Consider the following 230686-nt stretch of genomic DNA (forward strand, 5'->3'; position numbering starts at 1 on the left):
TACTCAGGAAGTGCTCCAAGATGGCAAAATAGGATATATTGTCGAAACTTTCCAAGTCAAAAAAGTCGATGGTGCCGTTGTCGATAAAACGAGAATCTCCCGCGACACGTACCGCCCACAGAACCGACTCATCGCAGTTCATCCTGAACCTAACAATAATGGGGCTACTCCATCGCCTCCATTAGAATCCATTGTCGAAGATGGCATCAGCACCCCTTAGAATGAAAAATGCGACACTCCATCATGATTACCGTCCTGAAAGGACTACGGATGTCTGTCGTTTAGATTAATAGTAACCAAGAGTTTAGACTCATCAACGGTTTCCAGCTGAAATCAAACAGCGCGCGTCGATGAAGTATCGACACGCGCTGTTTGATTAACTTTTTTCTAACTCTGTGGTGGAATCCACTTCTTAATTTTATACAGTCGCCATTTACCATCAAAGTCATGATAGAGCGTAGCCCAATCATTCCCCTGCTCGAACATGTCAGGGTACAGTGTATTAATTGCACTCTTTGGTATGCCGGGCAGTGGCTTCGGAATTAGAATGTAATCAATATCCTTACCCGGAGGATCATTCAGTGCCGTTTCAAATATATAATCACTAGTAATCACATACCTTTTCAAATTCTGACTACTCACCAGAAGGTTATAAGCCGAATAAGAGTCTGTCAGAATATTCGTATTATCGTCTAAATGGTTATCGATCCAAGCTCCCACTGATCTATCCAGTGCCTGCTCCTCGAAATGTTCATTCTCCGCCATATTAATAAAGTTGTTCTCGTCTGGCGCTATATTCGGATCTGTCATAGCATACGACAACAGTCCTGCTGTAATGAGCATACTCAATACGACTACAGCAAATGCCAGTTTCCTTCCCCGATCACGCACAAGGCTTAACTCGTACGGTAGCCATGCAACCGTAATGGGGAACACATACATGAAGTATCGGAACCATCCGAAAGATGACTCTCTCATCAATAGTAGAAATTGTAGTCCCGGTACTGAAATGAATATAAGCAGGAGTATGAGCGTACCTCCCTGAAATAATCGCTTAGTGAACAGACGGATGAGCAATACGGCAAACAATGGCGCTGAGTACCATAGTGTCTTACCTGCAATAAATTTCAGAGCAAGCCATGGACTATTGAACAACTCGACAAAGCTCTGATCACTTTGCAATTGACCTGATTGAGCCACATTAGAATACTCTGAGTTCAGAAAGTAGAACGGGTTATCCATAATAATATAATTAAAGAAGATCCATAGAAGGCCTGAGAATACGGCAGGTATTAGCAATAATATCCAAGTGGCTTCTACCTTATACGCTTTTTCCCTAAGTGTAGGACCCGGTGAATGATAATTCCGATGCATCCAGAACACAGCTATAACAACGCCTACCGCCAAAGCCACACCCAGTGGAACAGCTTCATAACGAGTCCAGAAGGCCATAGCGAGGGCAAACGCTGAAAAGATCAGATTGCCCGTGCTCCGTGATTTCAGCCAGAAGCAAAATTCAATGATCGTGTACATCACGAAATAAATATAAGGCGCATCACTAAGTCCGTTAGCTCCAAACAAGAACACAAACGGATTCAAGCTATACAATAAAGCAATCGTCAGGCTCATACCCGCGCCAAGCCCCAACTTCCTACCCGAGCTATACAATAACACTGAAGTCAATGCAGCGAAGATGCTGCTCATGAGAACTGCCGCTAATCCATAAGTAGCTAGCGCAGGCATAATCGGATAAAATACCAGCAAGCCTAGCTCCATCAAACTGGGCAATGGATTCCATACGAAACCGATGGCTCCCAAGTGTGGATCACGACTGTACAATACATAGAACGCGTTAGCCACACGGCTGATTGCGTCCGAGTGCATATATCCAATGACATAACTGATATAGAATCCTAAAGCAAATTCCGCCCCAAATATCAGAATGAAAAGGAGTATCTTCCATTTTCGTTTCATCAAATTACAATTTCTCCTCCCCGCTTCTAGTCCTCATAGAAGTAGTCTCTGGCGTAAATGTCCAGCGTCGATTCCATATATAATTGTGAATAGGAACCACTACGGTAGAAATTAACTGTCCAACGATGTACGAAATGGAAAGCCACTCTACCGTCACATACATTATCAGTGTGTTAATGAACATCCCCGCACAAGATACGATTACATACTTCATAAATTGTTTTGCATACCCACTCTGCTGATTCTCGAAGGTCCAAATCCTGTTCAAAAAATAAGAAATAATAAGTACCACGATAAAGCCAATAATGGAAGAAACAACGGGATTCATGTTCCAGAGCTCTACTAACATAATCAGAACTGCGAAATGGATACCCGTTCCTAATCCACCTACAATGGCATATTTAATGAGTGGAAGCCGAAGTAACGAACGAATGGTCATGCTTCAACTCCCTATCTACCTCAATCAGGTCGGGATGAAATTTCTTGTCCGCAATCAAGTAACGAGGTCTAGCCTTTACCTCATGATAAATAGCTGCGATATATTCGCCCACAATGCCAATAGATATCATCAGAATACTTCCGATAATGAGCAAGAGCAGAATAACCGTCGTGAACCCTGTAACAGCAGTTCCTTGAAACTTATGTACCAAGGTGTTAATCCCAAGCACGAATGACACGATTAAGAATCCAAAACCAATCAGACTAACCATCCGTAGTGGAATGGTGGAGAAGGAAATGATGGCTTCCGCGCCAAGCCGCATGAGACCAAATACGCCCCAGCGACTCACTCCAGCTTCACGATCAGCCACACGGAAAGGAAGCTCTATTTTACGGAAACCAAGCCAAGCGGTCATACCTCGAAAAAATGGAATCCGTTCAGGCATATTCATCCATGCCTCTAGCACCTTTTTGTCCAATAGCTTAAAATCTGATGCACCCTTCAGATCATACCCTGTCAACTTATCGAGCGTGGAGTAAAAAACAGAAGCTCCTATTTTTTTGCCCAGTGGCTCTTTGCCACGATTCTCCTTCACACATTCAACGATGTCGTATCCTTCTTCTTGCCACAATCGAATCATTTCGGGAATGAGCGCTGGAGGGTGCTGCAAGTCACCATCCATGACAATGACAGCATCTCCAGAGGCATTCTCAAGTCCAGCGCATACTGCAAGCTCTTTACCGAAATTACGGCTTAGACGTAAAGCAATGACCCCTGGGATCTCTGAGGCTGCTCTCTCTAACTGTTGCCAGGTATCATCCTTTGATCCGTCATCAACACCAATAAGCTCGTAATAGGGTGTTATGCTGGATAGAGTCTCTACAATCACACGTAGTGATTTCACAAGATGAGAACCTTCGTTATACATCGGAACTATAACAGAGAGAAGGGGCTTCTTAATGTCCATCATCATTCTCCTTTTATTTTCTTACGAACAGCAAGCTACCAGCCTACCTACTCTGAGCTTAAACGTAATTACAATTTCTCTCGCAGTTCTGGTTCTTCATGCATATCAGCAAGACCATGAACTGTTTTCTCCCAATAAAAAGGTTTCGTAACCAGTTGCCAAGCTGCTTTTATAGCTGCAATGCTCATGAGTACCCAATAAAGTGGCGTAGATAAGCCGTATTTGACCAAGGAGAACGAGAATCGCTTCTCCCCTTTCTCTTCCAAATCATTGATGACCCAGTATACGCCGGCTACGTTGCTGAATATAAACAGGAAGTTTGCAATATAGAATTCCGCACCAGCTAGGTAATATAGAAATCCTGGGAATAACTTCGGTATAAATTCAGCTTGCCAACCGAACCACAGCACAATCATTAACCAGAAGAGCGGATTGAGTAGGGGAAGTAACGGTGTCGCGAGAATCATTACTTGAAATCCAAAGAATCCCTTCCATCCAATTTCCTTAATAAGCTTGAAGGGATTGCGCATATGGACAAGCCATGTCTGCATATACCCTTTGATCCAGCGGGAGCGCTGGCGAATCCAGTTACCGACTTGGCTATTTGCCTCTTCCCACGTCCGTGAATCAATAATCGCAGTTTTATAACCTGATTTGTATAACCGAATGCCCAAGTCGGCATCCTCTGTAACGTTGTAAGGGTCCCATGCATTGATATCTTTCAGTACAGATACTTTAAAATGGTTAGACGTTCCACCAAGCGGAACGGGCATATCGAGCTTCATAATCCCTGGTAGCAGCAACTCGAACCACATGCTATATTCCTGTGTGAACCAACGCGTCAACAAATTTTGCGAACTGTTGAAGTAATTCAATTTGGCTTGAATACACACATATTCTTCCGGAAGGGAATTGAATGCCGCCATTACTTTTTTCAACTGATCTGCATCGGGTTGATCCTCTGCGTCATAAATGACCGCATATTCTCCCCTAGCACGAATAAGACCATAATTACATGCTTTAGGTTTCGTCTTTGGCAGACTGTCAGGAACAACTAACGTTGTGTAATAAGCCGGAAGATTCATTGAACTTAGCAGTTCTTTTGTCTCCATATCATCCTCTTCGATCAACAATCTTACATCTAACTTCGATTTAGGATAATCAAGTTGCTCTAGATTCCGAATCAAATGAGGAACAACGCCTGCCTCTTTATACATGGGAACTAATATCGTATAGATTGGAAGGCTCTTCTCATCCAAGGCTGTAATTTCTTCTGGCGTGAACCGAATTTGTGAATCCGTACGTGAACCCAAATAAATAATCCAGAACTTAAATACCGTCATAATGAAATAAAATAATTGCACCAATAAATTAACGACCAGTATCGTATTCCATACATTCCAGATTAAGCCGACTATAATAGATAGACCCATAATTGCAAACATCATAATCTGAGCGAATGTAAACGTAGTACTAGCCGAGTTCTGCGGCTGTTGTTCCTTCAGCTTGGAGGTACTATGCTTCAGCATCTCATCTCCATAAATACTAGAGAATAATTGCTCCAGCTCTTCTTTAGTAGCCAAGACTTGTTCAAAAGGCATGCCCAGCAATGCCTCAAGTTCGGCGTAACGACTCTCGGGAAGCGGATCTTCTACGGCCACAAGATAGCGATTAAGATATTGGTGAACTACAATCACACCATTATCTTGTGCCCACTGCTCTGGTAATTTAAATGGAACATTAAGATCAATCTCTTCACCGATCCGCCCAATCTGATTCTGAGTTGCAATAGCACGGTATAATTCCTCAGGCTCAAGCATTTGTAATGACAAAAGAATATCGCCTAACATCCCACCACTTTTCGCTTGGAAAGAAAGTGCGCGGTCTAGTTGCTCCTGTGTAATATACTCGGAGCGGACGAGCATCTCGCCAAGTCTTTCCTTTGGACGAGCCTCTGCCGTCTCTCGATCCATTTGCTCAGCAGTTACAAATCCCATGTCTACCAAAATATCACCGAGACGGCCGCCATACTGCTTCTGACTTAAGATGACATGCTCAAGTTGCGCAGCCGTGATGATTCCCCGGCTAACGAGCATTTCCCCCATCCTGCCTTTACCACTAGTAGGTGCGGTTTTCTTTAATTCATCATCCTTCTGAATTTGGTCAATACGGACAGTGGTTTCTTGAAGACGGCGATTCAAGCCTGCGATTTCGAAATCTAACTTATGAATCCCTGATGCCTGCTCCTGCCGCTGTTCATCCAGCTTCTGCTGAAGTTGCTCAAGTTCCATACGTTCTTTAAGGATCAACTTCTTGGTTTGACCGAAGGCTAATCCACGTACTTGCCATCGAAATCTATCCTTCATTGAGGAGTCACCCCTTCAATTATGCTTCTTTCCTCAGCCCGTGCCTTGTCTAGCAGGGAACGTAGCTCCTCAATTTCTTGTATTTTACTTGTAGACTCCGTGAGATAAGCCTCCCTCTCTTCGATTAGAAGCTTCTCCACTTCCTGTCGTGCCTCTGTAAGTGATTGGATCATTCCTTCTACATCATCAGCGTTATAACCTAACAAGGTCGTTCCCTTGCCTATCATTCCTCTTGTTCTCATAAGGACTCCTTATCTCAATCAATTCACCGTTGTCTAACGTAGCTATTTCAATGAGTACACATTCAGCCGATGCAGTGAATCGACCCGCTCCATCCAATACAAATGATTGTCCCTCATCACATTGAAGTTCATCATGTCTCAGATCTGTAGGGACGAAGTTTCCTGAGCCCATCAATAACGTCCATACCGTCTTCATTGCCTTCGAATGTGTAGTCAATTGCCCTGTAGAAGGGATATGAATGCGACTCGTCTCTATCGTTATTCCATGATCCACTATTGCCTGCCTATCCAGTAAAGAACACCTTCCTCCCGTACGCACTTCAACCGGAGGTGATATCTCAGACAGCTGATAGAGAACTTGCTTAATATCCGAAGAACTCCCCTTACTACTGATCAAAATGCCTTCCTGTCCTGCAATAATGAACGCATTAGGTATATCAGAGACAACCATAGGAATAGATAATTCATTAATGACATGCGTACCGTTACAATCTCCATTTAACAAACCATAACCATACAAAGGCTCTTTCATACTTGTAAATACGCCATCCCATGTCCCCATATCCGTCCAGTGGCCCTCATAGGGGAGACATACCCCAGAACCTTCACGTTCTGATACTTCATAATCAAAACTTCTTGCTGGTAATTCATCATACATTTCATTCAGACTTGCATAATCTTGTGGATAACCACGAGCCTGCAACAGATCAAGCAAATACCCAACGGTAAATGCAAATACACCACAGTTCCATAATGCCCCTTGTTCAATGAGATCTTGCGCCGTTTGTTCATCTGGCTTTTCTTGAAATTTATGAATGGGTAACAGCTTGTCTACTTCAAAAGCAGCTTCTGGAACGATATATCCATATTTAACCGAGGCTGATAGTGGCTTAACACCAATCAATCCCAGCTTAGCCTCATTCGAGTCAGATACGCCTTGAGCAAGTATCGGAAGAAGACGATAGAATGTGCTATCCGCATGACCATCCACGGGCATCACGACAATGACCTCTTCTCTTGCAGCTCCAAGCTCATCATGGAGATAAGTAGCTGCAAGGGCTACCGCAGGAAACGTATCTCGTTGCCGAGGCTCCACTAGACTCTGTACGCCATCACCTAGATGCTCATGAACCTGCTGGATATGCTTGTCCGAAGCTACAATCAATGTACGATCACTAAAGCCTATGGCCTCTAGCTCATCCATCGTATTCTGAATCATGGATAACTTACGCCCTGTTTGATCATGCATCACCCGAAGGAATGGCTTAGATCTCCCCTCATTTGATAAAGGCCATAGTCTCTTGCCGGCACCTCCAGATAATAGGACTATTCTCATATCACACCTCCGAGTAGTAGAAGAACGAACCCTCAACTTCTTAATTTTCTCTAGAATCTATAGAACTGGAGTGGGAGTAAACTTTAGTTCATTTTATCTAGATGTAGTTAATAAATTCGTATAATAACGAACATACGCATTAAATATTCTAAATATGGTGCTATATTACCACATAAACAATTGTATTAATATGGTATTGTAAGAATTTTTATTGCTTTTATCATAACTTTAGAACTATATTCTAGATATTTCTACTATATAGTATAGGTATTCATTACTACAACAAATTAAATTCCATAACAAAAAAGCGATCACTTTACATCAGTGATCGCTTTGTTATCATACTTTTAATTGGATATGTCGATTAACTCTATTTGCTGTGTTCATTCACCCATTGCTCAGTAACCTGCAACGTTTCCTCACTCCGTGAGATCGCTGCAGCAACTTGCCCAGTAGCAGTTCCTCCATATACATTACGTGCATTAACGACCGTCTCTGGCTGAAGAACACCATAGATGCTATCGTCAAATAGCGGTGAGAATTGCATGAATTCATCCAAGCTTAAGTCTAGTAAATATTTATTGTTCTGAATACAATATAGAACGGTTTTACCAATAACCTCATGTGCTTGACGGAAAGGAAGACCTTTACCTACAAGGAAATCTGCAATATCGGTTGCATTAGAGAAGTCCTTGTTCACAGCTTCACGCATGCGTCCTTTGTTAACCTTCATTGTAGCAATCATAGGAGCAAATAATTGAAGTGCTCCTTCAAGTGTAGCTACTGTATCGAACATACCTTCCTTATCTTCCTGCATATCCTTATTGTAAGCTAGTGGCAAAGATTTCAGTACCGTTAATAACCCCATCAAGTTGCCATATACCCGACCTGTCTTACCCCGGACAAGCTCTGGTACGTCTGGGTTTTTCTTCTGTGGCATAATGCTACTGCCTGTGCAGAAAGCATCATCAAGTTCAATGAAATTGAACTCTGTACTACTCCATAATACTAATTCTTCAGAGAGACGAGACAAGTGCATCATGATAATAGAAGCATCCGCTAGAAATTCCAGAATGAAATCACGGTCGCTGACTGCATCCAGACTATTCTCGTACACCTTATCGAACTGAAGCTGCTCTGCCACGAAATGGCGATCTATCGGAAATGTTGTCCCAGCTAGAGCACCTGCGCCTAATGGAAGTACATTAATACGCTTGTAACTGTCCATGACCCGTTCCGCATCCCGTTGGAACATGGATACATAGGCCATGAGGTGATGAGCGAATAGAATCGGCTGTGCACGCTGAAGATGCGTATAACCTGGAATCATCGTATCCAAGTTATCTTTTGCCTGTCCGATTAGAGCCGTCTGTAAGCTATGTAGCATGCTCACCAACTCCACTACCCGCTTGCGGAGGTAAAGATGCATATCTGTAGCCACTTGGTCATTCCGACTACGACCTGTATGCAATTTGCCCCCTACGGGTCCAATCTCATCAATAAGATTCTTCTCGATATTCATGTGGATGTCTTCATCAGAAACGGAGAATTCAATCTCACCTTGATTAATTTTGTTTAGCACCTTTTCAAGACCTGCTTTAATCGTAGCGACATCCTCCTGAGGAAGAATACCGCATTTGCCCAACATTGTAACGTGCGCCAAGCTCCCTTGAATATCTTCCTCTGCAAGTGCCTGATCGAAGCCGATAGATGCTGTATATTCCTCTACTAGATGGTTGGTCTGCTTCGTAAAGCGCCCTCCCCAAAGTTTACTCATTGTGGTCTCTCCCTTCTTGTGACAGCGTAAAACCGTTCCTTCTCTGAATGGACAAGGAACGGCCCTCTGCTTGCCCTTTAGCTCCGTTATGATTTGTTTTGTTGTTGTACTCCAGCTGCTACTTTAAGGCGCAAAGCATTCAGATGAATGAACCCCGTTGCATCCCCTTGATCGTAAGCCTGTGTTGGATCAGCTTCCATCGTCGCGATTTCTGGATTATATAAGCTAACTGGACTCTTCACGCCAGCAGCAATAATGTTTCCTTTGTACAGTTTAACACGTACTGTTCCTGTCACGTTACTCTGACTCTCTTTTACAAGTGCCTGAAGTGTAAGACGTTCTGGTGCGAACCAGAAGCCATTGTACACGAGTGTACTATAGCGAGTAATCAAGCTATCACGCAGATTCATAACCTCACGATCCATCGTGATGGACTCCATCTTGCGATGAGCTGTGAACAGAATCGTTCCACCTGGTGTCTCATAGATACCGCGGCTCTTCATGCCTACGAAACGGTTCTCCACCATATCCACACGACCAATACCATGCTTACCACCTAGCTCATTTAATTTCTCCATGACTTGAAGTGGTGTTAGTTCCTCACCGTTCAGAGCTACACAATCACCCTTTGCAAATTCAAGCTCTAAATATTCTGCCTCATCGGGTGCATCCTCAGGGGATACACTCAGTAGGAACATCTCTTTATTCTCAGGTGTACTAGCATCAAACCAAGGATCCTCAAGCACGCCACTCTCGTAGCTAATATGAAGCAAATTGCGATCCATTGAATATGATTTCGCCGCAGAAGCTGTTACAGGAATATCATGTTTCTCTGCAAAAGCAATCATCTCTGCCCGTCCTGGAAAATCATTACGGAATTCTTCCAGACGCCAAGGAGCAATGACCTTAATATCAGGGGCAAGTGCAGCCACACCAAGCTCGAAGCGAACTTGGTCATTCCCTTTACCTGTAGCTCCGTGAGCGATCATGGTTGCCCCTTCGGCACGTGCTATATCCACCATACGCTTCGCGATCAGCGGACGTGCAATACTCGTACCTAGTAGGTATTGGCCTTCATACAAAGCACCAGATTGGAACATTGGATAAATGAAATCATTAGCGAATTCATCGCGCAGATCATCAATGTACACTTTAGAAGCACCGGTAGCGAGGGCTTTCTCCTCCAAACCATCTAATTCTTCCTTTTGACCTACATCTGCTGTAAAAGCAATAATTTCCGCGTCGTATGTTTCTTTAAGCCATTTCAGAATGATGGATGTATCCAATCCCCCAGAGTATGCCAGTACAATCTTTTCCTTTGCCATGCTATAACTTCCCTTCAATGTGTTGATATAAGACCGCTACGCGGACGGATTGTCCTTCCGATCGCTGTTGCCATCCGATTTCCTCATTGTTTACCGCTTATAGCGGTAGAAATCCGATAGCAAAGCATATGCTTTCGAAGTAGCTTTCTTACAGAAAGCTTGTAGGCGAACGCTTCGCTTCTCCAGGACAATTCCGTCCTCTCCGCTACGGTCTGCGTATACGTCTATTTTCAGCAAACACCAATTATAGAATTAAAGCCCTAACTTCTATTCTCAACTTTAATTAGACCTATGAATATCCTCATACTATGGACCTGGACCTCTTATCCCATTAAAGCAGCCATCAATGCCTTCTGAGCATGCAGCCGGTTCTCGGCTTGATCAAATATAACCGAGTGATCTCCGTCAATAACACCCTCACTTACTTCTTCACCGCGGTGCGCAGGTAGACAATGCAAGAAGAGATAATCACTCTTAGCACCCTGTACCAGTTGCTCGTTCACTTGATAATTAGCAAAAACAGCTTCACGAACCTTCTGCTCTTCTTCAAATCCCATGCTCGCCCATACGTCTGTATAGATCACATCCGCATCTTTCACTGCTTCCTCAGCACTTTGCGTAACTACTATCTTCGCACCCGTCTGAGCAGCAATTTCTAGACATTCCTTCACAACCGTAGGATCAGGCTCATAACCTTCTGGAGTAGCCACGTATACATCGACACCCAGCTTAACTCCACCAATCATCAGTGAATGGGCCATATTGTTACCATCGCCGATATAAGCCAGCTTCAGCCCCTTAAGCTTACCCTTGTGCTCATATACCGTCTGATAATCCGCAAGAACTTGACATGGATGTGCCAAATCGCTCAACCCGTTAATGACAGGTACTGTCGCATAGCGAGCTAAGTCGATCACATTCTCATGACCAAACGTACGAATCATAATTCCATCAAGATAGCGTGACAATACCTGCGCTGTATCGCTAATAATTTCTCCACGACCCAGTTGAATATCATTTTTACTTAAGAAGAGTGCATGAGCCCCTAGTTGAAACGCTCCAACTTCAAAAGATACCCTTGTGCGTGTCGAAGATTTCTCAAAAATAAGTCCAATTGTCTTGCCCAAAAGAGGTTGGTATACCTCACCGTTCTTCTGCTTGCGCTTAATTTCAATTGCTAAATCGATCAAATATTGAATTTCCTCGGGTGTGAAATCATCCAATTCGATGAAATCACGGCCCTTGAGATTGATTGTTGTCTCCAATGTTTCATTCTTACTCATGAGTTAATTGTCCTCCTTTGTTGCTAAAAGCCAAAATCAATACTTGAACAACAGTAATAGTGACGATAGATGGCCGCTACGCGGACGGATTGTTCTTCCGATCGCTGTTGCCATCAGATTTCTTGATTATATACCGCTATATAGCGGTAGAAATCCGATGGCAAAGCCTATGCTTTCGAAGTAGCTTTCCAAAGGAAAGCTTGTAGGCGAACGCTTCGCTTCTCTAGGACAATTCCGTCCTCTCCGCTACGATCTGCATATACGTTTATTTTCAGCAAGCATTGATTGCAGTTTAGATCCCTTACTTCCTATTAAATTCCAATTATTAGCCTTTAAACAGGATCAATTGAAATCTAAGCTTTCTTAACTGATGTATGATCGTGAATAAGATCTACTAAAATTTCAAGCGCTTGGTCAATCTCTTCCTCGGTTACGTATAGATTCGGCAACAGACGAATCACGTTCGGTCCTGCTGTTACGAATAATAGTCCCCGCTTCTGACCTTCTAACACGATTTCATTGACTGGCTCTTTGCATTCAATCCCTACTATCAGTCCTAGTCCGCGCACTCCATTTACAAAAGGTATACCAGCTAATTTCTCATTCAGCTGATTCATCAAATATTGACTGATCTTCGCAGCACGTTCAGGAATGCGATCTTCGAGCATTGTCTCAATAGTAGCAATAATGGCAGCTGTTGCAATCGGTGTTCCACCAAAGGTCGACGCATGACTCCCCGGAGTGAATGCTTCGCGTAAATACTCCTTGCCAAGCATAGCCCCCGCTGGGAATCCGCTAGCAATCCCTTTTGCAACGGTGAAGATGTCGGGTTCAATACCATAGTGCTCGTGGGCAAACCATTTACCCGTACGTCCCATCCCTGTCTGAACTTCATCTACGATAAGTAGTATTCCTTGTTGTTTACATAGTTCAGCTACGGCCTTCACGAACTCAGGTTGGACAGGATGTACACCACCTTCAGCAAGAACCATTTCGATCATGATAGCTGCTGTATGATCACCAATCGCTGCCTTCAAAGCTTCCAAATCATGTAACGGTACTGTCTTAAAGCCGGCTGGAAGAGGTAAGAATCCATCCTTCACCTTATCCTGACCTGTCGCCGTTAATGTAGCTAGTGTACGTCCATGGAAAGATTGCTCGAATGTAATGACTTCATAACGATCTGTCCCTTTTACCTTCTGATGATAACGACGAGAAAGTTTAATAGCCGCTTCGTTCGCCTCGGCACCACTATTACAGAAGAATACTGCATCAGCGCAGGAGTTAGCTGTCAGTAAGCTAGCTGCCTTCTCTTGATTCGGAATTTGAAAAAGGTTAGATACATGCCATAATTCATCAAGCTGCTGTTTCAATTTCTCCTTCACCTTCTCAGGTGCATGACCGAGATTCGTTACCGCAAGCCCACACATGAAATCTAAATACTTATTCCCTTGATCATCCCATAACCAGCTTCCTTGACCTTTGACCAAACTAATTGGATATCTAGCATACGTTGGAAACAAGGAACTTTGCACTTCATTACCCATTCTTATCACTCCAGTCTATGAACAAACTCGGCCGTCGTAATCCCCGACCTGAGATCGTATGTTATGGTCTTACATCTCTTGAACAATCCGAGTTCCTAGTGTATCTCCTTGCATAACGCGACTAAGGACTTGCGGTACGCTTCCGTCAACAATGACCACTTCTTGTACATTCCCATGGATACAGCTCATAGCTGCACGTACTTTCGGGATCATTCCGCCGTAGATTTCACCTGTAGCAATCATTTCTTCAATCTCCTGTACGGTGATCGACTCAAGCACAACCTTCTCGTCATTGACAGTCTTCATAATGCCAGGCACATCCGTTACGACGATCATCCGATTCACACCCAAGTAAGAAGCTACAGCGCCAGCAGCTGTATCTGCATTAATGTTGTATCGTTGTCCTGAATCATCAATACCAATCGGTGCAATCACAGGTATATAGCCCATGTTCAGTACACCTTCAATGATACTAGACTCTACATACGTGACATCGCCAACAAAGCCAACTTCTACACTATTCACTACTGGCTTCGCCTGTATTAGTGAACCATCCACTCCCGAAAGCCCGATTGCACGACCGCCTACATTCTGAATTCGTCGTACAATCTGTTTGTTGATGCTACCCGCTAGGACCATTTCCACGACATCGAGTACATCCTCCGTCGTCTTACGTAGTCCATTAACGAACTCGCTCTCAATTCCGAGCTTAGATAGATTGTCAGAGATCGCAGGGCCTCCACCATGAACGATGACAGGTTGCAACCCAGTCTGCTGCAAGTGTCTTAAATCATCAAAGAAAGAATCAGGCAGAGCGGCAAGTGTACTTCCGCCACACTTCATCACAAAGTTCCCATGGCTTACAACCTCATGATGGTTCTTCTTTTGTTGATTCTCTATTTCCGTTCCCATAGCAAGATCCCCCTTCATTGCAGTGTTGTCACTTTACGTCCGGTATGCGGCATTAATCCGTACATAGTCATATGTTAAATCACAACCCCATGCAGTCGCTTGACCTTCTCCGTTATGAAGGTCTACGAATATTCGTACTGTATCACCTTTCAAATATATCAAAGCCTCATTCTCGTCAAAAGCAATCGGACGTGATTCTTTCAGCATCGTTATATCACCTAATCGGATATCTACATGGTCTGGATTAACCGGTTCTCCAGCACGCCCTACAGCGGCAATAATTCGCCCCCAGTTCGCATCTGCTCCGAATACGGCAGATTTCACTAGACTTGAACCTACAACCGTCTTAGCTATAGCACGTGCGGAAGCTTCACTAACCGCTCCTGTCACGAGTACCTCAACTAACTTCGTAGCTCCTTCGCCATCCCGGGCAATCGCTTTAGCTAGACTCTGACATACATAAGTAAAAGCCTTGGCAAAAGCTTCCCAATCCGCATGATCAGCATGCAGCGTCTCATTACCCGCTAGACCACTCGCCATCGTAAGTAGCATGTCATTCGTGCTCGTATCCCCATCTACTGTAATCATATTGAAGGTCAAGTCTGTCGCTTGGCGCATTAATTGTTGTAATGAAACCTGATCGATCTTAGCATCCGTCGTCATGAAGGCAAGCATGGTAGCCATATTCGGATGGATCATCCCTGACCCCTTTGCCGCTCCGGAAATCGTAATTGGTTTACCATCAACTACTACAGATACACAAGCTTCCTTCTTCACTAAATCCGTAGTCAGAATGGATTGAGAGAAATCATCCGCACCGCTTTCTGTTGCACTAAGTCTTGGTGGCATTGCCTCGATCCCTGCATTTATGCAGTCCATCTTGAGCAACTCGCCGATCACGCCTGTAGACGCAACAGCCACATCTTGCTCCGCCAATCCAAGGGAGTGAGCTGCTGCCGCTCGCATAGCATAGGCATCAGCTTCACCTTGCTGCCCTGTACAGGCGTTAGCGTTACCACTATTCACGACAATAGCTCGCAGCTTGCCGTCTACCAGACTCTCACGTGTCACCTTCAAAGGTGCCGCTTGAAATGCACTTGTCGTATATACGGCAGCAGCTGTTGCTTCTACCTCACACACAATCACACCGAGATCATGGCGCTCTGTTTTTTTCAATCCACAGTGCACTCCACCTGAGCGGAAACCTAGCGGTGTTATAATAGATCCACCTTCAATGATGGTAAAATTTTTCTTGTCCATGATATTATATTTCCCCGCTCTTATGGGTACACTGGTGTGTAACTCAAGCCGAGATTCTCCTCCCATTCCATCATAAGATTCAAATTCTGTATCGCTTGGCCAGCAGCACCCTTGACTACATTATCAATAACAGAGACGATGGTAACTCTTCCTGTCCTTGCATCTGTTGCGAATCCGATATCACAATAGTTAGAGCCAGACACTTCTTTCGTTGCTGGATAAATCCCCTGATCCCGTACACGTACGAAAGAACGTCCCTCATAATACTGGCGATACAAAGCAATGAAATCATCCTCTGTATGATCGCCCACTATGTTGGCGTACATCGTACTCATAATTCCTCGCGTCATAGGTGTCAAATGTGTTGAGAAGGTTACTGTGATCTTCTCCCCTGCCACTTGGCTCAATACCTGTTCAATTTCAGGAATATGCTGATGTTTATTTAATTTATATGCTTTGAGATTTTCATTAATCTCTGCATAATGGACCATCAGACTCGTACCTCGGCCTGCTCCTGACACACCTGATTTAGCATCTATAATAATACTGGAAGGATCAATCCACCCAGCTGATATTGCTGGAATAAGTCCGAGCAAAGTTGCCGTTGGATAACAACCCGGATTCGAAATTAGATCTTCACCTACGACTTGTTCTCCATACACTTCACTTAAACCATATACAGCCTTCTGGAGCAACTCTGCATCTGCTGCAGGTCGGTTATACCATTCTTCGTACGTAGCCCCATCCTTCAATCTGAAATCACCAGATAGATCAATCACCTTTAGCCCTGCCTCAAGTAATTGCGGAACTAATGCTGTGCTCACCCCTGCAGGTGTGGCCATAAACACTACGTCAGCTTTAAGGGCCATATTCTGTACATCTACACCGTCCAAATTCTGTACAATAATACCCGTGAGATGAGGGAACCCATCCGATGCGGGTGCCCCTGCGTGAGAAGACGAAATAACAGAGGTAATAACCACATTAGGATGACCCTGAAGCAAACGAATTAACTCGACGCCTCCATATCCTGTAGAACCTACGATTGCCACCCGTACCTTTGAATCTACTGCCATCTCCCGTGATCCCCTCTCTAATCCAGATCAATCCAACCCCTCTAATAATTATGTATTATTATACATCCCTATTCATATAAATACAACACCTTTAGGAGCCCATTTACCACTTTGCGTTATTTACGCCTGTCGGGTAAACCCTTCACCAAGTACCTCATGTGCATTGCTAATAATGACAAAAGCCCCCGGGTCCACAGATTGAACCAGCGTCTTCAATCTCGTGACCTCATTCTGTCCAACAACGACCATCAGAACTGTGCGGTCATCACCCGTGTAACCTCCCTGTGCATTAAGCTTCGTAAGTCCTCTATCTAAATCTTTTAGAATAGTCTGACTAATGGGCTCTATATGATCTGAGATGATGTAAGCGACCTTCGTATAATTGAATCCAAGTTCCACCGTTTCAATCACTTTCCCTGTCACATATAGACCTACCAGAGCGTACAAAGCCTGCTCCATCGACATTACTAATGCAGCCATAGCTATAACGGATCCATCTAGAATAACGACACATAGTGAGAAACTCAGACCCGTAATTTTCTGAATGATTTGTGCCAGAATAATTAGTCCACCTGTAGAACCCCTGCCACGGTACACAAGTCCGATTCCAAGCCCTATAGCAATTCCACCATAAATAGAAGCAAGTAAGGGATTAGCCGTAGGAATCGGCCAGTCCTTCGTCAGCAGGACAAATAACGGTAGAATAATGCTTCCTAGCAAGGAACGAATACCGTAATTTTTGCCAAGCATTAGAAATCCCATAATAACTAGAGGAATATTAAAACTCCATTGTATGTAGGCTGGTTCCAATCCAGGCCATACTTCTTTAAATAATGCTTCAATGAGAATAGAAAGTCCTGATATTCCTCCTGAAGCTATACCATTAGGTAGAAAGAACAAATTGAACCCCACGGCTATAATAAATGAACCGATGATAATACACAGGGTATCCCATACGTGCCTTGCAGGTCCCTTTAAAGGTAAAACTGTTTTTGACCTCCGATTACGTGCTGTTTGTGCTGCCATTACTATGATGCTCCCCTTTCAATTCTCAACTATCATTTTTCCTGAAAATTTGCCTAATACTAAGGCTAGTGTTTGAAAAACAAACAGGCGTGTAGCATGACCGCTACAACCTGCTTTATCCATTGTTTTCTGCAACTGATATTGGCTTCGACCCCTATATCATAACAAAAAATTCCTACACGTATAGCGTGTAGGAATTTCTCCAATATTATTCACTTTCCACTTTAAGCTGGCTACGCAAATACCCATCGATAAAAGCATTCAAGTCCCCGTCCATCACTGCTCCAATATTACCTGTTTCCACTGATGTACGGTGATCCTTTACCATACTATAGGGATGGAACACATAAGAACGAATCTGGCTACCCCATGCAATGTCAGATTGTTCACCACGAATTTCTGCTAACTCTTTGGCTTGCTCTTCTAACTTACGCTCTACAAGCTTAGAACGAAGAGCTGTCATCGCCCAGTTTCTATTCTTAATCTGAGAACGTTCAGCCTGACTTGTCACGACAACTCCTGATGGAATATGTGTGATCCGTACCGCTGAATCCGTTGTATTGATATGCTGTCCCCCAGCTCCTGTTGCACGGTAAGTATCAATCTTCAAGTCCTCTGTACGAATATCTACCTCAGCGTCTTCCGTAATCTCTGGTACCACATCGCAGGAGACAAATGAGGTATGACGTCGCCCTGATGAATCAAACGGGGAGATCCGTACTAAACGATGCACACCCTTCTCTGCCTTGAGGTAGCCGTAAGCGTTAAACCCCTTGATCAGTAAGGTTACACTCTTAATTCCAGCCTCATCACCTGCAAGATAATCCATCGTCTCCACCTTGAAGCCATTCTTCTCTGCCCAACGTGTATACATTCTGAGTAGCATTTCTCCCCAATCCTGGGACTCCGTACCCCCAGCCCCCGGATGAAGTTCGAGAATCGCATTAGACTTATCATAAGGACCACTTAACAATAACCCAAGTTCGAAATCATTGAGCCTCTTCATAATCAACTTAACGGTCTGAACAATCTCATCGACGAGTGACTCATCTTCCTCTTCGTCAGCCAATTCAACCATCATCGCTACATCGTCATATTCCAGTTGCAGCTTCTCATACTCATCGATGGAAGATTTGACAGCGTTCAGTTCTGCAATAAGACTTTGTGCCTTCTCCGTATTATCCCAGAAATCAGGCGCTCCCATTTTCTCTTCAAAGTTCAAGATCATTTCCTGCTTCAGATCTAAGTCAAAGAGACCCCCTAAGGTTGGTTAATTTACTACTAATCTCACGTAGGTCATGCTTTATACTTGCATCGATCATAATAATCATTCACCTCGTTATCAAATATATACGTTGAACCCAGCTTATGCTTCCGACGTGGCTTTCTTGCAGAAAGCCTTTACTTATATCTCGACATAAACTCCCTTAAACTTGAAGGGAATGAGGACCCATCCATTCTCTATTTAAGAATGTGTGGGATCTCTCTCACCTCCTCAGATCAAGGGAGTTCATTTACCGTATGCTTAGATAGTAATCATTATACAAGAAGAATTAGGAATTATTCACCATGACATTGTTTGAACTTCTTACCGCTACCACAAGGACACGGATCATTACGTCCAATCTGTTGCCCAACGTGAACTGGATTCTTCTCAGCAGGTTCACCATTCGTAGATATTTTGTTCTCCTCAATGACAGGTTGGCGCTCCTGATTGCCTTCAATCTGTGCCTTCATTACATAAGTTGACACTTCCTCTTGAATGTTAGCCGTCATCTCGTTAAACATTTCGAAACCTTCAAATTGATATTCACGTAACGGATCTGTACCACCATATGCACGTAAGTGGATACCTTGACGAAGCTGATCCATCGCATCAATATGATCCATCCATTTACTATCAACAGAACGAAGCACGATAACTTTCTCGAACTCACGTACAAGTTCAGAACCTATGCGCTCTTCACGCTCATTATATTTCGTTACAACACGGTCAAAGATATACTCCACAATCTCGTCCGGTTCCTTGCCCCATAGATTATCACGCGTCACAGCATCTTCATCAAGCAGCTTACTATTCACATAATCAGCTACTTCTTGAAGCTCCCAATTCTCTGGAATATCATCGACGCAATGCGCGGCTACGACACGATCAATAACAGGCTTGATCATTTCCATGACGATATCCTTGATATCCTCAGATTCCATAATCTCACGACGTTGCTTATAAATAATTTCACGCTGTTGGTTCATCACGTCATCATACTGTAGAACATTCTTACGTACATCGAAGTTGTTACCTTCTACACGTTTTTGAGCTGATTCTACAGCACGCGAAATCATCTTGCTCTCAATAGGTTGATCTTCTTCGAACCCAAGACGATCCATCATAGCCAGTACATTATCTGCACCGAAACGCTTCATCAATTCATCACCAAGAGACAGATAGAATTGCGTAGAGCCTGGGTCACCTTGACGACCTGCACGTCCACGAAGCTGGTTATCGATACGCCGCGATTCATGACGTTCTGTCCCCATGATATGAAGACCTCCTACTTCAAGGACTCCCTCACCAAGTAGAATATCCGTACCACGTCCAGCCATATTCGTAGCGATGGTCACTGCACCTGGCTGACCTGCACCCGAGATAATCTCAGCTTCTTCAGCATGATACTTCGCATTAAGCACCTGATGCTTCACGCCTTTGCGTTTCAACATTTCAGATACTAGCTCAGAGTTCTCAATCGATATCGTACCGACCAATACCGGTTGATTCTTCTTGTGGCGTACAACGATTTCTTCAACAACAGCCGTGAACTTGCCCTTCTCACTCTTGTAGACCACATCAGGCATATCATTACGTTGGTTCACTTTATTCGTAGGAACTTGAAGAACTTCCAAGCCATAAATTTTCTTGAACTCTTCTTCCTCTGTCTTCGCTGTCCCTGTCATCCCTGCCAGCTTCCGATACATACGGAAATAGTTCTGGAAAGTAATCGTCGCGAGCGTCATACTCTCATTCTGAACTTCAATGCCTTCCTTCGCCTCAATCGCTTGGTGTAGACCATCACTATAACGACGGCCTGCCATCAGTCGACCTGTGAATTCATCTACGATCATGACTTCTTCTTCCGCTACCACGTAATCTACATCAAGACGCATAATAACATTTGCCTTCAGCGCTTGTACGATATGATGGTTAAGCGTCACATTCTCATGATCATATAAGTTCTCAATACCAAAAGCACGTTCTGCTTTCGTTACACCCTTCTCCGTGAGAGCAACCGATTTAACTTTAATATCTACATTGTAATCTTCTTCTGCTTCTAGACGCTTCACGAAGCGATCTGCGGCATAATACAACTCAGTAGACTTCTGAGCCTGCCCAGAGATAATAAGCGGCGTACGCGCTTCATCAACTAGAATAGAATCCACTTCATCTATAATGCAGAAATAAAGAGGGCGCTGTACCATTTGTTCTTTATAAAGGACCATATTATCTCGCAAATAGTCAAAGCCGAATTCATTGTTCGTACCATAAGTAATATCGCAGGCATATGCCGTTTGTTTATCCGCATGATCCATACCGTTCAGGTTAACCCCAACGCTTAGACCTAAGTATTCGTATATTGTTCCCATTAACTCGCTATCACGTTGTGCTAGATAGTCGTTGACTGTCACGACATGCACACCTTGTCCTAGAAGTGCGTTCAGATATACAGGTAGCGTACCTACAAGGGTCTTACCTTCACCTGTCTTCATCTCAGCAATTCTGCCTTCATGAAGTGCTATCCCTCCAACTAATTGAACATTAAAATGACGCATACCCAATGTACGTTTGGACGCCTCACGTACCGTAGCAAACGCTTCAGGTAAAATATCCTCGGCTGTCTCACCCTTCTCCAGCCGACCACGGAATTCATCCGTCTTCGCTTTCAATTGCTCATCCGAGAGTTTCACAAACTCCGGTTCCATTTGGTTAATGACATCAACCGTCTTCATTAGACGTTTGACATCACGTTCATTAACATCTCCGAATATCTTCTTTACAAGTCCTAACATAATTAACCCCTTTCGCGCAAAACAGATGGTAGAACCAACCTCATAACTCCAAGGGTTAATGATGAAATTGATTCAATGATTATGGTTTTGCATAAATTGTAACAGTTTGCAGGAGATGCCGCAACACAGGTTACACACATCTCTAACATATTCGCAACACAAGTCATACTATATATACGCGCAAAGAGCCCTATCCGTTGCACGGATAGAGGCTCATAAACATTAATATTTACAAAAATATGAACTTCTACATTTAAATTTACCTTTAACACGCAACTTAATCTTGTTCAATTAGGCCATATTTACCATCATCACGTTTATAGACTACATTTACTTCTTTACTATCAATATTAGAAAATACGAAGAAACTATGACCAATCATATTCATTTGTAGAATGGCTTCTTCCACATCCATCGGCTTCAAGAAGAAACGCTTCGTACGTACTACTTCTAATTCAAGATCTTCTTCATACTCACCCGTTGCTACTCCACCATTACTAGCTGAACCTTCAACAAACAAAGTCTTCAAGCTACCTTCTTGGCGAAACTTACGGTTAAGTTTTGTCTTATGCTTACGAATTTGGCGCTCCAACTTGTCCACCACAGCATCAATAGATGCATACATATCTTCACTGCGGTCTTCTGCACGAAGCATCACGCCTGGCAATGGAATTGTTACCTCCACCGTGTGCAAACCTCGAATTGTACCTAACGTTACTAATCCTTCTGAGGTAAGGGGTGAATCGAAATACCTTTCAAGTCGACTGAGTTTCTTATCCGCGTATTCCCTCAAAGCTTCTGTCACATCAATCTGTTGACCTCGAATATTAAAATTCATAGGGCACTCCTCCTTTGCTACTCCATTATATCACAATTGTTATCGCTAAGTAAAAAGGCAATTTTGTAGACAATATAACAATGAAAGCTTTTACATTCCGCCTTAATTTCGACTACATTCTGCTTAATTTATGATGTTTATAAGGGTATTCAGATTATTAACCGATAATGAGTCCGAAGAAACATCAGGCACAAAAAAAGGCCCTGAAATAATTCAGGAACCTTGTGTATTAAATCTTCAGTTGTTACCATCTAACCATTATATGGGTCGGCATGATGCCAGGATGGATTATAATTTCACAACGTTAGCTGCTTGCGGTCCACGAGCGCCATCAACGACGTCAAACTCAACGGCTTGACCTTCATCTAAGCTCTTGAAACCATCTGTTTGAATTGCGGAGAAGTGTACGAACACATCGCCTCCATCTTCCGTTTCGAGGAAGCCATAACCCTTTTCAGCGTTGAACCATTTCACTTTACCTTGCATTCACAAACATTCCCTTCGTTTTCAAATAGAAGTGAGCCTTACTCACTTTTTTGAATATAACACCGGAAGGAAGCGCTGTCAAATGGGTTCTTATCATCTTAACTGCAAAGAGCCTCTTCAATATTGGACTCTCCATCGCCTACTGCGCACGTTCAATATCCCAAAAAAACCCTCTAAATCCACTCAAGAATGCACAAGTAGATAGAAGACTCATTTTTTAAATATGATTTACTTCACAATAGCTTGGATTGCCCCTTAAGTTTGAATACACGCTCTCATAATCCTACCCTATCTTAGTTTCTTAGAATTTATAATCGAACGCTTTAATGGGAATTGGTTCAATCAAATTTTGCTTGTAGAAATCATAAGGTGCTATGTCTTGAATGCTCGAATGGATTCTGCGTTCATTGTAAAACTGAATGAACTCAACCACTACTTCTTAAGGTCCGGGTCCGATAATGGTTCACAGTTTGTACGGCATGCCGTTTAAGATGCTTACAAAATATATCACGTCGAGCATGAACGAATTCCAGTAAGAACGCCAAACATGAACGCTCACATTGAATCGTTTCACCCTATTCTCTCTAGCTATGATTTTAATTCCTATCATGAAAAGCGCAGAAAAGACCCTGAAATGATTCAGGATCCCTGTGGAATATGTTCATTCTCTAAGTAATTATTCCTTATTCCATTCGTAGAACTCTGAAGCCTTCACTACATAGACCAAATAATCAATATCGGTTCTATCAATCTATAAATTAATCTATAAAAAATGGATAAAGCCTCTATCTAATGACAGAGGCTTTATGAGATATCAACTAAATTTTTACTATAGATTCTATTTACGGCGATCCATAAGGATACTATCAGGTGAATAGGCGGTCTCATATCCATTACGTTGAGCTTTAGATTGACTACGTTGTAATAGCCAATCTTGAGCTTCGTTTTTCAGTACTAGCATTCTAGCCATAATTAATTCATTACTTTTCAATATTTGTTGTATTTTAACCCTTTGGGCATTCGTCAGTACATGATCTGCTTTTAGATTGTTTAATCTATCCACCAACTTTTGACGCACATCTACAAAAAGCTCCATTTCCTCATAAGAACACTCATCTACTGTATTTATCATTTCATTAGTTAAGTTATTTAGCTCCTCTATTGTCTCATCCATGAGAAGTAGTTTCGCCTAACTTTGGGGTTCCCATTTTTATTGCCTCAAGCCAAGTATCCTTCAATTCCTGTATATAGCCCAAAGCCTCTTCAGCTAAAGCCTTTTCTTTTTTTATGTTAGATTGAATTAACAGGTGATAAATATATTCATATAAAGAATATAGATTCTTGGAGATATCATAAGTATAGTCAAGTGTAGACATCAGTTCGCTGATGATAGTTTGAGCTTTACTCACATTTAAATTAGTGATTTCATAGTTTCTCTTATCCATTCCGTCAACGGCTATTCGAATGAAACGTATGGCCCCATCATATAACATGATGACCAGTTGTTCTGGAGTTGATGTTTGAACTGAAGACTGACGATACTTGTCATAAGGAGATTTCATCATTGTTTTCACCCTTACCCTAATAAGCTTGTTAAGCTAGATGATTGAGAGTTGTACTTACCCATAGATTTTTCCATAGCAGTAAATTGCTTGTAGTATCTAGTTTCCATATCCGCCAACCGAGTCGCCAGAGCTGAAATTCGTTTATTGTAACCTTTCAATTGCCTTCCCATAACACTTTCTTCTTTAAAGATACTATTAGCATCATTGCTATATTTAGAAGTACCCGCACTTTTCACCAAATTATCAAGTGCCTTATTCATAACATTATCTAGCTTGTTGTATATACCTGTATTTACACTATCTCCAGTAATACCTTTAAATATATTCATGATTTTCTCTGGGTCACTTTCCAAAGATGCTGTTAATTTTTTTTCATCAATATATATTTTACCATTTTCAAAATACTGTCCCGTAGTTATGCCAACCGAACTTAAATTGCTAAGCTGCCCCGAGATAATAGAGCGCATATCACTTATAGCAGTATTTAGTATTCCATCATTTTTTAGAAGCCCACTTTTTGCCTTGGCTTCCCATGCTGTAATCTCACTTTCTTTCATATCTGCTTTCTGCTTGTCTGAAAGAGGTACAAATGTCCGATATTTCTCTTCACTAGTTTTCTTGTTAAATGTACTAATTAAGTCATTATAATTTTCAACAAATGCTTTAATTGTCTCCAGCGCTTTGGTTGGATCGGCGCGGGTAGTAATTGAGCTTGGACCATCAGTCCCAGTAACGTCCAGAATGGTAAGCTGGACACCATTTACAATTAATGAATTGTTATCTGGATAGAATACTTTCGATGTACCGTCTTTTGTATTTGTAACCGTAACCTCAGCAATCTTTGCTGGCTCTGCTATCACATCTGTTGGGAATCCCAATAGTGTTAACAAGGAGCTTGCCTTAGCGGTACCATCAGTATCAGTAAGCTGAATATTACTGATAGTCCCGTAATCTTTAGCTGTTATTGAAAACTTACCACTCAATTCATCAAATGATGCATTGACTTTACTACCAGAAGAAGAACTAATTTTACTAATGACACTTGAAACTGTATCCGTCGCTTTAAACGTCAATTTTGTCTTATTGATATACAAATCATAAGTATCATCTGCTGAGCCTGCTCCAATGTCCATCAAAGTCGTTTTTAATGTAACATCGGATGTTACACTCCCTGGTGTCTTCAATCCACTTGCAGATTGAAGGTATGCTTTTTCTGCTATTTTTGTAACTTCGACAGACATGGGTGTGCCGTTAGCATTTCCTGTGACTTCGGCCTTAACGGCTGTCGTATTACCAGTTACTGTTACTTGTTGTGTATTCATCGCTCCTGAATGCTTATATGCAGTAAGCTTACTCTTAAAATCAACCATTTTACTATTCATTTCACGATAACTATCTCGAGTCCATTCTAAACGGGTTTTTTGTTGATTCAATTTATCAAGTGGCGCCCGTTTCGCTGTCATAAGTGATGTTACCATGCTGTCAATATCCATACCTGAGAATCCGTTAATACGCATTTATATGCCTCCTTTATACCTTCTCGTCAATAAGAATGCCCGCAATTTCCATCATTTTAGCAACCAAGTCTAGAGTCTTCTCAGGAGGAACTTCACGAATCAGCTCCCCACTTTCCTTGTTCAGCACCTTTACCATGATGGCGTGTGTCTTCTCATGTACACTAATTTCAAGGGTTGTCATAGGTCCCTCTAACGCCTTAACAGCTCGATCTATGTTCCGTATAAGCTGTTCTTGCCCAATAGGAATCTGAACCCCTTGTTTCTCCAACTTAGCTAATTCAGTTCCACTCTTCACTGCTCTGATTAGATTCGTAGCTTGATTAGAAGAAGTATTTTCATTCATCTGTCGTGGCTCAGCAGTAGTGTTTGTATAGCTATTGGTAGATAAAGAGAATTGCAAATTCATTAGACACCCTCCGGTTATTCGTTTATCTTATTTATCGGTTATTATGGTTGACTAATGAAGAGGAACTGCAAAGTCTTGTTACAAACAATAGTCTATCCTATCAACAAAAATGTAAGTAGAATATATCGAAACTTAGCATCACACTTGCATGCAGTTTTTACTAGAAATGACTATAAGATACAAAGCATCCACAACCAAGGTATTTCATTCGGTTCAATAACCCCAATTGCGCTATCCCTCGTAGAGTTTTATTGAGCCCTCGAATTGAAAATCATGATTATATATTATTTGGAATCCCGAAAATACAACTATTGCAAGGTACTAATATTAGAACTCAATTCATTAAATAATACTTCCGTGTTAACCAGACTATTCTGTGCCCTTTGAATTTCTACTAATCCATTTTTAATTTTTATAAGATCTTCTTTTTGTATTCCATAATTACTGAATAACAAAGAGACCTCTAACTTATTAAATAACAAGATCAGTCTATTTTCATTAAGCGGTCCTAAGATTTCTGTTAATGCACGATCTAAATTTTTTTCTTGTCCGTAAATTGATTTTATTATTGAAGGTAGAGTTATACTGCAAGCAATTCCATGAGGTATCTCTTTCCTTAATGTTAATTCATAGGAAATTGCATGCGCAATAGCTGTCTGCGTATTTGAAAATGCTAATCCAGCCTTTAGAGAGGCATACATCAACCTCTCTCTTAATGCTATGTTTGACAAATCATTTATAAGTTTCGGTAATACCTCTATAATCTCTTTGGCTGCTTGTATAGCATGATCTCTGGATAAATAATTAGCATTCTTATTCCATAAAGATTCGAAACTATGTGATAATGCATCTAGACCTGTTTGAATTGTAAGTTCTTTAGAAAGTGATAACGTTAAAAGAGGATCATAGATCGCTAATTCACACCATAGATCTTTTAATTGTAGAGAGTATTTTTTTTTGTTAACGTTATCCCACACAGTAGCCCAAGGCGTAATTTCACTACTAGTTCCAGAAGTTGTAGGAATAGCAATTATAGGACGTAGTTTATACTCGAACTCTGTTCCTTCTTTTATCAACCTTTTTAATGGTTCAAAACTAGACTGAGATTCTTGATAAACAGAGAGAACTTTAGCAGTATCGATTACACTACCACCACCAAGAGCAACAATAACATCAAAATGTTGATGTATAATTTTTTCATAATAAAATGACAACTCATCAATAGTTGGATTAGGTGCGATACTATCTATAATAATAATATCGCTATTTATTTGTTGCTTTAACTGTTCTACTGTTCCTCTTTTAGTAAATCCCTTGGAAGTTAGCAAGAGGACCTTTCTATCACCTACAACCTCATTCAGTTGAGTAAAGCTGCCTTGTCCAAAAGTGACTTGGACAGGATTATAATAATTAAATTTATTCATCCTCAAACATCTTCTTTGCAAGTTTATAATCTTCTAAAAAATCAATTTCAATCCATGGGAGATTCTCTGTTGAAGAACAGTATATTGTACCACCTGCTTCTACCATTCTAGTAAATGCATACGTATCATATTCATTTAAACTTTCATTGAACAATATATGTTCAATTTGCTCAAATAAAGCCTTTGAATTATTTACATAGGCTATCCCGGTCCACTCACCATCAGATTCGCTACTAGAAATACCTTTATGGGATTTAATCAAATACTTTTCATGATCAATCATTACTTTCATTGCTTCTTCATCTGTAGGACCATAGTCAGTTACTAATTCAATATCATAATTACCTATAAATCTTTTATTTAATGTAGACTTTAAAAGGTCTTCATCGAAAACTACATCACCATGTAGGTATACAAAAGGATCATTATTAACAAATTCCTTAGCGAACCATAAAGACCCCATATTATTACAATGTTTATAAAAGGGATTTGCTATATAGGTAACTCCTTCGCCAACTTTCTTTTTGATTAGACTTTCTTTATAACCGACTACAATACTAACTTGGTCTATACCATTCTTTTTAAGGATATCAATAGATCGGTTAAGTATTTGTTGATTATTTATTTCTAATAGACCCTTGGGACTTTCTAGGGTAAGAGGATACAGTCTACTTGATAGACCTGCCGCAACTATCACAGCCTTTTTAATCATTTACTTCACCCCTTAAAAAGTTCATTAACCTTTCCTTTACTTCATATGGTTTTAGCTTCGGTCTTCCTAAGTTTTCCTTTACTCCATTAGAAGTCTTTAAATATGCAAAGGTAAGTCCCTTTTTCTCCTTCCACTTCATTAATTCTATCTCCAACTCATCAATACTGTGAAGGTAAATTGAATTTTCATAACCGACATTAGCAGCTAGACTTACAAAGTCAACATTATTTGAAACAGTTCGCTGTCCTCCAGTTGACTCATGACTACCATTATCGAGCAATAAATGGAAAAGGTTTTTCGGATAATAACAAGCATTTGTAGCTATTGAACCCATTCTCATCAAAAAGGCCCCATCTCCATCAATTGCAATTATATTTTTTTGTTCTAAAGTCATTGCTAATCCCAAAGCTAGAGAACTAACACACCCCATTGAACCAACCATATAAAGATTATTTGGTAAATCTTCAATTTCATATAGTTCTCGACCTGTTAATCCGGTAGTAGCAATATTAATCATATTAGAATCAGTCAATTTACTTATTTTCTCTAAAACTTCCATTCTTTTAGGTAGAGAATCTTCAGCTTTCTTTAACAACTCTCTTTCACAGCCAACTTTTTTCAACTTTTGCTCATCTAATTTTTCTTTTACAAATATATTTTTCCTAACTATAAAGAAAAATGACTTCTTTTGCTCTATTTTTATATTTGCACGCTTCAATTGTTCAAATGCTTCTTCTTGATTATTAGAAAGGTACTCCCAATCAATTTTCATAATATCCAACATTTCTGATGTAATCTGTCCCATAAGTTCATGTTGGGGTTCATCATCTAACCCCTCTTCTCCTCTCAGACTAACAAAACCCAAAACTGGAATTCTAAAAGTATAATTTAAAGAAGTAAGAGGCGAAGTCGCATTGGTTAAACCTGAGTTTTGGCATAGAAATACAGATTTCCTGCCTCCAATATGTGCTCCAGCACATATCGCGACAGCATCTCCTTCATTAGCAGCCATAACATAATCACAATTATTTATAGCATAGTTAATCAGGTCTTTTAAAAATGAACAAGGAACTCCACTATAGAAATCAAATCCTAACTTTTTAAGTTCGTTTCCAAATTGCCTAGTATTTATCTGCATATAAATCCCCAGCTTTCTGCAAATCTAAGATATCATCAACATCCAACCATGAGCCCTTTATATATTTAACAGCAACCTTATGATTCCGAGAAATGATTTCATTAAATAAGTCATTCATTCTTAATTTTTTGAAATCTTCCCTTTTCGCTAATATCTCCAATGTGTCTTTTACTATTTGTGCCCCCAATTTACTAACCTTCCATAACCCAATAAACTCTCCATTAATTTCTGGTAAAGATAACGATGAAGACATACTTTCTAGACTAACAGATTCTAAAAAAAGCATCTTAGTGTATGGCTTATTTGTTTTTACATGATCTCTATAATCAACTGTTAATTCAGTATCTGCATCTGCAATAATAGTGATATCATTTGGATCATTTAATAGTTCATTCAAAATATATCCCTTATATAGAATATCTCCATAGCTAATAACCTTATCTTCCTTTAATTCGTCTTTTGCTAAATAAAGCGAGTATAGTTCAGAAGTAGATTCATAAAAATCGTTATCTACTGTTTTTATATTACTAGCGAAGATCTTTTCCTTAGCAAATCCCCTTACTACACTAATATCCTTGATACCTATTTGATTTAACGTCTCCACCTGCAAAGACAATAATGCCTTTCCATTAATCTTAAGCAACGCTTTTGGAATATCCCTAGTCAGTTCCCCCAAGGCTTTACCCTGTGATGCTGCAAGTATAATTGCACTTATCTTTTTATCAGTAGTTGGAAGATATTTTTTTTCAGCAAGCTTTAACTCGTCTGCACCTTGTAATCTGAAAATATCAGATACAGAAGCAACTTTACCCTCAATACTAATTAAACTTTGCTCATGAAATATTTGTTTAGATGTTTTTTCCATAGCTGTAACAGCAGCTCTTATATTATGATTAGCCCATATAACCATATCCACACCCATCTCTCTAAAATAGTCAGTGGGTGTTGAATAATATTTAGTTGGTACAATAACAACTGGATGTCTGTTATCCCATTCCTTCATAAATGCTTCAATATCTGATGGATTTGATTTTTTACTGTGTATTAACACAGCATCTGCTCCAGCGAGTCTATAAGCATCTGCACGACGCAGCGCCTCAGCTAAATCCCAACCTGCTATAAAGGCCTCCACCCTAGCAACCACAACAAAATCATCATCTGCTTGAGCATCTTTCGCAGCCTTTATCTTTCCGCAAAACTCATCTACATCTGCAAGGGGTTGAGTCTCTCCACTTATAAACGAATTTGTTTTTGGAAATAATTTATCTTCAATACATACTCCTGCCACACTTCTTTGCTCTAGCTTATGAACCAATCTCCTCATATTATTGAAATTTCCATATCCTGTATCACCATCAAGTAAAATTGGAATTTTCGTTGCATCGCTCATAAACTCTAAAACTTCCATAATTTGAGTCCAGGATGCTTCATTATTATCACGTACCCCTAGAGAAGCTGAAATTGATAACCCACTTCCCCATATTCCTTTGAACCCCGTCTCTTCGACTATTTTAGCGGATAAACCATTATGAGCCTCCATTATAAACTCTAGACTTTTTGAATTAATCATATTTTTAAGTTGTGTTGTTTTCTTCATTAGTTTAATCCCTCAAATTCATTATTTTTTTTACTGATAGCATTATCGATCACTTTCCATGTACGATTTACAGAATTAGCATCACTTGATTCAAAAAATACAGGTAACAGTCTCTCTCGTTCTTCTCTATAATAATCTACATTTACACAGCACTTAATTAGCTCATCCTGAAGATCCTTTTGTAACTGTACCTTTGGTCCTGCCATCCAAAAGTCATACGGTTCTAATATTAACCCTCGTTCTTTACGATATTCCTCAATATCCGTATTCACAAAAATAGTAGGTTTGTTCATAAAAAGAAAATCATTATATATCGTAGAATAATCGGTAATTAATATATCCCCTGCACCTAGAATCTCATATAAATCCAAATCATTTTTTTCCAAATTATCATTATTAATGAAGAATAAATTATTATATAATCTCTTCTCATTTTTGTGAGATATAGAGGTCTCTTCCCCATGATGTGGCTTTGAAATACAAATCATATTATTGTCTTCTAAAAATGCATCAAACTGTTCATAGTTAAAGTCTAGAATTTTAAAGTTATCATTTAATTTGTGAGAGCCCTCAACTCTATTAATCTCATCAAAAACATGAAATGTAGGCATATTGAAAATGATCTTTTTGTCGGATATATCTACACCTAGTAACGCAGTTAAATTCTCCCTACTTTTAGATAATGTAAGCATATCATTCCTTGGTAGCCCTGTTATTTCATACTTATTTTCTGGGATAGCATAAAATGAACTGAATACAACATTATGCATATGAGATGCAGTACATACTATATCGACATTTTCAAAAACTTGTTGATCTCCACCCGATCTTTTATCTTTTTTGTCCATAATTCCACAAGCTTTTATAGATATTCCAGCATGCCCAACGTCTATATTATATGTGAACTTAGGATTATATAGAAAAGTAGCAAAGCCCGATACAGTATAAGAAGATATCAGCGGTATTCTTACAGTTTGTTCTAAACTCCACACATCCCTACCATATATTATATTTATTTTATATTTATCTTTATATTCATTGGGCATATATTTTAATAACGCACCAATATTTGAATCAGCAGCATTAAATTTATTAAAGGAAATTGTTGTTAGATATTCTTTTTTCATAATTTTACTCATTAATTCCTTATCGATATAAACCAGTTCCATATTTGAATTAATATCAACTAAAACATTACACTCAGTTATTCCACTTCTAGCAAGTTCCCTCACTTGTTTAACATATTCATTATTGAAAGGAACGATTATCTTTATCATTTCATTCGAATTTTTAAGTTCAATCAAATCACGGAGTGATATAACCTCTAGTCCTTCTTTAATTATCTTGTGGTGAGTACAGTAGCCGTTTACATTAAGATTACTAGAAGAAATTAATTGTAAGTATTCATCAGATAGATCATTATCAAGATCTACGATATAAGTTAATTTTTCCGCCTTTTTCAGAAAGAGATATATCGGCGATTTTTGATCTACTTCATTTGAAATATCATAAAAGTCGCGCCCCCTAATAACCTTTTCATCATAAATAAACTCTGCATATAGCTGATATAATACTCTGACACTCTTGTCATATAAACGCGGTATTGCTTTGACATATGAGTCCACATCATTAAAACATAGATACGCAAGTGGAGATATATAATCCAACTGTTTATCTTGGTTACGATAATTTAGTTCTTGTTTTATTTCTTCTGCTACAAAGATTGATTCCGAAATGACTTGATTAAAAACCTCAAAGTTGCCGTTAAATATTAAGACTCTAAGATATTGTCTTTCTATATACTTAATTTGTTGTCTTTCATATGCTTGTTTTGCTATCAATTCAAATTGCTTAGTGTCCTGGATATTCAAATAGACACCATACATTATATCGAAAATGGGGGAATCATAGTTCAAAGAAATTCTATGGAGTTGTTCTCCAACTGCACAAAATTCTATTTCCATTTCTCGCTCGCTGATAATCCCTTCAGACAGGTTATAAAGCAATGCAGCCCTGGCGTTCCAAGAATTCTCTGCTATAAAGTTATTAATAACATCACGATCAACCTTTATCTCAAGGGCATTATTTATAGCAGTTGTAAATTGATCTGCTTTATTAGCTAAAAATACGTATGGTTTCCCAATAGCAGAATCAGGCATAAATGTTGTAACCACTGGCAGATTACAAGCAATGTATTCATATTGCTTAATAGAATCACAATTAATAACGATATCACTGTAGTCTTTGAATGGTACAACACCAACTTGCATATGAACTAAATATTCTTTTAGCTCTCCATGTCCTTTTGCCCCTAAAAAGTATAGGTTAGGTAATGATTCAGCTAATAATTCGGTACTACCAAATCCAATTACGACAAATGACTTATCAGGATTATTCTTGACCACACTATAAAAAAGTTCTGTATCAAATCTTTCATATAGCGCTCCAACATACACTATTCTTGGTTCCGGTATATCTTTAATATCATTAGGCATTTCATTATTTTTTAGAACAAAGTCTATTTCATTCACTGCATTTCTAGATAAAAACACATTATTTCTTTTTTCATTTGCTGAACGCTGCAGATATAAAGATAGTGATGTAGTTGTTATTACATCAGCAGTTTCCATTAATTCTTGTTCCCATAGAACATCCTTTTTATGCCCCCAAAATGCATACTCAAGATCCGTATGATCATCTACACAATCATATATATGAAAAAAGTTACCTTGTACGGATTTTATAACATTAACTTGATAGGGAAGATACGTAATAATCACTGTTTCTTTATCAAGGGAATTTACGTCCAACACATTTTGAACAAGATTGTTATAGTTAATAATTACACTATTATCCTTTTTATTAACTATTAAAGGCTGAAGTATGTTGACTCCGTCTACCACCCTCAAATTATCCCATGAGTATTTAGTTAACTCTGAAATATTCAGACGTTCTTCTCCTTCTATTATATTAGCCATTACACCTGGCTCAATATAAATAACCTCATGACCATATTTGACCAGCGAGCGTGAAATATGATGCATTCTTTGATAGATGTCTCCCCAACCACAGGATGACAAAATTACAAATGTCTTCTGTTTACTATTAGCAGCCACATCAAAAATATTTTTCAATTCTTTATTATGGGTACAAAGATTAATTAGTTCTTCTTTCAACTTCAAATTATCCACATAGCGATATGCAAGACCATAATATAAAGCAGCATCGCTAATACATCCTATATGTTCAAGTGCATAAGCATAATTATATAATACATCCCCATTCAATCGATCAATATCAAGAGCCTTTTCGAAACAGGTAGTGGCAGTATTATATTCCTCTAATTTCAAGCATAGTATTCCTTTAAGATTCCAATATTCAGAATTATTAGAATAATCACTTTCATTATCAATGATTAAGGTATATGCATTTTGAATATCATTGTTTTTTATATACTCACCGATACTATTAAGAATATTCATTTCCATACCTCCTCATGTATAATTCTTCATTATTTAATACTCTTATTATCAGCCTTTTACCCACATGGAAAGCTGAAATTTATCTTTGATTCTCTCAATAATAATATTCCCACCATCATTATCTTCCAATTTTTCATATAATTCATAACATCTTTCATAAGAACTATACTCGGGACATATTTGAAGTAACTTAGTATAAAAGAGTTGAGCATCCTGTAGATAATTACAATTCATACAAGTATCTCCCAACAATCTTATTATTTTCACATTATTAGGATGCTTCTCATATAGTTTAACCAACAAATCTATAGCTATTTCATTAAATCCGTAGGATATCAGATTACAAGAGACATTATACTTAGTCTCCAATGACCCTAACCATACATAGTCTAGTATACGTTGAAAAACTTCATATTCTTGTAACACAAGTAAGTGCACGGACATTTCTACCAGCATATTTTCTAGATAAGGAGTAAGTTTTGTTGCCTTAATATCCACATTACAAATTATTTTTTGCAGTACTTTACATTCCTTCTCACTAACATTCAGTAAGGGTTTGGATAATTGGAGCAGTTGATCATCTTGTAACAGCAAGGATAGTAAGAGAATATCCTTCCCATTTTCACTTTCGATTTCATCTGCATGTAACCACGTTGATTTGGCTTCCATATACTGCTTGTCATACTGCTGCGCCGATGCGATTACATTTGCCTGAACATTTACTTTATACATAGTAAGATACTTATTTAATAAAGGGTGCCTTAATGCATATAGTACTTCAAGCAAGAGCTCAAGGTCATCAACGCTGGAGACATTATATAATTGTTCTATATTTTCATATACATCTTCAAGTGGTATATTGGCCTTGGTTACGATTTCAAAGTATTTTTTCAATCCTGGAGCGAAACTTTTTTTGTCTTGAAGAGCCTTTACAATCTGCTCGTAACTCTTTAATATACGATTTTGACTCTCATATAATTCGGCCAGCCTAAAACGAGCCGTGTAGCTTCCGTTCCCTTCGGTAACTGTAATTCCTTGGTCCCCAAGCTTTAAGCATTCTTCTAATGCCACAACTGCATCTTTCGTGTAGCCAGACTCTATAAAAAGTATTCCTTGCATGTGACGTAAATCAGTTTCATTAGGATATATATTTACAGCATCATTAATAACCTGTAATGCATCTTCATACCTATTTAATTCGCCTAAGCAATAACATAATGTAGTTAATAACTCTGGTATTATGATCAAATTAGTACTTAATGGGTAAGCTCTTTGAAAGTAAGATATTGCTTTCTCATGTTCACCCGTCCACATATAGGTTCTACCCATATTAAATAGATTATAGGCATTAGGATTCTCATTCACCTCTTTCAACATCAGCGGTAAGTTTCTTTTCTCTTTTTGCCTATCTTTCATCATTTGATCCGTATACCCGGTATGATAAATTAGCAATTCTCCAAACGTACCTTTATAACCTGCATTCTCATCCATTGTATTCAAATGCTCATGTAGACGATTACGATAGATTAAACCTTTATGATTAGCAAAAAGTCGTATAGAAATATGATTAATTGCTCTACCCTGAGAAAGAAGATTATGTATCTTCACAAAGTAATAATCAGAACTTGAACTAATCTCCTTCTGTAAATCTCCACTTGCAATTAAATATTCATCCGCATCTAATACAAGAATATAATCTGATGTAGCGTGCTTAATGGATTCATTTCTAGCAGCTGCAAAATCATCAATCCAAGTGAAATGAAATATATTCTTTGTATACTCCGCAGCAATATCTAATGTTGCATCTATTGAGCCCGTATCCACTATAACAATTTGGTCTACCTTATCTTTCACACTATCCAGACATCTTCTTAGATATTTCTCTTCATTTTTCACAATCATACATAGGCAAATTGTCTTATTCATTGTATTATCCTTTCATTACACATATAAAAAATCCTATTATTATATATATCGGTCATATTCTACTTATCAATTAGTTAAGAAATATAACAAAAAAAGGAACCTCTAGGGTTCCTTTTTTTGTTATATTTCTTAACGAAGCAATTGTAATACAGCTTGCGGTTGTTGGTTAGCTTGAGCCAACATTGCTTGAGCTGCTTGAGCAAGAATGTTATTCTTCGTTTGGTTCATCATTTCTTTCGCCATGTCTACATCACGAACACGGGATTCAGCTGCTGACAAGTTCTCAGAAGTCGTTCCCAAGTTATTGATTGTATGCTCCAAACGATTTTGGTTTGCACCCAATTTAGAGCGTTCTGCTGAAACCTTTGTAAGAGCAGCATCAAGTGTTTTTATCGCAGCATTAGCAGCTGTTTGAGATCCAATAGCCACTGAAGAGATTCCTAGTGATACAGCACCCATATTTTCAATAGTCAATTTAATATTTTGATTCGTGTTGGCACCAATATGGAATACTGAACTTTTCACTCCAGCACCGTCTAACAATTTCTTAGTGTTAAACTCAGTATCTGTGGAGATACGAGTAATTTCAGCTGTCAATTCAGTTACTTCTTTTTGAAGTTCCTTACGATCATCATCTGTGTTTGTATCATTTGAAGATTGTACAGACAATTCACGAATACGTTGCAAGATACTATGTGTTTCGTTCAAAGCACCTTCAGCTGTTTGGATCAAAGAGATACCATCTTGTGCATTCTTAGTAGCCATATCCAAACCACGGATTTGACCGCGCATTTTTTCGGAAATTGCCAAACCTGCAGCGTCATCACCCGCACGGTTGATGCGAAGACCTGAAGATAGTTTTTCGATAGCTTTGTTTGTGTTGGTAGTGTTAGTACCCAATTGACGGTGAGTGTTCATTGCAGCAATATTGTGATTGATAATCATTTAATATTTCCTCCTTGAAATTAAGTTTATCCACATCCATGTGGTAACGCTGCCTCGTTAAGGTCGGCCGCCCTACTGAAGCAACGTCTAAATAATATATCGTCGAAACAGCGCCAACTATTTATAGCAAATCGTAATATTTATAAATTTATTTTTTATTAGGATTATTTAGCCGCTTCATTAGTGCCTCGATATCCGATATGGAAGGTGCTACAGAGTCACGATTAGACTCCTGAATTGATGCGTATACTTCTTTGCGAAAGATATCAACATGCTTGGGCGCAGATATTCCAATCCTTACTGTATCTCCCTCTACTCCTAGTATAGTCACTTCAATCTGATCTTGTATGACGATTGATTCACCCTTCTTACGTGAGAGCACCAGCATATCAGTTACCACCTTCCATAGATTTCGGTTCCGACCGCATCCCATTCAAAATTAGATACCTAGTCGTATACACAGATTCGTGCAATATAACCTGCTTGGCAGTTTGAGTAACAGGATTAAAGATTAAAGGTGCCAATAAATTAATAGTAGATTGTTCAACCTGATGATGTATAGTAACCATATTATAGACTATAACTTCTTCATCGATACCTAATTCTTCACGGTCAGCATCTGATAGTACAAATTCATATTCTGGGCAGAACGTAAATGGACTAACTAACATAAACGATAGCGTGGGTTCCTTCGTGGATTGCAAATAACAGAAAGGTCCATTCTCTTGATGAATCAAAGCAAGTTCTATTTCCTCATCAAATCCAGGTATACCTTTGGAAAACTTGTAGATTTGATCGTCATTGATTTCTATTTCGCCCCAAGTAGCGGTACTAATGTTCATGAATTTCAACTCCCCTTATTAAATACTTTACACAAAAAAGACTATAGACGTCCATATAGCGACTCTCTATAGCCCTTGATTTACTACATCGTAACATCAATCTCTGGCGGTATGAATTGGATTGATGCATATTGTTGCATATAAATATCCAGCTTCCCCCGTGTATATTCTATTTCCGGGCGATTAACAACGACATTCAATTGCGATTCTGCTGAGCGAAAAGAAATATCTGGTGCCCTCGTCTCAATGTGTATATCTACATTATCCATAGATGCCGGTCCTCTAAATTCCGGAAATGGATCGGATTTCCAATCCGAACCCCAAATCTCCGCTATCGTATGACCTGGTTTATGGATCTCCGCCATCTGATTACCCATTTCAACTCTACTTGCAATGGCTTGTAGAAACAACTGTTGTATTCCCGAATAGATTTTTTTATTAATTTCTAAGAAATTGCCACCGTTATATGCTTCAAATGCTCGACTCTGATCTATCGTTAATTCAGGAGTATACTGACGAATCGTCAGCTCAGATGGCTGTGTATTCATCTGAAGTTCGGCTTTAGGTTGACGAATAGAATACTGACCTAAATCAGCATCTATTCCTAAGATTGCTGGTGTCTGTCTGATCTGTAGAATCTGAAGTGAACTCACCTTCATCACCCCCTATTTATCTTAGAAAATCGACTAAAGAGGGAGAAATAACCTTGGCACCAGCCGATAATGATGCATTGTAGATATTTTCCTGAATTTTAGACTGTATAGACAATTCAGAGTAACTAGCATCCTCCACTTTTGCCTGCAAGTCCGTTAGATTCACTTCTAAATCACTCAATCGACCCTGCATTAACTCTACACGATTCGCCTTAGCTCCAAATTCCGCACGTGTAGACAATATTTTATCCATTCGACTATCGATATTATCTAGTTCTGCTCCGATACCATTAAAATCACCTGATTGCAGCGCAGCTGAAATATTATTAATAATGACAAACAGATTATCTGACTCTGTATCTGTGCCGAACACTTCATTACCATTCACATTAATAGGAAGCTGGACTGATTCCCCAACAATAAAGTTAATTGAACCTGTATCCGTTATAACTCCCGCCGCTGCGGTCGTGTTTGAAGATCCATCCGTATTCTTAGGGAAATCATACGGCTTCTCATCATACTTCTGACCGTTAAAGATATACTTCCCATTTAGTTTACTGTTAGAAATATCTACTATTTGTTCTTTCAATTGTTGAATTTCTTGGTTAATACTATCCAAAGCTGCTTGAGGATTGGTTTCTGTAGAAGCTTGTACCGTTAAGTCTCTTAACCGCTGAACAACTTCACCAACTTGATTAAGCGCTGTGTCATTAAATTCAAGCCAAGAAACAGCACTATCCACATTCTTCTGATATTGATCATTAGAGGATAGCTCTGCACGGTAACGTAAGGAGTAAGTAATACCAACAGGATCATCCGACGGTCTATTTATCTTTCTTCCCGTTGACATTTGAAGCTGTGTCTCACTCATCTTTTGAGCATTACGATTCAAGTTCAGCATGAGCTGAGAACTAAGCATATTATTGGTAACTCTCATAATTTGATTACCTCACATTCTGTTATCTACCAACCATACCTGTATTATTAATTAGTTTATTTAGTAACTCATCGAATGTTGTCATGAAGCGTGCTGCAGCGCTATAAGCATGTTGGAATTTGATCATATTGGACATTTCTTCATCCAAGGATACGCCACTGACGGATTGACGTCGAGTCTCCACTTGATCCGTAAGAACTGTAGCATTCTGAGTCTGACGTGTCGCTTCTTGCGCCTGAACCCCAAGCTGCCCCACCATAGAGTTGAAAAACGCGCCTCCCGTTGCTGAACGTGTACCGTCATCCATTGATGTCATGGCGGTTTCTTTTACGTTAGCAAATAATAATGCCAAGTTGTTATTCCCTTTAATTACTGTCTCGTTCGGTGTTGTTCCTTCTGTCCGAAGGGAAGTTGCAATCAGATTAGGGTTATCACTAATTGCGGAATTAAGAGTAATATTCCCCGCAGTTATAGTCCCTCCTACATTAGTACCCGCAGTAAAGAAAGGAAGCCCTGAATTAATCGTTCCATCCATCGTATAACCCAACTGATGAAGTCCGTTCATCCCTTTTACAATAATAGGTAAATCATCTGTAAGTGTCTTAGATCCGGCATACGTCGTGCCATCCTGATTAGTAATGACTACACCATTAGGAATAACTGAACCTTTTGGCAGTGTAATTTTCATCTCACCATTAACTAGAGTATTCGCTATATTATCTAGTTGCTTCGTATAATCAGACAGAAACTTCTCCCGAAATACGATCATTCCATGTACTTCTCCACCCTGTAAATCTCCTGAAGCATAAGCTGTGTTCAGAAATTCACTGTTAACAGTTGCTACAATAGCACCCTCTTGAATCAATTGCTGGGCTCCTAACGAAACATTGTATCCTTGCTCCGTTTCATTCACATTAATATTAATAATCTTCGATAACTTATCTGTCATCAAATCACGCTGATCTCGTAAATCGTTAGCGTTATCTCCCAGACCTTCAATTCTTGTAATCGCGCTATTAAGATTGACGATTGAATTTAGGTATGTTTGGATCTCCGAACCCTTCACTTCAACGTTGGTTCCTAAATCATTATTCAAGTTCTGTAATTGACGACTCATTTGGTTCATTGCATCTGTTAAAGCGACCGTCGTTTCTTTCACAATCTTACGGGCAGTGACATCTTCGGGACTTTTACTAAGATCTGACCAAGACTTATAGAAATTATCCATCACCGTGCGTAAACCCGTCTCAGATGGTTCATTAACAATTGCTTCTAACTTACTTAATGTATCGGATTGGATAGTCCAGCTACCAAATGCAGAATTCTCACTACGGAACTGTGTATCAAGAAACGACTCCCGAATACGTTCAATAGAATTGAATTCAACACCTGTACCTAGTTGACCAGGCGCTGTGGAACGTAGAAAAGCATAAGGGTCTATTGGAGTAGAAGCAGTCATCCTAACCACTTGGCGGGAAAAGCCCTCCGTATTCGCATTCGCAATGTTATGACCTGTTGTATTTAATGCTGCTGTCTGTGTAAACAAACTCCGCTTAGCGGTTTCAAGTGAATGAAATGTTGATACCACGGTTATTCCTCCTCATGTATTATGCACGCGTATCGAACAATCCAGGCCAGCCTTGACCGTTATGTTTATCCGATGGATGCTGATAGGTTGCTTCTTGTGTGGGTCTATCGATCAAGACATCCAACGAGTAGTCGATGAATGCTAAAGATTGCTCAATCAGCTTCTGGTTTAATTGATTGATTTCTTGTACTTGCGCTAGGGTGTGTGATAGGCGCGATTGGACATCTAGAAGCTTTCTTTTATCTTCAGGATCGAACACCAGCCGCACTAACTCCGTTACGGTTAGATTCAAGAGGGATTTAATCCCCTTCTCCTGCAAAAGTTCATAAGAGGCACTCACACGAGTTTGTTCCAATTGCTCAATCTGTTTCATTACCTTAGATTCTTGATTGAGAATCGTAATAAGACGTTCTACATCGTTGTTCATGATCGTGACTCTCTTAGATTCAGCAATCTCCAGCATGTGATGGTGAGCCGTGTCTAACTGTTCCATCGCTTGGATAAGTTTATTCAGTGCCATCTATTCACCTAGTTCTCGGGAAACCGTTTGAAATACGGCATCAGTTTCTCGGCAATTTTACCGCTATCGATGTTGTATGTGCCTGTTGATACTTGCTGCTTCAAATCTTGTATCTTCTGAACACGCTCACTATTCACAGTACGATCACTCGCCTGCAGCATTTCCATCGCCTCCGTGGAGATGGATACTTCATCCTTACGACGGCTCTTCTTATCTTCATTCTGTCTGCCTGATTCTATATTGCGCTGATAAGAGTTAATGGCTCCGATTCGTCCGGTCTCGTTAATTTTCATAACATCCACCTATCTTTCTTTACTTAATATATAAATAACCGATAATCTGTACTAAGAATATCGGTCAAGGTCGAAATAAAATAACCGACAATCATTACTACATTTATCGGTTAGCACTGAAACATTATGAATAGTTTTAATCATATTTAAGTCTATGGTCCACTATTTATTGTATTTATCTAGGACTCCATATGCTCCTTGACCTTGCGATTTGCTCCTGTAATCCTTATTACGATCGTCATCCCCAGCCTCACTGAATTCTTTAGTCAGACGAGTCCGACAAGAATCACACATATGTCCTTCACGAATAGAAGCACCACAAACTTCGCAAGGAACAGCTAAATTAGGCGCATCTATGATAGAAATGCGGCCATCACGAATAAATTTAGTTATTCTACTAATCGAAACCTCTGTTGCCTCGGATACTTCATGAATCGTCGCCCCTCTGTTCTTGCGAAGAAACTCTGTACATAATAGACATTCACTCTCAATTTCTTTGAAACAGTTCGTACACATATCTCTTATATTGGTGGCATACAATTTACCACAACGCGGACAATTTCCCAGATTCATCTTCAACGTCCCCCCGGCTCATGGTTATTCTACGATTTAATTTATAGCATTAGATTACCTTATTCCCTCTATTGAAGTCCACCTTTTCTTGGCGAGAATATACAGATATTGTTATACACGCGTCCTTACGATCGAGCCCAGGTTAAACTATAGATTTCTACAGAAACACCAAGTTGCAGAAAAGAGTTCCTAAGTACCGTAGCACAAGCATTGATCGTACTCCCCGTTGTATAAATATCATCTACTATTAATATACGCATCACTACATTCATTCTTCTATCTAAACCACGTTGCTGACCGCGTAACCATCGTGTTGTTAGATCCTCTATGACAGAAGTATTCGTAATAAATGCTTCTTGCATGGAAAGAATTCGCTGCTGCCTTGTTTTAAAGCTTTGTTTCTCCGTATGTTCTCTTCGTTCCAGAAGTGGCATAAGGGAGATTCGATGTTGGGATGCTAATCCAGCGGCAAGCTGCTCCGCTTGATTGAATCCACGTTCCGCAAGTCGTACGGAACTCACGGGGACATAGGTCACACCATCAAATGACCCTCGCTCCGTTACTGTAACCTTAGAAAGGGCTATTTCCTGCAACAGAAGTCTATAAGCATAACTAAGCATGGATACGAGTAATGCACCATACTTTTCATTTCCTCTATATTTATACTGAGCGAGCCATCCCCTCATCGACTCATTATACATAACTGCGCTCCGATTACACACGAAGGAACGTTCTATCTCTCCCTCTCTAATACAATCAGGACAGCCAAAAGCCCTGCCACAATGGCGGCATCTTGGATTCGTAATCCACGGGATGCCAGCTGCACACGAGGTACATATACCAAAGTATTCTTTCGATATCTTTGTCCTTCTTCCACAAGCTATACAAAGTTCACCCGGTGGAGCTAACAATCCATGCAGACCATCGATAAGTCGGTGAATAACGTTCACTATGTCCCCACTCCCTACTTCATGATCTGTGCTTATGTAAATATCCCTTCTTCCTTGCTATGCGGTTCATGGTCTTGATCTGACTGATTGCTTTTCGCTGTGAACGCGTCCATTCCGATGAAGCAAAGACGACAGCGCCTGCAGGGTCACTAGAAGAACGCCCAGCCCGTCCGGCCATCTGTACAAGAGAGGCTTCATCGAATAAGTCACTATCTGCATCAACCACATATACATCACTCTTGGGAACGGTCACACCTCTCTCCAATATCGTTGTAGTCACGAGTAATCGGATTGTTGTCTGCCGAAAGGCCATCACTTTCTCTCCACGTAGTGGATCTACTGATGAGGTTCCTTCGACCTCAATCGAATTAAATTCTTTCCTCAGTTTCTCTACTAGAGGCTGAATATGACGAATACGGGATACGAATACAAATACCTGCGCACCTCGATTGAGGGAGTGCTTCAGTTCTTTGAAGAGCGGCCTCAGTAATATGGGCTTGCAAAGACATTGTGCTAATAACTTCAGCGAGACTCGCTTCGGCACAGGAAGTGGGTGACCATGGAATCGTACAGGTACCCTTGCATGTCCTACTGTCCCTCTAGCTACTTCTCTCTGAAGTACTTGGGGTGGCGTCGCTGATAGATACACAAATTTACCAGCAGGTTTACAAGCATGATAGGCGGCAAAAGCCAGCATTGGATCATTATGATAAGGGAAGGCATCCAGCTCATCAATAACAACGAGATCAAACGCTTGATAGAAACGCATTAATTGATGCGTAGTGGCTAGAGTTAATAAACCTGGTCTCCATCGCTCGGTACTCCCTCCATAAAGAGTAACTACAGATTCATCTGGAAAAGCCTTAGCAAGTCGTGGCGCCAATTCCAGGACGACATCCCTACGCGGAGTGGCTACAAGTACACGCCCTCCCACCTGAAGGATGGAATCCAGCAGTGGGAATATCATTTCCGTCTTCCCCGCCCCCGTGACCGCCCAGAGGAGGAAGCGGGCGGGACCCTTGGCTGTGCCCTGCGCTGCGTTCAGCCCCCACCGGCCCTTGGCCTCGGTGGGGCCAACCCCATTCGCGCCGCGCATGGGCGGCTGCGCCAAGAACCTTAGCGCGGCGCTGGCTGCGTTCGCCTGCGCTGCGCTAAGCCCCCACCGGCCCATGGCCTCGGTGGGGTAACCCCCGGCCGCGCCACGCACGGCCGGACTCGCTGCTGTGCGAAGCAGCAGCGTACAAGCGCGGCTACGCCCGAGCGCGAGGCAGGCCTCGCAGTAGGCGCAAGCCGCGCTGCCGCACGAGGCGCATGCCGTGCGGCCAAGGGCTTCGCTGCCGCAGCGCCGGCAGCGGGGGGCTTCGCGCCGCCGCCAAGGTGCGCCGCGGGATGGCGCTGCGGCAGGAGCAACGCCTGCGCTAAGGACAAGCTGGCCCTGAAGATAGGCCAGCTGTGCAGCCGTGAACCAAGCAGAGACCATAACTGGCGAGGTCTCCTCCATTAATGCATTCACTTCCGCCGCTAATAATGAGCGGCCACGCAATGCGGCCACTAGCACATCTGCTTCTCTAGCTATCTCTTGCATAACTAACAAGCTACCTATATCTCCAGCTTGTCGCCCACTTCCCAATGCCTTTCCTAATGCATCCCATAGAATCTTTATCTTCGACATGTTGCTTATACCCTCATTCTCTCTAGTACATCCCTCTACATAGTTCGCATTCCTTCCTTCCCATGGCATGTCTGCCCCCTTGTGAGATTCCCACATCCACATGTCACGCTCACTGAATAAGCTGTTATGAGAATAATGGAAAGCTTCTCCCTCAAGTTCCTGCTGCAACACACGTTTCATATATTGTTTCCACTGAGGCAACCCCCAGTGATTCATCTCTTCACTTTGTCTATCACTTAACACACTCTTCATTCTAAGCGCCCAGCTAAGTGGCAACCCGCTAGACAACAGTACCATCTTATACGACTCTGAAGACTCTATATGTCCCCACCATAATAGATCTACCCTGACATCTAGCGAGAGATTTATACGCCACTTCCCACCATAACGAATCGCATACACTACAACTTTCATACCTTCAATTCCTCCCTTCTCCTTCATATCAACATCACGGTATCCAACGCAAAAAGCACACTCTCTTCGGGAATACCGAACTTGAGAGTGTGCTTCACACCTTATCAAATATGCAATTGTTAGCCAACAGACAACCATATTTATCCCTGAACATAGGGGATGCGATCAACCTCCTGAGGAATTCTGAGATCAATCACGGTGATCTCTCCATCATTTCTCATAGATAAGTAATGACTTATCTCATCACCGCGATCAAGTGAACCAGAGACGTTGGATACATAAATATCCGAGAGTCCCTTAAGCCTCTGAATGATTCTTACCGTGTCATCACTAGACGCATCATCGACTACAGTAATATATATTGGAATGCCACGTAAATATCCGTACAGTTGCAGCGCCCGTATATACCATTCAACCTGCCGTTCATGATTAGAAGTTATAAGTATATAGTGGATACAACGTTCCTGCGCTACATTCCCCTTCATCTTACGTATCGCGTAGAGTCCATGGACGATAGCCACAGCTATCCCATAGATGGCAACAATCCACACTAGTTGGATAACCATCGAAACTCACCTCCTTCTTTACCGACAATATATGCCGGCAGAAGAAGCTCGGTGACACGGTTAATGTATCTTGCCCACACGTAGAGAAAAAGGAACATGGCTCAATATATAATATTGAACCTACAAGGTTACCCACCCATATTTAATTGCATTAATAACAGCTTGTGTCCGATCATCCACGTCCATCTTACTAAGAATGCTACTAACATGATTCTTAACTGTCTTCTCACTGATGAAGAGGAACTCACCAATCATCTTGTTACTCTTTCCTTCAGCCATAAGACGAAGTACTTCAGATTCCCGGCGCGTCAGCGGATTATTCTCCCCACCAACAAACTTAACACCAGCTTCTTTAATCGTACTTTCACTCATAGCACCAGCCTCGTTCACATACGTCATGCGGCGCAGTTGCTGAATCAATTTACCCGTCACTTTAGGGTGAATGAATGCATAACCTTCATGAACAGAACGAATAGCATTTATAAGAGACTCAGCCTCCATATCTTTCAATAGGTAACCATTCGCACCTTTGCGTAACGTCTCAAATACATAACTCTCATCATCATGAATAGATAGTATGATAACTCTTATATCAGGGAATAATCCCCGAAGCTTCTCCGTTGCCTCCACACCATTCTTTAGAGGCATATTTATATCCATAAGGACAATATCAGGTTTCTCGTCATTACAGAATTCTAGCACCTGAATGCCATCGCCACATTCCCCGATAACCTCCATGTCCTCTTCCATATTCAGAATTCGCTTAAGACCTTCGCGAAACAACTGATGATCATCAGCCAAAAGGACTTTTATATTACTCTTCCCAGAATCAATGCTCACCATGTGTTACTCCTTTCGTTTTATCGACATTTGTCGGGATATGTATTACGATTTTGGTACCTTGACCGAGCTCCGATAAGATTTCCATCCTACCCTCTAATAGCTCCACGCGTTCACGCATACCCATTAATCCGAAATGTTCATTTCTCTTCTGTTCGATCAGACTGATTTTGAACCCACAACCATTATCTTGTATAACGATCTTGACCATTTGTGCTTGAAATGTCATTTCTACCACTACATGCGTAGGGTTCGCATGTTTGAAAGCGTTTGTGATTGCTTCCTGAACAAGACGATAAATAGCTGCTTCCATAGCAGAAGAAAACCGTTGTTCCATTCCCCTTGTCTCGAACGATGAACGAATTCTTGTCTTTTCCTCAAAATCATGAACATATTTACGTAACGTAGGTATAAGTCCTAAATCATCCAATGCCATCGGACGGAGGTTAAATATAACCTTCCTCATCTCCTCAAGACTGGCACGGACTTGACCCTTCAAATCTACTATTTCGGCTTGGACCATATTAAAATCCTGCTTTGCTATCATTCTTTCAACAATTTCCGTCCTAAGAACTAGATTTGCAAGCAATTGTGCAGGGCCATCATGTATTTCACGCGCAATTCGTTTGCGTTCCTCTTCCTGAGCCAGTATGATCTTCAATCCAATAAGTTGCCGATTCTTGGCTGTCTTAATGATCTTATTCACTTGACCAATCTCACCGGTTAGATACTCCATAACCACACCCATCTGTGATCCGACACTCTCGGCGCGCGCTACAGAATTCTCTACACTACGAGACCGCTTCTGTAATTCATCTCGTCTTGCCTTAAGATACATCTCTTTCTCACGATAAATCATCAGATCAAGCTGTAACTGGGTAGCCTTCTCGTAGGCCTGTTTAATGTCCTCTTCTTTATACCTCACAAAATCCCGGCTGACTTCTGTCAGCCGGATTCTTGATCGGCGATAGTTTATTTCAAGTTGATCAACTCGATCGAGAGTAACCGTAGTTTCCTGTATCACAAATTGAAGCTCTTGATTAAGAGTAGCTAATTCATCCCTAGCACTCTCTAAGATCTCATACATTTGATATTTACTACTCTCCACCACTTCAATAGCGTTCTTGATTACTTTATCTATTGCTTCAGCTTGAAAATCCACTTAAGTTCTACTCCATTTCTAACTTATGCCATATTGACAATAATTCTTATCATAACATATCATGATTCGATTGTGACGGTCTTCGTACTTTGTTCCCATTTCACATTCAGACCTAGTTGCTCCGACACTAAGCGTAGCGGAATTAAAGTCCTGCCTTCTTTAACAAAAGGTGCTACTTGAGAACTAATCATCTTCCCATTAAGGATAAACTCTTTCTTGCCCACGGTCAGATCGATCATCTTGCTTCCACGAAGAACCGTTATCCTCTGGTTAGCGGCATCCCAACTCGCAGTCCCACCAAAAGCGTCCAGAACAAAGCGTACAGGAACATAAGTCGTATTATTGGCCATAAGCGGAGCGACATCTATCGCTTTCTTCTGACCATTGACAGTCATGGACTTGAGACCTATATTCATCGTCGCTTTTGCTTGAGGTAGATTAGCATCACTAGACAGCGAAGGCATCGTAAACTTAATGTTATCAAAAGAAACTTTACCCGTTAATGCTCGCTCATCTTGTCCTTCTTCGACATTGACCACATATAATCTTTTCAACTGAGCTGGGAATTTAATATTACTTCCACTTAAATCTACATTAATCGTCTTCCAACCGCTCCAGTCAATCGTTTTGGCAAGATCGATATATACCGTCTTTCCATCATGATCTATCAGTTCTGCACGAAGCCAGTTCAGACTCTTATCTCCCTCTACATCTAAGGACATCGATGTCGCGGTGGCTGGTATAGCTTTACCTGTTGTACCATTCAATTCACCATAAGCGTACATCTTGCCACTGCCTTTGGTCATATCATACTGAAGCTGCATTACCTTCGAATTCGCATGATCGCCACTACCTTGGGTAATCGTTGCTGATCCCGTTACTTGTGCCGAATTACTTGTGAATTTAATCGGATAGCTCACATTCTCGAAATTCTCCCATATACTTTCTGTTGCAGATCCAGAGAGAACTACGACCGTACTAAATCCGTCATAACGTCCAATAGCATAACCTACTTTAGCATTAGCATCCACGGAAGAGACTGTTAGCTGGTCATCTTGTACCTTTCCTTTAAATCCTATAAACTCCCATTTCAGAGCACTCGCCGAAATTTTCTTACTCTGTCCATCTTTCGTTGTAGCTGTGACAGGAATAGACACCTTCGTTCCTGCCTTCAGTAACGCACTTGAGTTCGCTATGCTTAGACTTGAAATCTCACTTGCACCTAGCACTTTCACTTCCATACTCGTCTTGGCTTGACCACTTTTGGCAGTAATAGTAGTTGTACCTGGTTTAACGCCAACGATCTTCTGTCCACTAACTTTTACATTACTATTACTAGCGGTCCAACTTAGATTACTTTGAGTCACATCTATCGGATTATAATACGTATCATATCCCTTAAGTGAATAGGCTACTTCCTGTCCTATTAGTAATGAAGTGCCTCCACTGATCTTGAACCCTTTCAACTCTCCCTGTTTCGCTGTACTAAATACACCCATTGCATTCACGACACTTCGTTGAGTTGTGCCGTACTCCGTATCAAAGGTTAACACGGTGTTCGATTCAGCTAAGGGACGATTCATCATGGTTGTAGAGCCACCACCATCTAGATTCATGCCCTTCCATACCCCGATATTCACCATGAACGTCTGAAGCTCAGCTAAGGACATCCCAGAGCTATTCCCGTTCTTCTCCGCTGCTACGATATAGGCATATCGCCCATCCTTCGAGTAACCTAGCGCCGTCCGTGAGCGGACACCAGCAATCGTACTGATCTCACGTGTAAAGGCTGATGCTTGACCATTATTAACCAGAAGCGTATGTCCACCAATCATCGTCTGAATTGAGCTAGGATCAAGTTGTTGTCCTGTAGTCTCCGAGCGAAGCATCGATTTAACGTCCAATGTCTGCCCCACAGTGAAATGTTCATTCGCAAAATTAGCCGCTGTTCCATGCGTCCGCAGAATGTACCCGTCTTCCGGCACGGATATAGATAATCCGCCTTTATTGGATATTTGAGTAATAACACCATTCTGTACCAGTATTTCTGTAGGTGTAGATAGGCTGTCTTTAGGACGGTCTGTCGACGCCCATGCGCTAGTATACATATACATAGCGTTAACATGACTATAGGTAGATCCTGTACCTTCAGGATAATATATTGTTTTATTAATACCGGACAAAGGGAATTCCGCACCATCTTGCGCTGTTACCGATCCTTCAAAAGCGAATTCGTCAATTAGCGGTTTCCCATCTGTCGTAACTGCAAAGGAATACATCCCTTTCAAATCGGCAGGTGTCGACATCAGAACGCCATCCGTAATTTGTCCACCAAGAGGCGCTCCTTGAGCTCCTTCTCCACTTGTGATGAAATAATCACCATTTACAGCAGCCACAGCTCCATTCTCCTTAGCCATGCCTCCTGTACTTTGTTTGGTAGTGAACTTACCATCCTTACCGTTCATTACATCAAGTTTCACATTAGGATTGTTAAGATCCACTCTGATCACATCAGCCAGCGCCTTAGCAGTCGATCCAGAACGCGTCGTCGTGAACTCATATTTCATAAGTATAGCTCCAGAGGTAATAATCTCCTCTCCCAGTTTCTTAACCGTCGCGGAGGCTGCGCTAACTTCGGAACTTGAATAAAGACCGTTCAGCGGTATACCGCTACCTAGTACTGGACTGATCCATAATAAGCCTGCCATCGTAATGACAAGCCACTTTTTACCTGTCGATCTAACCACTCTACTCTGATTGTCTTCTATGTTACTTTTCATGAAATGTAACTCTCCCATCTTAATTAGCGAAGTTATATAAACTACACAAAACTATTGTCTATGAATAAGGACTACATCTAATAGACTGTTTTTAAGAGAAAAAGTTACGAAAATGATAGATTTAGTTCGAAAAAATATGAATATACCAAAAAAGCGTAAAGGAATATTCCTTTACGCTAAGAGTAATACTCTATGAAATAACTAAGAGACCCTAGTTCCTCATCATTAAGGAAATAGGGTCTTGAGGTCTTTAAATATTAATCGAATGCAATTGTACGTTTCTAAGTCTTATAGATAACCTACCGTAACAAGTAATCTCTTCAACATCACAGCCGCTTGAGCCCGTGTGGCGTTTCCTTTAGGTTGGAATGAAGTCGGTGTCATCCCTTGTAATATACCTTCTTGAACGACCTTAGCAACCGACTCTGGCGATTGAATCTTGGCACGGTCCTTAAATGCCTTTAGAGTCTGCGAAGGCGTCAGAGATAACGTACTCTTATATCCTGTGTAATTCATTGCACGAACTACCATAATCGCCATTTGCTCTCTTGTAATGAAGCTACTTGCTTTAAATGATCCATCCGGAAAACCGCTAATAATTCCAGCCTTAGTAGCTGCACCAATATAGGCACCTTCCACCGATGTTGTTGTAACATCTCTGAAGCGCGCAGCTGCCTGTGCGTCACCGTTAAGACCTAAAGCCTTAGCAATAAAGACTGCGAATTCGCCACGCGTTATGTTCTTGTTCGGTGCAAATATAGCAGAATTTCTTCCACTAATAACATACTTTGATACTAATTCATCAATGACATCTTTGGCCCAATGATTATTTAGATCGCCAAAGAACTTCATAGATGTTATGCCTGTAACCATATAATTTCCTTTGACGCTGGCTGTTAGAACCGAATTTCCATTCCAACTTGTGATCTTTGTAGGTATGAATGATATTTGATATACCGATGGATCATAATATACCAGTGTCGAAGTTGCCACTGGTGCTGCGCTAGCTGTACGCAGAATATACTCATTCTGTGAATCTAACGGCACGGACTGCTTAGATAGAGTATTCACTGCCGTTGCATAGAAATCTGTTGTCTCTACAATGACACTGGATCCACCTTGTCCCAACTGACTTAGAGTCGCTGTAGCTGAATGACTAGGGACCTTCTCCATTTGAATGGTAATGGCAATATTTGAAGGTACTGTGCTTAAACTTTGCGTGATTTTGGCTATATTAATGTTTCGAAGCGGTATGCTGTATATGCTATTCTCCAATTTAACAGCAATTTGAGAACCCTGATCCCTTGTATAGATCTCTTGTAGCGTGGTCAAAGGGATACTTACATGCGCTGCCTTCTCCGTTGCTGGCACTTCAAATACGACAGTGCGGTTATTCGTATTCGCTATCCGCACATAATCATAAGCCGCTTTCAATTTACTATCATCCAGCGTGTAGCTCAAGATAGATTGATTGAAACGAGATAATCCATTCGTCGTAGTTGCAGCATTGGAACTTAATGTGAACATGGCTCTACCAAATTCATTTGCGTTTAGTAAGCCCAGACCATTAGGCATTGTAGTACTCGTAGTATTATTCTGTGTCTGCTTATTCTCAACTTCAAGCTTATAGAATGAGGGAATGCTATTACCTGAACTACTTGTTATTGCGCTCGCACTTCCATTGAAGCTAACATGAACCTTATTCCCAACATTCACCCCTGAAGATAGTTGAAGCGTCACCGTATCTCCATTCAGACTGATCGATTGATTGGCACGACTCACATCATCTACACTCACCGCGAATAACCTACTCAACGCGTCATTACTTAAAGAAGTAGTCACATTTGTGGTGAATTGGAGCTTCAGCGTATTCCCCGTGATCGAAGCTGACTTGACCGAAGGTACCGTTGTACTTGCAGATACCGTTACAGGCTCTAAATTAATATACCCTGCAGGATTACCATTAAGATCTGTAATACTAGAAGTACTATAACCTGGTACATAGGAGAGGGTTATCTTCTGATCCTTGGTGAACGAGGATGCTAAAGTCAGAACCACCCGATCCTCTATAACCTCAATCCCCGTCACGTAAATAGGTATATTGTTAGCCAGTACAGACCATTGATTCTTGGCTGGTAAATTGCTACTCTTGAGCGCTTCGTTATATTTAATCGTAATCTTGTTGCCAGAGCCTTCCGCTCCTGTAAAGACTGGAGCCTTGTTATCATAGGGATTTCGGATATAGAAGTCCTTGAATTCAGCAATATTCAGCCCACGATAGTCTTGAATTGGGTATGAACCAGATCTATAGGATAGCTTAACCACATCCCCATCGCGAACAGAACTGTTTAGGGTGAGATATAACATAGATCCACTTTGAGAGATGCTCCGAATCCCCATAGAGCTGCCGTCAGCGGTCACGGTAAACTGCTCATAAGCATTACTCGAAGGTGACTTCAGACTCTCATTAAATGTCAGAGACAAACTATTCCCATATATCGTTCCTTCTCTTGGCTTAGGCAAAGCCGTGTCCATCCCATTCGATACTTCCTTCAAAGAGAACGTAGCCGCCTTATTCAGAGAAGAGTCTTGAATTGGATTACCTAGATTTCCATTGTAAGAGATGAAGATCTTCTGCCCAACAGCAACACCAACCTCAAGTATAACGTAGACACTCTCACCACTAGTATAAGCGTTGCTTACACGGCGACTCTCATTATTGACGGTGACGGTGAAATTCGATCCATTTAAATAACCTGTACCATTCAGTACCTCATTGTATACAAGGCGAATCGTTGTATTGTTTTGCATTGAGACACTCTGTAAGACAGGAGGTATCTTATCTACAGATACAGTCCTGAAATTCCATTGCGAACTTCCTGTGATGCCCCCGAAAGTCTTATTAGGGTTGCTATAATCTACTAATGTATCTGACCCAATCTCCACATAATAGTTAGAATCGGATTCTAATGCCGTCATCGGCGTGAATCGAACTTGAGAACCATTAATCGTAGGTCTACTGATCGCAATGGAGGCTCCGTTGGCTTTCTTCAACGTAATCCTATTGTTGTAAGTGCCGTTCTTAAACGCAACGTTATTACTAAAAGAAACGACCAACTCAGGAGTTACGCTAACATATGTACTCCCATTCGATGGGGACATACTATAGATACTTACTGCCCCCGGAGAGACAGGAGCAGCGACGGTTGTAAAGGACCAATCACTTCCACCTACTGCTGGTGAAGGATTAAAATAAATGTCCTTGTACGCGCCTGCTGGAACCGTTACGTTGTAGGTTGTTCCATATAATAGCATTTGACTGGATAACGGAACTGTAACAACACTTACTCCAGCTACGGTATTGATACTTGTTGAGCTCACAGGAATCCTAATAGCTCTAGAATCCGTCGTTACTCCAGGGGAAACTATAATGTCTCCACCGCCACTTACTGTCACGATACGGTCAAATGTCAATTGCATAGTAGGATTAATAGGTACTGCCGTTGTCCCTTTTATAGGTAAAAGAGATTTAATGCCGACAGCTGGACTTTTGGTAGAGAATGACCACAACTGGCTACCTACTAATTTAGCATTAGATGATTCTATAAAAGCTCCATTATCTATCAATAGTTCATACGAAGTACCCGCCTCTAGCTTCATATCATCGATGTTATCAATCTTAATGGTAGCTTCTGTATTATTTGCATTAAATTGAACTGCTTGGCTAAGTTCCTTCCTCACAACATTACCGGGCTTCTTGATAAGCTTAATCTTACCCGTTCCTTTCACCACTGGAGCGCTGAAATTCACCTTGAAGTCAAGTGAGGTCTTTCCAGCTAGATCAACCGTCTGTCCATCAAGAGAGAAGGTAGCTGTTACGCTACTATCCTGAGTCGCCGTCGTAAATGACCACTTAATGGCTTCAGAGGTGTCATTATTACTTGGATCAATAAAATATCCTGCCGGAATATTAACCTCATATTTCGTATTATAGGCAATCTGTGTGTTCACAGGTAATATAATATCGACAGCAGTATTTGTAGGGATAGTCGGAGTTGAAGATACAACGTTCCCTATCATGGTAGTTACCGCGGAATTAACAAGAGCAGTACCATTAATCACTATGGGTTCAATGGGCGTAGAAGCTGAATTATTCTTCTCTACCTTCCCTTCGAGCTCTAAATGAAGGTTCACAGTCATAGGATCTACATTAACTGAAGAATCTATAGGTGATGTATTCGCAGTTATGACTTTAGGCACTGCTGCATATGCTGTATTATTTCCTATTCCAATTCCCGATCCCGCACCCAATACAATTTCTACCGCTAATACTGCGGCCATTAAGAATGATAACTTCTTCTTCATATAAATATAAATCTCCCCTCAATCTACTGATCATATTCTTCTACTTCATGACATAAACTCTTATTAAATCAATCAACGCTATGTATTCAAACAACCATTGTCGCCAAAAGATAGTCCTATTCCTTATTTCGGCTAAAACACCCTCATAGTTTAGTAGAAAATACGTTAAATCACTTCATTCCTATCATACTATTAACTACAAAAAGGACACGTGCCATTACGCACGTGCCCGGATCAAGCATTGAATTCTACTTAACTATAGACCAGCCTGTTCTCTCAATACACTTGCCTTATCTACTTGCTCCCAAGGTACATCGAGATCAGTACGACCGAAATGTCCATAAGCAGCAGTCTGTTTGTAGATAGGACGACGTAAATCAAGCATACGGATAATGCCAGCAGGACGAAGGTCGAAATTATTCTGAACCAATTCCACTAGCTTCTCTTCACTTACTTTACCCGTTCCATAAGTATCTACATTAATCGATACAGGTGTAGCCACTCCGATAGCATAAGCTAGTTGGATTTCTACTTTATCAGCAAGACCCGCAGCCACTAGATTCTTAGCTACATAACGAGCTGCATAAGCTGCAGAACGGTCTACTTTAGTTGGATCTTTACCAGAGAATGCTCCTCCACCATGACGTGCATAACCACCGTATGTATCCACGATGATCTTACGTCCTGTAAGTCCTGCATCTCCTTGAGGTCCACCGATAACAAAACGTCCTGTAGGATTAATGAAATATTTCGTCTCAGCATCGAGCAATTCCGCAGGAACAACGGGCAAGATAACATGTTCTTTAATGTCAGCTTGAATCTGCTCAAGTGATGTATGTTCAGCATGTTGAGTAGAAACAACAACTGTATCTACACGTACAGGCTTATCATCTAAATATTCAATTGTAACTTGTGTCTTACCATCTGGACGTAAGTATTCAAGTGTACCGTTCTTACGAACTTCCGCTAGACGACGTGCAATACGGTGGGACAATGCGATAGGAAGTGGCATTAATTCAGGAGTTTCGTTAGTCGCGAAACCAAACATCAAGCCTTGGTCTCCTGCACCAATACTTTCTGTTTCCTTATCCATTTGATTAACGTCACGATTCTCAATGGCAGCATTAACACCTTGTGCAATATCAGCCGATTGCTCATTCAAAGAAGTCAGAACCGCACATGTATTATAGTCAAAACCATATTTGGCACGGGTGTAACCAATTTCCTTAATTGTATTTCTAACAATAGCCGGAATATCAACATATTCGGAATGAGTGCTAATTTCTCCAATAACAAGTACAAGACCAGTAGCTACAGCTACTTCACACGCAACACGTGCATTGGGGTCATTCGCTAAGAATGCATCCAACACCGCATCAGAGATCTGATCGCAAATTTTATCTGGGTGCCCTTCGGTAACGGACTCAGATGTAAATAAATGACGTCCTTTGACAGACATAATGTTAATACCTCCTTAAACTTTCTTATATAAGGACACTATACATTTCTCTGAGTATTAAGCAAAAAAATGAACCTTCTCCGAATGGAGAAGGTTGCTTGTACAATCCTCAATGGTCATATTAACGTAATTGTCTATCTGTGTCAATCATCACATCCATATTCCGTGAATAAAGTAAATAAATTCAATTGTATATTTTCCTATATTAAAGTCTGCTCCGCTTGTTGGATTAGGCGCTTTGTTATCTCGCCACCAACGGACCCATTTTCCCTTGAAGTTAGATGACCTCCATTATAGCGACCACTATTGGACATTCCACCTGTCTGTCCCAGGTCAGAACCAAATTCAGTATCCAACCCACCAAGTACACCATATCCACCAACATTTAATCCAAATTCAGCAGCAATCTCATACTTCATCTGATTGATCATATGACGACTTTCCGGTACGATTGTCCGATTATTTCTAGCCATTATATATACACCTCCTGCATGATGTTCTTGCAAGAGTATTATTTGCAGTATTGTTGTAATTAGACGTATAAAACATTGTTACTATTGGGAATAATAAGGATAGAGGTTAATTAATCTGATTTCCATAACGAATAAATATTACTCTTGTTAATCTTACTATTATCCATCGGTAAAGACTCTCACTTACTCTTATCAATTTGTCTCGAATTGAGGAAAAGGATTAATAAATACATTTCCCTAAGTAAATACGCTAACTATATGTGATTAATCAAAAAAAAAATGTCCCAAAGCGAATTAACGCTTTGAGACATTCTTTAAAAATTAATTAGTAATAGCTTTTGAAAGTGATACATTGCGATCGTCATTACCTACTACATTAGCAACAGTTAAAGTTTTTCCTACAACATTTGAAGAAACTTTAATTGTTAGTTTGTTTGCAACAAAAGTGACATCAGCACCAGGAATAACGGCGCCATCGATTTTCACTTCACCGTGACTCTTAATTCCAGCTCCAGTAAACGCTACTGTTACAGTAGAATCACCAGCTGGAGCTCCACCCTTAAGAGTAACTGTTCCAGGAGTTACTGCACCACCAGCTGTTTGTTCTGCTTTAACAACAGAAGTAGCGGTAGTATTAACTTTATCCGCGATATCGTATGCAGTTGCCTTAAGACCATAAGTAATGACAACTTTATCCGTTACGTTTTCAACAACAACTTCAGCATCATCATCAGTTCCAGCAACCAACTCAACAGAAATTGCATTGCCTACTGTTCCTTCTGTTTTAGCAGTAAACTTAAGATTTCCTTGTGTTTCATTAGCATGAGTACCCGGAGTTGATGCTACATAAGTAGGAGTACCAGCTTCAACCACAGAAGGAGCCACATAGTTAGCTGCTGTGTAGTAAACATCTGATTCTAGAGCCTTTTTACCATTAGTAGCTTGAAGGTAAGTAGCATCCTTTTTCACCTTAATGGAATAACCATACTGATAAGATTTATCTTTGAAAGTAATAACTAAATTGTTACCATCAACTGTAGTAAAGTAATCAGTAAGAGCCTCTGCATCCTTAAGCTTAGAACCATCACCAGCTAAAATTTTAACATCTAGATCGATAGCGTAACGTTCGTAGAACTTATCTCCAACAGTTTTCTCTTTAAGAAGTTCTTTATTAAATGGCAATTTCACAATACCATCTGTTTGAGACAGTAAATTATCTTTAGAAGCTGAAACTTTCGGTGCAATGCTGTCAGTTGTATTTACACTACTGAATTCAGCAACTCTGTTGCCCGCTAGAGTTCTCAAACTGTTACCTGCTCTAAGGGATACAGTAGTACCAGATGCAGGAAGATCTCTGCTAGTTGTAATTGTAACTTTAGTTCCGTCAATAGAAACGTTCGAAACATCTCCATTAAGAACAGTGAAATCAGAAGCATTTGCTTGTGCAATCACTTGGTTGAAGATAAGTTCAATTTTTCTGTAACCGTCTTGTTTTACATAGTCAGCCTTGGTTGTATCAAGACTTGCTACCTTTTGAGAAATTTTTCTTGTAGAAGCAAAATCAGTAAGGACATTACCAGTTGCAGTTTTAACACCTACTGCAGAAACACCACGAACCGTTCCACTACCAGATCCACCATCAACAGGGAACGTTACACTAGTACCATCAATATTTTCTGGAAGCACAATTATTACCGACTTACCATCTTGAGCTGCACGAACTCTTGCTTCAGAAGGCAATGATTTAACTACAGTACTATTTTCATTACCAGATTTAGAGAAAGTCAGGTAGTAGTTAGATGGATTTTCGATGGATGCTAGATCCATTTTTCTGTCAAATGTGATTGCAATTGTACGATTATCGTTGTTAGCATCAACTGGAATATTGACAGATGCATACGCAGAATCAGATACAACAAATGTAGTGCTGTAATCTTCAACAACATTAGCTAATACAGTTTTATCTTTAACGCCAGATACTTTAAGAGTATAAGTTCCTTCTTTAAGATCTGAGTAGAATGAAAGTTCAAACACTTTATTATCTGTAGAACCTGCAGCACGCTCAACAGATTTCACTGAAATAACATCACCATCGCTGTTTTTCACAGTGTAGTGTTCACGTTTACCAACAGTATCTACCGCTTTATCAAATCTAATTTCTACCTTTTTATCTGCGTACTTCACATCAGCTACTTTAGGACGAACAAGATCAACAGTAGCTACAACCTTGTGTTCTTTAACAACGATTTCGTTACCGGAATAGTCTTTCACACCACTAACATACAAAGTTGTTTCGTACCCTGGTAGACGATTTTCTGTGAAGTCTACTTCATATACGTTTCCAGAAATTTGCTTGATAATACCTTTTTTGTTATTATCACCAGACTTCCAGTAGAAGCTGTCATTCGATACTGTGCTAGCGTCAACATCTTCGCTGAAAGTAACCGTTACTTTTTCCAAAGTTGCAGTAATTTCAGTTACAGTAGGAGCTACTTTATCTTCAGCTACAGTGAAATCAGTAGTAGCAGATAAGGACTTCAATCCTGCATAATCTTCAACCAATGCAGTTGTCAGTTTATGTTCTCCAAGTGTAAAGTTACCAGCATATTCTTTCAAGATAACTTCTCTTTCATTAACACCCTTAGTAACGGAACCAACGAACGTTTTGTCATCAAGTCTGAAGTTACTGGAGCTTACATCTTTCACTGGCTCAGAGAATGTTACTTTAACTGCTTTGTGACCCAAAGCTTTCACTTCAGTAACTGTTGGCAAAGTGTTATCAGAAGATGAGAACTTCACTTCTGATGAGCTCAATGCTACACCAGCGGATTTTACATTTTTAACTACAATTTTATAATCTTGTGCTTGAACAAATTTATGTCCATCAGCAAGCAACAAGCGTACAGTTTTGCCATCTTCCAGCAAAGTAGCGGATGAAACTTTCTTACCACCTTGATCGACGGAGTAGTTATCTTTGTCAGTAGCAGTTACTTTGTCTACTTTACCGTCAAAGTTAACTTCTACTTCTTTCAAGTTAGTGGAAGTTACTGATTGCACTTTAGTAGCATCAGTTACAACATAAGTAACTTTAGTAGTGATTTCTTTACCAGCAGCATCTTTGAAAGTTACTTCAGTTTCTTTGTTAGCTTCAAGAGCTTTTTCCAAAGTTACTTTAACAACTTCTTTGTTGGAAAGAGTAAATTCTACTACTTTACCACCTTCAGATACTACATAAGAAGCTACAGTAGGAACGCTCTTAATTTGGTCAACAGCGTAAGCTGCTTCTACTAGCAATGAACGAGTTGCATTCGATTGGAATTTAGCATCTTTAGAAACTAATCCAGCTTCGATTGCCGCTTGAACATAACCTTTAGCCCAAGTGGAAGCACTGTTGTCTACAGTTGTTGGAACTTCAAGTTCCAAAGCGCGTGTTAGAACAGTTGCCATTTCTTCAACAGTTACTTTACCGTTGTAATCAAAGATTTTCTTAGTTACGTTCTTACCTTCCATGATACCTGCAGCAGATACTGCTTCGATATAAGGAACAGCCCAGTTCTTAGCAGTGTAACCTTTGTCGTTATAAGAAAGAACGCCAGTTACTTCTTTCAATCCAAGAACCTTAGTGATAACTTTCGCGAACTCAGCGCGAGTCATTTCTTTTTCAAGACCAGCTGTACCATCTGGGTAACCACTGAAAATACCTTTTGCTTTCAATGCATCAAACTTGTCTTGTGGTGTTACCGCAGTATCACCGAACGCTACAGAAGCAAACATTGAGAATGCCATTGCTGTAGATAAAGCTACGGATAAAATTTTCTTCATAACCTTTTTTTCTCCTCCTTGGGGAAACATAACATTATTATTTTTATTTTTATTTTCATTGAATGGGCTCGTATTACTCATTTGTCGTTGCACCCCCTTTCTAGAGTTGAGCATGTAAATATAAATGATGTCTGTGATGATGTCACAGAAACTGGTAAACGGAATCATACAAAAATAGAGTAGCATCCTATCCTACCTAGAGTATTATACAATGGGTCCAAGTTCCCGTAAAGATAAATTTTCTAATTTATAGATAACTTTCTTTATAAGGACAATCTTGGATTGGCTCCATCATTAAATGACTCTAATACTTAGACGCATGGGTTTCTAAAAAGTTGCACCTTTTCTAAAAAATAATTTCATTTTTGTCACCAAATTTAAGAAAACCCTTGAAAACAGTGATTAAATTCAATACACCTCAGATATTTATAACCTATAATATCCCAGCCAAAACATACATGAATAATAAAAAAGACGCCTCACGGCGTCTCCTTACTTATTACATTTAGCGAATCTTCATAGCCAACTGAATAATTTGTGCCCGCATTTCCGGACTCCCATTCAGATTCTCATACATATCTTCAATAGGATGTTTGTTCTCGCGGTATGTCTTCTCATGCTTAATTGTCGAGTGTGACCATTCAATTAGTGCATTCTCAGCCAATACCATGTCATTGTACGCATCATGAAAACCTGTTTCTAGGACTAACCCTTCCATAACCTGTTGAGTGATCTCTGTTGTCTTACGTGTAGACTCAATCTTCTTCTCCATGACACTTGCTCTATTCTCAAATACGGTTTTTGCTTTCATATAATCCATCTGAGCTTTAGAATATATCGATTTCATAAGATAGCCTTCACCCTTCAAAAAAAATTATGTTCTATCATTATTGTATATTAAACTCGTTCAAATTACAAAAAGATGTAATTGGAAATAGCGAGGCCCTTATACAAAGAGTCTGCATAAGAGCCTCAAAAGCCTTTAATTGAAGTTTTTAGGGAATATATCCGTAGACTTCTTAAGCAATTCAACAGCAATCTTGCCAGCCTCAGCGCGAGTCAGATTACTTGTCGGATTGAAATTATAAGAAGGCTTCTTCGCTCCTGCCACCGTAATAGCATCCCCTGACATAATCTTTGCACCGCTAACAGCCTGAACTGCAGGTCTAGCATAATATTCGATCTTTCCACTGTCCAAGAAGGACTTGGATAGGGTTGCCTGCAATTTACTATCATTTGCTGGTAGCTTTAATTTCAAAGCTCTCGATATCATAACTGCGGCTTCTTGACGAGTAATCGGCATGTTAGGCGAGAAGAAACCTTCTGTTCTTCCTGTAATGATCCCCGCTCTTGCTGCCGTTTCAATGTGATCGAAATCCCATGTTGCGGTTTGCGAAGCATAAGGAACATCAAAGAACGTCTGTTGTTGCTCATCTGCCGTAATTGGTAAGCTTAATCCTTTGACTAACAGCGTAGCAAATTCGCCGCGCGTAGTCTGATCATCTGCACCAAATGTATCTACTCTCAAGTTTTCCATAATCCCTTTTGAATACAAAGCATTCAAAATGTTCCGAGCCCATGGATGATTCGTAATATCACTAAATCCTTTGTTCATCTTCATGATTGTATAATAACCAAACTCATCAAAAGGAACAGTCACTGTACGCTTCTTGGTATCTACCGTACCTGGAATCCGTTCCCACTTACCATATCCCCCTACATCTGTATAACGGAATACGGTGATCAATGATCCCGCCTCATCTACTAGATTGGAATCATAACTTAATTTCAATGTCCCACGCTTTGAAGGAACGAGCTTACGGACTTTATCAACATTGGTGAAGAAGCTTTCTGCACCCAAATAGGAATACGGTGTAATCCCATTACTAGCTGCTAGGTATGGCTTGCTCGTGTTGCCCTTATCCCCTAGCTCACCTAAACCAGCGCTAATCCAGTAAATATCAGATACTCTTGTGAAATTATACGTACTCTCCGTAGAATTAAATCTCATCAAGTAGCTATCAGGAATTGTAATTGTGTTATATTCGCCAGCTCTGTTAATAATCCCACCATAATCGTTACGTCTCTCAACGATACCACCGATAGGATCGGCAACTGCAAATAACAGCTTCGTATCAGGATAGAATTTAGTGATTCGGTTGTCATTCATCACTGCTGACTGCATGACCGTCCCCTTAGGAAAATTCAATTCCAGTTGCTTATTAAATATACTGTACTTATTAGTGACCTTTGGAGCCATATACTGTGAATCAATAGTCACTGTTCCCGTATAAAACACATCAATGGAGTCATTGATAGTAGAACCCGGTCTGACAATTTGTATCTTGACCTTGTTAGACTTGTCTGGCTTCAGGCCTACATAATCATAGATAAAGCGATCTTCTTCTCCCTTAACTGTGCTTCTTGTAGCTTCCGCTTTGTCAATAATGACTTTGGTTGCTCCCTCTGCTTCAATATCAAAATGAAGGAAGTTTTTATTCACTACATATTTCCCGTCAACAGTCGGTTGTGGTGCAATGATGCGATAAGGTGCCAATTGTCTAGTAATCTCTAGACGCTGGGTTGTACGAGCTCCTGTATCGTTAATTAATTCCAATGTATATATATGTGTCCCTGGTAATTCAAATTTCAAATTCATAATTCGTAATATAAAATCATTCTCATTCCCAATAACTTCATACAGCTTGCCAGGTTCGTTCGAGACAGTTCCACTCAATGAACTGTCGATCTCCGTTGTAGCTGTAAAGGTTTTGGTATATATTTTCTCAGATCCAAACAGTACATTAACCGTTCTTACACCACTACCTCTGACTAGCAAATCATATTGTTGCTCGCTGGTAGTATACTTGTCGCTCTCATAGGTAAACTCAGTAGGCAATGTGAAGATGCTTGCAATTGCTTTATCCTTCGCATCCGTTACTGGGGAGTCAAACTCCGTTGTTGTAGGGAATTTAGCACGAGTTTGTTGCTCATCAGGTACTTTACCTGGTGCAAATTTCTGAATCGAAGATACATTTTCATCATTAATATAAATTCTCAATGTTTTGGTAACTACACGCTTGTTCCCTGCATTATCCATAGACGTGCCCGTAAATACAATGGTATTCTCACCAAATACGAGCGGTCCAAGCTTACCGTCTATTTGTAGGGTTTCATTAAACTTATTAGCGTTTAATGTAAGATTATTTTTGGTACCATTTACGAAATACTCCGCATTGGAGATATTCTCAAATCCAATATATTCACCCGTAATGATGAATTTAGCTCGATCTGGAGATGTTTTAGAATTAAATGTATACGTTTGTCCGTCATACCAGTTGTCTACACTGATGAAGTTTTTGGATACATACGTAATTTTCGCTATATATGGGGAAGATGCTGCATTCGGTGCAGAAGCATCTTCAAAGTTAAATCGCACCTCTTGCTCCCCGTTTGAGAAGCCCGTGATCTTGTATACATTGCTATCCGAGGTAGTTTCTATTTTCAATCGCTTTGTGCCAATTGGCAAGTACTCGGCTATCAGAGCGCCAGAAGGAACCCCATCACTCTTCACTAAAATATAAAATTCGCTTGAGCTTACTGTTGCACCGTTTAAGGGCAGTTGCGTTTGATTTGTTAAATCGGTGTTGGAGGTACTATACTCAGGTAAATATTTCATGTCAGTAATAACCGTCTTACCTGCCAAATAGTTAAATTTAGCATCGTAATTGGCTGTAAACTTCCATACCCCACTATCTTTACCATACTTAATCGTAACTTGGGGTGACTGCTTCGTATTTACATTTCCGGTTAGTGGATCTGTCGCAAACTGAAATGGTGTTGTTTCAAATGTAACCAGCCGATATGCTGGTAATCCATTTGATCCTGGAATCTCAACTTCCGAACCCGCTGTAGGAATGAATACTTGTTTGTCATCCTTCAGATTCGAATTTAACATTCTGGAGATCGTTACGGTCTGACCATTAATTGTTATTTCTGAATCCGTCTCAAATGGCGTTGCATAATAAGGAAGAATCGCCTGAATAATCAATGGCGCTGATGTCATGCCTAATTGTGTTAACGTAGGATTATTATTAATTAGATTATGTTCTTTCGCGCTTTCCATAACATACATATCCGTAAACGGTTGAGCTTGACTGAAATAGTATATGTCACGATTAATTGTTAATGAATCTGATGAATTCTTGAACACGATTTGTAATTTATTCAGCCCTGGTGACAGAACCAGTGGCGGTGTCGCTAACTGATTGTTGTAGATATCGGTGGAAAGAGGCGTCCCCCCGTTGACTGATACCGTTGCCTTAGTTGTATTGTACACTTCTCCGATTAATGAAATTCTTGCTCCTTCCACTACAACTCTTGTGCCTTCATTCAAGTTGATAGCGTTAAGCAAGCCTCCACCTGATACAGATAATTTAGAAACATACGGAACTTTGTCATATAGTACATAGAAAGACTCTGATCCCTCTTGATTCCCTAACTTACCTGTGAATGTAATTCTATTCAGACCAGGATACAAAGTAAGATTTGCAGCTGTAAATCGGCTTTCAGGAGCTGAAGTATCTTTCTGTACTGTACCTGGAACGGAATGGACCTTGTCAGGAACCCATTGCTTCACAGTCGTATTCCAGTTTAACAGGTCAATTTGAGCTTTCAGTCCATCGCCTGATACCTTAGAATAACTACCATTAATAGAGATTGTAGGACTACTGGTAATAAATACATCCTCTCGAAGATTTTCTTTATCAAGAAGACCACCGACTTTTATTGTATTACCAACACTCCGGTCATCAGGACTAAAATAAGTTGTTGTAGTGTAATCACCAGGGGCTGCACTCACTTTCTGTACAAGACCCGCTGGGAACCACGATACGATAAGGGTCAGTAAAACAAGCCAAACTAACGGCTTTTTCATTCGTTGCATGTATAAATCTCTCCTTTTCCATGTTCATTTTATTGATGCTCCTGCAACAATGTTGTCAGGAACCGCCCAAAAGCGCACTTACTTTAGTTATCGGTGATAAAGCCACAAATTTGTAGGGAAATGATGAAAAAGATTCCTATTTAAATTGAAATGATGAAATGAACGAGAGAAAATCACCCTACTCCTAATAAACAAAGCGCCGCCTCCCCTCTATACTACTAATGAGGGAAGACGGCGCTTTTGGCACATCTACTTAATTCAAGCTATTGAATTTGTCCGCTATTTCGAGCTGCGTTCCGTATGAGCCTTCATACGCAATCTCGAGAGTAGACTTAGAAGTGGCTTCGTGGTCAAGCCAATCAGGCCTATAACTTCAGCTCCGATCTGCATGAAGAACATCATAATACAGATGACTACAAAGGTAACCCAGTTCGCATCATAGAATGCAGCGGATGATTGAATGACCGCTAGAATTCCAAAGAAAGCAGCAATGCTGTAAATAATCAGTACAGATTGACGATGACTGAATCCGAGTTGCCGTAAGCAGTGATGAAGGTGACCTTTATCTGGTGCAAATATGGGCTTCTTCTGAACCCAACGACGAATGATTGCAAAGAAAGTATCTGATAACGGTACGCCGATAATAATTAATGGCGTCATGAAGGATACGATTGCTACTTGCTTGAATCCAAGCAACGATAACATAGCTAGACAGAAACCTAAGAACAATGATCCAGAGTCACCCATGAAGATCTTAGCCGGATGGAAGTTAAAGAATAGAAATCCAATAATTGCACCTAACAAAATCATACACAAGAGCGCTATCATCATATTCCCCATAAGCAGGGACATGACCAGAATCGTTCCAATGGCAATTCCCGATACACCTGCCGCAAGTCCATCTAGACCATCAATTAGATTAATGGCATTCGTTACACCCACGATCCAGAATATAGTGAGCGGGATAGAAATCCAACTCTCTAGATATTTGAAGTTATCTTGAAAGGGAATGTTTACAAAATCAACCGATATATCAAAACCGAAAACAACCACACATGCGGCTATAATCTGTCCCAGAAGCTTTACTTTAGCTGATAGCTCAAACCGATCATCCAATGCACCAATCAATACAATCATGGATCCACCAACCACGAAGGCTTTGATGAAGTTAGCATCACGAAGCGATAAATCAGCAGCTACAAAAGGTAATACTAGAAAAAGTGCCAGTATGAATGCTAAATAAATTCCTAATCCGCCAAGACGGGGCATAACTCTTGTGTGCACTTTACGTGCATTGGGAACATCTATGGCGCCAACTTTGAATGCAAACTTCTTCACTTGTGGCGTTAACAAGAGCGCAAGTCCCAAGGACAGGATCAAGCCGATGATAGACATCATTAACATTTAATCAATCAACCTCCATTTTTCTCTAACGGAGTAAATTATACTCCGTTAGAAAAATAAACACCAATCGTCTATTTCAGCAATTTACTAAGGAAATCGCCCAGATTCGTTCATTTCACGTAAGTTTTGTTACATTATCTTTGTCCCGAAGTACTTTAACTACGAATTGCGGCAACGCAAGCATTCTCCGATATCTTGTTGGCTCTCGTAACAAGCGATATAGCCATTCCGCACGAAGCTTTTGGAATACCTTAGGTGCTCGCTTACTCTTACCTGATATCACATCGAAGCTACCTCCAACGCCCATCATTAATGGGACTGCTAGCTCATCCTTATGACGAGCAATCCAAGGTTCTTGTGTATCCGATGCTCTAGCCACGAAGAGGATGTCTGGCGACAATGCCCGAATGTTCTGAATAATCGTATCATCTTCATCAGGGCCGAAAAATCCATCATGATATCCAACGATCTTGATCATCGGATATTGAATTTGTAATCTGCTCGCTGTTTCTTGAATCACTTCTGGTGTTGATCCGAGCAGATACACCTTCCATTGATAGTTTTCTCCAACTCGTAACATTTCATGTAGCAGATCAAACCCAGCTACTCGTTCCTGTACAGGTTGTCCCACCTTAGCGGCTGCCCATACAACGCCCGTGCCATCAGGAACGACTAATTCAGCATTCCTCATAATCGACATATAAGACGGATCTTCAAGTGCAGTCATTACCATAATAGGGTTAGCTGTAATTACTTGATGAGGAACATGAGAGTTGATCGCATCCGTTAAGTACTGTACCGTATCACTCATTCCCCATCTGCATACAGATATTCCATAGATAGAAACGGTTGATATTTTCTTTAATTGATTCTTATTCATAACTGATCACCTTCTGGAAGACATGTATTCAATAATAACCTTCGCTGGTGCCTGTGCTTCTTGCTTCAACTGAGCAATCTGCGGTGCATGCGTCTGGCGCCAGGCTTCTTCATGGAACAATAATTGCTCAATGGCCGTAGATACCTCTTCAGCTACCAAAGTTGAAGTTGACCCCGCAGGATCCATATCCAACCGCTTGAGAAAATGGTTAATCTTCGGATCATATGAGATACCAACCATCGGCACTTGAGCATTCGCCGCATAGATCAAGCAATGAAGTCGCATACCCAGTACCAACTGACAACGGCTAACCTCTAGCAACATGTCCTGTGGGTGAATAGCCTCTTCACATATACTCATAGAACTCCCATTCGATGTTAACGCACCCAGACGGTACATAATAAACTTAGAAGCCTCTACATCGGAAGGATGATGAAAGGGTAAGAAACGTAAGTGAACAGGTTGTTTGTTCATAACCAACTGTAGCCCGTCTGCTATAGATATAAGCTCCTTGCGATCTTTCTCCCAATAACGAACGGATACACCAATGATAGGTAATCCTTCTTCATTATAACGTTCTACTTGATCCAACGCGAGTTGGCCCTTCACTTCCTGTAATCCCATCACGGGATCAGGTACTACTTGGATCGCCTTCCCTTGTAATCCCATCGTTTGCAGTAGCTCTGCTGATTGCGTATCACGTACAGATACGTATTCACATTTGTTAAATACAGATTTAATCATCGGATGAAACAAACCACGGCTTACAGGTCCTACACCTTGTGAATAAATAAATGTAGGCTTCTTCATCCACTGAGCTAATTTGATGACACCCAAATAGTAAGGAATTGTCTTAGAACTGGTAGCATCCTGTAGAAGGCTTCCGCCTCCACTGATTAGCCCAGAGCTGTTCTTAAGAGCTTGTCTTACTTCACCTAGCTTCATACGGTGTACAGCTTGGACACCATATGCCTTGCTTGTCCATTCTGGATCTATAGAGAGCACAACAGGCTGAATGTTAACGCCCATTTCTTCGCCCTGAACCTTCAATGCTGTTAGGATCGATTGAAGCACGGCTTCATCTCCGCTATTCTTGAAGCCATAATATCCTGATATGACTATCGTCTGAGGAGTGGCGACCATCGTTTCCAACACCCTTCTGCAATTTGCCATGCCGCAACTGCGACAAGTCCAATAACGAGTCCAAGTCCTAAACCTAGTAAGCCACGAACTAACGACAACATCATAGGCGTGTGAATATGTGCGAATGTATCTACGATGGATAATTGTCCAATAGAAGCAATAATCATAACGAAGATAGCATTTCGATATTTAAATGCCATGAAGGCGCCCAATATAAATAGTGGATGTGCCATCAGGAATTCCTTGTTACGTGGACGAACACCGAATGTATCTTCCATAATAGAGCGGAAGGACATTTCAAGCGGAGTTACACTACCAGCATTACCTGTACGGCTTAAATAGTACATACCGATCACACCAATGATTCCGGCTACAACAACACCAAGAACTGTAATACGAACATGTAACAATTTACGCATGTCGTTCACAATCTGTCCTCCACGATAGAGAAGAACATATATACCTGTCAGGATAATAGGAGCAAAGTGTAACAAGCTAACCCCACGGAATTGCTCTAACACCAATTGATACGTAACATTATTCAGTAGAGCAATCACAAAGGGAACCGCACAGAGTGAAAGAATAGACGTCTTAATATATAGAACAAGTGTATGCGTTAATCGACGACTATTCTTCATATCTAACGTAGACTTGTTCACTTCATTAATCTTGCGTATAGCCAATATCATCGCAATAGTCGGAGCACTAATGGCTACAAGTAAAGCCAATGCCTGTTCGAATAATGTAGGTCTCAGAACATATAATCCCGCACTTCCAATCAATCCAAGTACAAACGCCGGAATGGTCAGAATCGGTAGGAAACAGGACACCATAAGCGCGATAAAAGCCAGTCCACCCAATACAACGATCAACTTCAAATAATGCTGAAGTGTGGAATCATAGACGGTAAAAGCTGTAGCCTGTCCCATCGTAAAACCATTACTCTCCATCTTACTAATAGCATGGCCCGGCTCTTGCAAGCTATCAATCAGATTATCTAGTGGGTCTGTTATCGAAGCTTTGAGCGTGTTACGCGTTGGAGCTGCGTTAAGATAGAACATACGAATGTTACGATCTTTACTTGCAAGCGCCAAGCGATCCGCAATAACATCCACACTTAGATTGGCGTCCGCTTCACTTAATGAATACAAACGTACGACATCATAATCTATAATATACGCCAACTTGTTAAATCCAAGCTGCGGCTTCTTTAAGTTCTCAATAGCTGAAATTCCAATGCCATGTTCTTTAAGCAACCTTCCAAAGGAATCTAGGCTCTTCATCTCCTCTTGGTCGTTGAATCCCTTAACGGATACACCTTCAAACAGAATACGCTTAACGCCTAATGATTCGTAATAAGAAAGTAATCTCTCCATAGATGCTTCGTCATAAGGCATGCTATCACCCATACGAGGCACAATAGTGAATCCTTTGTTATGCAATGTCTCTATAGTGATCGGATCAGACTGCATTGATTTAAGTACGGCATTCTCCACTGGCGTATCAATGATAAGCGCACGTCTACCTTGGAACGTCCAAGATGTGACATCAATTCCTAATCCGCTGAATGTTCCATCAATAATCGGAGATAACTTATCTGCGGTTTCTTCATTCGAGAACACAACATAGGTTAGATTATCATTAGCTGGTGGTACCTCTTTATTCAATTTAGCCATTTCATTGCTGTTATATAGCGTGAGTCGTCTAGTCTGTTGAAATTCATTCAACGTACTCTCAAACATTGCCATACTGCCAATACCAGCAGCTTGCAATCGATCTAGCTGTTGATTAATATAATCCTGCGGATGAGCCTGATAGGCTGCCACGTCCACTAAGTCGCGATAATCAAATACTAATTCCACTTGATTAGAAGATGTCTCCGTCTTCCAGCGATCATACGCCACAGGTAGTGCCGCCACGATCCCTATAACGACAAGAATCCATAACCATTTACGTGATGTAATGCTCCAACGCTGCCATTTACGATGCACTTTACAAGTACCTCCTCATTCTTGCTCTAATACTCCTTATGTACAAACTACGTACACAAGGAGTCCTCAGAGCTGTTTACGCGTCTACGCGTGCCATAACTTCACGAGCTAATGATGTAATACGTTGTTGTGCATCCATTATAGATTCACCCCGAACTGCAAAATACACTTTGATCTTCGGTTCCGTACCCGAAGGTCTTAGACAGAACCATGAACCATCTTCGAGCATAAATTTCAACACATTTTCTTTAAGCAGACCCTCTAGCCCTAAAGAATAATCAAGGACCTGCTGCATACGCACCCCAACAATTTCTTGCGGTGGGTTACTGCGCCAATCTGTCATTTTAGCCTGGATTTGGGCTACACCATCTTTACCCATGAGTGTTCGGGATTCTAAGCTTTCTTGGAAATAACCAAATTGCTCATACAATTCCTGTAGTACATCATATAACGTTTTACCCTGAGCTTTGTAGTAAGCTCCTGCTTCTGCAATCAGTAATGAAGCAAGTACGGCATCCTTGTCTCTAGCATAGTTACCTGCTAAATACCCGTAGCTTTCCTCATATCCGAATAAATACGTATACTCACCGGATTGTTCATATTGCGTCATTTTCTCACCGATATATTTAAAGCCTGTCAGCGTATTGATCACTTCTGCACCATAATACTTGGCGATGGTTGCACCCATCTCACTCGTTACAATAGTTTTAATTACCAGTCCATTGTCAGGTAGCTGTCCCGCTTCCTTCAATTGACTCAGTAGATAGTGAATCATGATCGCACCCGACTGATTTCCTGAGAGTACTTCGTACTCTCCTAACTTATTCTTAACGACAGCTCCCATCCGATCACAATCGGGATCTGTTCCGATTAGAATATCTGCGTCTATTCTCTGTCCTAGTTCTATTGCCAGTGTAAAGGCTTCACGTTCTTCTGGGTTCGGTGATTTAACTGTCGAGAATTCGGCATCAGGCTGTTCTTGTTCAGGCACTACATGTACATTTGTAAATCCAACAGACTCTAGAACACGGCGAACCGGAAGATTACCTGTACCGTGTAGTGGAGTATACACAATGGTGAAGTCTTGGCCTAACGTGGAACGAATAAGCTCAGCATTCACACTGGTCTGTGCAACGGTGTGAACGAATGCTTCGTCATCTGCCTCTCCAAGCCATACTAGTAGTCCTTCTGCTTCCGCAGTAGCTTGATCCAAACGCTTCACAGCGGCAAAAGCTTCAACCTCTTGTATGTATTTAATAACTTGTTCCGCTTCGTGCGGAATAAGCTGTCCACCTTGATCGTTATACACTTTGTAGCCATTATATTCGGGTGGATTGTGACTTGCTGTCACTACGATCCCACCTGTTGCCCCTAAGTGACGCACACTGAACGATAATTGTGGTGTTGTACGCAAAGAAGGAAAGAGCTTCGCAACGATGCCATTACCTGCCAATACAAGCGCAGCTTCCAAAGCAAATTCAGGCGAATAATGTCTGGAGTCATGCGCAATAACAACAGAGGGTTTACCTTCAGACTCTCCATGCTTCGCCAGAATATACTGTGCGAAACCTTGTGTAGCTTTACCAACGGTATAACGATTAATACGGTTGCTACCTGCACCAATAATACCGCGAAGTCCCCCTGTACCGAACTCCAAATCTTTATAAAAGCGATCTTCTAATTCATTTGGCTCATTCTCAAGATCTCGAAGTTCCTGCTTAGTAGCCTCATCAATATGTTTGTCTTGAAGCCACTCCTGAATTTGATCCTTGGATTGCTGACTTAACACTGTCATAAAAGCTTCCGCCTTTCCTTCTCTAGATTAAATGTAATAGAAGTTATGATTGAACTGGATCTGGATCTGATAAAGCAAACATAATCTCGCCTTCAGCAACGACCTTACCTTCAACACTAGCTACTGCTTTCCCTTTACCAAAGCTACCCTTCAAACGAACGATCTCGACTTCTAATCTCAGCGTGTCTCCGGGAACAACTTGCCCACGAAAGCGGAAGTTATCTAGACTTGCCAGAAATCCGATCTTTCCTTTATTGCTCTCTACATTCAAAATAGCGACAGCCCCTACTTGAGCCAACGCTTCTGTAATGAGAACTCCCGGCATCACAGGATATCCAGGGAAATGCCCTATGAAAAATGGTTCATTGATCGTTACATTCTTGATCCCTACAGCACGTTTACCATTCTCTAATTCTAAAATTCTGTCCACCAGTAAAAATGGCGGCCTGTGTGGAATAATTTCTTGAATTTGCTGGATATTTAACAATGTCATGTACTCCTCTCGAATAACCATAAGATTATGGGGTTATACTATTATTATCCTTCATCTACTGCAGAGAGTGGAGGTTCAGATAAGGGACCTTCTCGGTCAGGCATCTAATGCCTGATGGAGAAGGTTCTTTTGTTCAAATATAAGAAAATATAAGTGTGAACCTATGCTTTGTTATATTTCAACGAGAAACAATGACCGCCCCTTCAAGGACGGCGAAGCCGTTTCTTCTTGCTAGTCCCCCATCATTATACAGTTATCATACACAAAAAGAAAACTCCCAAAAGAAAGGAGTTTTCTTAAACTAGTGCCTATGTCAGACCCGTTATGGTGCAAATATTAGATCAATAACGTGTTGCCAAGTCTCAAGTTGAAACACTTCAGACATCTCTTCCTTACCAAGTACAACGTAACCTACCGTCATACCCCCAATTAAAGACAAGAGCAGAAAGAGTGGAATCATCCAAAGAATTACAATTTTCCACTTGGCTTTCTTTCTCTTTGGTGGTTTGTCCTTTTTACTCATGAATAACTCCTTATCCCCGCATATTGTTAGCAAGGTTCATCAAGGTGTCACTGGAGCTCAGTGTACGGGCTACCATTTGGTAAGCTCGTTGTACCTGAACCATATCCGCCATCTCTGTCGTTAAGTCCACATTGGACTTCTCCAAGAATCCAGAACGAATCGCAACTTGTGGATTATCTCCACGTGTAGGAGAAGGAGAACCTGCTCCGAACACTTCATCTGTCGTAAGTCCAGCCGCCAAGGTGAATAGATTATCAGATAGTTGAACCAGACCTTCTGGTTTCTGTGGCTCAACTATTCTTAAGCTGTTCGTAATTCTTGCTGTCGTAGAACCATGTAGTGTAGTCCATACGTTACCTGTGGAGTCAATGGCTACCTTGCTGTTGGCAAGCACTCTAACGGGTACTGATGGATCATCATTATTCAGTACTCGATCCCCCTGATTATTTACTAATAGCATGTAATCGCCATCTGCAGGGTCGGGAACGAAATGAAATGCTCCTTCACGAGTATAAGCGGTATTGCCATTACTTTCTACTGCAAATAACGCATTCCCTTCAATTGCCAAATCTGTGGGGATACCTGTTTCTTGTAGAGCACCCTGCTCCATATTCATAGTAACCGAAGCGAGACGGACACCAAAACCGAGATTATAACCTAAAGGTGTAACCCGACCTGGTTGTTTGAAATCTTTGCCCTGATTCTGCACACGTGTCAAGGTATCTTCAAAAGAACTCTCTTTACGCTTATATCCATTATTATCCAAATTGGCAATGTTATCAGCAATAACATCGAGCCTATTCTGCATACTTGTTAAGGAAACCATCGCGCTGATCGCGGAGTTGTTCATCGTCTAACCTCCTGTTATACTCTACCCACTTCATTCACGGCCTTCTCCAAACTTCGATCATAGAATTGAATCACTTTCTGGTTCGCTTCGTATGCACGCACAGCAAGGTTCATATCTACCATGGATTGTGTAGAATTCACATTGGATCTCTCCAAGTACCCCTGTCTAACTTCCATATTATCGTCAGCAGCACTCACACGTACACCTGCCGCATCAGGATCAGCTATACGGAACACGCCGTGGCCATCCCGTACCATTTCATTGGCATTATCCACGATACTTATCCCAATATTAACTCCAGTGGGCTGCCCTGTTGCCGGATCTAATATACGACCTTGTCCATCCACTCTAAGATCTTCAACAGAACCTGTCAGCATAATCGGTTGATTATTCACATCCATCACTTGGTAGCCTGCAGAGGTTAATAACTGCCCTGTTCCGCTAACACGGAAACTTCCGTCCCGCGTATAACGAACTTGCCCTGCATCATCCTGCACTGTAAAAAAAGCTTGAGGACGAAATAAGGTGTTCCCATCGTCATCTACATATTGGCCTCCAGCATCAAAGACAATAGGTTGCCCTGAAGTTGGATCGTTACGCCCCAATTCAGATACAAGCGCAAAGTCCGTTGGCTTGTTGCTCTCCGTTACGTCTCCCTGCAAGAACATCGAGATGCTTTCTTCCAGAAACACACCCGTATTCAGCTTCCCTAACTTGCGTTCGGAATTATTCGGATCTCCACCTACAACGGAAATCAATACTTCGGGAAAGGAGCGAGCTACACTATCAACCTGCTTGTACCCTGTGGTATTGACATTAGCAATATTTTGCGTGATCGTATCGTGACGTCGCTGTTCAGTCATCATCCCCGCAGCAGCCGTATATAGTCCTCTTAACATGCAGATAACGCCTCCTTCTTCATTTCATCAGTCCATCTATCGTTAAGCAAATCTCCAACGTTCTGAAAAATTGCATATGCTCAAGCTAATATGTAGTACCTTACTTTTATATCGGCAGTTTAGTATCTTTTCTTAACCACTTTATCTAAATGATCTAGCATAATTCCCGTACCCTTCACAACACAATGCATCGGGTCTTCTGCTACCAATACCGGAACACGAAGTTCATCAGATAGTAGCTCGTCCAGTCCATTCAGTAAAGCTCCACCACCTGTCAGAATAACCCCGCGGTCAATAATATCTGCCGATAGCTCTGGTGGCGTACGTTCCAATACTGCTTTAGCTCCTAGAACGATAGTGGATACCGCGTCCCACAGTGCCTCCTGAACTTCCCCCGAAGAAATCGTTATGGTTAATGGAAGGCCGGATACCATATCTCGTCCACGGATATCCATTTCTGCTTGACGACCACTAGGGCGTACCGTTCCGATTCCTATCTTGATATCTTCGGCCGTGCGTTCGCCGATAAACAATTTATATTTAGCCTTAATGTATCTCGTAATGGCATCGTCAAACTGGTCCCCTGCTACTTTAATAGAAGAGGCGGTAACGACGTCGCCCATAGAAAGCACAGCCACATCTGTCGTTCCGCCGCCGATATCGATAACCATGTTACCACTCGGCTCATATATATTCATACCCGCACCAATCGCTGCTGCTTTAGGTTCTTCTTCTAGGAATACTTCTTTGGCACCACTGTGTTCTGCAGTTTCCCGAATTGACTTCTGTTCTACAGATGTGATATTCGTTGGTGCACAGATCAAGATACGTGGGCGGCTATACCAGCTACGTACGCCCACGCGGTCGATAAAATGTTTAAGCATCGTTTCTGCAATTTCAAAATCAGCAATAACGCCATCACGTAAAGGACGAATAGCTACAATGTTGCCTGGCGTACGTCCGATCATTCGACGTGCATCTTCCCCTACAGCAAGAACTTTTTTGGTGTCTCTTTCAATGGCCACAACAGAAGGTTCGTTTAACACCACTCCCTTCCCCTTGACGTAAATGAGCACATTAGCCGTGCCGAGATCAATTCCAATATCCTTGCTAAGCATCATGAAAAGAGCCCCCAAATGTTATTTTATATGGTTCAGAATGTCTTTAAGTGTTTCTCGACTATATTCGACAACAAGCTACACAATCAATTTAATTTCGAATAATCCAGTTACACAAATCGACCTCATACCATCTTTTAACATATCATATTTAGGGGGTTGATTCAACTTGGTTTCTATGGTGCAGTCCCAAAAATTAAGCTTTGACCACACCAACCGCCTCTCTTTTTTTGTTGTTCGTTTTTTTATACTTAATTTTGGTGGCTTCGCCTCCCCTGAGATGACGAATCGATTTGTGGTATTCGAGAATGTTCTTCACTTGATCAGCCAAGTCAGGATTAATTTCTGGCAGACGCTCGGTCAAATCTTTATGCACTGTGCTCTTCGAAACGCCAAATTCTTTGGCTATGGTCCGGACCGTGTGCCTTGTCTCCACGATACAACGTCCAATTTTAATGGTCCGTTCTTTGATGTAATCGTGCACGCTCCCGCCTCCCTACTGTGGATAGTTTGGTACATTATATGAGGAGCGTGCTTATATATTCGCGGTTTCACAGTGTGACAAGCTTAGTTAGGACCATTTATTTTGTGGACATGTTACCTTTGAGGGATGTTATCCTGTTAAAAATAGGTCTGAAAATCACAAAAAAGACAGGGAAATCCCTGTCTTTCTCCATTTTGTCAACCAGGCTTATTAGCCTGCTACTTATGATATTTATTTACTCGGGAAAATTTCTGCCGGATTTACCAAGTTACCATTGTCATACACTTCAAAGTGTAAGTGGTTTCCAAGATCCTTCTCAATCTCACTCCGACCTGCCATAGCTAAGGTGTCCCCTTGCTTGACTTCATCACCCAACTTAACTTTGGCATCCGTTAAGCTTTGGTACACTGTTCTCATGTTGTTAGGATGTGTCAATTCTACGACTGTACCTAAAATGGTAGGTGCTTCAACACGGGTAACTTTACCGCTGAGTGCGGCTTTGACTTCAAATGTCTTGTTATCACCACGGGCTAGATCTACACCAATATTCGGTTCGAAGGTTTCGTTGTACTGAACCATCGCTTCTTGATGATTCTCTGCTGTTCCTTTTGGATCATAGTAAGGCTTCACAATGTCCACTTCTGTAGCTACCGCTACAGGCCAACCTATACTCTCTGACTTGGCGATAACTTCAACAGCTTCTTGATCGACAGCGTCTACACCCGACTTAGTCGTCAGGCCAGCGTTTTCCGACACTTTAGTGGGGTCTGGGATAAGTGCTTTCTGGCTGGTATCCTGATAGACCCACACTAAGGTTAGTATGATTGCTGCTGCGGCCATGTAGACTGCCGGGTATACCCACCGTTTGGACAACAGACTTTTCCATGAAGAAGGCTTAGATGCCGTTCCTCCTTGATATTTAGGAGTATCTCCTTGGGGTTGATTCTTGTTTTTTTCATTCATATGTGTATCACCTCAGTAACCATTGTTTACCAAGATAGATTTGTTTATACGTATCTTTCAACTTATTTTTTGGACAATAGATTACTAACTTGTTGGAACTGAATGCTTGTATAGTAGTGTTTGAGAATTTGAGTTGCCGTATGCCCCTCTTGGGCCATCCCGTTAGCCCCCCACTGACTCATGCCTACACCATGCCCGTACCCGTAAGTCGTGATCATAATGTCCTCACCTGATAGAGTCCAAGTGAATTGACTAGAACGCAACCCCAGCTTCTCTCGTACCTCTCGTCCACTAAAAGAAACACCGTTAATATTCAGCTCCTTGACCCGGTGCCCTGTTGTAGTTGAAATGACATGAATAAGAGAATCCTTGGAAGTCTTAGTGCTTCCCGTTGCTGATGCAGGTATGGCTCTATTGGATAACCCTAGTTTATTTAAAAATTCCTTCTGGCTTAGTGTAATAGTATCTTTATAGTGTGGCGCAATCTTGCTATCCCACGGGCTCGATACACTCCTTAAATAAGGGATGGCTTCCGTCCAATACTCTTCTGAATTCTCTGTATATCCATTACTTGTTGAGAAGAATGAAGCGGTGATCGGCTTACCTTGATATGTCATAACCATATTTCTACTAGTCTGCGTAGCGCGTATTAACTTCTCTAATTGCGCTTCTTTCCCCTTCTGCTTCCATTCTTTCTCCAAGGTATCTTTAGAAATATAGGCTTGATGGTTCACGGTATCCGTAACCAATGCACCTGTGCCTTCTACAGGTACTCCACTCTTGTCATCTGCCATTAACCGACGAACAATAAAGGTTCTAGCTGCAATGGCTTGGGCTTTGAGCGCCTCGAATTCGAAATCTGCTGGCATCTCTGCCGCGATGACACCCGTCACATACTCTTCAAGCGGCAACGTCTCTATCTGTCCCTTCTTCGTTAAATAGACGGATACCTGCGGTTCTTCCGCTTCCGCAGGTGCGGAAGGTTGCTCGACTACCGGCGCCGCAATATCAGGTGTCGGTGGGGTTGGCTGGTGGCGAGTCATCACCACCAGCACGGGCAGTAGCAGCGCTAGCGCTAGCAAAGCCCCCGCCGCAACTACGGCGGGGTGCAAGCGCCACTTACCGCTGCTGCGGGGGCGCCACCAGCGCTTAGTTGCGCCCCATCGCCGAAGGCGGAAGCGGGCCGCTTGACGGCTCGCAGGCACCGGAGCGCTGTAGCCTAGCTGCGGCAGCTCGGCAGCATCAGAGAAAAGTGGAGTTGTTATCATAGCCGTGCGCAAATGTGGTACAAGCTTAAGGTGCCGCTCTACTGAAGCCTGAGGCTGACCTTCACGCGAAGTAAGAGATTCCGCAAATGTACCGACAGGTTCAATAACCACTTTGATCTGTCTATATGGATCTTTCATTTCTCAATAAACCCCCATCTTCTTAGTCTCTTCTATCTACTATGATTTCTGCGCTTCCTACTCTTATAAATATATGAGTTTGAAAGAGCTGATAGAACCTTTTTGAGAGAGAAGAAAATTCACTGAAACGCAGAATTCAGAAGTGGATGCTAGAAGATCCATATTTTCAGACATACACAACAAAGATAAACCAATATCGTCCTTTGAAGGACGACATTGGTTTATCGATAAAATATAGATGAGTTTATACTTTCTCATATTATAAAAAAAGACCAAGTCCCATGGACCTGATCTTCATAATGGAGCAATATTAAATATTATTTACGACACTCATTACCCCCAAGTTGGCTGCACTGAGAAACGCTTAACATCTTCTTTCACTGTCTCTTTAATTGAAGGCTGTTCGACAGAAACTTTGTCCTTAACGGAAATTCGCCAAATATCTGCACCAAGTGCAGACAACTTCTCAGCCAAATGAACATATCCGCGATCAATATGATGCACACCCTCAACCTCAGTTGTTCCATTAGCAACAAGTCCCAACAAGATTAACGCTGCACCTGCTCGTAAATCTGTTGCACATACTTTAGCACCGTTTAATGTTGCACCGCCCGTGATAATAGCTGTCCGACCTTCGACTTTAATCTCTGCATTCATGTGTTGAAACTCATCCACATGCATGAAGCGATTCTCGAATACCGTCTCAGTAACAACGCTCGTACCTTGAGATACAAGTAGAAGAGACATCATTTGAGATTGCATATCTGTCGGGAATCCCGGATATGGCAATGTCTTAATATCTACTGAACGAAGTGGTTGCTTCGCAATCACACGCACACCGTTCTCATCTGGCTCTATCGTTACACCCATCTCTTGCATCTTCGAAATAACGGGGCCCAAATGATCAGCAATCGCACCCTCTACATACACGTCACCGCCTGTAATGGCGGCTGCAACCATATATGTACCTGCTTCAACTCGGTCAGGAATAACGGTATGACTCACCCCATGCAGTTGGTCGACGCCTTCGATTCGAATAATACCCGTCCCAGCACCGCGAACTTTGGCACCCATTCCATTCAAATAGTTAGCTAAATCGACAATTTCCGGCTCTTTTGCCGCATTCTCAATTATCGTAACACCTTCGGCTAAAGTAGCAGCCATCATAATATTCTCAGTAGCTCCTACGCTTGCAACGTCCAAATAAATCTTGGCACCACGTAGTCTGCCATTACTTCTCGCTTCAATGTATCCTTGTCCTAGGCTGATCTCAGCTCCTAGTGCTTCAAATCCCTTAAGATGTTGATCAATTGGTCGTGTACCAATTGCACATCCACCTGGCAATGAAATTCGGGTATAACCCATACGTGTCAGTAACGGACCCATTACGAGAAAGGATGCGCGCATTTTGCGGATCAATTCATAAGGAGCCTCACAAGTTGTTATTGACTCTGCATTCACATGCATCACTTCGTTGTCGTAAGTAACACTTACGCCGAATGATTCCAGCACCTTACTAATCGTCATTACATCGTCAAGAGGAGGAGCGTCATAAATAACGCTTTGCCCAACTTCCCCCAGTAAAGAGGCAGCGATGATCGGAAGAACTGAATTTTTTGCTCCGCTGACTTTGACACTTCCGGTCAATCTATTGCCACCGCGGACGATAAATTTGCTCATCAATGATTCCCTCCGCGTCCTAATTTTTCTATTTGAGTTATCTAATAAAGATCACTGTTAATTCCCAAATGCCATCATAACACTGTTCATTTCAAGTGTACAAGCGTTTTTTAGAGTTACAGATTATAATTGATAATCACTAATATCATCATTTAATGGATTTATCTAGGCTATTGAATATTACTTATTCCACATTGTTGACATAATGAATTGTTATTATTCGATAAGTCTATGAAAGATATAACCCAACACGGATCCTTAAAACATATATCTGATCATTTGACTCCATGTCATGTAATCCAGTATAAAGCCCGACACAAAGTGACCTAGAACTACGGCTATTAATAACTGAAGCAGCCTACCCTGTGCACTTTTCGGGTGACGAATGAATAAATCAAGCTTCAAATTTTGTAAAGCCCACCATGCCAGCGCAATACATATGAGTGACACCACGATCGAGACCAGACCGCTAACGCCAACAACTCCTGATACGTTATTTGCTCCGCTTAGGTCCATATTTCTGTTCTCATTTCCTTTCTATGTTTTCGTTATCATGCAGTTCGACTCTTATATCATACTTGTCAAAGGCTAAAGAATCCAGTTAAGGATTATTTTTTGCGGAATAACGGATTACTAATCATATGAATTTTTATGAAGCATTAACAATACATTATGCGCCTATCTTAAGTTAAGTGCTTTCACATACAAAAAGAACAGTCCGCTGGAAACCCAGCGTGACTGTTCTTTGGATACTATATTTATTTATCGGACTGGCCCGATACATCGATCCGGTTCATCGCTCTCTTCAGAGCAAGCTCTGCACGTTGGAAATCAATATGATCCTGAGTACTGCGAGCAGCCAAACGACGTTCGGCACGTTCTTGAGCAGCACGGGCACGTTCCACATCAATTTCCTCTGAAAGCTCAGCACTCTCAGCCAATATAACCACTTTGTCCTTCCGAACTTCCACGAAGCCACCGCTTATTGCAATTGAGAGCTGTTCTTTACCCAATTGAACAATGATGGGCGCTACTTGTAATGGAGTTACAAAGGGAATATGGCCGGGTAAAATACCAAGTGCACCTTCAACACCACGAACGATCAGCCCTTCAACCTGTCCAGTATAGGCTGTATGATCAGGCGTCACAATTTCAAGTAAAATGGTACTCATGTCTTCCCCTCCTAAAAGCTATTCGAAGAATAGCTTTCTTCGTAAGCATTAGCTCAGCTATTCGAAGAATAGCTTACATCGTAAGCATTAGCCTAGCTATTCGAAGAATAGCTCACTTCGTAAGCATTAGCTAACTCAGACTCATTACATTGTCTTCGCTTTTTCAACTGCTTCTTCAATCGTTCCTACAAAGAGGAAAGCTGCTTCAGGAAGATTATCGTGTTTACCTTCAAGGATTTCCTTGAAACTACGCACAGTGTCTTTGACAGCTACATATTTACCTGGGAATCCATTAAATTGCTCAGCAACGTGGAATGGTTGTGACAAGAAACGTTGGATTCTACGCGCACGACCAACTGTCAATTTATCATCTTCACTAATCTCGTCCATACCGAGGATAGCAATAATATCTTGTAGTTCGTTATAACGAGCCAAGATTTGTTTTACCCCTTGAGCTACGTTGTAATGTTCTTCACCAACAACTTCCGGTGTAAGAATACGGGAACTTGATGCCAGTGGATCTACGGCAGGGTAAATACCCATCTCAGAAATTTTACGTTCCAAGTTTGTCGTTGCATCCAAGTGAGCAAATGTTGTTGCTGGTGCTGGATCCGTATAGTCATCCGCAGGAACATAAATAGCTTGAATAGACGTTACAGAACCTTTTTTGGTAGAAGTGATACGCTCTTGCAATTGACCCATTTCTGTTGCCAGTGTTGGTTGGTAACCTACAGCTGACGGCATACGGCCGAGCAATGCGGATACTTCTGAACCGGCTTGTGTAAACCGGAAAATATTGTCAATAAAGAGAAGAACGTCTTTTCCTTCTTGATCGCGGAAATATTCTGCCATTGTTAAGCCTGTCAAGGCAACACGTAGACGTGCACCTGGTGGTTCATTCATTTGACCGAATACCATAGCCGTCTTCTTGATAACGCCAGAGTCTGTCATTTCATGATACAAGTCATTACCTTCACGTGTACGTTCACCAACACCCGCAAACACGGAAATACCACCATGTTCCTGCGCGATATTGTTGATCAATTCTTGAATGGCAACCGTTTTACCAACACCTGCACCACCGAAAAGGCCGATTTTACCACCTTTTTGATACGGAGCCAGAAGGTCGATAACCTTGATACCTGTTTCAAGCATTTCAGCTTGAGTTGACAGTTCATCATATTTAGGAGCTTGACGGTGAATCGGGTTCTTAACCTCAGATACGACTTCACCAGCTTGGTCAATTGGCTCTCCTAGTACGTTAAATACCCGTCCCAATGTATTAGGACCTACAGGTACTGAGATTGGGGAACCTAGATCAACAGCATCCATACCACGAATCAAACCATCTGTACTTGACATAGCAATACAACGTACTCTATTATCACCCAAGTGATTTGAAGCTTCTAACGTCAGATTGATCTGTCTACCATTAGGTAGGACAGTTTCAATTTTAATCGCATTGAAGATCTCCGGAAGTTGACCTCGTTCAAATTCGATGTCGACAACCGCACCCATAATGCTGACAACGCGTCCTTTGTTCATCTTTTGTTTCCCTCCTACAAATCTGCTATAGCGTGGATCTTAAGATTGAGCATTTGCTCCTGCCACAATCTCGGATATTTCTTGAGTAATCGCTGCTTGGCGAGCACGGTTATAAGTAAGCTGTAATTCACCGATCATTTTTGTCGCGTTCTTGGTAGCACTACCCATCGCCGTCATTCTCGAACCAAGTTCACTAGCTTTACCGTCCAATAGGGCGCCAAAAATGAGTGTCTCAGCATATTTCGGAAGAAGCACTTCAAGAACACCTGCCGCAGACGGCTCATATTCATAATTAGCTTCGATCTTGTCTGATTCTAAAGTCTTCATTGGCAACAATTGTTCCGCTTCAGGAACTTGTGTCAATGCATTCACGAAACGATTGTAACAGATGAACAACTCATCGATCTGACCTTCTTCGAATTGACGCACCGCTGCATAAGCAATCGATTTAATGTCAGCAAATGAAGGTGTATCCGACAAATCTGTGAGCTCTCCTACGATAGGCATCTCTCTACGTCGGAAGTAATCTCTTCCTTTACGTCCAATGACAAACAATACGTATTCATCTTTGGATTGATGACGTTCAGCAATAATCCCCATCACTTTTTTCAAAATGTTAGCATTATAGCCACCAGCAAGACCGCGATCCGAAGTTATGACCAGATACCCTGTTTTTTTAACAGGACGTTGTTCAAACATTGGATGCGAGTTTCCATCGGATGCCGCAGCAATACTGTTCACTACTTCTTTAAGCTTGTCAGAGTATGGGCGAGCTGATTGGGCCTTCTCCTGAGCTCTTCTAAGCTTCGAAGCCGCTACCATTTCCATCGCCTTGGTGATTTGTTTCGTACTCTGCACACTCTTAATTTGGCGTTTAATATCACGTAATCCTCTTGCCATGTTTTCACCACCTCAAAGTTTTGACGAATGTCAAAACTAGCATCGAAAGCATTAACTTCGTTTTGACTAATGTCAAAACTAGCATCATAAGCGTCAACATAGTTTTGACGAGGTCAAAACTAGCATGTAAGCATTCTTTCCAAAAGAATGATACCGAGCCCTAAGGCTCGGTCTATAGTTATGACTTAAACCGAAACAGCAAAGCCTTTTATAAATTTCGCAATAGCATCTTTCAGCGCAGTCTCGTTGTCTGCTGTCAAATCTTTCGTATCACGAATGGATTGAAGAATTTCAGGATGATTGCTCTCAACGAATGTTAAATATTCTTTCTCAAAACGACGGATTTCGGATACTGGAATATCATCCAAATGACCCTTAACCGCTGCATACAAGCTGATGACTTGATATTCAACTTGAAGCGGTTGGTTTACGCCTTGTTTCAGAATTTCCATTAATCTTGCACCACGATTCAAACGTGCCAATGTCGATTTATCTAGATCAGAACCAAATTGGGAGAACGCTTGAAGCTCACGGTATTGCGCAAGATCGAGCTTCAGACCGCCTGCAACTTTCTTCATTGCCTTAATTTGTGCCGAACCCCCTACGCGGGATACGGATACACCGACGTTAATCGCTGGGCGTTGACCTGAATAGAACAATTCAGATTCCAAGAAGATTTGTCCATCAGTAATGGAGATAACGTTCGTTGGAATGTAGGCTGCAACATCCGATGCTTGTGTTTCAATGAACGGTAGTGCGGTTAATGAACCTCCACCCATTGCATCACTAAGCTTCGCTGCACGCTCTAATAGACGGGAATGCAGATAGAATACATCCCCTGGATATGCTTCCCGACCTGGTGGACGACGAAGTAGCAAGGAAAGTTCACGATAAGCAGATGCTTGTTTAGTCAAGTCATCATAAATAATAAGGGCATGTTCGCCTTTGTACATGAAATATTCACCCATAGCGCAACCTGCATACGGTGCAATATAGAGTAGTGGAGATGGATCTGATGCAGATGCTGTAACAACAATCGTGTACTCTAGTGCGCCATGACGACGAAGGGTCTCAACGACTTGTGCAACAGTTGATTGTTTTTGACCGATTGCAACATAGATACACTTAACGCCATTACCCTTTTGGTTAATGATGGTGTCGATTGCAATTGCTGTTTTACCTGTTTGACGGTCACCAATGATAAGCTCGCGTTGGCCGCGACCAATGGGTACCATGGCATCAATAGCTTTAATTCCCGTTTGCATCGGTTCATGAACCGATTTGCGATCGATAACGCCTGGCGCACTGCTCTCTACCGGGCGGAACTCCGTTGCAGCAATTGGTCCTTTACCATCGATTGGCTCACCTAGGCCATTAACTACTCGTCCAAGTAGAGCTTCACCTACAGGTACTTGCATAATTTGACCCGTACGTTTCACTTGGTCGCCTTCTTTAATGTCAGTGTAAGGTCCAAGAATAACAACACCCACATTACTTTCTTCCAAGTTGAGCACCAATCCGACTACACCATTGGAAAATTCCAATAGCTCCCCGGACATTGCGTTCTCAAGCCCGTATACACGAGCGATACCATCACTAACTTGAATGACAGTTCCGACTTCTGCCACTTCAATGTCAGATTTATATTGTTCAATTTGACTTTTAATCAGCGTACTAATTTCTTCAGGTCTGATACTCAATATTTTCACCCCTATCTACTATGCTTGTCTCGCAAAAGATTGCTCCAGACGCGCAAGCTTGCCTGACAAGCTTCCATCGTACAAAGTATCGCCAATGACAACTTTCAATCCTCCGAGCAGACTTTTATCGATAATATTGGTCACGCGAATATTTTTGTGCACAATTTGACCAAACTCAGCTGCCACGGTTTCTTTCTCCCGTTCATCAAGTTGATAAGTGGAATATACGACGGCATCCGCCCGTCCTAGGCTTTCACCTTCGAATTTGACGTAGCTCTCTAAAAGATCGGGGAATATATTCGTTCTCCGCCGTTTCACAAGTAATTCCACGGTATTGATCACAGTCTGAGATAGCTTACCTTGAAGAGCTCTACTGAGCGCATTCAATTTATCGGCTTCGGAAATGTTTGGTGTAGACAGGAACGCTTCAATATCTGGATTCGATTGGATAGCTTCCACGATACTTTTCAAATCCTGTTCCACTTCAACGGTTCTTTGCTCCTGTGATGCCACATCAAACAGTGCCTTAGCATACCGTTTGGCGACTACCGTATCTCGACTCATGATCTGCCCCCTACCTCTTTGAGGTATTGATCCACAAGATGCTCTTGCGTGTTGTCCATTTTGACTTCTTTATCAAGCAGCTTGGACGCAATTTTCACTGAAACAGTACCAAGTTCACTTCTCAATGCTTCAACAGCCTTGTTCTTCTCACTTTCAATGTCGCGAACAGCCTCAGATTTAAGGCGTACCACAGCATTGCTAGCTTCCTCAAGAATCTGTTCAGCTTGTTTACTGCTTGTCTGTTTAGAACGTTCAACGATATCGTATGCTTCTTTACGAGCTTCTTCCAACGCAACCTTTTGATCTTCAACATATTGCGTTGCTTGTTCCCGTGTTTGTTTAGCATCTTCTAATTGGTTAAGAACGAGTTCGCGGCGTTGCTCCATAATGCTAAATAATTTGCTAAAAGCGAATTTATTAAGCGCCCAATATAGAATGATAAACGAAGCTATAGATATAACGATATTCTCCCAAATAATTTCCACTGAAGTCACTCCTTCCCGTTAGAACATACGAATGAAATCTATTTACTGATAACTTGAATAAAACGAAGGCGCGGATGGCATCGGCCCTCCCCGCCAACCGAAATTATGAAGAGAACATGATCAAGAAGGCGATAACTGTAGCTGCCAACGGAATAACTTCGACGATACCAACACCGATAAACATCGTTGTTTGTAGTGCGTTACGTGCTTCTGGTTGACGAGCAATAGATTCAACTGTTTTACTTACGATCATACCGTTACCTAGACCTGCACCAAGTGCCCCTAAACCAACTGCGATTGCTGCTGCTAAAAATTCCATAATTAAATATCCTCCTTAAAATCTTCTTATTATTTGTGTAATATAATATCTTCTGCGTTAAGAATTCAATAGATTCTGAATCTGTTCGCTGAAGTTAATTAATGGTCTTCATGAATCGTTGTTTGAGCGATGTACACCATACTCAGAATCGTAAATATGAAGGCTTGTAAAGCGCCTATAAATATACTAAATCCTTGCCAAACCGCGAGAAACGGAATCCCTATGAAACTAAGCTTCAGGATAACAGTAATCAGGACTTCCCCAGCGAATATATTAGCGAATAACCGAATTGCAAGCGCAACTGGCTTAGATAAATTCTCAATAATATTCAATGGAAGGAAAATCGGAAACGGTTCAATATAATGTCTCAAATAATGTTTACGGTTCAGCTTGAGTCCAAGATAATTCATTAAAATAAAGATAACGATAGCAAGACCCGCAGTTATGTTAATGTCTGCCGTTGGTGACTTCCACCAAAGAATCTCAGCATGTTCGCCATTCCCTAAATTTTTTGTGGCTTCAATAACGTGTCCAAATATTTCTTGAGGACCATGTGCTTCGGTAATGATAGAAAACGGTAGTCCCAACAAGTTGGATACAAAGATGAACAGGATCAGTGTAAGCCCTAAAGATATATAAGGTTTCCCTTTCTTCAAGTCCATTGCGCTTCCAATGAGACCCTGAACAAATTCCACAACCCATTCCATGAAATTCTGAAGCTTGGAAGGATTCTCTACCGATAAATTACGAACACAGAGCCTAACGAACACGAATACGACGATCATACTCACCAGCAACATAAAAATAGCTGATAGATCGAGATTCAGTCCCCCCACATGGATAATCGGTTGTTCATGCATTGAAATGTATTCCCTCCTTTCGCTTAATATATTAAATCATCTTTTTCACACTCAAATATATACCTACAGGAATGGTCAAAAGCTGCGGTAAGAAGAGTCCAGCAATGGTTAGTTCAAGTGAAAAATGTTCGATCTTCACGGAGAACATCACAGCCAGAAGGGCGAAACTAATTCGGGTTATGAAGCCTAGGCTAAATGCCCTCGTTTGTTGGGTTGCTACGGCGTGTGCAACTTTCCGGACTTTCGCTGAGAGATAGCGAGTATTTACCAAACCTGCTACCATTCCCAGGGCCATACCCAGAGAATAAATTCTGGATTCCGGATGAAGGGCCCACCCCATTAATAACCCTGCCAAGATAATCAATGACAGTCTGGTGACACCCTTCACAATGGAAGCTATATCATCCATCTTGTTCCCCCAAAAATTTTTTGATCAATACGAAAACATGAATAGCCCCTAGAACTAGCCCTGAAATGGTTCCAATCGCCAGCCAATAACTAGGTCCATTATACAGACCCCTAAGCCATCTCCCTCCGAAAAATCCGATGAGAATATAGGTTGATAGCAGACCTCCAGCTGTACCAAGATGCAACGCTGTTTGCCAAATATTGTTATTATTGTTCGGTTCATTCATGTGCATACAATCCCAACTAATTTTACTGAATATAGTAAGAGTTTGTCAATCAAGTGAACTTCAAGATTTCGAGACAACAATAGTAGAATTAAACACAAATAAAACCATATAAACCGTACAGTTCTACTGTACACTATCAGCTTTAACAAGCTATTTCGGTCTATTCTTCGTCTTGTGATTTTGTGACCATTCTGTGAAATTCTTCAGGACGTTCCTCGTTAATCCCGAAATGGTGAAGAATCGCATTGACAATTCTTTCTGATGCACGTCCATCACCGTAAGGGTTGGCGGCCCTGCTCATGATGTCATAGGCTTCTTGGTTAATTAAAAGATTCTTGGTCCGTTCATACACCTTCTCTTCATCTGTACCTACTAATTCAAGTGTTGCCGCTTCGATTCCCTCAGGACGTTCCGTCGTGTCTCGAAGTACAAGCACCGGAACACCGAAGGATGGCGCCTCTTCTTGCAAGCCTCCAGAGTCCGTTAGAATTAGATGAGTATGGGGATAAAAGTTATGCAGATCAACGACATCCAAAGGTTCGATCAGCTTAATCCGAGGGTGATTCCCTAGTATTTCATACGCAGGTTCCTTCACAGCGGGACTTGGATGAACAGGGTATACAATCGCTACATCCTCAAATTCGTCGGCAATCCGTTTAATAGCACGGAAAATATGACGGTGCGGTTCGCCTTGAGACTCCCTGCGATGCGCCGTCATAAGAATAAGTTTTTTGCCTGATGCCCAATCCAACACAGGATGACGGTAACCTTGCTGTACGGTATATTGAAACACATCTGTCACTGTATTGCCTGTGATATATATACTTGACTCTGATTTGTTCTCCTTCTTCAAATTACCTGCAGACCAATCTGTAGGAGCAAAATGAAGATCAGCAAGAATACCCGTCAATTGACGGTTCATTTCTTCTGGAAATGGTGATAGTTTATTCCATGTTCGAAGTCCAGCTTCGACATGACCCACTTTAATTTGCTGCATTAATGAAGCATAACTCGCCAAAAATGTCGTCAGTGTATCGCCATGTACTAGCACAATATCAGGCTTAGCCTCACGAAGGACAGGTTCCAAACCTTCTAATACACGAATAGATATTTCATTTAAAGACTGACGATCCTTCATTACATCCAAGTCATAATCCGGATGGATTCCAAATACATCAAGTACTTGGTCGAGCAGTTCACGGTGCTGCGCTGTAACGCAGACAACCGATTCAATATGCTCAGGATGTTTTTGCAATTCCAAAATAAGTGGTGCCATCTTGATCGCTTCCGGGCGAACCCCGAAGATTGTCATTACTTTAATCTTTGACATGCCCATTACCTCACTTTACTTGGTTCCGTATAAACGGTCTCCTGCATCACCTAGTCCAGGAATAATATATCCATGTTCGTCTAATCTTTCGTCAAGTGCAGCAACATAAATATCAACGTCTGGATGCGCATCCTGTACCGCTTTGACTCCTTCTGGAGCTGCGATTAGATTCATCATCTTGATCTGAGTGCATCCACGTTTCTTCAGAACATCAATTGCTGCAATAGCTGATCCTCCTGTTGCCAACATAGGATCAATAACGATCAGTTGACGCTCAGTAACGTCTGTTGGAAGCTTGGTATAATATTCCACGGGCTGCAACGTCTCTGGATCACGGAACAATCCTACGTGTCCAACCTTCGCAGCAGGAATAAGCTTCAACATCCCATCCAGCATGCCGAGTCCAGCGCGTAGAATTGGAATCAACCCAAGCATACGACCTGAAATAACATGACCCTCTGTCTCTGCGACAGGAGTCTGAACTGTAACGGACTCCAATTGAATCTCTCTTGTAATCTCATATGCCATCAATGTCGCAACTTCATCAACAAGTTCCCGAAAATCTTTCGTGTTCGTACGCACATCTCGTATAAAAGTTAACTTGTGTTGAATTAAAGGATGATCACATATCACCAATTTTCCCATAGTAGCCCCTCCGTAGTTCGTATGTCTCTATGAACATACAATTCTTATGCCTTAGTTGTAGTATCTGCAAACCTCGTCTATTATATCATTCCCAGAAAAGAATTTGCACCTACGTAGGACATGTTTATTTCAAGACTGTGAACAAAGGACAAGGATCAATACGATAGAGGGCATTGGGCAGGATCATTTCATCCGCAATGTTTGTGACAAGCATAAAAAAAAGAACCTCTCGCAACAGTATGGAGCGCCAAAAATTTCAGCTGGTCTCTTAATCACTGCTACCGAGAGGTCTTTGCAAGCGAAAGATCGACCTCGACCCTTCGCCGCACATCATGTGAATTCTAATATTTCAAATCTGTATATAATGGATATTGGTCTGTTAGCTCAGCCACTCTTGCTGCTGCTTGCGCAAGTACAGCTTGGTCTTCCGTGTTCTTCAGCGTTAGAGCAATAATCTCACCTATAGCAACCATCGCCTTCTCATCCATACCCCGTGACGTTGCTGCCGGTGTACCAATGCGGATACCACTTGTAACAAATGGACTTGTTGGATCAAAAGGAATTGCGTTCTTGTTCACTGTAATTCCGATAGAATCAAGTACTTTCTCTGCAACTTTACCCGTAATATTTAAACCACGTGTATCAATTAGCATAAGGTGGTTATCTGTACCCCCAGAAACGATGTTCAAACCTTCGCTAATCAATGTTTCAGCTAGAACCTGTGCATTCTTAACTACATTCTCCGCATATACCTTAAATGAAGGATCTAACGCTTCCTTCAAGGCTACTGCTTTGGAGGCAATAACATGCATCAAAGGTCCACCCTGCATGCCTGGGAATACCGCTTTATCGATTGCTTGTGCCCATGGTTGTTTACAAATAATCATACCTCCACGTGGGCCACGAAGCGTTTTGTGTGTAGTGGTTGTTACAAAGTGTGCATGAGGTACAGGACTAGGGTGAATTCCAGCAGCCACGAGTCCAGCAATATGAGCCATATCTACCATGAACAGCGCGCCCACGTCATTAGCGATAGAAGCGAGTGCTTCAAAGTCAATGGTACGAGGATAAGCACTGGCACCCGCCACGAGTAACTTCGGACGATGTTTGAACGCTAGCTTGCGCACTTCATCATAATCAATTAGGAAGGAATCTTCTTGAACACCGTAAGCTACAAAGTTATATAGAAGACCTGAAGCGTTAGCTGGACTACCGTGAGTTAAGTGTCCGCCATGTGCCAAGTTCATTCCTAGAACGGTATCTCCAGGTTTAAGCGCTGCTAGATAAACAGCCATATTCGCTTGTGCACCAGAGTGCGGCTGTACGTTAACATGCTCTGCTCCAAACAATTCTTTAGCACGATCACGAGCAATATCCTCAACGATATCTACGTGTTCACAACCACCATAATATCTTTTGCCAGGATATCCTTCAGCATATTTATTGGTCAGTACAGAACCCATAGCTTCCATTACCGCTTCACTTACAATGTTCTCCGAAGCTATAAGCTCGATGTTACTACGTTGACGTGCTAACTCTAATCCCATAGCCTCCAGTACAGCTGGGTCACTCTTACGCAATTGGTCCATAATTCATAGTCCTCCTAAGTTTTATTATGAGAATATCAAGTTAATCGCAAAGATGAGATTCATTCTCCTCTTGAATCGAACGTTCAAGAACATATTGGGCTCGTTCTCCACCAATCATCTTCGGTCTTGTATAGGCTGTATTGACTCGTGCTTCTCCTATATAACGAATGCTTGGTCTAAGGGGAACTGCAACAGGACGTAGATGCATTCCGATCATCGTCTCACCAATATCGATTCCAGCATGAGCTTCTACGGTTTCTGCAAGACAAGGGTCATCCATGGAGCGGTATGCCGCGGAAGCCATCGAACCTCCTGCTTTAGGATAAGGCACTGCGGCAACCTCTGTCAGACGCAGTTCATCCAATAGCGTTCGCTCCATGACTAATGCGCGATTTAAATGCTCACAACACTGATACGTGACAAGAAATCCAAATTCATTACGAACTTCCTCAATTCCAGCAAGTAGTTCATTCGCGACTTCCAAAGCTCCAGATGTTCCAATTCGTTCGCCTACCACTTCACTCGTACTCGTACCGACTACGAGCAGCTTACCGGGACCAAGCTTGGCAACCTCCACTAATTCACGAAGTACAAGCCCCACCTGCTCCCTTAGAGAGATCACCTGATTGTTCTTCATAAGGGCCTCCTTAGACTTGCCGATACTTGTCTTCAATAGCCATGACCTTGTTCACACGATTCACGTGGCGTTCTCCCCCACTAAACGCTGTACTCAGCCATTCCTTGACGATTTCCTCAGCAAGCCCCGGTCCGATGACACGCTCTCCCATAGCCAGCACATTCGTATCATTATGCTCTCTCGTAGCCTTAGCAGAGAATACATCATGGACCAGAGCGCAACGAATGCCAGGCACCTTATTGGCTGCGATACTCATCCCAATACCCGTACCACAGATCAATATACCTCGATCTGCTGTACCTGCAACAACCTGTTCACATACAGGCAGAGCATAATCTGGATAGTCAACGGAATCAGAGCAATTACACCCCACGTCCACAACCTCATGTCCGAGCTTCTGAATAACAGCAATAACGTCTTTTTTCAAGCCAATACCTGCATGATCAGTTCCTAGAGCAATCTTCATCTTGTGAAAAACCTCCTCAAATTCGCTTCTTAAGTATCTTGTACCATTATACCTTATTAATATGGTTAGAAGACGAAAAAAGAGCAGTCTACGAGTGTCTCGTAGAATTGCTCTTTTGCCCAGGCGACCGGCCGTATATTCCGATGCTCCATCGTGGTTTCATCCACATAGTCGCCAGTTACATCGGAACCGATTGTTTTTCATTTAATCTCATAATAAATCAATCTCGACTGAAAAGCAACGTACAATCAAGAATGAATTCGGTCACGAAGAAACGGCTTCGCCGTCCTTTAAGAGACCGTAACCGTTTCTCGTAGAAATATATTCAAAGTATAGTGAAAACTTAACCTTTCTTATATTTCAAAGTTACGAACTCTGCTCATGTTGCAGCTTGTCCAGCATACGATCTATAGCCGTCCGAATCTCTGCTGCCGTCACTTCATAATCTTCTCGTGACCCACCAAAAGGATCAGAGATATCGAAGCTCGGAACACGTTGCTGTAACTCAATCAACCGTTCGCGATCTTGGTGATCTAACTCTTGACCCAATGCCTTATTCATGGCCCAAGTAGCATATAAACTATCTAGCTCTTGTAATTCTCTCAACACCACTTCATCATCTTCGGCATATTCCTTCAGTGTATAGACCTTACCCATCGCCTGAGGAAAATTGCGAATAACATGCTGTTTATGGCTCTGAGTTAACGTAAGAATAAGATCCGTCGATGTTACGTTATCATGCCTTAAAGGGAGAGAGGTGATATGATCGTTAATATCATGATCTCGTAGCACCGCCTCCGCGTGACGGGATATAGGTACCCCTTCAGCCGCAGACACTCCAGCAGATTCAACCTCTAGTTCAATGCCCCGTTCCTCAGCTAATTTGCGAAGAATTCCTTCGGCCATCGGACTACGACATGTATTGCCTGTACACACGAACAAAATACGTAACATGCCCTGTCAACCTCCCAAGAATCAATTCCTTCAATACGATGGCTTTGTAACTTATTATTCATTCTATTGTATCAAAAGATAAACACTAGTCCAAATGCAAGAAGTATAGCACCCCCGAGAGCTTCTCCATACTCTCCTAGATTGTGACCCACTTTCCGTCCTAGTAGAAGGCCCAATACCGACATTAATGCACCACAGAATCCGAACGCCAAGACCGTGATCAATACATTGCTATTAAACATCCCTAAAGAAACCCCGACCGAGAATGAGTCAATACTAACACTCACTGAAAAAATGCCCATACCGATCCAAGAGCGATAATCTACGATCTTCGTCATTCCACCATAAAAAGCATTCACAACCATATGGCCCCCAAGTAGAATCAATAATCCACCGGCGACATAACCTGTGATCGTTCCCAATAGCATGCCGACATATTGCCCTGTAACAATACCTAGCAAGGGCATGATAATGTGAAAAACCCCTACCCACAAACTGATTTTAAGGATATGAAGCAACCCAATCCCCTTCATACCAATTCCCACACTGAGTGAAAATGCATCAAGCCCTAAAGCCAGTGCCATAATTAAAATCGTAATTAGCTGCCCCAAACTGGCAGAAGTCTCCCACATGAATATTCCTCCAAGTCCGTTAGCTTCTTGTACAAATTTATGCGGACAAGGCGTGATTCATGACAGGAACCCTCGATGGGGAACAACCCATTACCTATACAGAGATTACTCTACCTCCAGCTGCCTTCAGCAGACGATTCATGACCGCTGTGCCAAGCCCTTCTTCCGGGCAAGCTTCTGCCAGAATAAAGGTAACGCCTGCTTCATCGAACTGACGCAACCCTGCATACAAGAAGCGAGCTACGGTGTCTAGCGATGACAAGGGCCCCATGGTAACGATGTGAAGATCCGGACGATCATGATACATGCCTTTGTGTTCATCGAAGATCATGAGTCCTATCGTCTCTCCGTGCTCCACGGCATCATCTAGCCGAGTTGCGATCCAATCTGCGACAGTCTGTGGTGAAGATCCTCTCACAATACTAAGTGCACCCCGCGGTGCATAGTGCGTATACTTCATACCCGGTGATCTGGGAACTAAAGAGAAGGCATGATCTGTATCAGACATTCCAATCTCAGATGATGGTGCTATATTCTGTTCAGACGCTGATTCCGTATCGGATAAGTCAGAATGGATAACTACACCCTCTATGCGAGACAATTGTTCCGTTGTAATACCACCGGGTCTTAACACGACTACTGCACCATCTGCTTGCACCTGTACAACCGTAGACTCTAGCCCAACACCTGTAGGACCTCCATCCAAAATCCCATCAATTCGACCCTCTAAATCCTCCATCACATGATCAGCTAGCGTAGGACTCGGTCGCCCAGATCGATTAGCACTTGGTGCCGCAACGGGACAACCCGCCTTGGCAATGAGCTCGAGTGCAACAGGGTGATCTGGCATACGTACACCAACTGTATCTAATCCTGCCGTCACCCGTGAGGACAACACTCCTTCCCGCAGAGGCAGCACCAGTGTCAGTGGACCTGGCCAGAATGCTTCCATCAATGCAGCAGCTATAGGATGCACCTCTGTTACGAGTTCTGCTAGTTGAATACGTTCCGCTATATGTACAATAAGTGGATTATCAGCCGGTCTTCCCTTGGCTGTAAATACAGCCTCCACTGCGGATGTACTCCGTGCATCTGCGCCAAGTCCATACACCGTTTCCGTTGGGAAAGCTATAATCCCTCCACTTGCTAATAACTTAGCAGCTTCCTGAATATCTCCTGCTTCACGTGATAATTCTTGCTTAAGCTGTCTCTTCTGATCAATCATTCCCCTGACATTCCAGTACGTTGTATGAAGATCGCTCGCTGTCTTCTTTTCATATTTATCATCATTCATGTTCGATTCCATCACTTATCACATGCTTTCTAAAAATCATATTATGCCTTCCGCCTCACGAGCCGCTTGTAAACGAAAAAAGTGCCCCCATCTGCGAAAGAACAATGAACGAAGTCATCGGACCATGGGCAGAGAATAAGCACCTTCACTTAAGATACAAGAATTTTACCATGAACCTGTATAAAAACAAAGTGGAGAAGTTAGACAAACAATCCCTTAATCCACTCTATTAACCCTAGAATCATATCCCATAAGAAAAAGCGTACTTCAGGTGCATCAGAGGTTTCTTCTACATCTCCACCCTCACCCTTAGCCTCTACTGTAGACGCAGTTGCCGCAGCTACAGCATCTCCGGTTCCAGCATCAATGAAACATAACGGCGGGAATAACACACACCACCAATTCTGTCCTTTTCCTTCACCTAATGTAATTCTTAATGCCTCATACTCTCCGGCTGGATATACAGTGCCACCATATAATTTAGTAGGAAAAGCAACCATTCCAAGTTCAACCTGATAATTATAGTGTATTCCCCGATCCGCCAGCTCTTTCCCTACCAAGTTATTCAGCTCTGGGAGGTGCTGTTTAATGACTGCACGTGCTTGTTCTAAGCTTTGTGGATCTTCCAACTTCTGAACCCATCCGTTCATTTGCTCCACAATAACATCACGGATCTCTTTCTTGACAATCTGATCTCCGGTTCTATCTGAATTTGCTAGAATACGCAATCGAATCGACTCCTGAGGTATAAGCCCCTCCACCACAGATGCGTCTGTACGTTGCGCTTCCCAAGACATAACTAGCAAAAATAATATACTAAATATAATAACTGTATTCTTTACTAAGACACGCCGCGTATCAGATCCTATGACACTGTTTCTCATTCTAAATCCGCTCCCCTCTATCACTTCATATGGGCTAGTATGTCCATTTCAAGAGAGGATAAACTATCAATCTATTAAAAAATAAATATACCGGTAGATACGGCGCTTCAGGATGACCGCTACGCGGACGGATTATTCTTCCGATCGCCGCTGTTGCCCTCAGATTTCCTGATATATACCGCTAAGCGGTAGAAATCCCAGGACAAAGGCGAACGCTATCGCTTCTACAGAACAATTCCGTCCTCTTCGCTGCCCTATGTTAAAGCGTTAGAATACCATAAAATCAAAAAACCACCCTATTAACCGGAGTGGTTAACAGAGTGGCGTTCGATTAATGTTATTAGATTAGAACTAATTTGAACCTGCGGAAGCAGAATAGTTGGATGTCTGAACGACCAAACTATCATCCGGCTCCTGACTGTGAACACGAACACTCATAACGATACCTATACTAACCATATTTATAAGTAGAGAAGTTCCTCCGTAACTAATAAAGGGAAGAGTAATCCCCGTTAATGGCATAATTCCGATAAAAGCACCGATGTTCTCAAAGATTTGATACAACATCATAGCAACTATACCTACAATGAGATAGGGTCCTGCTCGATTCTTACATTCCAATGAAATCAGAATCATACGATGGATCATCACGAAGTATAACAACAGCAACACGGAAGCTCCTACGAAGCCAAATTCCTCCGCGACCTGCACAAAGATCGAATCGGAATACGTATAAGGTACACGTTCACTTTGAACAGAAGTCCCTTTCATATATCCTTCTCCAACCATTCCCCCAGAAGCAATAGCAAGCTTGGCATTGTCTGTATGGTAACTAGCTTTAGCCGTTGCTTTCTCAGGAACAAGCCAAGGATCGAGCCGTTCGATCCAGTGATCCTTTTTAATAGACTCCAAAGCTGTTTTGATATCGTCATGGTAATGGATGTAGCCTTGAATACCACCAATCAGGGCCCCGAGCATAATAACTACACCAATCAATGCATGAGAGAATTTAATGTTCCCAATCCAGAGTAGTCCAATCAAAATGATGACATAGCTAAATGAGTTCCCAAGGTCATTCTGCGAGAGAACGATAACAAACGGAATAAAGGCTATCATACCCACAGGTACAACATTGCTCCAGAAGGATAGTTGATTCTTATTGATACGAATAAGGGCAGAGGTCAGGAAGATAATTAAACATAGTTTAAAAAGCTCTGCTGGCTGTAATGAAAATCCAGGCAGCTCCAACCAACCTGTTGCTCCGTTCTTCGATTCTCCCACAAAACTTACAACGCCAAGTAAAGCCATGCCTGCTAAGTAAATAACCCAGGCATATTTGATCAATAGTCGGTAGTCAATCAAAACAAATGCAGTGAAGGCTACAAAGGAAATAGCGTAGTACTTCAACATTTTTATGTGATGCCCATCTAAACCGGTGCTCTCTCTTCCATTAGTCACGCTATATAAAGACAATATACTAATCGCCATAAGAGCAATTAGAACCACCAAAACGACGAAATCTATTTTTTTTAGCTTTTGAAGCATGTGCTACCCTCCTGTACCGAGGCTTCTACCTCTTGTGCCTCATAAAGCACCTATCTCTCTATTGTATAGGAATACACCAACCAAATTCAATTGGACAATGACGGTAATAAACCGAAGACCCTAATAAGAAATGAAAGGTAAGCAAATCCTCCCTAAAGTAAACGTCTAAACCCTTACCCCAAGGACATGACGTTCAATCCCAGCGAAGTCAGGTACAATGACAATCTCATCCCAATGCCCTGCTTCACTTAACAATTGAGCAACATCGCCCGCTTGTCCCATACCGAGTTCAAAGCCGATCAAGCGCGGAGGCGCGGCGAGCATTATTAACTGCTCCATCATGATGCGGTAAGGCAGTAGCCCATCCGCACCACCATCCAGCGCCATGCGCGGCTCGAAGTCTCGCACTTCACGCTGGAGACCAGCGATATCCGACGCCGGTATATACGGTGGGTTGGACACAACAATGTCCAACGCCATCCCAGCGAACGGCGCCAGCAGGTCGCCCTGATGAAAGGCTACGGCTGCCGCATGGCGCGCCGCATTCTGCTCGGCTACGCGGAGCGCCGCCGGCGAGATGTCGCTGGCGTGTATGCGCCAGCGTGGCGACTGCACCGCCAGCGTCACAGCGATAGCGCCGCTGCCGGTGCCAATGTCGGCGGCCACGAGCTGCTGCTCGGCCACCGCGGAGAGCTGCGCGCTAGGCGCAGGAGCTTCCGCCGGCACGGCGGTGCTGCCCGGCCAGATCCGGGCAGCTTGCTGCTGGATCGCTTCGACCAGCAGCTCGGTCTCCGGCCGTGGGATCAACACGGCCGAGGTCACGTTAAAGAGCAGGCCGTAGAATTCCTGCTCGCCGATGATGTACTGCGCCGGTTCACCCGATGCTTTGCGGGTAACCGCGTCCATCCACGCGGCAGCTTTAGCCGCGGGAAAAGGCTCCGACAACGCCATGTAATAGGCGGTGCCTGTCAGTTCCAGCACATGCTCTAGCAATAGCTGTGCATTACGCTGCGGCTCCAACACGCCACAATTCGCTAAAAAAGAGGAAGCCTCCACAAAGGCTTCCCGTATACTCTGATTGGGTGATACGTTGAAACGATCTCTGCTCACAACATTATTCCCCACTATCCATCAATTCTGCCTGCTCAGCAATACTAAGAGCTGCAATAATATCAGTAATATCACCATTCATCACTTGTTCTAATCTGTGCATAGTCAGACCAATACGGTGATCCGTTACACGGCCTTGCGGAAAGTTATACGTGCGAATACGCTCACTGCGATCACCCGTACCCACTTTGCTCTTACGCTCACCCGCGTACTTAGCTTCTTCTTCTTGACGCATCTTATCTGAGATACGAGAACGAAGCACTTTAAGGGCTTGATCTTTATTCTTATTCTGCGATTTACCATCTTGGCAAGTTGCCACAATACCCGTAGGGATGTGAGTCACTCGCACAGCAGATTTAGTTGTATTAACAGATTGTCCACCCGCACCACTTGAACAGAACGTATCCACACGAATGTCTTTATCATGAATTTCAATCTCAAATTCTTCTGCTTCTGGCAATACAGCCACAGTTGAAGTTGACGTGTGAATCCGTCCACCCGATTCAGTGGTTGGAATGCGCTGCACACGGTGTGCACCACTTTCATATTTCATTTTGCTGTAAGCACCACGACCGTTAATGGAGAAAATAACTTCTTTAAAGCCACCAAGATCATTACTGCTCACATCCATTATCTCTACTCGCCATCCCTGTGCGTCAGCATAACGGGTATACATCCGATAAAGATCAGCGGCAAACAGAGCGGCTTCATCTCCACCCGCCGCACCGCGAATTTCCACGATAACGTTCTTATCATCATTAGGATCTTTTGGAAGTAGAAGTTGACGAATCTGGCTCTCTAATTCATGGTGACGAGTCGTTAACTCATCAATTTCCATCTTAACCATTTCACGCATCTCGTCATCTAGCTTCTCAGCTTGCATTGCTTTTGCTGAATGTAGTTCTTCAACAACTGTTCTATATTCGGTAAAAGCCTCAAAAGCAGGCTGTAAATCTGATTGTTCTTTAGAATACTCCCTTAATCGCGTATTATCGCTAGCAACATCAGGATCACAGAGCATTTCGCTCAGTTTTTCGTAACGGTCCGCCAAGGATTGCAATCGGTCCAACATTGGGGGGTCACCTCTCCTATATCAAAATAAACTCCATTTAATTATTTTTCATGACTCTTCATTATAACATACTTTATGCACACTGAATAGAACAAGTGAGTTGAACAAGCTACAACACAAGTAACGCGAATAAGCCTCCCCCTTGGCAAGCTCATTCACGTTAAATTTAAGTCGCTATACGTTGAAACGGAAGTGCATAACATCGCCGTCTTTAACCAAATATTCCTTACCTTCTAAGCGAAGTTGTCCACGTTCTTTGGCACCATTCATGGAACCTGCATTGACTAGATCATCATAGGAAACAACCTCAGCCCGGATAAATCCACGCTCGAAATCGGTATGAATAACGCCTGCCGCCTGAGGGGCTTTTGTTCCTTTGTGGATGGTCCACGCACGAACCTCTTGCACACCTGCTGTAAAGTACGTATACAAACCAAGTAGCGTGTAGGCTGCTTTAATCAGACGATTAAGGCCTGACTCTTCAAGTCCCAGCTCTTCTAAGAACATTGCCTTGTCTTCGCCTTCTAATTCTGCAATCTCAGCTTCTACCTTCGCGCTAATCGGTACAACGGCTGCATTCTCAGCAAGGGCGAAATCCTTTACTTGTTGTACATAAGGATTACTATCTGCATCTGCTACGCCATCTTCACTAACATTAGCTGCATAAAGTACCGGCTTAAGTGTCAGCAGATGAAGATCACGTACGATCACCTTATCATCATCGCTAAGCTCAATACTACGTGCTGGCATATCGTTATAAAGTGCTTCCTTCACACGTTCAAGTACTTCCACTTCTTGGGCGATTTTCTTGTCACCATTCTTAATATTCTTACGTGAACGATCAATACGCTTCTCGATACTTTCGAGATCCGCTAGAATCAATTCCAAGTTAATTGTCTGAATGTCGCTGATTGGGTTTACTTTACCATCAACGTGAGTCACATTCTCATCTTCAAAACATCTCACCACATGCACGATCGCATCAACCTCACGAATATGAGCAAGGAATTTATTACCCAGACCTTCCCCTTTACTCGCACCACGAACAAGTCCTGCAATGTCAACAAACTCAAATGCTGTAGGCACTGTTTTATCAGGAGTAACAAGTTCAGTCAGCTTATCTAGACGTTCATCCGGGACCTCGACTACGCCAACGTTCGGATCGATCGTACAGAAAGGATAGTTCGCAGCTTCTGCACCTGCCTGTGTAATTGCATTAAACAACGTGGATTTACCGACATTCGGCAATCCCACAATACCCGCTTTTAAAGCCATTTATATGACAACTCCTATTTCCGTCAATTTATCTTCCCCATTATATATTAGAACAATTACCCCAGCAAGGAGCAAACGACATTAGTCGATAAATAACCCCTTATGTAACGACTCCTTACAATTAAAGCTTCTTAGTCATGCTAATATCCGTAATTTCATACCCCATCTTCTGATATAACGCGAAAGCTATCTTGTTATGTCCCAAAACATGTAGCGAGAATTCTATGCTCCAATCTAGTTAACCTTCATCCTAAACTCAGAGCATCACGCTTATTTGTACTTAACTCACACGAACGAGCCGACGTGTATTACGCAGCGCCTCAATATTAACAGCACCTATACCAAACATCGCTGTTCTTAGCTCCTGTTCCACGATTGCGAGGCGTTCATCCAATGCATCTTCAGACTGTACAGCCGGCCCAAGTAGGCCACGGCCAAACCCCGCAAGATCGGCGCCAAGCGCTAGTGCTTTAGCAGCGTCCACACCATTGTGCAGTCCACCGCTACCGATCAAACCTCCGTGCGGAGAACTCTCCCGCACCTCAACGATACATTCTGCGGTGGGGATTCCCCACCCCGCAAAAGCTTCCGCAGCTACGCGGCGTACCGCATCACGGCTACGAAACTTCTCGACTTGGCTCCAAGAGGTACCCCCGGCACCTGCCACGTCTACGAATGCAATCCCTACGTCATATAATCTTGCTGCAGTCTCCCCATCAATACCCCAGCCTACTTCCTTTACGCCTACAGGAATGGTGAGTTCACGGCACACCTCTTCAATGCGTGATAGTAGGCTTGCGAAGTTCGTATTCCCTTCCGGTTGAAATACTTCCTGCAATCCGTTCAAATGTAAGACCAGCATGTCCGCTCCTGCAATATCGACAGCACGCATACAATCCGCTGGACCAAATCCGTAGTTCAACTGCACCGCACCTAGATTTGCTATAACTGGAACACTCGGCGCTTTATCCCGCACATAGAATGTAGCAGCCAATTCTTCTCGTTCCACTGCGGCACGAACAGATCCGACACCAAGTGCCCAACCACGACGTTCCGCAGCTTCTGCGAGACGGGCATTAATAGCACCGGTTGCCTTACTTCCACCTGTCATAGAACTAATTAATAACGGTGTGCGTAGCGATCTATCCAAAAAGGATGTCTCCATATGAATATCATCAAAGTTAATTTCCGGTAATGCACAGTGACGGAAACGATATTTTTCAAATCCAGCCGTTATCCCTGCTCCACCAACCTCTTCTTCTAGACAAAGGCGGACATGCTCTATTTTACGTTCACCTGTAGGTACTTCAGGCATCAAAGATTCTCTTGACACTCCGTTTAGATCACTATTACGTGATGGTGACTGGTCTCCGCCCCCTCGGGCTTGTCTTTCGTCCATAACAAGTTTCTCCTTCGCCTGTGAGCAGTTGCTGCTCCATCTAATGACTATATTATATCATAAGCTATGCCATTTCCTCTCCCAGGGATATACTTATGGATGAGGATGTTCTATAATCCAATTTTTTGATAATTATAATAAAAGAGGATCCGCTATAGTTATGTTAGCGGATCCTCTTTATATTCTAAAGTAAAGGTGACATTAAGCGTGCTGCAGACTCTAAGAAACGTTCCCATACTTTCTTTTTCTGGAGCTCTTCTTCATTAATTAGCTTCGCTGATTTCAAATCCCGTTCAAAGTCCGACACCATCTGTTGAACGCTTTGTGTATGGATTAACAGTGCGTTGACTTCAAAGTTAAGGTTCAAGCTACGCATGTCCATGTTCGTGGTTCCGATGGTTGCCATTTCCCCATCCACGATCAGTAATTTGGAGTGAAGAAACCCTTTTTCATATTCATATATCCTCACACCTGCCTCGATTAAGGAAGGAAAATAAGAATGGGAAGCAAAGAAGGGAAGCCACTTGTCCGGCTTCGCAGGGAACAGAATCCTTACATCTAGCCCTGACAATGCAGCTACACGTAACGCCGTTAGAATATCTTCATTAGGAATGAAGTAGGGTGTGGCTAACCAAATACTTGATTTTGCTGAAGTAATCATGGAAAAGAAGATATTACGGAGTACTCGTCTCTCATTATCAGGTCCACTTGCGATCATCTGAACCGCACCATCTCCAGCACTACCCAGTGCCGGCGATAAATATTCTTGATCTAAGTATTTCTCACCCGTCATATGTAGCCAATCTTGTAAGAAGATGATCTGCAATGCTCTCACAGCTTCACCTTTAACAAACATATGCGTATCGCGCCAGAATCCATAAGTTTTACTACGACTTAAATATTCATCCCCAACATTCAGTCCACCGATAAAACCCACATTCCCATCAATAACAACAATCTTACGATGGTTGCGGTAATTTACCCGACTTGTGAAGAAGATCGTCTTCGCACTGCCAAACGCAACAAGCTGCACGCCCGCATCTGCCAACTCTCTTAGAAAAGTTTTAGATAATTGAAGGCTACCCACTGCGTCATACATAAACCTTACTTTAACACCCGACTTCGCCTTATGAATAAGGATTTGTTGAATTCGTGTTCCAATATCATCTGCACGGAAAATGTAATATTCCATATGAATATGATGCTTGGCTTTCTCAAGCTCTGTCAGCAATGTGGAGAAGGTCTGCTCTCCATTCGTAAGTATGGTCGTCTCCGTCCAGAACGAAATCGGCGTTCGTGCCAACCGCTGCGATAATTTCAATAACTGCTGCTGGCTGGGTGTGAACTGCGACAGATCTTGATGAATCCGTAGCTCCTCATTCTCTATTCTTTCATAAGCTTCTATATCACGCTGTGCCTTTTTATCAAACTTGCGCCGTTTGAAATAGTTCTGTCCGAATAGAAAATAAAAAATTAATCCCACTACCGGAATCAAGGCCAATAACAAAATCCATGCCAACGTTGTGGATGGATTACGGTTCTCCATAAAAATAATAAAACTCAACGAAATGACCGTAAGTGTTGAAAATATACTGACAATGGTCCCCGCTGTATGCCCAAAAAACCCGAACCCAAAATAATAAAATGCAAATAAAATTGCGGCAATCAATACAACCTGCAATCCTCTTCTCATACTTCCCCTCACTTCTAGTCGGCTTCATAAAGAGCAACAATACTGTTAGTTTCTTATAACAACATATATTGTACATGATTCATAATCATCTTCCTATCTCTACTTTACAAAAGAATTGAAAACGATGATAACCCGAGTTGACATTATCTTTTAAACGTGAAATAGTACCTAACGAACGATAGATAGGGAAGACTGGTGAGTGTCATTCTGACATCGAAGCAGAGAGTAAAGGAAGTAGCTCTAGTCCATTTTTCAAGAGATGGTTTCGAATTAACAGACAAGAAATCCTTGAATAAATCTCAGAAGAGAATAGATGCAGCTTGGCCGATCTTTTGGGCTGGCATACACCACTTCGAATCACACCTAGAGTAAAGGAGTAATATTATGAATCGCCATTGGCTTTATGTATTTATAGGAGGAATTGTAGAGGTATTCTGGGTATCAGGACTGAAGCATGCTGACACGATCTTAGAATGGATCTTGACTGTCATTACGATCGCTCTCAGCTTCGGCCTCATCATAGCCGCCTCGAAACGTCTTCCCATTGGGACCGTCTATGCTGTATTTACCGGTCTAGGCACCGGGGGAACTGTCCTCGCAGAGATGCTCTTATTCGGTGAGCCCTTCCGCTTATCCAAAGTATTGCTCATAGCCTTGCTATTAGTAGGCGTCATTGGTCTGAAGATGGTAACAGATAACAATGAGCAACAACAGGAGGTGACCGGCTGATGGCTTGGTTAGCGATTGTTGGAGCAGGTATATGTGAAATCTTCGGCGTAATCGGAACGAAGGGTGTAGCTGATCATAAGGGATGGAAGTCTTACCTACTGATGGCACTCTCATTTATCTGTAGCTTTACTCTACTCTCCTACGCAATGACAAGTCTATCGATGGGAACAGCCTATGCTGTTTGGACAGGGATCGGAACTGTTGGAAGTGCCATAGTTGGGATGCTGATGTTTGGCGAGAAGAGAGAATGGAAGCGCATGGTATTCATCTCCCTCATCCTTGTTTCCGCTATTGGACTTAAATTGATTTCTTAATTAAAGGCGGTTACAACCTCCACTTTAGCAGTGAAGGTTGTAACCGCCTTTTCTTTATATTATAATAATGACCGACTAGTCATTATTAGAACCCAAGGGTTCTGGGAGGAGCGAACAATAGATTGTCTGAAAAACCAGCGGACAAGAAGAATCATATTCTGAAAGCCGCTTTGCAGCTATTCTCTAATAAAGGAATCTCTTCAACCTCTATGCAAGAAATTGCCGAGGTATGTGGAATGTCTAAGGGGAGTCTTTATCTACATTTTAAATCTAAAGAGGAATTAGAAGAAAGCATTTATTTATACTGTATTCATTCGATTCGTGACAGTGTGATGCAAGTAGAGTTGGATACACATCTCTCTCCCAAAGAACAGCTCCATCAACAATTTGAAGCTCTTCTCAGCCATGTAATTGAGCTACGAGAATTTATAAAGCATCAATTCATGGATGGAACGAAACCAAGAAAAAACAATATGTCTGAATGTATCCGCGAGGATCATTTCAAGACGCTCGATTGGTTCAAGACTAAACTTGAAACGATTTATGGTCCTGAACTGGAACCTTATACAATGGATTTAGTCGTGTTGGTTGGGGGTATGCTAAGTTCTTACATTAAAATTCTGTTTATTCCCGAACTGCCACTGAATATTCGTAGAATGTCTAATCACCTCATCTTCTTACTAGATAATGTAGTGATTGGTATGCTAACTAAGCATTATGAACCACTCATTCCATCAGACGTATGGTCACACTGGTTCGTAACGGGTAGTAAAAAATCTAGTCTTCTACGCCATCCCTTACTTGTAACCAAAGAAATGAAGTCCGTCTTAAAAGAAAGGTCGCTTGATGACCATGTGCTTAAGGATGCTCTTGAATCTATTCTTATTCTCGAAAGCGAGCTTGTACACACTCACCCCCGGCGAGCTATTCTCCTGGGTATGCTAGCTAATCTAGAGCATATCCCTGATGTTCAGGATATGAAGGAAGAGTTACGAGAGATCATCAAGTTATATTTAATTACACAGCCTGACCGTTCAATTTAAATATTAAATTAAGAACAGATAGAGAGAGGAGCAGAAACCTATATTATGAAAGGTATTATTAATTTCTCGTTAAATAACAAGTTTGCCATCTGGATTCTGACTATTATTGTCGCTGCTGCTGGTTTATTCGCTGGAGTCACAATGAAGCAAGAGACCATGCCCAATATCAACATTCCATTCTTAAGTATTACTGCCATTTATCCTGGTGCCGCTCCAGAAGGTGTCGTCCAAGACGTCACGATGCCGCTTGAAAAACGACTGCGTAATGTAGATGGCGTGAAGACCGTCTCCTCTACTTCCATGGAGAATGCTTCTTCCATTGCTATGGAGTTCGATTACGGTACCGATCTGGATCAAGCCACTGCGGCGGTCCGTGAAGCCCTTAATGAAGTCACCTTGCCAGATGGCACGCTAAAACCTACCATCTCTAAGTTTAGTATAAGTTCATTTCCTGTTGTTTCTCTAAGTGCTTCTAACAACAAATCCAAAGACTTGGAAGAGTTAACGCGTATTGTTGAGAATCAAGTTAAACCAGAATTAGACAAAATCCCAGGTGTGGCTACAGTAAGCATATCAGGGCAATACGTTAAAGAAGTACAGCTTAAATTCAATGAGAATAAAATGAAAGAGCTGGGTCTTAGCCAGGACACAGTCCAAGGTATTGTACAAGGCTCATCGCTACGTGTACCTCTAGGGCTATTCAACCTAGAACAATCTCAAAAGGCCGTTGTAGTAGACGGTAATATCGTGAATCTGGATGATCTGAAGAATCTCGCGATTCCTGTCATTCCAAACATGGGCAATTCTGCTCCGAGTGCTCAAACAGGGATACCCAATGCCCAAGAGACGCCTCAGACAGAAGCTCGGACAGCACCTTCTACCCCAACGACTGAAGCACCAATGACAGGGGCAGTTGCTGCTGGCATCCCTACGGTTAAGTTAATGGATATTGCCGATATTCAAGTCATTGGTAAAGCAGAATCCATCTCCCGTACTGATGGTGTCGAATCGATTGGTATTCAAATTGTGAAGGATAACGACGCTAACACCGTTGATGTCGTGAATGCTGTGAAGGACAAAGCTACAGATTTGAAGAGCCAATATGATGGATTGGAATTAACAACACTACTTGATCAAGGGCAACCTATTGAGGATTCCGTTAATACCATGCTCAGCAAGGCAGTCTTCGGAGCCTTATTCGCTGTAATCATCATTCTGATATTCCTAAGAAATATCCGCTCTACCATTATCTCGATTATCTCCATTCCATTATCATTACTCGCAGCTCTGCTCGTGTTATGGCAAATGGACATTACGCTCAATATGATGACTCTTGGCGCGATGACAGTCGCCATCGGTCGGGTTATTGATGACTCTATCGTCGTTATTGAGAATATTTATAGACGACTGACAGACCCCGATGAGAAGCTACGTGGTCGTGAATTAGTACGTGAAGCAACACGTGAGATGTTCGTTCCCATTATGTCATCTACCGTGGTTACCATTGCGGTATTCCTACCTCTAGCTTTCGTAAGTGGCATGGTCGGTGAGTTGTTCCTGCCTTTCGCATTAACGATGGTGTTCGCTCTACTGGCTTCACTCATTATCGCTGTTACGATTGTACCTATGCTTGCACATACACTCTTCAAAAAGGGTATCAAACTGAAAAAGAATTCAAGTCATAATGAAATAGGAAAGATGGCTAAAGGATATCAGAGCATCCTGAACTGGACCTTATCTCATAAATTGATAACCTTCGGAATAGCCGTTCTTATGCTCGTCGGTAGCCTATTCTTATATCCATTGATCGGTACGAGCTTCATGCCGGAACAAAAAGATAAGTATACGATGGTAACCTACACACCTGAACCTGGTAACCAACTGAACGTTGTTGAAAAGCGTGCGTTGGAAGCAGAGAAGTATATTCTAAACCAACCAGGTGTTGAAAAGATGCAATATTCCATCGGAGGTAGTAATCCTATGGGCGGTGCGGGTGCATCCACCTCAGGCCTATTCTATATAGAATATAATACCAATACTAAGAACTTCGAAGATGTTCAGAAGGAACTAGTTGAAAGTTTACACAAGGAAGTTCCTGAAGGCGTATGGACAACCCTTGATATGACTGGCGGAATGGGCGGTGGCGGTCTCAGCGTTAGCGTATTCGGTGACAGCCTAGATGATATCAAGCCGATATCAGATCAAGTTCTAAAGCTCGTACAGGATGATTCAGACCACTTCGACAAAGCGAAGACTAGCCTATCCACTTCCTACGATCAATATACGATTGTAGCTAATCAGGAGAAGTTGAGTTCACTTGGTCTTACAGCAGGACAGATTGCCATGAAACTGAGCCCTGTTCGTGAGCGTCCCGTTCTAACTGAAATAGAAGTCGATGACAAAAATTATAAAGTTTACATTGAAACAGACACTGCTGATTATAAAAATATCAATGAGATCAGTAATGAGACTATTGTTTCTCCACTAGGTATAGAAGTTCCTATCAAGGACGTAGCCAAGGTGGAAAAAGGAGTCTCACCTAACTCCATCACACGTACAGATGGTAAAATGGCTGTTTCTATTACGGCTAATATCATCACCGCAGATGTAGGTAGCGCTTCTACGAATCTAGAGGCTAAAATTAAAGAAATCAGTAAACCTGATGGAATCGAAATTACATTTGGTGGATCGACGGAACAAATTAACGACACCTTCACACAGCTTGGTCTTGCCATGGCTGCCGCTATTGCTGTTGTATACTTTGTGCTCGTCGTAACTTTCGGTGGTGGTCTCGCACCATTTGCCATCCTGTTCTCTTTACCATTCACAGTGATCGGCGCACTCGTCGGATTGTTGCTTGCTAAGGAAACACTGAATGTGTCTTCCCTTATGGGTGCGCTTATGCTCATTGGGATCGTGGTCACGAATGCCATCGTTCTCATTCACCGCGTTATTCATAAGGAACAAGAAGGCATGTCTACCCGTGAAGCATTACTCGAAGCAGGTGGAACACGTCTTCGTCCAATCCTGATGACAGCATTAGCTACCATTGGTGCATTGCTGCCACTTGTTACTGGACTTGAAGATAGTGCAGGGATCATTTCCCGTGGACTCGGAATTACCGTTATCGGCGGTCTAATCAGTTCTACATTGTTAACATTGGTCATTGTACCGATTGTCTATGAGTTCTTGATGAAATTCAGGAAACCTAAAGTACAGGATTAATCACCAGTCAACATTTCACATAGTGAAAACTTAACCTTTCTTATATTGTAAATAAAGACGCGTCCTCTTTCCTTCTGGGAAAGGTAGACGCGTCTTTTCTATGTATCGTCCGTATATCAGATCCCATTCATGATAAACTAACTTATATCCATCCATGGAACTCAAGATCGTGAAGGAGTTATACATTATGATCACAACGGTGACTTTAAATGCAGCTATAGATATTACCTATACCGTATCTAACTTCAATATTGACACTCTACATAGAGCACATGAATACCTAGCCGTTCCTGGCGGCAAAGGTGTGAATGTTGCACGTGTAGTCCATGCTTTAGGTGAAGCCGTGACTACAACAGGTTTCGTTGCAGGCTACAATGGCGCTGCTCTACTCGCAGGCCTAAAGAAAGAATCCATTCCTACTGATTTCCTGACCCTTACGAATGGCGAATCAAGACGTGCCTTGACCATTCTAGATCCTATACAAGGTACTCAAACTGAGCTTATTGAAGTTGGTCCCTCCATTACCGAGACAGACGTACAGCAACTACGTCTAAAAATTGAACAATTAGCCAAATCCTCTAACTGGATTGTCTTCTCAGGTAGCTTACCCTCAGGATGTCCCCCATGGATCTATGCCGAGCTCACCGAGATTGCCCATCGTCATGGAGCAAAGGTTGGTCTGGATGCCAGCGGCGAAGCTCTTCGTGAAGGTCTTCATGGAAGGCCCGATCTAGTGAAGCCGAATGAGCATGAATTAGCAGAACTGATAGGAATGCCTCTCGCTAATCATGCATCTGCCCTTCAAGCTATGTCTTCCCTCATCAACGATAGCACGTCGCTTGTTGTTGTGTCCTTAGGAGCGCGCGGCGCACTCGCTGTATCAGCTAACCATCAGTATCATATTCACATCCCTCAGGTAGCGGCTATCAATCCTGTAGGTAGTGGGGATGCCATGATGGCCGGGCTCGTGTCCGCTCTTTATCGAGGAAAGAACATCCACGATATCCTTCTGCTTGGTGCGGCCTGCGGGACCGCCAACACACTGCATAAGATGGCTGGAAAGGTTACGTTGGAAGATATAGGTGTTGTTCAACAAGACATAAAGATTACGACGACTCGTTCATTATGAACATGAGGATAGACGACTCCTCGACCCAAAAGGACAGTATTCGTTGACCAATGCAATATGGATGGAGGGTTAACCTTTAATCCATGTTGCAACAAAAAAAGCCGGTACCTTTCCTTCTCAAGGTTCCAGCTTTCAGACTACTGATTGCTTCGTATCCCTATTGGACAAATATTAGATCATACTAGCTCGCCATGTTCGAAGCATCTGCATATCATAGGCAATAAATTCTTTGAGAATATTCGCAACTTCTATATATAAGGGGCTCCGAGTAATGAAGGATATGTCTTCAGCAAGCTGAGGAGTCCATTGTAACAGATGTCGATCTAGGAATTGAATCTGAGAATCAATAAGCTCTAGATGTGAGCTACGTATCCGCTTGGTGTCTAAAGTACGTTCTACAAGCACTGCCATGAATTCAAGCTCTAGAATGATATGATCATCCTGCTCATGATCTAACTTATTAAACACGATACCATGGTGAGCATACATCTCATGGATATTCAGCATACACTCCGCAAGATCCTTCCCTTTCATTCCACGATAAGTGCTTTCACAGAGCGATGGGAAAATAGAAGTCTCGCTATCGAACAATCGCCTGTATTCAGTCTCTTCAGCAATACACACTTCCATCAATTGCTGTGGAACAATCTCAGATAATAACTGTTGTAGCTTCCGTCCACCCTCTGTGAGAACAACGTCATCTCTCATCATCATATATTGACGCCATTGGGCAATTAAAGACAAGCTCGGTGGGCCACCTAAAAAATCAATCAGTAGTTGATAACCCCATCCTCTTCCCTGTAACCAATTCAAGCTTACCTTAGACACCTCTAAAGATTCAATAGTCATGGTCATCTCATAACCTCCTATGTGGTCGTAAAGATAGCGCTTACCTAATTAAATAGTACCTCAAATGTTAGATAATTCAAGTGATTTATTTCACATCTCTTGTCTCAAATAACAATTCAACTTTACAAAAAATGATCCCCGCATCATACGAGGATCATATCCTATTACTACCCAGCATACGATTACTAGGGGGAATCGTTACCTTAATCGCTATCATAGCTCTTTATGCAAGCGCTTACTATATTATTTGTCACCGCATACTCTTCTATAATATGCTGATGTGTTCATGCTCCATGGTTCACTGTGGCAAGGGTTATATTTACGAATAGAAGCACAGACTGATGATAGCTCACAAATAGCTGTGAACAACCGCCTTATCATATTCTTGGCCATCACGATGCAGGAGATTAAGCTCTTATTCATTTTTCCTTTAAATTAGAGAGATATTTATAATATCTAGAAATTCTCTTAATTTATGGTTTGAAACCACTTTCAACACATGATACAGTGATGTTGTCGCCTTAAAGGAATTTATTATCGATTAGAGCAATTAATCGGAAAGGAATGTCGATATTGCGTGAATCCATAAATATGAAATCCTCTTTATTCTCTCTCAAACTGTTCAATTTTTTGATCTACGGCACTATGGTGATCTTCACTAGCTTCTTTCAATTATACTTACAAGATGCAGGAATGAACAAATTTGAAATAGGAAGCCTATTAGCTCTAGGCCCAATTGTTTCTATATTGGCTAACCCTTTTTGGAGATTTTGGAGCGATCGAATTCTTAATATGAGGCGAGTTCTACTGATCATGATGACAGGAACACTAGTCATGGTTCAACTTCTATTCCATTCTGATACTTATGCGATGGTATATATATCTATGATCTTGTTCTTTTTCTTCCAGTCTCCTGTATTCTCTCACAGTAACAGTCTTATTCTTGGTTATATTGAAGATACAGGCTATAAATTCGGATCCTTTCGCTTGTGGGGTTCTATGGGATGGGCCATCATCGCTATTGCCACAGGTCTGGTTCTAGACTGGACTGGTGTTGCCAAGGTCTCCATTCTGTTCACAGTTGTGCTTGTATTGGCGATAGGAGTGCTTCTATTCCTCCCCAAACTTCTGAAGCCTTCAGAATCGCCTACAATATACATTAGAGGCTTTGCCAACATATTAGGAAACCGTTATTTCCTTTCGTTTATTGTTCTAGGTATTATAGTCTCTATTCCTAATGCAATGAATAACACATTTATGTCTCTATACATAACAGAACTTGGTGGCTCCAAAAGGATGGTAGGATTAGCCGTATTCTTATCCTCCTTTTTTGAGATCGGTGTATTTTTACTGTTTGATCGTTATCTCAACCGTAAAATTTCGTGGTTAGTGGGTTGCCTGGCACTCGTAAGTTTACTATTTGGATTTCGTTGGATGCTTATGGCAGACGCGACCCTGCCCATTCAAGTTGCGCTCATTCAGGTTCTACATTGTATTACCTTCGGAGGCTATTTCTATGTAGGTACCCAACTTAGCCTACTACTCGTTCCTAGACCTTACCGTGCAACAGGTCAAGCTGTGTATACGCTAACGTGGAGTGGTCTCGCCGGTGTTATAGGCGGATTCGTGGGTGGATGGTTATACCAGAGCTTCGGTGCAGAAGCTATGTATAGCACAGGCACATCGTTCGCCTTCGTTGGTGCTTTAGGATTTGGATGGATGTGGTACGTCATTAAGAGACATGGATATAAGCCAATTATCCCTAAAGTGGAAGAACCCTTAGAAGATTGGGACAATTCTGATGAAGATTAGGTGCTAATAACGAACTAAAAACAACGAGCCTGTAGTTTATTAAACTACAGGCTCGTTGTTCATTATATTATTAAAGTTTAAAGGAACTCTTTAGCGAAACAATACGGTTAAATACAGGGCGTTCAGGTGTAGCATATTTAGAATCGACGTTAAAGTAGCCATGCCGGAAAAACTGGAATTTATCCTGAGCCGCTACCACTCTCATACCCGGTTCTACATATCCTTGAAGAATCTCGAGCGAATTGGGATTCAATTGATCTAGGAACGTCTTCTCTGGAGCTCCCTCCACTTCTTCCTCTTCGATCTCCTCATCATTAATGAGGGGTTCGAATAAACGGAATTCAGCCGGAACAGCTTGACTTGCTTCAATCCAATGGATTGTACCCTTCACCTTACGACCGGTAAATCCACTTCCGCTCTTCGTCTCAGGATCATAGGTACAGTGAATTTCGACAACTTGCCCTTCTTCATCCTTGATCACCTCGTTGCACTTAACGAAATAAGCATTCTTGAGTCGTACTTCGTTACCAGGGAAAAGTCGGAAATATTTATTGGGTGGATTCTCCATGAAATCATCTTGCTCGATATAAATTTCACGTGAGAATGGAATTTGACGATTGCCCATCTCAGGGTTCTCACTATTATTCTCTGCTTCCAGCCATTCCACTTGACCTTCTGGATAATTCGTAATGACCACTTTTAATGGCTTCAATACCGCCATCGTACGAGGGGCTTTCAGCTTTAGGTCTTCGCGGATAAAATGCTCTAGCATTTGTCGATCCACGACACCTTGACTCTTAGAAATACCTGTCTCATATATGAAGTTACGGATTGCTTCAGGCGTATAGCCCAGACGACGTAATCCTGAAATCGTAGGCATCCGTGGATCGTCCCAGCCATCTACATGCTGTTGATCCACAAGCAACTTCAGCTTCCGTTTACTTGTTAACGTCTGTCCCACATTCAAGCGACCGAACTCGTATTGGTGAGGTACATTCGGCATTTCAGATTCAACAACTACCCAATCATAGAATGGACGTTGATCTTCAAATTCTAGCGAGCAAAGGGAATGTGTCACTCCTTCAATAGCATCCTCTAATGGATGTGCGAAGGCATACATAGGGTAGATACACCATTTATCACCTGTATTGTGATGATACGTATGCGAAATGCGATAAATAACAGGATCACGCAAATTGATATTAGGTGAAGACATATCAATCTTGGCACGTAACACCTTCGCACCGTCTTCAAATTTACCTGAACGCATACCTTCAAACAATTCAAGGTTCTCTTCTACGCTACGATCACGATATGGACTATTACTACCGGGTTCGGTCAACGTTCCCCGAGTCTCACGAATTTGATCTGCACTAAGATCATCAATGTAGGCTTTACCCTTCTTGATTAGCAGAACAGCACGACTGTACATTTCGTCGAAATAATCAGATGCAAACCGTAGCTCTTCCCAATCGAAACCTAGCCACTTTACATCCTCTTGAATAGAATTTACATATTCTGTATCTTCTTTAATAGGATTCGTATCATCAAATCTCAGATGAGTCTTTCCACCAAATTCGTCGGCTAGTGTGAAATTAATCCAGATCGCCCTGGCATGTCCGATATGTAAATAGCCGTTAGGCTCCGGTGGGAAACGTGTTACTATTTCTTTTACCTTACCGGAGTTCAGGTCTTCCGTTATCACATTCTTAATAAAATTGGAGGGTGTACTTGGGTTCTCCATGACAATCAACCTTTCGTCCTTAAATTATCTGTCTATTCCTATACAACAAAACTCTTCATATAAATATACCTGTAAAGCGTAGATAGTTCAATAAAACTGGCCTCTCCCCTTTTGACGGAGGCTTTTTTATAAGGTAGCATGGAGAAAAACGATGTAAATTATGGGAGGAAACTCATTTACATGAAAACAATGAAACTTTCTAAAGAACAACGAGATCAAGTCATCCTACTTATTCAACAATATTTTGAGAAAGAACGTGGAGAGATTATAGGTGATCTTGCTGCAGATAGTGTGATGGACTTCTTCATGTCTCATATGGCACCCATCGTCTATAATCAAGCACTCAGTGACTCTAGATACTTAGTTAGACAGCACATGACCTCATTAGAAGATGATTTATATTCACTCGAACAACAAGTAAAACAGACTCGTTCAAGGTAATGCTATTACAGATGAAAAGAAGGTGTGAACTGCATGTTTACGTATACTTTAGATGAACAGACTGAACTGAAACCACTAGCTCACCAACATGCAAAACAGCTATTTGATCTGACGGATCGTTCACGTGGAAAATTACGAGATTGGCTTCCATGGGTGGATTCCGTTACGGAGGTTAACCATTCGCTCAGCTTCATTAAGAATGCCGTTAAACAAGGAGCCGAGAACGGAGGGATTAGCGCCGGTATTTGGACACGTGGAGAGCTGGCAGGCATCATCAGCTTCCATGAGGTTGATTGGCACAATCGAACCGTTAGTATCGGATACTGGCTAGGTAAAGGCTACGAGGGACAAGGTCTTATGACTAGCGCCTGCCGTACTTTCATAGACCATGCACTCATGGAGATGCACCTCAACCGAGTCGAAATTCGTTGTGCTACAGGAAATTATCGTAGTCGCGCTATACCGGAACGTCTTGGATTTGTACTGGAAGGTATTGTACGTGAAGCTGAGAAACTACCCCAAGGCTACGTGAACCATGCCATTTATGGCATGATTCTTAGTGAGTGGATACAAGTACGATAGATCGTTACGTATTAAGCCAGCCTTGGAATCTTTCCCGTAGGCTTGAAGCCAATACGTCTAATTCCGCAGCCTTCTTTAATCGTTCAACCTGTTCGACATCATCTCGCCCATGAACTATTAATCGCAATACTTCAGCTATCGTTAGTTGTGCTGGATGAGACTCAAGCTTCGTAAGGGTGGACGTTACCGATAGATAGCCCTCTTGAAGGACACGCAAGTAGAAACCGCTATAACCGGTCTCAATGACCCGTGCTGGGAGGTTTGTTACCCCGTGCTTCTGGGACAGCTTAAAACAAGGATATCTTGGTTGGCTGACCTGAAGCACCACTTCCCCCACTTGATAAACATCGCCAATGCATACTTCAGTTTCAAGCAATCCCATGACCGTTAAATTCTCACCGAAGGCAGAATAGTCTAGTTTCCTATCTAGCTCTTTCTCCCAATGGGAATAATGCTCATAAGGATACGCACACACGGCCTTATCGAGTCCCCCATGATGCACAAGATCAGCTTGTCCATCCCCAGTCATTTGTTCAGAACCAACAAATACATTGCCCTCAACTTGCTGTTTATATATCCCTGTCTGCAACGGCTTACCTTTGTATTCAACAGTAACTGGCTTGCCAACGTTTACAGAAACAATATGTAAATTCATTATTGTCATCTCCCTCCTTATATAAAAGCTAGTTTATAAATAGAATCCCATCAAAATGTCATCTACATAGTTCCCATTCACATAGAACTCATTAATAAGTCGTCCTTCTCTCACAAAACCAAGCTTTTCATAGAAATTCAAAGCATTCGGATTCGTAGAAAGCACACGTAGGCTCAACTTCGTCTTCCCTTCGCTAGCTGCCCACTCTTTTACCGCTTCGATCAGTTGTGTTCCAATGCCTTCATGCTGATACCGAGGATGCACAGCAATGTTAATCTCATACACATGGCGATTGCTCTGTAACACCGTTGGATAGCGAAATCCTACATAGCCGCAGATCTCTTCTTCTTTCACTGCAACAAGCTGTAAGCCGGGCTGACAGTGACGTAGGAAGTCCTCCCGAGAGGTCCAATTCAAAGGCTCTGGAGCATTATAATCCTGCCATACAATGGCATCTAGATCCATCATTTGCTGCGCATCCTTCATTTCGGACAAACGGATATCTATCGTACATTGTTTAAATTTCATATCCAGTACCCCTCTCAAAATACTCTACAGTCTTGGGCTCACATTCTTGTTCTTTAGAGCATGAACTAGGAAAAACCCGACACTTACGATCGCAGTTGCGACAGCAAGCCAAGCCACAGGGACTAGTCCCCCTCCATCATATAAGACCCCCATAGCATAAGGCCCTATAACTCGCCCTATAGCACCGATACCACCTGACAATCCGATATAGAAAGGAGCTGCTCGACCTGTATGATCTGATATAAAGGCTGGTATCGCCGGAGATATCAGCATCTCCCCGAAGGTTGCCAGTATCATCGCTAGTACCATTCCAGGATAGTTATGCATAAACACAATCACAACATAAGCAGATAAGTAGAAGACCGCACTCGCCGTCATTTGTGCAGATGATGATTTAGCGAACCAACGCTTCACTAGATTAGTGAAGGGCTGACCCACGAAAATTAGAATTCCGTTGAGCGTCCAAAGGAACCCATACATTTTCTTCGGTAATCCCTCTGAAATAATGTATGGAGATACGCCTGTATTCCATATTGAATTCCCTAACAATAAGAACAAGGAGGCAATACCCATATACAAATAGACTCGGGTATGACTAAGCAACACCCAAACATTCTCTCCTGCTACTTTATTCCTTTTGTCTAAATGCACTTCACCTGTATGATGATTCAGACGATTTAAGTAATTTAAGAAAAAGAGTGCAAACACAGCCGAGGTAACCCCATTCGCAATAAACGTAAGCTTGTACGAAATATCTGCTAGAAAACCACTCAGAGCCGTTCCTAGCGCTACTCCAATATTGTTAGCTACGTAAATAACATTGAATAGTTCTCCACGTCGTTCTGCGAAACGAAATCCGATAAATGCTTGAATGGCTGGCAAAGACAAGGCATTACAGAATCCGATAAAACCCATCAAGGCCATGTAGAAATACCAATATTGGCTAATAACAGGCAAAGCGAACAATCCTAAGGCATTTAGCCCTAATGAACCTACGATCAATTTCTTAACGCCCACCCGATGATATAGCGATCCGCCTAGCAATTGACCTACAATTCCACCTAATGACTGAATTAGAATAACGAGTCCCGCGTCTGCCATATTATGTCCTAGTTCATCGAACACAAACATAGTAGTCAAGGGCCACATGAGCGAACTACCTGTAGAATTAATCAAGCTTGCTGCAAGAAACACTTTTATTTCTCTCGGGTAAGATTGCAACATTCTCATAGATGTAATCCCCCAGATGTTTATTCAAGTTAACCAAGTAGGTACGAGGTTACAATACTGTAATAGAACCATTGTATCTTTTTGACATAAATATCACTACCTCCGAAACGAATTTTTTCATATACCGGTACATTTTTTGTGAATTTTCATATATTAGAAAAGCTGGTCGAAACCATTTTCCTCAATAGAACTCCATTCAAGGGGGCTATACAAATTGGCACGATATCGCAAGGGTTTCTCGGTCATTAGCTGTACGAAGCGCAAAAATTTTTTGAATAATTTATTTAACAATTATTACAGACAACGATATCCGAAGAAAGAACTGATCATTATTATAAATAAAGATAATATAAGCATAGGCCCTTATAAAAAAAAGCTAAAAAAATATACACATGTGCATATTTATCGGCTGCCGGAAAAAGTATCTCTTGGGAAGTGCTTGAATTACGCTGTAAAAAAAACAAAACTCAGCTATATTGCCAAATTTGACGATGATGATTATTATGCTCCTAATTACTTAAGTGAGAACAAACAAACTTTTGATAGGATAAATGCGGATATAATCGGAAAAAGGGCCCACTTTATGTATTTGCAGCGCTCAAAGATACTTATCCTTCGTTCTCATAAAAATGAGAACCAATATGTTTCCGCTCTCCCTGGCGCAACACTTGTTATTAAACGAAAAGTATTTCGCAAAGTTCAATTTCCTAACCGAAGTATTGGAGAGGATACTGATTTTTGCCGTAATAGTAAAGCAAAGGGCTACAAAATTTACTCTGCTGGAAGATACAACTTTGCCGCGATACGCAGAAAAAATTTAAAAAGCCATACCTGGGTAATCAGCGATGAAAGGATATTAGCATCTCCTATTATCAACTACCGGCATGTACGGAATTACAAACAATTTGTTCAAAAGGGTACACACAAATAACAACTTAGAACTTTCTTCTTTCTATGCTATCCCATGGACCTTTATAATAAATTCGCCATGTTAAAGTTTCGTTCTCCCGAACTTTAACATGGCGAATTTATTTATCTGTGATGCAAAAAAAATCGGCCTCCCTTCTCAAGGAAAGACCGATAGATTATCTAATCTATTAGGAATGCTTCTGCTTATTACCTTTCACCTGTGCACTACTAGGTAATGCTCCGTGAGTGGCATTGGGTTCGCGTAAATAAGATACCCAATACGCGGCTGCAACAAAGACGACGCCCCCAGTTAAATTACCAAGCCATACTGGAACGAAGTTCATAAGATACTCTCCCCATGAATAGTGACCTGCGAATATAGCAGCGGGAATAAGGAACATATTAGCCACGACGTGCTGAAATCCAATCGCAACGAAAGCCATCGTTGGAAACCAGATCCCCATTATTTTGCCACTCATATTATCCGCACCATAAGATAACCACACTGCCAGAGCTACTAGCCAGTTACATCCAATTCCTGAAACGAAAGCCTGTACAAAACTAGCATCCAATTTGTGACCTGCCATATCCACTACCTTATCTAAATATACGCCAGTCTCCGTGAGGCCTACGATGTGTCCGAAGAAATAGGCGATGAATATCGCACCCACGAAATTACTTAACGTAATAAGAATGAGATTCTTCACGACTTCAAAGAATGAAATTTTCTTAGCCATCCATGCAAGAGGTACAGCCATCATATTACCCGTTAACAATTCACCACCAGCCAATAGTACGAGTATTAGCCCTACGGGGAAGATCGAAGCTCCGATAAAACTAGCGATTGTTTCCCATTCTTTAGGTGCTCCCGCGATAACACGAATATCTAGTAAAAAGCCAAGTGCTATAAAGGCTCCACCTAAGAAACCAAGTACTAGTACCGTTATTAGTGGGTTATGTGCTTTCTTAGTCCCTGTTTCTACCGTCAGTTCAGCTATTTGCTGAGGCTTGTAATAGGCCATGAGTATGATCTCCTTTGATCCAATTAATACTTCAAATCTTGTGTATTTATTCCATTGTAACGCAATTGATTTGATTACAAACGTTATAAATATCACAATGCGACATTTATAGGTGAATCATTTCACATTTTAGTGATAAATATGCTTAACAATAGAATATTGCTTGTCATTACTTTTAGACATACACTGAAATTAGCACGATACGGAATCATTGAAAAGAAGGGAGTGAATTGGGATGACGATTTATATCGCGTTGTTACGAGGTATTAATGTAGGTGGAAAGAATAGGATCAAAATGGCCGAATTGAAGAGTACATTGGAAGCAATGGGGCTGAGTCGGGTTCAGACGTATATCCAAAGCGGGAATGTTCTGTTCGAATCGAATGAGGAAGAAGAACCGTTACGCAAGCGAATCGAACATGAGATCGAGGCGGTATTTGGTTTTTCGGTAAGTGTTATTATAAGAACGGCCAAGGAGCTAGCAACCATTGCCGCGAATTGCCCGTTCTCAGAGGAAGCTATTTCCGAAGCGGCGTCCTCATCTGAAGGAGAGAGTCTTTACGTCTCCTTATTGCTTGAGGAGCCTTCACAGAAAGGGATTGAACGATTAAGTGCTTTCAGAAGTGAAAGCGATGAGTACCAGCTTGTGGGCCGAGAAATATACCTATTATTCCGTCATAGCATACGCAACTCTAAACTTGCGAACAACCTTCAGAAACTCGATGTCCCCGTGACTGTGCGTAACTGGAAAACAATAAACAAACTCGTTACACTAGCACATGCAATGGAAGTGTAATTTAAGGAGCCTACTTCGTTAGAGAAGAATTACGCTAACGAAGTAGGGTGAAGAAATATATTCTTTAGGCCGGATCATTGTTGATGATATTGAACTTAGTGCGATGGATGGGATTACGCAAGAAGAACAAGAACGCTTTTTCGAAACACTACGCAAAATCAAGGATAATGTAAATCAGTAAAGTAGGGAGTCTTAGCATCATGAATAAACAAAAGTTGTGGACGAAGGACTTCTTATTCGTTTTTTTCACAAATCTTTTTCTCTATTTATCTTTTTATTTATTAGTTGTTATTTTTTCCGCATATGCGATGGAGCATTTTGATGCTACACAAAGTCAAGCGGGTCTGGCTTCGAGTATATTCATTCTGGGTGTCTTAATTGCTCGTCCTTTCGTAGGCAGGTTTATCCAGCAACTCGGACATAAAAGAATGCTTTACATAGGCTTAATTTGTGGTCTAGTGACTTCGGCTTTATATTTCCAAGTAGATAGCTTACTGTTGCTTCTTTTAAACCGTTTCTTGCATGGAATATCATTTGGGATTGCTGCCACTGCGACAAATACGATTGTGGTAGGGTTGATTCCTCCTGAGCGACGTGGTCAAGGCATTGGTTATTTCGCATTGAGTATTACTCTTGCTGCGGCGGTTGGTCCACTGTTAGGGTTATTTATTACCCAACATGGAAGCTATCATATGATTTTTTTAGTCTGTTTACTATTTGCAGCATTCAGCTTTGTGGTTACGTTGTTTTTAAAAGTGCCTAAAGCGGAACCTTCGACAGAACCCTTAGCCCCAAAGAAAGGATTTAAATTCAAAGATTTCATAGAAGTTAAGGCTGTTCCTATCGCCATTGTAATGGCTGTAATCAACTTTAGCTATTCTAGTATTCTTACATTTCTTATGGCCTATGCTAAAGATATAGACTTATTGGATGCTGCGAGTTTCTTTTTTGTCGTATTTGCTATCTGTATTTTAACTTCAAGACCCTTTACGGGTAGATGGTTTGATCTGAAAGGTGAAAGTTTCGTTATGTACCCTTCACTCGCGTTGTTTGGGGTTGGTTTAATATTTCTTAGTCAATCTTATCAAGGATTTACTCTTCTATTAGCAGGGGCTTTAATTGGTTTAGGATTTGGAACCGTTCAGTCTAGTACTCAAGCCATTGCTGTTAAGAATGTACCACATCATCGCGCTGGATTAGCCACTTCTACCTTTTTCATTTTAGGTGATACAGGAATGGCGATCGGACCATACGTCTTAGGATTGTTACTTCCTATAACAGGTTACCGAGGATTATATATTGCCGTAGCTGCGCTTGTATTTGCTAGTATCGTTTTATACTATGTACTGCATGGTAGAAAAACATCCCCTCATAACTTCGTACATAAAGCGAGTTAGAACATAAAAGACTATAGAAAATGAATCATACGTAAATTGACAAATAAGAGGATGTTCCGCAGCCTATTTATGGCTTGCGGGACATCCTCTTATGTATACTTGCACCTTACATTAAATTAATGTGAGATCATCGTCTTTGCATCCGGCATTTCATCATCTGCAAGCTCATCACCTGGTTTAACTCGCGGTTTACGCAGCATTGTAGTTAACAATAATCCTACAACGGCGATACAAGCGGTGAGAAAGAATGTGTCACTAAATGCAGAAGTGGAACTGATTTGTATATTCCCAGCTGTATCTGGAGCCGACATGTAATGCATTATTTTTGAAGTTAAATACCCTGTCAATCCAGCGATAGCAAACGATGTAACAACCTGTTGTGTAGCTGATGTTAAAGGAGTTACCCGGTTTACAAGTCTGCGTGGCGCCGAATTCAGTACATGAGTATTCAATGGCATCATCGTTAGACCCATACCTGCTCCCATAAAAATAAGTGGAAGTACAATCATAAACATATCGGTATCTACAGTAATCTGAGAAAGTAGGAACAAGGCTATAGAAACCAGAGTCAGACCGGTCATAGCAAGTGGACGAGCACCCCACTTATCGAACAATCTTCCTCCAATAGGCATAAAGACCATGGAAGCAAGGGCTTGTGCAAGTGTGGTATAACCACTTTGTAGAGGAGTAAACCCTCTCACATTTTGTAAATATAGTGGAATCATCAGAATGGCACCGAACATTGCGATCTGTGTTATCCAAGATAAGATTACACCTCGTGTGAAATCAGAAGAGGCAAAGACACGAAGCTCTAACAAAGGCTCTTTCTGGTTAAGCTCCACGATGATGAATAAGATAAGGGCAACACCACCGACAATCAGTCCTGTTAAAGTACTTGACGATGTCCAACTTGTTCCTGCCTCATTCACACCAAACGCTAACATAGCGAATGCGATCGGAGCTAGGATTATCCCAAGAATATCGAGGGAAGGAACCTTCTTGTTCTCAAATTTAGGTAAGAACTTAATACCTACAATGACAGCAGCGATTCCGATCGGTACGTTAATAATGAAGATCCAATGCCATGAGGCAATCTCGATCAACCAACCCGATAATATAGGTCCCGAAGCGGGAGCCAGTAACATAGGGATACCTAACATACCCATCACTGCCCCCCTCTTGTTAGGAGGAGCAAGTCTGAAGACCATGGCCATCCCGATGGGAGCAACCATACCTCCTCCAAGTCCTTGAATAACCCGGAATATAATGAGTTGTTCTGAGGTTTGTGCCAGAGAGCAAAGTATAGATCCGAGCGTAAATAAAGTAATTGTGATGAGGAAGATCCGTTTAGCGCCGTACTTATCTGTCATCCATCCGGCTAATGGGATAACAGCTGATAAAGCTAGTGTATACCCGGTCATTGTCCATTGTATTGTCTTCAATGAGGCCCCAAAATATTCTTGCAAGCTAGGTACAGCTACATTGATAACCGTGCTGTCTAGGATGACCATAATCATACCTAGAATAACAGCCATAAGGGGTGCAATAATCGCCTTGATAGAGAATTCTGTATTAACGGGTACACTTGCTGCGTTTTGTATAGCCATTCGGTTATCTCTCTCCTATTCTTTTCTGTATAATTTCACGATATATATCTGAATGAGTGGATGTAAGAATCTCAACCCATGAATAAGATATCTTGACGAGAAATGAAATACTTTGTACTATTGACCGTATGGTTTTTAATAAAACTATTAGGTCGAAAGATAAACTAATTTTACTTAATTTTTAAATAAAGTCAATTTATTTCTTGGAAAGAGGGAGAAAGTTGAGTGTAACCAAGCAGAAAATCCTTGATTCAGCGATGCGGTTCTTTTTAGAAAAGGGATACCTTGCGACCTCCATACAGAACATTGCCGACGACTGCGGAGTGTCAAAAGGTTCTATATATAATTTTTTTAATTCCAAGGAAGATTTATTCATCGAAGTTTTGATGTTACAACAGCATAGAATGGTAGAACAAATCCACACCATTCGTGCAGATCAGACACTCTCCTTAAGGGAGGTCTTTATTCGTGAAACCCAATGTCAGATTGAGTTTTTTTTGGACAATAGCTTTATTATGCAGGAAATGAAGAAGTTAACGGTGCCTGATGGGAAGATTGGACCCTTTCTGTTTCGCCTAAGGGCAAATCTTTTGAAATATAACAAGGAGAGCCTCGTACGAGTATTCGGGGAGCATATTAAACCTAATATTTGGGATCTCATAATTATATATAACGGAATCGTTCGTGAGTTTATATTTTTATTAATTTTCGAGAATAAATCTCTTATTACGCGGGACATAGCCGTATTTGTTGTTCAATGTATGGATGAAATGGCGACGAATATGAAAATCAAAAAAAGACTCCCCCTGTTACAAGATTCAGATATGCGTGAATATCTACAATGTGCGCTAAACGGGGAACAAGTACCTGACAGGACACGGATACTTGATCTCATTCAGTGCCTAATCTCTACAATAAAAGAGCTTCCAATCACAAACTCTGAGAAGAAGGAACTTCAGGAAGCCACCCTTCTTCTTCAAGAAGAGCTAGCATGTGAACAACCCAAATTAGTATTGATTCGTGCGCTCCTTGTTTTTCTCGAAAAAGCACATGGGCTTAAAGATATACTTAGACAATTAGAGAAGCTTGTAGTCAAAAACTTATGACGAGCTTGTTCACGTTATGGTGTACACTCGGCCAAAAGTTAATGTGATCAGTAAGTCGGAACTTTTTATTAAACATTAGAATGAAAAATCAGCATTCTACAACTTAACAGAATCAAAAAAACATACCCCTTGGCGATTCGCCAAGGGGTATGTCATGTCATAAAGAGTGGTATGAATTATACGTTAGCCATTTCCTTCTCCGTAAGAGTTATAGGTTGTAAAGCTTGTAGTCCCGCTGTATTCAGGAAGTTCCAAGGCTTGTTGTAATGTGGTTGGAAGAAGAAATCGATGAAGCCTAATTCATCCACGGTCATGTTGTTCTGGATACATACAGAAATCGTATTGATGGATTGAGTTAGATCCACCTCAGACATTAATTGTGCCCCCACAATACGACGAGTGGTCTTCTCAAAGACAACTTTCAAAGTCACGCTATCGAAGGTAGGCATAAATTCAGGACGATAATGATCCGTCATCGTAACGGATTCCACTTCTAAACCTTCGTCTTTTGCCACCAATTCCGTCAATCCAGTAGCCGCTATATTGTTCTCATATATTTTGATACCTGATGTTCCTTGCGTTCCTAAATATCTAGTTGTAGGTTGTACCAAGTTCCGTGCCACTAGTGTTCCCATACGAACCGCATTGGTAGCCAAAGGAAGATATGAATTCTTGCCTGTTGGGTTGTAATGGATCGCACAGCTATCACCAGCCGCGAAGACATCCTTCTTGCTTGTCTCCATGTAGCTATTCACTACAATAGCTCCATTAGGAAGCATATCCACTTGACCCTTGAGTAGTTCTGTATTCGGACGGAAACCGATGCAGAGAATAACTAAGTCCGCTTCATGCTCGCCTTTGGTTGTGATCACCTTCGTGACTTTGCCATCGATGCCTTCAAATGAAGTGACAGTCTCTTCTAATGCTAACTTAATTCCCTTATCTGCTAGCGATTGTTGAACAGGCTCTGTAAACTCTGGGTCCAAATATTTATTCAGAATACGATCTACGCTATCAATTAAAGTCACTTCTTTACCATTCATTTGAAAAGCTTCAACAAGTTCTACACCGATGTAACCTGCACCTACCACCGTAATGCGTTTCGCTTGCTTTGCTTTCTCAATGATGGTGTTGGAATGATTAAAATTCTTACAAAGTAGGATATTATTCAAGTCGATACCTTCAACCTTCGGAATGATCGGCCATGATCCTGTCGTAACGATCAATTTATCATAAGTGTCATCGAATTGTTCACCTGTCACAAGGTTGCGTACAGTAAGTGTCTTAGTATCTGTATCAATCGACGTTACTTCATGACGCATATTGGTATTTACACCTAGCTCAGCTAATTGCTCTGGCGAAGAATAAAATAGACCTTGTGGGTCCTTCACCACACCACCAACATATAACGCTATACCACACGATAAGAATGAAATGTTATCATTCCGTTCGTACACTGTAATTTGAGCTTCTGGGTACAATTTAGCTGTGTTGGCGATAGCTGCTGTTCCTGCGTGGGTACATCCAATAACGACTACTTTCATGATTTCTTCCTCCTCCAAATGGTCACTCTATATATTTTAGTATATTGTGAATTGTTTCACCTGATGTACCTTATTATAGTGTGATACTTTTCACATTGCAATAGACATTGATAAAGTTTTCACAATGTTCACAATTACGTTTGTCCTTTAACCGTGCAGACTCTGGGGTTTTACAAGTAATTACTCTGGGTCATATATGGATATGAGTGAACAATGTCATATTTAAAGTTTGAAAATTACTTTTCAATTCCGCTATTTTATTGTGCGTTGTAGCAACGATTAATATTCACAAGAAGAAACATGAGCAAAGTATAGTGAAAACTTAACATTTTTTTATATAAAAAAAGGCTACCTGAAAGTGAATTCCCCTCAGATAGCCTTTCTCATTATAGAATATACAGCCTTTGTTACGGCATAATAATACGCCCTGACTTTATTCTTGTTCTAATGCCTTTATCGTAAATTCATTCGGATTACTTAGAATATACTCTCTTATAAAATATTTATTTCTTTCATACGTATCCGTGATTTCAGTTTTACCTGAGGTTATTGTAAATCGGTTGGTGTCCTCATCCTTAATAAGGCCACAGATAATGACATATCCATCTAGAGAGACATATTGCAAGCCATCGTTCAACTTCAATTCATCCCTCTTAAAACTCAGTAAATGATCAGAATTCACCGTAAACTTTTCTTCGTTAATGGCTTCATATATAATGTACCCATTCATTTCACCTAAATCTTTGAAACGATAAGAGTACAGATATACCCCATACTTCCCAATGATCTTATGATCTCGTATGACGATATCAGACACCTTGGTGTGTCCATCTACACTTGCTAAGATCCGTCTTTCGATATCTTTAGGAATGTCTTGTTCACTGTATGTTGTAGAAGATCCCCGATAAAAAATAAGAATCAAAACTCCTGCAAGAATGGCGATGGCTCCAGTAATCGTTCTTAATTTACGATTCATAGATTCCTCCATGAGATAAGATTATAATTAGGATGATTATAACCTTAAATAATGTGGAAAAAAAGTGAAATTTTTTTAATGGTTCATCATGATCATCGCATATTCTGTAAACATAACCGTCTAGTCTAAACCTCAGATTAACCCGTTAATGACACCCTGTTCATCCAACGCAATATGCTCTGCAGCAGGAGACTTAGGAAGACCCGGCATCGTCACGATATTCCCTGTATGTGCAACTACAAATCCTGCTCCAGCCGATAACGAGATGTCCCTAACATGAATCGTAAAGCCTTCCGGTGCACCCAGCAAACGCGGCTGATCCGAGAACGAATATGGCGTCTTTGCCATACATACGGGTAAGTTCCCATATCCAAGTCGATTAATCTCTGCAAGTCCTCGCTTAGCAGCTGCGGAGTAAGACACGCCTTCTCCACGATAAATCTCCCTAACCACCTTCTCAATCTTCAAAGAAATATCCATTTCTTCATCATAAAGCGGTGCAAAGCCCGTTATCTGGTCATTTAGAAGCTCAACTAAACTCTCTGCAAGCCTCCGTCCACCTTCACTACCTTCTGCCCATACATTCGAGACTTCTACTCGAGCCTCAAGCTGTTGACAACGCTCCTTCACTAGCTCTATTTCTCTAGAGGTATCTTCTGCATATTGATTAATAGCAACCATCACAGGAACCCCGAATTTACTCAGGTTCTCAATATGTCTCTCCATATTGGATAACCCTAACTTAAGTGCTTCATCGTCGACCATATCTAGATCTTGCTTCAGAACTCCACCGTTATATTTTAGCGCCTTTACGGTTACAACAAGTACAGTAGCCGCAGGAGTTAAATGAGCTTGGCGACATTTGATATCGAAAAATTTCTCCGCGCCTAAATCTGCACCAAAACCCGCTTCTGTCACGACAATGCTAGCCATTTTCAGAGAAAGTTTAGTTCCAATCACACTACTACAACCGTGCGCAATATTAGCAAACGGTCCGCCATGCACCACGACTGGAGTTCCTTCTAGTGTCTGTACGAGATTGGGCTTAATGGCTTCCTTAAGAAGGACAACCATGGCTTCCACCGCCCCTAACTGAGACGCTATTACAGCCTCTCCCTCTTCGTTATAACCAATCAACATCTTACCAAGTCTATTCCTTAAGTCCGTCAAGTTCTCACTCAGACAAAGCACCGCCATAACCTCAGAAGCCGTCGTGATCATGAAGCCTGTCTCACGTGTGACGCCATTGCCATCTCCAAGACCCGCCACAATTCTCCGCAGACTCCGGTCATTCATATCCATAACTCGTTTCCATACGATACGCTCTGAATTCAGCCGCAGTGCATTCCCTTGAAATATATGGTTATCAATCATTGCTGATAGTAAATTATGAGCTGAGGTAATTGCATGGATGTCTCCTGTAAAATGAAGATTAATATCATCCGATGGAACAATTTGCGCTTTGCCACTTCCCGTTGCGCCACCCTTCATTCCGAAACACGGGCCTAGTGAAGGCTCTCTGAGAGCTGCGATTGTCGGTTCACCTATCGCATTCAAAGCCTGCGCAAGTCCAATCGTAGTTAACGTCTTGCCCTCGCCGGTAGGTGTAGGGTTCATCGCCGTTACCAATACTAGCTTACCATCTGGTCGATCCTTGATCTCTTCCCAAAGAGATGGATTCAATTTACATTTAAATTTCCCGTATAACTCTAGATGTTCCTCCGCAATATCGAAAGATTGAGCAACTTCAACAATAGGTTTCATTCTAGCAAGTAACCTCCAATAGTTCTGTCTATGTCATTTCTTCATGAAATGAACTCGAATAACCCTATTGTACCTGAAATAAGTGCAGGATAACTATGAAATAATCGCTAACGTCACGATCCATTTCATAGTTGTCTAGCAATAAAATTCATAGCCTTATGTTCAAGCAATCTTTTAATAATTGGTTCGGTCCCTAATTAAGTATGAATATCTCTCTTTTCAAAAGAAACTAAAGTAACTATCAAACAGATCGCTACGATGATAATAGGAATAAGCGTCACACGAATATAGTCATTTATACCTGCTAGCAATATGTGCTGTGAATTTGCAACATACATCCCGGAAAATTTCATGATCTGAGTCATTAGTGTATTGTCAGAAACCATTCGTAAAAATGCATAAGAAGAGTCTTTAAGATAACCAAAGAGCATAAAATCACCGAATATTATGAGAAAAGTGATTACTACCGCTGAAGCAGTTTTCCTTACGAGCATCCCTACCATCATTACGATCGCAGAGTAAGCAGCCAAGTACAAAATGTTAAAGCCCAATGCGCTGAAAACGGTTATCAAATCTCCGCTTAGGTTGTTATTTCCGATGTGAGAACCTGTAGTAAGAGTTGCTGCCATATACAACGCATAGAAAATTCCGAAAAATTGGAATACCCACCAAATGATTACTTTTATTTCCGTAAGATATTTCCCAATAATATACGATGACCTGCTCTGACCCGAAGCGATGATATTTTTTACGGACCCATATTCAAATCCCTCTGTTGCGAAAAAACAGGCGTGTATAGGAATGATAAAATACAGGAAAAGGGACAAGGGTGTTGCCATGGTTAGCGGTTGCGCAGGGCTACTTATATCAAACCCAACCTGCGTTCCTATCCAGACAAGTAGCAAGATGCTTGCAAACAAAAACATGAAACAGATCCCTCTAAACATTGAATCCTTTTTCAAATAGTAAGCTTCACCTTTTAGGAAATTTATCATTAGTTGCTCCCCCCCCTATTAAATCCATGTAGTAGTTCTCAAGATTTGGAGTAGATAGGTTGATCCCTTCAATTTCGATTCCTTGCTTTAGAAGAACAGTCATCAGCTTTTCCAGATTCGTACTTTCTTTAGGGATTTGAATTTCACCGGCTTCAGTAATGTGAATTAACTCCATATTAAGTTCATTTTTTAATATTTGGACAGTTGCAGCCGAATCTGGCGTTCGAATGCATATCCGTGTTTCAGCTGATTCCAAAAGTTCATCGGCTGAAATCTCCTTGATTAACCGTCCTTTGTGAATAAACCCGAACTTTGTAGCCAGTAACTGCAACTCACTTAAAATATGACTGGATATTAAAATGGACACTCCCCTTTCATTTGCTAGATTCTCCAGAATCTTTCGCACTTCCACAATTCCTGAAGGATCAAGGCCATTGATAGGTTCGTCCAAAACCAAAAATTTCGGGTTGTTAAGAAGAGCGATAGCAAGTCCAAGGCGCTGCCGCATTCCAAGAGAATAATCCGATGTATTCTTTTTCCCAACGTCTGACAAAGACACTGCCTGCAATACATCTGCAATCCTGTTTTTATCCTCAATGCCATAAATACGACAATAGAATGTCAGATTTTCTTCTGCATTCAAATTCGGATAAAGGGCCGGCATTTCAATTAGAAACCCAACCTGTCGTCTGGCGCAATTGAGCTTATTTTTTTCACCTTTCCCCAAAAGGGATATTTTACCTGATGTCGGATGGACCAAGCCGCCAATGATTTTCATGAGGGTGGTCTTCCCGGCCCCATTTTCTCCGATAAAACCATATATATCGCCAGGCTGGATAGTCATATTGATGTCCTGGAGTGCAAACGATGATCCGTATTGTTTTGTTAATCCCTTTGCTTCGAAAATAGTTGTATTCAACATAGAACACTCCTCTTTTTACTTCTGTGTACCTTCTGTTGCTCACCGGTCAAACAAAACAATTCTATAGTTTGTCGACGGGTAATAATAGCATGCTTTTATTGACTCAACACGCAGATTGTTTAAATTAAGAAAGTTATTGTACTTTTCAGGGATTGTCTTAGCGATTTCACTTCCTCTGAGCAGCAACGGCTGAAAGAGGTCCCCAGCGCCGTATGGCTTGAGTTTTCGTAAAAATGTATAATATTATTACACGAGGGATAAATCCCCATAAATGAAGAGAGATAATTGTTGAAGGAGGGGTTATATGATTCATATCGCTGTTTGTGATGATGACTTGCCAACAACCGATCTGGTTGAAAGGCTGATACTGGGAACTCAGAATAACTTTTCTGAAAAAATAGATATTTCCATTTTTTACTCAGGAGAAAGCTTCTCTAAAGCCATTCAGAGAAGTTGCCCATTTGATATTATTCTTATGGACATTGAAATGGAAGGCATGGATGGAATTAAAGCAGGGTATGTACTAAGGGCAAATGATGAGAATGACATTGTGCAACTTATCTATATTTCCAGTCATGAAGAATACCATCTACAACTTTTCGATGTTCAGCCATCAGGGTTTATTAAAAAGCCCATTGAGCCGCAAATATTTAAACATAAATTAATTTCTACCATTCAAAAAGTAATTCGCAAGCGACAGCAAGGCAAAAAGAACTTCCTGCCGGTACATCAAAAGGGAAAAGAAGTTCTAACTCCCTTCCGGGATATCGTGTATTTGGAGAGTAATATAAGAAGAGTTTTTCTTTACACAAAAAATGAAAAAATCGAATACTACAGTACATTAAACGAGGAAGAGCAAAAACTTCCCGTCAGCGTCTTCATCAGAATACATCAGTCATATATAGTAAATTTTTACTTTATTAAAGAAATCAGTTATAAGAAAGTAGTTCTCGTAACTGGCAAAGAACTACCAATCAGTGAAAAGAAAAGCGTCTCCGTCAGGAAAAATTATTTAAAATTCAGGGGGAATCTTGTTGGATAATATATTCCTAGAAGAACTGTTTTATCTAGTAACACTCCCATTTCTATCGGTTATCATTCATTATTTTTTCAGCCATTGTTTCGTTTGCCGTGTTGAGAAGAAATTAAATCTTGTATTACTCTATTTCCTATATTTTGCGTGCAGCATTGCTCTACACTTTAGTCCGCTACCTGGCACAGTTCTGCTCACTCTGAATATAGGATTAATTGTACTGCTATCTTTTCTCTATAGGGGAAATCTTAAATGGAGGGTATGTGCCGCTCTTTTTATCGTAGCTCTTATCATTCTTAGCGATGTAGCTATGTCGACAGCTTATTCGACAAAGGGATATATTATTAACCTCTTTCTGTCAAAACTTCTGATGTTAATATTGGTGTTAATATCAGTACGGATAGCTAAAACATATGGCAATGGTAGTTTATCAGGGTGGTATTGGTTTTTCTTATTTTTCTGTCCATTGATAAGCATTATGGGTGTAACCCATTTATCCTCTAACTTATTCTTTCGGACTTATCCTGATTTATTTCCAATTATTTGCGTGGGTCTGCTTATTATAAACTTCTTAATTTTTGTTTTAAGCGATCGTGTCTTGTGTGTACAATCTGCGCAGAACAAAAGTCAGCTGCTGGAACAACAAAATGCTTACTATGTAAATCAATATCTTTTGACAAAAGAAATGCAGGAAGAATCCTTTAGGCTTCAACATGACTTTAAAAATATCCTTCTGGGATTGCGCGCAAAACTACATTCTGGAGAAGAAGAAACAACCAAAAATGAATTGAATAAATTACTTGGAAAAATTGAAAATCCAGCAGGAGTCTGTCATAGTGGAAATATTATTATTGATTCGATTATCAATTACAAACAACAGGTCGCCGAGAAGTATACAATCCTCTTCTATTTAGATTTAAACATTCCCCCGCGACTGGAACTTGATACAACAGTGATCAGCGTTATTCTGGGAAATGCATTGGATAATGCTATCGAAGCATGCAAAGAAAAAACGAATGTAGAGCGCTATATAAAAATACATATGCATTATCTTAATGATAGCTTGTTCCTGAGGATTCAAAATCCATTTGTAAATAAAATTCATACAAATCTTTATGGAGAAATCCGTTCTACGAAGTCTGATAAACAATCACATGGCTTAGGATTAAAAAATATCAAAAAAATAGTAGACGAATGTGATGGGTTGTTGGACATTTCTTATAGCAATAGTCTATTTCAGATCGAAATTGTTCTTTTTAAGATTCAATCCCAAAAATCAGTGCTTGACCCTTTAGCCCAGCAAACGGTGACGATTGCATCCAATTAAAATACCCGCTTTATAACCCGATTTCGTGTGAAATGATGGTGGAATTAATAAATATATGGCTGTTTCCGGTGTGCTTACGAGCCATAAAAGTTTTTGGAAAATCAAAGTAAGCCGTTCATATTAAACGGCTTTCTAAATAATAGAGGGTATCAAATGCGATCTTGACGTGACCAGCACTCAACATCGTCGATCTCATAATATGGACTATCGTCTCCTTCACCTGTCAGAGTCAACCATACGTGCTCCTTGTCCATAGTCATCCCGAACAGCTGCTCCAAATGAAACACTCCTGTCGGCAGTTCAGTAGCGCTGTATACCGCCTCGGCAACAGCAGCAGCGGTCTTTGCCGTTATTTTCGATTCATTAGTTCCCTGTATACAATATTCACCTATCATGTGACTCCCATCTTTGTACCCATATGCATCTACCTTCACAGCAAACCGTTCTGAGCCAAAGCGAAGCTTGCCAAAAGATTTCACTGCTATATTACGACCACGCTCTCCCCGCAGCAAGGTCATCAAGCCCATTTTTTGCAGTACAGCTATTGAAACCGTAGCTAAATGAGAATCGAAACATAAGCGGGTCGAGACGGAAGGAATGCCAAGTGTGCGGGGAAGAGTGAATTGATCGGAAAAAGGAAACCGATATGCTGTATGTCGGCCTAAACGGCCTCCAAAATCCGTCTCCTTACCGTCTGTAAAGCTGTTGACGGGAACACTCAGATCTTTTTCCACGATATTAAAGGATGCGCTCAGGCTGTCTACGGTCCACTCGATCGCTGCCTTGCCATGGCTGTCGCCAAGACCAAGCATAACCGATATATCCATGCTCTCCGTTTGATCCATCGCCAGCTTCGCCTGACCGGCCAACAGATTTGTCAGACCAGGCGCAAGACCTACACTTAGAACAGCTGTAGCCTTTTGTCCTGCTCCCGATCTGTCCAACGCTTCCAATTGCTTGAAGAAGGGACCGTTCGCGGAGACATCCACATAATGAGTTCCGCTCTCTAGGCAAGCTTTTACAAATGACGTATCTTGCTGATCTAGACACATCACAACAAGTTTAACCCGCTGCAACAGATGCTTATTAACGGGCTCTCCAAGTGCCATACGTAGTGGCTTCACCTTCCCTCCAGTAGCGCTGCAGAGTTGCTCCGCTCGCTCCAGGCTCCTTCCCGCTGCGTATACGTCTCCTGGGTATTTATCACCTAATATTCTGCATATTTGCGCGCCAACATGACCGTATCCTCCGATCACAACGATATCTTGTTTCATTAGCTTGTCACACTCCCGTTCTTAATCGCAAACCATCCGTCTATCAGATAAGACCCGAAATATCGTGTAACGTTAGAGAAACCTGCATCCCGCAAAAGAGCTTCCAGCTCTACAGCAGGGATGGGATGAGATGCTACACCAATGGAGCTTTCAAACCGTTCCCACTCCTCTGTAGGTATACCATTATCCAGCATATGGCTTCTCCATGCATTCATCTGTAATGACCACGATTCTTTCGTCACATCCCCATTGATTGCCGCAATAAATAGGGGGGCACCATCATGAAGACGATTGGCGATATCTTGTAGTAGCTGCTTTTTCTGTTCTAGACCTTCAATAAAATGATGCACCAGCAGGCAGGTTCCAGCATCATAAAGCTTATCCAGTGCTAGCTCATGCAGCTCGCCATGAATAAGCGATACTTGATCTTTAAGCCCTGCGAATTCAATACGCCGCGAAGCGATATCCAGCATACGTTCTGAAGGATCAACCCCAGTAAATTTCCAAGACTTGTGCTTTCCGCCAAGCGTAACGATCTCTTGTCCCCCGCCGGCCCCAACCACAAGCATATGGGCAGACAACTGCTCTCCCCACTGTGCCGTCAACAGATGGTCAAGCATATCGTATAGCAGATGGTATCCGGGTATTTTTAAAGCAATGGTTTCCTCGTATTTATTAACATCGGGATGATCCCAGTTTCTATGGATAAAAGAATTTAAATCGCTCATTGTAACCACTCCTGTCTTGATGATATGGCTTACTGTTATATAATAAGAATTATTCTCAATTATCAGGACAAAACGTAGAATATACTATCCCACATTTGTGGGATTTAGAAGGGATTCGGCGATGAACGAGGGAATGAAGGCTATGAAACATCTGATGGGCACATTACAGGAGACTCCAATGTCCTCCCAGCAATATAAAGAAACCGTTATAACAAAATTAAGAGAAGCGATACCCTTTGATGCGGCCTGTTGCACGACGGTAGATCCGAATACACTACTATCAACCGGAGCCATAACAGAACAAGGCGTTGAAGATATTCACTCTCAAATTTTTGAATATGAGTATTTACATGAGGATTTTAATCAATATGAGCAACTGGCACACGCGGTAGTTCCTGTGGCTTCATTGAGTGGAGCGACCGAGGGACAACTAGAGCGAAGCGAACGATACCGGGCAGTGCTTCAGCCTGCGGGTTTCGGAGATGAACTGAGGGTGGCACTCATGAGCGAAGGGGCATGCTGGGGATATTTGACCTTATTCCGCTTCCTCGATTCTCCTTTTTTCCAAGAGGAGGAATGCACCATTGTAGCAACCATCGCACCATTCATCGCCAGTACATTGCGAACCTTCACCTTAAGCCTGCCGGCAGAGGATATGCAAGGATTACAAGAAGAGGGAAATGGCATTATGGTGCTGTCTGATCAGCTTATTCCTTTGACCTTCAATGCTGTGGCGAAGCATTGGCTGACCATGCTGCGAGGATTGGAACAGCTCGATAGTGAGGCGCTACCCAGACCGGTTAGAGCGGTATGTTCGCGCGCGTTAGCTGAAGGAAACGATACGATTGGAAAACCGTCCAAGGCCAAAATATGTCTGCGCATAAAGGACGGAAATTACTTATCCATTGTAGCCAGCAGACTTGAAGGACCCACCGGCCTCACTCAATTAGCGGTTTCTTTCGAGCCTGCTAAGTCTTCCGACATTCTCCCTCTAATAGCCGAGGCCTATGCCTTGTCAGTGCGTGAGAAAGAAATCGTAGAACACATATCCAAAGGACTATCTACTAAGGAATTAGCTCAAGTCCTGCATATTTCTGCCTATACGGTACAAGATCATCTGAAATCCATTTTCTTCAAAACAGGTGTCACTAGCCGAAGAGAGCTCATTTGGAAATTGTTCTCTCGATACAGTCTTGACCGAAATGGATAAAAAGCCCGCATCGTTAGAGATTCACGATTGCCGGCTACATTCCATGGTTACATGAGGTTAGGTATATATATGTCATTAATTCACTATATAAGCTTGTATAAGATTACAGCAGATTCTCAATAAGACTAGTCATGGATTCTGGAGCTTCTTTCGGTTCAAAACGTTTCGTTACTTCACCGTCACGGTTCACTACAAATTTAGTGAAATTCCATGCAATAGAGCTGTCTTCACCTACTCCAGGCTGTTGTTCTCTCAAATATTTGAATAATGGATCTGCGCCTTCACCATTCACTTCAACTTTACTAAAGACAGGGAAGGTTACACCGTAGTTCACCTTGCAAAAAGATTCAGCTTCTTCACTTGTACCCGGTTCTTGCGCACCAAATTGGTTACAAGGAAAGCCGAGAACTTCTAATCCTTGATCCTTATATTTCTCATATAGCTTCTCGAGTTCTCCATACTGTGGTGTTAACCCACATTGGCTAGCTGTGTTGGCGATAATCAACACTTTACCTGTGTACTGATCCAATGAAACCTCTTGGTTAGCCGGTGTCGTTGCTTTGAAATTATATACTGACATCTATTTACCCTCGCTTTCGTTATGAACTATTCTTCGTACTTTTCTCTCTAATCATTACCTAAAATCAGTATGAATGCAAATATTGGGTATGATTAAAACCTAAATACCATGTGAAGAACATTTTATAATAAAAAATCCCCCTCCAAACGCACAGGAGAAGGCTTGCTATTAGATTAAGCTAGAAGCGCATGCCTGAGGTACCTACGTACTTATTCCGATGTTTGAGCAAGCTTTACTAGCATATGGGATAGTTTATGTCGTTCCTCTTCCGTTCCTACTTTCCATAGCTCCTGTAAAAGCTTCTCTTCACGGTTACGCGGTGTTTCATTCTCAGATAAATATCCAGCAATCTTCTCTGCAGTACGTGCCAATTGCTCCTCATTCAGCCCGATGGACTCGGCTAAATGAATTCTTTTGCTCAAATAGCTCTGAAACACTTCAAAGTCAGATAAAATACCGTCCTTACGGCTATCACTGATTCTGTCCAATGTATCATCCACTTTGTTCATATCCAACTCGCCATTTTTATTTACTACATGATTATGTTCTGACATAGTAGGGCCTCCTTCAAACTACACTGTTATTCTTTTACTTAACCAAGTTACTATAAGCTCAATCAGCCCTAGAGTATGCTCCCGAACAAATAACTGACCTTAAGGTATGCTGTATTATCATGAGCAGCTCGAACGTAAACTATGCTCTGATTTCATTTTTTCTGCCTTCAACGCAAAAATAGAGAGAGGCTCTAAGCCCCTCTCTATCCTTTAACGGTCTACTTGCTCCGCGGACGACCTTTTCCGCCAGCATAACCACCGCGTGAATTACCTCCGCGGCTACTTCCTCCGCGTGCTTCGCCTCCGCGACTACTTCCTCCGCGTGCTTCGCCCACGCGGCTACTTCCTCCGCGTGCTTCGCCTCCGCGACTACTTCCTCCGCGTGCTTCGCCCACGCGGCTACTTCCTCCGCGTGCTTCGCCCACGCGGCCACTTCCTCCGCGTGCTTCGCCCACACGGCTACTTCCTCCGCGTGCTTCGCCCACACGGCCACTTCCTCCGCGTGCTTCGCCTACACGGCTACTTCCTCCGCGTGCTTCGCCTACACGGCTACTTCCTCCGCGTGCTTCGCCTCCGCGGCTACTTCCTCCGCGTGCTTCGCCTACACGGCCACTTCCTCCGCGTGCTTCGCCCACGCGACCACTTCCTCCGCGTGCTTCGCCTCCGCGGCTACTTCCTCCGCGTGCTTCGCCTCTGCGACCGCCCCCGCTGCGATCATCTCTACGACCGCGACCACCTTCGCTATCGCTTCTCGATTTCTTACCCGAAGAAGATCCGGTGCCCATCTTCTTAACCTCACCAACACCATCGATATTCTCATAACGCATTTTTTCGATTTTGTGGCGGATCTCAAGCTCAATACGCTGTACTTCCGGCTTATCCTTAGGATCTGCCAAAGTAATCGCTACACCCTTATCACCTGCGCGGCCTGTACGACCGATGCGGTGGATATAACTCTCCACATCATGAGGAATATCATAGTTGAATATATGTGTAATACCCTCAACGTCCAAACCACGTGCCGCCACATCCGTAGCTACGAGCAATTGGATTTTGGCTTCGCGGAATTTCTTCATAACACCTTCACGCTTACCTTGCGAAAGATCCCCATGAAGCTCGTCCGAATTGTAACCAGCATCAATAAGTGCTTCGTTAATCATCTTTGCACGGCGTTTCGTACGACAGAAAATAATAGCTAAATACGGGTTATATTCATTCAGCATGCTAAACAACGCTGATTGTTTCAATCGATCCGAACACTCCACAACCACTTGACGGATATGTTCAAGCGGTACAAGGGAATTCTCCCCTTTGATAATAATGTCTTCCGCATCTGTCGTATAAGCTGCTGCAATCCGTTTAATCTCCGCAGGCATTGTAGCTGAGAATAACATCGTTTGACGACGATATGGCAACGCCTGAATCAGCGTCTCAACATCATTCAGGAATCCCATATGTAGCATTTGATCTGCTTCATCAAGTACGAGCATTTTGACTCCGTTTAAGTCAAGTGTTCCGCGTCCTAAGTGATCTAGTAAACGCCCCGGTGTACCAATGATCAGATGACGTCCACCTTCAAGCTTACGCAACTGTTTATCTACATCTTGTCCACCATAGACAGCAAGAATTTTGACGTCTGTGTTGCGTGCAAGCTTCCGCGCTTCTTCCGTAATCTGTAGTGCTAGCTCACGTGTCGGAGCTACAATTAAAGCTTGTGGATATTGACGGTTTGGGTCAATCTTCATCATGATAGGTAACATGAACGCAAGCGTCTTCCCTGTTCCAGTACGAGCACGGGCAATGACATCACGACCTGCTAACAACAACGGAATTGCTTCATGCTGTACAGGCGTAGGTTCGGTAATCCCTTGCACTTGAAGAACTTTAACTAGTTCTGGCGATATGCCTAAGTCTTGAAATTTCGGCAAATCCTTCACCTCATCTTATTATTTATTTGTGTAATTTAAACGACTGGTCTTGCCAAGAGTCACAAGTCTATCTTCAATGGTAAATTCATTCAACCGAAGGTGCTACTTAAGTAAATGTCCTATCGTTACTATAAGAGGTTGTTCAAAAAGTCATCTATGGATCACGAAGTAGCTCTATAAGAATATTCGGCATCGAATCTGAGTTCAACCCTCGTAGTCCGTTGCTCATGGAGGTTTGCCATCGTAAGCATAAGCTATGGTGCTGAATAGTCGACTTTTTGAACTCGCACTATAAGGGTTCCACTCGGGGCCAACATTTCATACACAAGTTATGGAATAGCTTATCGCCTTTGAGACAGCTATTTCTAACATCGTACCCCACACCTTAACTTGCACAAAATAATAAAGACCGACAACCTTATCACTCATGGTACATTGTAACACGTCAGCATGCAAAAAAGGCCGGTAATCTACATACCGACCTCACATTTCATTTCAAAATCGGTACTCAATCTAGAATCTTCCAGATTTAAAAATACCATACAGTAACCATACCAACATAAAGAAGGCCACACCGAATCCGATGCCAATGACAGGGAAATGCCACAATATCGAAGACTGATGATTGAGGGCAGATCCGACAATTAGCCCCACCATGATAATGCTAAAGGCTAATAACACAATACTCATAGACAGCCGATTACTGATTTGATCCATTTTACGCATCACGGCCTGTAATTCAGGTACACTAATCTCTACTTTAAGCTTACCTTTACTAATGAGCGAAGAAATCTGCCTAGCTTGTCCTGGTAGCTCCAACATACTTTCAAGTAGGTTGGTCATTCCACCAAACACCCTTTTCTGTATTCGACCCGTACTATAACGTTCCTTCAATAACTTCTTTCCAAAGGGTTCTGCCATATCAATAATACTTAAAGAAGAGTCCAAATTCTCAACTATACCTTCTAATGTCAACAACGCTTTACCCAGCAAAGTTAAATCCGGTGGAATCATAATCTGATGCTGCCTAGCTACACCGAACAAATCATTTAATGCTTTACCCATACTAATCTCCGCAAAGGGCACGTCATAATAATCATCCCGTAGCCGATCTAGATCGGCTCTAAGCGCAGAGATATCACCGTCATCTGGTAATAGCCCTAATTTCAACACTGCGCGAACCATACCATCTGTATTCTTACGCATCAAAGCGATAATCAATCCCGATAAATGATCTTTCATATCATTACTGACACGACCCACCATACCGAAATCAATAAAGGCGATACTTCCATCTTTCCTTACCATAATATTACCTGGGTGAGGATCAGCGTGAAAGAACCCTTCAACAAAAATTTGATGGAGCATCCCATTAACAACACGCTCCGCAATTTCCTTCAAGTCGAAGCCCTTATTGATTAACTCCTCACGACGACTAAGCATAATCCCATCTACAAACTCCATAGTAAGCACACGTGAAGAGGTATATTCCCAATAGATGCTTGGAATATAAATATGAGCGTCTTTTGTAAATTGCAGTGCTATTTTCTCCGTATTACGTGCTTCTTGACTGTAATCCAGTTCTGCTAGCATGGATCTGGAGAACTCCTGAACAATTCGACTAAGCTGATATTGTCTAGCCCACTGCCAGCGTTTCTCTGCCAAAGCAGTAAGATCACTTACAATATCAAGATCTCTACTGATCATTTTGATAACACCTGGGCGTTGGATCTTGATCGCTACTCTTTCCCCAGTTTTTAGCTTAGCCATATGAACTTGTCCAATCGAAGCCGCGGCAATCGGAACATCTTCGAACCAAGACACCATATCCTGAATAGATATATCTAATTCTTGTTCCAGAATCCCTCTAGCCGTATCCGATGAGAAAGGAGGAACTTGATCTTGTAGCTTCACAAGTTCCTGAATGATAGGTTCTGGAAGTAAATCCGTCCGTGTACTTGCAAGCTGACCCAGCTTAATGAACGTGGGCCCCAGATCCTCTAGCACAAGCCGAATTCGCTCTCCTAACGTTTTGGATTCCACGGATTCATGTGTAATCCAGCGGCGGGGCATCGTAAGAACTTGGAACAGACCTAGTTCTTCGACCATGTACCCAAAGCCATGGCGTATAAGCGCCATAGCAATTTCCCTATAGCGCCCCGTATGCCTAATGCGTACGGCCATTATTCAACCTGCGGTGCTTCCTGTACTGCCTGTGGTGCTTCTAGTTCCGAAATCCTCTGCTCCAAGACAGCGATACGCTGTTCTAGATTCGTAACATCACTAGTAGTAGGCACGTTAATTTCATGTAATATCTTCTTAACCTGATCATTTATGACAGATTTGAACTGAGATTGTTCTTCTTCACCACGTTCAATAAGACGGTTCACTAACGCTTTGGACTCATCAGGCGCAAGTTCCCCGCGATTCACTAACTCATCCACAACTTTCTCAACCTTCTCCTTGCTGACCATCGTAAGGCCCCATCCCAAAGAAATAGCTTTCTTAAACAGATCACTCATGTTCATTACCTCCCATATCTTCAAGTGTGTTTCTTAGACTCCATACTTCGAAAAGAATTCCAAACGTTTATATAAGCTACCTAGCTGTCCACTGTGCTGCTTGAAGAATGAGTTTACCTATCACCGGGTGCATGAATGAGGGCTCATGATGCCCTGGCATCAAGAATGCAACCCGCCCAAGGCCATACGCTTGAGACCAAGCAGCTGGATGCCATGTATCACCTAACTTATATTCTAATAGGATATGCTTCTCCGTAAATGAATCGAATTGAAATTGAAACGGTTCTTCCTCCATCTCAAAAGATTCAATACCCGCTGTGATCTCGTGATCTTCTCCACTCGCACGGAAGGATAACGGTTGAAATGGGGGATGCCCATTAAATTTAGCTCCCATAAGTTGAGATAATTCGTAACGATCTCCTAGTGAGATCCCGTTATGAATGATCAACAAACCTCCACCGTTACTTACATAAGATAAAAGACCTGCCGTTTGCTGTGGAGAAATCTTCTCATCCCATAGATCAACATAAGATATAACAAGATCAAATTGCTGAATATTATTACTTAGTAGCATATTCTTATTCTCACTACATTGTACAGTCATCACATCGTTCAAGATGTGACTAACCTGCGTATCAACCCCTTGTAGTGGATGAAACTTGGGATGCGTATAGCTCCCTAGTAGTAGACATTTCTTATTTGTATTCATTTCATACTCCTCCTTCTCTTACCAAGACATAAGCTGTCCAGCATAATCTACAAACACAGCATCTTTACCTTGCAAATCCTCACTTCTTAATAGTAATTCATCCTGCTAATTATGCTACTAATAGCATTCAACATGGATGAGAAAAACCCTTTTTATATGGAAGAAGTATTCCAGTTTAAACTTCTTTAATTCACCAATATTATCAATGATAAACAACTAGGTAGCGTAGAAATCCAATTGATTAATATTGGGAAAACCCTCTCTCCATCATTCGAGCCTTTCTCTAGTTTACCATTATTACTTATTATATTCTTCTCTCTCTATATAGACTCATCCTATAATACTAATTAGCTTGCAACCCAAGAAAACGTTTCCAAATATTATTTTATTGCGAATTCGGAAGAAAATCAATACGAAGGTCATAGTTAGGAGCTGCGCAGTAAAGCAGGTTGTTAAATAACAGATATCTAGCTTAAATACACCATTAAGCCACAGCTGTTCCAATAGGAAGCAAGCTGCGGCTTAATAATTTTGGGTGTTGAGCCAAATTCGGAATATCAATTATTCCTGATCTTGAGTAGTCGTAGCCACTTCAGACTGTGCCAAGAAAAAACGACCTAACTCCACCATCATGCTACCCATTCGTTCTTCTTCGGGTATAACGATCCGCTCAATCCCTTCTTCCTTAAGTGCCTGCGCTGTAATTTTGCCTACTGCAACAGCCACTACAGGTCCAGCGAATGCCTCTATTAGTAAAGGTAATTGTCCCTGCTCACGAGCATACTCCGCTAAGAATCGAAATTGGGGTGCACTCGTGAAAGTAACAGCGTCCACTTTAGTTCCAACAATGTCAGCCACGAGCTGCTCAAGCTGCTCCTGCTCTGGAGGAACATGGCGATAAGGTAGAAGTTGTCTTGCGTAAGCCTCCTGCTCTTCTAACCACTCCATCAACTTCGGAGCCGGATCTCCATGCAGTTGAACAATTACACTAGCCCCTTTGAGGTCGTAAGGCTCAAAAGAACGAATAAGCCCGGCTGTACTTCCATCATCATCTCGTACTAAAGGCGTTAAATTACGTTTCCGCAACGCATTTACTGTCTTATATCCCCTAGCTGCAATAGATGATTGGGATAACACCTCATGAAACTTCTCGGCGAGCCCCATCCTTTCAGCCATCTCAAAAATAGTATCCAGTCCGATACCTGTCGTTAAAATAACCCATTGTGGTGGGTTATCTGTCCAAGATAGGATACCTTCGCGAAGCTTCTCATCGTCTAGAAATACAGTACCTTGACTTGGGCGATGTCGTGGAGTTCCTCCCATTTTCTCTACTAATGTACCCATTTCAGCTGCTTTACGAGAACATGCCAAAGCTACCACTTTACCCTTCATATTTTGAGCCATATGTATCCTCCTTTTCTTTTTTTTGGTTTTACTAGAGTTTATTGTATCATCTTTAAGAGGGTGTTCAAAAAGTCATCTATGGATCACGAGGTAACGCTAGAAGAATATTCGGCATCAAATCTGAGTTCAACCCTCGAAGTCCTCGACTTTTTGAAATGCATTATAAGTTGCATTGTTTAGGGTTCCAAGGAAGTTTTACGAGGTCTAAGCATTACAAAAATGCCAATGGGAATAATAATTTCGAATATGACGGCAATCCATGTCCAGTGATGATTAAAATGCAAAATTTGAAGCGCATCTTGAAAGAACCATCCCGAACAGACAGATGCCAGTAAACCGACAGGCGCTGCCATCATTTTACCAGATACAGAAGGCATCATAACCTTAAGCCCATAACAAATAATGTACAGCGTCGTAGCCATGTTAATAAGGATGAGAGGGTACCAGAAGGAGACTAACACAAGATCAAATCGATCCAAGAAATCTGTTATTCTGACCTGCCGAACTAATTCATAACTAGGGTACATGAGTCTTTCAGCAACAGGTACACCTAGTACTAATAATAACATGACCGCCACCATAACAAGCAATAAGGTACCTATCAAAAGTGAATACAGAGGATCACGGTATCGGTAGTCCTTACTAGAAATAATGAAGGGGAGCGCAATAATCTGACCTGTTGAAGATAAGACGAGCCAAGTCCCCTCACCAATTCCTGGGATATTCAAATGAAAGATTGGCATAATATACTCTATATCAAAATCCTTAAATAAAACAATCAGCATAAAAAATAGACTCCAAATAAAAATCGGTCCCAATAACTCCGTCAGAGAGGTCAATGTTCGTATACCTCCCCGTGTCATATAAGTAGCTGTTGATACGAGACATAGAGTAATAAAGATTAGCGGCGTATCTGGTAGTAGTATCACGTTGGTATAGTCAACCATAACCCTTATATCACGAGCTAATATGTAGAAAAAAAATAAAAGATATAGGAATCCTATCCCTCTTCCAAGCACAGGGAACCTTGCAGTTAGTGATTGAAACAAATCCTGATTCGGAAAACGCTTAGCACTCCGCATTAACATCCATAAAATAGCTACAAATATCAGGGCTGCTAGCAAATATGACAAATAAGTATGCTGTTTTGCAGGCAATATCGGACTCGGACTAATCTGATTTATGGCAAACGGTAACAAATAAATGATACCGAGAATAACAATCTGACGATAAGTTATTTTCTCCACACCAATATCCTCCTCATACACTCATTACTCAAAAGGCGCCCACCGCTCAATGATTCTCCCCATCCATACTGTTGGGTGCATTCTCTTCTCAAATTTCAAGTTATATATAAAAATAGCTAAACTTAAAATCAGCATGGAACAAGTAAGCCACCGATTGGACGGAGGAAGTGTACGAAGAACCTTCCAATCCAGTAACAATATTAGGGCCATAATCACTAAAAATATCACCACTAGATTAGTCATGGACAATCTCCTCCGTTGATATTCCGATGGGCTCAAGCACTTGTCCTTCCGTTTCAATCAGTACATCTGCCTTAATCTCTACTTTAACAAGGGGATATAGATCATCCCATCTACCCTTCAGGCGCTCCCAATCCTTTGGCTTCTTGTGGTATATCATCTGTCCGAATCCTAATATGTCAGCCTGATATTGCTGTTGTATAATCGCAAGTGCCTTGGTTAAGTCTTGTGTGATTTTCTCTTCTGTCACTTGTCCCAGCTCGTTCATAGCTTTATCTTCTGAAGGACTATAATTCGATGCATTCTCAGTAACCCTCCCCCTCATATGAATATTAATAGTCATCGTTACCTTGTCACCTTGTATGTTTGGGATCATCGTTACATTATTCTCGCTAAACCTAACCATTAAAATTCCAGTACCCTTGGGAGCAGGAATTTTAATTTCCAAATTTTTGTTTTTATTCATAGCAATAGTGGTTACTGAGGCCATATCTTTCTTCAAGGTTCCCACCATTCGATCGCCTTTAAATACAGCTAGACCGTCAATTTCAATACTCTTTTGGGGTTTACCTACTTTAGGAGGTATGGAGTCTTTAACCTTAAATATAGGTAGAACAGGATCGATTCCTTCCGATAATAGATCATTCAGCAAATCTTTAAATGTTATAGGCTTTTTCGTATAACTAACAATAAGTTCTCGAACCATTTCTGTTGGGAATTGCTCCATGGGAGCTTCACTATTCAGCACAATATAGGCGGGTCCCTCTGTAACAGCCACCATGGAAAGAAGTCGATGCTGAGGAATTCTCATCGATGCATCCATCATAGAAGCTATTCCTTCTCGTGCCATATCTTCTCCTATGAGGAGAGAACGACGGTGAGAATAATTAAGCGTACGTGAGTTACCTCTCTGATCCTCTAAATTTGCCAAGCGAACCGTTTTCCCTAATTCAGATTCCATATACCACCCCTTTCCTCCACCAGGTGCTCCCTTGCCGCCAGCTCCTCCGAGCTCACTGGGTAGGGCAATCTGTACACTAGTACGGTACTCTGACTCCTCCTTATCTATTGCCGTACCTACTACAAAGGCAATATCATTAATTTCTTTACGATCCCAACAACCTGATACGAATATAGGACAGACCAGTAACATGCTAGTCACGATCCACACTTTTTTCATGATTATGTTCACCAACTTTTTCCAGGTTTAGGTGCACCATTGATATCTTTTTTCATTCTCTTTAGGTTATCCCTAGCCATTCCGTGAGGTCGATGAATCATTTTCCACCAGGGAACACGAACAAGTATATCCTTTTGATCATCTTTGTAATATGGGCTTATCCCGGATAGATACGGAACGCCAAAGGATGTAAGTTGTGATATATGTACTAAAATCCAAATCGTTGTAATAATCATTCCAAATAGACCTAGAAACCCTGCCATGATCATCAGTGGGAAGCGCAATAAACGAACGGTAATAGCCAAATTAAACCTTGGAATCGTGAAGGATGCAATTCCTGTTAAAGACACCACAATAACCATAGGTGCAGATACAATTCCCGCTTCCACAGCTGCCTGTCCAATGACGAGTGCACCCAGAATACTGACCGCTTGCCCTACCGTTTTGGGAAGCCTAATCCCTGCTTCCCGAAGAGCTTCAAATGCAATTTCCATCATTAGCGCTTCAATGAGAGCCGGAAAGGGGATGGCCTCCCGAGCTGCCGCTATACTGAGTATAAGTGTCGATGGCAACATATCTTGGTGATACGTTGTCACGGCAATATAAAGTCCCGGCAGAAATATAGCAATAAGTAAGAAAAGGTACCGGATAAACCGCAAGAAATTACTAATAAAGAAGCGTTCATAATAATCTTCACTTGCTTGCATCAGTTGCCATAACGTCACTGGACCGACCAATACAAAAGGTGTGCCATCTACTAAAATAGCAAAACTCCCTTCAAGTAATTGTGCAGCAATGGTATCCGGTCGTTCGGTGTATTGCACCTGCGGAAATGGGGAGTAGGGATGATCCTCAATAAGTTCTTCAATATAACCTGATTCAAGTATGCCATCGATCTTAATATCCTTTAGCCGCTTTTTTACATCTCGTAGCCGTTTAGGATCGATTAATCCATCAATATAGGTCAAGACCACATCTGTCTTAGTCTCTTCACCGATAACATAATTAACCATCTTGAGCTTCGGATTCTTAATCCTAAAGCGAATTAGAGCTGTATTGACTCTTAGTGTTTCCGTAAACCCCTCCCTTGGACCCCGGATAACCGACTCTGTCTGAGGTTCCTCAACACCACGCCTTACGCCTCCCTTAACATTAAAAAGATAGGCTTCACTATCCCCATCTATTAGAAGTACGACACCTGCGTTGATGATAGATGTACTAATCTCTCCCCAATTTGTAGCCCTTGTAGCCTGTAAGAGAGATACACGCGTATCTTCAGGAGATTGAACAGAACCCATTGCTCCCTCTTCTTCCTCATCTACATAACCTTGGATAAAGGGTCTCAGCATATACATCTCAATCTCTTGTGAGTCGACAATCCCTTCAATGTAGAATATTAATGCCTCTTTACCTTGAGCTACCTTAACGTTCCGATATACCATATCTGAGCAATCTGCAAAGATACGTTTGGCCATCTCTATATTGCGATCTAGGTCTTGCTGAATAGGCTCCTCTTCAATAGGGGGCGCCGGAAGACCTAACACAGACGTAGAGTTCAAGCCAGTGTTAGATATTAAGCCCTGAGACCTTCTTGACTTGTTCATGCTTCGCCACCTCCCTCGATTCCTGATACATAGATTTATCAAGTATCATGTTCCAAATTTATGAAAACTATGTATGATAACTCCATTATTTTGTTTGAGGAGAATAAAAGACTTCCCTATGTTCTACAAACGCAAAAAGGCTCGCAAGGTTTATTCCCTACGTGCCCTTTGGTGTATAATAAGTATTTATAAATATTCCATTTGATATCGACTGCCTAAATCCGCTACAATAAAGCGCTTCTAACTCCAGGAGGATTAACATAGATGATCAGTACACTATTCGTTAACGTATGCATTATAGTTACTTGCTTATATTTCTCAGGGATGCTTTCTGATAATTACGTTATCGGTGTTTCTTCCCCTACATTGAAGGTCAAATATACTTCAGGCCTCCTCTTCGGTCTATTTGGTATTATTCTCATGAATTACAGCATTCCTGTAGCCGCCAATACGTATGTAGATCTTCGACATCTTTTTATCGTTATCATTGCCATCTACATGGGGGGTACCTCTGCTGTTATAAGTTCTATTGTTATCGGTGTGGGGCGCACTCTGCTCTATGGACTGACGCCTACCTCTATCCTTACCTTCATAGGATTCATCGTGATAGGGTTTGTATGTAGCTACATCACACGAATGAACAGATCAAGATTATTCAAGCTAAATCTCATGAATCTCCTTAGTTTATTAATCATTTTATGTATATTGTACTTATGTATATATGACATCGATCTAATATTGACCTTCTATCCTATTCAATTCGTCATTGCCATAATAGGAGGCCTATTAGCTTTTCTCATTACTGAACATATCCATTCTTCAAATGAACTACTCATGAAGCTGAAGAAGAGAGCTTACACGGACCATCTAACCCAGCTTAGTAACTTAAGACAGTTCGAATTATCGTTGAAAAACACATTATCTCTTGCTAAACAGCGGGGAGAGAAGCTATCCTTACTGTCCATTGATATTGACCGTTTCAAATCCATTAACGACACCTTCGGTCATTCAGCTGGAGATGCAGTCTTGAAGCAAATGGGACAGGTACTATTAGAATATTCACGATCCTTTGATATCGTCTCTCGTAACGGCGGTGAGGAATTCACTATACTATTATTGGACTGTCCCCATAGTCATGCTCTCGTGATCGGTGAGCGCATAAGATCATCCGTCCAAAGCCACACCTTCGTCATCCCGAATCATGACACTCTGCTGATAACCATCTCAATCGGTGTCTCTACTTATCCAGATACAGTTACTGACTCTAGTGGTGCTTCCCTAGTTGAACAAGCAGATAAAGCATTATATAAGGCTAAACATGAAGGTCGTAACAGAGTATGCTCCCTCCATTCAGATGCCAAGCTCTCATCCATTGGAAAAACAGAATCGATCCTTCCACCCCATTTATGATAACTTCCTCTTCTCCTGTTGCGTTAACGGAACCCGGTAAACTCATCACAGCCCATAACAATATAATGAAGGTCAAAGCTAAGTTCTTCCACTTTTTATCTACTCCAGACCTTCGTTCTCGATTGTACCTCATCTAATCTCTCCTCTAGTTCATTTCTGATATCTCTATTACTATTGGGCATTAATACATCAGAAATGAATAGAGTTGGAGATTTTATCCTCTTACCGCCCATATAATCAATGTCAAACTATGTACATGCTCACTCCCTATGTAAATGTGATTTTACCGACATCCAACTAAAGACATTTTCAGAAAATAGGCTTATGAAGTGTTTAGGCAAAGTCTTACCTCCATAGTATGTTATTGAATTCAAGAATAGCGGAGGAAATGAAGGGGGCTAATATGAATACATTTACTATTTCAGTAATACCGATATGCAACACAAGCACTGATGAAGTTTATAGTCGTAAAATGTTTGTATGCCAAATGATAAGGCTGTGGGATCCATGTCAAAACAAACAATAAAAGGAAAAATGATTAAACACAAAATTATGAAAAAAAACCCTTCCCTGCACCCTCATATACCCAAAACAAAGTGGCTGACTCCCTCAAGAGCGATTCACATGCTGAAAACACATCCTACAGTCTTCCTGAAACCAGACGGCGGCAGTGGCGGATCGGGCATTCTGAGAATCCGCAATACTTCTACCGGGGATTATGAGATTAGGCAAGGATCGACACGCAAACGTGTCGGGCGTCACAGGTTGTCTCGAACTTTACGGATCTATAACAAATCGTCCAGAAAATTCATCGTTCAAAAGGGTATAGATTTAGGGAAGTACCATGGAAAAGTATTTGATATTAGAATGTATTTGCAAAAACCTAAGTCTGAATGGGGTATCTCCGGCATGGTAGCTCGAGTTGCGCCCCGAAATCGTTACATTACCAACTACCATAAGGGAGGACAGGCGGCAACGTTAGAAAAAGTATTGTTCCCGATATTTGAAGGCAACACCGAGAAGGTTAAAGAATGTATTGACCATCTTAAGCACATTTCAATGACCGTTGCGGGAACGCTCGATAAGAAATTTCGGTATATTCGCGAGCTTGGCATTGATCTAGCCGTAGACAGCAGCGGAAAGATCTGGATCATAGAAGCGAATACAAGACCTCAACACAACCTTTTTGCCCAACTCCCTACCAAAGAAATGCTATATACGATAAGGCATAACAAAAAGATGATAAAGAAAGGATAGATCCAATGAATAAATCCACTCAATTAAAGCGCATTTTTCAATCTCAGGGTACGGAATATTTAATGGAGGCCCACAATGGCTTATCTGCGAGAATCGTGGAAGAAGCCGGATTTAAAGGAATATGGGCTAGCGGACTATCCATTTCATCATCGATGGGCGTTCGGGACAGTAACGAGGCTTCCTGGACACAGGTACTTGATGTGCTTGAGTTCATGAGCGACGCGACGAAGATACCCATATTGTTGGATGGGGATACGGGTTACGGAAACTTCAATAATGCGAGAAGATTAGTAAAAAAACTGGAACAGCGCAATATCGCAGGCGTATGTATCGAAGATAAACTGTTTCCCAAAACAAATTCCTTTATTAATAATGGCCCACAGCCTCTTGCCAATATCGATGAGTTCTGCGGAAAAATAAAGGCGATGAAGGATACCCAAAACGATGATGACTTTGTCGTTGTTGCTAGAGTTGAAGCCTTTATTGCAGGTTTTGGCCTCGAAGAGACGCTGCTGCGAGCCGAGGCATATGAGCGTGCCGGAGCCGACGCCATACTGGTACACAGTAAAAAATCGAATGCCTCTGAGATACAATCATTCATGAACGAATGGAAGAGTAGAACCCCCATTATTATTGTTCCCACCAAGTATTATTCCACGCCAACATCCTTGTTTAAAGAAATGGGGATCAGTACGATTATCTGGGCTAACCATAATCTACGGGCTTCCATCGACGCGATGCAGACCATATCCCAAACCATTTTTCAAGATGAAAATCTTTTTGCAGTGGAAGACACTGTAGCTACCGTTGAAGAGGTTTTCAGACTACAGCAAGTTGGAGAGTTAACGATTGCTGAAGCCAAATATCTTCCCAAATCACACAAGGTTCGAGATGATTCCCTATGATCGATACTGGGCAGTTCGGAGAAGAACTGAAACAATCCGGATTTACGTTTTATACCGGAGTTCCCTGCTCTTTTCTGAAAAATTTGATCAATTACGCGATAAATGATTGTGAATATGTGGGGGCAACGAACGAAGGCGATGCGCTGGCCATAGCAAGTGGTGCTTACTTGGGAGGGAAATACCCCGTTGTTCTCATGCAAAATTCAGGGCTGGCGAATGCCGTCTCTCCCTTAGTATCTCTGAATTATACGTTCCAAATTCCGCTACTTGGGTTCGTTAGTCTCCGCGGTGAGCCAGGGATTCCAGACGAACCTCAACATGAATTAATGGGCCAGATCACAACTCGCCTGCTAGATCTAATGCAAGTAAGTTGGGCGTATTTATCTTCAGATATAGTCAAAGCGAAAGACCAGATACAACAAGCTATGGTGGATATCAGACGAAATCGCCCTTTCTTCTTTGTCGTTAAAAAAGGGACCTTTCAGAAGGAAATCCTGCAACCCCAAGAACTTAAGCCTTCATCCCATCCACTCAAACAAATAAAAAGCACTTATGATCAGCTACCCACACGTTACGAAGCTCTTTCTATGATTCACTCTCTAAAAGACAACAATACCGTGCAGCTTGCCACCACCGGAAAGACAGGGCGAGAGCTGTATGAAATCGAAGACGATGCCGGCAATTTCTATATGGTAGGTTCTATGGGATGTATTAGCTCTGTTGGACTCGGGCTCTCATTATCCCAGAATAATAAAGATGTTATCGTCATTGACGGAGACGGCGCTCTACTCATGCGCATGGGCTCCCTAGCTACAAACGGATATTACAGCCCCCCAAATATGCTCCATATTTTACTAGATAATAACGCACACGACTCGACTGGTGGGCAAAAGACCGTGTCTGACAATATTAACTTTGTCGAGATTACAGCAGCCTGCGGCTATAAGAAATCTATTTATGTGCATAATTTAGAACAACTGAAGACCTCTATTATGGCGTGGAAAATGGAAAAAGGGTTAACCTTTCTTCATCTGAAAATTGCTGTGGGCTCCAAGAAAAATCTCCCTCGGCCCCATATCAAGCCCTACGAGGTCAAGGATCGACTACGCAAGTTCTTAAACTCTGGCTCCTTCAATCAACAAGGGGACGATCAACCATGAGAAATGTAAAAAGAAACATTCTGCTTACCCCCGGTCCTGCAACAACGACGGACACGGTCAAATTTGCCCAAATTGTACCGGATATTTGTCCCCGTGAGACGGAGTTTGGTGAGTTAATGGAATCTATATCAACTGGTTTAACAAGGATTGTGGCAGACGAGAACCATTACACTTGCGTGTTGTTTGGTGGTTCAGGAACAGCAGCGGTGGATTCTGTTCTAAGCTCGGTCATTGGTGAGGATACGGTAATTATCATTAATAATGGTGCATACGGGAAACGAATGTGCGAAATCGCTACCGTGTACGGAGTACACTTCCTTGAATTTGTAAGTCCTCCCGATAAGCCCGTGGACTTGATCGCCTTGGAAGAATTGTTTCGAAGTACCCACCAGTCCATCTCCCATCTCGCTGTAGTTCATCATGAGACGACTACGGGTCTATTAAACGATGTTCAACGCCTAGGCGATTTGTGTAAAAAGTACCAGGCTGAATTGATCGTTGATGCCATAAGTTCATTTGGAGCCGTTCCTATTCATATGAAAGATATGAACATCGGTTATATCGTGGCAAGCTCCAATAAGAATGTTCAAGGGCTACCGGGTGTATCCTTTGTTATTGCCAGCAAACAAACATTCGAGGATCTCAAGCAAGTTCGCCCAAGAAGTTATTACTTGAATTTGTATGATCAGTATAAGTATTTCCTTCAACATCGTCAGATGAGATTCACCGCCCCGATTCAGACTCTTTACGCTCTCCAACAAGCAATTTCTGAATTGAGGGTTGAGGGTATCGAGCAAAGATATGAGAGGTACACAAGATCGTGGGAATCGTTGACCGAGGGAATACATCGGATGGGATTGAATCATATTGTATCGGAACAATACCATTCCAAATTGGTGACTTCCATTAGTGAACCCGATTGTGATGGATACGATTTTCAGAATATGCACGATTTTTTTTACAATCAGGGATTTACGATTTATCCCGGTAAAGTCGAGAAATTAAAAACATTCCGAATCGCGAATATCGGAGATATTTCCCATCAAGATATTGAAGCATTCTTAGTGTTACTTGAAATTTACTTGCAGGATATCGGATTTTCTCTACGAAAGGTGGTGAATACCCATGTCGCTGAGACGGAGTAAGAATAAATGGCTTAAGTATAAGTATATGGATCACTCTTCTAAGTTATCCCCTTACCTTCCACGCACAGAACAGTTCACACACCAATCTTTTCTATATCTAATCAGTAAGTACGGCCAAGTTATCGTTAAACCGATTGGCGGTAGCCGGGGACGCGGTATTTATCAAGTAATAAATCTAGGTGAAGATCAATACGAGATCCATATAGAAAATAAAAAAATAAACTTCAATGGTTTAGATGATGCTTACAATTACCTAAATGAGCATATCCATTCTCAGGGGTATATGGTACAGCGCCTTATCTCGCGTGCTACGGTCCATGGGCGTCCCTTTGATATGCGTGTGATAGTACAGCGCAGACGCCACCATAGTACATGGAAAGTTACCGGTAAGGTAGCCAAAGTGGTGGGGCATGGTTACATCGTATCCAATATCGAAAGAAGCAATGGAAAGCTAATGAAGGTAAGTTCAGCATTGGAACAGTCATCGCTCAAAAACAAGTCAAAAACCAAGTTAAAGCACAAAATTAAACATGTGGCAGTGCGTTCAGCCAAGCGGTTGGACCGCTTATTCCCTGGCCATCGCATTTACGGTCTGGATATTGGTTTCGATCAGAAGGGTCACGTCTGGATCATCGAAGCCAATCTGTTTCCGTCTATGTCCCATTTCCGAATGATTAACGACAAAAAGATGTATCGTCGAATTTCCTCCTACAAAAACGGACATTAGAAGCAAATAGGCGTTATATTGCCCAGTCAAACGATTGGGTAAGAAAATATGGATAGAGGCGTTAGATTCATCATCTACTTCTCTATCCATTTTCTGTCGTATCATCTATAGATCATCTCTTCTATCATCGAATAACTCATTCAAATTAGAATGATATCCATTATATATTCTGAACATATCTTTCATCTGGAATCTTACTTAGAACGACATAGAGACTAGTCGGAGTGCTTCCGGTATTTTTGAAAGAAAAGTGCTCTTCTCCCTCGCAGGAGATGACATCATCCTTAACTAAAGCAGATTCTTCTCCATTCACCGTTACTGTTCCGCCTCCATCAAGCACAAGGATAAATACTGCTGTTCCTGGATGCTGATGTGTCGGTAGTTCTTGTCCTGGCATAAAGTTTAATACAAAGACTACACTTTCACCGCTTTTAAATATAATCCGTTTGGTGAATTTGTCCTGATTGTACTCTTTCACGGGTAGTAACTCTTTCTTTTCCATTAGAATTCAACCTCCACTATGAATGACAATATGTCATTCATATATATTATGATCCCAACTACTAGAATCTCAGTTCATATTCACAACGTTCATCACCGTTAACATTGCATTTCACTTCTCTAGCCGTCACTCTTTTATTGTAAATCTTCATTAATGCACCTTCCATAATAGCTCCTTCAAGATCACAAACCATCCTGCCCTCTTGAACAGGAAGTCCTTCACAGAAACAATCGTCAACAGCGATATGCATCCCCTGTTCACTCCTACTTATGATGTGAGGAATGCCAATTTTCAAATCCTCAATCAGTTGAAGAAGTTCTTCGACGGACGATACTGGCAAGCTTTTGCCAATTTGTCTGCCTATGGTCATCGTTGTACCTTTTCCTCCTGCCGGTAAACTTTGATTAAGACCAATAAGTCTAATCGCTCTAAATAATTCAAGAGGAACATCGGCTCCTAAATTTTTTCTTTCGATCATCTTCATGTCCTCAAATGTATAATCTCTCATCCTGCATTTCTCCATTCCATTGAGAATCTTCTTAGGCTTAAGATGCTAATATAGGACCTAACTTCATCTTAAAGAAGAAACGAAGACCTAATTGTGATTTTAATCACATAACAATGAGAAATATTCTCAGTACTTAAAATCATCTAATTCATGTAAATTTTAGTTTCCCCTGAAGAGATTGTGGTAATAACTAGCATAAGCATAATAATAAGGAGGCACTATCCCTATGAATGAAATAAATGGATCGTCAAACGAACTGCCGCGATATCCCGAGTCTTTATGGATGGCATCCAGCGATCTGCCCACCTTTCCCCAACTTACCCAGGATATCACTGTAGACGTTGGTATTGTAGGCGCTGGAATCACAGGCATAACTACAGCCTATCTGTTATCGAAGGAAGGATATAAAGTTGCCTTAATAGATGCAGGTAAAATATTAGAAGGTACGACGGGGCACACCACTGCCAAGGTTACCACCCAGCATGGTCTCATCTATGATGAGATTCTCAATCACTTCGGCCTCGAGAAGTCCATCCAGTACTATCGTGCTAATCAAGAAGCGCTAGATTGGATGGAGAAATTGGTACACAAACTTAAAATTGATTGTGAGTGGCAAACACAAGACGCCTATTTATATGCTGAAAGTGACTCATCACTAGACAAACTAGTGAAAGAATTTGATGCCTATGAGAAACTTCGCATTCCTGGTGAATGGACTAACAGCATCCCTATCCCGCTCGTCGTTAAGGGTGCGATTAAACTACCCAACCAAGCACAGTTCCATCCCTTATCTTACTTGAAACGATTAGTAGAAGAGATCATCAAGGCGGGTGGAGCTATATATGAGAACACAACAATATCCAAAAAAATTGAAACCGAAGGGAGCCCCTTCACACTCACGACCCTTCACGGAGATCATCAATTAAAGTGCAGCCATGTCGTCTCGACCTCCCATTTTCCATTCTCTGATGGTGGAGGCTTCTTCTTCTCACGGTTGTATGCAGAACGGTCTTACGTGATCGCCATCAAGCCGGAGACGCCCTTTGCTGGGGGGATGTATTTGAGCGTAGATAAACCCAATCGTTCCTTAAGAGACGCTTCCCTGAACGGAGAGCAAGTCATTCTCGTAGGTGGGGATAGCCACAAGACTGGACAAGGTATCTGTACATATCAACATTATGAGAATCTAGAGGCTTTCGGCGAGAAGTTGTTTGGTATCAAGAGTATTCCCTTCCGCTGGTCTACTCAGGATCTAATTACCCTCGATAAAGTCCCCTACATTGGACAGATCACTTCGAATAATAAAGATATGTATGTTGCAACTGGATTTGCTAAGTGGGGGATGACAAAGGGGACGTTAGCAGCCAGACTGATTAGCGATCAAATCCAGCGTAAAGACAACCCCTATACAGAATTATTCACACCTTCGCGCTTTATAGGCGATCCCAGCATTAAAAATTTTGTTGTTCAGAATGCCAATGTTGCTAAAGAATTGATAACAGGTAAGATAGGTATGGTTCATCGAAAGGCAGATGAGCTCGGGCAAGATGAAGGTTCCGTCGTTATCCATAACGGTAGAAGGGCGGGCGCATATAAAGACCCCGAGGGTCACTTGTTTCTCGTCGATACGACATGTACCCATTTGGGTTGCGAGGTGGAATGGAATGAGGCCGAGCGTTCTTGGGATTGTCCATGTCACGGCTCTCGGTTTGGCTACGATGGACAGGTTATGGAAGGTCCTGCACAAGAACCATTAAGGAAACTGAATGACTAGAGTAAATAATCACTAAGCCACTTAGTAAGACTGCAATAACCAAGGATAACGACTTCGTCGTCCTCAAAGGATGGTATTCGTTTATCGATGAAATAGAGATAGAATGTAGAATGTTATACCTAATACTTCTAAAAGAGACTAGTTTCAGCGAAGAGACTCTGCCGAAACTAGTCTTTTTACAATCCCTACCCAAGGAAACCACCTTGTCTTTACATTCATTCATTAATTGGCAAATTTGAGTGCTGATCTAACCGTAATTTATCCGTTATTTTAACATTTTCCGAAGCCATTTTACTTTGTTAAGATAGGGGGGATATACAAGTCCTATGTCTATCTTGGTGCTTTTCTTTAAAATACTTTTACGATGTGAAAAAGTATCATAACTATATTTGCCGTGATACCCACCCATCCCCGCGTTGCCCACTCCTCCGAAGGGTAAATGAGCACTTGCCGCATGTGAATTCGTATCATTGACGCACCCTCCCCCGAAGGAAGTCCGGGTTAAGACTTGATGCTCGACATCCTTATTTTCTGTAAACAAATATACAGCTAACGGTTTCGGTTGATCGTTAATGAGCTGGATCGCTTCGTCTAGCGTACGATACTCCATAATAGGCAAGAGGGGACCGAAGATTTCATCCAACATGGCTGCATCACTCCACGAAACAGCTTCAAGAAGTGTGGGTTCAATATATAATTGCTCTTTTACTGACCTCCCCCCATATAACAGGTTCGCCTGGTCTCTCTCTATAATAGAAACAAGCCTATCAAATTGACGTTCGTTAATAATCCGTCCATAATCGGGGCTGTTTATGGCATCCATTCCATAAAAACGTATGATGACTTCCTTCATTTTTGATATTAAAGCTTCTTTGATGTCAGTATGGACAAGTACATAATCTGGCGCCACACACGTCTGACCTGTATTGAGTAGTTTCCCCCAAATAATACGTTTGGCCGCTATCTCAAGATTTGCCGTACGATCGACAATAACTGGACTTTTCCCGCCAAGCTCCAATGTCACAGGTATAAGATTCTGGGCCGCAGCTTCCATGACGATCTTACCTACCGGCACACTCCCTGTGAAAAAGATATAATCAAACGGCGCATGAATCAGTAACGAGGTCGTTTCCTTGTCTCCCTCAATCACTCGAATGTACTGTTCGTCGAACGTTTCACTCAACATCGCTTTAATTACAGCAGAAACAGTGGGTGTACTTTCCGAAGGCTTAAGAACAGCACAATTACCAGCTGCGATTGCCCCAATGAGGGGTTCGATTAATAATTGATACGGATAATTGAAAGGACCAATAATTAACGCTGTGCCGTATGGTTCATTCATAATATAACTTTTGGATGGAAGCAAATAGAGCGGTGTCTTTACTTTTTGTGGCTTCATCCACCGTTTAAGGTGTTTCATAGTATAGCGGATGCTTTCTAACGTTAAGCCAATTTCAGTTTCGAAGGATTCGAACTCACTTTTACGTAAGTCCTGATATAAAGCAGAGACAATTTGTTGTTCATAGCGTTGAATCGCCTCTTTTAACTTCCTCAGTTGATCAAGACGAAATGGAAGATCGTTCGTTCGGCCACTGTAGAGAAATTGTTTATGTTCATGAAGCATTTGTCCAATATCCCCCGGCATTAAAGCTACCATAAGAAATCACTCCATTCTAAATATAAGAGAGCTGTCCAACTATCTATAACAAACACAAAACCACCAGATATAAAATATAAATCCCTCTCCCGGTGGTTTTACGTATTCATGTTAGTGCTAGCCGTATATCGTTTCTAGATAAGATAACGACTTCTTCGTCCCAAAAGGACGGCATTTATTTACCCATGAAATATTTAGAAAGTTAGTACTTCTTAATATTTTGAAAAAAATTAGGTTTAACGATTGTATTGTCATACGATGTATGAAAAATATGGGTCGTCGCAGGCGATAGCGGTGGAATAAGCCACTTCCAATCTCCCGTGACATGCCTAGGACACTCGGCTTCTCGTTGCTCAAAAATCTGAAATTGAGAGGCCGCCGTATGGTGATCCACCATACTGACCCCATCCTGCTTGAATGAATACAATACAGCCACGTTCAATTCCACGAGCGCCCGGTCACGCCATAGTGTTGTCTCACTCTTCGTGGACAATCCCATCAGCGAGGCTACTTGCGGCAACATATTGTATCTCCCCACATCTGCTAAATTCCGTGCACCAATCTCCGTCTCCATGTACCAGCCGTTAAATGGTGCGGCACTATATTGAATACCGCCGATCTCCAGCATCATATCAGCAATAATAGGAACGGCATACCAACGTAATCCTAGATCTACAAATTCCGCAATATCCGGATGCCGAATAGGCACCTCCTTAATCAAATCCTTAGGAATAGGAAACATATGCGGCTCATCCGTCCCCTTCTGAATAACTAAGGGTAATATATCGAATGCCGTACCCTCTCCGATCCAACCCAAGTCTTGACACACCTTCGTAAAAGGGATGGAGGCAGGGTCACCCACGATTTGACCCCCTTGCTCATACCCAGCATATCGAATTAATTGGTGGTTCCAAATTCGTATAGCAGAATTCTCACTTGATTCAGGTCTAAATATAGTAATCGTGGGTAATAACTTACCTTTATTGGTAGCATAACGAATGTGCCTCAGCAGTGCATCCGCCACTTCTGCCACATCATCTATCTGTCGCTCATCCATCACGTGAATCGATTCCCAGAATAGACGCCCAATACAACGATTGCTGTTACGCCAAGCCATTCTTGCTCCCTGCCGAAGCTCTTCGGTCGTATGTTCATACGTCCCATCAGCCCTGATTAATGCGCGTACTTCATCTATTCGGTTGTTCATCTGTTCTTCTGTTCTACCTAGCTCTTGGTAACATTTCGTTATGAAATCCTCCGCTTCTCGAAGGAGAGTTTCTACATCCTGCATGTTCTTCCACCTCTGAGATGATTATAGTACAAGCAGAGAAGATGACCAAACGCAAATACGATTTTACGCATGCGAACTGTGTTCTTCACGCTCCTGAACTTCAACATATTTACCAGGCCAGAAAGCGAATCGACCACATAACATCGTAATGGCTGGCACTAGGAATGGACGGACAATAAATGTATCCAGTAGCACACCCACAGCGGTAATGAGCCCAAATTGCACTAAGACTTGTATGGGTAGAGTTGCCAAGACTGCGAAGGTACCTGCTAGGATTAGACCGGCCGAAGTAATGACCGAACTGGTCTCACCAACCCCTTCTTTAATAGCTTGCTTGAGTGGCATTCTTCTACTCTTATTCCATATACTCGAGATCATGAAGATGTTGTAATCTTCACCTAGAGCAACTAAGAATACGAAGGAATAGAGTGGGATCGCCCCCTGAATGGCATCTACTCCAAATAAATAGTGAAGGATAAGCCATCCAAGACCTAGTGCTGAGAAGTAGGACAAGATCACCGTTCCCACCAAATAGAGCGTCGCTACAATGGAGCGAAGATAGATTAGTAACAGTATCGTGATCAAAGCGATAACTACAGGAATAATCAGTTTGGTATCTGATTCACCCATTTTTTTCGTATCATATTGAGTAGCCGTCTGACCACCAATCCATACCTTATCAGCAGGATCATTAATCCCAGAATCCTTAAGAGATTGCTCCGCTGCTAAGCGTAAATCAGGGATATGCTCAATAGCTTCAAGTGAGTAAGGATTCAATGTAAATTCCACTTCATACGCTACAATATTCGTGTTCTGTGCTCCTTGCTGTGGTTCAGACACACGATCTATATAGGGCAGAGCAGCTAGTTGTTCACCTATGGATGCATCCTTACCCTCCGTATCTACCATCACTTTGACAGGAGCAAGTTCACCTGCCGAGAACTGTTTCCCAATCGTATTGAATCCTTCTCTAGAAGCCATATCTTTCGGAAAAGAGGACATGATATCATACGTGAATTTCACTTGACCTGAGAATACAGCCATTGTTCCAAGCAATACTACTGTAACGATGACAACCGACCACGGCTTATTCACCACAAGCTTACCTATCATACTTTCGCGATGAACTTTAAGCTTAGGCACGGGCTTACCTTTCTTCTTGGCACGATCTATCACCATTTGGGGCGTACGAGGAATGAAGGGCCAGAAAGAAGTACGACCAATAATAGCAAGTAGGGCGGGAACCAACGTCAAGCTGGCAATGCCCATGATTAGAATAGCAATACTAAATGGTGCTGCAAAACGTTGATATGAACCGTATTTAGCTAGTATAAGAGCTAGAAGTGCCAATACAACCGTAAAACCACTCATGGCAATCGCTCCGGATGAATCCGTCATTGATTTAAGTAATGCCTTGCTTTTGCTGTCTTCTTCTTTAAGAACCTGGCGGAACCTAGAGATCAAGAATAGACAGTAATCCGTTCCAGCACCGAACAGCAGCACTGTCATAATGGATATCGCTTGTGCATCGACTGTTATCCATCCTTTAGAGGCTAAGAACCCTAACACAGGATTGATCACCCCATAAGCAAACCCTACCCCAACTAGTGGAATGAGTGCTAAAATAGGGGAACGATATATACCTAGTAGAAATACTAGCACTAATATGACCGTAGCCAACATGAGTTGGAAATCAGCATTCTTGAACAGTCCTGAAGCATCAATCGCAATACCGACAGGTCCAGTTACTCGTGTACTTAACTCACCGACTGCGCCTTGCTTAACAGCAAATGGATCGTTGCCGAACTCTATATTCACTAGTGTCTGAAGTGCTTCTACACCTTTCCTTAGCTGATCACTATCTGATTCTTTCGAGAATAATACAGGTGTGATTATCGTACTCTGATCTTCAGAGAGCTGTGCTTTTAAGCCCGGTAGGGGGATTTTATCGAAGGGTGGTACACTATCTTGATGAGGTACAGGATTCGTCGTGAGCTTAGCATATAGACTTTGTATATGACCTAAGTCCTCATCGCTCAGACCCCCTTCACGTTGCCATACCAATAATGCGGGTGTACCAGTTCCACTGGGGAATTCTTTATCCACTAATTGTTGTGCCTGAACAGAGGCGACATCGTCACTGAAATTAGGAGCGTTATTGACTTCTTCACCGCCGACTCCAGGCCATATGGCAGTAAGTATTCCTATAGTCATAATCCAAACGATGAGTGTAACCCATTTACTTCTATTGCCGGCAACCCATTTCTCGTATCCTGAATGGTGTTCCATAATGAGCCTCCTAGTAACCTTTATTTTTACACAAAATAAAGCATTGATCATCGGGTTCATGTATAATTTAACATAATTATATATACTGGAAGGTTAATTATCTACAGGAGAAATTCGTTCAGGAAATGCGTTATTCCTAGCTCATACCTTCGCCTCATTGATTACGATAGGCAACAAAGAAATTACTAATTCCCTCGACAAACTTAAGTCATGACCTGTTCAATTTATTCTGAAATGGGATGAAGTAAGAACGTGATGGTGTTGATACATGATCGCTACGTATCCGAAATGTTCAGCATGGAAACCTACTTTCAGCAAGTGCTGCTCATAAATTAGAGCCTTAATTTAGTTCATATAAGCAAAAAAAGAGTACACCACGGTTGATCGTGGCGTACTCTTTAGGTGTTTCATCTACCCAACATGTTGGATACTTCCACCTGTAAATTGACTGTTATAGAGATCGGCATAGAATCCATTCTGTTTAAGGAGTTCTTCGTGATTGCCCTTCTCAATGACACTGCCGTGATTCATAACAAGTATAAGATCAGCATCACGGATCGTGGACAAACGGTGAGCAATAACGAAGCTGGTTCTTCCCTTCATCAGATCGTTCATTGCCTTTTGAATGTAAATTTCTGTCCGCGTATCGACGCTACTCGTTGCTTCATCCAGAATAAGAATGGCTGGATCAGCCAAAATTGCCCGGGCTATAGTTAGAAGTTGCTTTTGCCCTTGTGAAATATTTGAAGCTTCTTCGTTCAGTACGGTCTTATAGCCTTCTGGAAGTGTCCGAATGAAGTGATCTGCATGAGCTGCTTTGGAGGCATCCATAACATCCTTCTCGGTGGCTCCTTCACGTCCATAAGCAATATTATCAAAGATCGTTCCATTAAAGAGCCAAGTATCCTGAAGCACCATACCGAACTTACTACGTAGATCTCCACGCTTCATTTCAGCAATATTCACACCATCGATCTTAATTGCACCCTCATTCAACTCGTAGAAGCGCATAAGTAGATTGATTAGCGTCGTCTTTCCCGCACCGGTTGGTCCAACAATCGCAATCGTCTGCCCTGGCTTCACATCAATGTTCATATCTTCAATTAAGATGGCATCTTCTTTGTATCCGAACTTCACATGTTCGAATTGCACAGCCCCTTGCGGGTACTGAATCGTCTTAGCGTTCTCAAGCTCAGGGATTTCCTCTTCCTCATCCAGTAGTTCAAATACACGTTCTGCAGAAGCTATCGTAGATTGAATGACGTTGGCAATATTAGCCGTTTGAGCGATAGGCATCGAGAATTGTCTCGTGTATTGAATAAAAGCCTGAACATTACCAATCGTAATCGTTTTATTGATAACAAAGACCCCGCCGACCACACATACCAACACATAACCTATATTACTAACAAAACTCATCAACGGCATAATCATACCGGAAAGAAACTGTGCTTTCCAACCCGATTGATAGAGTTTCTCATTAATTTGATTGAAATGTGTCATCGATTCATCTTCTCGACCGAAAGCTTTTATAATATTATGACCCGTATACATCTCTTCAACATGTCCATTGAGATCGCCAAGTGATTTCTGTTGTCCTATGAAATACTTCTGCGAACGAGATGCCACACCTTTAACTACTAGAATACTGAGCGGCAACGTAACAATGGTTATGAGTGTCAACCAAGGGCTAATCGTCAACATCATCACGATTACACCAACAATAGTCACGATAGACGTAATTAACTGCGTTAAGCTTTGTTGTAGGGTTGTACTAATATTATCGACATCATTCGTTGCTCGGCTCAACACCTCACCGTGTGTACGCGAATCGAAATATTTAAGCGGTAAGCGAGACAGCTTACTATTAATCTGTGAACGCATATCAAGTACAACTTTTTGAGCGACTCCTGCCATTAGATACTGCTGGACATAACCAAACAGTGCACTAAAGATGTAAAGTAGCCCTACAAAAAGCAGAATTTGCGAAATCGCATCAAAATTAATCTTTGCACCCGGTATCCCTTTTGCCATTCCTACAATACCTTCGAACAGTGTCGTCGTAGCTTCTCCTAGCTTCAAAGGGCTGTAAATACTAAATACAGTACTAAGAATCGCCATAAAGAAAATAAATATCAACTGAACTCTACGTGGCTGTAAATAACGAATTAATCTTCGCAATGATCCTTTGAAATCCTTGGCCTTCTCACCAGGCATGATCATCCCTGGTCCGCCCGGTCCATGCCCTCTTCCAGATCCACCCATCGGTTTATGTTCTTTACGTTCTTCGCTCATGCAATCTCCTCCTCTGACAGCTGTGAGGAAACAATCTCACGGTATACATCACAAGTAGCCATTAGCTCCCGATGTTTGCCTATACCGACGATCTCACCATCATCCAACACAATAATCCGGTCTGCATCCATAACAGTGCTGACCCTTTGAGCTACTAACAGAACAGTAGCATCACTCGTCACCTCTTTAAGCGCGCTACGAAGTTTAGCATCGGTCTTAAAGTCTAGCGCTGAGAAACTGTCGTCAAACACATAGACCTCTGGCTGACGAACCAATGCGCGCGCAATGGAAAGTCTCTGCTTCTGTCCACCTGAGACGTTACTTCCGCCTTGGGAAATGTCAGATTGGAATCCATCCTTCATCTCTGATACAAATTCGGTAGCCTGAGCAATATCTGCTGCCCGCTGAATCTCCTCATCTGTAGCTTCTTGCTTACCGTAACGAATATTGTCAGCAATCGTACCTGTGAAGAGCACTGATTTCTGTGGAACAAATCCAATTTTAGATCGCAGTTGTTCCTGAGATAACTCCCGAATATCCACACCATCTATTAATACCCTTCCGCTCCCCACATCATAGAATCGAGGAATGAGGCTGAGTATGGTTGATTTACCTGATCCCGTACCCCCAATAATGGCCGTTGTCTCACCCGGACCCGCTTCAAAAGAAATGTTAGAAACGGCTGGACTCTCAGCACCAGGATAGTGATAAGTAACATTCTCAAATGTCAGGAATCCCCGTTCTCCCTTCCCTTTCTTAGGCTGCGCTGGATCCTTAATTTCCGGTTTCATATCCAGTACCTCATTAATTCTCATCGCAGATGCCGAGGCCCGTGGAACGATAACAAAGATAACGGAAACCATAATAAGAGAGAACATAATCTGTGTCGCATACTGAATGAAAGCCATTAAGGATCCGACCTGCATATCCCCATTACTTATACGAAGCCCACCGAACCATACAACAGCTATGGTGGCGAGGTTCATCACCAGCATCATAATGGGCATCATAGCAGCCATAATTTTATTCACTTTAATCGCTGTATTGGTTAAATCTTCATTGGCTTCATTGAAGCGCTTCGTCTCATGCTGAGTACGATTAAATGAACGAATAACACGCATTCCTGTTAAATTCTCACGCAAAACACGGTTCAATGTATCTAATTTAACTTGCATGGCTTTAAATAATGGAAGACCTTTAATCGCAATAATGGCTATGGCTCCAACTAATACAGGAATAACGACTACAATGACAAGCGATAATTTCGCATCCTGATTCACTGCCATGATAATCCCACCAATACACATCATCGGTGCGCTAATCATCATCCGAAGTAACATGGTTAGCACCTGTTGTACTTGGTTGATATCATTCGTTGTGCGAGTGATCAGAGAAGCTGTACCCATCTTATCGAATTCCTGTAACGAGAAATTCTGTACATGTCCGAACACCTTAGAACGCAAACGTTGTCCGAATCCAACGGAGATACGTGCGGAGAAGTAACTGGATGCAATAGCACAGATTGCTCCTCCCGCAGCTATAACTAACATTACACCCCCGATTCTCCAGATATAAGGGATATCACCATCAATAATTCCCTTATCCACAATATCTGCCATCAATGTAGGTAAATACAAGTCAGATAGAGATTGGAGAAATACTAAAACGAGCACGAATATAATCGGAAGCCGATAGGGGCTTAATTGTTTAAATAATTTCAGCATTGTTTATCATCCCCACCTTGAGTCAGTTTCTGATCATCACTTTCGAAATACTCATAAGCCTTAACAAGGAGCTTAGCTAGTTGATTGCTATCTTCTTCTCCCAAATATTGAATCAATCCATTAAAAGAAGCCTCGGTCGCTTCCATGGCAGCCTTAATCACTTCTTCTCCCTTATCAGATAACTTAATCCGAACAGCACGCCGATCCAGTTGATCCATAGTCCGATCTATCCAATCTTTCGCCTCCAAGGATTTGAGCAATTGCGTCACCGTCGGTGATGTTACACCTAACAACTCACTAATCTCTGAAACCATTAAGCCCGTAGTATCTGGCTTCATCTTCTTCTTCACACAGAACATCAATAGCAATTCGCTTGGTTTAACACCCTCAACCAAGCGATTACGAAATTCAGCCTTATTAAATCTCATCATGGCCCGAAATAATGTTTCAGCCGTCGTATTATTCATTAGTATCAGCTTTCCTCCTTACAAACATGTCGCCATTTAGATAGGTTACCAATTAATTAGGTTGCCTATCTATTATAGGTCCGTACAAAAACCGTTGTCAAATCGATCCTAACCCTCAATATTTTCCTTCTTTTTAAAAATACCTTGCGTGAAATGAATCCATTCCTGTGTTGCAAAGGACTGATACCGATCCTTACACCAGATCATCCCAAGTTGCCATGGAATAACGGGATCCTTCAGTGGTAATATCTGAATACGTGACTTATCCACTTCACGACAGATCGTCTCAGGCAGTAATGCAATACCGAGATTAGCAGCCACCATACCACTGATCAAATCCCACTGGGAGCTCTCGTATACAACATGTGGTTGAAACCCTACTCGTACACACTCCGTTATAATCCGATCATGTAACGCAAAATCCTCACTAAACAATACAAACGACTCTGCCTCAAGTTCAATTAAAGATACATTTTCGCTACTTGCTAAAGTATGGGTTGGATGAACAAGCAACATCAACTTCTCTTGTACAAAAGAGAACGAATGAAAAAGTTCATTATCCGTCGGCAGTACCGTCACACCTATATCGAGTAGACCGCTCTCAACATCTAATTCGACCTTCTTCGCACCATCTTCAAAAATCTGAATCGTAACCTCTGGGTATTGCTGATGAAATTGTCCGATCACCTCTGGAAAAAAGCTTGACCCAATCATGGGAGGGAGACCTATTCGAATATGTCCTTTTTTCAAATTCTGCAAGTCTTTCAGCTCTGAAGATAGGCTCTGAAATGACTTCACAATAAGGCGTGCCTGCTCGAACATGATCTCACCCGCGTCGGTTAGCTCTATTTTCTTGCCCCTGCGGTCAAAGAGAACAATGTCTAGCTCTTCCTCAATATTCTTGATCGTTTTACTGATCGTAGGTTGCGTTATGTACAGCGCCTCTGCTGCTTTAGTAAAACTTCTGTGACGTGCGACCTCCATAAAGTATTGCAAATGCCGTATATCCATGCCAACACTCTCCCCTCTATTATGCATTAAGTATAGATAAACGGAATGAACATTATTCTTTATATTCATTTTACCTATGAAAATTATTGATGTAAAATTTTCATTAAGAATGAAAGGAGCGGATATGACGTGAAAATCATGATGAAAGGAATCATTCAGGTGGCTGCACTAATGATATTCTCCTTAACTATGAATCAATTGACACAATGGCTACAATGGAAAATACCTGGCAGCATCCTAGGCATTCTGGTGATCTTCATCCTGCTAGAGACCCGCGTTATCCGTTTAGAATGGATTGAAATTGGAGCTAACTGGTTACTTGCTGAGCTGTTACTGTTCTTCGTCCCAGCTGCGGTAGGGATCATGAAATATATCCCTATGCTACAAAGTGATGGCTTACGCATCCTCATTGTAGTGATGATAAGTACATTCATAGTTATGATAAGTACCGGTTTTATGGCATCGAGAATTTCTAAACAGAGGGAGCGGCATGCATCATGATGATCGGATTAATGTATCTAGCGCTTACCCTAATCGTATATTTTAGCGTTAAATCACTGTACAAAATATGGCCAAAAGTATATCTTTCCCCCTTACTTATCACACCACTCGTCATCGTTGTGTGTTTGCTGTGGGCTAAAGTTCCTTATGAATCCTATAATAATGGGGGGCAATATCTAAGCGATCTGTTACAACCTGCTACAGTTGCTTTTGCCATTCCGTTATATAAACATTTCAAAGTACTCAAAAAGCACGCCGTCGAAATTATCACCAGCGTACTCTTTGGTTCCGTTGTTGCTATGATCTCATCTGTATTCCTTGCGAAATGGATGCATTTAAGTACCGCCCTTGTAACAAGTCTAGTACCGCGTTCGATTACGACACCTATCGCCATTAACGTATCTCAAGTCATCGGTGGAGTACCGAATATAACCGCTGTATTCGTCATTATTACAGGACTGCTTGGTTCCATGATGGGACCTACTATACTAAAGGTCTTCCATATTGATAATGAAGTCGCGCGTGGTGTACTGCTTGGAACGAGTGCTCACGGTATGGGTACTTCCAAAGCATTCGAGCTAAGTCCACTAAGTGGAACTATCTCCAGTATCTCTATGATTCTAGCTGCATTATTCACCTTAGGTATGGCGCCCTATTTCATGACAATGCTATGAATGCATTAATATTGAATGGTGATGGGTTTACCTGTAATGCAGCGTATGTGACAAACTACGTCTTGAAGGCATCCGCATAATTAGAGCGAGTGTGTGAGGAATTACCGTGCGCCATCACAAGAAGTGGCTAGGAAGCTATTCACTTCCACTCTTCAGGCATTAACCCCTGATATTGTCGCTGTAAGAAGCGATCATCTACAAGCATCAATACACCCGTGTCTTGCTCCGAACGAATGAGTCTTCCTCCCGCCTGTAGCACTTTATTCATACCGGGATATACATAAGAATAGTCATATCCATTCTTCCCGGTACTGTTAAAGTAATCTTTAATTAGATTGCGTTCAAGCCCAAGCTGGGGCAGCCCGACGCCTACAACAGCCACACCATTCAATCGATCCCCTTGTAGATCAATACCTTCGGCGAAAATCCCCCCAAGTACGGCGAATCCAACCAGCGTCTCCGTATTATCATCTTGAAATGAGGCGAGATAAGCTTCACGTTCTTCCTCTGCCATCCCTATCCCTTGCACAATCGTTGTTACTTGTGGGTACGCCTCAGTGAAGGATTCATATACATCCTGCAAATATTGGTAGGAGGGAAAGAACAGCAAATAGTTACCCTTCCTCTCCTGTACTAACTGAATTAACAGGGTCACTAACGTTTCTTTCGTATTCTCTCTGTCACGATAACGTGTAGAGAGCGGCTCAATCCGCACATCTAACTGCTCTCGGTGGAATGGCGACGCAATAGTAAGGCTATAATCCTCTTCACCCGCTCCAATCATGTCCCTATAATAATGAAGGGGTGAAAGTGTAGCTGAGAAGAATATCGCTGCGCGAAATCCCTTTCCTGCTTGGGATAATAGCGACGAGGGGTCCATACAGAACATTTTGACCGTTACCCCATTTCGATGCACTTCCGCATAAGTAACATGTCGTTCATTATATAATTTAGCGATACGAATGAAGTTCTGGGCTGCGTAATACGTATCCAATAGCAGTTGCTGCGATGTAGCTACCCCATTGCCTTGCTGAAGCAGCGTTGTTTCTGCCTGTAAGATAAAGGATTCAAGAAGCGACACTAGCTTAACAGGATACTCTTTCCACAACTTCTGCCTGTGCTCACCACATTCTTTTTTCAAATCAATAAAATATTGGTTCACAGCCTTCGATGCCTCAAACATTCCTGCATCTATCCCCTTGAATTGCCGCTGTAGTTGTAAGAATTCGGCCTTTCCTATGACCGCTGAGAACATCTCTCTGCCCCGATCAACTAAGTTATGTGCCTCGTCTATAAGTAGCACTGTTTGCCGCTTCTGCTCCTCAAACAGTCGTTTTAGAGAGACTCTAGGATCATATACATAATTATAATCGCATATCATGACATCTGCAGCGTAAGCAGCATCTAATGAGAACTCGAACGGACAAACATTATGTTTACGAGCATACTGTTCAATAACACTTCGATCCATTAACGTTTCCTGTGACAACATATCGAGAATAGCCCCATTAATTCGGTCATAATAACCATCTGCAAAAGGACAATCTTCCTTCCTACACGATATCTCTTCCTGAAAACACACCTTCTCTTTAGCTGTTAGGGTCACCGTCTGTATATGTAATCCTTTGGACTCCATCCGCGCAAAAGCCTGCTCCGCAGCCGTACGCGTCGTTGTTCGAGCCGTAAGATAAAAAATTTGTTGGAGTAAACCCTCTCCAATTGCCTTTACAGATGGAAACAAAGTCGATATAGTCTTACCAATACCCGTAGGTGCTTTGGCAAATAACTTCTTCCCTTCCTTAATCGTCTGATATACTGCACCTGCAAGCTTCCTCTGGCCTTCGCGATAGCTATCAAAGGGGAATGTTAGCGCCCGAATGCTCTCGTTCCTTAGATGCGCATTCTGAAGCCTCATAGAAATATAAGGTGCATATCTTTTTACTACGTCTAGTGTGAATGCCTCAAGCTCTATTATGGTATAGGTACGCCTAAACTGCTTCTCCTCGCTTGTAGTCGCTTGAATATAAGTGAGTTGTACCTGCATATGATTAATATTCTGCTCTTTAGCCACCATGTAAGCATAGAACTGTGCTTGTGCCCAATGGATATCATGACCGCCCTGTAGATCTGCCAAATGTCCGGAGGTCGATTTGATCTCATCCACCATCAGTCCATCTTCAAGGTAAATCAATCCATCACATCGTCCCTCAAGCAAATATATGATATTATTATAAAAAACCTCTGTCTTAAGGGGTACTTCCTTCAGATCGCCCTCTTTATAAGTTCGTTGCACTTGCTGATGAATTCGAGTTCCCTCATGAAGTGCAGTTACTGCACGAAAACCAGTATGGATATCTCCACTGCGAAATACATACTCCACCAGAGGTCTGACTGATATTCTCACTTGCTCGATTTTCTTGTTTTCTTCCATCTGTACGATCACCCGTTCTTATCTAATATCTGGTATCATAACACAATGACGCACTTATATTTATTCATTTAAATGGATAAATTTGCCCTCAAATATGACAATTTGAAGTATACTCATGAAATATAATGTCTATTTAAAGTGTTAAAGTATTGAAGTACGGCTAAAAAAGTGTATAATTTCCCTTAAATAAGAATGGTATATATACACGTAAAGGAGAGAAACCTATGACCTTTTTACATGTCAACAGCCCGAACGAAGAGAAAGCAAAGCAATACGTGAATGGAATCTTCGAAACGGTGCAGAAACGTAACCCAAGTGAGAATGAATTCCACCAAGCCGTAAAAGAAATATTAGATTCTCTCGTACCTGTACTTGCAAAAGAACCTAAGTATATGAATAACGGCATTCTCGAAAGACTCGTGGAACCTGAACGTCTGATTATGTTCAGAGTGCCTTGGGTAGATGACCAAGGAAAAGTTAGAGTTAACCGCGGATATCGCGTACAATTCAACAGTGCCATCGGTCCTTTCAAGGGCGGACTTCGTTTTCATCCATCCGTTAACTCCAGTATCATTAAATTCCTAGGCTTCGAACAAATATTTAAGAACTCCCTAACAGGACAACCGATTGGTGGAGGTAAAGGTGGCTCAGACTTCGATCCTAAAGAAAAGTCTGACGGCGAAGTGATGAGATTCACTCAAAGCTTCATGACAGAGCTATCTAAATACATCGGTCAGGATACAGATGTACCTGCAGGAGATATTGGTGTAGGCGCTAGAGAAATTGGTTATATGTTCGGTCAATATAAGCGTATTCGTGGAGGTAACGAAGCGGGTATTCTTACAGGTAAGGGAATCTCTTACGGCGGTAGCTTAGCACGTCCTGAAGCTACAGGTTATGGCACGGTCTACTTCGTAAACGAAATGCTACAAGCTCAAGGCTTAAGCCTTTCCGGAAGTACAGTAGTCATCTCAGGTTCAGGAAATGTTGCCATTTATGCGATTCAGAAGGCTGCAGAGTTTGGCGCTAAAGTGGTCGCATGTAGTGACTCTAATGGTTATATCTACGATCCAGAAGGTATTCATTACGAGACGGTTCAACGACTCAAAGAAGTAGAAAGAAAACGTATCAGCGAATACGTCAAGGAACACCCTAATGCAGTGTACACAGAAGGCTGTCAAGACATTTGGACCATTCCATGTGACATCGCTCTTCCTTGCGCAACTCAGAACGAAATCGATGAGAACTCCGCAAAGCTACTCGTAAGCAACGGTGTTAAAGCTGTCGCAGAAGGTGCTAATATGCCTTCTACACTTTCGGCTATTGACGTATTCCTCGAGAACGGTGTGCTTTTTGGACCAGCCAAAGCAGCTAATGCTGGAGGTGTAGCCGTTTCCGCTCTAGAAATGTCTCAGAACAGTATGAGATTGTCTTGGACCTTCGAAGAGGTTGATGCGAAACTACATCTTATTATGAGCAATATCTATAAGAACAGTGCCGCAGCAGCAGAAGAATATGGATACCCAGGCAACCTAGTCGTGGGTGCTAATATCGCCGGCTTTATCAAGGTCGCAGATGCTATGCTATCTCAAGGCGTTATCTAAAACCAACCATCTTTTTTCATAAGCAAGCAGAAACGATACCGTCTTTTTGATGGTATCATTTCTGAAAGAAATAAAAGCACCCCACAACCACCGATTCAGCGGTGTGTGGGATGCTTTTATTCATATGTAAGAGTAACAATCAGACTCAGCCGCTGTCTGTCTAAAAAGATATTGGCTTATTTCGAATGCCTCATCCAACCTGATAAGAGACATCGCAATGTGTATTGCGGTGTTTTTTGTTTTTATTGTATGTTACTTTTTTTTGTCATATTGGTGTAACACAACAGACCTATGATGGTGTTGTTAGTTATGAATCGAATAACGGAGGGACACCAGATGATAAATAAAACGATTTTGATTACAGGCGGTACAGGTTCAAATGCGATCCATGAATGGCTGCTGCTACGGAAGCCAATGCTCTTGATTCCACATGCAAACGGTGGATCACGCACAGGGCAGACACAGAACGCGAAATACTTTCGGGATGCGGGTTATGCGGAGTTGCTTCATGAAGAGGATATGACGGATCAAGCATTCCTGAAAGCCGTTGAGAACGTGTACCAGAACCGAAAATCGTATGTGGACAAAATGAAGAGCAGCGAAACAGGGGATGCCGTCAATAAGGTATTGGCTCTCATAAGCGAGACGGAGCATACCCGAGAGGAGAAAGCGGGGATATGAGTAATACATTTATCAAAATATTGTCTCTTGCTTTCTATATGCTTGTGCTGGTCATTCTTGTTCTAGCCTACAAAAACGTACTCTAACGTATAAAACAAACCTAACCGATCTGTGTCAACCCACATAACAATTCCTCTGACACGAGAGTACATGTCGCTACAACGACCATTGATCAACTCACCCGAAAGATAAACACTTTAAAAAGTGCCCCTCTTTTAGGTCTTTTTTTGTTTACTATAAAGTGTAAGAATACTGAGGACCTCTTTCATTCCCGTATATTACTATATTATTGAAAAATAGTAACTTATTTAAATTCATATAGTATACTTTGTTGTAATAACCCCTACTTAAGTCTAGGTTGAAATACCGCCTTAAGTCTATTTTGATAGGATACCGTTATCACTTACAATATAAATATATGAATTGAACCCAAAGTCATACTCGCTCGTATATACATACATACATTTATGTAACAGCTTAGATGTTTTAGGAGGATTAAATGATGATACCCGAAAAAAATATTTATATTCTTCTATCTGATACAGGAAGCATCTTAACCAGAATGATTAAGCTCTTTACTAAAGCACCTTATAATCATGCCTCTATTGTATTTGATGACGAGTTAAACGATGTGTACAGCTTCGGCAGGAAAAAACCTCGGAATCCATTTATTGCTGGATTCGTGAAGGAGAACGTCCATGAAGGATTATTTAGCAACGCAAAATGTTCCTTTTACAGCTGTTCTGTCGACCCTGACCTTTATGAGCAGATATACTTATACGTACAAAAATTTGAGCAAGATAGCGACCAATATAAATATAACCTTCTAGGCTTATTCTACATTCTGCTAAATATAGAAGTTCGTCGTAAGAATGCTTATTTCTGCTCTGAATTTGTGGCTGCTGTGTTTGCTGAGAATGGCCTAAATCTTGCAGGCAAATCCTCTGCTCTAACTCAGCCTGCAGACTTCGAGAATTCAGAGTGCCTACACTTGCTATTTGAGGGAGATCTTTGCGTTCTAAGACGGTCACATAAGCCAGTCACCCAATCCTTCATACATCATATTTTGAATGGGAGACTCCCCATGTCGAATTCATCCATTAAGCGCTGACTTATAAAGAGCTATAAGATACCACTTAGCACTCCCTAACGACAGCAGTGGAGTCACGATATATCCACGTTATTTATGAATAAGATATCCGAAGGAATGATCGTGTCCTCATGATCCACTAGAACAATAGGTAGCCAATTCGATGCACTTCAAGCAGAAGAGGTGTTGGAAAATTGGCCTTCACCCATTCACAATTTCTTCTCATTCTTGTCACGAATGGATACAATCTAATCAGTATACATGTGGATTCACTTACGTCATACTGCTCTTATCAAGTTCCGGTTATACTACAGTGCCTTCTTTAGAACCTACATAACGATTACAGAATTCAACAAGTTTGCCCCCATACACTTCCTTATTCACATAATAAGCATTCCCGTGCTGGGCTTTCTCCACAACCAACAAATCCTTCTCCCCGCCAGCAACTTCATATAATTGATGCACCATCTTAAAGGGAACAAATTTATCCTCATCCCCATGGACAAACAATATAGGTAATGTAGTTAGACTTACCTGCTTTACCGCTGAGGCTTCACCGAACCAATAGCCAGCCCGTAGCTTAGCTACTAAGCTTGTCATATAGATTAAAGGAAACGCAGGCAGTTTATACATTTCTTTCAATTGGTAGCTCAGAATATCTTTAGCCGAGGTATAAGCGCAGTCCGATACAATCGCCTTCACCTGTGTGGGTAGCTGTTCACCACTAACCATCAGCACCGTAGCTCCCCCCATAGACACACCGTGCAGAACCACCTCTGCATCCTCACCGACCTTTGCGATCATGTGATGAATCCAACGGATATAATCCTTACGATCAGGCCAGCCGAAACCAATGTATTTGCCTTCGCTTTGACCATGACCTCGGTCATCTGGCATGAGCACATGATAGCCCATGTCTTGATACAGCTTAGCATATTCCCCCATCTCTCTACCCTGACCTGAATAACCATGCGCCAGAATAGCAATCTTACTCGAGGGCTGCGGCGATGGAATGAAGTACCCTACCAGCTTAAGTCCATCATCTGAAGTGATTTGTAACGTCTCAATAGATTGGTTCCCCATCCAAGTCGTGGCCGATTCCCACGGAAATTCTGTGGTGACCAGATTAGGGTCTTCTTTCATGAATTCCTTCTCATTTCTTAAGATACCTACGTTATATAAAAACAGGCTGACACCAACTAAAGCAACGGCGACAACGACAACGACACCAGCAGCAATTATTAAAGTAATGGGCACTAGATTCATCTCCTTATTTCATCAGTTCTATATATAATGTACCAATACTTAAAATAATCTTCAAATTAGTCCATTTCATTTTTAAAATAGGTTAAAATTGTGATATATTGCGAAGGTGATGATGTTACAATATTACCGATTCAAGATTAAAAGGAGGCAGCAAATATGGCGTTTAGAATCGAAAAAGATACAATTGGAGAAATACAGGTACCTGCAGATAAATTGTGGGCCGCTCAAACTCAGCGTAGTTTTGAAAATTTTCAAATTGGTACGGAGAAAATGCCTTTAGACCTCATTCGAGTATTTGCTATCCTGAAAAAGAGTGCCGCACTGACCAACGCTAAGCTTGGTAAATTAGACGCTACTAAAGCTGATGCAATCGTTGCTGCTGCCGATGAAATCATTGAGGGTGTATTGGACGAGCATTTCCCGTTAGTCGTATGGCAGACAGGTAGTGGCACCCAGTCTAATATGAATGTCAATGAGGTCATTGCTAGTCGTGCAAATCAACTCTTGGCGGACAAGGGTAGCGAGCTACGCATTCACCCTAACGATGATGTCAACAAATCACAAAGCTCAAATGATACGTTCCCAACAGCGATGCATATGGCTGCGTTAATTGCGGTTGAAGATCAAGTTCTACCTGCCATAGCACAATTAAAAGAAACATTCCGACTCAAAATGGAGCAGTTCCAAGACATCATTAAGATTGGACGAACCCATCTACAGGATGCTACCCCTCTAACACTTGGACAAGAAGTAAGTGGCTGGCACCGTATGCTTGAGAAAACAGAGGGAATGATCCAAACTAGCTCCGAGTCGCTACGCGAACTTGCCATCGGCGGAACTGCTGTAGGTACAGGTATTAATGCGCATCCTAAATTTGGTGACAATGTTGCTGAAGAGATTAGCCACATTACAGGAAAGACATTTACCTCAGCCTCGAACAAATTTCACTCCCTTACAAGTCATGATGAGTTAGTCTATGTTCATGGCGCGCTGAAAGCGCTTGCCGCTGATCTCATGAAAATAGCTAACGATGTTAGATGGTTAGCGAGTGGCCCACGCTGCGGGATAGGCGAGCTTATCATCCCTGCGAATGAACCCGGAAGCTCCATTATGCCAGGCAAAGTCAATCCAACACAGAGCGAGGCCTTAACGATGGTCGTGTGCCAAGTTATGGGTAACGATGCAGCAATCGGTTTCGCAGCCAGCCAAGGGAACTTCGAACTAAACGTATTCAAACCCGTCATTATTTATAATTTCCTTCAGACCACTCGGCTTCTAGCAGATGCCATTCGTTCCTTTAATGACCATTGTGCCGTTGGGATTGAACCCAACTATGCCATCATTGAGCGTAATCTGAATCAATCACTCATGCTCGTTACTGCCCTTAATCCGCATATTGGATATGAGAATGCAGCTGCTGTTGCTAAGCTTGCTCATAAAGAAGGTCTGACACTTAAAGAGGCTGCTCTACAAAGCAATCTGCTAACAGAGGAACAATTTGATGAAGTGGTAAGACCCGAGCACATGATTCATCCGAAGGAAGATTAATCCATTATATCTAAGTATAAAAAAAGGACCCTAAGGTTTTATTAAAAGTGCGAGGAAGTACAATTTAGCCAATAATAATAAGTGATTGCATACGATGTTAGACATTTTATTTGCGAAATTAAAAATGGATAGAGGTTTCAGAAAACATCTGAATCTCTATCCATTTCTTTGTTCATTTACAATTACATTATGACTTGGTAAAAAGTATTGCTAAATTAAACTATCGTGTCCCGTTAGTTTAATATGATGGCTTATAAATATGGTCGGTATCGGTATCAATGACAAAATCACCCTAATGTCATATGAATATGGTTGTTGAACAAAGGGTGAGTTTGCCAATAAAATACCTATTATTCTAAAAATAGTCTTTATTCTAGCTAAATCAGGCTATTAGTCCAACCCTAAAATATACTACTCACGTACAATGAACCATCTCTATAGGGAGGTGTCTGATATTGAGTTGTTCACGTAAAAAAAAACGTTGTAAAAAGAAAGTCCTAATTGTTTGTCCTCCGAAAGGAATAAGAAAGAAACGCTGTACTAAAGTTATTAAAAAAGTAGTATGCGTATCATGTCCCCCACCTGAAGTGAATGTTACTACTCCGACGGTTGTTGGTCCTCGCGGACCACAAGGGCCTCAAGGGCCTCAAGGGCTTCAAGGACCTCAAGGTTTTCCTGGAGGAACTGGTGGAATTGGAGCAACTGGAGCAACTGGCGTAGCAGGAGCGACAGGTCCAGGAGTAGGAGCAACTGGAGCAACTGGTGGAACCGGAGCAACTGGAGCAACTGGTGGAACCGGAGCAGCTGGAGCAACTGGTGGAACCGGAGCAGCTGGAGCAGCTGGAGCAACTGGAGCAACCGGAGCAGCTGGAGCAACTGGTGGAACCGGAGCAGCTGGAGCAACTGGTGGAACCGGAGCAGCTGGAGCAACTGGTGGAACCGGAGCAGCTGGAGCAACTGGAGCAACCGGAGCAACTGGTGGAACCGGAGCAGCTGGAGCAACTGGTGGAACCGGAGCAGCTGGAGCAACTGGTGGAACCGGAGCAACTGGAGCAACTGGTGGAACCGGAGCAGCTGGAGCAACTGGTGGAACCGGAGCAGCTGGAGCAACTGGTGGAACCGGAGCAGCTGGTGGAACCGGAGCAGCTGGAGCAACTGGTGGAACCGGAGCAACTGGAGCAACTGGAGCAACTGGTGGAACCGGAGCAGCTGGAGCAACTGGTGGAACCGGGGCAGCTGGAGCAGCTGGAGCAACTGGAGCAACTGGAGCAACTGGAGCAACTGGAGCAACTGGAGCAACTGGAGCAACTGGAGCAACTGGAGCAACTGGAGCAACTGGAGCAACTGGAGCAACTGGAGCCGGAGGATTAATTCCATTTTCAACGGGTATCATCATCAGCGGTGCTACAGTAGTATCAGCTGCTCCAATTTTAATGGGTTTTGGTAATCACACGGTTGAAGTTATTGACGGTTCTGGAGAATCAACTATGCCACCCGAAGCAGGTGGTTTTGCTTTCCCAATTCCCTTCGCAGGTACTGTTCGAAATTTACAAATAAGTGTAGATTTATTGGTTGCTTCTGTCGTTTCTATAAATACTCTCGGTCTTCAATATGATTTTACAGTATTCCTCGCACCATCAGTTCCTAATAATGGGATTGATCATAGTTCTTCACCTTACGTTACAACTCCACTGACTAGTTCGGTTAGATTCGGATTTCCGAATAATATCATTACAGCTGGTACTTTTCGTACCGCAACGAATATAAATGTTGGGGGATCATTAATAGTTGCTGCGGGTGATCGTATTGGTATTCGCGTAAGGACGCTTATGTCGACGGATCCCTCAGCAGCCGATATCACCCAACTATCATTTAGCGCCAGTCTATCTTATACTCCTTCTTAATAAGCCCCAAGTATTGTAATTATAAATTTGTTTCATAGTTAGGTTACCAGAAAACATTTCTCGTCTATTAAGCATACATTACTGCCCTTAATAAAGAAGAGGAGCAGTTGCTACGGCAACTGCTCCTCTTTCTGTTGAACCTATGGGTAGTACTACTGGCATTTCCCTACCCAGTGCTGTTCCATGCTTACTTCCGAGTTAGGTATCAATTGAACAAATCTGCCCGTTAGCTTAACAAAAAACGTAATTTGATATTGGCGTATCATAATCAGTGGTATTTATTCCAAATGCATTACGATCTCAAGACCCGTTGGATTACCGAAGGGTCTAGTATCTCCTCTAAAGACTAAGCTAAGTCCTGAAAATTTTTTAATCAATCCCAATACTTAGAATAGGACTGGATTAAATGAATCATTCTCTCCATGGCTGGAGAAACCCATTTATCTTTATGATAAGTAACAAATGTAGAAATCGTGTATTGATCATCTTTAATAATTTCCCCGTTAAATAACCTATTATCTAACTCCCTTTTTACATTGAAATAAGGGAGCATAGAAATACCGAGTCCATTCATAACACATTCCTTAATAGGTTCTTCAGGTCATCGATACGCCGACGCCTTGGGGAAATCAGTGTGATTAACCCGGATCTTAATAAAACAAAAGAGGATGAGCAACAGATAGAGGAGATATCCCCCTTTGCGTTACTCATCCTTCAATATAATGTATAACATTGTAACCAATGGCTTATTGCTATTGGTTAGAGTGGACTTCCTACATCTTTAATTTTACAGAGTAGTCCTTTTTTTTATTATCTAAACTACGCTTTGAAAAAAGACTTGGGGCGATCCAGATGATACAGGTTCCGATAACGCGGATATGTCTCCATGAGCTCCGCATGCGAACCTCTCATCTCAATCTTACCTTTCTCCATAAAGATAATCTCATCCATATGTTCTGCACCTACTAAGTGATGGGTAACCCAAATGAGTGACTTTCCTTGTAACGTCTCAAAGATCGTCGAGAGCAATTCATTCTCCGTACGTGGGTCGAGACCTACCGTCGGTTCGTCTAGAATAACTACGGGGGTATCCTGCAACAGAACTCGCGCTAAGGCGATCCGTTGCCGCTCACCACCAGAGAAACGCTGTCCGGTTTCGTGCATGTGCGTCATGTAACCCTCTGGGAGTGACTCAATCAGAGAATCCATCTTCACTTTGCCGGATACATTGCTAATTTCTTCGTCCGAAGCATCTAATTTTCCAAGTCGTATATTATTACTCACTGTCGTATCGAATAAATGAGGACTCTGATTCAACACGGCAATAAGACTCGGGATATGTTCTCCGAATTGATCCACATTTACACCTTGAATCGTCGCAGTTCCTTCTTCAGGAATAATGGCACCTTGGATTAATTTCAGTAAGGTAGATTTACCAGCGCCACTCCGCCCAATAATCGCCACCTTCTTACCTTGTGGAATATTCAGCGTGATATTCTCGAAAGACCATGGCGCTGTTGCATCGTAACGATAAGAAGCTTGATCTATCCTAATATGTGCATTAGAACCAGCGACAGCAAGAGTCTCCTCTTTACTGATCAGCATCTCTGTATGCTCACGATTAATCGCAACTTTTCCTTGTCCAACGGAGTTATCCAGCTCTTCTAATCGTGCATAGGAACCTTGATATCGTGGTATTTTCTCAACGGCCTCAGATAGGGGCAAGAATGCATCCATTAATGGAAATATAACGAGTACAAACGCAGCAATCATCGTCGAAGGAATCAAACCCTCAGCATACTGCTGACCTGCCCAGTACAACATGCTAACTACAATGACACTAACTACCCCTTGACCGATAAGATTTCTCCACCGTGACCAAGCACTAAGCTTACGATCAATTCGGGCTAGCTCAAGCTCATCTTGCTCATAGGTATGCACAAATTGCGAAGGTCTACCACTGATGACCCAATCACTCATACCAAGTACGGCATCCGTTAGCGTCTGGTATAATCGACCATGCTTACGGTGGGCTTGCTTATTCTTAGTTTTCGTAACCCACAAAGAAATCCAAGGCAAGATGAAGATAAGAATGAACAAATACAATGCCATCACAAGTGCAAACCTAACATCGAATTGACCCAATGCGGTAATCGAAATGATGTATAACACCAAGGCAATAACACTTGGAAAAATAGTGCGCAGATACACATCCTGTAGCTTCTCAATGTCATCTGACAACACGCCAAGAATGTCACCTGTACGAAATCTCGAAGAAATGAATAACGCTTGCGGTTCAAGAATACGATACAGTTGTACACGCATTTTAGATAGAATACGTAGAATCGTATCATGTCCAACGAGACGTTCCACATAATGAATCACTGACCTACTTGTTCCGAACGTCCTTACGAGTACAATCTGAACATACACCATCAATATATTCTCAGGACGAAGCGCAGACTTTGAGATGAGGTATCCGGATGTATACATCAAGCTACTCGCAGTGAGCAGCGTTAGAGCACCTAGAGCGACAATGATGACGAACCGCCAGAAATATGAAGAGATATAAGGCCGCAGCCACGGATTCATTCTCATATCACTCCCTCCAATTGCGATGTAATCAATGCATGATACACGCCTTTACGAGCAAGAAGTTCGTCATGCGTACCCACCTCAGCTACCTTACCTTCGTCCATTACGATAATAAGATCCATATCCGGCATCCAGTGCAGACGGTGCGTCGCGAGAAACACTAATTTCCCTGCAAAAAGAGAAAGCATCGTCTCTTTCAATTCGTACTCTGTCTCAATATCTAAATGCGCTGTTGGCTCATCCAATAGTATGACTGGACGATCACTGAGAAATGCACGAGCAAGTGCCACGCGCTGCGCTTGTCCACCACTCAGGGGACGCCCACCACCGCCAATGGCTTCATTAACCCCATTAGGCAACTGACTTACAAGTTCAGCTAAACCTGCATTTACAACTGCCTGTTCAATCTCCGATTCAGACGCATTGGGCGTGTAGAACCGGACATTGTCTGCAAGACTGCTGCTAAAAAGATAAGGACTCTGTGGGATATACGTCATTTGTTGCTGCCATGCTTCATCCATTAGATCTGATAGTTTGTGTCCATTAAGCTCAATTGAGCCTGATGTTGGCTGTAGGAAACCACTGAGAACATCAATCAATGTTGACTTCCCTGCCCCACTCTCTCCAATAATTCCAATCTTGGGCACACCCTGAATCTTGACACTCACATCATGTAACGAGTGTGGGCCCTCTTCCTCGTACTGTACTTGCACATGGGTAAGAATCAGCTGACTTTCTGCTGTCCATGAATAGGCCGACCCAGGCAACACACCATTCAACTTCTGCACAGGCATATCAATAATCGACTGAATGGATTCGCCAGCCTCTTTACCATTCAGAGTAGCATGGTAATCTGCACCCACCATACGTACGGGGAGGAAGTACTCAGGAGCCAGTATAAGGATCGTTAGCGCCGTTACAAGCACCATATCCCCATTCACCAGACGAAGTCCTAGACCGACTGCAACAGATGCCACAGAGAGCATGGTGAAGAAATCTAGGGCGAATGATGACAAAAAAGCAACGCGCAATGTGCGCATCGTTGCAGTTCTGTACTTATCACTTACACTTCCGATGGAACTGATGTGTGATTTACTACGACCTAAATATTTCAATGTCTCCAGTCCACGTAACGAATCCAGGAAATGATTCGCTAGCTTGTGATAAGAGCTCATTTGACTGTCTACTTGTTTGCGAGAAGCTAGACCAATTAAAATCATAAAAGCAATTAGAATGGGCATCGTGACCACTAGAATAATTGCTGATTGGACATCCTGCGTAAACACATAAATGACAATTACCATCGGTATAATCATCGTTGCGACCATACGCGGAATAATGAGTTCAAGATAAGTTCGAAACTTAGATATACCATCCAAGACGAGCGTCACCAGCTTACCCGTTCCTTGTTTTTTGGCAAAGCGCGGTCCGAGCAGGAACAACTTATCCATCAACTGTTGACGCAATAATGTGCCCGTATTCTCAGCAAAGCGATGCGTAATCTGCTGTTGAAAGAAATTCGTCAAATGGCGAACTAGAAATGCAACTACAAACGTAAGAATAGCTTGATTTTGTTCTTGTAGTGGAGCACCGGCAAAGAGGGCGGAGATGACTTCCGATAACCCTCTTGCCATTAGCAGTATGGATACACTTTGCACCAAGGTCAGCAGTGCCACCGCCGCAAAAACAGGCTTAATACCTTTGAAGCCTAGTAGATTACGGTCCATTAGTACTCCAAATGTTCTTTCTCATTCACCCGTTTATGGAATACGAAGTAACTCCACACTTGGTATCCCAATACGAACGGAAGCAAAGTTAAAGCGACAATGGACATGACCTTGAGTGAATATTGTCCAGAAGCAGCGTTCGTAATGGTTAAGCTGAAAGCATCATTAATCGAACTAACCATCACCCGTGGGAACAAACCAATAAATATTGAACCAAATGACAAAACAATAATGGCTCCTGTCATTCCAAAAGCCCAACCATCTCTTTTGCGAGCAATGAAAAATCCAGCCAATAGGTATACGATCATTCCAACAACAGCGAGTACAGTCAGAATCGTACCCCGAACCTCAAATATATCCGTTACGTAATACGTCATAACCCCAAAAGCCACAATTAGAACAGCAAGAGGAATAAGAAGCCTCTTAGCCATAATACGTGCCCGTTCTTGTAAGCTTCCAAGCGTTCTTAACGTCGTAAACACTAATCCATGCACCAAGCAAAGAACGACCAGGGTAATTCCGCCGAGTAAGGTGTAACCATTCACAATATCAAAGAATCCAGCGTTCATATTCATATCTTCGCCAATAGGTACCCCTTGAATCAGACAAGCGAATACAACACCGAATAATAGTGGAGGAAGTAGGCTACCGATGAAAATAATGATATCCCATGTTTTCTTCCAACGTGCAGAGTTGACTTTACCTCTAAATTCAAACGCCACACCACGACCAATTAAAGCGAGTAGTACAAATACAAGGGCGGTATAGAACCCACTGAACAATGTAGCATACCAATGCGGGAAGGCCGCAAACATCGCACCCCCTGCTGTAATGAGCCATACTTCATTTGCATCCCAGAACGGTCCAATCGAATTAATTAATACACGACGCTCCGTGTCATTCTTAGCGAGAATCGTTGTGGACATCCCTACTCCAAAGTCAAAACCCTCCAAGAAGAAGAAACCTACAAATAATACGGCAATCAACAAGAACCACAACTCATTAAGAGACATGATAACCCTCCTTATCAAATGGGTCGTGAGATTCTTCCACTTGGGTTTCCGAATGATTCGGCCCCTTCTTGATCACACGAACAAATAAATAGACCAATATAGTACCTAGAATAGTATACGCAAGCGAGAAAGTAATTAAAGAGAACAATATTTGTCCTGCTGAAACGTTCGGCGAAATACTATCTTCTGTCGTCATTAATCCGAAAACTGTCCAGGGTTGCCGGCCAACTTCGGTCATAATCCATCCAGCCCAGTTTGCGATAAACGGTAATGAAATAGCTCCTACCATAATACGCATAAACCATTTGTTAGGACGATCCAATTTTTTGCGAGCCACTAAGTAGGCCCCATACAGACTTAAAAGAATAAGGACAGAACCACTACCAACCATGATACGGAAACTCCAGAATGTTGTACGTACTGGCGGGATATAGTCACCGGGACCATATTTCTGTTCATACTCAGCTTGAAGCTGATTCATCCCCACAACTTCTCCTGAGAACTTGCTATAAGACAAGAAACTAAGCATATATGGAATCTTGAAGGTTGCCCCATTCTCCTTCTTCTTTGGGTCAATTGATGCTATAACTGTCCAAGGAGCCGGGTCTGAACTTGTGTCCCAAAGTGCCTCTGACGCTGCCATCTTCATCGGTTGAGTCTCCACTAGATACTGTGCTTGACTATGTCCAACGAATGCAACACCTAAAGATGAAATCATACCTACTATAATAGCTACAATAAAAGATTTCTTGAAGAATTGGACATCCTGACGTTTCAATATTTTATATGCGCTGACACCTGTAACCAAGAAAGCTCCAGTCATAAATGCCGCTAGAACGGTATGTGGGAATTCCAACAACACCTGTCCGTTCGTAATTAAAGCTAAGAAATCATTCATCTCAGCTCGACCATTATTCATCGTGAACCCTACAGGTCTTTGCATGAATGAGTTCGCAACTAGAATCCAGAAAGCAGACATCGTGGTTCCGAAAGCCACTAACCATATACACATGAGGTGAAGTTTCTTCGATAAACGGTCCCACCCAAAAATCCACAATCCAAGAAATGTAGACTCCAAGAAAAAGGCAAGTAATGCTTCGACGGCAAGCGGTGCCCCGAATACATCTCCTACAAATCTAGAATAATCTGACCAGTTCATTCCGAACTGAAATTCTTGTAATATCCCCGTAACCACACCAACGGCAAAGTTAATCAGGAACAGATGCCCCCAGAATTTAGCCATCTTTTTGTACTCTTCTTTACCTTTTATAACATACATTGTCTCCATAATCGCGATCAACAAGGCTAATCCGATAGACAAGGGTACAAAGATAAAGTGAAACAGCGTTGTCGACGCAAATTGAATGCGCGAGAGCATAACCGGATCCATGGTTCTAATCCTTCTTTCTATTGATGAATTTTTTAATATCTATTTATATATTGTCAGACGTACTTCGTTGATCATGTGATATTTATCACACTCAAGTATCTAAACATAGGCCAATTGTGAAGTTTGTCACACAATATTTAAAATTACAACCATTTCAGCTCAAGAATAACCTCCTGTGATGAATTAAATTACACTATATTTATAATTCTTTAATTCAAAGTGATATAAAACATAGACAAGCTTCGCCTCCATTTCGCTATAATTAATGCTACACCAATAGACCGCAACCTGTAATGGTTGCGGTCTATTGGTACATCGTCTACAGGAAGATCAACATATTATGACTCACGTTCTACAAAGTACTTGTTCGTCATGTACCATGCTTCACCTTTGTCTGTTGGAACTTTCCCTTTTTTCCTATCCATGAATACAATTTCCTTACATTTAGAACAGAACCACTTTGTTGTATAGTATTGCGAAAAAGTTGTGTAGGTTGTTCCGCATTTACAATCGACCTTAAAGTATATCAAGTTGTCTTCATAGGCTTGCGATAGCTCTTCTGTACTTGCTTGTTCTGCACCCGAAACAGGTCTGAGCATTTCTACATAGTTGGAGAAACGATTCTGCACCTTGAAATCTGCAACCAGATCTGGGTTGAGTCCAAAAAACTCCTTGCCAATAGCAGTAATGAACTTCGTATTTGATTTGTAACTCTCTAACCATTCCTGAATTTGCTTATTAGATAACGGGACAGTTCCTTTAATGCCACTGTTGAGTGTGTACGTCATGATGGATAGGTTCTCGTTGTCTTCGTAGTACATTAATCTAGAAACCTCCTTAATTATTCCCTTATTAATGTACTACTAAAATGACAGATAATCAAAAGGATGAAATAGGAATTGTTCTGAAGGACTTTCTCCAACCTACAATATTAACCCCAATGAGCAAGATCATATAAATGTAAACCCCATAACTCATCGTGGTGAACAGCAAATGAACCCCTATAAAGGCTACTAGAACACCTATGAGAAAGAATAGCTTTAGCCCTTCATTACTTTGGGTGGCTTGATAGGGTTCTGAGAAAGGTAACGCCTTTCTTAACACTCTGAAGCTGATCAGCACGTAGATCCCTACACTTAGTCCTACAACAACTATGTCGGGAATAATACGTAATCCAAAAATATAAAGAAACACTACGCTCTCCAGAATGTATAAAGGCATCATCAACTTAACTAGACAAGCTTTAATGCTCCCTTTGAGGATAGAAGCTGTATCCTGCAACGGAACCGTTCTATACAACCAAGCTCCCTTGTAATTCACAGAATATTTCAACATCATCAGCGTTGAGGGTACTAGTATAGCCATAAAATAAATACAGAGATACATTTTACCGCCAGACATCCCCTCTAAGCCTTGGCTTTGCATACTATTAAATAAAAATAGAAATGGAAAGACAAGTGAAAGCCCTAAAGAAGGATATACTTTTAACTTAAAATCTCGCTCATTTCGCATCATATCAGACGTAAACCGAAAGAATAATCGTTCCTCTGGGGTCTTACAAAGGAAATTCGATAGACTCCTCCCATTAAACCATTTCCTTCTCCTAGATGTACTGCTGTCCGACAGCTTCTGTAAATGATGCTCGAAAGATGGCATAAGCCTCACATAGATCAGCATCGCCACAATGGGTACAATCACGGATAACAAAGAAAATATCATAAAGGTTGTACGCATGTCCCCTCGAATCAACATCTCAAACGGAGTTGCGAACCAGAGTGGAACGATAAAATACTGCCACCACTTCTCTTCAAATACCCATTTAAAATCCATTATATTAAATACTCGAAAGGTGAGTTGGTATCCAATTGTAATGACCATCGTTAGAGCAATCTGTACATAATTGATCATATCCTTCAATTTCTCACCATTAAAGAATCGAAGAACGAACAAATATAGAAGAGCCGTTACAACCACAATAAAGGCATCCATCAGAATAACTTCAATTAAAAAAATAAAGAAAAATCCGATCCCATACTTAAACGATCCCGCAATTAAAGCTGGAAGTGTAAGCGCTCCCGTTAGAAATGTTAAATAAATAGAGATGTGGATACTCTTAGCGGCATGGATGGTTCTTGTATTCACAGGTTTAGAGTCTAGTATATTCTTATCGCGGATATCTAACAGAACGGATGAGAAGTCCGATATAAGCGAAGTCATGATCATGAACATGAGGATTCCAAATACCAAACTCATTTGAAAAATAAACCCTTGTCCTAATAGCACTAGCGGCATCAATACGATCAAGCCCATAATCAGATACAACCACAAGGATTGAAGGAACTTATTCTTATCTTCATTCTGAGACGAAGATCTTGAATTTCCCATCACCGTCGAAACTCTCCTGCCATCCATTGTTAGTTTGATGTGGATTATTCTTCTCATAATAACGTAGTCGATACCTAGTTTTTCAAAAAGGGTACGAAAACGATCTAATATCTTCAACGTTGTGAAATCCCGCATAGATTACACCTCTTGAACGATAGATACGAATTGTTCAGCCTTTTCTTTATGATCATGAAAGCCAGTTAATTCGTTAAATATTTGCTCTAGTGACCCTTCCTTCGATTTCTCCCGAAGTTGATTAAAGCTCCCATCGGCAATGATCTGTCCGTCATTCAATAGAACGATACGGTTACTAATCTTCTCCACCACATCCATCATGTGCGAAGAATAGAAGATCGTCTTCCCTTGTGCTGCTAGACAAGCAAGTATTTCCTTCACAACAATGACGCTGTTAGCATCTAAACCACTCAGGGGTTCATCTAAGAACAGAATGTCGGGGTTATGTATTAGGCTTGAGATTAACAATACTTTCTGCTTCATTCCCTTAGAGAAAGAAGATACTCTAGATGAGTATACAGACTCTAATCCGAAGCTCTTCATCAGTTGCGCTGCCTTATGGTCCGCTTTACTATAATCTAATCCATATAGCTGCCCTACAAATGTTAAATATTCTTGAGCCGTCAGACTTTCATATATATCTACAACCTCGGGTACGTACCCAATCCTTCTTTTATATTCAACATCACCATCTGAAATATCTCTTCCTAATATCTTGACTTCTCCAATATATCCTTCTAAAAGTCCCAATAGGATCTTTACCGTAGTACTCTTTCCAGCACCATTAGGACCTATATATCCAATGATTTGTCCCTTATATACATCAAGATTAATCCACCTTAGCACAGGTTTATCACCATAATTCATAGCTAAACTTCGTATGGATATCACGGGTTCCTCATTCTCATCCAAGCTAAACACACCTGCCTTCTCTCTAATTTCTCTCCTTGTTATAGTATTCTATCATGACAAATGCAGTTTGAGGAAATTTTTGTATATTTTAGATTTAGACGTAGCCTTCATCACTCGGTTTTTTAATGAGTCTTGCTACATAAAAGAGGAAATGCCACTCTTTGCATCAGAGTGGCATTTCCTCTTTCATTGTTTACCCATTTGGTTTGGTTATTTATTAACAGGGATTTTATGGAATACTTGCTCAAGTAGCACTGCTACTTCCGCTCTTGAAGCATGAGCAGTTGGATTCAGCTTACTCCCGTCTCCTTTTACAATTCCTTCTGTAATCAGAGCAAGCACCGCGTCTTTCGCATAACTCTTCACTTTATCGGAATCTGAAAAATGGTTTAATAAGGATGCTTCGCCAGCTTTCAGCTCAATACCAGACTTGGTCAATGCCTTGTGCAAAATAACCATCAAATCTTGTCTAGTCATTGGCGCTTCAGGATCATACTTATCTCCCCCAAAGCCTTGCACGATTCCTTGTGCCTTCAAGCTTGTGATCGCTTCATAGTAATAGCTGCTTTGCGGAACGTCAGAGAAACGAACTGTTGCATCGGATTTCATACCAAACATTCTCATAAGCAGGAGCGCAAAATCACCACGCTTCATCGCCGCATTTGGAGCAAATACATGTTCTGAAGTACCTAAAACAATTCCTTTGGAATTCAAAAACTCGATCGATTTTTGGGCCCACTTATGATTTTGCAAGTCAACAAACGTGTTCGCTGGCTTACCGTCGCCATCTTCAGCCTTATCAGAGTCGGGGGTTCCTCCCTTGCCTCCAGCATTGTCCTTATCCGTGGTTGTATTGCCACCCGCGCTTCCAGCACCGCTGCTGTTATTGTTATTGCTATTGTTATTGCTATTACTTCCGTTGCTGCTGTTATTTCCATTATTGTTATTATTACTATCGGCTCCGCCGCTGTTATTTCCATTTCCACTGTCTGGCTTATTGCTTCCTTCGTCTGGCTTGCTACCTGTGTCGATAAGAGTCTTCACCGATACTTTCACATGTTTTGAACCCTCTTCTAGCGCCTCGAAAGCCAGCGTGCTTCCATCTGCCTTTACGCTATAAGCATTCGCTATCTCATAGTCTTGAACCAGTCTTTCTCTTACTTTCCGAGCAACTGCAGCCGCATCATCATTCACCACTACAGGTACGGAAATCTGCTTATCGATGGTTCCATCAGACACGTGTACGACCAGATCGCCATCCGCACTCGCACCGTTCTTTACCTGAACGCTGAATTTGGCCTTTTGACCGACCATGCCCCATCTTCCCTCGGTTTTAGTCTCCTGCTCACCCCATGTTAGACCTTCAACAGCCGAGCCTTTACCATTCTCTAGCACATAGCTAAACACATTATCCTCGCTGTTGCCTGTTCCTTGTTTCTGCTTAATAATAATACCGTCTGGAGACGTAGAGGTAATGACCTCGTAATTTCTTCCCTCGCTGTGATGCAGTAATCCAGCTTTCAACACATTGGACACTTCAGCCAATACATCGTTATTTTTCCAACCCACATATAGTTTGGTATTCAACGACAGACTACGCCCCAAATAGTCAATAGTTCTTACTTCCTCGCCATTGATATGTATTTGCAGAACCATTAGAGCCGTCCCAGGACCATTAATCGGTTGACCATTCGACCCTGTAACATCTCCCGATAAAGGTAAGAAGTATTCACCCAGCACCTCGGTCGTATTGCGACCTTCCTTATCCATCGACACATCGCTCATCGTAACGCCCACATTTTTCTTCGGCTCGATCTTCGCATCAACCTGCACGTTTACTTTTGCTTGGACGTTGTTGTCTATTACACCAAGAGGGAGATTGATTAATGTTCCCGTTACCTTCAAGGTCTGTGCTTTTGCATTCCCTTTCTCATAGCCGATGTTATGTAATTCCCACTGGGCATCAACGCTGATCGTGGTTCCATCAGATAAAGTCACAGTTACTTGCTTTGGCAAGTGCAGCGCTTCCGGGGTTGCATTCGTGCCGTTGGCCATTCCGGTAATATCCGCTACATGGTTGATTGACTCGACATAACGCATCGCGCTAATCGTGACATTCGCCGTTACCTTCTCGCTCGGCGCCGCAACGCCGGCAGGCAAATGCACTAGCGTACCCATCACTTTGACTGTTTGCTGTTGTTCATTGCTTGGGTCGTAAGCCGATTCTGCAAGTTCCCACGTCACATCCACTTTATCCTTGCGGCCGTTACTTAGCGTCACGTCTGCCTGCTTAGGCAGATAGAAAGCAAGAGCTGTCTTGCTAATACCATTTGGCACTAGAGGCACCTGTACATCTTCAATATGTGTAACATGATTCGCAGCAGCGACCTTAACCGTCGCTCTCGCTGTCGCTCCATTCGGATTCTTTAATCCAGCTGGAATACCCTTTACCGCACCGGTCACTTCAAAGGTTTGTGCTTCCAATTTACTTGAATCATAGGCACTGTGCTCCACATCCCACTCAATAGGCACCTGAACCTTCTGATTGTCGCTTAATGTAGCTTCAACTTGTTCGGGCAAGCCTAACGCTTTTTCTGTTTTATTCGTGCCGCTGAGCACGTCTTTGATTACCACAGATTGAAGACTCATAATTGTACGCGCCTCACTGAAGGAGACTTTCACCTTCGCCTTCAAGTCATTGCTGTTATCAATCCCAACCGGCAAACCGTAACGGTCTCCCAATCGTCCCGTGAGCTCGACCGTATGAATGCTTTGATCGTGCATGTCATAATCGTCCTGGCTCCAAGTAACCCCAACCGTAGCCGGCGTATCGTCATCCAAGACCACACCCACACTATCCGGTAACCCAAGGCTATAGTAGCTTGTGCCATTCTCTACATCAGGAATATCAGCTAGCGGGTCAACACTCTTGATCTGCTTCGCGGCGGAAATTGTAATTTCAGCCGTTGCCTTTACATTTTGCGGGTTATTTATTCCGTCTGGGAGTCCGGCGCTCCATGAATTTCCCCTTAGCGTCCCCTCTACCGTGAACGTTTGTTCCATAATATTTTCCGGATTATACTTATTAAAATCCCAACGGACATATAGCTCTGTTTCACTGCCATCGCTTAATGTGACCTTGACATGACTTGGCAGCTCAAAATCAAACGCCTTCGTTCGGTATGGATACGTTGAATCCGCAATGGGTTGTACCGATACGATGTCATTTGCGGTAGAATAGGATGCCTGACTTATGCTTGCCGCATTTGTCCTAGACTCCGAATTCTCCACTGCCCCCTCTATAATTGAATTTCCTTGCGGCTGTTCCCTCTGTACCTCATTGGCTGATCCGTCCGCAGACACCCAAGACGGCAACACCAAAGATGTTAATAAACTCGTAGAAACCAAAACATTAAAGATGGCCTTTTTCTGTATCATATTGTTTGCTCCCCTGCTTATTATCAACTATTCATGATAATGATTATCATTATCAACTATGTGCAAATCAAATTATTATTTAAATTTTAATGATTGTCAATATTTTTTTGGAAAATTCAGCCTGTACATCAGGAGCAATGGAGCAATCACACGATAAAAATCAGTTCACGAGGGATCTGTTATTCAGAGTAAGGTCGGAAGGAGATTTCGATTTCTGCGCAAATGCGGGCACTCGTTTAAACCATCGGTCCAGACTAAGCGTGAATGTGCCCGAGCCGCAAAGTAATAACCCAAAAGAGCATGTATAAAGAACAAGACTGATCAGATTCATATTGCCTGACAGAATGAAGTTGACATGCATAAATAAGCAAATGAGGATGCTCGGTAACGTGAACAAACCAACAATCAACAGCACGCCAACCACGATCTGAACGCAGGGAATGACATAGTTAAAACAATCGACATAAGGGAGGCATATATGCTTGATAAAGTCCTTGTAGAATAAAGGGACATTCGGTTTCGTTAAGGCCACTTCCAAATAGTTTTTCAGAAAAACACTAGGCTGCTCGAACCATCCTTTTTCAGTAATTTTGGTAATCCCGGCCAACAACCAGCCTACCCCAAAGGAAACTCGCATAAGTACAACAAAAAACAAGAAAACATGATGCTTTAAAACATGAGAAAAATTCATCCAGCTAAACTCCTTGTCAATATTATTGATAACGATTATCATTATCATTTTTTTAGAGGTTGTTGTCAATACAAAATAAAATTCTCCGCTTCATCCGCTTCTTCACGAATGGTCTTGCATAGATCTTGATTCTATAACCGTATAAATCCTTCGGCTATTAGGATTATTTATGACCATGAACCACCAAAAAAGCCGAGTCACTGGGATCTCGGCTCCTCTATTCTAAACATTAAGCTTTCGAAATCTCATGACTTTACGATACATCGTCTTATCTGCAAGCTTGTTAAAGATATACGGATCTGGACTCGTATTCACTTCAATAATCCATGGATTCATCTTAAGATCAAGCCCAATATCAACACCGATCTGCCTGAAATTAGGATATTTCTGCTGAAGGGCCTTGGCAATATTGACACCTAACTGAGACATCTGGTTCAGGACTCTCTTTTGCTCAATGGCTGATAAATGAGGAGCTAGCAGTTTCCCCATAGCCATAGGTGTTCCTCCACTATGATAATTAGTTACTATTTTACCTGGATGTGCTACTCTGCCAATGATACCCGTTGATACCCATATCCCCTTAGCACCCCGCTGGACCATAACCCGAATATCAAATCTTCGCTTCTGATATTTCAATAGATGGATACCCATCTGAACAAGATAACTCTTACTCTTCGTATACTTACATATGGATGTATAGAATGCTTCGTAAGTACTGAACGTTCGTGTAACCACATCCACTTGGTATTTATAAGTGTAGGCTCCCTGCTTCTCATTCTTCACCCACTCAGCCCGAATAACTCCATTACCATACGTTCCGCGCTCTGGTTTAATATATACCATATTATATTTAGTTAACATTTCCCTTAGGCTACTTTTCGTCAGTTTCACAGTCTCTGGAATATAACGACTAATTGGAGCATGACGTAGCAGCACCTTCGTTTTAATCCATTTACTTGTCAGGGTACGAAGTTTCTTAACCTTCACCTTAACCTTAACTTTTCCTTTCACTTTCATCCTCAATCTCTCCCTTGTGACGAATGTTATGGATCTCCTGTATAACCCACAATCCATATATTCTATTCAGTTCCAGATATTTGGGGCGAGACATTCAACGGCTACAATAAACCCATTTAGGAGACCTAGGATTATAAGCCGTACTTTTTAGAAGGAGACAACATACGTTAAAGAAAGAGTCGATGGTCATTGGAGACCGGATAGGAGGAAAAGGCTTTGCACATACTAATTGTTGCACCAGAACAGATCCCCGTTCCAGGAAGCGGCTCTGTGGAAATATGTATCCTCTCGATAGCCAAGCAGCTTGCGAAGCATCACAAAGTAACCATTATTAGTAAACGATCTTCTCATCTCCCAGTTCAGAGCCATATGGGCAATATAACGGTTGTTCGTGTGACCTCAGGAAGTGCTAGAACTTACATTACCTCTGTCCTTCGGTATATGAAACGCAAATCATACGACTTCATTCAAGTGGATAACCGTCCTTTCTATATGGCCAAAATTAAAAAAGCATTCCCTCGTACACCCGTCTCCATCTTCCTGCATTCCTTAACCTTTGTACCCAACACTTCTGAAATAAAGAACTCCTTAAGAAAAGCAGATTTTATTATTGCTAATAGTAGCTCATTACGACAAAAATTAATTTCTAGATTTCCTGATACCGCTAAAAATATCCATACCGTTGAGCTTGGTGTAGACACCTCTCGCTTTCGCCCAGCTAAGAAGTCTGAGCAAAAAGCGTCTAAAACTAAGTATCGAATTCGCGGAGCCTTCACGGTTCTATTCGTAGGCAGAGTCATTCCACGAAAAGGCGTACCCATCCTCGTTAAAGCTGCTCATCTCGTACGTAAGCACACGCCCATTCATCTCATCATTGTAGGTAGAGGAAGTCCTTCCTACATTCGACGTCTAAAACTCCAAGCTTATAAACTAGGGGTCCCTATCACATTTACGGGAAAAAAATCTCATCAAGAAATCCACAAAATATACCGCATAGCTGACTGTTTTGTCTGCCCATCACAAAAGCACGAGGCCTTCGGTCTCGTCAATGTGGAAGCGATGGCTTCGGGCATTCCGGTCATCGCCTCACGAAATGGTGGAATCCAAGAGGTAGTAAAACACGAACACAATGGCTACCTTGTTGACCGTTACCAGAGACCAAGCGAGTTCGCTGATTATTTACTACGTTTAGCCAAAAGCCCCTCTCTAAGAGATAAATTAAGTGCTAATGGACGAAGCGATGTGCTTCAGCATTTCACTTGGAGCCAGACGTCTACTAAGTTAGCTGCCATCTATAGCAAAGCTATATCATCTTGACTTGATTTAAAGCACTATTGTCGATTATGATGAACGTAATCTTTCAAATGAGGTGACTGGAAATGTCTTTCCATATTATTCGAAGTAACTAAGATTCGGGCTGGATCACAACGCGTACCAGCTATCAAGGGGGTATTCTGACCTTTTGAACCCATGTTAACTTTGACCGATGTTGGACTGACATTCATATCATGATCTCATTGAAGGGTGGAAACAAATAATTATGAACGCATTAGAATATAAAGCTTTTTATGATCGCATTGGCGCAATCAACGGTTGGGATTTTAGTCAACTACAATGTATATCTGAAGGATTGAAGTGGCACTTCTTCAATGAAGTATCCCAAAGGTGCAATAAATATGATCTACTTCTTGATATCGGTACAGGTGGCGGAGAAGCCCTATTATCCATCACTGACTCCGCATTACTTCTAGTTGGGATTGACCATTCCACAGGTATGATTACAACAGCAAATAACAATTTAATGAAATCCCATATAACTAACGTACGATTCATACACATGGATGCTGAGAAACTGGATTTCCCTGACCACTTCTTCAATATAGTCTCTTGTCAGCACTCCCACTTTGACGCAACAGAAATAGCGAGGGTACTCACCCCCGATGGCATCTTCCTCACCCAGCAAGTCAGTGAGCAAGATAAGTTCAATCTTAAACAAGCATTCGGAAGAGGTCAGGCATGGGGAACCGAAGCAGGGACACTCCAGCGTAAGTATATAACTGATTTACAAAAGGCTGGCTTCACTGACATCCAGTTCCTCGAGTGTAATGTAGTGGAATATTATCCCTCAGTAGAGGACTTAGTATTTCTACTTAGTCATACACCTATTATTCCTAACTTCGGAGAGTACGATAACGACTTTGATGTACTGGAGCAATTCATTACTGACCAACGTACTCCAGCAGGAATTAAGACAAACTCAGAACGCTTTATGATCATTGCTAAGAAATAAGGGTAAACATCATGGGTGCCTCTTATTGATTTAACACCCTAAGAACGACCTGCCTTCCGATCTCTGGTGAGCAGGTCGTTCTTATTTGAAGTGACACGAACAAGAAGAAACGGTAACCGTCCTTGAAGGGACGGTTACCGTTTCTCGTAGAAATATAGGCAAAGTAACGTGAACACTTATACTTTGCCTATATTTCAAAAAATTCTTCGTCTCCTAGGCGTAGTTATTAGCACAATCGCGAGTAGATCAAATAGTATTAATGGAAGAAGAAAAGGGGCAAACGAGGTATGAACCTTTTTGTCACTCTTAACGGAAGAAACTTTCAAGTAGATCTTTGTTGCACTTACTCTAACAATCTTTCCGTAAAAAACAGTTCCATATCTCGTTTGAACCTTCACGTGTTTATTTAGATTCCTTTTTGCTGTACGGTAATGGGATTTAACTGACATGTATGTCCCTCCCTTCATCCTAATATATGCTAGGATTGAGCAGGGGTGTGGGCTTTATTAGACAATGATCGCTTTTGTATTGTCGTCTCCCTATTGACCCTTTCGTAGATGGAGGGTTACAATTTGCAAACAATCTTAGATTTAATAGATAAAGGAAGGAAGAATTATATTTATGAATGGCACTTCTATCTCATCATCCACTTTCAGTAAATCTAAACGCTTATGGCTTGCCTTAGTACTGGGGACGTTGTCTGCATTTGGACCGTTTTCGCTAGATATGTATTTACCTTCTCTTCCACTACTAGCCGATGATTTACATACTTCCACCTCTTATGCCCAGCTCAGTCTCACCGCTTGTATGGCTGGTCTGGCCATCGGACAGTTACTGGCGGGACCGCTCAGTGATGTAAGGGGCCGTCGTAAACCATTGATTATTGGTCTTATACTATACACGTTATCTTCTTTATTATGTATTATTGTACCCTCCATATGGTCCTTTGTAGCCTTACGATTCATTCAAGGAGCGGCTGGTGCTGCGGGAATAGTCATCTCTAGAGCTATAGTCAGAGACTTATACTCGGGGACCGAGCTAACGAAGTTCTTTGCCTTACTAATGCTTGTCAATGGGGCTGCCCCCATCATTGCTCCTGTAGCGGGCGGGCAATTGCTTGAGTTTACGACTTGGCGTGGTGTATTTGTCGTATTGAGTCTCATCGGTGTTGTTGCGCTTCTAGCCGTTATATTGGGTCTATCCGAAACACTACCATCAAATCGGCGTGCACGAGGTGGATTAAAGCAAATGTTCACTACCTTCCGTCATATTATGGGCGACCGGTTATTTATGGGCTATGCACTCTCACAAGGTTTAGTAGGTACAGCCATGTTTGCTTATATATCGGGGTCTCCATTTGTCCTCCAGAATATCTATAACGTTTCTCCTCAAATGTTCAGTTTATGCTTCGCTATTAACGGTCTAGGTATCATTATTGCTAGCCAACTAGCAGGCCGATTGGCTGAACGAATAGGAGAGACTAGACTCCTTGTTACTGGACTGATTTTAGCCGCAGTTGGGGGTTCTTGGTTACTTGTTGCCATTACAATGAAGGCTGGATTAATAGGTATCCTTATCCCTCTATTCATCGTTGTATCCTGTGTCGGACTTGTGAATACTTCTGCTTTCTCCTTAGCTATGAAGAACCAAGCTGATTCTGCGGGAAGTGCCTCTGCCTTGCTCGGTGTCATGATGTTCCTCTTCGGTGGAATAGTTGCACCCCTAGTTGGAATCGGCGGAGAGAACACTGCCCTACCTATGGGGATTATTATCGCAATCGCTGATATCGGTGCCTTATTGATCTACCTACTCATGATTGGAACCAAGAAATCTGTTGATTGACCATCCCCCCAGACACTAACCATAATAATCAAATAACTCTCAATAAAAATAGTACCTATAGATCCCCGTTTATGCATGGCGGGGATCTATAGGTACTAAAAGTTCATAGAAGGCTCTCTATTTATATGTAAGAGTGATTGTAATAATATTCACTATATAATATAAAATTTCACATTGGATACTTCATCATTTCATAATCTAGTGTATTCATATCCTGATTTCCAGAAACGATCAATCTTTTATTGCGAATATAAACGTTTATTATCTGATCTAGCTCCATAGATTTGTTCAATACTCTTTCATCTATAATACCATGGATATTCGCCAGTCTATTTAACTCTCTACGTGTACACTCTATCAATTCATTTATGGCATCTAAATTCATAGGTGTGCCCCTCCCTTGTTTCGACTATATTATCCCAAGTTACCAAAAGTTTAGGTTATAAAGTTAAAATCCTTTTTGCACCAAAAAAAATTAGGCGACCTCTCCCCGGTAGAATACCGAGAAGCGATCGCCGCTTAAGAAACTCTTTTTATTACTGTCTACTTGAGGGGGCTTATGACCATAACGGCTCCAGCTTCAAATGAGGTCCTTCACATATTATTAAATCGTGATATCGCAAATGGGCTAATGTCCTGCGTCGTCTCCTGCTTCACGATCAGATCCGATAAAATTTCTCCTACGACACTTGAGAATTTGAATCCATGTCCTGAGAAGCCACCCGCTAACAGTATATTAGGATAAGCTGGATGGTAATCTATGATGAAGTCCTCATCGGGCGTCATCTCATATTTACATACGGCACCACGAATGAGGTTCCCTGCTGCTGATGGCATGTAAGTCTCAAGTGCCCTGCGTAGATCGGCTTCATCATCGGCATAAGCTCCGAACGGCTCAATAGGTTCGCCAGGCTGCCAAGGTACACCTTGATTATGTCGGCCAATCTTGACACCGGCACCTCCTATGCTTGGAAATCCATAAAATCCACCCTCTACAGTTCCAAGTGTAAAACCGGGAAAGTTCCCTGCATCAAAGATCGGCACCTCACTCTGAAACCAGCCCACAGCCTTACGAATGGATTGGATCGGCAATGTAATGAACGGTTCCAATGTCTTGAACCAAGCTCCTGCGCTTAAAATTGCTTTCTCTGCATGAAATACACCATGCTGTGTGTATACAGACACTCCACCATGATCTGCACCAATGGATTCAACCCTTGTATAGGGTAGCAAGGTTGCTCCAGCTGCCAATGCCATCTGGCGATAGGCTCCCACGCATTTCTCACTGAATAAATATCCTGCCTCCGGTTCATACATCCCTGCGAAATCCTCTGTAAGCCGAATACCCGGCCACCGCTTCGCGATTTCATCTGCATCTAGTAGTTCTATCGGAACTCCGAATTGAAGGGAATCTTTCAGCCGTTCTTCATATGAATACACTTTGGAAGACGACATATTCAATACACCCGATTGAACAAATAGCGAAGTTTCTGTTGCTTCTTCTAACTCATTCCAAAGTTTGTGTGCTCGGAGGGCCATCGATACATAGGGTGGGCCACCATGATAAGCATGTCGGATTAACCGGGACTCTCCATGATGGCTTCCTTCCTGATGTGGAGGATCAAAGGTATCAATAAGCAGTGTACGTACGCCCTGCATAGCCAGATGATACCCTGCACTCATGCCCATCGATCCTGCCCCTATGACAATGACGTCGTATAACGTACGAATGACAATCCCTCCTATTCTGATTCCATCTATTCTAATCGGTCATTAACAACTGATGAATGGCTCTTTCTGACAAGTTCGCGAAATACTGTGCACTGATAAGTAAAGCCCGCTCATCGATATCAAAAGCAGGGTGATGCCATTCCTGTCGTCCTGAGGTTCCCATGAAGACGAAGAACCCTGGAATCTCCTTCTGATAAAAGGCAAAATCCTCTCCTGCAGGAGAGGGTGCTACTGCGACAACTTCTAGCCCCACGCTATTCGCTGCTTCGATCGTAAGTCGCTCAAGTGAGCTATCATTATGTACTGACGGCGGACCTGCAATCCACTTCACACTTGCAGTTGCTCCATACGCAATAGCCACTCCATCAACAACCTGCTTGAACCGCTCTAGAATGCGAGATCGCACCTTGTCATCAAATGTTCGAATCGTCCCATCTAGAATTGCTTTATCCGAGATGACATTCCAAGCCGTTCCACTATGAATCCGAGTTACGCTAATCACCGCACTCTGAAGAGAACTCACATTACGACTGACAATAGACTGTAATGCGGTCACGATATGCGCTGCGGTCACGATTGAGTCTATCCCCGCCTCTGGAACGGCTGCATGGGTGCCCACTCCCTTCACTTCGATCACGAAACCATCTGCGGCAGCCATCAGTGCGCCTGATTTAATACCAATAGTCCCTACAGGTAAGTCTGGCTTATTATGCATTCCAAATATGGCCTGCACACCTTCCAACGCCCCGCTTTGGATGACCAACTTAGCCCCTTTAGCCTTTTCCTCTGCCGGTTGAAAAATAAATCTTACAGTTCCCTTTAATTCCTGCTCTCTCTGCTTCAATAACAAAGCAGCGCCTAATATTGCAGCCGTATGAAAATCATGTCCACACGCATGCATTTTTCCAGGAATTAAGGATGCATAAGGCAGACCCGTCTCTTCTTGAATAGGTAGCGCATCAATGTCTGCTCGGATAGCCACAATGGGCCCACCATGATGTCCGCCCACTTCCGCAATAATTCCTGTTGCTAACGAATAATCAACGACTTTAATGCCTGCTTCCTCCAACCAACCACGAATAGACTCCGTGGTTTCAAACTCCTCATGAGATAATTCTGGATTCAAATGTAAATGACGTCTAATCTCGATTAATTGTTGTTCTAACATTATTGTTCACCCTCTACTAGTACTTCCGAGAAAGCTTCCTTGAGTAGCTTATAGGAATGAATGCGCTTAGAGAAATCTTTTAGCGCTGTCGTCACGATAAACTCCTCTATGCCATATTGTTGTTGTAAACCAAGTAAGGCTTGACGAACCGTTTCCTTAGACCCTGTTGTAATTTCTGCATCTTTAACTTCAATGCGGTAGGGTTCATCAGCCTGTTTCCCGAAATTCTCAGCTTGGTTTAACGTACCCACGGTGACGCTCTTGCCACTATCCAAATGAATCTTGAACAGTTTGTGATCACCTGCTAATTCTTTTGCTTCCTCATCTGTATCTGCAATAATCGCCGAGAGTGCGAGAATAAGCTGAGGTTCTCTTCCCTTATTATGATTAAAATGGCATCGATATGCGGCTAAAGCATTGTGAGCTATCTCAGGATCACTATTAATAAATTGAGCAAATACATAAGGAAATCCTAACTCGGCAGCAGACTTTGCACTAGCTACGCTAGCTCCAAGCAGATAAATATCTGCTGGATGTTCCGGAATAGGTGTGGCACGTAGTCCTTCATGAGGATGATTGTCACCCAACAGGTTATACACATACTGTTCAAGATCTTGCAATTTATGTTCCAAGGACGGAGCATCTACAATTCCATGCTGAAGTGCCTTCGTAGAACGAGGAAGTCCACCGGGCGCCCTCCCAATCCCAAGATCTACTCTACCTGGAGCCAACGTTGCTAGTATATTGAAATTCTCTGCTACTTTGTAAGGACTATAATGCTGTAGCATAATCCCCCCTGAACCAATACGAATGGATTCTGTTCTAGCCAATAAATAAGAAATGAGTACTTCAGGTGAAGATCCCACAACTTGATCCGAGTCATGATGCTCCGATACCCAGAATCTGTGATAACCCCATTCCTCCGCGACTTTGACTAATTCTAATGTATGCCGAAACGCATCTGCTGCACTATCTCCTTCAAACACAGGACTTTGATCTAATATACTTAACTTAATGCCCATGTGAATCTCACTCCCTTTCCTACCTCATTTATAGAGGTTTTTCAAAAAGTCGTCTATTTGAACTCACATTTATATGGAATAGTTCCATTCCGATGTAATACGCTTTAGAAATTGCTTCGTACGTTCTTCTTTAGGTGACCCGAATATGTCCTGTGGCCGACCTTCCTCTACAATGACGCCACCATCCATAAAAACCACATGGTTCGATACGTCACGAGCAAAGCCCATCTCATGCGTAACGACAATCATAGTGATCCCTTCCTTAGCAATTTTACGGATGACGTCCAATACTTCACCAACGAGTTCGGGATCAAGGGCTGAGGTAGGCTCATCGAACAAAATAACTTCGGGATTAAGTGCAAGTGCCCGCGCAATCCCAACACGCTGCTGCTGCCCACCTGATAGTTGACTAGGAAAGGCATCCAGTTTAGCGCCAAGCCCTACCTTCTCTAGCATTTGTACGCTTTTCTGTTTAGCCTCTTCCTTTGGTAACTTCTGTACGACGACGAGCCCCTCCATGACATTCTCCAGCACAGTCTTATGCTTAAATAAGTTATAATGCTGAAACACCATCGCTGATTTCTGTCTAAGATTGTGGATATCCTTTTTACTTGCTTGTTTGTAATCAAGGCTGAAGTCGCCAATGTCAATTTGACCCTCACTCGGTTTCTCCAAATAATTGATGCAGCGAAGCAATGTCGTCTTACCTGAGCCACTCGGACCTAGAATGACGACGACTTCCCCTTTATTCACAGTCAGATTGATATGATGTAATACTTGATTTTTACCAAAAGATTTGGAGATATCGGTCAATCTAATCACGCTACACCACCTCGATTATAAGTATTGATCCGTTTCTCCAGCATCCCCGTTCCTCTCTCAATTAGAAAGGTCATTCCCCAGAAGATCAACGCTGCTGCAATATAGGACTCTAGGAACTTCCAGTTGGTCGCTGCCACGATCTGAGCTTGTGCGTTAATCTCAACAACAGAAATAGTAAAAGCCAGCGTCGAACCATGTAGCATACCGATAAGGTTATTCGATAGGTTGGGTAGACAAACTGCCAACGCTTGCGGAAGCACAATTCTCCGCAAGGCTTGCGCAGTCGTCATCCCAATCGAATAGGCAGCTTCCATCTGTCCACGATTAACCGCCAATATTCCTGACCTGATGACCTCCGACATATAGGCACCCGCCGTTAGAGAAAATGAAATATACACAAATATGATTAAAGGAATTGTATTCGATTGAAATCCTAAACCCCAAGCTCCCGATAAACCATCTATAAGCTTCGGAAGCCCAAAATAAATAAGGAGTAAATGCATCAACATGGGCGTTCCACGAATGAACAAAACGTACGCAGAGGCCAAAGGATACAACACCGGCACCTTATATACTCGAATTAGAGCAACCATAGAGCCAATAATAAAGCCATTTGTAACCGAAACGATCGTGATGATTAACGTTGTAGGAAGTGCTTTTAACAAACTTATCAAGGCCGTTAGAATAAACGATGGATCAATCTGCACGATGGATCACCCCACCCTTCTCGATTCGTGGCACTAACCTCCTCCGCAATCCACCTAACACTCTCCATGATTGTTTTGTATCCACATCCTGTCGGTCATGTCTTAGCAACCTTTTCTCCATATAGAAGAATAATCTTTCGAGCGCTGTACTTATAACGAAATAGATAAATGATAAAGCAATGTAAGTCTCTATAAAATGCTGTGTCGCTAGACCAAGTGTCTGAGATTTACCCGTCATCTCCATGGCTCCTAGCGTAAATGCAAGGGAGGTATCCTTCAGATTGGCAATGACCAAATTAGCTAGAATAGGTATAGATATCGCTAGTGCCTGCGGGAGTACGATTCTCGTGAATGCCTTATAACCACTCATTCCAACTGAATATGCTGCTTCTACCTGACCCCGATCAACGGCATTTACTGCTGCTCGTATAGCTTCGGAAATAAAGGCTCCGCTATGTAGCGCATAGGTTAAGATAACGAATATGAGCACATCTGCCCTCGAAGTATCTATGTGTACCAGCTTCAACAATTCCGGTAAACCATAATAGATTAGAAATAATTGAATCAGAATTGGAGTTCCGCGAAAAAAAGATACATAGACTTGCGAGATTCTCTTCAATACCGGTACATTGTATAACCTAGGTAACGCCACCAGAAATCCAATGACGATCCCAAGCATGATGGAGCTGGCTACAATGAACAGGGTAATATGCAGATAAGACAATAGTTTGGGTAGGAAATCCAATACATAGCTAATATCAAATTTTCTTCCCACGCCTACACCTCCTGTTTGAAATGATCATTTAGTTCGCACATCTTATTTCGATTTTTCTTCATCCAACGTCTTCGTTAAATCTTCCCCTAACCACTGAATACTTAATTTAGCCAGCTCGCCATTCTCCTTCAGTGTCTTGATTGCTTCGTCTAGCTTGTCGGACAATTCCTGACCATCCTTACGTAATACGAACAATACATTGGATTGAATCAGCGGGTCTCCTACGGTTTTCAAAGCAGGCTTACCATCCGCACCAGGATAGTGGGATTTAAGCGCAAAATCAGTCGTTAGTGTAGCGTCTACTCGCTTACCTTCAATCTGGGCTACTAGATCATTGGCCTCGCCACTCGTATACACAATGTTAATCGCATCATTATTTTCTGTGTTGTACTGCTTTAGGAAATAGGCTTGGTTACTAGTCGGTCCTATGAGTACCTTTTTACCTTTTAAATCAGCAATCGATTGAATTGTATTATCATTCTTAGCTACGGCTACTTTTGATAAAAAGATGCTATATGGCTCTTTGTTGAACAAAAATTTCTGCTCACGTTCAGGGTTTTTCTCCATTTGGTGCGCAATGAAATCAATCTTATTCGTCTCTAGGCTGAGTAGTAAGCTGTCAAAATCCATCGTTTTAAGTTCAAATTCATATTCAGGCAATAGTTTGTCAATTTCTTTCACTAGCTCCACGTCAAAACCTGTCAAATTACCATTCGTATCTATGAAACATACATCAGGGAACTCCGTACCTGTTCCTACAATAATTTTCTTCACTTCTTCTGCACTTCCCGTTGTTCCTTCTGCCTTAGGAGCATCCGAAGTAGCATTATTATTGTTCGAACCACAGCCTGTTACCAACACAACGAGTAATAGTACTGCACTTAGCATGCTTAAATTTTTCATTCTGATCTCCCCCAATTTTTAATTTATCTATTATAGAACCCTATTAGCTTTAGCTTACCTGGCTTCATATAATTCTAGATTCACGATTTTGCGCAAGTACACGATATTCCCATTCCCTTGCCCATGATCCACTTCATAGAAACGCTCATAGCCTTTACGTTCATACATCGGAACTAACCACGGATGTCGCTCTGCTGTAGCAAGCGTTACTGCTGCTGCCTTCATTTTATCGCGTATAATTGTCGTCTCCACCCAGTTCAGCAGCCTCGTTCCTACACCTTTTCCTTTATGCGTTGGATCTACCGCGAACCACCAGATAAACGGATGCTCTGTAACCTTCTTTATTTCAGCAAACTCAGCAACAGTAAGCATAGCCACTATCTTCCCATCTACTTCAAGCACGTAACAATCGTTATTCGTAATATTACTGGTCACGAGTTCAACATTAGCCGTAGCCGCTGAAAATTTGATACCTAGCTCCCGTATCGGAGCATACGCCCGGAGCGTTACATCCAGTAATTCCTCCACGTCCTCGCTTGTGGCCAAACGATAAATTTCACCCATGTAATCACCTCTTTAGAATGTATGATTTCGTATACCAATAATTCCTATGGTTTTGGTGCGAATTAGTGTTGAACTAACTTTACAACCCCGCGGTCTGCTCGTCAACGGGGTAACTAATAGAGCTTTTCTATATGCATATACAATAATTCAATTCGGATAAAAAAGAGGTTGACCAGATTTAGCTAGTCAACCTCTTATACGAAAGTATTTTACAGTTATGTTTGGGTTTCATTTAGCCTTTATTCTCACAAAAATGGATTGGATCACAATCTATAATTATTGATGATTTCCCCATGTCAAATCATCTACACATGTACCTTTTTCTCTAAGTCTGTGCTGTGGCCACCTGATAATATTTCCTTACCTATCTTGAGCATCGTATTATAGATTACTGTATTCTCTCCGTGGAGCGTAACCAGATTCGTCTGTAAAGAAATATTAGACACTTCACGAAAATAGATCGGGAACAACTTCTGCTCAGCCACTTCCTCACTTACGCACCGACTCGGTAAAAAGCAAATTCCTGCCTTATTGAGAACTAGCTTCTTTGCTGTCTCTAAATTATCTGTCATAAACTCAATATTGGGAGGGTAATCTAAATTCTCAAATACACGATGTAGCTGCATCCAATCGAGTGCACCACATTCAAAGAATACTAAAGCTTCCTGCATAATATCTTCAATTGATACCTGCTCATTACTAATAAAAGGATGTCCCTCGTATACATATAACGTAATAGGATCTGTATAGAGCTTAGCGGATTGAAGGTTCGGATGAGATATATTTCGAACAAACCCAATATCCAGCTCCTTGTTAAGGGTCTTATTCACAATATCATCTGTAATTCCTACACTAAGCTTAAAAATAATATCTGGATATAGTAGCTTCATACGTGGAAGTAGATTTGGGATTACATAGTTAGATACTGAAATGGTGCAGCCAATTCGTAATTCATTGGGAAGTGCTTTTTGCTTTTGAAGCTGCATTTTTCCCTTTTGGTACGTTTGTAGAATCTGCTGAGCGTAGGGTAAGAACTGTTTTCCCTTGTCTGTTAATTGAACCTGTCTTCCACAACGGTCAAATAACTTACAATCCAACTCACGTTCAAGTGATTGTATACGAGCAGTTACCGAAGGCTGAGATAGAAATAACATATCTGCTGCTTTATTGAAACTACCGTAATGAATAACGTACACAAAGGCCTCCAAGTTCTCAATATTCATCTAATCCCACCTCCATTTTGCTTCTAACCATATACTCACTTTTCATATGTAATAACTTGGTTTTATTGCCGTTATCTTAAAGTAAGCCCCCTCAGATGTCAATGTAAATTTATCATTACCCGATTTAAAGAGTATCTAAATCCCTATTTGCAACACTCGTTAGTTGATTTTTTAATTTAGAAAGTAAGAAATATGAAATAACATGAGAGCGAAAGTCATGGTGAAAGTAGAACAGATGCAATGATGTTAAAAGGGCTCCTACCCTCTCTCATTTATGAGAAAGAATAAGGAGCCTTCACATCTGAATATTTATCTTGTCATCATACAACCGTTCCTTGTAATCGCTCTAGCGCAGCTTGCAGATGTTTTAATCCTACTTCCACAACCCCTTCGAACTTACCTTCTCTACCGATCTCAACGACCGGAACATGGCGAATCCCGTATTTAACCTCTAGTACGTCGCGTAGAATATCATTCCCGCCTACATCAATATTCTCATAGCTATAATGGTTAGCTTCCAAGTAAGATTTCACTTCAGCACAATAATGACAGCCCGGCTTGCTCCATACCACGATCTTAGGGTTAGTTGACATGTTTATAATTCCTCCTAAAAGTTTTACGAAGTAAAACTCGCTTCGTAAGCATATTCTTAAAGTTTTACATTGCCCTCAAAAGGCGGGGAAATGACAGGCTGTAAAATGGTCCTTTCCAACTTGCTTCAACACAGGCTGTTCTTCTCGACACCTTGCCGTTGCCGCAGGGCAACGCGTATGGAAATGGCAACCTGATGGCGGATTGGCCGGTGACGGAATCTCGCCTTGGATGGCAATAGCCTCTCTTTTACGAGTAGGATCAGGGATTGGAATAGATGTAATGAGCGCCTTCGTATAGTGATGCGCAGGGTGTAGAAACAACTCCTCACTGGGTGCAATCTCAACCAATTTGCCTAGATACATCACACCTATTCGATCCGATATATGGCGAACAATATTGAGCCCATGTGCAATGAATAGATAGGTCAGATCTAACCTGCGTTGCAAATCCTGCATTAGGTTCACAATCTGAGATTGAACAGACACATCGAGTGCCGAGACAGCTTCATCTGCAAGAATAAACTTCGGGTGAAGGGCAATGGCTCTTGCGATCCCAATACGTTGCCTTTGTCCACCTGAGAATTCATGCGGGTAACGATGAATCCAGCTACGATCCAGACCGACAGTGTTCAGAAGCTCCTCTACACGCAACCGTTTCTCTTTTGCACTCAAATTTTCATGTACCGCTAAGGGCTCACCAATAATATCACCCACATTCCAGCGTGGATCGACCGAACCATATGGATCTTGAAATATCATCTGCATATCCTTGCGAGCTTCTCGTAATTGCTGCGTATTCAGCGATCCTAAATCACGCCCTTCATATAACACTTTGCCCGATGTCGCTTGCTCAAGCTGTAGAATGACACGGCCTAAAGTAGATTTACCACTACCAGATTCACCAACAAGTCCAAAAGTCTCTCCCTTCCGTAAATGAACAGACACATTATCTACAGCCCGAATCACCGTCTTATTCCGTGTGAAGATACCCTTATGGATCGGATAAAATTTACTCAATCCTTCGATTTCGAACAAATGGCCCTTATCTGTGACTTGATGTAGCTCAGGAAAGATTCTCTGCTCAATGACAGTTACACGTTGTGAATTAGAAGTTTCATGTCTCCATTCGTCGGATTGTACCCATTCCTCAGCATACCAGCAGGCTGACCATCGACCATTCACCTCTAACAAAGGTGGGCTGTCCATAGCACACCGATCTGTTGCATATGGACAGCGTGGATGAAACCGGCAACCTGTCGGCAAATCAGAAAGACTAGGAATTGATCCCTCAATGGAATACATGGCGTTCGTCCGATCGCTCTCCATCGTCGTTATCGATTGAAGTAAACCTTCTGTATACGGATGATGCGGTTGCTCGAACAATTGATAGACACTTGCCTGCTCCACTACTTGCCCTGCATACATCACAATAATACGATCAGCCATCTCAGCCGCTATACCCATATCATGTGTAATCAGCAGAATTGACATGTTAAACTCCGTCTTCAGTTCTTGCAGTAACTGTAGAATCTGCGCTTGAATGGTCACATCTAGCGCTGTCGTGGGTTCATCCGCAATCAGAAGTTCAGGTCCACATGCCAGAGCCATTGCAATCATCGCCCGTTGCAGCATTCCTCCAGATAACTCGTTAGGATATTGCTTCATACGGATCTCCGGTTCAGGTATTCCGACTCTCTGCAATAAGTGAACAGCATGGTTCCATGCCTTATTCCGCCCACCTTGCTGGTGAGTGATGATCACCTCTACAATTTGACTACCTATTGTAAATACAGGGTCAAAGGCAGACATGGGCTCCTGAAAGATCATAGCCATTTTTTTACCCCGAAGAGAACGAAGTTCTTTCTGCGATAGCGAAACTACATCAACACCTTTCAGCTTAATATTTCCTTCTGAAATGATGCCATTCTCGTAGTCTATCAATCTCATAACAGCTTTAGAGGTAATGGTCTTGCCACTTCCCGATTCCCCTACAAGGCAGACGGTCTCACCTGCTTGAATGGTTAGAGATACATCCGTGATTGCTCTAAGTAACCCCTTCTCCGTGTTGAAATCTACGGATAAATGTTGAATATCCAGCAGTTGTGTCAAGTAAAGCACCTCCTCTGCATGGCTTTTATGCTGTACGTTTCTTCGGATCTAATGCATCTCGAACATGATCTCCAATAATATTCACAGAAATAACGAACAACGTGATGACAAGTCCCGGGAAAGTACACATCCACCAAGCAGCCGTTAAATAACCTCTTCCTTGGGACAGTAGCGTTCCCCAATCTGGAATTTCCTTGATTATGCCAAGTCCCAGAAAGCTAAGACCCGATCCCATCAGAATAGAAGAACCAATACCCAAAGTAGCCATAACTAAAAGAGGTGACAATGAATTAGGAAGAACATGTCTCCATAATATTTGCATGCTTGAGCTACCAATAGAACGCGAAGCCGTAATAAATGGTCGATTCTTGATACTCATCATTTGTCCTCTCATCACTCTCGCATATCCCGGGATAGAGGATATGGCCACAGCTAGAATAATATTAAACAAGCTAGGGCCTAGAGAGGCCGCAATGGCAAGTGCTAGTAGAATACCTGGAATCGTCATCAGAACATCAATAAGCCGCATGAGAATGGTATCTACAACCCCACCTACATAACCTGATATGACTCCAATCAATCCTCCAGCAAGACCGCCCACGAATACGGATGCGAAGCCGATGAATAACGAGTCTCGACTGCCATACACGACCACACTAAATATATCCCTTCCAAAATAGTCGGTGCCGAATAGATGAGCTACACTCGGCGCTTGTAATAGTTGGTCTGTAAGCATCTCAGTAGGTAAGTGGGGTGCAATCCAACCTGGAACAATCGCACAGATAACGATAAATGCCACCATTAGCGTAGCTCCCACTACGAACAGCTCAGATACAGTAAGTCGCTTCTGTGAAAAAGAAGTCGGTAAGCGCAGTCTCTTCCTCTGCCAGACGACTTTTGATGAAATGACCTCTTTCATGGGAAACCTCCTAAAAGTTTTGAGGAGCAAAACTATCTTCGTAAGCGATACTTTAAAGTTTTGCGAAGCAAAACTAGCATCGAAAGCATAAACTTAAGTTTTGCGAAGCAAAACTATCATATGTAAGCATAAACTTAAGTTTTGCGTAGCAAACTTAATGTGAACGTCTCACCCTTGGATCAATGAAAGAATATGAAATGTCCACGAGCAGATTGACGATGACGTAAATAATAGCTGAAAAGAATACAACCCCTTGTACTACAGGTAAATCCTTTGCCATAATCGCATCCGCGATAATTCGACCTATTCCTTGTCTAGAGAACACCGTCTCAATAACGACTGCACCTGCCAACATCTCCCCAATGAGCATGCCAATCATCGTGATTGCTGGAATAAGCGCATTTCGGAGCGCATGTTGGTACATAATTGCTTTTTCTGATAATCCTTTGGAACGTAAGGTTACAATGAACGGCTCGTTAATCACTTCGAGCATGCTATTCCGAACCATACGGACGATGAATCCTGCTCCTACGATCCCTAGTGTTAGCGCGGGAAGAACTATCGTCTTCCACCCATCTGATCCCATCGCCGGAAACCACCCCAACTGGATAGAGAAAATGAGAATAAGCAAAATCCCCGTCCAAAATGTAGGCATAGAGATGCCGAACAAGCCCACCATTCTAGCTACAATATCAATCCAGCGATTACGGTGTATCGCTGATAATACCCCAAGTAACACACCTACAATAACCGCAATAATGGAACTAGCCACGGTAAGCAACAATGTAGCCGGGAAATGCTTCACTATTTTAGGTAGAACGGGCTCTGAATTGACAATCGAGTTTCCAAAGTCACCCTGAATGATCTTACTGAAATAGGTAGCAAATTGAGCATAGAAGGGTTGATCGAGTCCAAGCTGATGACGTAAATCTGCGATCATTTCAGGAGTAGCCATAGAAGGATCAAGCATGTTAAGAACCGGATCACCGGGAAGCAAGTAAAGGATGCAGAACACCAGAATTAACGATCCTAATATGACGAACAAGGAAGTACAGAACCGTACGATCATGGGCTTCACCATATCCTCTACCTCCTCATTGATTATTTCTTAATAGAAACATCATTAAATAGTGGGTAACCTAAGGTATCGAATTTCACACCCTCAACAGAATTAGCTGCTGCAACCGTATAAGGAAATACATAGATTGGGAGAATAACAGCCTGATCAATAATGTAATGTTGCACTTTTTTATAAATTTCAAGACGCTTCGTTGAATCTGCCTCCAACGTTCCTTGTTCTAACAACTTATCCAGCTCTGGATCTGCAAGACCAGGCAGACTAAGTTGAACTACATTAGGATCACTAGAATGATAGATTGAATATAGCGCATTCGGGTCAGAGTTCACTTGACTATTTCCGTACAGATCATAAACCCCGTTCGTGTATATTACAGTGGCAATATCTTTCGTGATTTCTACATCTACATCAATTCCGATGGGCTTCAGCTGCTGTTGGATCATTGCAGCAATATCATTTCTTTTCTCGCGGTTAGGTGAGCCATCAACATAATGGAGCGTCAGCTTTTTGCCATCTTTTTCACGAATACCATCTGCTCCGCGAACCCAACCAATCTCGTCTAGTAGTTGATTGGCTTTATTCTGATCTGGCTTCACACCATTCTCAAGTGACTCGTCATAACCAAAAATACCGGGTGATAGGGGTGACCATGCTCTCTCATACGTACCTAAGTACAAGGTCTTCACAATGACATCAACATCAACCGCAAGTTGTACCGCCTGTCTAGCTTTCACTTCATTCCACGGCGCCCGTCTCTCGTTAAAAAAGAGTGTATACGGCAATCCCACCGTATTTGCTTGTAGTAATTGAAAATTAGGATCGCTCTTGAGTGAGAGGATATTCTGTGGAGGTACAGTTTCGGCAGCAAGCACCTGTCCGCTCTGTACACTCCCGATCCGAGTAGCTTCCTCTGGTACGATTTTGAAAACAATTTTATCTAGATTAACCGCACCTTTGTTATCAACAATCGCAGGACCCCACTTATAATCGGGATTCCTCTCGACGCTAATCTCCGCATTCTCATCCCATTTCACGAATTTGAAAGGTCCTGTACCTACAGGCTGCTTCCCCAATTGATCCCCATCTTTCTTGGCGGCTGTAGGAGAAACGATACCAAGCAATGCTTGGCCGAGATTTCCTAGAAAGGCCTCAGAGGGTGTCTCCAGATTTAATTTAACGGTATATTCATCAATGATTTCCGAGGAAATATAGGGTTTAAGTAAAGCTACTGAATTGTTTGCCTTCGTCACAGGGTTAATAATACGATCGAAATTATATTTAACAGCTTCGGCATTAAAAGGTGTCCCATCTTGGAACTTCACATCTTCACGAAGCTTGAACGTATAACTCTTGCCATCAGGGGAAACCGTCCACTCTGTAGCAAGCCACGGTCCAATCGTATGGTCTGGCAATTGAACAACGAGACTATCATATATTGTTCTTATGACTCTAACCGATACAGCAAGGCCACTTCTGTGTGGATCAAGGGTGTCTGGAGAAGTTGCCAGCGCAAAGCTTAATTCTCCTCCTTGACTTAGCTCCCCGCTTGTTCCCGTTGCACCTTGTGCCTGTGTTCCTGCTTCGCCTGCATCAACACTATTCGTGCTTCCCACTCCACAACCTGTTATCAACATAATCAGAGCTGCGAATAGTGCAATGTGCTTCATCCAACCTGTCGAAGTTTTCGGCATGAATTTGTTTCCCCCTATCCAATCCGTATTTCTATTTTTTCTTCCATACTTTATTTATACTTCTTAGACTTCTGAGGTAACCTTCTTCTTAGCGTAACGATTCTCTGGAACAGCCAAGCCTAAATTACCGCGTAACGTATCTGCTTCGTACTCTGTACGGTAAATTCCACGCTCTTGTAGAATAGGGACGACGAGCTCGACAAAATCATTCAATCCATTCGGAACATTAGAGCCAATAATAAATCCGTCGGCCGCTTCTTCCTCAAACCACTGCTGAACAAGGTCTGCTATCTTCTCAGGTGTACCTATGAAGTTCCCTCTCGGGGTTAAGGATCTTAATGCAACTTGACGAAGCGTTAAATGGTGCTCTTTGGCATCTTGTTTGATCTTGTCGGTACCGCTACGGAAACTATTACTTCCTAAGTCACCTAATTCCGGGAACGGTTCATCCAGCGGATATTGTGAGAAGTCGTGATGTTCAAAGAAACGTCCCAAATAGTCAAGTGCATTCTCTATCGTAACTAGACTCGCTATTTCCTGATATTTACGCTCTGCATCTTCTTCCGTCCGGCCCACAATAGGCCCAATACCAGGGAATATAAGAACTTCGTCAGGTGAGCGTCCGTGAGCCACAGCTCTTCTTTTGACATCTGCATAAAAAGCTTTAGCTTCCTCTATCGTTCCATGACCTGTAAATACCGCATCTGCACCTTTACCTGCCAGCTCCTTACCATCTTCCGATGATCCGGCTTGAAATATGACCGGCTGCCCTTGCTTAGAGCGAGCAATGTTCAAAGGTCCTTGTATAGAGAAGAACTCTCCCTTATGGTTCAACGTATGTAGCTTCTCAGGATCGAAGAAAACACCCGATGCTTTGTCACGAACGAAGGCATCGTCTTCCCATGAATCCCATAACCCTCTAGTCACCTCCAGATATTCATCAGCAATCTTATAGCGTTCGGGATGAGAGGGGTGATCCGCTTTACTGAAGTTTTTAGCAGAACCCTCAAGCGGTGAGGTTACTAGATTCCACCCGGCACGCCCCCCGCTAATGTGATCAATAGAAGAGAATTGTCGAGCAACGGTGAAAGGTTCACTGTAAGATGTCGAGAGCGTACCCACCAAACCAATATTAGATGTAGAAGCTGCCAGCGCCGACAAGATCGTGATCGGTTCGAAGCGATTTAAGAAGTGAGGAATTGACTTCTCCGTAATATAGAGACCATCTGCAATGAAGACCAGATCAAACTTTCCTTCCTCTGCCGTCAATGCCTGTTCTTTGTAATATTTGAAATTCACGCTAGCATCCGAGGGAACATCTGGATGTTTCCAAGCTGCGGGGTTACCGCCCACTCCGTGAATGATCGCTCCAAGCTTTAATTGTTTTTGTCTAGCCATTGTTCATTCCTCCTAAATTTTTTTGAGCATAGACTTCTTGAGTTACTTCGAAAAAAAATTACTTCGAAAGCATGTGCTTAATTTTTTTAGAATAGACTTCCTGCGTTACTTCGAGAAGACTAGCTTCGGAAGCAAGTGCCTATTTTTTGACTCTTTATTAATATTTAACAATTCCGATAAGTTAAGTATGGATTAGCTTGCTAATACTTTAACACGGACCCTGGTCATCGTCTAATCACCTTTTTCTATTTAAAAATAGAACAAAGCTATACCCACAAACACAAAAAAACCTCCTTTCCGGATACTAGCTTCATGCCGGAAGAAGGTGAAGAAATATAGTTAGATAGATTGAACTAAAGTTTAACAATGTTAACTACCCATTAACACTGTAATAATATCCACCGAACAAAACTCTCCTACAATATGAAGTACATAAAATATAAATGCATATTCAGAGGGAGTTGTTAGTTACATTGAACAGGAGAAGTAAGGTAAGACGTAATGTATCCATTCTAATGTTAAGCAGTATGATGCTAAGCGCCTTGGCACCTGCTAGTTTTGCCGCAGGAACAGACGATATGGCGCCCATTATTGTACCTGCTCCAACAGGCGTTGAAATGAAAAATGATGCACTTGCTCCAGCACAGGAACCGCAAGAGGCTGGCCACCAACATCTACAAATTCAGCATACCCCATCTAATATCATACCGGAACTTCAGGATGTCACAGTATCAGCCCTTATTAAGGGAGATTCACAGCCGTGGATGGGTTATATACAATATTCCATTGACGGTAACAATGAAACATCCATTCCATTAACGCCGGAAGGAACAGAGATAGACACTTACACGGCTACCATCTCAGGCGCTATGATATCCGGCGACGAATTGACGTACACGATTACAGCGCTTGATGAACAGTCCAAGCTTATTCAATCTTCTACATATTCGATAAACATCGAGGCTAATCAGGTAGATCAAGCTAATCCGCTAAATGTTACTGGTTCTCTAGTTCCGCCACTACTGATTACCGAGATGGTTCCGGATACAAGCGATCTTCCAGGAACGAAGACCGATGCTTATGAGTTCGTAGAAGTGTATAACAATACAGATCAAGATTTGAACTTTAAGGATTATTCCTTCTTCTACAACGGTAAGGACACGTGGACACCTATCGAAGACAAGGACATGATTATTCCAGCTCATAGTCCAGCTGTGTTCTGGATCATGAATGGAAGTAACAATCAGGTAACATTGGAGGACTTTAATCAAAACTATGCTGGATCTGCACTCGTAGAAGGGCAGAATCTGTTCCGCATTCTCGGTGGAGCCGGCATGGCTAATGGTAGCCCCAGAAGTCTAGTGATTAAAGACAACAATGGGAATCCACTTGTGACCGCAACCTATGAGGCAGCACATGTCAAAGTAAATCAAGGGATATTCTTCAAGCATCCAGCTGTTGGAAGCACAAACATGGTTGTTATGAGTCATTCAGGCCAGCTACCGGCAACACCAGGGGTGACCGAACCTGAGCAGCTCACGCCAGTTATAGTTGAAGAAGGTAATAAGATAGATATCACACATACGCCTGCTGTATCTGTTGACGTGAAGGATCTCGAGATTACAGCTCAGGTTGTGAATCCCATTGTGAATTCAGACGGGACTAAGGCTCCCGTACTTCTGCTGTACAAAACACCTTCTCAAACCAGATATACATCCACAACAATGGTGGATACGAAAGGTACAGGAGAGTATACAGCGACAATTCCAGCATCTGTTCTTACGGAATCCAGCCTTGAATATAGAATCCAAGTTCAGTCCACAGAGAAGGCTTACACCTCTCAAATAAACATGCCGGCATTTGACTCGACAAAGGCACCAACGCTGTTGATTACAGAACTCGTGCCTAATACGACAAACGTGCCTACTACTTCTTCAGATGCATATGAGTTTATCGAGGTATACAACAATACCGATCAATCGGTTAATTTCAAAAACTATAAACTTTATTATCGCTACCCAGACAAAGGCGCATCTAGTGATGTAGTATGGCCATCCACCAAGGAGGATTTTGAAATTCCGTCCAAACAATCGGTTGTGCTGTGGGTTAAGAACAGCGTAAACTCGCCCTATACAACGGAGAGTTTTAACCAGTTTTACAATACTAACCTTATTGCGGATCAAACGTTGTTTACGATTCAAAGTGATGGAATGGCCAACTCTGGCAGACGTGCGATCGTAATTAAAACAAATACAGGTAAAGAAATATCTGCAGCTTACTACGATGCGGATACAGTATATGAAGGCAGTACAAAAGGTGACGAGACGAAGGAAGATAAAGCTCTCGTATATGCTTATCCCGTAAACGGAAGTACGGTCATGCTCAAGACGAGCTCGGCAACACAAGCACCTACACCGGGAACGATCATAGCTACTCAGGTTCCAGTTGAACCGGTTCATGTGGAGATAGATAATATACCTCCAACAATTCAAGATCTAACGGGTCTGCAGGCGATTGATCAGGCAAATAACTTAGAACTAAAAGCAGATGCCAAGGATAACCGAGCAGTGACATCGGTCGAAGTCTATATTCGTTCTGACAAACAAGTAGAGTATGTTAAGCATAATCTGTCAGAAGATTTCAACGATACAATGTATCACTATAAGATTTCTTCTGCTGATCTGATCGGAAGAAATCACATTGAATATTACTTCGTTGTTTCCGATGGAATGAATGAGACCACATCGGACGTTGTGAAAGTGTCAGTTACAGGCGGTCCCGACCAGTCACCTCTTCGACTCAACGTAAAAGACAATGAAATGATTAAAGGTACCCACACGATTAAAGGAACAGCTCAAGTCGCAGGCACGGATGCATTGAAGCTGAGCATTGATGGTAAGTTGCTACCCGAGGCGAATCTGTTCTCCGAGCTGGAGAACGATGCTTATTTTGTTTTCGATGCGACCAATGTTGATTATTACTTCAAAAATGCTGTGACGATGGGACCACCAGAGCTCGAAGATAAAACGATTCTATACACGTTTATGGATCCGATCACTTCCTATACAACACTCTCTTTCCCGATCAGTGCCGATCGTCTGAAGGTCGGTAATGATAATGTAATTTATGTTCGGGCAGGCTCCAAGACATCACCATTCGATAAGCGTCCAGAGGAGAATAAGGATGATTTCGAAATTAAAAATGTAAGATTGCTCCTTGCGGATGGCACCGAAATTTGGGATGCAGCCTATACTGAGCGGGACAAACAGATCAAAATGGGAGATTCGGTGGGCAAGTATGAATCCATCGGTTTCCGATTCGACTTAAAGGCAGCGCAGGTTAACTCCAAAGCCTATTCATGGAATACAACAACAGCTACGGACGGACCGCATCGGATAACCGTGGCGAGTGGTGCGAACGAGGTTAGTTCCAATGTCATCGTGGATAATACAGCACCGACCATTAAGCCATCCGTTGCAGAAGGTAAAGAATATCGCGGGACCATAACACTGGATGCAACCATTCATGATGTTTTGTCAGGTGTAGATAAGTCTGAAGTCAGACTTGACGATCAGATCATAGAGCTACCCTACACGACTTCGTCCGGTCAGATGACGGGAGGAGCACATAAGTTATACATCAAAGCAACAGACAAAGTCGGGAACTCCGCTGAAGTCAACGTGAATTTTAACGTGCCTGACGAGAATCCGCTTGCCCCACAGCTAATCAGTCCAACTCATGGACAGACTAATGTGGGTAGTAGCGCAAATCTTACAGTGAAGGTTCAGGATCCGACCAGCGATCTAATGAATGTCTTCTTCTATAAAGGGTTTAAATATGACGGTAACCGCGCAGAGGGATTTACGGGTTACACAAACGCGTCTGTCACTGAGCCTCCTAAAGAAATGGCTCCAGCTGGCGAACAGGCACTTACCCCGGATGACTACAAGAAGATCCGTGCAGTAGATGGGGAGTATCTTGTAAATGAATCCGTAGAGAAGTTCCCCTACCAACGCTTTGAAGTCAAGTTGGACCCATCCATTAAAGGATCGGACCGTGTGGAGATCGACTGGAAGGGTAAATCCTTAGAAGGACGTAAGGTCAGCCTGTATGCATGGAGCCCGTCATCGCAAAAATGGATGCCACTCGATCATGTCATTGCCGGAATAGAAGATTTCGAATTACACGCGGTCGTGAAGGCAGGCGATTATGCAAGCGGTCAGATCATTCAAGTAATGGTGCAGGATGAGATTGCAGCACAGACCGATACAGTAGCAACTGCAACTACTAATAAACCAACACCGGAAACTCAGGATCCCTATGACTTCTCATTCGTGTGGATGTCTGACACCCAGTACTATTCTCAGAGCTATCCGAAGATTTATCAGAATATCGTGAACTGGATCGTTGATCAGAAGGAAAAAATGAATATTAAATATGTCATTCACACAGGTGACGTCGTGGATAAGTCCTATCAGGAATATCAATGGCAAGAAGCGGATAAGGATATGAAGGTCCTTGAAGACGCTCAAATTCCTTACGGCGTTCTAGCTGGTAATCATGACGTAGGTCATCAGGATAATGACTATACGAAGTTTCAACAATATTTTGGTGAAGATCGTTTTAAGAACAATTCAACATTCGCAGGCTCCTATGAAAACAACCGCGGACATTATGATCTAGTATCCTCTAACGGAAATGATTTCATAGTAGTCTATATGGGTTGGGGACTAGGAGACAAGGAAATCGATTGGATGAATGAGATCGTAGCCAAATATCCAGAACGTAAAGCGATTCTCTGTCTGCATGAATACATGCTCGTATCCAATAACCGGGCGCCGATTGCCGATAAGATTTTTGAAAAAGTGGTTAAACCGAATAAAAATGTCATCGCAGCATTGTCAGGACATTATCATGATGCTCAGTTGAAAGTGGACGAGCTGGATGATAACGGGGACGGGGTAGCCGATCGTAAAGTATTCCAGATGCTAGCCGACTACCAAGGAGCTCCTGAAGGCGGACTCGGATATATCCGTCTGATGCAGTTCGATATGAAGAATAACAAGCTTCACATCAAGACATACTCGCCACATTTGGACGACTATAATTTCTATGATCCACAAGAAAACCCGAACAAAGACGAATTCACGCTGGATCTAGATCTTCAACCGAAAACCAAGCAAGTTGCGACAGACTACATCGGAGTGAAGATCTATACGGATGAATTAATCGGCTCTAATTCGGAAGTACACAGCGGTTCTGAGACTTCTGTGAAATGGATGAACCTAAGTGCAAACAGCTACCAGCAATGGTATACAAAGGCTGAGGACCAGAACAGCGGAAGTACACTGTCAGATATCTGGGGCTTCTATACAGGAGTTACTGACGGCGGCGTACATCCGGAGGTTCCTGGAGATGGCGGCAATACAGGTAGTGGGAGCGGATCGTCTAATCAGGGAACGGGGACATCCCCTATACCGGTGCCACCAACGACAGAGCCAGCTCAAGGGGTTATCATCCTCACCCCATCCGTTGATGGAATTTATAAAGCAGAACAGGCTGTTCTGGATAAGGCTATTACAGGTGCAGTGAATGGTAAAGTCGTGATTAAGCTGAATAATAAGTCTAGTCAAGGAACCGCGCCTGTGGTTCAGTTACCGACAGCCAGCATTCAAAAGGCGAAGAACAACAACCTGTCCATTATTATTATTGCACCAGAATTAACTGTGACACTGTCTGCAGCCTCACTACCGGAACATCTAAACGATGCGGATCTTCTAGTCCTCCGGATGGATACGACTATGAATGCTTCTATGAAAAAAGCCATTAACCAGTCTATGGGTAGCAGCAAAGAATATAGGTTGTCGGGCCTTGTATACACACTCAACATGGTTAAGATTAAAGGACAAACAGAAACAGAAGTACATGAATTAATGGGTCCAGTTACTATTGAAAGAACTTGGCCTAGTGAACCAAAGAATTCGCTGAATACCGAGTATGCGGGAGTATATTACTTAAATGGTGCGAAGCCCGAATATATGGGTGGCATCTTTAGTGGCAATACGGTAACCTTTACGACGAATCATTTCTCATCATTTGCAGTATTGGAGTACCACAAACCGTTTACTGATGTGAATGGAAGCTGGGCAGATGAATATATCGGCAAGCTCACAGCGAAACATATCATCAACGGTATAGATGAGAATCACTACGGTCCGCAGCTGAACGTGACGAGAGCTGACTTTGTTACTTTGGCTATACGTGTATTAGGACTGAATACCAAGGCTGTAGAAGCTGAAGGCTCATTCTCAGATGTACCTGCCCATGCTTATTATGCTGACTCCGTAGCGCAAGCGTCAGCGCTCGGCCTAATCCAAGGAAACGGCGGAAAGTTCCGTCCAAAGGATACGATCAGTCGTGAGGAATCCGCAGTGATTCTGATGAAAATGTCGGATTACATGAAACTATCAAGCGGAGGATCTTCTTCCCCAACATTTGCTGATATGAGTCATGTGTCTGTATGGGCCAAGGAGGCTGTATCCAAAGTAAATGAACTCGGACTAATGAATGGAAAAGGAAACCATACATTTGATCCACAGGGTAATGTAACCCGCGCAGAAATTGCGAAAATGATCTACGTACTATTAAACAAATAAATGTAACGCATTAACTATTGTGATAGTGAAGCTTGGTGGGATATTCTCACCAAGCTTCTTTTTTTCATAAGCACTTAGACTTCGTTTCTTGCATCTACTAAGCACCCTGTATAAAGTAATGCCATCGTAAACATCTGAGGATAAATTAATTCAGTTCTATAGCAGAATAAGTCACCATTTGCTATTCTGTATATCCATATAATAGAATTAGGATGGCTTGAATATCTGACTTCCTAACGCAATTCGTATGATGATTAAATCTCCATTTACTTGTACACTTTAAATATAAAACCTAAGAGGTGATCTGTTATGAGAATCGGAATTCCAAAAGAAATTAAAAACAATGAAAATCGTGTCGCTATCACACCTGCGGGGGTCGCAGAATTCCTTCAACATGGACATATCGTATATATCGAGCAACTGGCAGGTGCAGAAAGCGGGTTCCCTGACAATGAGTATATAGATGCAGGAGCCATCATCGTAGAACAAGCTCAAGACGTATGGAGTCAATCCGATATGATCATGAAAGTTAAAGAACCGTTACCTAGTGAATATGAATACTTCCGTAAGGGACTTATTCTATTCACTTATTTGCATCTAGCGGCTGAGCCCGCTCTAGCCAAAGCATTAGTAGATAAAGGAGTAACAGCTATCGCCTATGAAACGGTTACTGTGAATGGAACTTTACCTCTACTGACACCTATGAGTGAAGTAGCTGGACGGATGTCAGCACAGATTGGAGCACAACTACTAGAGAAACCTCAAGGAGGCAAAGGGATACTATTGTCTGGTGTTCCTGGAGTTGCGCGAGGTAAGGTAGCCATTATTGGTGGCGGGGTTGTTGGTATCAATGCTGCCAAGATCGCTATTGGACTTGGAGCAGATGTTACCCTTCTCGATCTGAGTGTAGGACGGTTGCGGCAAATAGATGATATATTCGGCAATCAAATAAAGACCTTAGTCTCGAATCCATTTAATATCTCCAAAGCTGTATCCGAAGCAGATTTATTGATAGGAGCTGTTCTTATTCCAGGAGCTAAAGCCCCGAAGCTCGTCACAGAACAAGTGGTGAAATCAATGAAACCCGGTTCCGTCATTGTGGATGTAGCCATCGATCAAGGTGGAATTGTAGAGACCATTGATCATATCACAACACATGATCATCCAACGTATGTGAAACATGGGGTCGTTCACTATGCTGTAGCTAATATGCCTGGTGCGGTACCACAAACCTCAACAATTGCGTTAACAAACGCTACGTTTCCATTCGCGCTAGACATTGCTAACCATGATATTCAGGATGTTGTTCTAAATAACCCTGCTATCCAGAGTGGAGCTAACGTCATTAATGGCTATATTACCTTTGAAGCGGTAGCTCGGGATCTAGGTTATGAATATGTTCCAGCTGTCCAAGCGTTCAATTGAGTAACCCTCTAAGGTTCTAAGTATCGCCAACGGCTGTTGTTACACGGGCACAAGCCGCTGTTATGTTCAAACAACGGCTACAAGTTATCCAGCTTATCAATTAGAAACCCCGCCTTCATCTTTCATGGAGGCGGGGTTTCACGTTCAGTTGAACTAACACGAACGGCAAGAGAGACACGAACATCTCTCGATGTTCGCTACAATGCCATCACTGTAGCCATTCCTAACGCTACAATTCGAGCCATATTCATAATAAGGAAATTACGAACGGCCAAACCGAACGTATCTTTCTTAGTCTGTTTAGACATAAATGCCTTCATATTCTTCCTCACAGGGATTAATGTAAGCAGGATAAGTGCAATAATTATAGGATTTACCTTCAAGAACCCTAATACAATCAAATCTAAAAAGGAAGCATAATAAATGCAACGAAATAAAATTAGAGCATATGGTTTCCCGATATATACAGGTAATGTGTATCTCTTATTCTCAATATCTTCATCCATATCACATATATTGTTAGCTAACATGATATTCGCAATACATAAAACTGCAGGTATAGAGATAAGGAAGATTAATAATACTTCAATGATATCTATGTGAACCATAAGATGTTGTTGGTCGAATGCGAGAGACACGAGTTGATCATCCCAGACATGTATGTAAGTTGAAATAAAGATGATCACAAAACCCATGAATAGTCCTGAGAATATTTCACCTAAAGGCATTCTTGAGATAGGGATCGGACCGAATGAATATAGAATACCTACTAGAAAAGACAGCCCACCCAGTAGAAATAGTAAAAGACCTGTTTGAAACACGAGGACGATTCCTGTAACTGTCGCTATTAGGAATAGAATGATAATAATCGATACAACCGTTCGCTCTTTAAGATTATCTTTCACAATGACATTGTGAATTTGATAACCGTAGCCTTCTTTTTTTCTGGCTTTTTTGAAGTCATAATAATTATTCATTACCGTTGTGAACATATCAAAGCTGAGCAAAGAAATCAGCATTAAGACGAAATGATACACATTAAACTCGTGGAATCGAAATATCGCGTAGACCGATCCTATAAGAAAAGGAACTACACTCGCCACTTTAGTCCTAATTTCTACTAAATCCAAATAACTTCTCAACGTCATATTCATCATCCTTATTCCAACATTACTTTAAAATGATGATATACAACTTTTAAACATTATGCAGAGACAAATGTCACTACTGGGCGAAATAACGATTTTCAACTGGATAGCCTTACAATGCCAATTATTTAAGCCGTGTCCTCCCTAAGCAGGAAGGTATGGCACCCAGACAATACCGCGATAATATGAAGGTATGATTTATTCATGAGCAAAAGAGGTATACAATGAGACCAAGAACTTCCCTTAATCTGTAACTCCCAGCTTAATTTCACTGTATAAAAGAAGGAGTGAAAGCACATGTTTAAAGTTATTCTCGTAAGACATGGTGAAAGTGTGTGGAATGAAGAAAATCGGTTTACAGGGTGGACGGATGTGGATCTGACGAAAAAGGGAGTGCTCGAAGCCATTAAGGCAGGAAAGCTACTCAGAGAACACAATTACTCTTTTGATATCGCCTATACCTCTGTTCTAAAAAGAGCGATCAAGACGCTTGACTATATTCTGGAGGAAACGGATCTTCTGTGGATTCCTATCATCAAATCCTGGAAGCTAAATGAACGCCATTATGGTGCATTACAGGGTCTTAACAAACAAGAGACAGCTATCAAATATGGCGAAGAGCAAGTCATGATTTGGAGAAGAAGCTTTGATGTACCTCCCTTGCCTATTACAGCAGAAGACGATCGTTATCCGAAAAGAGACCTCAGATATAAGGAATTAACAGATCTAGAAATTCCTCTTGGAGAAAGCCTCGAGACCACAATTGAAAGAGTCATTCCTTATTGGGAACAAGAGATTATTCCGCAGATTAAAGCCGGAAAACATGTGATGATCGTCGCTCACGGCAACAGCTTAAGAGCATTAATGAAATACATCGAGAATATTAGTAGTGAAGATATCATGGATCTGAATATCCCGACTGGGGTTCCTATTGTATACGAACTAGACGACAACTTGAAGCCATTAGAAAGGCATTTCTTAGGCACGCAAGAGAGAGTGCAGGAGAAAATCGATGTCGTGGCAGATCCAGGTAAAATTATGGAATAGCATAGAAAAAGAGGGCTCTCAGCCCTCTTTTTAATAAATATTGTAGTATGATGATGTGCTTCTCCGCTTAATCACGAAGCCATGAATCAAAAAAATGTCGATAGCCTTCCTTCATTACCCTACTTGAGAATTTCTCAAATGCATAATCCCGATTATCGGTTGAGACATTAAGCGGTGACGCAGCTGCCATATTCACAAGCTCGAACCAATTCTTCTCATTGCCTGAGAAGGCGTGCTTCGAGCTGATATGATCGTAGCAAGGATGCTCTGGTTTAACTACCATTTTACCCATCGCTAATGCTTCCGTAAGAGGCATAGCAAACGTATCAAATTTCGAACAGCTCCAATACACCTTCGATGAGTTCATCAGCGTGAATATCTCATCTTGTGTTAAAGCGAACTGTAATTTCACATTGTCTGGGATACTATATTTCTTCATACTTTCTTTGTATCTTACCCCGCCAAAGACCATATATACTTCCTTACCCGGATTCTGCCGTGCATACTCTAGTACTAGATCCGGCCGTCTATTCTCCTCATCTCTACCAATCCAGAGCACACGATTCTGGACAATTAGAGATGGATCATAGTGCCGTTCTGCTAACGCTTCACTAAATCCAATAGGAATGACCGTCACATCTTCCACACCAAAATTCCTATCTAGTTCACGCTTGAGAAACTCCGTCTGTACGACAGCTTTGTCTACCATCTGATAAAAAGGCTTCATCATCTCATAACCCGTCAATGCCGGATCTGGGAAGCTATGCGGAAAAAGAACGCTGTTCTTAACGAACATTTTCAAATAAGTAAACCCCGAAACCGTATATATAACATGCTCAATGTTATGAGAATGGATCTGATCCAATACAATATCATAGTTCACTAAATCGCCCTTC

191 protein-coding genes and 1 riboswitch (2 of these 192 running past the window's edge) are annotated in these 230686 nt (G+C 41.9%); of the genes, 36 read left to right on the forward strand and 155 right to left on the reverse strand.

From position 1 onward, the window contains the following. On the forward strand, positions 1 to 220 hold the end of the coding sequence (locus UB51_RS19975; protein WP_044878789.1) for a VanW family protein. 1220 nt of this gene lie to the left of the window's left edge; 220 of the gene's 1440 nt are visible here — the last part of the coding sequence; its start codon lies beyond the left edge, outside the window; its stop codon occupies positions 218 to 220. A 167-nt stretch (positions 221 to 387) separates the two neighbouring features. Here UB51_RS19975 and UB51_RS19980 read toward each other — a convergent pair whose 3' ends face one another. The 90 genes from UB51_RS19980 to cls form a co-directional block, all read right to left on the reverse strand. Further along, complete coding sequence (locus tag UB51_RS19980; RefSeq protein WP_445322338.1) at positions 388 to 1977, reverse strand: ArnT family glycosyltransferase; 1590 nt, start codon at positions 1975 to 1977, stop codon at positions 388 to 390. Position 1978: 1 nt separating this feature from the next. Continuing rightward, positions 1979 to 2413, reverse strand: coding sequence for a GtrA family protein (locus UB51_RS19985; RefSeq protein WP_044878790.1), 435 nt, complete (start codon positions 2411 to 2413; stop codon positions 1979 to 1981). Beyond that, positions 2376 to 3386 (reverse strand): glycosyltransferase family 2 protein, encoded by a 1011-nt coding sequence (locus UB51_RS19990; protein ID WP_234405479.1) that lies wholly within the window; start codon positions 3384 to 3386, stop codon positions 2376 to 2378. Before UB51_RS19990 ends, UB51_RS19985 begins: the two co-directional genes overlap by 38 nt. 62 nt (positions 3387 to 3448) lie before the next feature. Beyond that, positions 3449 to 5746 carry a cyclic di-GMP-binding domain-containing protein, MshE-related gene (locus UB51_RS19995; protein ID WP_044878792.1) on the reverse strand — a complete coding sequence of 766 codons (2298 nt, stop codon included), beginning with the start codon at positions 5744 to 5746 and terminating at the stop codon, positions 3449 to 3451. After that, a complete protein-coding gene (locus tag UB51_RS20000; protein WP_144407043.1) occupies positions 5743 to 5988 on the reverse strand; it encodes a hypothetical protein in 246 nt (81 codons plus the stop codon). The genes UB51_RS19995 and UB51_RS20000 overlap by 4 nt, the downstream gene beginning before the upstream one ends. Continuing rightward, the gene (locus tag UB51_RS20005) at positions 5939 to 7324 is read right to left on the reverse strand and encodes a sugar phosphate nucleotidyltransferase (protein ID WP_044878794.1); all 1386 of its coding nucleotides are present in this window, start codon (positions 7322 to 7324) and stop codon (positions 5939 to 5941) included. Before UB51_RS20005 ends, UB51_RS20000 begins: the two co-directional genes overlap by 50 nt. 370 nt (positions 7325 to 7694) lie before the next feature. Then, entirely contained in the window at positions 7695 to 9101 is a 1407-nt protein-coding gene (argH, locus tag UB51_RS20010; RefSeq protein ID WP_044878795.1) for an argininosuccinate lyase, read from the reverse strand. Between the two features lie 86 nt (positions 9102 to 9187). Then, a complete protein-coding gene (locus UB51_RS20015; protein WP_044878796.1) occupies positions 9188 to 10426 on the reverse strand; it encodes an argininosuccinate synthase in 1239 nt (412 codons plus the stop codon). A 323-nt stretch (positions 10427 to 10749) separates the two neighbouring features. Beyond that, positions 10750 to 11709, reverse strand: a complete 960-nt coding sequence (gene argF / locus UB51_RS20020; protein WP_044878797.1) for an ornithine carbamoyltransferase — start codon at positions 11707 to 11709, stop codon at positions 10750 to 10752. 353 nt (positions 11710 to 12062) lie between these two features. After that, on the reverse strand, positions 12063 to 13256 hold the full coding sequence (locus UB51_RS20025) for an acetylornithine transaminase (protein ID WP_044878798.1): 1194 nt from the start codon (positions 13254 to 13256) through the stop codon (positions 12063 to 12065). Positions 13257 to 13325: 69 nt separating this feature from the next. Further along, entirely contained in the window at positions 13326 to 14168 is an 843-nt protein-coding gene (gene argB, locus UB51_RS20030) for an acetylglutamate kinase (RefSeq protein ID WP_044878799.1), read from the reverse strand. A gap of 33 nt (positions 14169 to 14201) precedes the next feature. Continuing rightward, positions 14202 to 15428 (reverse strand): bifunctional glutamate N-acetyltransferase/amino-acid acetyltransferase ArgJ, encoded by a 1227-nt coding sequence (gene argJ, locus UB51_RS20035; protein WP_044878800.1) that lies wholly within the window; start codon positions 15426 to 15428, stop codon positions 14202 to 14204. 20 nt (positions 15429 to 15448) lie between these two features. Further along, positions 15449 to 16504, reverse strand: coding sequence for an N-acetyl-gamma-glutamyl-phosphate reductase (argC, locus tag UB51_RS20040; protein ID WP_044878801.1), 1056 nt, complete (start codon positions 16502 to 16504; stop codon positions 15449 to 15451). 120 nt (positions 16505 to 16624) lie between these two features. After that, positions 16625 to 17530, reverse strand: coding sequence for a YitT family protein (locus UB51_RS20045; RefSeq protein WP_044878802.1), 906 nt, complete (start codon positions 17528 to 17530; stop codon positions 16625 to 16627). 208 nt (positions 17531 to 17738) lie between these two features. Beyond that, a protein-coding gene (gene prfB / locus UB51_RS20050) for a peptide chain release factor 2 (RefSeq protein WP_144407044.1) occupies positions 17739 to 18852 on the reverse strand; the annotation gives its coding sequence in 2 pieces (ribosomal slippage) (positions 17739 to 18779 and positions 18781 to 18852; 1113 coding nt in all). A 238-nt stretch (positions 18853 to 19090) separates the two neighbouring features. Beyond that, complete coding sequence (gene secA, locus UB51_RS20055; RefSeq protein ID WP_044878803.1) at positions 19091 to 21592, reverse strand: preprotein translocase subunit SecA; 2502 nt, start codon at positions 21590 to 21592, stop codon at positions 19091 to 19093. 277 nt (positions 21593 to 21869) lie between these two features. Further along, the gene (gene hpf, locus UB51_RS20060; protein ID WP_044878804.1) at positions 21870 to 22430 is read right to left on the reverse strand and encodes a ribosome hibernation-promoting factor, HPF/YfiA family; all 561 of its coding nucleotides are present in this window, start codon (positions 22428 to 22430) and stop codon (positions 21870 to 21872) included. A 288-nt stretch (positions 22431 to 22718) separates the two neighbouring features. Continuing rightward, on the reverse strand, positions 22719 to 22916 hold the full coding sequence (locus tag UB51_RS20065; RefSeq protein WP_044878805.1) for a cold shock domain-containing protein: 198 nt from the start codon (positions 22914 to 22916) through the stop codon (positions 22719 to 22721). Between the two features lie 301 nt (positions 22917 to 23217). Next, positions 23218 to 23349 (reverse strand): IS3 family transposase, encoded by a 132-nt coding sequence (locus UB51_RS29820; RefSeq protein WP_445322339.1) that lies wholly within the window; start codon positions 23347 to 23349, stop codon positions 23218 to 23220. A gap of 405 nt (positions 23350 to 23754) precedes the next feature. Continuing rightward, complete coding sequence (locus tag UB51_RS20070; RefSeq protein WP_044878806.1) at positions 23755 to 24090, reverse strand: flagellar protein FliT; 336 nt, start codon at positions 24088 to 24090, stop codon at positions 23755 to 23757. Next, entirely contained in the window at positions 24083 to 24481 is a 399-nt protein-coding gene (gene fliS, locus UB51_RS20075) for a flagellar export chaperone FliS (protein ID WP_082063204.1), read from the reverse strand. The genes UB51_RS20070 and fliS overlap by 8 nt, the downstream gene beginning before the upstream one ends. 11 nt (positions 24482 to 24492) lie before the next feature. After that, positions 24493 to 25998, reverse strand: a complete 1506-nt coding sequence (gene fliD / locus UB51_RS20080; RefSeq protein WP_044878808.1) for a flagellar filament capping protein FliD — start codon at positions 25996 to 25998, stop codon at positions 24493 to 24495. Positions 25999 to 26011: 13 nt separating this feature from the next. Further along, complete coding sequence (locus tag UB51_RS20085) at positions 26012 to 26404, reverse strand: flagellar protein FlaG (RefSeq protein ID WP_044878809.1); 393 nt, start codon at positions 26402 to 26404, stop codon at positions 26012 to 26014. 308 nt (positions 26405 to 26712) lie between these two features. Continuing rightward, positions 26713 to 27828: a phosphonoacetaldehyde reductase gene (locus tag UB51_RS20090; RefSeq protein WP_044878810.1), complete on the reverse strand. Its 1116-nt coding sequence runs from the start codon at positions 27826 to 27828 to the stop codon at positions 26713 to 26715. Continuing rightward, the gene (locus UB51_RS20095; protein ID WP_044878811.1) at positions 27821 to 28540 is read right to left on the reverse strand and encodes a phosphocholine cytidylyltransferase family protein; all 720 of its coding nucleotides are present in this window, start codon (positions 28538 to 28540) and stop codon (positions 27821 to 27823) included. Before UB51_RS20095 ends, UB51_RS20090 begins: the two co-directional genes overlap by 8 nt. Next, positions 28533 to 29678, reverse strand: coding sequence for a phosphonopyruvate decarboxylase (gene aepY / locus UB51_RS20100; protein ID WP_199924952.1), 1146 nt, complete (start codon positions 29676 to 29678; stop codon positions 28533 to 28535). The genes UB51_RS20095 and aepY (UB51_RS20100) overlap by 8 nt, the downstream gene beginning before the upstream one ends. Continuing rightward, positions 29662 to 31275: a phosphoenolpyruvate mutase gene (aepX, locus tag UB51_RS20105; RefSeq protein ID WP_044878812.1), complete on the reverse strand. Its 1614-nt coding sequence runs from the start codon at positions 31273 to 31275 to the stop codon at positions 29662 to 29664. Before aepX (UB51_RS20105) ends, aepY (UB51_RS20100) begins: the two co-directional genes overlap by 17 nt. Next, positions 31275 to 34757, reverse strand: a complete 3483-nt coding sequence (locus tag UB51_RS20110; protein WP_044878813.1) for a CDP-glycerol glycerophosphotransferase family protein — start codon at positions 34755 to 34757, stop codon at positions 31275 to 31277. The genes aepX (UB51_RS20105) and UB51_RS20110 overlap by 1 nt, the downstream gene beginning before the upstream one ends. 48 nt (positions 34758 to 34805) lie before the next feature. Then, on the reverse strand, positions 34806 to 36683 hold the full coding sequence (locus UB51_RS20115; protein WP_044878814.1) for a glycosyltransferase: 1878 nt from the start codon (positions 36681 to 36683) through the stop codon (positions 34806 to 34808). Positions 36684 to 36812: 129 nt separating this feature from the next. Next, entirely contained in the window at positions 36813 to 37628 is an 816-nt protein-coding gene (locus tag UB51_RS20120; protein ID WP_044878815.1) for a flagellin N-terminal helical domain-containing protein, read from the reverse strand. Between the two features lie 148 nt (positions 37629 to 37776). After that, complete coding sequence (gene csrA, locus UB51_RS20125; protein WP_044878816.1) at positions 37777 to 38016, reverse strand: carbon storage regulator CsrA; 240 nt, start codon at positions 38014 to 38016, stop codon at positions 37777 to 37779. A 1-nt stretch (position 38017) separates the two neighbouring features. Continuing rightward, a complete protein-coding gene (locus UB51_RS20130; protein WP_044878817.1) occupies positions 38018 to 38470 on the reverse strand; it encodes a flagellar assembly protein FliW in 453 nt (150 codons plus the stop codon). Between the two features lie 83 nt (positions 38471 to 38553). Continuing rightward, a complete protein-coding gene (locus UB51_RS20135) occupies positions 38554 to 39123 on the reverse strand; it encodes a DUF6470 family protein (protein WP_144407045.1) in 570 nt (189 codons plus the stop codon). A 16-nt stretch (positions 39124 to 39139) separates the two neighbouring features. Next, a complete protein-coding gene (gene flgL / locus UB51_RS20140; RefSeq protein WP_044878819.1) occupies positions 39140 to 40060 on the reverse strand; it encodes a flagellar hook-associated protein FlgL in 921 nt (306 codons plus the stop codon). A 22-nt stretch (positions 40061 to 40082) separates the two neighbouring features. Further along, complete coding sequence (gene flgK / locus UB51_RS20145) at positions 40083 to 41648, reverse strand: flagellar hook-associated protein FlgK (protein ID WP_044878820.1); 1566 nt, start codon at positions 41646 to 41648, stop codon at positions 40083 to 40085. Between the two features lie 19 nt (positions 41649 to 41667). Further along, positions 41668 to 42168: a flagellar protein FlgN gene (locus UB51_RS20150; protein ID WP_044878821.1), complete on the reverse strand. Its 501-nt coding sequence runs from the start codon at positions 42166 to 42168 to the stop codon at positions 41668 to 41670. Between the two features lie 8 nt (positions 42169 to 42176). Continuing rightward, on the reverse strand, positions 42177 to 42461 hold the full coding sequence (flgM, locus tag UB51_RS20155) for a flagellar biosynthesis anti-sigma factor FlgM (protein WP_044878822.1): 285 nt from the start codon (positions 42459 to 42461) through the stop codon (positions 42177 to 42179). 162 nt (positions 42462 to 42623) lie between these two features. Beyond that, on the reverse strand, positions 42624 to 43034 hold the full coding sequence (locus tag UB51_RS20160; RefSeq protein WP_044878823.1) for a TIGR03826 family flagellar region protein: 411 nt from the start codon (positions 43032 to 43034) through the stop codon (positions 42624 to 42626). Between the two features lie 125 nt (positions 43035 to 43159). After that, positions 43160 to 43984 carry a ComFC family protein gene (locus UB51_RS20165; protein WP_234405480.1) on the reverse strand — a complete coding sequence of 275 codons (825 nt, stop codon included), beginning with the start codon at positions 43982 to 43984 and terminating at the stop codon, positions 43160 to 43162. Between the two features lie 19 nt (positions 43985 to 44003). Then, positions 44004 to 46070, reverse strand: coding sequence for an ATP-dependent helicase ComFA (locus UB51_RS20170; protein ID WP_044880322.1), 2067 nt, complete (start codon positions 46068 to 46070; stop codon positions 44004 to 44006). 140 nt (positions 46071 to 46210) lie between these two features. After that, positions 46211 to 46636, reverse strand: a complete 426-nt coding sequence (locus UB51_RS20175; protein ID WP_044878824.1) for a hypothetical protein — start codon at positions 46634 to 46636, stop codon at positions 46211 to 46213. Between the two features lie 120 nt (positions 46637 to 46756). Next, positions 46757 to 47479 carry a response regulator transcription factor gene (locus UB51_RS20180; RefSeq protein WP_044878825.1) on the reverse strand — a complete coding sequence of 241 codons (723 nt, stop codon included), beginning with the start codon at positions 47477 to 47479 and terminating at the stop codon, positions 46757 to 46759. After that, on the reverse strand, positions 47466 to 48638 hold the full coding sequence (locus UB51_RS20185) for a sensor histidine kinase (RefSeq protein ID WP_044878826.1): 1173 nt from the start codon (positions 48636 to 48638) through the stop codon (positions 47466 to 47468). Before UB51_RS20185 ends, UB51_RS20180 begins: the two co-directional genes overlap by 14 nt. 59 nt (positions 48639 to 48697) lie before the next feature. Further along, positions 48698 to 51418 (reverse strand): stalk domain-containing protein, encoded by a 2721-nt coding sequence (locus UB51_RS20190; protein WP_044878827.1) that lies wholly within the window; start codon positions 51416 to 51418, stop codon positions 48698 to 48700. Positions 51419 to 51706: 288 nt separating this feature from the next. Then, entirely contained in the window at positions 51707 to 55783 is a 4077-nt protein-coding gene (locus tag UB51_RS20195; protein ID WP_052676020.1) for an Ig-like domain-containing protein, read from the reverse strand. Positions 55784 to 56039: 256 nt separating this feature from the next. After that, positions 56040 to 57242, reverse strand: a complete 1203-nt coding sequence (gene metK / locus UB51_RS20200) for a methionine adenosyltransferase (RefSeq protein WP_044878828.1) — start codon at positions 57240 to 57242, stop codon at positions 56040 to 56042. 200 nt (positions 57243 to 57442) lie between these two features. Next, positions 57443 to 57715: an alpha/beta-type small acid-soluble spore protein gene (locus UB51_RS20205; RefSeq protein ID WP_044878829.1), complete on the reverse strand. Its 273-nt coding sequence runs from the start codon at positions 57713 to 57715 to the stop codon at positions 57443 to 57445. Between the two features lie 321 nt (positions 57716 to 58036). Next, entirely contained in the window at positions 58037 to 61618 is a 3582-nt protein-coding gene (locus tag UB51_RS26595; RefSeq protein ID WP_052676021.1) for an S-layer homology domain-containing protein, read from the reverse strand. Between the two features lie 424 nt (positions 61619 to 62042). Then, positions 62043 to 62384 (reverse strand): hypothetical protein, encoded by a 342-nt coding sequence (locus UB51_RS20215; protein WP_044878830.1) that lies wholly within the window; start codon positions 62382 to 62384, stop codon positions 62043 to 62045. A gap of 135 nt (positions 62385 to 62519) precedes the next feature. Then, a complete protein-coding gene (locus UB51_RS20220) occupies positions 62520 to 66482 on the reverse strand; it encodes an S-layer homology domain-containing protein (protein WP_044878831.1) in 3963 nt (1320 codons plus the stop codon). Positions 66483 to 66761: 279 nt separating this feature from the next. Beyond that, positions 66762 to 67886, reverse strand: coding sequence for an MraY family glycosyltransferase (locus UB51_RS20225; protein ID WP_044878832.1), 1125 nt, complete (start codon positions 67884 to 67886; stop codon positions 66762 to 66764). A 115-nt stretch (positions 67887 to 68001) separates the two neighbouring features. Then, the gene (locus tag UB51_RS20230) at positions 68002 to 68766 is read right to left on the reverse strand and encodes a WecB/TagA/CpsF family glycosyltransferase (RefSeq protein ID WP_044878833.1); all 765 of its coding nucleotides are present in this window, start codon (positions 68764 to 68766) and stop codon (positions 68002 to 68004) included. A 6-nt stretch (positions 68767 to 68772) separates the two neighbouring features. Further along, on the reverse strand, positions 68773 to 69909 hold the full coding sequence (gene csaB, locus UB51_RS20235) for a polysaccharide pyruvyl transferase CsaB (protein WP_044878834.1): 1137 nt from the start codon (positions 69907 to 69909) through the stop codon (positions 68773 to 68775). Further along, the gene (locus UB51_RS20240; protein WP_044878835.1) at positions 69885 to 71900 is read right to left on the reverse strand and encodes a DUF5693 family protein; all 2016 of its coding nucleotides are present in this window, start codon (positions 71898 to 71900) and stop codon (positions 69885 to 69887) included. The genes csaB and UB51_RS20240 overlap by 25 nt, the downstream gene beginning before the upstream one ends. A 76-nt stretch (positions 71901 to 71976) precedes the next feature. Next, a complete protein-coding gene (locus UB51_RS20245) occupies positions 71977 to 73695 on the reverse strand; it encodes a phospho-sugar mutase (protein WP_044878836.1) in 1719 nt (572 codons plus the stop codon). A gap of 43 nt (positions 73696 to 73738) precedes the next feature. Next, on the reverse strand, positions 73739 to 74182 hold the full coding sequence (gene fabZ / locus UB51_RS20250) for a 3-hydroxyacyl-ACP dehydratase FabZ (RefSeq protein ID WP_044878837.1): 444 nt from the start codon (positions 74180 to 74182) through the stop codon (positions 73739 to 73741). 328 nt (positions 74183 to 74510) lie between these two features. Further along, positions 74511 to 74711, reverse strand: coding sequence for a DNA-directed RNA polymerase subunit beta (locus UB51_RS20255; RefSeq protein ID WP_044878838.1), 201 nt, complete (start codon positions 74709 to 74711; stop codon positions 74511 to 74513). A gap of 10 nt (positions 74712 to 74721) precedes the next feature. After that, on the reverse strand, positions 74722 to 75561 hold the full coding sequence (locus tag UB51_RS20260; RefSeq protein WP_044878839.1) for a flagellar hook-basal body protein: 840 nt from the start codon (positions 75559 to 75561) through the stop codon (positions 74722 to 74724). A gap of 14 nt (positions 75562 to 75575) precedes the next feature. Beyond that, positions 75576 to 76460, reverse strand: coding sequence for a flagellar hook-basal body protein (locus tag UB51_RS20265; RefSeq protein WP_044878840.1), 885 nt, complete (start codon positions 76458 to 76460; stop codon positions 75576 to 75578). Positions 76461 to 76579: 119 nt separating this feature from the next. Continuing rightward, a complete protein-coding gene (locus UB51_RS20270; protein ID WP_044880325.1) occupies positions 76580 to 77578 on the reverse strand; it encodes a rod shape-determining protein in 999 nt (332 codons plus the stop codon). A 196-nt stretch (positions 77579 to 77774) separates the two neighbouring features. Beyond that, the gene (gene spoIIID, locus UB51_RS20275; protein ID WP_044878841.1) at positions 77775 to 78062 is read right to left on the reverse strand and encodes a sporulation transcriptional regulator SpoIIID; all 288 of its coding nucleotides are present in this window, start codon (positions 78060 to 78062) and stop codon (positions 77775 to 77777) included. Between the two features lie 231 nt (positions 78063 to 78293). After that, positions 78294 to 79025 (reverse strand): M23 family metallopeptidase, encoded by a 732-nt coding sequence (locus tag UB51_RS20280; protein ID WP_044878842.1) that lies wholly within the window; start codon positions 79023 to 79025, stop codon positions 78294 to 78296. Between the two features lie 62 nt (positions 79026 to 79087). Beyond that, positions 79088 to 80431, reverse strand: a complete 1344-nt coding sequence (gene spoIID, locus UB51_RS20285) for a stage II sporulation protein D (RefSeq protein ID WP_082063208.1) — start codon at positions 80429 to 80431, stop codon at positions 79088 to 79090. Between the two features lie 333 nt (positions 80432 to 80764). Then, a complete protein-coding gene (murA, locus tag UB51_RS20290) occupies positions 80765 to 82111 on the reverse strand; it encodes a UDP-N-acetylglucosamine 1-carboxyvinyltransferase (protein WP_044878843.1) in 1347 nt (448 codons plus the stop codon). A gap of 258 nt (positions 82112 to 82369) precedes the next feature. Further along, positions 82370 to 82627 carry a DUF1146 family protein gene (locus UB51_RS20295; protein WP_044878844.1) on the reverse strand — a complete coding sequence of 86 codons (258 nt, stop codon included), beginning with the start codon at positions 82625 to 82627 and terminating at the stop codon, positions 82370 to 82372. Between the two features lie 242 nt (positions 82628 to 82869). Beyond that, a complete protein-coding gene (locus UB51_RS20300) occupies positions 82870 to 83283 on the reverse strand; it encodes a F0F1 ATP synthase subunit epsilon (protein ID WP_044878845.1) in 414 nt (137 codons plus the stop codon). 144 nt (positions 83284 to 83427) lie between these two features. Then, positions 83428 to 84828 (reverse strand): F0F1 ATP synthase subunit beta, encoded by a 1401-nt coding sequence (gene atpD, locus UB51_RS20305; RefSeq protein WP_044878846.1) that lies wholly within the window; start codon positions 84826 to 84828, stop codon positions 83428 to 83430. 39 nt (positions 84829 to 84867) lie between these two features. Continuing rightward, complete coding sequence (atpG, locus tag UB51_RS20310; protein WP_044878847.1) at positions 84868 to 85728, reverse strand: ATP synthase F1 subunit gamma; 861 nt, start codon at positions 85726 to 85728, stop codon at positions 84868 to 84870. A gap of 185 nt (positions 85729 to 85913) precedes the next feature. Then, positions 85914 to 87428 (reverse strand): F0F1 ATP synthase subunit alpha, encoded by a 1515-nt coding sequence (gene atpA / locus UB51_RS20315; RefSeq protein WP_044878848.1) that lies wholly within the window; start codon positions 87426 to 87428, stop codon positions 85914 to 85916. An 18-nt stretch (positions 87429 to 87446) separates the two neighbouring features. Beyond that, positions 87447 to 87992, reverse strand: a complete 546-nt coding sequence (locus UB51_RS20320; protein ID WP_044878849.1) for a F0F1 ATP synthase subunit delta — start codon at positions 87990 to 87992, stop codon at positions 87447 to 87449. Then, positions 87989 to 88477, reverse strand: coding sequence for a F0F1 ATP synthase subunit B (gene atpF / locus UB51_RS20325; protein ID WP_044878850.1), 489 nt, complete (start codon positions 88475 to 88477; stop codon positions 87989 to 87991). The genes UB51_RS20320 and atpF overlap by 4 nt, the downstream gene beginning before the upstream one ends. A gap of 103 nt (positions 88478 to 88580) precedes the next feature. After that, positions 88581 to 88796: a F0F1 ATP synthase subunit C gene (atpE, locus tag UB51_RS20330; protein WP_044878851.1), complete on the reverse strand. Its 216-nt coding sequence runs from the start codon at positions 88794 to 88796 to the stop codon at positions 88581 to 88583. Positions 88797 to 88894: 98 nt separating this feature from the next. Next, positions 88895 to 89656, reverse strand: coding sequence for a F0F1 ATP synthase subunit A (atpB, locus tag UB51_RS20335; RefSeq protein ID WP_044878852.1), 762 nt, complete (start codon positions 89654 to 89656; stop codon positions 88895 to 88897). A 31-nt stretch (positions 89657 to 89687) separates the two neighbouring features. Beyond that, the gene (locus tag UB51_RS20340) at positions 89688 to 90065 is read right to left on the reverse strand and encodes an ATP synthase subunit I (RefSeq protein WP_044878853.1); all 378 of its coding nucleotides are present in this window, start codon (positions 90063 to 90065) and stop codon (positions 89688 to 89690) included. Continuing rightward, positions 90058 to 90291 (reverse strand): ATPase F0F1, encoded by a 234-nt coding sequence (locus UB51_RS20345; protein ID WP_044878854.1) that lies wholly within the window; start codon positions 90289 to 90291, stop codon positions 90058 to 90060. Before UB51_RS20345 ends, UB51_RS20340 begins: the two co-directional genes overlap by 8 nt. Positions 90292 to 90451: 160 nt before the next feature. After that, entirely contained in the window at positions 90452 to 91621 is a 1170-nt protein-coding gene (wecB, locus tag UB51_RS20350; RefSeq protein WP_044880327.1) for a non-hydrolyzing UDP-N-acetylglucosamine 2-epimerase, read from the reverse strand. Positions 91622 to 91636: 15 nt separating this feature from the next. Further along, positions 91637 to 92266 (reverse strand): uracil phosphoribosyltransferase, encoded by a 630-nt coding sequence (upp, locus tag UB51_RS20355; RefSeq protein ID WP_044878855.1) that lies wholly within the window; start codon positions 92264 to 92266, stop codon positions 91637 to 91639. A 341-nt stretch (positions 92267 to 92607) separates the two neighbouring features. Then, the gene (gene glyA / locus UB51_RS20360; RefSeq protein WP_144407046.1) at positions 92608 to 93855 is read right to left on the reverse strand and encodes a serine hydroxymethyltransferase; all 1248 of its coding nucleotides are present in this window, start codon (positions 93853 to 93855) and stop codon (positions 92608 to 92610) included. A 40-nt stretch (positions 93856 to 93895) separates the two neighbouring features. Further along, positions 93896 to 94492, reverse strand: coding sequence for a TIGR01440 family protein (locus UB51_RS20365; RefSeq protein ID WP_044878857.1), 597 nt, complete (start codon positions 94490 to 94492; stop codon positions 93896 to 93898). Positions 94493 to 94502: 10 nt separating this feature from the next. After that, complete coding sequence (rpiB, locus tag UB51_RS20370; RefSeq protein WP_044878858.1) at positions 94503 to 94958, reverse strand: ribose 5-phosphate isomerase B; 456 nt, start codon at positions 94956 to 94958, stop codon at positions 94503 to 94505. Between the two features lie 110 nt (positions 94959 to 95068). Beyond that, positions 95069 to 95150, reverse strand: a riboswitch (ZMP/ZTP riboswitch). A gap of 174 nt (positions 95151 to 95324) precedes the next feature. Then, positions 95325 to 95912 (reverse strand): low molecular weight protein arginine phosphatase, encoded by a 588-nt coding sequence (locus UB51_RS20375; protein WP_044878859.1) that lies wholly within the window; start codon positions 95910 to 95912, stop codon positions 95325 to 95327. A gap of 71 nt (positions 95913 to 95983) precedes the next feature. Continuing rightward, a complete protein-coding gene (locus UB51_RS20380) occupies positions 95984 to 96544 on the reverse strand; it encodes a manganese efflux pump MntP (RefSeq protein ID WP_044878860.1) in 561 nt (186 codons plus the stop codon). Positions 96545 to 96638: 94 nt separating this feature from the next. Continuing rightward, positions 96639 to 97769, reverse strand: a complete 1131-nt coding sequence (locus UB51_RS20385; protein ID WP_234405674.1) for an L-threonylcarbamoyladenylate synthase — start codon at positions 97767 to 97769, stop codon at positions 96639 to 96641. A gap of 269 nt (positions 97770 to 98038) precedes the next feature. Continuing rightward, complete coding sequence (spoIIR, locus tag UB51_RS20390) at positions 98039 to 98722, reverse strand: stage II sporulation protein R (RefSeq protein WP_044878862.1); 684 nt, start codon at positions 98720 to 98722, stop codon at positions 98039 to 98041. A gap of 351 nt (positions 98723 to 99073) precedes the next feature. Then, positions 99074 to 100267 carry an FtsW/RodA/SpoVE family cell cycle protein gene (locus tag UB51_RS20395; RefSeq protein WP_044878863.1) on the reverse strand — a complete coding sequence of 398 codons (1194 nt, stop codon included), beginning with the start codon at positions 100265 to 100267 and terminating at the stop codon, positions 99074 to 99076. 165 nt (positions 100268 to 100432) lie between these two features. Beyond that, positions 100433 to 101377, reverse strand: coding sequence for a peptide chain release factor N(5)-glutamine methyltransferase (prmC, locus tag UB51_RS20400; RefSeq protein WP_044878864.1), 945 nt, complete (start codon positions 101375 to 101377; stop codon positions 100433 to 100435). A gap of 4 nt (positions 101378 to 101381) precedes the next feature. Next, positions 101382 to 102449: a peptide chain release factor 1 gene (gene prfA, locus UB51_RS20405; protein ID WP_044878865.1), complete on the reverse strand. Its 1068-nt coding sequence runs from the start codon at positions 102447 to 102449 to the stop codon at positions 101382 to 101384. A gap of 174 nt (positions 102450 to 102623) precedes the next feature. After that, on the reverse strand, positions 102624 to 103724 hold the full coding sequence (gene ychF, locus UB51_RS20410; protein ID WP_044878866.1) for a redox-regulated ATPase YchF: 1101 nt from the start codon (positions 103722 to 103724) through the stop codon (positions 102624 to 102626). 280 nt (positions 103725 to 104004) lie between these two features. Continuing rightward, positions 104005 to 105039, reverse strand: a complete 1035-nt coding sequence (gene fni / locus UB51_RS20415; protein WP_234405676.1) for a type 2 isopentenyl-diphosphate Delta-isomerase — start codon at positions 105037 to 105039, stop codon at positions 104005 to 104007. A gap of 268 nt (positions 105040 to 105307) precedes the next feature. Then, entirely contained in the window at positions 105308 to 106816 is a 1509-nt protein-coding gene (gene cls / locus UB51_RS20420) for a cardiolipin synthase (protein ID WP_044878868.1), read from the reverse strand. Between the two features lie 384 nt (positions 106817 to 107200). On the opposite strand from cls, the gene UB51_RS20425 reads away from it, so the two are divergent. From UB51_RS20425 to UB51_RS20445, 5 genes are all read left to right on the forward strand, one after another. Then, the gene (locus UB51_RS20425) at positions 107201 to 107545 is read left to right on the forward strand and encodes a DMT family transporter (RefSeq protein ID WP_044878869.1); all 345 of its coding nucleotides are present in this window, start codon (positions 107201 to 107203) and stop codon (positions 107543 to 107545) included. Beyond that, positions 107545 to 107859: a DMT family transporter gene (locus tag UB51_RS20430; protein WP_044878870.1), complete on the forward strand. Its 315-nt coding sequence runs from the start codon at positions 107545 to 107547 to the stop codon at positions 107857 to 107859. Before UB51_RS20425 ends, UB51_RS20430 begins: the two co-directional genes overlap by 1 nt. Before the next feature lie 122 nt (positions 107860 to 107981). Then, positions 107982 to 108902, forward strand: coding sequence for a TetR/AcrR family transcriptional regulator (locus tag UB51_RS20435; protein WP_044878871.1), 921 nt, complete (start codon positions 107982 to 107984; stop codon positions 108900 to 108902). Positions 108903 to 108947: 45 nt separating this feature from the next. Next, on the forward strand, positions 108948 to 112127 hold the full coding sequence (locus UB51_RS20440) for an efflux RND transporter permease subunit (RefSeq protein WP_044878872.1): 3180 nt from the start codon (positions 108948 to 108950) through the stop codon (positions 112125 to 112127). 187 nt (positions 112128 to 112314) lie between these two features. After that, positions 112315 to 113256 carry a 1-phosphofructokinase family hexose kinase gene (locus tag UB51_RS20445; protein WP_044878873.1) on the forward strand — a complete coding sequence of 314 codons (942 nt, stop codon included), beginning with the start codon at positions 112315 to 112317 and terminating at the stop codon, positions 113254 to 113256. A 171-nt stretch (positions 113257 to 113427) separates the two neighbouring features. Here UB51_RS20445 and UB51_RS20450 read toward each other — a convergent pair whose 3' ends face one another. Continuing rightward, positions 113428 to 114111, reverse strand: coding sequence for a TorD/DmsD family molecular chaperone (locus tag UB51_RS20450; RefSeq protein ID WP_044878874.1), 684 nt, complete (start codon positions 114109 to 114111; stop codon positions 113428 to 113430). 558 nt (positions 114112 to 114669) lie between these two features. Between UB51_RS20450 and UB51_RS20455 the strand changes: the two genes are divergently transcribed. Further along, positions 114670 to 115917, forward strand: a complete 1248-nt coding sequence (locus UB51_RS20455) for an MFS transporter (protein ID WP_199924953.1) — start codon at positions 114670 to 114672, stop codon at positions 115915 to 115917. Positions 115918 to 115987: 70 nt separating this feature from the next. Here the strand turns inward: UB51_RS20455 and UB51_RS20460 are convergent, their stop codons facing one another. After that, positions 115988 to 117661, reverse strand: a complete 1674-nt coding sequence (locus tag UB51_RS20460; RefSeq protein ID WP_044880328.1) for a glutamine--tRNA ligase/YqeY domain fusion protein — start codon at positions 117659 to 117661, stop codon at positions 115988 to 115990. 180 nt (positions 117662 to 117841) lie between these two features. Here UB51_RS20460 and UB51_RS20465 point away from each other — a divergent pair, with 180 nt between their 5' ends. Together UB51_RS20465 and UB51_RS20470 are read left to right on the forward strand one after the other, a co-directional pair. After that, positions 117842 to 118102, forward strand: coding sequence for a DUF2164 domain-containing protein (locus tag UB51_RS20465; RefSeq protein ID WP_044878876.1), 261 nt, complete (start codon positions 117842 to 117844; stop codon positions 118100 to 118102). 33 nt (positions 118103 to 118135) lie between these two features. Continuing rightward, entirely contained in the window at positions 118136 to 118684 is a 549-nt protein-coding gene (locus UB51_RS20470; protein ID WP_044878877.1) for a GNAT family N-acetyltransferase, read from the forward strand. A gap of 4 nt (positions 118685 to 118688) precedes the next feature. Here the strand turns inward: UB51_RS20470 and UB51_RS20475 are convergent, their stop codons facing one another. The 3 genes from UB51_RS20475 to UB51_RS20485 are packed head-to-tail and all read right to left on the reverse strand — an operon-like array spanning position 118689 to position 121097. After that, positions 118689 to 119339 carry an MOSC domain-containing protein gene (locus UB51_RS20475; protein WP_044878878.1) on the reverse strand — a complete coding sequence of 217 codons (651 nt, stop codon included), beginning with the start codon at positions 119337 to 119339 and terminating at the stop codon, positions 118689 to 118691. A 33-nt stretch (positions 119340 to 119372) separates the two neighbouring features. Further along, positions 119373 to 119867, reverse strand: a complete 495-nt coding sequence (locus UB51_RS20480) for a GNAT family N-acetyltransferase (protein WP_044878879.1) — start codon at positions 119865 to 119867, stop codon at positions 119373 to 119375. Positions 119868 to 119891: 24 nt separating this feature from the next. Continuing rightward, a complete protein-coding gene (locus UB51_RS20485; RefSeq protein ID WP_044878880.1) occupies positions 119892 to 121097 on the reverse strand; it encodes an MFS transporter in 1206 nt (401 codons plus the stop codon). A 214-nt stretch (positions 121098 to 121311) separates the two neighbouring features. Here UB51_RS20485 and UB51_RS20490 point away from each other — a divergent pair, with 214 nt between their 5' ends. Beyond that, positions 121312 to 122028, forward strand: coding sequence for a glycosyltransferase family 2 protein (locus UB51_RS20490; protein ID WP_082063209.1), 717 nt, complete (start codon positions 121312 to 121314; stop codon positions 122026 to 122028). A gap of 166 nt (positions 122029 to 122194) precedes the next feature. Here the strand turns inward: UB51_RS20490 and UB51_RS20495 are convergent, their stop codons facing one another. Continuing rightward, positions 122195 to 123028 carry a formate/nitrite transporter family protein gene (locus tag UB51_RS20495; protein ID WP_044878882.1) on the reverse strand — a complete coding sequence of 278 codons (834 nt, stop codon included), beginning with the start codon at positions 123026 to 123028 and terminating at the stop codon, positions 122195 to 122197. A gap of 235 nt (positions 123029 to 123263) precedes the next feature. Between UB51_RS20495 and UB51_RS20500 the strand changes: the two genes are divergently transcribed. Beyond that, positions 123264 to 123824 carry a DUF1697 domain-containing protein gene (locus tag UB51_RS20500; RefSeq protein WP_044878883.1) on the forward strand — a complete coding sequence of 187 codons (561 nt, stop codon included), beginning with the start codon at positions 123264 to 123266 and terminating at the stop codon, positions 123822 to 123824. A 200-nt stretch (positions 123825 to 124024) separates the two neighbouring features. Then, positions 124025 to 125221: an MFS transporter gene (locus UB51_RS20505; protein ID WP_044878884.1), complete on the forward strand. Its 1197-nt coding sequence runs from the start codon at positions 124025 to 124027 to the stop codon at positions 125219 to 125221. 116 nt (positions 125222 to 125337) lie between these two features. Here the strand turns inward: UB51_RS20505 and UB51_RS20510 are convergent, their stop codons facing one another. Next, entirely contained in the window at positions 125338 to 126828 is a 1491-nt protein-coding gene (locus UB51_RS20510) for a DHA2 family efflux MFS transporter permease subunit (RefSeq protein WP_044878885.1), read from the reverse strand. Between the two features lie 221 nt (positions 126829 to 127049). Here UB51_RS20510 and UB51_RS20515 point away from each other — a divergent pair, with 221 nt between their 5' ends. Next, on the forward strand, positions 127050 to 127934 hold the full coding sequence (locus UB51_RS20515; protein WP_044878886.1) for a TetR/AcrR family transcriptional regulator: 885 nt from the start codon (positions 127050 to 127052) through the stop codon (positions 127932 to 127934). Positions 127935 to 128110: 176 nt separating this feature from the next. Here UB51_RS20515 and UB51_RS20520 read toward each other — a convergent pair whose 3' ends face one another. The 5 genes from UB51_RS20520 to UB51_RS20540 form a co-directional block, all read right to left on the reverse strand. Then, positions 128111 to 129478 carry an FAD-dependent oxidoreductase gene (locus tag UB51_RS20520; RefSeq protein ID WP_044878887.1) on the reverse strand — a complete coding sequence of 456 codons (1368 nt, stop codon included), beginning with the start codon at positions 129476 to 129478 and terminating at the stop codon, positions 128111 to 128113. Between the two features lie 433 nt (positions 129479 to 129911). Beyond that, complete coding sequence (locus UB51_RS20525; RefSeq protein WP_044878888.1) at positions 129912 to 130454, reverse strand: hypothetical protein; 543 nt, start codon at positions 130452 to 130454, stop codon at positions 129912 to 129914. Positions 130455 to 130586: 132 nt separating this feature from the next. Beyond that, complete coding sequence (locus UB51_RS20530; RefSeq protein WP_044878889.1) at positions 130587 to 132218, reverse strand: formate--tetrahydrofolate ligase; 1632 nt, start codon at positions 132216 to 132218, stop codon at positions 130587 to 130589. Between the two features lie 197 nt (positions 132219 to 132415). Further along, on the reverse strand, positions 132416 to 133213 hold the full coding sequence (locus UB51_RS20535; protein WP_044878890.1) for an ABC transporter permease: 798 nt from the start codon (positions 133211 to 133213) through the stop codon (positions 132416 to 132418). Further along, complete coding sequence (locus UB51_RS20540; protein WP_052676022.1) at positions 133191 to 134135, reverse strand: ABC transporter ATP-binding protein; 945 nt, start codon at positions 134133 to 134135, stop codon at positions 133191 to 133193. Before UB51_RS20540 ends, UB51_RS20535 begins: the two co-directional genes overlap by 23 nt. A gap of 304 nt (positions 134136 to 134439) precedes the next feature. Between UB51_RS20540 and UB51_RS20545 the strand changes: the two genes are divergently transcribed. Continuing rightward, positions 134440 to 135177 carry a LytR/AlgR family response regulator transcription factor gene (locus UB51_RS20545; protein WP_044878891.1) on the forward strand — a complete coding sequence of 246 codons (738 nt, stop codon included), beginning with the start codon at positions 134440 to 134442 and terminating at the stop codon, positions 135175 to 135177. Further along, entirely contained in the window at positions 135170 to 136495 is a 1326-nt protein-coding gene (locus UB51_RS20550; RefSeq protein WP_044878892.1) for a sensor histidine kinase, read from the forward strand. The genes UB51_RS20545 and UB51_RS20550 overlap by 8 nt, the downstream gene beginning before the upstream one ends. A 149-nt stretch (positions 136496 to 136644) precedes the next feature. On the opposite strand, the gene UB51_RS20555 is transcribed toward UB51_RS20550, so the two are convergent. Continuing rightward, positions 136645 to 137769, reverse strand: coding sequence for a saccharopine dehydrogenase family protein (locus UB51_RS20555; protein WP_044878893.1), 1125 nt, complete (start codon positions 137767 to 137769; stop codon positions 136645 to 136647). Continuing rightward, positions 137769 to 138497 carry a class I SAM-dependent methyltransferase gene (locus UB51_RS20560; protein ID WP_044878894.1) on the reverse strand — a complete coding sequence of 243 codons (729 nt, stop codon included), beginning with the start codon at positions 138495 to 138497 and terminating at the stop codon, positions 137769 to 137771. The genes UB51_RS20555 and UB51_RS20560 overlap by 1 nt, the downstream gene beginning before the upstream one ends. Before the next feature lie 121 nt (positions 138498 to 138618). Here UB51_RS20560 and UB51_RS20565 point away from each other — a divergent pair, with 121 nt between their 5' ends. Then, a complete protein-coding gene (locus UB51_RS20565) occupies positions 138619 to 139707 on the forward strand; it encodes a LuxR C-terminal-related transcriptional regulator (RefSeq protein ID WP_044878895.1) in 1089 nt (362 codons plus the stop codon). A 103-nt stretch (positions 139708 to 139810) separates the two neighbouring features. On the opposite strand, the gene UB51_RS20570 is transcribed toward UB51_RS20565, so the two are convergent. From UB51_RS20570 to UB51_RS20620, 11 genes are all read right to left on the reverse strand, one after another. Further along, positions 139811 to 140287, reverse strand: a complete 477-nt coding sequence (locus UB51_RS20570) for a glutathione peroxidase (protein ID WP_044878896.1) — start codon at positions 140285 to 140287, stop codon at positions 139811 to 139813. 209 nt (positions 140288 to 140496) lie between these two features. Further along, positions 140497 to 140841, reverse strand: coding sequence for a DUF3243 domain-containing protein (locus UB51_RS20575; protein ID WP_044878897.1), 345 nt, complete (start codon positions 140839 to 140841; stop codon positions 140497 to 140499). 218 nt (positions 140842 to 141059) lie between these two features. Then, on the reverse strand, positions 141060 to 142769 hold the full coding sequence (locus UB51_RS20580; RefSeq protein WP_044878898.1) for a DEAD/DEAH box helicase: 1710 nt from the start codon (positions 142767 to 142769) through the stop codon (positions 141060 to 141062). Between the two features lie 513 nt (positions 142770 to 143282). Beyond that, the gene (locus tag UB51_RS20585; RefSeq protein ID WP_044878899.1) at positions 143283 to 144953 is read right to left on the reverse strand and encodes an ABC1 kinase family protein; all 1671 of its coding nucleotides are present in this window, start codon (positions 144951 to 144953) and stop codon (positions 143283 to 143285) included. Beyond that, entirely contained in the window at positions 144953 to 145291 is a 339-nt protein-coding gene (locus UB51_RS20590; protein WP_044878900.1) for a phasin family protein, read from the reverse strand. The genes UB51_RS20585 and UB51_RS20590 overlap by 1 nt, the downstream gene beginning before the upstream one ends. Positions 145292 to 145367: 76 nt before the next feature. Beyond that, positions 145368 to 146000 (reverse strand): ThuA domain-containing protein, encoded by a 633-nt coding sequence (locus UB51_RS20595; RefSeq protein ID WP_044878901.1) that lies wholly within the window; start codon positions 145998 to 146000, stop codon positions 145368 to 145370. 561 nt (positions 146001 to 146561) lie between these two features. Next, a complete protein-coding gene (locus tag UB51_RS20600; RefSeq protein WP_044878902.1) occupies positions 146562 to 147404 on the reverse strand; it encodes a uroporphyrinogen-III synthase in 843 nt (280 codons plus the stop codon). A gap of 176 nt (positions 147405 to 147580) precedes the next feature. After that, complete coding sequence (locus UB51_RS20605; RefSeq protein ID WP_044878903.1) at positions 147581 to 148651, reverse strand: GerAB/ArcD/ProY family transporter; 1071 nt, start codon at positions 148649 to 148651, stop codon at positions 147581 to 147583. Between the two features lie 24 nt (positions 148652 to 148675). Further along, entirely contained in the window at positions 148676 to 148894 is a 219-nt protein-coding gene (locus tag UB51_RS20610; RefSeq protein WP_044878904.1) for a hypothetical protein, read from the reverse strand. Beyond that, positions 148887 to 150071 carry a Ger(x)C family spore germination protein gene (locus tag UB51_RS20615; protein WP_044878905.1) on the reverse strand — a complete coding sequence of 395 codons (1185 nt, stop codon included), beginning with the start codon at positions 150069 to 150071 and terminating at the stop codon, positions 148887 to 148889. The genes UB51_RS20610 and UB51_RS20615 overlap by 8 nt, the downstream gene beginning before the upstream one ends. 8 nt (positions 150072 to 150079) lie before the next feature. Next, complete coding sequence (locus tag UB51_RS20620; RefSeq protein ID WP_044878906.1) at positions 150080 to 151675, reverse strand: spore germination protein; 1596 nt, start codon at positions 151673 to 151675, stop codon at positions 150080 to 150082. Positions 151676 to 151939: 264 nt separating this feature from the next. On the opposite strand from UB51_RS20620, the gene UB51_RS20625 reads away from it, so the two are divergent. The 6 genes from UB51_RS20625 to UB51_RS20650 all read left to right on the forward strand — a co-directional run bounded on the left by UB51_RS20625 (position 151940) and on the right by UB51_RS20650 (position 158279). Beyond that, positions 151940 to 153085, forward strand: a complete 1146-nt coding sequence (locus UB51_RS20625) for a diguanylate cyclase (protein ID WP_044878907.1) — start codon at positions 151940 to 151942, stop codon at positions 153083 to 153085. Positions 153086 to 153592: 507 nt separating this feature from the next. Continuing rightward, positions 153593 to 154342, forward strand: coding sequence for a YheC/YheD family protein (locus tag UB51_RS20630; protein ID WP_044878908.1), 750 nt, complete (start codon positions 153593 to 153595; stop codon positions 154340 to 154342). A gap of 5 nt (positions 154343 to 154347) precedes the next feature. After that, on the forward strand, positions 154348 to 155247 hold the full coding sequence (aepX, locus tag UB51_RS20635) for a phosphoenolpyruvate mutase (protein ID WP_044878909.1): 900 nt from the start codon (positions 154348 to 154350) through the stop codon (positions 155245 to 155247). After that, positions 155244 to 156407 (forward strand): phosphonopyruvate decarboxylase, encoded by a 1164-nt coding sequence (aepY, locus tag UB51_RS20640; protein ID WP_044878910.1) that lies wholly within the window; start codon positions 155244 to 155246, stop codon positions 156405 to 156407. The genes aepX (UB51_RS20635) and aepY (UB51_RS20640) overlap by 4 nt, the downstream gene beginning before the upstream one ends. Continuing rightward, positions 156404 to 157552 carry a 2-aminoethylphosphonate aminotransferase gene (locus UB51_RS20645; protein ID WP_044878911.1) on the forward strand — a complete coding sequence of 383 codons (1149 nt, stop codon included), beginning with the start codon at positions 156404 to 156406 and terminating at the stop codon, positions 157550 to 157552. The genes aepY (UB51_RS20640) and UB51_RS20645 overlap by 4 nt, the downstream gene beginning before the upstream one ends. Further along, positions 157533 to 158279, forward strand: a complete 747-nt coding sequence (locus UB51_RS20650; RefSeq protein ID WP_044878912.1) for a YheC/YheD family protein — start codon at positions 157533 to 157535, stop codon at positions 158277 to 158279. Before UB51_RS20645 ends, UB51_RS20650 begins: the two co-directional genes overlap by 20 nt. Before the next feature lie 160 nt (positions 158280 to 158439). Here UB51_RS20650 and UB51_RS20655 read toward each other — a convergent pair whose 3' ends face one another. After that, the gene (locus tag UB51_RS20655; protein ID WP_044878913.1) at positions 158440 to 158781 is read right to left on the reverse strand and encodes a cupin domain-containing protein; all 342 of its coding nucleotides are present in this window, start codon (positions 158779 to 158781) and stop codon (positions 158440 to 158442) included. Positions 158782 to 158842: 61 nt separating this feature from the next. Further along, entirely contained in the window at positions 158843 to 159289 is a 447-nt protein-coding gene (locus UB51_RS20660) for a V4R domain-containing protein (protein WP_144407047.1), read from the reverse strand. Positions 159290 to 159515: 226 nt separating this feature from the next. Between UB51_RS20660 and UB51_RS20665 the strand changes: the two genes are divergently transcribed. Further along, on the forward strand, positions 159516 to 161063 hold the full coding sequence (locus UB51_RS20665; RefSeq protein WP_044878915.1) for an FAD-dependent oxidoreductase: 1548 nt from the start codon (positions 159516 to 159518) through the stop codon (positions 161061 to 161063). 265 nt (positions 161064 to 161328) lie between these two features. Here the strand turns inward: UB51_RS20665 and UB51_RS20670 are convergent, their stop codons facing one another. From UB51_RS20670 to cidR, 7 genes are all read right to left on the reverse strand, one after another. After that, complete coding sequence (locus tag UB51_RS20670; RefSeq protein ID WP_044880330.1) at positions 161329 to 162708, reverse strand: aldehyde dehydrogenase; 1380 nt, start codon at positions 162706 to 162708, stop codon at positions 161329 to 161331. Between the two features lie 214 nt (positions 162709 to 162922). After that, complete coding sequence (locus UB51_RS20675; protein ID WP_044878916.1) at positions 162923 to 164011, reverse strand: nitric oxide synthase oxygenase; 1089 nt, start codon at positions 164009 to 164011, stop codon at positions 162923 to 162925. 63 nt (positions 164012 to 164074) lie between these two features. Beyond that, positions 164075 to 166300, reverse strand: coding sequence for an MMPL family transporter (locus tag UB51_RS20680; protein WP_044878917.1), 2226 nt, complete (start codon positions 166298 to 166300; stop codon positions 164075 to 164077). A gap of 411 nt (positions 166301 to 166711) precedes the next feature. Further along, positions 166712 to 168595 (reverse strand): ABC transporter ATP-binding protein, encoded by a 1884-nt coding sequence (locus tag UB51_RS20685; RefSeq protein WP_044878918.1) that lies wholly within the window; start codon positions 168593 to 168595, stop codon positions 166712 to 166714. Next, positions 168592 to 170319: an ABC transporter ATP-binding protein gene (locus UB51_RS20690; protein ID WP_044878919.1), complete on the reverse strand. Its 1728-nt coding sequence runs from the start codon at positions 170317 to 170319 to the stop codon at positions 168592 to 168594. The genes UB51_RS20685 and UB51_RS20690 overlap by 4 nt, the downstream gene beginning before the upstream one ends. Next, positions 170313 to 170786 carry a MarR family winged helix-turn-helix transcriptional regulator gene (locus UB51_RS20695; protein WP_044878920.1) on the reverse strand — a complete coding sequence of 158 codons (474 nt, stop codon included), beginning with the start codon at positions 170784 to 170786 and terminating at the stop codon, positions 170313 to 170315. Before UB51_RS20695 ends, UB51_RS20690 begins: the two co-directional genes overlap by 7 nt. A 108-nt stretch (positions 170787 to 170894) precedes the next feature. Beyond that, positions 170895 to 171797 carry a cidABC operon transcriptional activator CidR gene (cidR, locus tag UB51_RS20700; RefSeq protein ID WP_044878921.1) on the reverse strand — a complete coding sequence of 301 codons (903 nt, stop codon included), beginning with the start codon at positions 171795 to 171797 and terminating at the stop codon, positions 170895 to 170897. Between the two features lie 129 nt (positions 171798 to 171926). Here cidR and UB51_RS20705 point away from each other — a divergent pair, with 129 nt between their 5' ends. Both UB51_RS20705 and UB51_RS20710 read left to right on the forward strand, forming a co-directional pair. After that, positions 171927 to 172298 carry a CidA/LrgA family protein gene (locus UB51_RS20705; RefSeq protein ID WP_044878922.1) on the forward strand — a complete coding sequence of 124 codons (372 nt, stop codon included), beginning with the start codon at positions 171927 to 171929 and terminating at the stop codon, positions 172296 to 172298. Continuing rightward, entirely contained in the window at positions 172295 to 172972 is a 678-nt protein-coding gene (locus UB51_RS20710; RefSeq protein ID WP_144407048.1) for a CidB/LrgB family autolysis modulator, read from the forward strand. Before UB51_RS20705 ends, UB51_RS20710 begins: the two co-directional genes overlap by 4 nt. A 139-nt stretch (positions 172973 to 173111) precedes the next feature. Here the strand turns inward: UB51_RS20710 and UB51_RS20715 are convergent, their stop codons facing one another. Continuing rightward, entirely contained in the window at positions 173112 to 175403 is a 2292-nt protein-coding gene (locus UB51_RS20715) for a helicase C-terminal domain-containing protein (RefSeq protein WP_044878923.1), read from the reverse strand. A gap of 224 nt (positions 175404 to 175627) precedes the next feature. On the opposite strand from UB51_RS20715, the gene gdhA reads away from it, so the two are divergent. The 3 genes from gdhA (at position 175628) to UB51_RS20730 (ending at position 178799) form a co-directional block, all read left to right on the forward strand. After that, positions 175628 to 177007, forward strand: coding sequence for an NADP-specific glutamate dehydrogenase (gene gdhA, locus UB51_RS20720; RefSeq protein ID WP_044878924.1), 1380 nt, complete (start codon positions 175628 to 175630; stop codon positions 177005 to 177007). Between the two features lie 336 nt (positions 177008 to 177343). Continuing rightward, positions 177344 to 177688: a glycosyltransferase gene (locus UB51_RS20725; protein WP_044878925.1), complete on the forward strand. Its 345-nt coding sequence runs from the start codon at positions 177344 to 177346 to the stop codon at positions 177686 to 177688. Between the two features lie 499 nt (positions 177689 to 178187). Then, on the forward strand, positions 178188 to 178799 hold the full coding sequence (locus tag UB51_RS20730; protein ID WP_199924954.1) for a C40 family peptidase: 612 nt from the start codon (positions 178188 to 178190) through the stop codon (positions 178797 to 178799). A 282-nt stretch (positions 178800 to 179081) separates the two neighbouring features. Here UB51_RS20730 and UB51_RS20735 read toward each other — a convergent pair whose 3' ends face one another. Beyond that, positions 179082 to 180044: an alpha/beta hydrolase gene (locus UB51_RS20735; RefSeq protein WP_044878926.1), complete on the reverse strand. Its 963-nt coding sequence runs from the start codon at positions 180042 to 180044 to the stop codon at positions 179082 to 179084. Between the two features lie 156 nt (positions 180045 to 180200). On the opposite strand from UB51_RS20735, the gene fumC reads away from it, so the two are divergent. Beyond that, a complete protein-coding gene (fumC, locus tag UB51_RS20740) occupies positions 180201 to 181592 on the forward strand; it encodes a class II fumarate hydratase (RefSeq protein ID WP_044878927.1) in 1392 nt (463 codons plus the stop codon). Between the two features lie 455 nt (positions 181593 to 182047). Continuing rightward, the gene (locus tag UB51_RS29480) at positions 182048 to 183496 is read left to right on the forward strand and encodes a collagen-like protein (RefSeq protein WP_324607724.1); all 1449 of its coding nucleotides are present in this window, start codon (positions 182048 to 182050) and stop codon (positions 183494 to 183496) included. Between the two features lie 373 nt (positions 183497 to 183869). Here the strand turns inward: UB51_RS29480 and UB51_RS20750 are convergent, their stop codons facing one another. The 11 genes from UB51_RS20750 to UB51_RS20800 form a co-directional block, all read right to left on the reverse strand. Then, positions 183870 to 184085, reverse strand: a complete 216-nt coding sequence (locus UB51_RS20750) for a LysR substrate-binding domain-containing protein (RefSeq protein WP_267884767.1) — start codon at positions 184083 to 184085, stop codon at positions 183870 to 183872. Positions 184086 to 184315: 230 nt separating this feature from the next. Then, positions 184316 to 186094: a thiol reductant ABC exporter subunit CydC gene (gene cydC, locus UB51_RS20755; RefSeq protein WP_044878929.1), complete on the reverse strand. Its 1779-nt coding sequence runs from the start codon at positions 186092 to 186094 to the stop codon at positions 184316 to 184318. After that, entirely contained in the window at positions 186091 to 187818 is a 1728-nt protein-coding gene (gene cydD, locus UB51_RS20760) for a thiol reductant ABC exporter subunit CydD (protein ID WP_044878930.1), read from the reverse strand. Before cydD ends, cydC begins: the two co-directional genes overlap by 4 nt. Then, on the reverse strand, positions 187818 to 188834 hold the full coding sequence (gene cydB, locus UB51_RS20765; protein ID WP_044880334.1) for a cytochrome d ubiquinol oxidase subunit II: 1017 nt from the start codon (positions 188832 to 188834) through the stop codon (positions 187818 to 187820). The genes cydD and cydB overlap by 1 nt, the downstream gene beginning before the upstream one ends. Then, positions 188821 to 190221, reverse strand: coding sequence for a cytochrome ubiquinol oxidase subunit I (locus UB51_RS20770; RefSeq protein WP_044878931.1), 1401 nt, complete (start codon positions 190219 to 190221; stop codon positions 188821 to 188823). Before UB51_RS20770 ends, cydB begins: the two co-directional genes overlap by 14 nt. Positions 190222 to 190559: 338 nt before the next feature. After that, positions 190560 to 191042, reverse strand: a complete 483-nt coding sequence (locus UB51_RS20775) for a hypothetical protein (RefSeq protein WP_044878932.1) — start codon at positions 191040 to 191042, stop codon at positions 190560 to 190562. A gap of 58 nt (positions 191043 to 191100) precedes the next feature. Next, entirely contained in the window at positions 191101 to 192741 is a 1641-nt protein-coding gene (locus UB51_RS20780; protein WP_044878933.1) for a hypothetical protein, read from the reverse strand. A 3-nt stretch (positions 192742 to 192744) separates the two neighbouring features. Further along, positions 192745 to 193533 (reverse strand): ABC transporter ATP-binding protein, encoded by a 789-nt coding sequence (locus UB51_RS20785; RefSeq protein ID WP_044880335.1) that lies wholly within the window; start codon positions 193531 to 193533, stop codon positions 192745 to 192747. A 210-nt stretch (positions 193534 to 193743) separates the two neighbouring features. Continuing rightward, positions 193744 to 196971 (reverse strand): Ig-like domain-containing protein, encoded by a 3228-nt coding sequence (locus tag UB51_RS20790; RefSeq protein WP_044878934.1) that lies wholly within the window; start codon positions 196969 to 196971, stop codon positions 193744 to 193746. A 160-nt stretch (positions 196972 to 197131) separates the two neighbouring features. Then, positions 197132 to 197662: a DoxX family membrane protein gene (locus UB51_RS20795; protein WP_044878935.1), complete on the reverse strand. Its 531-nt coding sequence runs from the start codon at positions 197660 to 197662 to the stop codon at positions 197132 to 197134. Positions 197663 to 197884: 222 nt separating this feature from the next. Next, a complete protein-coding gene (locus UB51_RS20800) occupies positions 197885 to 198679 on the reverse strand; it encodes a YheC/YheD family protein (protein WP_044878936.1) in 795 nt (264 codons plus the stop codon). A gap of 216 nt (positions 198680 to 198895) precedes the next feature. On the opposite strand from UB51_RS20800, the gene UB51_RS20805 reads away from it, so the two are divergent. The 3 genes from UB51_RS20805 to UB51_RS20820 all read left to right on the forward strand — a co-directional run bounded on the left by UB51_RS20805 (position 198896) and on the right by UB51_RS20820 (position 202811). Further along, complete coding sequence (locus tag UB51_RS20805; protein WP_044878937.1) at positions 198896 to 199996, forward strand: glycosyltransferase family 4 protein; 1101 nt, start codon at positions 198896 to 198898, stop codon at positions 199994 to 199996. Positions 199997 to 200219: 223 nt separating this feature from the next. Beyond that, positions 200220 to 200969 carry a class I SAM-dependent methyltransferase gene (locus UB51_RS20810; RefSeq protein WP_044878938.1) on the forward strand — a complete coding sequence of 250 codons (750 nt, stop codon included), beginning with the start codon at positions 200220 to 200222 and terminating at the stop codon, positions 200967 to 200969. A 621-nt stretch (positions 200970 to 201590) separates the two neighbouring features. Beyond that, positions 201591 to 202811: a multidrug effflux MFS transporter gene (locus UB51_RS20820; protein WP_044878940.1), complete on the forward strand. Its 1221-nt coding sequence runs from the start codon at positions 201591 to 201593 to the stop codon at positions 202809 to 202811. 169 nt (positions 202812 to 202980) lie between these two features. On the opposite strand, the gene UB51_RS20825 is transcribed toward UB51_RS20820, so the two are convergent. From UB51_RS20825 to UB51_RS20900, 16 genes are all read right to left on the reverse strand, one after another. Next, on the reverse strand, positions 202981 to 203196 hold the full coding sequence (locus UB51_RS20825; RefSeq protein ID WP_044878941.1) for an aspartyl-phosphate phosphatase Spo0E family protein: 216 nt from the start codon (positions 203194 to 203196) through the stop codon (positions 202981 to 202983). A gap of 209 nt (positions 203197 to 203405) precedes the next feature. Continuing rightward, the gene (gene solA, locus UB51_RS20830) at positions 203406 to 204548 is read right to left on the reverse strand and encodes an N-methyl-L-tryptophan oxidase (RefSeq protein WP_267884768.1); all 1143 of its coding nucleotides are present in this window, start codon (positions 204546 to 204548) and stop codon (positions 203406 to 203408) included. Positions 204549 to 204573: 25 nt separating this feature from the next. After that, positions 204574 to 205710 carry an amidohydrolase gene (locus UB51_RS20835; RefSeq protein ID WP_044878943.1) on the reverse strand — a complete coding sequence of 379 codons (1137 nt, stop codon included), beginning with the start codon at positions 205708 to 205710 and terminating at the stop codon, positions 204574 to 204576. Then, positions 205710 to 206732 (reverse strand): LLM class flavin-dependent oxidoreductase, encoded by a 1023-nt coding sequence (locus tag UB51_RS20840; RefSeq protein ID WP_044878944.1) that lies wholly within the window; start codon positions 206730 to 206732, stop codon positions 205710 to 205712. The genes UB51_RS20835 and UB51_RS20840 overlap by 1 nt, the downstream gene beginning before the upstream one ends. Before the next feature lie 69 nt (positions 206733 to 206801). After that, on the reverse strand, positions 206802 to 207554 hold the full coding sequence (locus tag UB51_RS20845; protein WP_044878945.1) for an amino acid ABC transporter ATP-binding protein: 753 nt from the start codon (positions 207552 to 207554) through the stop codon (positions 206802 to 206804). Then, positions 207551 to 208261: an amino acid ABC transporter permease gene (locus UB51_RS20850; RefSeq protein WP_044878946.1), complete on the reverse strand. Its 711-nt coding sequence runs from the start codon at positions 208259 to 208261 to the stop codon at positions 207551 to 207553. Before UB51_RS20850 ends, UB51_RS20845 begins: the two co-directional genes overlap by 4 nt. After that, a complete protein-coding gene (locus tag UB51_RS20855; RefSeq protein WP_044878947.1) occupies positions 208251 to 209036 on the reverse strand; it encodes an amino acid ABC transporter permease in 786 nt (261 codons plus the stop codon). The genes UB51_RS20850 and UB51_RS20855 overlap by 11 nt, the downstream gene beginning before the upstream one ends. Before the next feature lie 42 nt (positions 209037 to 209078). Continuing rightward, positions 209079 to 209939 carry a transporter substrate-binding domain-containing protein gene (locus UB51_RS20860; RefSeq protein WP_044878948.1) on the reverse strand — a complete coding sequence of 287 codons (861 nt, stop codon included), beginning with the start codon at positions 209937 to 209939 and terminating at the stop codon, positions 209079 to 209081. Between the two features lie 54 nt (positions 209940 to 209993). Further along, positions 209994 to 210503 carry a GNAT family N-acetyltransferase gene (locus tag UB51_RS20865; protein ID WP_044878949.1) on the reverse strand — a complete coding sequence of 170 codons (510 nt, stop codon included), beginning with the start codon at positions 210501 to 210503 and terminating at the stop codon, positions 209994 to 209996. Between the two features lie 305 nt (positions 210504 to 210808). Then, a complete protein-coding gene (locus UB51_RS20870) occupies positions 210809 to 211726 on the reverse strand; it encodes a LysR family transcriptional regulator (RefSeq protein ID WP_044878950.1) in 918 nt (305 codons plus the stop codon). 320 nt (positions 211727 to 212046) lie between these two features. Beyond that, complete coding sequence (locus tag UB51_RS20875; protein WP_044878951.1) at positions 212047 to 212319, reverse strand: glutaredoxin family protein; 273 nt, start codon at positions 212317 to 212319, stop codon at positions 212047 to 212049. 75 nt (positions 212320 to 212394) lie between these two features. Beyond that, positions 212395 to 214428: an ABC transporter ATP-binding protein gene (locus UB51_RS20880; RefSeq protein ID WP_044878952.1), complete on the reverse strand. Its 2034-nt coding sequence runs from the start codon at positions 214426 to 214428 to the stop codon at positions 212395 to 212397. A 25-nt stretch (positions 214429 to 214453) separates the two neighbouring features. Further along, a complete protein-coding gene (locus UB51_RS20885; protein ID WP_052676023.1) occupies positions 214454 to 215347 on the reverse strand; it encodes an ABC transporter permease in 894 nt (297 codons plus the stop codon). 154 nt (positions 215348 to 215501) lie between these two features. Beyond that, a complete protein-coding gene (locus UB51_RS20890; protein WP_044878953.1) occupies positions 215502 to 216428 on the reverse strand; it encodes an ABC transporter permease in 927 nt (308 codons plus the stop codon). A gap of 20 nt (positions 216429 to 216448) precedes the next feature. Then, positions 216449 to 218116 carry an ABC transporter substrate-binding protein gene (locus UB51_RS20895; RefSeq protein ID WP_044878954.1) on the reverse strand — a complete coding sequence of 556 codons (1668 nt, stop codon included), beginning with the start codon at positions 218114 to 218116 and terminating at the stop codon, positions 216449 to 216451. Positions 218117 to 218179: 63 nt separating this feature from the next. Continuing rightward, positions 218180 to 219514: an LLM class flavin-dependent oxidoreductase gene (locus UB51_RS20900; RefSeq protein ID WP_044878955.1), complete on the reverse strand. Its 1335-nt coding sequence runs from the start codon at positions 219512 to 219514 to the stop codon at positions 218180 to 218182. Positions 219515 to 219987: 473 nt separating this feature from the next. On the opposite strand from UB51_RS20900, the gene UB51_RS20905 reads away from it, so the two are divergent. Together UB51_RS20905 and ald are read left to right on the forward strand one after the other, a co-directional pair. After that, complete coding sequence (locus tag UB51_RS20905) at positions 219988 to 226170, forward strand: S-layer homology domain-containing protein (protein WP_160297288.1); 6183 nt, start codon at positions 219988 to 219990, stop codon at positions 226168 to 226170. Positions 226171 to 226479: 309 nt separating this feature from the next. Next, the gene (ald, locus tag UB51_RS20910; RefSeq protein ID WP_044878956.1) at positions 226480 to 227595 is read left to right on the forward strand and encodes an alanine dehydrogenase; all 1116 of its coding nucleotides are present in this window, start codon (positions 226480 to 226482) and stop codon (positions 227593 to 227595) included. Positions 227596 to 227792: 197 nt separating this feature from the next. Here the strand turns inward: ald and UB51_RS20915 are convergent, their stop codons facing one another. Next, a complete protein-coding gene (locus UB51_RS20915; protein WP_044878957.1) occupies positions 227793 to 228743 on the reverse strand; it encodes a 1,4-dihydroxy-2-naphthoate polyprenyltransferase in 951 nt (316 codons plus the stop codon). A gap of 297 nt (positions 228744 to 229040) precedes the next feature. Here UB51_RS20915 and gpmA point away from each other — a divergent pair, with 297 nt between their 5' ends. Then, a complete protein-coding gene (gene gpmA / locus UB51_RS20920; RefSeq protein ID WP_044878958.1) occupies positions 229041 to 229790 on the forward strand; it encodes a 2,3-diphosphoglycerate-dependent phosphoglycerate mutase in 750 nt (249 codons plus the stop codon). 67 nt (positions 229791 to 229857) lie between these two features. Here the strand turns inward: gpmA and UB51_RS20925 are convergent, their stop codons facing one another. Next, positions 229858 to 230686 carry the 3' portion of a glycosyltransferase gene (locus UB51_RS20925; RefSeq protein WP_044878959.1) on the reverse strand. 173 nt of this gene lie beyond the right edge of the window, so the window shows 829 of its 1002 coding nt (coding positions 174–1002); its start codon lies beyond the right edge, outside the window; its stop codon occupies positions 229858 to 229860.

The sequence above is a fragment of the Paenibacillus sp. IHBB 10380 genome (assembly GCF_000949425.1).
Lineage (GTDB): Bacteria > Bacillota > Bacilli > Paenibacillales > Paenibacillaceae > Paenibacillus_AQ.

Excerpts from the sequence above, each read along its gene's own strand:
- cydC (WP_044878929.1), bottom strand. The coding sequence starts at position 186,094 with ATGAGAATGAATCCGTGGCTGCGGCCTTATATCTCTTCATATTTCTGG.
- cydD (WP_044878930.1), bottom strand. The coding sequence starts at position 187,818 with ATGGACCGTAATCTACTAGGCTTCAAAGGTATTAAGCCTGTTTTTGCG.
- UB51_RS20860 (WP_044878948.1), bottom strand. The coding sequence starts at position 209,939 with ATGAAAAATTTAAGCATGCTAAGTGCAGTACTATTACTCGTTGTGTTG.
- UB51_RS20735 (WP_044878926.1), bottom strand. The coding sequence starts at position 180,044 with ATGAATCTAGTGCCCATTACTTTAATAATTGCTGCTGGTGTCGTTGTC.
- upp (WP_044878855.1), bottom strand. The coding sequence starts at position 92,266 with ATGGGAAAATTGGTGATATGTGATCATCCTTTAATTCAACACAAGTTA.
- argH (WP_044878795.1), bottom strand. The coding sequence starts at position 9,101 with ATGAGTAAACTTTGGGGAGGGCGCTTTACGAAGCAGACCAACCATCTA.
- UB51_RS20530 (WP_044878889.1), bottom strand. The coding sequence starts at position 132,218 with ATGAAACCTATTGTTGAAGTTGCTCAATCTTTCGATATTGCGGAGGAA.
- csaB (WP_044878834.1), bottom strand. The coding sequence starts at position 69,909 with ATGGTCGCCACTCCTCAGACGATAGTCATATCAGGATATTATGGCTTC.
- aepX (WP_044878909.1), top strand. The coding sequence starts at position 154,348 with ATGAATAAATCCACTCAATTAAAGCGCATTTTTCAATCTCAGGGTACG.
- UB51_RS20660 (WP_144407047.1), bottom strand. The coding sequence starts at position 159,289 with ATGAGAGATTATACATTTGAGGACATGAAGATGATCGAAAGAAAAAAT.
- UB51_RS20430 (WP_044878870.1), top strand. The coding sequence starts at position 107,545 with ATGGCTTGGTTAGCGATTGTTGGAGCAGGTATATGTGAAATCTTCGGC.
- UB51_RS20565 (WP_044878895.1), top strand. The coding sequence starts at position 138,619 with ATGAACGAGGGAATGAAGGCTATGAAACATCTGATGGGCACATTACAG.
- UB51_RS20575 (WP_044878897.1), bottom strand. The coding sequence starts at position 140,841 with ATGTCAGAACATAATCATGTAGTAAATAAAAATGGCGAGTTGGATATG.
- UB51_RS20590 (WP_044878900.1), bottom strand. The coding sequence starts at position 145,291 with ATGAGTGATCTGTTTAAGAAAGCTATTTCTTTGGGATGGGGCCTTACG.
- UB51_RS20220 (WP_044878831.1), bottom strand. The coding sequence starts at position 66,482 with ATGCAACGAATGAAAAAGCCGTTAGTTTGGCTTGTTTTACTGACCCTT.
- UB51_RS20280 (WP_044878842.1), bottom strand. The coding sequence starts at position 79,025 with ATGAATGAAAAAAACAAGAATCAACCCCAAGGAGATACTCCTAAATAT.
- UB51_RS20915 (WP_044878957.1), bottom strand. The coding sequence starts at position 228,743 with ATGACGTTGAGAAGTTATTTGGATTTAGTAGAAATTAGGACTAAAGTG.
- UB51_RS20380 (WP_044878860.1), bottom strand. The coding sequence starts at position 96,544 with ATGTGGGAGACTTCTGCCAGTTTGGGGCAGCTAATTACGATTTTAATT.
- flgL (WP_044878819.1), bottom strand. The coding sequence starts at position 40,060 with ATGAGAGTTACCAATAATATGCTTAGTTCTCAGCTCATGCTGAACTTG.
- murA (WP_044878843.1), bottom strand. The coding sequence starts at position 82,111 with ATGAGCAAATTTATCGTCCGCGGTGGCAATAGATTGACCGGAAGTGTC.
- UB51_RS20090 (WP_044878810.1), bottom strand. The coding sequence starts at position 27,828 with ATGAATAAATTTAATTATTATAATCCTGTCCAAGTCACTTTTGGACAA.
- spoIID (WP_082063208.1), bottom strand. The coding sequence starts at position 80,431 with ATGAAAGATCCATATAGACAGATCAAAGTGGTTATTGAACCTGTCGGT.
- UB51_RS20345 (WP_044878854.1), bottom strand. The coding sequence starts at position 90,291 with ATGAATGAACCGAACAATAATAACAATATTTGGCAAACAGCGTTGCAT.
- UB51_RS20585 (WP_044878899.1), bottom strand. The coding sequence starts at position 144,953 with ATGGCCGTACGCATTAGGCATACGGGGCGCTATAGGGAAATTGCTATG.
- UB51_RS19990 (WP_234405479.1), bottom strand. The coding sequence starts at position 3,386 with ATGATGATGGACATTAAGAAGCCCCTTCTCTCTGTTATAGTTCCGATG.
- UB51_RS20150 (WP_044878821.1), bottom strand. The coding sequence starts at position 42,168 with ATGGCACTGAATAAACTTATCCAAGCGATGGAACAGTTAGACACGGCT.
- UB51_RS20450 (WP_044878874.1), bottom strand. The coding sequence starts at position 114,111 with ATGACCATGACTATTGAATCTTTAGAGGTGTCTAAGGTAAGCTTGAAT.
- UB51_RS20520 (WP_044878887.1), bottom strand. The coding sequence starts at position 129,478 with ATGAAAGTAGTCGTTATTGGATGTACCCACGCAGGAACAGCAGCTATC.
- UB51_RS20650 (WP_044878912.1), top strand. The coding sequence starts at position 157,533 with ATGTCGCTGAGACGGAGTAAGAATAAATGGCTTAAGTATAAGTATATG.
- prfA (WP_044878865.1), bottom strand. The coding sequence starts at position 102,449 with ATGTTGGACCGATTGCAATCCTTGGCGGACCGTTACGAAAAACTGAGC.
- UB51_RS20630 (WP_044878908.1), top strand. The coding sequence starts at position 153,593 with ATGTCAAAACAAACAATAAAAGGAAAAATGATTAAACACAAAATTATG.
- UB51_RS20560 (WP_044878894.1), bottom strand. The coding sequence starts at position 138,497 with ATGAGCGATTTAAATTCTTTTATCCATAGAAACTGGGATCATCCCGAT.
- fni (WP_234405676.1), bottom strand. The coding sequence starts at position 105,039 with ATGCCTGAAGTACCTACAGGTGAACGTAAAATAGAGCATGTCCGCCTT.
- aepY (WP_044878910.1), top strand. The coding sequence starts at position 155,244 with ATGATCGATACTGGGCAGTTCGGAGAAGAACTGAAACAATCCGGATTT.
- UB51_RS20470 (WP_044878877.1), top strand. The coding sequence starts at position 118,136 with ATGTTTACGTATACTTTAGATGAACAGACTGAACTGAAACCACTAGCT.
- UB51_RS20895 (WP_044878954.1), bottom strand. The coding sequence starts at position 218,116 with ATGCCGAAAACTTCGACAGGTTGGATGAAGCACATTGCACTATTCGCA.
- UB51_RS20780 (WP_044878933.1), bottom strand. The coding sequence starts at position 192,741 with ATGCGGGATTTCACAACGTTGAAGATATTAGATCGTTTTCGTACCCTT.
- UB51_RS20810 (WP_044878938.1), top strand. The coding sequence starts at position 200,220 with ATGAACGCATTAGAATATAAAGCTTTTTATGATCGCATTGGCGCAATC.
- fumC (WP_044878927.1), top strand. The coding sequence starts at position 180,201 with ATGGCGTTTAGAATCGAAAAAGATACAATTGGAGAAATACAGGTACCT.
- UB51_RS20460 (WP_044880328.1), bottom strand. The coding sequence starts at position 117,661 with ATGGAGAACCCAAGTACACCCTCCAATTTTATTAAGAATGTGATAACG.
- UB51_RS20170 (WP_044880322.1), bottom strand. The coding sequence starts at position 46,070 with ATGAAAGTTGTAGTGTATGCGATTCGTTATGGTGGGAAGTGGCGTATA.
- UB51_RS20875 (WP_044878951.1), bottom strand. The coding sequence starts at position 212,319 with ATGTCAACTAACCCTAAGATCGTGGTATGGAGCAAGCCGGGCTGTCAT.
- fliS (WP_082063204.1), bottom strand. The coding sequence starts at position 24,481 with ATGATGAAATCTCCTTATGACAAGTATCGTCAGTCTTCAGTTCAAACA.
- UB51_RS20840 (WP_044878944.1), bottom strand. The coding sequence starts at position 206,732 with ATGGGCATTAAGTTAAGTATATTAGATCAAAGTCCTGTGTTTGAAGGA.
- cidR (WP_044878921.1), bottom strand. The coding sequence starts at position 171,797 with ATGGATATACGGCATTTGCAATACTTTATGGAGGTCGCACGTCACAGA.
- UB51_RS20440 (WP_044878872.1), top strand. The coding sequence starts at position 108,948 with ATGAAAGGTATTATTAATTTCTCGTTAAATAACAAGTTTGCCATCTGG.
- argJ (WP_044878800.1), bottom strand. The coding sequence starts at position 15,428 with ATGGACAAGAAAAATTTTACCATCATTGAAGGTGGATCTATTATAACA.
- glyA (WP_144407046.1), bottom strand. The coding sequence starts at position 93,855 with ATGGACCAATTGCGTAAGAGTGACCCAGCTGTACTGGAGGCTATGGGA.
- UB51_RS20865 (WP_044878949.1), bottom strand. The coding sequence starts at position 210,503 with ATGGGTGAAATTTATCGTTTGGCCACAAGCGAGGACGTGGAGGAATTA.
- UB51_RS20445 (WP_044878873.1), top strand. The coding sequence starts at position 112,315 with ATGATCACAACGGTGACTTTAAATGCAGCTATAGATATTACCTATACC.
- UB51_RS20265 (WP_044878840.1), bottom strand. The coding sequence starts at position 76,460 with ATGTTAAGAGGACTATATACGGCTGCTGCGGGGATGATGACTGAACAG.
- UB51_RS20300 (WP_044878845.1), bottom strand. The coding sequence starts at position 83,283 with ATGAGTACCATTTTACTTGAAATTGTGACGCCTGATCATACAGCCTAT.
- rpiB (WP_044878858.1), bottom strand. The coding sequence starts at position 94,958 with ATGAAGATTGCTCTAGGAACTGATCATGCAGGTATTGGCTTGAAAAAA.
- UB51_RS20715 (WP_044878923.1), bottom strand. The coding sequence starts at position 175,403 with ATGGAAGAAAACAAGAAAATCGAGCAAGTGAGAATATCAGTCAGACCT.
- UB51_RS20230 (WP_044878833.1), bottom strand. The coding sequence starts at position 68,766 with ATGAATAAGAATCAATTAAAGAAAATATCAACCGTTTCTATCTATGGA.
- UB51_RS20695 (WP_044878920.1), bottom strand. The coding sequence starts at position 170,786 with ATGAATAATACGACGGCTGAAACATTATTTCGGGCCATGATGAGATTT.
- UB51_RS20825 (WP_044878941.1), bottom strand. The coding sequence starts at position 203,196 with ATGAATTTAGATGCCATAAATGAATTGATAGAGTGTACACGTAGAGAG.
- ald (WP_044878956.1), top strand. The coding sequence starts at position 226,480 with ATGAGAATCGGAATTCCAAAAGAAATTAAAAACAATGAAAATCGTGTC.
- aepY (WP_199924952.1), bottom strand. The coding sequence starts at position 29,678 with ATGCAGATAAATACTAGGCAATTTGGAAACGAACTTAAAAAGTTAGGA.
- atpG (WP_044878847.1), bottom strand. The coding sequence starts at position 85,728 with ATGGCAAGAGGATTACGTGATATTAAACGCCAAATTAAGAGTGTGCAG.
- argF (WP_044878797.1), bottom strand. The coding sequence starts at position 11,709 with ATGAGTAAGAATGAAACATTGGAGACAACAATCAATCTCAAGGGCCGT.
- UB51_RS20670 (WP_044880330.1), bottom strand. The coding sequence starts at position 162,708 with ATGCCGGGGGATATTGGACAAATGCTTCATGAACATAAACAATTTCTC.
- metK (WP_044878828.1), bottom strand. The coding sequence starts at position 57,242 with ATGTCTGTCAAAGGACGTCATTTATTTACATCTGAGTCCGTTACCGAA.
- UB51_RS20610 (WP_044878904.1), bottom strand. The coding sequence starts at position 148,894 with ATGACTAATCTAGTGGTGATATTTTTAGTGATTATGGCCCTAATATTG.
- UB51_RS20555 (WP_044878893.1), bottom strand. The coding sequence starts at position 137,769 with ATGAAACAAGATATCGTTGTGATCGGAGGATACGGTCATGTTGGCGCG.
- UB51_RS26595 (WP_052676021.1), bottom strand. The coding sequence starts at position 61,618 with ATGAGTAATACGAGCCCATTCAATGAAAATAAAAATAAAAATAATAAT.
- UB51_RS20600 (WP_044878902.1), bottom strand. The coding sequence starts at position 147,404 with ATGGCTCAAAATATGAAGGGTAAAGTGGTAGCTTTGGCATGTTCTCGT.
- UB51_RS20800 (WP_044878936.1), bottom strand. The coding sequence starts at position 198,679 with ATGAAAGTGAAAGGAAAAGTTAAGGTTAAGGTGAAGGTTAAGAAACTT.
- UB51_RS20620 (WP_044878906.1), bottom strand. The coding sequence starts at position 151,675 with ATGAACAAGTCAAGAAGGTCTCAGGGCTTAATATCTAACACTGGCTTG.
- UB51_RS20480 (WP_044878879.1), bottom strand. The coding sequence starts at position 119,867 with ATGAAATTTAAACAATGTACGATAGATATCCGTTTGTCCGAAATGAAG.
- UB51_RS20025 (WP_044878798.1), bottom strand. The coding sequence starts at position 13,256 with ATGGGTAATGAAGTGCAAAGTTCCTTGTTTCCAACGTATGCTAGATAT.
- UB51_RS20180 (WP_044878825.1), bottom strand. The coding sequence starts at position 47,479 with ATGGTGAGCATTGATTCTGGGAAGAGTAATATAAAAGTCCTTTTGGCT.
- UB51_RS20535 (WP_044878890.1), bottom strand. The coding sequence starts at position 133,213 with ATGATAAATTTCCTAAAAGGTGAAGCTTACTATTTGAAAAAGGATTCA.
- UB51_RS20255 (WP_044878838.1), bottom strand. The coding sequence starts at position 74,711 with ATGAGTAAAAAGGACAAACCACCAAAGAGAAAGAAAGCCAAGTGGAAA.
- UB51_RS20665 (WP_044878915.1), top strand. The coding sequence starts at position 159,516 with ATGAATGAAATAAATGGATCGTCAAACGAACTGCCGCGATATCCCGAG.
- UB51_RS20790 (WP_044878934.1), bottom strand. The coding sequence starts at position 196,971 with ATGATACAGAAAAAGGCCATCTTTAATGTTTTGGTTTCTACGAGTTTA.
- UB51_RS20625 (WP_044878907.1), top strand. The coding sequence starts at position 151,940 with ATGATCAGTACACTATTCGTTAACGTATGCATTATAGTTACTTGCTTA.
- UB51_RS20195 (WP_052676020.1), bottom strand. The coding sequence starts at position 55,783 with ATGAAGAAGAAGTTATCATTCTTAATGGCCGCAGTATTAGCGGTAGAA.
- UB51_RS19985 (WP_044878790.1), bottom strand. The coding sequence starts at position 2,413 with ATGACCATTCGTTCGTTACTTCGGCTTCCACTCATTAAATATGCCATT.
- UB51_RS20320 (WP_044878849.1), bottom strand. The coding sequence starts at position 87,992 with ATGAGTCGAGATACGGTAGTCGCCAAACGGTATGCTAAGGCACTGTTT.
- UB51_RS20245 (WP_044878836.1), bottom strand. The coding sequence starts at position 73,695 with ATGACAGTGTTAAGTCAGCAATCCAAGGATCAAATTCAGGAGTGGCTT.
- UB51_RS20820 (WP_044878940.1), top strand. The coding sequence starts at position 201,591 with ATGAATGGCACTTCTATCTCATCATCCACTTTCAGTAAATCTAAACGC.
- UB51_RS20295 (WP_044878844.1), bottom strand. The coding sequence starts at position 82,627 with ATGGACCTAAGCGGAGCAAATAACGTATCAGGAGTTGTTGGCGTTAGC.
- UB51_RS20690 (WP_044878919.1), bottom strand. The coding sequence starts at position 170,319 with ATGCTGAAATTATTTAAACAATTAAGCCCCTATCGGCTTCCGATTATA.
- UB51_RS20005 (WP_044878794.1), bottom strand. The coding sequence starts at position 7,324 with ATGAGAATAGTCCTATTATCTGGAGGTGCCGGCAAGAGACTATGGCCT.
- UB51_RS20340 (WP_044878853.1), bottom strand. The coding sequence starts at position 90,065 with ATGGATGATATAGCTTCCATTGTGAAGGGTGTCACCAGACTGTCATTG.
- UB51_RS20015 (WP_044878796.1), bottom strand. The coding sequence starts at position 10,426 with ATGGCAAAGGAAAAGATTGTACTGGCATACTCTGGGGGATTGGATACA.
- UB51_RS20095 (WP_044878811.1), bottom strand. The coding sequence starts at position 28,540 with ATGATTAAAAAGGCTGTGATAGTTGCGGCAGGTCTATCAAGTAGACTG.
- UB51_RS20900 (WP_044878955.1), bottom strand. The coding sequence starts at position 219,514 with ATGGCTAGACAAAAACAATTAAAGCTTGGAGCGATCATTCACGGAGTG.
- UB51_RS20510 (WP_044878885.1), bottom strand. The coding sequence starts at position 126,828 with ATGGCTATACAAAACGCAGCAAGTGTACCCGTTAATACAGAATTCTCT.
- flgM (WP_044878822.1), bottom strand. The coding sequence starts at position 42,461 with ATGAAAATTAACGAGACCGGACGAATCGGAGCCATTAACTCTTATCAG.
- UB51_RS20130 (WP_044878817.1), bottom strand. The coding sequence starts at position 38,470 with ATGAACATTAGTACCGCTACTTGGGGCGAAATAGAAATCAATGACGAT.
- UB51_RS20175 (WP_044878824.1), bottom strand. The coding sequence starts at position 46,636 with ATGGTTATCCAACTAGTGTGGATTGTTGCCATCTATGGGATAGCTGTG.
- wecB (WP_044880327.1), bottom strand. The coding sequence starts at position 91,621 with ATGTCAAAGATTAAAGTAATGACAATCTTCGGGGTTCGCCCGGAAGCG.
- UB51_RS20385 (WP_234405674.1), bottom strand. The coding sequence starts at position 97,769 with ATGATTGATCAGAAGAGACAGCTTAAGCAAGAATTATCACGTGAAGCA.
- UB51_RS20495 (WP_044878882.1), bottom strand. The coding sequence starts at position 123,028 with ATGGCCTATTACAAGCCTCAGCAAATAGCTGAACTGACGGTAGAAACA.
- UB51_RS20500 (WP_044878883.1), top strand. The coding sequence starts at position 123,264 with ATGACGATTTATATCGCGTTGTTACGAGGTATTAATGTAGGTGGAAAG.
- UB51_RS20065 (WP_044878805.1), bottom strand. The coding sequence starts at position 22,916 with ATGCAAGGTAAAGTGAAATGGTTCAACGCTGAAAAGGGTTATGGCTTC.
- argC (WP_044878801.1), bottom strand. The coding sequence starts at position 16,504 with ATGGCAGTAGATTCAAAGGTACGGGTGGCAATCGTAGGTTCTACAGGA.
- fliD (WP_044878808.1), bottom strand. The coding sequence starts at position 25,998 with ATGCGTATTAACGGATTCTCAGGTATGGATATTGACAGCATGGTAACA.
- UB51_RS20595 (WP_044878901.1), bottom strand. The coding sequence starts at position 146,000 with ATGAATACAAATAAGAAATGTCTACTACTAGGGAGCTATACGCATCCC.
- gpmA (WP_044878958.1), top strand. The coding sequence starts at position 229,041 with ATGTTTAAAGTTATTCTCGTAAGACATGGTGAAAGTGTGTGGAATGAA.
- UB51_RS20680 (WP_044878917.1), bottom strand. The coding sequence starts at position 166,300 with ATGGAACACCATTCAGGATACGAGAAATGGGTTGCCGGCAATAGAAGT.
- UB51_RS20570 (WP_044878896.1), bottom strand. The coding sequence starts at position 140,287 with ATGTCAGTATATAATTTCAAAGCAACGACACCGGCTAACCAAGAGGTT.
- UB51_RS20545 (WP_044878891.1), top strand. The coding sequence starts at position 134,440 with ATGATTCATATCGCTGTTTGTGATGATGACTTGCCAACAACCGATCTG.
- gdhA (WP_044878924.1), top strand. The coding sequence starts at position 175,628 with ATGACCTTTTTACATGTCAACAGCCCGAACGAAGAGAAAGCAAAGCAA.
- UB51_RS20655 (WP_044878913.1), bottom strand. The coding sequence starts at position 158,781 with ATGGAAAAGAAAGAGTTACTACCCGTGAAAGAGTACAATCAGGACAAA.
- UB51_RS20645 (WP_044878911.1), top strand. The coding sequence starts at position 156,404 with ATGAGAAATGTAAAAAGAAACATTCTGCTTACCCCCGGTCCTGCAACA.
- UB51_RS20890 (WP_044878953.1), bottom strand. The coding sequence starts at position 216,428 with ATGGTGAAGCCCATGATCGTACGGTTCTGTACTTCCTTGTTCGTCATA.
- UB51_RS20710 (WP_144407048.1), top strand. The coding sequence starts at position 172,295 with ATGATGATCGGATTAATGTATCTAGCGCTTACCCTAATCGTATATTTT.
- cls (WP_044878868.1), bottom strand. The coding sequence starts at position 106,816 with ATGAGAAGAGGATTGCAGGTTGTATTGATTGCCGCAATTTTATTTGCA.
- UB51_RS20120 (WP_044878815.1), bottom strand. The coding sequence starts at position 37,628 with ATGATTATCAATCACAATATTGCTGCAATGAACACTCACCGTCAATTG.
- UB51_RS20540 (WP_052676022.1), bottom strand. The coding sequence starts at position 134,135 with ATGTTGAATACAACTATTTTCGAAGCAAAGGGATTAACAAAACAATAC.
- UB51_RS20395 (WP_044878863.1), bottom strand. The coding sequence starts at position 100,267 with ATGCTTCAAAAGCTAAAAAAAATAGATTTCGTCGTTTTGGTGGTTCTA.
- UB51_RS20190 (WP_044878827.1), bottom strand. The coding sequence starts at position 51,418 with ATGAAAAGTAACATAGAAGACAATCAGAGTAGAGTGGTTAGATCGACA.
- hpf (WP_044878804.1), bottom strand. The coding sequence starts at position 22,430 with ATGAATTTTAATATTCGAGGTCAACAGATTGATGTGACAGAAGCTTTG.
- UB51_RS20770 (WP_044878931.1), bottom strand. The coding sequence starts at position 190,221 with ATGGATCCGGTTATGCTCTCGCGCATTCAATTTGCGTCGACAACGCTG.
- UB51_RS20835 (WP_044878943.1), bottom strand. The coding sequence starts at position 205,710 with ATGTTAGAACAACAATTAATCGAGATTAGACGTCATTTACATTTGAAT.
- secA (WP_044878803.1), bottom strand. The coding sequence starts at position 21,592 with ATGTTAGGACTTGTAAAGAAGATATTCGGAGATGTTAATGAACGTGAT.
- UB51_RS20485 (WP_044878880.1), bottom strand. The coding sequence starts at position 121,097 with ATGAGAATGTTGCAATCTTACCCGAGAGAAATAAAAGTGTTTCTTGCA.
- UB51_RS20885 (WP_052676023.1), bottom strand. The coding sequence starts at position 215,347 with ATGAAAGAGGTCATTTCATCAAAAGTCGTCTGGCAGAGGAAGAGACTG.
- atpE (WP_044878851.1), bottom strand. The coding sequence starts at position 88,796 with ATGGAATTTTTAGCAGCAGCAATCGCAGTTGGTTTAGGGGCACTTGGT.
- UB51_RS20525 (WP_044878888.1), bottom strand. The coding sequence starts at position 130,454 with ATGAATCGTAAATTAAGAACGATTACTGGAGCCATCGCCATTCTTGCA.
- UB51_RS20110 (WP_044878813.1), bottom strand. The coding sequence starts at position 34,757 with ATGAATATTCTTAATAGTATCGGTGAGTATATAAAAAACAATGATATT.
- UB51_RS20045 (WP_044878802.1), bottom strand. The coding sequence starts at position 17,530 with ATGGCAGCACAAACAGCACGTAATCGGAGGTCAAAAACAGTTTTACCT.
- UB51_RS20455 (WP_199924953.1), top strand. The coding sequence starts at position 114,670 with ATGTCGATATTGCGTGAATCCATAAATATGAAATCCTCTTTATTCTCT.
- UB51_RS19995 (WP_044878792.1), bottom strand. The coding sequence starts at position 5,746 with ATGAAGGATAGATTTCGATGGCAAGTACGTGGATTAGCCTTCGGTCAA.
- UB51_RS20270 (WP_044880325.1), bottom strand. The coding sequence starts at position 77,578 with ATGCTTAGCAAGGATATTGGAATTGATCTCGGCACGGCTAATGTGCTC.
- UB51_RS20365 (WP_044878857.1), bottom strand. The coding sequence starts at position 94,492 with ATGAAGAACAATCAGGTGATCTCTCTAAGGGAGCAGGTGGGGCTTGTA.
- UB51_RS20475 (WP_044878878.1), bottom strand. The coding sequence starts at position 119,339 with ATGAATTTACATATTGTTTCTGTAAACGTTGGCAAGCCAGTTACTGTT.
- UB51_RS20870 (WP_044878950.1), bottom strand. The coding sequence starts at position 211,726 with ATGAATATTGAGAACTTGGAGGCCTTTGTGTACGTTATTCATTACGGT.
- UB51_RS20465 (WP_044878876.1), top strand. The coding sequence starts at position 117,842 with ATGAAAACAATGAAACTTTCTAAAGAACAACGAGATCAAGTCATCCTA.
- ychF (WP_044878866.1), bottom strand. The coding sequence starts at position 103,724 with ATGGCTTTAAAAGCGGGTATTGTGGGATTGCCGAATGTCGGTAAATCC.
- UB51_RS20375 (WP_044878859.1), bottom strand. The coding sequence starts at position 95,912 with ATGTTACGTATTTTGTTCGTGTGTACAGGCAATACATGTCGTAGTCCG.
- UB51_RS20215 (WP_044878830.1), bottom strand. The coding sequence starts at position 62,384 with ATGAAATCGATATATTCTAAAGCTCAGATGGATTATATGAAAGCAAAA.
- atpD (WP_044878846.1), bottom strand. The coding sequence starts at position 84,828 with ATGAACAAAGGACGCGTTGTCAGCATTATGGGTGCGGTTGTCGACATC.
- UB51_RS20795 (WP_044878935.1), bottom strand. The coding sequence starts at position 197,662 with ATGAATTTTTCTCATGTTTTAAAGCATCATGTTTTCTTGTTTTTTGTT.
- csrA (WP_044878816.1), bottom strand. The coding sequence starts at position 38,016 with ATGCTGGTGCTCTCACGTAAGAAGGGTGAATCAATCGTCATACAAGAT.
- UB51_RS20675 (WP_044878916.1), bottom strand. The coding sequence starts at position 164,011 with ATGCAGGATGTAGAAACTCTCCTTCGAGAAGCGGAGGATTTCATAACG.
- UB51_RS20260 (WP_044878839.1), bottom strand. The coding sequence starts at position 75,561 with ATGAACAACTCCGCGATCAGCGCGATGGTTTCCTTAACAAGTATGCAG.
- UB51_RS20615 (WP_044878905.1), bottom strand. The coding sequence starts at position 150,071 with ATGAAAAAAGTGTGGATCGTGACTAGCATGTTACTGGTCTGTCCTATA.
- UB51_RS20000 (WP_144407043.1), bottom strand. The coding sequence starts at position 5,988 with ATGAGAACAAGAGGAATGATAGGCAAGGGAACGACCTTGTTAGGTTAT.
- UB51_RS20505 (WP_044878884.1), top strand. The coding sequence starts at position 124,025 with ATGAATAAACAAAAGTTGTGGACGAAGGACTTCTTATTCGTTTTTTTC.
- argB (WP_044878799.1), bottom strand. The coding sequence starts at position 14,168 with ATGGGAACGGAAATAGAGAATCAACAAAAGAAGAACCATCATGAGGTT.
- spoIIR (WP_044878862.1), bottom strand. The coding sequence starts at position 98,722 with ATGAGAAACAGTGTCATAGGATCTGATACGCGGCGTGTCTTAGTAAAG.
- UB51_RS20115 (WP_044878814.1), bottom strand. The coding sequence starts at position 36,683 with ATGAATAAGACAATTTGCCTATGTATGATTGTGAAAAATGAAGAGAAA.
- atpB (WP_044878852.1), bottom strand. The coding sequence starts at position 89,656 with ATGCATGAACAACCGATTATCCATGTGGGGGGACTGAATCTCGATCTA.
- UB51_RS20775 (WP_044878932.1), bottom strand. The coding sequence starts at position 191,042 with ATGTACTACGAAGACAACGAGAACCTATCCATCATGACGTACACACTC.
- aepX (WP_044878812.1), bottom strand. The coding sequence starts at position 31,275 with ATGAAGAAAACAACACAACTTAAAAATATGATTAATTCAAAAAGTCTA.
- UB51_RS20425 (WP_044878869.1), top strand. The coding sequence starts at position 107,201 with ATGAATCGCCATTGGCTTTATGTATTTATAGGAGGAATTGTAGAGGTA.
- UB51_RS20225 (WP_044878832.1), bottom strand. The coding sequence starts at position 67,886 with ATGTTAATGATGTCTATCATCGGCTTGATCCTGTCCTTGGGACTTGCG.
- UB51_RS20730 (WP_199924954.1), top strand. The coding sequence starts at position 178,188 with ATGATGATACCCGAAAAAAATATTTATATTCTTCTATCTGATACAGGA.
- UB51_RS20205 (WP_044878829.1), bottom strand. The coding sequence starts at position 57,715 with ATGGCTAGAAATAATCGGACAATCGTACCGGAAAGTCGTCATATGATC.
- UB51_RS20685 (WP_044878918.1), bottom strand. The coding sequence starts at position 168,595 with ATGAGCGAAGAACGTAAAGAACATAAACCGATGGGTGGATCTGGAAGA.
- UB51_RS20160 (WP_044878823.1), bottom strand. The coding sequence starts at position 43,034 with ATGAATCTGGGAAATTGTCCGCGTTGTGGTAAATTGTATGCCACCAAT.
- UB51_RS20725 (WP_044878925.1), top strand. The coding sequence starts at position 177,344 with ATGATAAATAAAACGATTTTGATTACAGGCGGTACAGGTTCAAATGCG.
- UB51_RS20085 (WP_044878809.1), bottom strand. The coding sequence starts at position 26,404 with ATGAATTTGCAATTCTCTTTATCTACCAATAGCTATACAAACACTACT.
- UB51_RS20070 (WP_044878806.1), bottom strand. The coding sequence starts at position 24,090 with ATGGATGAGACAATAGAGGAGCTAAATAACTTAACTAATGAAATGATA.